Annotated in this window: 215 protein-coding genes, 1 tRNA gene and 7 pseudogenes (2 of these 223 cut by a window edge); 103 read left to right on the top strand and 120 right to left on the bottom strand. The window is 67.4% G+C overall.

The window, feature by feature from the left end; all coding sequences use genetic code 11:
• The 5 genes from HPY32_RS20780 to HPY32_RS20760 all read left to right on the top strand — a co-directional run.
• Positions 1-1,845: the 3' portion of a (Fe-S)-binding protein gene (locus HPY32_RS20780; protein ID WP_067584633.1), read on the top strand. The gene continues 1,119 nt to the left of window position 1, outside the view; the window shows 1,845 of its 2,964 coding nt (coding positions 1,120-2,964); its start codon lies beyond the left edge, outside the window; the stop codon is at positions 1,843-1,845.
• A 364-nt stretch (positions 1,846-2,209) separates the two neighbouring features.
• A complete protein-coding gene (locus HPY32_RS20775) occupies positions 2,210-2,734 on the top strand; it encodes a lytic polysaccharide monooxygenase auxiliary activity family 9 protein (protein WP_067578802.1) in 525 nt (174 codons plus the stop codon).
• A gap of 16 nt (positions 2,735-2,750) precedes the next feature.
• Entirely contained in the window at positions 2,751-3,269 is a 519-nt protein-coding gene (locus HPY32_RS20770) for a lytic polysaccharide monooxygenase auxiliary activity family 9 protein (RefSeq protein WP_067578804.1), read from the top strand.
• An 89-nt stretch (positions 3,270-3,358) separates the two neighbouring features.
• A complete protein-coding gene (locus tag HPY32_RS20765; protein WP_067578806.1) occupies positions 3,359-4,258 on the top strand; it encodes a glycosyltransferase family 2 protein in 900 nt (299 codons plus the stop codon).
• A gap of 27 nt (positions 4,259-4,285) precedes the next feature.
• Positions 4,286-4,543, top strand: a complete 258-nt coding sequence (locus HPY32_RS20760) for a helix-turn-helix domain-containing protein (protein ID WP_067578807.1) — start codon at positions 4,286-4,288, stop codon at positions 4,541-4,543.
• Between the two features lie 79 nt (positions 4,544-4,622).
• On the opposite strand, the gene HPY32_RS20755 is transcribed toward HPY32_RS20760, so the two are convergent.
• Complete coding sequence (locus HPY32_RS20755; RefSeq protein WP_067578808.1) at positions 4,623-5,072, bottom strand: hypothetical protein; 450 nt, start codon at positions 5,070-5,072, stop codon at positions 4,623-4,625.
• Between the two features lie 257 nt (positions 5,073-5,329).
• Between HPY32_RS20755 and HPY32_RS20750 the strand changes: the two genes are divergently transcribed.
• From HPY32_RS20750 to HPY32_RS20740, 3 genes and pseudogenes are all read left to right on the top strand, one after another.
• Positions 5,330-6,661: an NsdA family TPR-like regulatory protein gene (locus HPY32_RS20750; RefSeq protein ID WP_082870641.1), complete on the top strand. Its 1,332-nt coding sequence runs from the start codon at positions 5,330-5,332 to the stop codon at positions 6,659-6,661.
• Positions 6,662-6,704: 43 nt separating this feature from the next.
• Complete coding sequence (locus HPY32_RS20745) at positions 6,705-7,964, top strand: pyridoxal phosphate-dependent aminotransferase (RefSeq protein ID WP_067578812.1); 1,260 nt, start codon at positions 6,705-6,707, stop codon at positions 7,962-7,964.
• 387 nt (positions 7,965-8,351) lie between these two features.
• Positions 8,352-9,617 (top strand): annotated as a pseudogene (locus tag HPY32_RS20740) (YibE/F family protein); the annotation flags it as partial.
• A gap of 683 nt (positions 9,618-10,300) precedes the next feature.
• Here HPY32_RS20740 and HPY32_RS20735 read toward each other — a convergent pair.
• Together HPY32_RS20735 and HPY32_RS20730 are read right to left on the bottom strand one after the other, a co-directional pair.
• Positions 10,301-11,650, bottom strand: a complete 1,350-nt coding sequence (locus HPY32_RS20735; RefSeq protein WP_067578814.1) for a DUF7159 family protein — start codon at positions 11,648-11,650, stop codon at positions 10,301-10,303.
• 104 nt (positions 11,651-11,754) lie between these two features.
• The gene (locus tag HPY32_RS20730) at positions 11,755-13,077 is read right to left on the bottom strand and encodes a UDP-glucose dehydrogenase family protein (protein ID WP_067578816.1); all 1,323 of its coding nucleotides are present in this window, start codon (positions 13,075-13,077) and stop codon (positions 11,755-11,757) included.
• Between the two features lie 110 nt (positions 13,078-13,187).
• Here HPY32_RS20730 and HPY32_RS20725 point away from each other — a divergent pair, with 110 nt between their 5' ends.
• Entirely contained in the window at positions 13,188-13,721 is a 534-nt protein-coding gene (locus HPY32_RS20725) for a YdcF family protein (RefSeq protein ID WP_309247538.1), read from the top strand.
• A gap of 120 nt (positions 13,722-13,841) precedes the next feature.
• A complete protein-coding gene (locus tag HPY32_RS20720; RefSeq protein WP_067578818.1) occupies positions 13,842-15,485 on the top strand; it encodes a purine-cytosine permease family protein in 1,644 nt (547 codons plus the stop codon).
• Positions 15,486-15,652: 167 nt separating this feature from the next.
• Here the strand turns inward: HPY32_RS20720 and HPY32_RS46830 are convergent.
• The 3 genes from HPY32_RS46830 to dcd form a co-directional block, all read right to left on the bottom strand.
• Positions 15,653-16,725, bottom strand: a protein-coding gene (locus tag HPY32_RS46830) for an IS630 family transposase (RefSeq protein ID WP_444939652.1) whose coding sequence is annotated in 2 segments (ribosomal slippage) — positions 15,653-16,188 and positions 16,188-16,725 — 1,074 coding nt in all. Because the reading frame shifts where the segments join, the coding sequence is not laid out codon by codon here.
• A gap of 144 nt (positions 16,726-16,869) precedes the next feature.
• The gene (locus HPY32_RS20705; protein WP_067578820.1) at positions 16,870-18,906 is read right to left on the bottom strand and encodes an FAD-binding oxidoreductase; all 2,037 of its coding nucleotides are present in this window, start codon (positions 18,904-18,906) and stop codon (positions 16,870-16,872) included.
• A 72-nt stretch (positions 18,907-18,978) separates the two neighbouring features.
• Positions 18,979-19,563 carry a dCTP deaminase gene (dcd, locus tag HPY32_RS20700; protein ID WP_067578822.1) on the bottom strand — a complete coding sequence of 195 codons (585 nt, stop codon included), beginning with the start codon at positions 19,561-19,563 and terminating at the stop codon, positions 18,979-18,981.
• Between the two features lie 859 nt (positions 19,564-20,422).
• Here dcd and HPY32_RS20695 point away from each other — a divergent pair.
• Positions 20,423-21,049, top strand: coding sequence for a trimeric intracellular cation channel family protein (locus HPY32_RS20695; RefSeq protein WP_067578824.1), 627 nt, complete (start codon positions 20,423-20,425; stop codon positions 21,047-21,049).
• A 13-nt stretch (positions 21,050-21,062) separates the two neighbouring features.
• On the opposite strand, the gene HPY32_RS46825 is transcribed toward HPY32_RS20695, so the two are convergent.
• From HPY32_RS46825 to HPY32_RS20675, 3 genes are all read right to left on the bottom strand, one after another.
• Positions 21,063-22,135 (bottom strand): IS630 family transposase gene (locus tag HPY32_RS46825; RefSeq protein WP_444939652.1). Its coding sequence is split into 2 segments (ribosomal slippage): positions 21,063-21,598 and positions 21,598-22,135, totalling 1,074 coding nucleotides; the frame shifts between segments, so codons are not numbered across the junction.
• Between the two features lie 34 nt (positions 22,136-22,169).
• The gene (locus HPY32_RS20680) at positions 22,170-22,340 is read right to left on the bottom strand and encodes a hypothetical protein (protein ID WP_156673916.1); all 171 of its coding nucleotides are present in this window, start codon (positions 22,338-22,340) and stop codon (positions 22,170-22,172) included.
• Between the two features lie 168 nt (positions 22,341-22,508).
• On the bottom strand, positions 22,509-23,639 hold the full coding sequence (locus tag HPY32_RS20675; protein ID WP_067578826.1) for a Gfo/Idh/MocA family protein: 1,131 nt from the start codon (positions 23,637-23,639) through the stop codon (positions 22,509-22,511).
• 91 nt (positions 23,640-23,730) lie between these two features.
• Here HPY32_RS20675 and HPY32_RS20670 point away from each other — a divergent pair, with 91 nt between their 5' ends.
• The gene (locus HPY32_RS20670; RefSeq protein WP_067578828.1) at positions 23,731-24,333 is read left to right on the top strand and encodes a TetR/AcrR family transcriptional regulator; all 603 of its coding nucleotides are present in this window, start codon (positions 23,731-23,733) and stop codon (positions 24,331-24,333) included.
• Positions 24,334-24,981: 648 nt separating this feature from the next.
• On the opposite strand, the gene HPY32_RS20665 is transcribed toward HPY32_RS20670, so the two are convergent.
• Positions 24,982-26,694: a cutinase family protein gene (locus HPY32_RS20665; protein ID WP_067578829.1), complete on the bottom strand. Its 1,713-nt coding sequence runs from the start codon at positions 26,692-26,694 to the stop codon at positions 24,982-24,984.
• 231 nt (positions 26,695-26,925) lie between these two features.
• Between HPY32_RS20665 and HPY32_RS20660 the strand changes: the two genes are divergently transcribed.
• The 4 genes and pseudogenes from HPY32_RS20660 (at position 26,926) to HPY32_RS20650 (ending at position 28,897) form a co-directional block, all read left to right on the top strand.
• Positions 26,926-27,240: a hypothetical protein gene (locus HPY32_RS20660; RefSeq protein WP_067578832.1), complete on the top strand. Its 315-nt coding sequence runs from the start codon at positions 26,926-26,928 to the stop codon at positions 27,238-27,240.
• A gap of 77 nt (positions 27,241-27,317) precedes the next feature.
• Positions 27,318-28,049 (top strand): annotated as a pseudogene (locus HPY32_RS20655) (hypothetical protein); the annotation flags it as partial.
• Positions 28,038-28,310: a hypothetical protein gene (locus HPY32_RS46940; RefSeq protein WP_507236499.1), complete on the top strand. Its 273-nt coding sequence runs from the start codon at positions 28,038-28,040 to the stop codon at positions 28,308-28,310. The pseudogene HPY32_RS20655 and the gene HPY32_RS46940, both read left to right, overlap by 12 nt.
• Positions 28,311-28,603: 293 nt before the next feature.
• A complete protein-coding gene (locus HPY32_RS20650; RefSeq protein ID WP_067578835.1) occupies positions 28,604-28,897 on the top strand; it encodes a hypothetical protein in 294 nt (97 codons plus the stop codon).
• 144 nt (positions 28,898-29,041) lie between these two features.
• Here the strand turns inward: HPY32_RS20650 and ccrA are convergent, their stop codons facing one another.
• The 3 genes from ccrA to HPY32_RS20635 form a co-directional block, all read right to left on the bottom strand.
• Positions 29,042-30,259 carry a crotonyl-CoA carboxylase/reductase gene (gene ccrA / locus HPY32_RS20645; protein WP_067578837.1) on the bottom strand — a complete coding sequence of 406 codons (1,218 nt, stop codon included), beginning with the start codon at positions 30,257-30,259 and terminating at the stop codon, positions 29,042-29,044.
• Positions 30,260-31,531: 1,272 nt separating this feature from the next.
• Positions 31,532-32,434: an alpha/beta hydrolase gene (locus tag HPY32_RS20640; RefSeq protein ID WP_067578841.1), complete on the bottom strand. Its 903-nt coding sequence runs from the start codon at positions 32,432-32,434 to the stop codon at positions 31,532-31,534.
• Positions 32,424-32,657, bottom strand: a complete 234-nt coding sequence (locus HPY32_RS20635) for a DUF5808 domain-containing protein (RefSeq protein ID WP_067578843.1) — start codon at positions 32,655-32,657, stop codon at positions 32,424-32,426. The genes HPY32_RS20640 and HPY32_RS20635 overlap by 11 nt, the downstream gene beginning before the upstream one ends.
• A gap of 95 nt (positions 32,658-32,752) precedes the next feature.
• Here HPY32_RS20635 and HPY32_RS20630 point away from each other — a divergent pair, with 95 nt between their 5' ends.
• Positions 32,753-33,295 (top strand): helix-turn-helix domain-containing protein, encoded by a 543-nt coding sequence (locus HPY32_RS20630; RefSeq protein ID WP_067578845.1) that lies wholly within the window; start codon positions 32,753-32,755, stop codon positions 33,293-33,295.
• A gap of 425 nt (positions 33,296-33,720) precedes the next feature.
• On the opposite strand, the gene HPY32_RS20625 is transcribed toward HPY32_RS20630, so the two are convergent.
• Positions 33,721-34,206, bottom strand: coding sequence for a YbaK/EbsC family protein (locus HPY32_RS20625; RefSeq protein WP_067578847.1), 486 nt, complete (start codon positions 34,204-34,206; stop codon positions 33,721-33,723).
• An 85-nt stretch (positions 34,207-34,291) separates the two neighbouring features.
• On the opposite strand from HPY32_RS20625, the gene HPY32_RS20620 reads away from it, so the two are divergent.
• On the top strand, positions 34,292-34,816 hold the full coding sequence (locus tag HPY32_RS20620) for a helix-turn-helix domain-containing protein (RefSeq protein ID WP_067578849.1): 525 nt from the start codon (positions 34,292-34,294) through the stop codon (positions 34,814-34,816).
• A gap of 47 nt (positions 34,817-34,863) precedes the next feature.
• Here the strand turns inward: HPY32_RS20620 and HPY32_RS20615 are convergent, their stop codons facing one another.
• The 19 genes and pseudogenes from HPY32_RS20615 to HPY32_RS46195 form a co-directional block, all read right to left on the bottom strand.
• A complete protein-coding gene (locus HPY32_RS20615) occupies positions 34,864-35,208 on the bottom strand; it encodes an HIT family protein (RefSeq protein WP_082870642.1) in 345 nt (114 codons plus the stop codon).
• A gap of 114 nt (positions 35,209-35,322) precedes the next feature.
• Positions 35,323-36,465 (bottom strand): hypothetical protein, encoded by a 1,143-nt coding sequence (locus tag HPY32_RS20610; RefSeq protein WP_082870643.1) that lies wholly within the window; start codon positions 36,463-36,465, stop codon positions 35,323-35,325.
• 27 nt (positions 36,466-36,492) lie between these two features.
• Positions 36,493-36,843, bottom strand: a complete 351-nt coding sequence (locus HPY32_RS20605; RefSeq protein ID WP_156673917.1) for a hypothetical protein — start codon at positions 36,841-36,843, stop codon at positions 36,493-36,495.
• A 447-nt stretch (positions 36,844-37,290) separates the two neighbouring features.
• Positions 37,291-37,647, bottom strand: a complete 357-nt coding sequence (locus tag HPY32_RS20600) for a hypothetical protein (RefSeq protein WP_156673918.1) — start codon at positions 37,645-37,647, stop codon at positions 37,291-37,293.
• Between the two features lie 159 nt (positions 37,648-37,806).
• Positions 37,807-38,757 (bottom strand): nucleoside hydrolase, encoded by a 951-nt coding sequence (locus HPY32_RS20595; RefSeq protein ID WP_171982953.1) that lies wholly within the window; start codon positions 38,755-38,757, stop codon positions 37,807-37,809.
• A gap of 5 nt (positions 38,758-38,762) precedes the next feature.
• On the bottom strand, positions 38,763-43,184 hold the full coding sequence (locus tag HPY32_RS46935) for a RelA/SpoT-related domain-containing protein (RefSeq protein WP_507236498.1): 4,422 nt from the start codon (positions 43,182-43,184) through the stop codon (positions 38,763-38,765).
• Positions 43,185-43,648: 464 nt separating this feature from the next.
• On the bottom strand, positions 43,649-44,176 hold the full coding sequence (locus HPY32_RS46930; protein ID WP_067578873.1) for an SUKH-4 family immunity protein: 528 nt from the start codon (positions 44,174-44,176) through the stop codon (positions 43,649-43,651).
• 97 nt (positions 44,177-44,273) lie between these two features.
• Positions 44,274-49,352 (bottom strand): annotated as a pseudogene (locus tag HPY32_RS46925) (toxin glutamine deamidase domain-containing protein); the annotation flags it as partial.
• A gap of 18 nt (positions 49,353-49,370) precedes the next feature.
• Positions 49,371-49,694 carry a WXG100 family type VII secretion target gene (locus HPY32_RS20585; RefSeq protein WP_067578878.1) on the bottom strand — a complete coding sequence of 108 codons (324 nt, stop codon included), beginning with the start codon at positions 49,692-49,694 and terminating at the stop codon, positions 49,371-49,373.
• Between the two features lie 88 nt (positions 49,695-49,782).
• On the bottom strand, positions 49,783-50,229 hold the full coding sequence (locus tag HPY32_RS20580) for a YbaB/EbfC family nucleoid-associated protein (RefSeq protein ID WP_067578880.1): 447 nt from the start codon (positions 50,227-50,229) through the stop codon (positions 49,783-49,785).
• A 1-nt stretch (position 50,230) separates the two neighbouring features.
• On the bottom strand, positions 50,231-50,917 hold the full coding sequence (locus HPY32_RS20575; protein WP_156673921.1) for a hypothetical protein: 687 nt from the start codon (positions 50,915-50,917) through the stop codon (positions 50,231-50,233).
• A gap of 274 nt (positions 50,918-51,191) precedes the next feature.
• Entirely contained in the window at positions 51,192-51,497 is a 306-nt protein-coding gene (locus tag HPY32_RS20570) for a hypothetical protein (RefSeq protein WP_156673922.1), read from the bottom strand.
• Positions 51,498-51,901: 404 nt separating this feature from the next.
• Positions 51,902-52,282, bottom strand: coding sequence for a hypothetical protein (locus HPY32_RS20565; protein WP_156673923.1), 381 nt, complete (start codon positions 52,280-52,282; stop codon positions 51,902-51,904).
• A 242-nt stretch (positions 52,283-52,524) separates the two neighbouring features.
• Entirely contained in the window at positions 52,525-53,298 is a 774-nt protein-coding gene (locus tag HPY32_RS20560; RefSeq protein ID WP_231951337.1) for an ESX secretion-associated protein EspG, read from the bottom strand.
• A 105-nt stretch (positions 53,299-53,403) separates the two neighbouring features.
• On the bottom strand, positions 53,404-54,642 hold the full coding sequence (locus HPY32_RS20555) for a hypothetical protein (RefSeq protein ID WP_156673924.1): 1,239 nt from the start codon (positions 54,640-54,642) through the stop codon (positions 53,404-53,406).
• Entirely contained in the window at positions 54,639-55,151 is a 513-nt protein-coding gene (locus HPY32_RS20550; RefSeq protein WP_082870646.1) for a hypothetical protein, read from the bottom strand. The genes HPY32_RS20555 and HPY32_RS20550 overlap by 4 nt, the downstream gene beginning before the upstream one ends.
• A 43-nt stretch (positions 55,152-55,194) precedes the next feature.
• Positions 55,195-55,749: a DUF3558 domain-containing protein gene (locus HPY32_RS20545; RefSeq protein WP_082870647.1), complete on the bottom strand. Its 555-nt coding sequence runs from the start codon at positions 55,747-55,749 to the stop codon at positions 55,195-55,197.
• Positions 55,750-56,300: 551 nt separating this feature from the next.
• Positions 56,301-56,771, bottom strand: a complete 471-nt coding sequence (locus HPY32_RS20540; RefSeq protein ID WP_067578894.1) for a cupin domain-containing protein — start codon at positions 56,769-56,771, stop codon at positions 56,301-56,303.
• The gene (locus HPY32_RS46195; RefSeq protein ID WP_197696343.1) at positions 56,771-58,324 is read right to left on the bottom strand and encodes a GGDEF domain-containing protein; all 1,554 of its coding nucleotides are present in this window, start codon (positions 58,322-58,324) and stop codon (positions 56,771-56,773) included. The genes HPY32_RS20540 and HPY32_RS46195 overlap by 1 nt, the downstream gene beginning before the upstream one ends.
• Before the next feature lie 237 nt (positions 58,325-58,561).
• On the opposite strand from HPY32_RS46195, the gene HPY32_RS20530 reads away from it, so the two are divergent.
• Both HPY32_RS20530 and HPY32_RS46570 read left to right on the top strand, forming a co-directional pair.
• Positions 58,562-58,801, top strand: coding sequence for a hypothetical protein (locus tag HPY32_RS20530; RefSeq protein WP_067578899.1), 240 nt, complete (start codon positions 58,562-58,564; stop codon positions 58,799-58,801).
• 781 nt (positions 58,802-59,582) lie between these two features.
• A pseudogene (locus HPY32_RS46570) lies at positions 59,583-60,035 on the top strand (esterase/lipase family protein); the annotation flags it as partial.
• A gap of 344 nt (positions 60,036-60,379) precedes the next feature.
• Here the strand turns inward: HPY32_RS46570 and HPY32_RS44720 are convergent.
• Positions 60,380-61,042 carry a phage tail tube protein gene (locus tag HPY32_RS44720; RefSeq protein ID WP_444939658.1) on the bottom strand — a complete coding sequence of 221 codons (663 nt, stop codon included), beginning with the start codon at positions 61,040-61,042 and terminating at the stop codon, positions 60,380-60,382.
• Between the two features lie 160 nt (positions 61,043-61,202).
• Positions 61,203-61,514, bottom strand: a pseudogene (locus tag HPY32_RS44715) (adenylyl-sulfate kinase); the annotation flags it as partial.
• Positions 61,515-61,611: 97 nt separating this feature from the next.
• On the opposite strand from HPY32_RS44715, the gene HPY32_RS20515 reads away from it, so the two are divergent.
• The gene (locus HPY32_RS20515; protein WP_231951339.1) at positions 61,612-62,700 is read left to right on the top strand and encodes an IS630 family transposase; all 1,089 of its coding nucleotides are present in this window, start codon (positions 61,612-61,614) and stop codon (positions 62,698-62,700) included.
• Here the strand turns inward: HPY32_RS20515 and HPY32_RS20510 are convergent.
• Together HPY32_RS20510 and cysD are read right to left on the bottom strand one after the other, a co-directional pair.
• A complete protein-coding gene (locus HPY32_RS20510) occupies positions 62,679-64,244 on the bottom strand; it encodes a bifunctional sulfate adenylyltransferase subunit 1/adenylylsulfate kinase (RefSeq protein ID WP_082870648.1) in 1,566 nt (521 codons plus the stop codon). The two genes, HPY32_RS20515 and HPY32_RS20510, sit on opposite strands and share 22 nt — an antisense overlap.
• 13 nt (positions 64,245-64,257) lie before the next feature.
• The gene (gene cysD, locus HPY32_RS20505) at positions 64,258-65,196 is read right to left on the bottom strand and encodes a sulfate adenylyltransferase subunit CysD (RefSeq protein ID WP_067578906.1); all 939 of its coding nucleotides are present in this window, start codon (positions 65,194-65,196) and stop codon (positions 64,258-64,260) included.
• A 347-nt stretch (positions 65,197-65,543) separates the two neighbouring features.
• On the opposite strand from cysD, the gene HPY32_RS43945 reads away from it, so the two are divergent.
• The 9 genes from HPY32_RS43945 (at position 65,544) to HPY32_RS20455 (ending at position 75,657) form a co-directional block, all read left to right on the top strand.
• Positions 65,544-66,842: a cytochrome P450 gene (locus HPY32_RS43945; RefSeq protein ID WP_156673926.1), complete on the top strand. Its 1,299-nt coding sequence runs from the start codon at positions 65,544-65,546 to the stop codon at positions 66,840-66,842.
• A gap of 4 nt (positions 66,843-66,846) precedes the next feature.
• On the top strand, positions 66,847-68,190 hold the full coding sequence (locus tag HPY32_RS20490; RefSeq protein ID WP_156673927.1) for a hypothetical protein: 1,344 nt from the start codon (positions 66,847-66,849) through the stop codon (positions 68,188-68,190).
• A 20-nt stretch (positions 68,191-68,210) separates the two neighbouring features.
• Positions 68,211-70,046, top strand: coding sequence for a RiPP maturation radical SAM C-methyltransferase (locus tag HPY32_RS20485; RefSeq protein WP_067578912.1), 1,836 nt, complete (start codon positions 68,211-68,213; stop codon positions 70,044-70,046).
• Positions 70,047-70,082: 36 nt separating this feature from the next.
• Entirely contained in the window at positions 70,083-70,535 is a 453-nt protein-coding gene (locus HPY32_RS20480; protein ID WP_156673928.1) for a DUF5825 family protein, read from the top strand.
• A gap of 36 nt (positions 70,536-70,571) precedes the next feature.
• Positions 70,572-71,354, top strand: a complete 783-nt coding sequence (locus HPY32_RS20475; RefSeq protein WP_082870649.1) for a TauD/TfdA family dioxygenase — start codon at positions 70,572-70,574, stop codon at positions 71,352-71,354.
• A gap of 145 nt (positions 71,355-71,499) precedes the next feature.
• The gene (locus HPY32_RS20470) at positions 71,500-72,729 is read left to right on the top strand and encodes a circularly permuted type 2 ATP-grasp protein (protein ID WP_171982950.1); all 1,230 of its coding nucleotides are present in this window, start codon (positions 71,500-71,502) and stop codon (positions 72,727-72,729) included.
• Positions 72,719-74,110, top strand: a complete 1,392-nt coding sequence (locus HPY32_RS20465; protein WP_067578919.1) for a pyridoxal phosphate-dependent decarboxylase family protein — start codon at positions 72,719-72,721, stop codon at positions 74,108-74,110. Before HPY32_RS20470 ends, HPY32_RS20465 begins: the two co-directional genes overlap by 11 nt.
• Before the next feature lie 12 nt (positions 74,111-74,122).
• The gene (locus HPY32_RS20460) at positions 74,123-75,343 is read left to right on the top strand and encodes an MFS transporter (protein ID WP_067578921.1); all 1,221 of its coding nucleotides are present in this window, start codon (positions 74,123-74,125) and stop codon (positions 75,341-75,343) included.
• Positions 75,344-75,351: 8 nt separating this feature from the next.
• The gene (locus HPY32_RS20455; protein WP_156673930.1) at positions 75,352-75,657 is read left to right on the top strand and encodes a hypothetical protein; all 306 of its coding nucleotides are present in this window, start codon (positions 75,352-75,354) and stop codon (positions 75,655-75,657) included.
• On the opposite strand, the gene HPY32_RS20450 is transcribed toward HPY32_RS20455, so the two are convergent.
• From HPY32_RS20450 to HPY32_RS20415, 9 genes are all read right to left on the bottom strand, one after another.
• Positions 75,630-75,995 (bottom strand): hypothetical protein, encoded by a 366-nt coding sequence (locus tag HPY32_RS20450; RefSeq protein WP_067578923.1) that lies wholly within the window; start codon positions 75,993-75,995, stop codon positions 75,630-75,632. The genes HPY32_RS20455 and HPY32_RS20450 overlap by 28 nt on opposite strands.
• Positions 75,995-76,291: a hypothetical protein gene (locus tag HPY32_RS20445; protein WP_067578925.1), complete on the bottom strand. Its 297-nt coding sequence runs from the start codon at positions 76,289-76,291 to the stop codon at positions 75,995-75,997. Before HPY32_RS20445 ends, HPY32_RS20450 begins: the two co-directional genes overlap by 1 nt.
• A gap of 18 nt (positions 76,292-76,309) precedes the next feature.
• Entirely contained in the window at positions 76,310-76,666 is a 357-nt protein-coding gene (locus HPY32_RS20440; RefSeq protein WP_067578927.1) for a hypothetical protein, read from the bottom strand.
• Positions 76,666-77,067 carry a hypothetical protein gene (locus tag HPY32_RS20435; protein ID WP_156673931.1) on the bottom strand — a complete coding sequence of 134 codons (402 nt, stop codon included), beginning with the start codon at positions 77,065-77,067 and terminating at the stop codon, positions 76,666-76,668. Before HPY32_RS20435 ends, HPY32_RS20440 begins: the two co-directional genes overlap by 1 nt.
• Positions 77,064-78,083 carry a major capsid protein gene (locus tag HPY32_RS46190; RefSeq protein WP_067578930.1) on the bottom strand — a complete coding sequence of 340 codons (1,020 nt, stop codon included), beginning with the start codon at positions 78,081-78,083 and terminating at the stop codon, positions 77,064-77,066. The genes HPY32_RS20435 and HPY32_RS46190 overlap by 4 nt, the downstream gene beginning before the upstream one ends.
• 18 nt (positions 78,084-78,101) lie before the next feature.
• A complete protein-coding gene (locus HPY32_RS20425; RefSeq protein WP_156673932.1) occupies positions 78,102-78,821 on the bottom strand; it encodes a hypothetical protein in 720 nt (239 codons plus the stop codon).
• 567 nt (positions 78,822-79,388) lie between these two features.
• Positions 79,389-80,960, bottom strand: a complete 1,572-nt coding sequence (locus tag HPY32_RS20420; protein WP_156673933.1) for a phage portal protein — start codon at positions 80,958-80,960, stop codon at positions 79,389-79,391.
• The gene (locus HPY32_RS44710) at positions 80,950-81,384 is read right to left on the bottom strand and encodes a terminase large subunit domain-containing protein (protein WP_231951340.1); all 435 of its coding nucleotides are present in this window, start codon (positions 81,382-81,384) and stop codon (positions 80,950-80,952) included. Before HPY32_RS44710 ends, HPY32_RS20420 begins: the two co-directional genes overlap by 11 nt.
• Entirely contained in the window at positions 81,381-82,256 is an 876-nt protein-coding gene (locus tag HPY32_RS20415) for a phage terminase large subunit (RefSeq protein ID WP_231951341.1), read from the bottom strand. The genes HPY32_RS44710 and HPY32_RS20415 overlap by 4 nt, the downstream gene beginning before the upstream one ends.
• Positions 82,257-82,342: 86 nt before the next feature.
• On the opposite strand from HPY32_RS20415, the gene HPY32_RS20410 reads away from it, so the two are divergent.
• Positions 82,343-82,948, top strand: a complete 606-nt coding sequence (locus HPY32_RS20410; protein WP_156673934.1) for a hypothetical protein — start codon at positions 82,343-82,345, stop codon at positions 82,946-82,948.
• A 45-nt stretch (positions 82,949-82,993) separates the two neighbouring features.
• Here HPY32_RS20410 and HPY32_RS20405 read toward each other — a convergent pair whose 3' ends face one another.
• Together HPY32_RS20405 and HPY32_RS20400 are read right to left on the bottom strand one after the other, a co-directional pair.
• Entirely contained in the window at positions 82,994-83,587 is a 594-nt protein-coding gene (locus HPY32_RS20405) for a helix-turn-helix domain-containing protein (RefSeq protein WP_067578938.1), read from the bottom strand.
• A 9-nt stretch (positions 83,588-83,596) separates the two neighbouring features.
• Complete coding sequence (locus HPY32_RS20400; protein WP_171982949.1) at positions 83,597-83,887, bottom strand: P27 family phage terminase small subunit; 291 nt, start codon at positions 83,885-83,887, stop codon at positions 83,597-83,599.
• A gap of 275 nt (positions 83,888-84,162) precedes the next feature.
• Here HPY32_RS20400 and HPY32_RS20395 point away from each other — a divergent pair, with 275 nt between their 5' ends.
• The 3 genes from HPY32_RS20395 (at position 84,163) to HPY32_RS20385 (ending at position 86,148) form a co-directional block, all read left to right on the top strand.
• Complete coding sequence (locus tag HPY32_RS20395; protein ID WP_067578941.1) at positions 84,163-84,363, top strand: hypothetical protein; 201 nt, start codon at positions 84,163-84,165, stop codon at positions 84,361-84,363.
• A gap of 855 nt (positions 84,364-85,218) precedes the next feature.
• Complete coding sequence (locus tag HPY32_RS20390; protein WP_067578943.1) at positions 85,219-85,722, top strand: phospholipase A2; 504 nt, start codon at positions 85,219-85,221, stop codon at positions 85,720-85,722.
• Between the two features lie 9 nt (positions 85,723-85,731).
• A complete protein-coding gene (locus HPY32_RS20385; protein WP_067578945.1) occupies positions 85,732-86,148 on the top strand; it encodes a hypothetical protein in 417 nt (138 codons plus the stop codon).
• A 191-nt stretch (positions 86,149-86,339) separates the two neighbouring features.
• Here the strand turns inward: HPY32_RS20385 and HPY32_RS20380 are convergent, their stop codons facing one another.
• Positions 86,340-86,636: an MTH1187 family thiamine-binding protein gene (locus tag HPY32_RS20380; RefSeq protein ID WP_067584642.1), complete on the bottom strand. Its 297-nt coding sequence runs from the start codon at positions 86,634-86,636 to the stop codon at positions 86,340-86,342.
• 70 nt (positions 86,637-86,706) lie between these two features.
• A complete protein-coding gene (locus HPY32_RS20375; protein ID WP_507236493.1) occupies positions 86,707-88,095 on the bottom strand; it encodes an NsdA family TPR-like regulatory protein in 1,389 nt (462 codons plus the stop codon).
• A gap of 187 nt (positions 88,096-88,282) precedes the next feature.
• Here HPY32_RS20375 and HPY32_RS20370 point away from each other — a divergent pair, with 187 nt between their 5' ends.
• From HPY32_RS20370 to HPY32_RS20365, 3 genes are all read left to right on the top strand, one after another.
• Entirely contained in the window at positions 88,283-88,678 is a 396-nt protein-coding gene (locus HPY32_RS20370) for a hypothetical protein (RefSeq protein ID WP_156673937.1), read from the top strand.
• The gene (locus HPY32_RS45715; protein WP_269456468.1) at positions 88,675-88,806 is read left to right on the top strand and encodes a hypothetical protein; all 132 of its coding nucleotides are present in this window, start codon (positions 88,675-88,677) and stop codon (positions 88,804-88,806) included. Before HPY32_RS20370 ends, HPY32_RS45715 begins: the two co-directional genes overlap by 4 nt.
• A gap of 1,244 nt (positions 88,807-90,050) precedes the next feature.
• Positions 90,051-90,341 (top strand): hypothetical protein, encoded by a 291-nt coding sequence (locus HPY32_RS20365; RefSeq protein WP_067578951.1) that lies wholly within the window; start codon positions 90,051-90,053, stop codon positions 90,339-90,341.
• Between the two features lie 382 nt (positions 90,342-90,723).
• Here HPY32_RS20365 and HPY32_RS20360 read toward each other — a convergent pair whose 3' ends face one another.
• From HPY32_RS20360 to HPY32_RS20305, 12 genes are all read right to left on the bottom strand, one after another.
• Positions 90,724-91,434: an ESX secretion-associated protein EspG gene (locus HPY32_RS20360; RefSeq protein WP_067578953.1), complete on the bottom strand. Its 711-nt coding sequence runs from the start codon at positions 91,432-91,434 to the stop codon at positions 90,724-90,726.
• 3 nt (positions 91,435-91,437) lie between these two features.
• Positions 91,438-92,853: a WXG100 family type VII secretion target gene (locus HPY32_RS20355; RefSeq protein WP_156673938.1), complete on the bottom strand. Its 1,416-nt coding sequence runs from the start codon at positions 92,851-92,853 to the stop codon at positions 91,438-91,440.
• Between the two features lie 2 nt (positions 92,854-92,855).
• Positions 92,856-93,455, bottom strand: coding sequence for a DUF3558 domain-containing protein (locus HPY32_RS20350; RefSeq protein WP_171982947.1), 600 nt, complete (start codon positions 93,453-93,455; stop codon positions 92,856-92,858).
• A gap of 19 nt (positions 93,456-93,474) precedes the next feature.
• Positions 93,475-93,852, bottom strand: a complete 378-nt coding sequence (locus HPY32_RS20345; protein WP_156673939.1) for a hypothetical protein — start codon at positions 93,850-93,852, stop codon at positions 93,475-93,477.
• A 79-nt stretch (positions 93,853-93,931) separates the two neighbouring features.
• Positions 93,932-94,435, bottom strand: a complete 504-nt coding sequence (locus tag HPY32_RS20340; RefSeq protein ID WP_171982946.1) for an LppA family lipoprotein — start codon at positions 94,433-94,435, stop codon at positions 93,932-93,934.
• Between the two features lie 89 nt (positions 94,436-94,524).
• On the bottom strand, positions 94,525-95,250 hold the full coding sequence (locus HPY32_RS20335; RefSeq protein WP_067578963.1) for an alpha/beta hydrolase: 726 nt from the start codon (positions 95,248-95,250) through the stop codon (positions 94,525-94,527).
• The gene (locus tag HPY32_RS20330; protein WP_231951342.1) at positions 95,244-95,963 is read right to left on the bottom strand and encodes a group II intron maturase-specific domain-containing protein; all 720 of its coding nucleotides are present in this window, start codon (positions 95,961-95,963) and stop codon (positions 95,244-95,246) included. Before HPY32_RS20330 ends, HPY32_RS20335 begins: the two co-directional genes overlap by 7 nt.
• Positions 95,953-97,656 carry a recombinase family protein gene (locus HPY32_RS20325; protein ID WP_067578965.1) on the bottom strand — a complete coding sequence of 568 codons (1,704 nt, stop codon included), beginning with the start codon at positions 97,654-97,656 and terminating at the stop codon, positions 95,953-95,955. Before HPY32_RS20325 ends, HPY32_RS20330 begins: the two co-directional genes overlap by 11 nt.
• A 132-nt stretch (positions 97,657-97,788) precedes the next feature.
• Positions 97,789-98,136 carry a hypothetical protein gene (locus HPY32_RS20320; protein ID WP_197696320.1) on the bottom strand — a complete coding sequence of 116 codons (348 nt, stop codon included), beginning with the start codon at positions 98,134-98,136 and terminating at the stop codon, positions 97,789-97,791.
• An 83-nt stretch (positions 98,137-98,219) separates the two neighbouring features.
• The gene (locus HPY32_RS20315) at positions 98,220-98,831 is read right to left on the bottom strand and encodes a reverse transcriptase domain-containing protein (protein ID WP_462686487.1); all 612 of its coding nucleotides are present in this window, start codon (positions 98,829-98,831) and stop codon (positions 98,220-98,222) included.
• Positions 98,832-99,503: 672 nt separating this feature from the next.
• On the bottom strand, positions 99,504-100,742 hold the full coding sequence (locus HPY32_RS46185; protein ID WP_067578968.1) for an alpha/beta hydrolase: 1,239 nt from the start codon (positions 100,740-100,742) through the stop codon (positions 99,504-99,506).
• Positions 100,739-101,059 (bottom strand): hypothetical protein, encoded by a 321-nt coding sequence (locus tag HPY32_RS20305; protein ID WP_067578970.1) that lies wholly within the window; start codon positions 101,057-101,059, stop codon positions 100,739-100,741. The genes HPY32_RS46185 and HPY32_RS20305 overlap by 4 nt, the downstream gene beginning before the upstream one ends.
• Positions 101,060-101,166: 107 nt before the next feature.
• On the opposite strand from HPY32_RS20305, the gene HPY32_RS20300 reads away from it, so the two are divergent.
• Complete coding sequence (locus HPY32_RS20300) at positions 101,167-101,601, top strand: hypothetical protein (RefSeq protein WP_067578972.1); 435 nt, start codon at positions 101,167-101,169, stop codon at positions 101,599-101,601.
• Between the two features lie 34 nt (positions 101,602-101,635).
• Here the strand turns inward: HPY32_RS20300 and HPY32_RS46820 are convergent, their stop codons facing one another.
• Entirely contained in the window at positions 101,636-101,893 is a 258-nt protein-coding gene (locus HPY32_RS46820; RefSeq protein WP_444939657.1) for a DUF7340 domain-containing protein, read from the bottom strand.
• A gap of 182 nt (positions 101,894-102,075) precedes the next feature.
• Here HPY32_RS46820 and HPY32_RS20295 point away from each other — a divergent pair, with 182 nt between their 5' ends.
• Positions 102,076-102,921: a site-specific integrase gene (locus HPY32_RS20295; RefSeq protein WP_067578974.1), complete on the top strand. Its 846-nt coding sequence runs from the start codon at positions 102,076-102,078 to the stop codon at positions 102,919-102,921.
• A gap of 151 nt (positions 102,922-103,072) precedes the next feature.
• A tRNA-Gly gene (locus HPY32_RS20290) sits at positions 103,073-103,143 on the top strand.
• A gap of 116 nt (positions 103,144-103,259) precedes the next feature.
• Here the strand turns inward: HPY32_RS20290 and HPY32_RS20285 are convergent.
• Genes HPY32_RS20285 through HPY32_RS20260 form a run of 6 tightly spaced genes read right to left on the bottom strand, consistent with a single transcriptional unit; the run spans position 103,260 to position 107,468 of the window.
• Positions 103,260-104,390 (bottom strand): tyrosine-type recombinase/integrase, encoded by a 1,131-nt coding sequence (locus HPY32_RS20285; RefSeq protein ID WP_082870654.1) that lies wholly within the window; start codon positions 104,388-104,390, stop codon positions 103,260-103,262.
• A complete protein-coding gene (locus HPY32_RS20280) occupies positions 104,390-104,596 on the bottom strand; it encodes a helix-turn-helix domain-containing protein (RefSeq protein WP_067578976.1) in 207 nt (68 codons plus the stop codon). The genes HPY32_RS20285 and HPY32_RS20280 overlap by 1 nt, the downstream gene beginning before the upstream one ends.
• Positions 104,597-104,608: 12 nt before the next feature.
• A complete protein-coding gene (locus HPY32_RS20275) occupies positions 104,609-106,324 on the bottom strand; it encodes a replication initiator (RefSeq protein WP_231951345.1) in 1,716 nt (571 codons plus the stop codon).
• Positions 106,321-106,716, bottom strand: coding sequence for a hypothetical protein (locus tag HPY32_RS20270; protein ID WP_067578979.1), 396 nt, complete (start codon positions 106,714-106,716; stop codon positions 106,321-106,323). The genes HPY32_RS20275 and HPY32_RS20270 overlap by 4 nt, the downstream gene beginning before the upstream one ends.
• Positions 106,713-107,030: a hypothetical protein gene (locus HPY32_RS20265; RefSeq protein ID WP_156673940.1), complete on the bottom strand. Its 318-nt coding sequence runs from the start codon at positions 107,028-107,030 to the stop codon at positions 106,713-106,715. Before HPY32_RS20265 ends, HPY32_RS20270 begins: the two co-directional genes overlap by 4 nt.
• A 3-nt stretch (positions 107,031-107,033) precedes the next feature.
• The gene (locus tag HPY32_RS20260) at positions 107,034-107,468 is read right to left on the bottom strand and encodes a hypothetical protein (RefSeq protein ID WP_067578983.1); all 435 of its coding nucleotides are present in this window, start codon (positions 107,466-107,468) and stop codon (positions 107,034-107,036) included.
• 142 nt (positions 107,469-107,610) lie between these two features.
• On the opposite strand from HPY32_RS20260, the gene HPY32_RS20255 reads away from it, so the two are divergent.
• Both HPY32_RS20255 and HPY32_RS20250 read left to right on the top strand, forming a co-directional pair.
• Positions 107,611-108,444 (top strand): sigma factor-like helix-turn-helix DNA-binding protein, encoded by an 834-nt coding sequence (locus tag HPY32_RS20255; protein ID WP_067578985.1) that lies wholly within the window; start codon positions 107,611-107,613, stop codon positions 108,442-108,444.
• A complete protein-coding gene (locus tag HPY32_RS20250) occupies positions 108,441-109,253 on the top strand; it encodes a PP2C family serine/threonine-protein phosphatase (RefSeq protein ID WP_171982945.1) in 813 nt (270 codons plus the stop codon). The genes HPY32_RS20255 and HPY32_RS20250 overlap by 4 nt, the downstream gene beginning before the upstream one ends.
• A 776-nt stretch (positions 109,254-110,029) precedes the next feature.
• On the opposite strand, the gene HPY32_RS20245 is transcribed toward HPY32_RS20250, so the two are convergent.
• The 3 genes from HPY32_RS20245 to HPY32_RS20235 form a co-directional block, all read right to left on the bottom strand.
• Positions 110,030-110,365, bottom strand: coding sequence for a hypothetical protein (locus tag HPY32_RS20245; protein WP_067578990.1), 336 nt, complete (start codon positions 110,363-110,365; stop codon positions 110,030-110,032).
• 102 nt (positions 110,366-110,467) lie between these two features.
• A complete protein-coding gene (locus HPY32_RS44700; protein WP_067578991.1) occupies positions 110,468-110,764 on the bottom strand; it encodes a hypothetical protein in 297 nt (98 codons plus the stop codon).
• On the bottom strand, positions 110,751-110,975 hold the full coding sequence (locus HPY32_RS20235) for a hypothetical protein (RefSeq protein ID WP_067578992.1): 225 nt from the start codon (positions 110,973-110,975) through the stop codon (positions 110,751-110,753). The genes HPY32_RS44700 and HPY32_RS20235 overlap by 14 nt, the downstream gene beginning before the upstream one ends.
• Before the next feature lie 122 nt (positions 110,976-111,097).
• On the opposite strand from HPY32_RS20235, the gene HPY32_RS20230 reads away from it, so the two are divergent.
• The 3 genes from HPY32_RS20230 to HPY32_RS20220 all read left to right on the top strand — a co-directional run bounded on the left by HPY32_RS20230 (position 111,098) and on the right by HPY32_RS20220 (position 113,953).
• Positions 111,098-111,907: an alpha/beta fold hydrolase gene (locus tag HPY32_RS20230; RefSeq protein WP_067578994.1), complete on the top strand. Its 810-nt coding sequence runs from the start codon at positions 111,098-111,100 to the stop codon at positions 111,905-111,907.
• The gene (locus HPY32_RS20225; protein WP_067578996.1) at positions 111,904-112,647 is read left to right on the top strand and encodes a crotonase/enoyl-CoA hydratase family protein; all 744 of its coding nucleotides are present in this window, start codon (positions 111,904-111,906) and stop codon (positions 112,645-112,647) included. The genes HPY32_RS20230 and HPY32_RS20225 overlap by 4 nt, the downstream gene beginning before the upstream one ends.
• A gap of 232 nt (positions 112,648-112,879) precedes the next feature.
• Entirely contained in the window at positions 112,880-113,953 is a 1,074-nt protein-coding gene (locus HPY32_RS20220; RefSeq protein WP_228786736.1) for a glycoside hydrolase family 183 protein, read from the top strand.
• 2 nt (positions 113,954-113,955) lie between these two features.
• Here the strand turns inward: HPY32_RS20220 and HPY32_RS20215 are convergent, their stop codons facing one another.
• The gene (locus HPY32_RS20215; RefSeq protein WP_171982944.1) at positions 113,956-114,357 is read right to left on the bottom strand and encodes a GNAT family N-acetyltransferase; all 402 of its coding nucleotides are present in this window, start codon (positions 114,355-114,357) and stop codon (positions 113,956-113,958) included.
• A 58-nt stretch (positions 114,358-114,415) separates the two neighbouring features.
• Here HPY32_RS20215 and HPY32_RS20210 point away from each other — a divergent pair, with 58 nt between their 5' ends.
• Entirely contained in the window at positions 114,416-115,111 is a 696-nt protein-coding gene (locus tag HPY32_RS20210) for a class I SAM-dependent methyltransferase (protein ID WP_067579000.1), read from the top strand.
• Here HPY32_RS20210 and HPY32_RS20205 read toward each other — a convergent pair.
• Positions 115,098-115,703 (bottom strand): alpha/beta hydrolase family protein, encoded by a 606-nt coding sequence (locus tag HPY32_RS20205; RefSeq protein WP_067579002.1) that lies wholly within the window; start codon positions 115,701-115,703, stop codon positions 115,098-115,100. The two genes, HPY32_RS20210 and HPY32_RS20205, sit on opposite strands and share 14 nt — an antisense overlap.
• Positions 115,704-115,998: 295 nt before the next feature.
• Here HPY32_RS20205 and HPY32_RS20200 point away from each other — a divergent pair.
• Positions 115,999-117,833, top strand: a pseudogene (locus tag HPY32_RS20200) (acyl-CoA dehydrogenase).
• 99 nt (positions 117,834-117,932) lie between these two features.
• On the opposite strand, the gene HPY32_RS20195 reads toward HPY32_RS20200, so the two are convergent.
• Positions 117,933-119,099 carry a GGDEF domain-containing protein gene (locus tag HPY32_RS20195; protein ID WP_067579004.1) on the bottom strand — a complete coding sequence of 389 codons (1,167 nt, stop codon included), beginning with the start codon at positions 119,097-119,099 and terminating at the stop codon, positions 117,933-117,935.
• 204 nt (positions 119,100-119,303) lie between these two features.
• Here HPY32_RS20195 and HPY32_RS20190 point away from each other — a divergent pair, with 204 nt between their 5' ends.
• From HPY32_RS20190 to HPY32_RS20175, 4 genes are all read left to right on the top strand, one after another.
• Entirely contained in the window at positions 119,304-120,389 is a 1,086-nt protein-coding gene (locus HPY32_RS20190; protein ID WP_067579006.1) for a glycoside hydrolase family 183 protein, read from the top strand.
• 215 nt (positions 120,390-120,604) lie between these two features.
• Positions 120,605-121,633: a phosphogluconate dehydrogenase (NAD(+)-dependent, decarboxylating) gene (gnd, locus tag HPY32_RS20185; RefSeq protein ID WP_067579008.1), complete on the top strand. Its 1,029-nt coding sequence runs from the start codon at positions 120,605-120,607 to the stop codon at positions 121,631-121,633.
• Positions 121,634-121,867: 234 nt separating this feature from the next.
• On the top strand, positions 121,868-123,031 hold the full coding sequence (locus HPY32_RS20180) for a glycoside hydrolase family 3 N-terminal domain-containing protein (RefSeq protein WP_067579009.1): 1,164 nt from the start codon (positions 121,868-121,870) through the stop codon (positions 123,029-123,031).
• A gap of 105 nt (positions 123,032-123,136) precedes the next feature.
• Positions 123,137-123,736 (top strand): TetR/AcrR family transcriptional regulator, encoded by a 600-nt coding sequence (locus HPY32_RS20175; protein WP_067579011.1) that lies wholly within the window; start codon positions 123,137-123,139, stop codon positions 123,734-123,736.
• A gap of 124 nt (positions 123,737-123,860) precedes the next feature.
• Here the strand turns inward: HPY32_RS20175 and HPY32_RS20170 are convergent, their stop codons facing one another.
• Positions 123,861-124,730: a MaoC family dehydratase gene (locus HPY32_RS20170; protein WP_067579013.1), complete on the bottom strand. Its 870-nt coding sequence runs from the start codon at positions 124,728-124,730 to the stop codon at positions 123,861-123,863.
• Between the two features lie 7 nt (positions 124,731-124,737).
• Entirely contained in the window at positions 124,738-126,099 is a 1,362-nt protein-coding gene (locus HPY32_RS20165) for a 3-oxoacyl-ACP reductase (RefSeq protein WP_067579014.1), read from the bottom strand.
• A gap of 183 nt (positions 126,100-126,282) precedes the next feature.
• Here HPY32_RS20165 and HPY32_RS20160 point away from each other — a divergent pair, with 183 nt between their 5' ends.
• Positions 126,283-127,620, top strand: a complete 1,338-nt coding sequence (locus HPY32_RS20160; protein WP_067579016.1) for an acetyl-CoA C-acetyltransferase — start codon at positions 126,283-126,285, stop codon at positions 127,618-127,620.
• A 94-nt stretch (positions 127,621-127,714) separates the two neighbouring features.
• Here the strand turns inward: HPY32_RS20160 and HPY32_RS20155 are convergent, their stop codons facing one another.
• Both HPY32_RS20155 and HPY32_RS20150 read right to left on the bottom strand, forming a co-directional pair.
• On the bottom strand, positions 127,715-129,049 hold the full coding sequence (locus HPY32_RS20155) for an ADP-ribosylglycohydrolase family protein (protein ID WP_082871078.1): 1,335 nt from the start codon (positions 129,047-129,049) through the stop codon (positions 127,715-127,717).
• A gap of 5 nt (positions 129,050-129,054) precedes the next feature.
• Positions 129,055-129,516, bottom strand: coding sequence for a hypothetical protein (locus HPY32_RS20150; RefSeq protein ID WP_156673941.1), 462 nt, complete (start codon positions 129,514-129,516; stop codon positions 129,055-129,057).
• A 286-nt stretch (positions 129,517-129,802) separates the two neighbouring features.
• Here HPY32_RS20150 and HPY32_RS20145 point away from each other — a divergent pair, with 286 nt between their 5' ends.
• The 4 genes from HPY32_RS20145 to HPY32_RS20130 all read left to right on the top strand — a co-directional run bounded on the left by HPY32_RS20145 (position 129,803) and on the right by HPY32_RS20130 (position 136,520).
• Positions 129,803-130,288, top strand: a complete 486-nt coding sequence (locus HPY32_RS20145; RefSeq protein ID WP_067579020.1) for a universal stress protein — start codon at positions 129,803-129,805, stop codon at positions 130,286-130,288.
• Between the two features lie 86 nt (positions 130,289-130,374).
• Positions 130,375-131,487 carry an isochorismate synthase gene (locus HPY32_RS20140; protein ID WP_067579022.1) on the top strand — a complete coding sequence of 371 codons (1,113 nt, stop codon included), beginning with the start codon at positions 130,375-130,377 and terminating at the stop codon, positions 131,485-131,487.
• Between the two features lie 496 nt (positions 131,488-131,983).
• Complete coding sequence (locus tag HPY32_RS20135) at positions 131,984-132,154, top strand: DUF2613 domain-containing protein (protein ID WP_082870657.1); 171 nt, start codon at positions 131,984-131,986, stop codon at positions 132,152-132,154.
• Positions 132,135-136,520 (top strand): alpha-(1->3)-arabinofuranosyltransferase, encoded by a 4,386-nt coding sequence (locus HPY32_RS20130; protein WP_231951346.1) that lies wholly within the window; start codon positions 132,135-132,137, stop codon positions 136,518-136,520. The genes HPY32_RS20135 and HPY32_RS20130 overlap by 20 nt, the downstream gene beginning before the upstream one ends.
• Here HPY32_RS20130 and HPY32_RS20125 read toward each other — a convergent pair.
• On the bottom strand, positions 136,441-137,565 hold the full coding sequence (locus HPY32_RS20125; protein WP_067579024.1) for an acyltransferase family protein: 1,125 nt from the start codon (positions 137,563-137,565) through the stop codon (positions 136,441-136,443). The genes HPY32_RS20130 and HPY32_RS20125 overlap by 80 nt on opposite strands.
• A gap of 176 nt (positions 137,566-137,741) precedes the next feature.
• Between HPY32_RS20125 and pgfA the strand changes: the two genes are divergently transcribed.
• The gene (gene pgfA / locus HPY32_RS20120; RefSeq protein WP_067579026.1) at positions 137,742-138,878 is read left to right on the top strand and encodes a cell envelope lipid trafficking protein PgfA; all 1,137 of its coding nucleotides are present in this window, start codon (positions 137,742-137,744) and stop codon (positions 138,876-138,878) included.
• Here the strand turns inward: pgfA and HPY32_RS20115 are convergent.
• Positions 138,862-140,097 carry a polysaccharide biosynthesis protein gene (locus HPY32_RS20115; RefSeq protein WP_067579028.1) on the bottom strand — a complete coding sequence of 412 codons (1,236 nt, stop codon included), beginning with the start codon at positions 140,095-140,097 and terminating at the stop codon, positions 138,862-138,864. The two genes, pgfA and HPY32_RS20115, sit on opposite strands and share 17 nt — an antisense overlap.
• A gap of 119 nt (positions 140,098-140,216) precedes the next feature.
• On the opposite strand from HPY32_RS20115, the pseudogene HPY32_RS46180 reads away from it, so the two are divergent.
• A pseudogene (locus HPY32_RS46180) lies at positions 140,217-142,349 on the top strand (MmpA family trehalose lipid delivery protein); the annotation flags it as partial.
• On the opposite strand, the gene HPY32_RS20105 reads toward HPY32_RS46180, so the two are convergent.
• Complete coding sequence (locus tag HPY32_RS20105; RefSeq protein WP_067584660.1) at positions 142,312-143,502, bottom strand: glycosyltransferase family 4 protein; 1,191 nt, start codon at positions 143,500-143,502, stop codon at positions 142,312-142,314. The pseudogene HPY32_RS46180 and the gene HPY32_RS20105 sit on opposite strands and share 38 nt — an antisense overlap.
• A 113-nt stretch (positions 143,503-143,615) precedes the next feature.
• Between HPY32_RS20105 and HPY32_RS20100 the strand changes: the two genes are divergently transcribed.
• On the top strand, positions 143,616-144,392 hold the full coding sequence (locus HPY32_RS20100) for a class I SAM-dependent methyltransferase (protein ID WP_067579030.1): 777 nt from the start codon (positions 143,616-143,618) through the stop codon (positions 144,390-144,392).
• Between the two features lie 4 nt (positions 144,393-144,396).
• On the opposite strand, the gene HPY32_RS20095 is transcribed toward HPY32_RS20100, so the two are convergent.
• From HPY32_RS20095 to HPY32_RS20075, 5 genes are all read right to left on the bottom strand, one after another.
• On the bottom strand, positions 144,397-144,696 hold the full coding sequence (locus HPY32_RS20095; RefSeq protein WP_067579032.1) for a hypothetical protein: 300 nt from the start codon (positions 144,694-144,696) through the stop codon (positions 144,397-144,399).
• A 173-nt stretch (positions 144,697-144,869) separates the two neighbouring features.
• Entirely contained in the window at positions 144,870-145,085 is a 216-nt protein-coding gene (locus tag HPY32_RS20090; RefSeq protein ID WP_067579034.1) for a hypothetical protein, read from the bottom strand.
• A 361-nt stretch (positions 145,086-145,446) separates the two neighbouring features.
• A complete protein-coding gene (locus HPY32_RS20085) occupies positions 145,447-147,279 on the bottom strand; it encodes a phosphoenolpyruvate carboxykinase (GTP) (RefSeq protein WP_067579036.1) in 1,833 nt (610 codons plus the stop codon).
• 282 nt (positions 147,280-147,561) lie between these two features.
• Positions 147,562-149,079: a hypothetical protein gene (locus tag HPY32_RS20080; protein WP_067579038.1), complete on the bottom strand. Its 1,518-nt coding sequence runs from the start codon at positions 149,077-149,079 to the stop codon at positions 147,562-147,564.
• Positions 149,066-150,154, bottom strand: coding sequence for a hypothetical protein (locus HPY32_RS20075; protein ID WP_067579040.1), 1,089 nt, complete (start codon positions 150,152-150,154; stop codon positions 149,066-149,068). The genes HPY32_RS20080 and HPY32_RS20075 overlap by 14 nt, the downstream gene beginning before the upstream one ends.
• 276 nt (positions 150,155-150,430) lie before the next feature.
• On the opposite strand from HPY32_RS20075, the gene HPY32_RS20070 reads away from it, so the two are divergent.
• From HPY32_RS20070 to HPY32_RS20055, 4 genes are read left to right on the top strand one after another with little or no spacing between them, the layout of a single operon-like run.
• Positions 150,431-151,789: a lipase family protein gene (locus tag HPY32_RS20070; RefSeq protein WP_067584662.1), complete on the top strand. Its 1,359-nt coding sequence runs from the start codon at positions 150,431-150,433 to the stop codon at positions 151,787-151,789.
• A gap of 59 nt (positions 151,790-151,848) precedes the next feature.
• The gene (gene trmB / locus HPY32_RS20065) at positions 151,849-152,661 is read left to right on the top strand and encodes a tRNA (guanosine(46)-N7)-methyltransferase TrmB (RefSeq protein ID WP_067579042.1); all 813 of its coding nucleotides are present in this window, start codon (positions 151,849-151,851) and stop codon (positions 152,659-152,661) included.
• A complete protein-coding gene (locus HPY32_RS20060) occupies positions 152,658-153,404 on the top strand; it encodes an NYN domain-containing protein (protein ID WP_067579044.1) in 747 nt (248 codons plus the stop codon). The genes trmB and HPY32_RS20060 overlap by 4 nt, the downstream gene beginning before the upstream one ends.
• On the top strand, positions 153,404-156,766 hold the full coding sequence (locus tag HPY32_RS20055) for an MMPL family transporter (RefSeq protein WP_067579045.1): 3,363 nt from the start codon (positions 153,404-153,406) through the stop codon (positions 156,764-156,766). Before HPY32_RS20060 ends, HPY32_RS20055 begins: the two co-directional genes overlap by 1 nt.
• Here the strand turns inward: HPY32_RS20055 and HPY32_RS20050 are convergent, their stop codons facing one another.
• The 3 genes from HPY32_RS20050 to HPY32_RS20040 form a co-directional block, all read right to left on the bottom strand.
• Complete coding sequence (locus HPY32_RS20050) at positions 156,767-157,576, bottom strand: alpha/beta fold hydrolase (RefSeq protein WP_067579047.1); 810 nt, start codon at positions 157,574-157,576, stop codon at positions 156,767-156,769.
• Positions 157,577-157,595: 19 nt separating this feature from the next.
• Entirely contained in the window at positions 157,596-158,246 is a 651-nt protein-coding gene (locus HPY32_RS20045; protein ID WP_067584665.1) for a DUF1707 SHOCT-like domain-containing protein, read from the bottom strand.
• A 141-nt stretch (positions 158,247-158,387) separates the two neighbouring features.
• Positions 158,388-159,575 carry an AI-2E family transporter gene (locus tag HPY32_RS20040; RefSeq protein WP_067579049.1) on the bottom strand — a complete coding sequence of 396 codons (1,188 nt, stop codon included), beginning with the start codon at positions 159,573-159,575 and terminating at the stop codon, positions 158,388-158,390.
• 435 nt (positions 159,576-160,010) lie between these two features.
• On the opposite strand from HPY32_RS20040, the gene HPY32_RS20035 reads away from it, so the two are divergent.
• The 3 genes from HPY32_RS20035 to HPY32_RS20025 are packed head-to-tail and all read left to right on the top strand — an operon-like array spanning position 160,011 to position 163,112.
• Complete coding sequence (locus tag HPY32_RS20035) at positions 160,011-161,525, top strand: adenylate/guanylate cyclase domain-containing protein (RefSeq protein WP_067579051.1); 1,515 nt, start codon at positions 160,011-160,013, stop codon at positions 161,523-161,525.
• Between the two features lie 4 nt (positions 161,526-161,529).
• Positions 161,530-162,687 (top strand): lysylphosphatidylglycerol synthase transmembrane domain-containing protein, encoded by a 1,158-nt coding sequence (locus HPY32_RS20030; RefSeq protein WP_067579053.1) that lies wholly within the window; start codon positions 161,530-161,532, stop codon positions 162,685-162,687.
• Positions 162,688-162,731: 44 nt separating this feature from the next.
• On the top strand, positions 162,732-163,112 hold the full coding sequence (locus tag HPY32_RS20025) for a DUF3054 domain-containing protein (RefSeq protein ID WP_067579055.1): 381 nt from the start codon (positions 162,732-162,734) through the stop codon (positions 163,110-163,112).
• A gap of 51 nt (positions 163,113-163,163) precedes the next feature.
• Here the strand turns inward: HPY32_RS20025 and HPY32_RS20020 are convergent, their stop codons facing one another.
• On the bottom strand, positions 163,164-164,771 hold the full coding sequence (locus HPY32_RS20020; protein ID WP_231951349.1) for an NTF2-like N-terminal transpeptidase domain-containing protein: 1,608 nt from the start codon (positions 164,769-164,771) through the stop codon (positions 163,164-163,166).
• Positions 164,772-165,128: 357 nt separating this feature from the next.
• Between HPY32_RS20020 and abmR the strand changes: the two genes are divergently transcribed.
• The 5 genes from abmR to HPY32_RS19995 all read left to right on the top strand — a co-directional run bounded on the left by abmR (position 165,129) and on the right by HPY32_RS19995 (position 168,342).
• A complete protein-coding gene (gene abmR, locus HPY32_RS20015) occupies positions 165,129-165,734 on the top strand; it encodes an ATP-binding transcription factor AbmR (protein ID WP_067579057.1) in 606 nt (201 codons plus the stop codon).
• Positions 165,735-165,753: 19 nt separating this feature from the next.
• Positions 165,754-166,185: a type II 3-dehydroquinate dehydratase gene (aroQ, locus tag HPY32_RS20010; protein ID WP_067579059.1), complete on the top strand. Its 432-nt coding sequence runs from the start codon at positions 165,754-165,756 to the stop codon at positions 166,183-166,185.
• A gap of 147 nt (positions 166,186-166,332) precedes the next feature.
• Complete coding sequence (locus tag HPY32_RS20005) at positions 166,333-167,262, top strand: ABC transporter ATP-binding protein (RefSeq protein WP_067579061.1); 930 nt, start codon at positions 166,333-166,335, stop codon at positions 167,260-167,262.
• The gene (locus HPY32_RS20000) at positions 167,259-168,110 is read left to right on the top strand and encodes an ABC transporter permease (protein WP_067579063.1); all 852 of its coding nucleotides are present in this window, start codon (positions 167,259-167,261) and stop codon (positions 168,108-168,110) included. The genes HPY32_RS20005 and HPY32_RS20000 overlap by 4 nt, the downstream gene beginning before the upstream one ends.
• Positions 168,100-168,342 (top strand): helix-turn-helix transcriptional regulator, encoded by a 243-nt coding sequence (locus HPY32_RS19995; RefSeq protein ID WP_231951350.1) that lies wholly within the window; start codon positions 168,100-168,102, stop codon positions 168,340-168,342. The genes HPY32_RS20000 and HPY32_RS19995 overlap by 11 nt, the downstream gene beginning before the upstream one ends.
• 3 nt (positions 168,343-168,345) lie before the next feature.
• Here the strand turns inward: HPY32_RS19995 and HPY32_RS19990 are convergent, their stop codons facing one another.
• The gene (locus HPY32_RS19990) at positions 168,346-169,308 is read right to left on the bottom strand and encodes an NAD(P)-dependent oxidoreductase (RefSeq protein WP_331713262.1); all 963 of its coding nucleotides are present in this window, start codon (positions 169,306-169,308) and stop codon (positions 168,346-168,348) included.
• A gap of 52 nt (positions 169,309-169,360) precedes the next feature.
• Between HPY32_RS19990 and HPY32_RS19985 the strand changes: the two genes are divergently transcribed.
• Positions 169,361-169,714, top strand: a complete 354-nt coding sequence (locus tag HPY32_RS19985; protein ID WP_067579066.1) for a winged helix-turn-helix transcriptional regulator — start codon at positions 169,361-169,363, stop codon at positions 169,712-169,714.
• Between the two features lie 3 nt (positions 169,715-169,717).
• Here the strand turns inward: HPY32_RS19985 and HPY32_RS19980 are convergent, their stop codons facing one another.
• Both HPY32_RS19980 and HPY32_RS19975 read right to left on the bottom strand, forming a co-directional pair.
• A complete protein-coding gene (locus tag HPY32_RS19980) occupies positions 169,718-170,845 on the bottom strand; it encodes a glycerate kinase (protein WP_067584674.1) in 1,128 nt (375 codons plus the stop codon).
• Between the two features lie 119 nt (positions 170,846-170,964).
• Positions 170,965-172,515 (bottom strand): alpha/beta fold hydrolase, encoded by a 1,551-nt coding sequence (locus tag HPY32_RS19975; RefSeq protein WP_067579068.1) that lies wholly within the window; start codon positions 172,513-172,515, stop codon positions 170,965-170,967.
• Between the two features lie 107 nt (positions 172,516-172,622).
• Between HPY32_RS19975 and HPY32_RS46565 the strand changes: the two genes are divergently transcribed.
• From HPY32_RS46565 to HPY32_RS19955, 4 genes are all read left to right on the top strand, one after another.
• A complete protein-coding gene (locus HPY32_RS46565) occupies positions 172,623-172,934 on the top strand; it encodes a GNAT family N-acetyltransferase (protein ID WP_067579069.1) in 312 nt (103 codons plus the stop codon).
• 121 nt (positions 172,935-173,055) lie between these two features.
• Positions 173,056-173,673 (top strand): YqgE/AlgH family protein, encoded by a 618-nt coding sequence (locus tag HPY32_RS19965; RefSeq protein ID WP_067579071.1) that lies wholly within the window; start codon positions 173,056-173,058, stop codon positions 173,671-173,673.
• Positions 173,674-173,739: 66 nt separating this feature from the next.
• Positions 173,740-174,276 carry a sigma-70 family RNA polymerase sigma factor gene (locus HPY32_RS19960; protein ID WP_067579074.1) on the top strand — a complete coding sequence of 179 codons (537 nt, stop codon included), beginning with the start codon at positions 173,740-173,742 and terminating at the stop codon, positions 174,274-174,276.
• Positions 174,273-175,121, top strand: a complete 849-nt coding sequence (locus HPY32_RS19955; RefSeq protein ID WP_171982942.1) for an anti-sigma factor family protein — start codon at positions 174,273-174,275, stop codon at positions 175,119-175,121. Before HPY32_RS19960 ends, HPY32_RS19955 begins: the two co-directional genes overlap by 4 nt.
• A 21-nt stretch (positions 175,122-175,142) precedes the next feature.
• On the opposite strand, the gene HPY32_RS19950 is transcribed toward HPY32_RS19955, so the two are convergent.
• From HPY32_RS19950 to HPY32_RS19930, 5 genes are all read right to left on the bottom strand, one after another.
• Positions 175,143-175,619, bottom strand: coding sequence for a DUF1772 domain-containing protein (locus HPY32_RS19950; protein ID WP_067579078.1), 477 nt, complete (start codon positions 175,617-175,619; stop codon positions 175,143-175,145).
• Between the two features lie 381 nt (positions 175,620-176,000).
• Positions 176,001-177,053, bottom strand: a complete 1,053-nt coding sequence (locus tag HPY32_RS19945) for an aminotransferase class I/II-fold pyridoxal phosphate-dependent enzyme (RefSeq protein WP_067579080.1) — start codon at positions 177,051-177,053, stop codon at positions 176,001-176,003.
• Positions 177,050-178,090 (bottom strand): 3-oxoacyl-ACP synthase III family protein, encoded by a 1,041-nt coding sequence (locus tag HPY32_RS19940; RefSeq protein WP_067579082.1) that lies wholly within the window; start codon positions 178,088-178,090, stop codon positions 177,050-177,052. Before HPY32_RS19940 ends, HPY32_RS19945 begins: the two co-directional genes overlap by 4 nt.
• Before the next feature lie 7 nt (positions 178,091-178,097).
• Positions 178,098-178,757, bottom strand: a complete 660-nt coding sequence (locus HPY32_RS19935; protein WP_067579084.1) for a hypothetical protein — start codon at positions 178,755-178,757, stop codon at positions 178,098-178,100.
• The gene (locus HPY32_RS19930) at positions 178,754-180,433 is read right to left on the bottom strand and encodes a thiamine pyrophosphate-binding protein (protein ID WP_067579086.1); all 1,680 of its coding nucleotides are present in this window, start codon (positions 180,431-180,433) and stop codon (positions 178,754-178,756) included. The genes HPY32_RS19935 and HPY32_RS19930 overlap by 4 nt, the downstream gene beginning before the upstream one ends.
• A gap of 209 nt (positions 180,434-180,642) precedes the next feature.
• On the opposite strand from HPY32_RS19930, the gene HPY32_RS19925 reads away from it, so the two are divergent.
• The 3 genes from HPY32_RS19925 (at position 180,643) to HPY32_RS19915 (ending at position 183,011) form a co-directional block, all read left to right on the top strand.
• Positions 180,643-181,158: an EXLDI protein gene (locus HPY32_RS19925; protein WP_067579088.1), complete on the top strand. Its 516-nt coding sequence runs from the start codon at positions 180,643-180,645 to the stop codon at positions 181,156-181,158.
• A 126-nt stretch (positions 181,159-181,284) separates the two neighbouring features.
• Positions 181,285-182,241 (top strand): ATP-binding cassette domain-containing protein, encoded by a 957-nt coding sequence (locus HPY32_RS19920; protein ID WP_067579090.1) that lies wholly within the window; start codon positions 181,285-181,287, stop codon positions 182,239-182,241.
• Positions 182,242-182,246: 5 nt separating this feature from the next.
• The gene (locus tag HPY32_RS19915; protein ID WP_309247535.1) at positions 182,247-183,011 is read left to right on the top strand and encodes an ABC transporter permease; all 765 of its coding nucleotides are present in this window, start codon (positions 182,247-182,249) and stop codon (positions 183,009-183,011) included.
• Between the two features lie 55 nt (positions 183,012-183,066).
• Here the strand turns inward: HPY32_RS19915 and HPY32_RS19910 are convergent, their stop codons facing one another.
• On the bottom strand, positions 183,067-183,681 hold the full coding sequence (locus HPY32_RS19910; protein WP_231951351.1) for an HAD family hydrolase: 615 nt from the start codon (positions 183,679-183,681) through the stop codon (positions 183,067-183,069).
• 10 nt (positions 183,682-183,691) lie between these two features.
• The gene (locus tag HPY32_RS19905) at positions 183,692-184,108 is read right to left on the bottom strand and encodes an SdpI family protein (RefSeq protein WP_231951352.1); all 417 of its coding nucleotides are present in this window, start codon (positions 184,106-184,108) and stop codon (positions 183,692-183,694) included.
• Between the two features lie 82 nt (positions 184,109-184,190).
• On the opposite strand from HPY32_RS19905, the gene leuS reads away from it, so the two are divergent.
• Positions 184,191-187,034, top strand: a complete 2,844-nt coding sequence (gene leuS, locus HPY32_RS19900; RefSeq protein WP_171982994.1) for a leucine--tRNA ligase — start codon at positions 184,191-184,193, stop codon at positions 187,032-187,034.
• A gap of 4 nt (positions 187,035-187,038) precedes the next feature.
• Here leuS and HPY32_RS19895 read toward each other — a convergent pair whose 3' ends face one another.
• Both HPY32_RS19895 and HPY32_RS19890 read right to left on the bottom strand, forming a co-directional pair.
• On the bottom strand, positions 187,039-187,845 hold the full coding sequence (locus HPY32_RS19895; RefSeq protein WP_067579097.1) for a polysaccharide deacetylase family protein: 807 nt from the start codon (positions 187,843-187,845) through the stop codon (positions 187,039-187,041).
• Positions 187,846-187,931: 86 nt separating this feature from the next.
• Complete coding sequence (locus HPY32_RS19890; RefSeq protein ID WP_067584679.1) at positions 187,932-188,630, bottom strand: SDR family oxidoreductase; 699 nt, start codon at positions 188,628-188,630, stop codon at positions 187,932-187,934.
• A 164-nt stretch (positions 188,631-188,794) separates the two neighbouring features.
• Here HPY32_RS19890 and ggh point away from each other — a divergent pair, with 164 nt between their 5' ends.
• Both ggh and HPY32_RS19880 read left to right on the top strand, forming a co-directional pair.
• On the top strand, positions 188,795-190,132 hold the full coding sequence (gene ggh, locus HPY32_RS19885; protein WP_067579099.1) for a glucosylglycerate hydrolase: 1,338 nt from the start codon (positions 188,795-188,797) through the stop codon (positions 190,130-190,132).
• Between the two features lie 97 nt (positions 190,133-190,229).
• Positions 190,230-190,961 carry a glycoside hydrolase family 25 protein gene (locus tag HPY32_RS19880; RefSeq protein WP_067579101.1) on the top strand — a complete coding sequence of 244 codons (732 nt, stop codon included), beginning with the start codon at positions 190,230-190,232 and terminating at the stop codon, positions 190,959-190,961.
• 205 nt (positions 190,962-191,166) lie between these two features.
• Here HPY32_RS19880 and HPY32_RS19875 read toward each other — a convergent pair whose 3' ends face one another.
• The 4 genes from HPY32_RS19875 to HPY32_RS19860 all read right to left on the bottom strand — a co-directional run bounded on the left by HPY32_RS19875 (position 191,167) and on the right by HPY32_RS19860 (position 194,967).
• Complete coding sequence (locus HPY32_RS19875; protein WP_067579103.1) at positions 191,167-191,463, bottom strand: hypothetical protein; 297 nt, start codon at positions 191,461-191,463, stop codon at positions 191,167-191,169.
• 105 nt (positions 191,464-191,568) lie between these two features.
• Positions 191,569-192,294: an amino acid ABC transporter ATP-binding protein gene (locus HPY32_RS19870; RefSeq protein ID WP_067579105.1), complete on the bottom strand. Its 726-nt coding sequence runs from the start codon at positions 192,292-192,294 to the stop codon at positions 191,569-191,571.
• Positions 192,291-194,105, bottom strand: a complete 1,815-nt coding sequence (locus HPY32_RS19865; RefSeq protein WP_067579107.1) for an ABC transporter substrate-binding protein/permease — start codon at positions 194,103-194,105, stop codon at positions 192,291-192,293. The genes HPY32_RS19870 and HPY32_RS19865 overlap by 4 nt, the downstream gene beginning before the upstream one ends.
• A gap of 67 nt (positions 194,106-194,172) precedes the next feature.
• Complete coding sequence (locus HPY32_RS19860) at positions 194,173-194,967, bottom strand: LLM class F420-dependent oxidoreductase (RefSeq protein WP_067579109.1); 795 nt, start codon at positions 194,965-194,967, stop codon at positions 194,173-194,175.
• Between the two features lie 177 nt (positions 194,968-195,144).
• Between HPY32_RS19860 and HPY32_RS19855 the strand changes: the two genes are divergently transcribed.
• On the top strand, positions 195,145-196,230 hold the full coding sequence (locus tag HPY32_RS19855; protein WP_067579111.1) for an ABC transporter ATP-binding protein: 1,086 nt from the start codon (positions 195,145-195,147) through the stop codon (positions 196,228-196,230).
• 226 nt (positions 196,231-196,456) lie between these two features.
• Here HPY32_RS19855 and HPY32_RS19850 read toward each other — a convergent pair whose 3' ends face one another.
• On the bottom strand, positions 196,457-196,948 hold the full coding sequence (locus HPY32_RS19850) for a winged helix-turn-helix transcriptional regulator (RefSeq protein WP_067579113.1): 492 nt from the start codon (positions 196,946-196,948) through the stop codon (positions 196,457-196,459).
• A gap of 107 nt (positions 196,949-197,055) precedes the next feature.
• Between HPY32_RS19850 and HPY32_RS19845 the strand changes: the two genes are divergently transcribed.
• The gene (locus HPY32_RS19845; RefSeq protein ID WP_067579115.1) at positions 197,056-198,225 is read left to right on the top strand and encodes a thiolase family protein; all 1,170 of its coding nucleotides are present in this window, start codon (positions 197,056-197,058) and stop codon (positions 198,223-198,225) included.
• A gap of 21 nt (positions 198,226-198,246) precedes the next feature.
• A complete protein-coding gene (locus tag HPY32_RS19840; RefSeq protein ID WP_171982940.1) occupies positions 198,247-199,221 on the top strand; it encodes an o-succinylbenzoate synthase in 975 nt (324 codons plus the stop codon).
• Positions 199,222-199,669: 448 nt separating this feature from the next.
• Here the strand turns inward: HPY32_RS19840 and HPY32_RS19835 are convergent, their stop codons facing one another.
• The gene (locus HPY32_RS19835; RefSeq protein ID WP_067579117.1) at positions 199,670-200,191 is read right to left on the bottom strand and encodes a TIGR04338 family metallohydrolase; all 522 of its coding nucleotides are present in this window, start codon (positions 200,189-200,191) and stop codon (positions 199,670-199,672) included.
• The gene (locus HPY32_RS19830) at positions 200,188-201,030 is read right to left on the bottom strand and encodes a DUF2786 domain-containing protein (RefSeq protein ID WP_228787012.1); all 843 of its coding nucleotides are present in this window, start codon (positions 201,028-201,030) and stop codon (positions 200,188-200,190) included. Before HPY32_RS19830 ends, HPY32_RS19835 begins: the two co-directional genes overlap by 4 nt.
• 115 nt (positions 201,031-201,145) lie before the next feature.
• Here HPY32_RS19830 and HPY32_RS19825 point away from each other — a divergent pair, with 115 nt between their 5' ends.
• The 6 genes from HPY32_RS19825 to HPY32_RS19800 all read left to right on the top strand — a co-directional run bounded on the left by HPY32_RS19825 (position 201,146) and on the right by HPY32_RS19800 (position 207,796).
• A complete protein-coding gene (locus HPY32_RS19825) occupies positions 201,146-202,450 on the top strand; it encodes an ABC transporter substrate-binding protein (RefSeq protein ID WP_067579119.1) in 1,305 nt (434 codons plus the stop codon).
• Positions 202,451-202,500: 50 nt separating this feature from the next.
• Complete coding sequence (locus tag HPY32_RS19820) at positions 202,501-203,481, top strand: carbohydrate ABC transporter permease (RefSeq protein ID WP_067579121.1); 981 nt, start codon at positions 202,501-202,503, stop codon at positions 203,479-203,481.
• Positions 203,481-204,314 (top strand): carbohydrate ABC transporter permease, encoded by an 834-nt coding sequence (locus HPY32_RS19815; RefSeq protein WP_171982939.1) that lies wholly within the window; start codon positions 203,481-203,483, stop codon positions 204,312-204,314. Before HPY32_RS19820 ends, HPY32_RS19815 begins: the two co-directional genes overlap by 1 nt.
• 122 nt (positions 204,315-204,436) lie before the next feature.
• A complete protein-coding gene (locus HPY32_RS19810; protein WP_067579123.1) occupies positions 204,437-206,668 on the top strand; it encodes a transglycosylase domain-containing protein in 2,232 nt (743 codons plus the stop codon).
• A gap of 221 nt (positions 206,669-206,889) precedes the next feature.
• The gene (locus HPY32_RS19805; protein WP_067579125.1) at positions 206,890-207,360 is read left to right on the top strand and encodes a GyrI-like domain-containing protein; all 471 of its coding nucleotides are present in this window, start codon (positions 206,890-206,892) and stop codon (positions 207,358-207,360) included.
• Positions 207,361-207,370: 10 nt separating this feature from the next.
• On the top strand, positions 207,371-207,796 hold the full coding sequence (locus HPY32_RS19800; RefSeq protein WP_067579127.1) for a GyrI-like domain-containing protein: 426 nt from the start codon (positions 207,371-207,373) through the stop codon (positions 207,794-207,796).
• 139 nt (positions 207,797-207,935) lie between these two features.
• On the opposite strand, the gene HPY32_RS19795 is transcribed toward HPY32_RS19800, so the two are convergent.
• Together HPY32_RS19795 and HPY32_RS19790 are read right to left on the bottom strand one after the other, a co-directional pair.
• Positions 207,936-209,036, bottom strand: coding sequence for an inositol-3-phosphate synthase (locus HPY32_RS19795; protein ID WP_067579129.1), 1,101 nt, complete (start codon positions 209,034-209,036; stop codon positions 207,936-207,938).
• Positions 209,029-209,586 (bottom strand): PadR family transcriptional regulator, encoded by a 558-nt coding sequence (locus HPY32_RS19790; RefSeq protein ID WP_067579131.1) that lies wholly within the window; start codon positions 209,584-209,586, stop codon positions 209,029-209,031. The genes HPY32_RS19795 and HPY32_RS19790 overlap by 8 nt, the downstream gene beginning before the upstream one ends.
• Positions 209,587-209,769: 183 nt before the next feature.
• Between HPY32_RS19790 and HPY32_RS19785 the strand changes: the two genes are divergently transcribed.
• From HPY32_RS19785 to HPY32_RS19770, 4 genes are all read left to right on the top strand, one after another.
• Positions 209,770-210,180, top strand: coding sequence for a DUF5318 domain-containing protein (locus HPY32_RS19785; protein ID WP_171982938.1), 411 nt, complete (start codon positions 209,770-209,772; stop codon positions 210,178-210,180).
• 215 nt (positions 210,181-210,395) lie between these two features.
• A complete protein-coding gene (locus HPY32_RS19780; protein ID WP_082870664.1) occupies positions 210,396-213,002 on the top strand; it encodes a transglycosylase domain-containing protein in 2,607 nt (868 codons plus the stop codon).
• Between the two features lie 11 nt (positions 213,003-213,013).
• Positions 213,014-214,666, top strand: coding sequence for a glycosyltransferase family 87 protein (locus HPY32_RS19775; protein WP_067579135.1), 1,653 nt, complete (start codon positions 213,014-213,016; stop codon positions 214,664-214,666).
• A gap of 38 nt (positions 214,667-214,704) precedes the next feature.
• Complete coding sequence (locus HPY32_RS19770) at positions 214,705-215,460, top strand: isocitrate lyase/PEP mutase family protein (protein WP_171982993.1); 756 nt, start codon at positions 214,705-214,707, stop codon at positions 215,458-215,460.
• Here the strand turns inward: HPY32_RS19770 and HPY32_RS19765 are convergent, their stop codons facing one another.
• The 3 genes from HPY32_RS19765 to HPY32_RS19755 all read right to left on the bottom strand — a co-directional run bounded on the left by HPY32_RS19765 (position 215,461) and on the right by HPY32_RS19755 (position 217,793).
• Positions 215,461-215,880, bottom strand: coding sequence for a hypothetical protein (locus HPY32_RS19765; RefSeq protein ID WP_067579139.1), 420 nt, complete (start codon positions 215,878-215,880; stop codon positions 215,461-215,463).
• A gap of 82 nt (positions 215,881-215,962) precedes the next feature.
• Positions 215,963-216,670, bottom strand: coding sequence for a DUF2637 domain-containing protein (locus HPY32_RS19760; protein ID WP_067579141.1), 708 nt, complete (start codon positions 216,668-216,670; stop codon positions 215,963-215,965).
• Positions 216,671-216,695: 25 nt separating this feature from the next.
• Positions 216,696-217,793, bottom strand: coding sequence for an alkene reductase (locus HPY32_RS19755; protein ID WP_067579142.1), 1,098 nt, complete (start codon positions 217,791-217,793; stop codon positions 216,696-216,698).
• Between the two features lie 84 nt (positions 217,794-217,877).
• Here HPY32_RS19755 and HPY32_RS19750 point away from each other — a divergent pair, with 84 nt between their 5' ends.
• Positions 217,878-218,243, top strand: coding sequence for a MerR family transcriptional regulator (locus HPY32_RS19750; RefSeq protein ID WP_067584691.1), 366 nt, complete (start codon positions 217,878-217,880; stop codon positions 218,241-218,243).
• 10 nt (positions 218,244-218,253) lie between these two features.
• Here the strand turns inward: HPY32_RS19750 and HPY32_RS19745 are convergent, their stop codons facing one another.
• Entirely contained in the window at positions 218,254-219,168 is a 915-nt protein-coding gene (locus tag HPY32_RS19745; RefSeq protein ID WP_231951355.1) for a DMT family transporter, read from the bottom strand.
• Positions 219,169-219,252: 84 nt separating this feature from the next.
• Here HPY32_RS19745 and HPY32_RS19740 point away from each other — a divergent pair, with 84 nt between their 5' ends.
• Positions 219,253-219,798 (top strand): CGNR zinc finger domain-containing protein, encoded by a 546-nt coding sequence (locus HPY32_RS19740; protein WP_067579146.1) that lies wholly within the window; start codon positions 219,253-219,255, stop codon positions 219,796-219,798.
• Here HPY32_RS19740 and HPY32_RS19735 read toward each other — a convergent pair whose 3' ends face one another.
• Positions 219,799-221,172 (bottom strand): glycosyltransferase 87 family protein, encoded by a 1,374-nt coding sequence (locus tag HPY32_RS19735; RefSeq protein WP_067579148.1) that lies wholly within the window; start codon positions 221,170-221,172, stop codon positions 219,799-219,801. It lies immediately after the preceding gene.
• 171 nt (positions 221,173-221,343) lie between these two features.
• Here HPY32_RS19735 and rpsF point away from each other — a divergent pair, with 171 nt between their 5' ends.
• The 5 genes from rpsF (at position 221,344) to dnaB (ending at position 226,208) form a co-directional block, all read left to right on the top strand.
• A complete protein-coding gene (gene rpsF / locus HPY32_RS19730; protein WP_067579150.1) occupies positions 221,344-221,634 on the top strand; it encodes a 30S ribosomal protein S6 in 291 nt (96 codons plus the stop codon).
• Positions 221,635-221,738: 104 nt separating this feature from the next.
• Positions 221,739-222,275, top strand: a complete 537-nt coding sequence (locus HPY32_RS19725) for a single-stranded DNA-binding protein (RefSeq protein WP_067579152.1) — start codon at positions 221,739-221,741, stop codon at positions 222,273-222,275.
• A gap of 57 nt (positions 222,276-222,332) precedes the next feature.
• A complete protein-coding gene (gene rpsR, locus HPY32_RS19720) occupies positions 222,333-222,587 on the top strand; it encodes a 30S ribosomal protein S18 (RefSeq protein WP_067579154.1) in 255 nt (84 codons plus the stop codon).
• Between the two features lie 17 nt (positions 222,588-222,604).
• Positions 222,605-223,060, top strand: a complete 456-nt coding sequence (gene rplI, locus HPY32_RS19715; protein ID WP_067579156.1) for a 50S ribosomal protein L9 — start codon at positions 222,605-222,607, stop codon at positions 223,058-223,060.
• Between the two features lie 688 nt (positions 223,061-223,748).
• Positions 223,749-226,208, top strand: a complete 2,460-nt coding sequence (gene dnaB / locus HPY32_RS19710; protein ID WP_067579158.1) for a replicative DNA helicase — start codon at positions 223,749-223,751, stop codon at positions 226,206-226,208.
• On the opposite strand, the gene HPY32_RS19705 is transcribed toward dnaB, so the two are convergent.
• Entirely contained in the window at positions 226,205-227,128 is a 924-nt protein-coding gene (locus tag HPY32_RS19705) for an Lrp/AsnC family transcriptional regulator (protein WP_171982937.1), read from the bottom strand. The two genes, dnaB and HPY32_RS19705, sit on opposite strands and share 4 nt — an antisense overlap.
• Positions 227,129-227,247: 119 nt before the next feature.
• Between HPY32_RS19705 and HPY32_RS19700 the strand changes: the two genes are divergently transcribed.
• The gene (locus tag HPY32_RS19700) at positions 227,248-228,036 is read left to right on the top strand and encodes a flavin reductase family protein (RefSeq protein WP_082870666.1); all 789 of its coding nucleotides are present in this window, start codon (positions 227,248-227,250) and stop codon (positions 228,034-228,036) included.
• Here the strand turns inward: HPY32_RS19700 and HPY32_RS19695 are convergent, their stop codons facing one another.
• Entirely contained in the window at positions 228,037-229,242 is a 1,206-nt protein-coding gene (locus HPY32_RS19695; protein WP_067579164.1) for a cytochrome P450, read from the bottom strand.
• Positions 229,243-229,331: 89 nt separating this feature from the next.
• A protein-coding gene (locus tag HPY32_RS19690; RefSeq protein WP_067579166.1) for an alpha/beta fold hydrolase crosses the window boundary here: on the bottom strand, positions 229,332-229,451 show its end. The gene runs 1,353 nt beyond the window's last position; only the last 120 of its 1,473 coding nucleotides appear in the window; its start codon lies beyond the right edge, outside the window; its stop codon occupies positions 229,332-229,334.

The raw sequence follows: 229,451 nt of genomic DNA, 5'->3' as shown, positions 1-229,451 counted from the left end.
GCGGAGGCCGAGCGTCCACTGGTCGGCGGCGAGGACGTGCACGGCATCATCGATCCCGAGGTGCTGTGGAGCTGCACCACCTGCGGCGCGTGCGTGGAGCAGTGCCCGGTGGACATCGAGCACGTCGACCACATCATCGACATGCGCCGCTACCAGGTGCTGATCGAGTCGGAGTTCCCGTCCGAGCTGGCGGGCCTGTTCAAGAATCTGGAGAACAAGGGCAACCCCTGGGGCCAGAACGCCAAGGACCGGCTCAACTGGATCTCCGAGCTGGACTTCGACATTCCGGTCTTCGGGCAGGACGCCGACAGCTTCGACGGCTACGAATACCTGTTCTGGGTCGGCTGCGCGGGCGCCTACGAGGACCGGGCCAAGAAGACCACCAAGGCGGTCGCGGAGCTGCTGGCCACCGCGGGCGTGAAGTTCATGGTGCTGGGTGCGGAGGAGACCTGCACGGGCGACTCGGCGCGGCGCGCGGGCAACGAATTCCTGTTCCAGCAGTTGGCAATGCAGAACATCGAGCTGCTGAATTCGGTGTTCGAGGGTGTCGAGGCGGCGAAGAAGAAGATCGTCGTCACCTGTGCGCACTGCTTCAACGCCCTCAACAACGAGTACCCCCAGGTGGGCGGCGTCTACGAGGTCGTGCACCACACCCAGCTGCTGAATCGCCTGGTGCGCCAGAAGCAGCTGATCCCGGTGGCCTCGGTGTCGGAGAAGGTCACCTATCACGATCCGTGCTACCTGGGGCGGCACAACAAGATCTACAACGCGCCGCGCGAGCTGATGTCCGCCTCGGGCGCGGCGATGAGCGAAATGCCGCGGCACGGTGAGCGTTCCATGTGCTGTGGCGCCGGTGGTGCGCGCATGTGGATGGAGGAACAGCTCGGCAAGCGCATCAATATCGATCGTGTGGACGAGGCGCTGTCCACACTCGACGGCGGCAACTCGCCGTCGCTGATCGCCACCGGATGCCCGTTCTGCCGAGTGATGCTCACCGACGGCGTGACCGCGCGCAAGGATTCGGGCGAGGTCGGCCAGGGCGTCGAGGTCGTCGACGTGGCACAGCTGATGCTGAAGTCCATCGAGCGGGTGGAGCCGTCGGCCCTGTCGGACAACCTGAAGGTCGTCCAGCAGCCGAAGCGGCCTGCGCCGGAACCGGTTTCCGAACCGGTCGCGGCCGAGGCACCGGTGGCCGAAACCCCCGCGGCCGAACCGAAGACCGCGCCGGTCGCCGGTAAGGGCCTCGCCATGAAGGGCCCCGCGAAGGCACCGGGCGGCAAGGGACTCGGCATGAAGGGCGCGGCCAAGGCACCGGGCGCGAAACCCGCCGCCGCACCCGCGGCCGAAACCACCGATGCCCCCGCCGAATCGGCGGCTCCCGCGGCACCGGCCGCACCGGCCAAGGGGCTGGGCCTGAAGGGCGCGGCCAAGGCACCCGGCGGCAAGGGGCTCGCGATGAAGGGCGCGGCCAAGGCACCGGGCGCGAAACCCGCCGCACCGGCCGAGTCGCCCGCACCCGCCGAATCCTCCACCACCCCCGCCGAACCCGCCGAGGCGCCCAAGGCACCGGCCGCCAAGCCGGGCGGGCTCGCCATGAAGGGGGCGGCCAAGGCACCCGGCGGCAAGGGGCTGGCCATGAAGGGCGCGGCCAAGGCACCGGGCACCAAGCCCGCCGCCGCCCCCGAACCTGCCGCCGAGACGCCCGCGGAACCCGCTGCGGCGGAAGAGGATTCGGCCGCTGAGCCGACGGCGACCGAGGGCAACGGCGCGGCACAGCCACCGGCCGCCAAGCCGGGCGGGCTCGGCTTCAAGTCCGGGGCGAAGGCGCCGGGCAAGAAGAACTGATCGACGCGTAGCGCTCGAACCGAGGGTGGTGTTGCCGCTGGCACACCGCCCTCGGTGCTTTTCGGGGCCGGGCCGCAATGCCGCCCGATATCGCTTTCCCGTGGCGAATTATCGGGACCGAATGAAAGCGTTTCGATTGTCTGATCGATTCGCTCACCGAGCCGATCTCACCGCCGATTACTACAAACCGACCGGACGGAGTTGTTCAAGGAATCGTCTTTGTTTTCGAATGAAAACTTGACGGTCGCAACTCTACCGCTTTACGGTTTAAGTCCATTTTCACTTCGCGCCGATCTGGATCGGAACAATCTCGCGACGGTATGCCGGCACTGCCGTCCACTTTTCCTCGGCAAGGAGTACACACATGTTCGGTCGAAGAATGCTGACCTTCGTCGGCGCCGCCGCTTTCGCACCCGTGCTGACCGTCGTGCTACCGATGGCGACGGCGAATGCCCACGGCTACATCTCGTCACCGATGAGCCGCCAGGCGGAGTGCGCGCAGCATCTGCTGCCGTGCGGGGAAATACAGTACGAGCCGCAGAGCGTCGAGGGGCCCAAGGGCCAACTCAATTGCAGCGCAGGCGATCCGCGCTGGGCCGAGCTCGACGACGACAGCAAGCCGTGGGTGGTCAACAATGTCGGCACCACGGTGGATTTCACCTGGACCTTCACCGCCCGGCACCGCACCACGGACTGGGAGTACTGGATCGGTAACACCCGGATCGCCTCGTTCAGCGGCAACGACTCACAGCCGCCCGAGACCGTCACGCACACCGTCGATCTCAGCAATTACACCGGGCGGCAGAAGCTGATCGGCATCTGGAACATCGCCGATACCGCCAATGCCTTCTACGCCTGCGTCGATCTGAACATCGGCGGCGGGTCCTGAAAACAGGAGTACCAACGTGTTACGCAGAAAAACTCTCACGGCCCTCGGCGCCGCTGCTTTCGCGCCCCTGCTGACCGTCGTGCTACCGATGGCGACGGCGAACGCGCACGGCTACATCTCCTCCCCCGCCAGCCGTCAGGCGCAGTGCGCCCAGGGCCTGCTGGAATGCGGGGACATCAAGTACGAGCCGCAGAGCGTGGAGGGGCCGAAGGGCCAACTGAATTGCAGTGCGGGCGATCCGCGCTGGGCCGACCTCGACGACGACTCCAAGCCGTGGCAGGTCTACAACGTCGGCACCACGGTGAGTTTCAGCTGGACCTTCACCGCCCGGCACGCCACCACCGATTTCGAGTACTGGATCGGCAATACCGAGGTCGCCTCCTTCGACGGGGGCGGTCAGGAACCCGACCCGGACACCACGCACACGGTGAACCTCAGCGGCTTCAGCGGGCGGCAGAAGCTGATCGGCATCTGGAACATCGCCGATACGGCCAATGCCTTCTACGCCTGCGTCGATCTGAACATCGCGAAATGACCGTTGCCCCCGTCGCGTGACGGGGGCACCCCCGCCCCCGCGAAATCGGGGTCTGGAGCCGGAGCATCGCACTGGCTAGTTTTCGACAAATGAGACAGCGCGACGACTTCCCGACCACCTCCCCGATCCCCGCGGTGACGGTCGTCGTCCCGGCGCACCTGTCGACCGCGACCGACCTGGCGCACCTCGACGAACAGCTCGCGGCGCTCGCGGCCCAGGACTACCGCGGCGCCCTGGAGGTCCTCGTCGCCGACAACGGCTCCCCCGTCGACCTGCGAGACCACCTGGCGCACAGCGACTTCGGCGATCTGAAGGTCCGCCACGTCGACGCCTCCGCCGAGCGCGGCGCCTCCGCCGCCCGCAATATCGGCGCCGCGCACGCCGACACCCCGATCCTGCTGTTCTGCGACCACGACGACCGCGTCCGCCCCGACTGGGCGTCGCGGCTGGTCGAATTCCTCGGCGACGACCACGATGTGGTCAGCTCGGCCGTGGAGGGCCGCACGCTCAATACCGCGAATCCCCGGCGCGCGGCCGAGGTTCCGGCCCCCGAGGACTTCCAGCCGCCAGGCGCGACCGCACCCACGCTGCTGGCGGGCAGCATGGCCTGCCGCGCCACCGCCTTCCGCGAACTGGGCGGTTTCGATACCGGCTACACCGCCAACGAGGACGTCGAATTCGGCTGGCGCGCCCACCGCGCCGGGTATCGCACCGGCTTCCTCCCCGCCGCCCTGGTCGCCTACCGCTATCGCACCACCTTCCGCGCCGGGTATCGGCAGGGCCGGGCCCGCGGCATCGGCCTGGCCCGCCTGCACCGCGACCATCCCCGAAACGGCCTGCCGCCCATCCGCTTCCCCGTCCAGCTGCTCACCCTCGCGGTCCTGGCCGTCAATCCGCGCCTGACCACCGAGGAACGCGGCCTGCTGCTGGGCATCACCGTCGGGCAGACGACCGGTGGCCTGCGGTACCGAACGCTACGCTGGTGGTGAGGCCGATCGGACTCCACAATGTTCCGTATGGAATTGCGGGATATCGCTCGCGAGATCAATCGAGCGGTCGGTAACGAGTTACGCGCGGCCCGGGCCCGGCGCGGCCTCACCCGGCCCCGGCTGGCGGCCGCATCGGGCCTGGCGGTCAGCACGATTCAGCGCTTCGAGAACGGCGAGCGCTCGCCGGATCTGCTGCAGCTGCACGCGCTGTGCGACGCGCTGGGCATCTCGCCGCAGGAGATCGTCGCCAAGACACAGGAGCTCGTCGAGCGACATCGACGGTAGTTCGTCCGGCTCCGGGTCCGCCTCGTCGACTGCCAAGGGAGGCGGACCCGGATCCGGGGGAGCGAGAACCGGTCTGTGGTCAGTCCTCGCCGCCGGCTCCCACCGCCAGAGCTGTCGTGATCACTACCGACAGGGGTGGAAGTTCGTTGTCGCGGCTCGGCGGGACGACCCAGTGGCACCCTTCCCGGGTCCACCGTCCGAGACCGGTCGGCAACATCACGGCACTGCCGACACCCGGGATGCCGATGTCCAAGCGGTTCAACACATCCAGGACCTGGACACCGGGACGGCTGTCGGGAACCACCAGGAAGCTCCACCTGATCTGGCGGGCCAGCATGGGACCGGCCGTGCCCTGTTCGGTCAGACAGTGGCGCACGCGCTCGGCCCGCACCGTGGGCAGATGGACGACGCCGATTCGACTCGTGACCGGCAACATCACGAAACCGCCACGCTCGGTGACCGGAAGCGTGTATTCATGCCGGTAGAACGCCACCCAATCCTCGACGGTCCTGAGTTTCTCCACGTTCACGGCGAACTCCCTTTTGGTTCCCTTTCAGCTTCGCGTGGCGACAGCCCCGCGTGAAACCCCCGCCCACCCGCCTTGCGCTGCCCTTTCACTGCCTCTGATCGAACGTATGGGAAATCGCTTATACCAGCTCGGTTTCGGCTGTGGCCGCGATCACTGGGCACTCGTACCCTGGAAACCGGAGTTCGTGCGGAAGGGATGACATCGTGGTCCGGCAATGGTCAGGAAAGGAGGCCCGCGCCCTCCGCGATGCCAAGCGGATGAGTATTCGGGAGTTTGCAGCACATCTCGGTGTGCATGAACGCTTGGTTTCGAAGTGGGAGGCGGGCGGCGTCCGGGTGCACCCGCGCCCGGTCAACCAGGCCGCGCTGGACACATCTCTGGCCCGGTCCGACGATGTCGTGCGGGCACGGTTCGCGGCGTTGATCGATCAGCCCCTTATCGATCGGCCCGCACCTGATTTCGATGTGCACCTGGGCAATTCGGTGCATACCCAGTATTCGAGCGACGCTGAACTTTTGGCACTCGTAGACGCCGGTGCGATGAGAGGTGATGCGTTAGCAGCGATTTCGGAGAGGGATCTGATCATGGCGGCTGCCCACGAAGCAAGCGAGCACGCCGGTCGGGCCGAGGCCACCAACGTCGGTGCATCCACACTGGAGCAGCTCGACGCCGACGTCACGCGCATCGCGAACGACTACGTCCACGTACCGCCGGTGCCGATGATGGTGGAGATGCTTCGGGTACGGCGGCGGGTGTATCGACTGCTGGAGGGACACCAGCGGCCCACCGACACCAGTCATCTGTACCTGCTGGCCGGTACGCTCTCGGGCCTGCTGGCCAATGCCAGCACCGACCTCGGTTATCACGATGCCGCCGGCGAACAGGCCCGCGCCGCCTGGGCGTACGCGGAACTGTGCGGGCACAACGGATTACGGGCCTGGACCCGCGGCATGCAGGCGCTCATCGAGTACTGGTCGGAGCGCCCGCGCCGGGCGGTGCTGCTGGCGCAGAGCGGTCAGCAGTACGCCGACTCGGCCACGGCGCAGGTGCGGCTGCACAATATCGAGGCCCGCATCTGGTCGAAGCTGGGCTCCGGCGGCGACACCGAGCGGTGCATCCGCGCCGCCGACGCCGCGCGCGGCGGCAATGCCACCGACTCGCTGCACGACGAGGTGGGCGGCGTCTTCGGATTCAACGAGCCGAAGAGTCACTACTACGCCGGCGCCACCTACATCCACCTGGGCCAGGCCGGGCTCGCGCTCGCGGCCACCCAGCGCGCCATCGAGCTGTACACGAGCGGACCGCAGGAGCAGCGCTCCTACGGCGCCGAGTCGCTGGCCCGGGTCGACAGCGCGACCGCGCACCTGATCAACGGCAGCCTCGACGGCGCCACCGAGGCCCTGCGCCCGGTGCTGGACCTGGCCGAGGACAAACGCATCGCCCAGCTGGAGGAGCGCCTGACCGGCCTCCGCCGCCGCATCGCGTCCCCGCAGTTCCGGGACGCGGTCGAGGCCCGCCGCCTGGACGAGCGCATCGAGGAGTTCTGCGGGGCGACAGCGGCCCGGGGAGTTATACCGACTAGTTCGTGACTGGAGGGCGGCCCCGAATATCGGTTTGCGGGCCAGTGGCACGATGGGACGGGTGAGCCCTACCAGCCAGTCACCACACCGACCGCCGCGGGTTCTGGAGCAGTCGACCAAGCTCCAGAACGTCGTCTACGAGATCCGGGGGCCGGTACACGCGCATGCGGCACGGCTGAAGGCGGAGGGGCACCGGATCCTGGAGCTGAATATCGGCAACCCGGCGCCGTTCGGATTCGAGGCGCCGGACGTGATCATGCGCGACATGATCGCGGCGCTGCCGCACGCGCAGGGCTACTCGGAGTCCAAGGGCATCCTGTCCGCGCGGCGCGCCATCGTGACCCGCTACGAACTGGTCCCCGGCTTCCCGGAATTCGACGTCGACGACGTCTACCTGGGCAACGGTGTGTCCGAGCTGATCACGATCACCATGCAGGCGCTGCTGAACAACGGCGACGAGGTGCTGATCCCCGCGCCGGACTACCCGCTGTGGACGGCGATGACCAGCCTGGCCGGTGGCACCCCCGTGCACTACCTGTGTGACGAAGCCAACGGCTGGCAGCCCGACATCGCCGATATCGAATCCAAGATCACCGACCGGACCAAGGCGCTGCTGGTCATCAACCCGAACAATCCGACGGGCTCGGTGTATTCGGCCGAGGTGCTGCAGCAGCTGGTGGATCTGGCGCGCAAGCATCGCCTGCTGCTGCTCGCCGACGAGATCTACGACAAGATCCTCTACGACGACGCCAAGCACATCTCGCTCGCGACGCTCGCGCCCGACCTGCTGTGTCTGACCTTCAACGGCCTGTCCAAGGCGTACCGGGTGGCCGGATACCGCTCGGGCTGGCTGGTCGTCACCGGGCCCCGGGAGCACGCCGCCGGATTCCTGGAGGGCATCGACCTGCTGGCCTCGTCCCGGCTGTGCCCGAATGTGCCTGCGCAGCATGCGATTCAGGTGGCCCTGGGCGGGCATCAGAGCATCGAGGATCTGATCCTGCCGGGCGGGCGACTACTCGAGCAGCGCGACGTGGCATGGGAGAAGCTGAACACGATTCCGGGTGTGTCGTGCGTGAAGCCGAAGGGCGCGCTGTACGCCTTCCCGCGGCTCGACCCCGAGGTGCACCAGATCCACGACGACGGCAAGCTGGTGCTGGATCTGCTTCTGCAGGAAAAGATCCTGATGGTCCAGGGCACCGGATTCAACTGGCCGCACCATGATCATCTGCGGATCGTGACGCTGCCGTGGGCCCGGGACCTCTCGGTCGCGATCGAGCGCTTCGGCAACTTCCTGGCCAGCTACCAGCAATAACACGCGCCGGACCCGCGGAGCCGAAAAACCAACTATAAGTACGAAAATCGAGGTTTTTGAAGACTTAGCTGGCGCAAAGATCGCCGGTTTGTGTACAGTAGTCCTTGGCACTCAGGTGCCCCGGCCGAGCCGCCTACCCCCTGGGCGCCTCGGCCCTCGATTCGGCCGCCTACCCCCCTGGGCCGTCGAATCTCGCGGGCGGCGGAGACATCCCCCTGCTCTCCGCCGCCCCCTCCCACTCCTTCCAGCAGCGCATCCCTCGATTTCGGCTGCGCCGATTCGGCTTTCGCACCTCGCCCGGCCGGTGCCGCCGATAGCCTTGTGATCTTGAAAATCAAATCCGATAGGCTCGCTGCGATCAGGGACGCAATGGACAGGTAGGGACCGGTGAGCGACCACCACCATCACCACCACGATCATTCGGGACCGATCGCCATCGGGGCGACCGCGGCCCGAGTCGTCGTCGGGCTACTCACCGGCATCGGCGTGCTCATCCTGATCGGCGCGGTCTGGCTGTGGCCGAGCCATCAGCACATCGACATCCCGCTGCCGATGCAGAACGGCGGCGGCGGCGCGGTGCAGACCGAGGCCGGCACGGTGACGATGCAGGACGTCGGGCCGTGCGGCAGCCTGTCCAACGGCAAGGTGTTCGACGACACCCCGAACCCGCCGCCCAGGGGCGGCTACAGCTGCCAGCGCAGCATGGTCGCGATCGAGTCCGGCCCGCACAAGGGCAAGCACACGCTGCTCGAAATCGCCCCGGGCCCAGGGCAACCCGATCTGCACGCGGGCGATCACATTCGGCTGGTGCGGCAGAACGATCCGAGCGGCGCCCCGAACTACTCCTTCGACGACTACTCGCGCGGAATGCCGCTGGGGCTGATCGCGATCGTGTTCGTGGTGGTGATCGTGATCGTGGCGCGCTGGCGGGGCCTGCGCGCGGTGCTGGGGCTGGTGTTCGCGTTCGGGGTGCTGGTGTTGTTCCTGCTCCCGGCGCTGCTGGACGGCAAACCGGCGCTGCCGGTGGCGATGGTGGCGGGTGCGCTGATTCTCTACGCGGTGCTGTATCTGGCGCACGGGGTGAATCTGCGGACCAGTTCGGCGCTGCTCGGCACGCTCAGCGCGATGGTGCTGGCGGCGGCCCTGTCCTGGCTGACGCTGAAGATCACGCACGTGACCGGGTTGTCCCAGGAGGACAACACCAATGTCGCGACCTATGTGCAGCACGTGAGCATCACCGGGCTGCTGCTGGCCGGATTCATCATCGGCTCGCTCGGGGTGCTCAACGATGTCACCATCACCCAGGCGTCGGCCGCCTTCGAGCTCGCCGCCATCGACGAGGAGGCCTCGCGCCGTGAGGTTTTCACCGCCGCCATGCGGGTGGGGCGCGACCACATCGCCAGCACCGTCTACACGCTGGTGCTGGCCTACGCCGGTGGGGCGCTGCCGCTGCTGCTGATGTTCTCGGTCGCGGGGCGGTCGATCACCGACGTGCTCACCGGCGACGCCGTCGCCATCGAGATCACCCGCTCCGCCGTCGGCGGCATCTGCCTGGCGCTGTCGGTGCCGCTGACCACCGGCATCGCGGTGCTGCTGGCCCGGCCGTTCGGTGCGGGCGGTGCGGAACCGGAGCCCGAGCCCGAACCGGTGCGCCGTCGGTCGCGGGCGGCGGCCTCGACGCACGGCCACGCGGAGGAGGACGAATCCCCGCGGCGCACAAGGGGACAGCTCGCGACCGTCGCCGAGCGGCCTACCCATGGGGACGAATTCGATCCCCACGAGGACGAGTACGACGATTATCCCGGGGCCACGTATGCCGAGAACTATCACGAACCCCGGGCGCGGTACGCCGACGACCTGTTCCACAGCCCCCACGATCCACAGGCCGCGTACGGCCACAACGATTTTCACAACCCCGGCATCGCACACACCCCGCAGAATGCCTACGGCAACGGCGTTTTCCACAGCCCGCCCGCCTATGCGAACGACGAGTTATCCACCTCCTACCCGAGCATCGATCCCCCCGCGCAGTACGCCGAACCCGCCCCTGATTTCGGCTATCCCCAGTCCGGCAGCCGCCACGCGCGCCACTCCGCCGACGACTACGACGATCTCCCCACGCCGCCCGGCGAATTCTCCGCCTTCGGCGACACACCGGAGCGGCACCCGCCGTTCAACCGGGACGACTATCCAGGCGAACAACCCCGCCACCGCCACCGGCGCGCCCACGGAACACCCTCGCCCGGAGACGATTACGGCTACTGAGCGCCAAGGGCGGCGACGGGACAGCGCAGGGGCAGTACCTCGTTCAGGGGTATGGCAGGAGTAGGTAGCAGCTATCGCCCGGGTACCGGGAACTGCGGCAGCACATTCGGCGGGATGGTCGGCACGACGATCGGCGGCAGGCCCGGAACGACGACGATGGTATTGGGCCCGGGCGGGGGCGGGGCCTCGGTCGTCGGCTTGTTCCAGCGCGGCGGGGGCGCGGCCACGGATTCGTTGGTGTTGTCGGCGGCGGTCGGCGTGGCGGTCGGCTCCAGCGCGGCCGGGCGCGGCGCGCTGCTGGGCGTCGTGCTGGGCGCGGTCTTGCTGCTCTGCGAATCGCCCCGCAGCACTTGCTGACCCCAGCCCAGGCTGAGACCGAGCGCGGCGACCACCACCAGGGCGCCGACGGCCACCCCGGCGACGCTCAGCTCCCGCTTGCGGCCGAGCGGACGCTCCCGCTTACCGCCCGGCGCGGGCGTACCCCGGCGGGCGCGCGGCGCGGACATGTCGGCCAGCCAGACCGGCGTCAGCTGCTCGGTGTCGTCGAAGGACGGGGGCGGCGGCTGCGGCGCGAGCGGCCGGGCCGGGCGGGCCAGCAGCGCCGCGCCGCGGGCGACGACCGTCTCCGGCTGCGCGGGCACCACCACCGGCATGCCCAGCCAGCGCTCCAAAACCCGTGCCACCAGCGGAATCTGCGCGCAGCCGCCGATCACGACCACGGCCTGCACCGCCCGCTCGGACCGCATGATCACATCGCGGGCCATCCGCGCCGAGGACTCGATGGCCAGCGTGATCAGCGCCTCGAAGTTCTCCTGCGACATCAGCACCAGCCCGTGCTCGGACGGCAGCGCCACCGCGGAGTTCGACGACAGCTGCTCCTTGGCCCGGCGGCACAGCGCGTCCAGGGCGGCCAGCCCGGCCGGGTCCGGCGGATGGGCGATGCGGCCGGAGGAGATCTGCTGTTCGCGGATCAGCGAATCCAGGTAGTCGCCGCTGATATCGCTGGTGCGCTCGCTGTAACCGACCTGACGGGTCGCGACGTCGACCACGCTCACCGACAGGCCGGACGAGCCCAGGTCGTAGAGGGCGATGGTGCCCTCCGCCCGTAACTCACCGGCGGCCTGCAGAAACTGCACGGCCGCCACGACCTCCGGCACCAGTTCGTAGTTGGTGAGCTGCCGTCGCGCCAGCGCGGCCCGCAGGGCGTGGGCGTGCGGCTCACCGCGATAGGCGAGGGCGGTGGTGATCTGTGGGAGGGAGGCGAGCAGGTCGGCCGCCGCGTCCTCGGCCCGCTGTTCGCCGACGGGCACGGTCTGCACGTCGAAGCGGTCGGGGGCGAACTGCTCGGCGGAATTCCCGGCGTGCGGCCGCGCGACGCGAACGGCGCCGGCCCCTACCGAAACCCCCGATACCGAACTCATCTGCTGCCCATCTCGTTTCACGGTCCGCGCTGTGCGGCGGCCGTCGCGCGGATGGCCTGCGTATTCACACGGCGGTGCGGGTCACTGTACCTGCCCCCGACACCCTACGACGTGCCGAGCCCGGCGTACACCCATCCGGCGGCACGCCATCGAACCCGATCCAGACAGTTGCGGCCGTCGATGATCGAGCGCGACCGCACCACCGCATCGAGGTCCTCGGGTCGCAGTGCGGTGAACTCGTTCCATTCGGTCAGCACCAGCACCACGTCGGCCCGCTCGCACGCCTCGGCGACCGAGGTCGCGTAGTTCAGCGTCGGGAAGACGCGGCGCGAATTCTCCAGTGCCTTGGGGTCGTACACGGTCACCACCGCGCCGTGCAGCTGGATCATGCCCGCCACATTGAGCGCGGGCGAGTCCCGCACATCGTCGGATTCGGGCTTGAACGCCGCGCCCAGCACGGCCACATTGGCGCCCAGCAGCGACCCGCCGCACGCCTTGGCGGCCATGTCGACCACCTTGGTGCGGCGGCGCATATTGATGTTGTCCACCTCACGCAGGAACGACAGCGCATGGTCGGCGCCGAGCTCACCGGCGCGGGCCATGAACGCGCGAATGTCCTTGGGCAGGCAGCCGCCGCCGAAACCCAGTCCGGCATTGAGGAATCGGCGGCCGATGCGGGCGTCGTAGCCGAGCGCGTCGGCGAGCACCGTGACGTCCGCGCCGGTGGCCTCGCACACCTCCGACACCGCGTTGATGAACGAGATCTTCGTCGCCAGAAAGGCGTTGGCCGACACCTTCACCAGCTCCGCGGTGGCCAGGTCGGTGAGCAGGAACGGGATCTCGGCGGCGAGCAGATCGTCGTAGATCTCCCGCACCAGCTCCTCGACCCGGGCGGAGTTGCGCCGGGCGGGGTCGACGCCGAGCACGAGGCGGTCCGGACGCAGCGTGTCGCGGACCGCGAAGCCCTCGCGCAGAAACTCCGGATTCCAGGCCACCTCGACGTCGACCGACGCCCGCGCGCGGGCGCGCGCGCCGAGTTCGGCGGCGGTGCCGACCGGAACCGTGGACTTGCCGATGATCACCGCCGGGCGCTCCAGCAGCGGCGCCAGCGAATCCACCACGGCGTGCACGTATTTCAGGTCGGCGGCGTATTCGCCCTTCTTCTGCGGGGTGCCGACGCCCAGGAAGTGCGCGTCGGCGTGCGCGGCCGCCTCGGCGTAGGACGTGGTGAATCGCAGCCGACCGGCGATCAGATTGCGGCGCAGCACCTCTTCGAGCCCGGGCTCGTAGAACGGCACCACACCATCGGACAGTTTCGCGACCTTGCCGGGGTCCACATCCACCCCGACTACTTCGTGACCGAGTTCGGCCATGCACGCGGCATGGGTCGCTCCCAGATACCCGGCCCCGAACACCGTGAGACGCATGATCGATTGGTAAGCGCCGACTGTGGCCGTGTCGCATCATCGAGGCAAGGGTCGGGGCAACATCAGATGTACAGGCGGAAACCGCAGGTGAGAGCGCTAGCATCGGCAAGGTGTGTGCACGGCGCGGGGCCCGGATCGTCGGAGTGCTGATGATGGTGGCGGCGGTCGTCGTCGCCCTGTGGCCGGTGTACGTGCGCCCGCGCACCGACGCCCCCGCCCCGGCCGACGCGATCCTGGTGCTGGGCGGCACGCACGACGGGCGCGAGGAGCTGGGCCTGCGGCTGGCCCACGAGGGGTACGCGCCGCGGGTGCTGTTCTCCGATCCCTACGGTCCCAGCGCGCTGATGAATCGGATCTGCCACGGCGGCTACCGTTTCGAGGTGGAGTGCTTCGACCCGGCCCCGCGCACCACGCTGGGCGAGGGGCGGGAGCTCGCGGCGCGGGCGCGGGCCGCGGGCTGGCGGCGGGTGATCGTGGTGACCTTCACCCCGCACGTGTCCCGCGCCCGCTACATCCTCGGAAAATGCTGGGGCGGGCAGATTCTCGTGGTGGATCCGCGCCCGCACCTGTCGCCCGCCCGCTGGGCCTACAACTTCGCCTACCAGTCGGCCGGGTACGTCAAGGCCGCGTTCCAGGGATGCTAGGCGAGTTGTCCAGAATGTGACGTTACGTGCTCGTAACTGCTCAGCAAAGCGGACACCACAATCGCCCACGACGCTCGTGTTCCGAACCCTGCCCGCGACGGGCGGGAGTGAGGAGTCACCGTGGTCGAGGTCGAAACCCGCGCACCGAATCCGGTCGCCGCGACAAAGGAAACGCTGGAGGACTACACGCTGCGCTTCGCGCCGCGCAGCTATCGCAAGTGGAGTCCGGCGGTGGTCGGCGTCTCCGCCCTCGGCGGCATCGCCTACCTGGCCGATTTCTCGATCGGCGCCAATATCGGCATCGCGGGCGGCACCGGCAATGCGCTGCTGGGCATCGGCATCTTCGCGGTGGTGGTCATGCTGACCGGGTTTCCGCTGGCCTACTATGCCGCGCGCTACAACATCGACCTGGATCTGATCACCCGCGGCAGCGGCTTCGGCTACTACGGCTCGGTGATCACCAATCTGGTGTTCGCGTCGTTCACCTTCATCTTCTTCGCCACCGAGGGGTCGATCATGGCGCAGGGCCTGCGCCTGGGCCTGCACGTCCCGCTGTGGTTGGGCTATCTGGTGTCGACGCTGCTGATCTTCCCGCTGGTGATCTACGGCATGAACACCCTGGCCAAGTTGCAGGTGTGGACGACGCCGCTGTGGCTGCTGCTGATGGTGCTGCCGTTCGTGTTCCTCGTTGTGCGGCATCCGGATTCGATCGGCACCTTCTTCGCCTACGGCGGCCGCGACGGCACCGCGGTGAGCCTGGCCGGGGCCTTCCTGGCCGCGGGGGTGTGCCTGTCGCTGATCGCGCAGATCGCCGAGCAGATCGACTATCTGCGCTTCATGCCGCCGCGGACGCCGGAGAACGCCCGCCGGTGGTGGGGCTGGGTGCTGCTGGCGGGGCCGGGCTGGGTGCTGTTCGGCGCGATCAAGCAGGTGGTCGGGCTGTTCCTGGCGGTGTATCTGATCGCGAATCTGCCCGGGGCGCAGGACATCGCGAATCAGCCGGTGCACCAGTTCCTCGAGATCTACCGGGACATGGTGCCGTCCTGGCTGGCGATGACGCTGGCGGTGGTGCTGGTGGTGATCAGTCAGATCAAAATCAATGTGACCAACGCGTATTCGGGGTCGCTGGCGTGGACCAACTCGTTCACCCGCGTCACCAAGACCTATCCGGGGCGGCTGGTGTTCCTCGGACTGAATCTGGCGATCGCGCTGATTCTCATGGAAGCCAACATGTTCGACTTCCTGAACAATATCCTCGGCTTCTACGCCAACTGCGGCATCGCCTGGATCGTCACCGTCGCAACGGATATCGCGGTCAACAAGTATCTGCTGAAGATCTCCCCGAAGCGCCCGGAGTTCCGGCGCGGCATGCTGTACGACATCAATCCGGTGGGCCCGGTCGGCTTCGGCCTGTCGGCGCTGCTGTCGATCGCGACCTTCTTCGGACTGTTCGGTTCGGCCCTGAAGCCGTATTCGCCGATCGTCGCGGTGCTGGTCGCCTTCGTCGCCACCCCCCTCACCGCGATCGCCACCAGGGGCCGCTACTACCTGCGCCGCACCGACGACGGCATCGACCTGCCGATGGTCGACGAACACGGCAACCCATCGGGCGAGACACTGACCTGCCACGTCACCGGCTTGGACTTCGAACGCCCGGACATGATCGCCTCGGCAATCCCGGGCCCGGAGGGGGAAATCCAGTACATCAGCTCACTGGCCCTGTCCACCGACCGCTCCGGAGAACACGTGCTCCCGCCACAATAGAACCGAGCGCGAGGGCATGCCCCTCTTCCGATCCCGGCACGCCCTCCCCGTCGATCCCGGCACGCCCTCCCCGTCGATCCCGGCACGCCCTCCCCGTCGATCCCGGCACGCCCTCCCTGTTGATCCCGGCATGCCTCCCTGCTACAGAGGCTGATTTCGTGTTGTCGTCATGATCGTTTCGGGGTGGGTGTGAGTCCGGTTGCGGTGAGGCAGCCGTCGATCAGGTTGGGGTGGTAGCCGATGCGGTGCAGGTCGCTGCGCACGATGCGCATGAGGTGGTCGGGGTCGGTGATGATGCGGTTGGCCAGCCGGCCTCGCCGCAGTAGTGACCAGATGCCTTCGGTCGGATTCAGATCGGGCGCGTAGGCGGGCAGTTGGTAGACAGTGAGCCAGTCGTGGCCGGTGACGAATCGGCGCATGCCGGCGGTGAGGTGGGTGTTGAGGTTGTCCCAGCAGACCACGATCGGCCCGCCGAGTTGCCGGTGGGCGGCGATGAGCAGGTCCCGGTAGTCGGTCCAGGCGAAGCTCTTCCTGCCCGAACTATTTCGGTCGTGCCGATACGGTCGCCAGATCAGCCGGGACCGATGGCCGGGCTTGTAGCAGGTCAGCGCGGCGATCGATATCCGGCGGGTGGTTCGGCCCCGGACCCGCACGATCGGGGTGTGCCCGCGTGGCGCCCAGGTCCGTGCGGTCGGCGGCGTCATCGTGAACCCGGCTTCGTCTTCGAACACGACCCAGGCTCCGAGCGCCGCCGCGGCGGTTTTACGTGCGGCCACACGTCCTTCACCCACGTCGCGACCGCCGCGTCGTCGCGTTCGACCGCCCGGCGGGCAGGTTGCTGACGGCTCCACCCGTGCCGGTGCAACAACAACGACACCCCCTTGATCGTGTAGGAGATGTGGAACCGGCGCCCGATCACGGTCTTGATCCTGGCCAGAGTCCATTTCTGGTCCGGCCAGCCGTGCTCGGCCGGGCCCTTGGCCAGCTCGTGTTCGAGTACCTGGAACTGTTCGTCGGACAGCAACGGCAGCGACGCGGGGCCCTTGGACCGCAACGCTTCCCGCCCCGCCGATCCCCACGCCTGGCGCCACCGTTGCACCGACCGCACGCTGACTCGCAGCCGGTGGGCGATCACCGCATTGTCCTCGCCCCGGGCGAAAGCGTCCGCGGCTTCCAGCCGCAACCGCTCCCGCAACATCCGTCGCTCGGCGGTCAGCCCACCGCCTTGCGGATACCGCACCCACCAGATGTACCCCACCCACCAGCCACGGCCGTCAAGCCCAGCGACAACACGAATTCAGCCGCTGTAATCCCGGCATGCCTCCCTGCTAATCCCGGCATGCCTCCGTGTTGATCCCGGCATGCTTTTGGCCGGGATCTTCCCTCACACCCCCAGCAACCGATCGAACAGCGGATTGGAGAACCGCCGGTACGACTCCGCCGACGACACCCCGCCCTGCCGGTGAATCACCGCCAACCGGCTCTTGAATTCATCGAACTGCTGCGCGTAGGCGACATTCTTGAAATGCGCCTCCGCAGGCTGTCCGCGCAGGGTCAGGTGCTGCCACTGCTTGGCCCAGTGCGGCCGCACATTGAGCGGATTACCGAGATGGTCGGTCTCCGAGCACCATCGGTCCACCACCGCCTGGGTGAAGCCGTGCCACAGCGGTTGCGGGGTGTGCATGCTGGTCAGCACCTCGATCGAGCAGGTGCCGAAGGTGTTTCCGCGTTCGGGCGCCAGATCCATCGCCGAGTCGGCCATGACGCGCATCTCCAACGCGATGCGCATCGGGCCGTCCGGCCAGCGATACACCTCGTCGATCGCATTCCACCAGGCGCGCTGGCACACACCCCAATCCGGTTTCCCGGGATCGTCGGCGCGGCCCGGAATGGGAATCAGCACCTCGACATCCAGCACCCGCCAGTTCTGGATGCCGCGCCGGAAATGTAGGGCGTCGATCATCGGGGTCACGATGCTCGGCTCGAAATCCTCGACGCCGGGCAGCTGGATCATTGCCGTCGCGCCGAGGAACTGACCCTGCAGCGCGCCCGGCAGCGCCTGGAACGGCGGGAAATCGTTGATGGCCGAGGCGATCCAGGATTCCAGCCACTGCTGCAGCGCCTCCGGCGGCGACGGATAATCCTGGGCGTCCGCCGGCGACGCGTCGTTGTTCCAGGTGTGCGTCCAGCCCTCGCGGTGATAGGGGAACCAGAACCATTCCGAGTAGTAGTCCTGTTCGCAGCGCCGGACGAATTCTCGTCGGGCGTCCTCCAGTTGGGCCGGGCCGATGGACGAGTCGGCGAGATCCGGCGGCACCGCGAATCCGGGCGGCGGCGGGACGGTGAGCAGAATCGAATTCTTCACCGGACGCATATTCGCGAAGGTCATCGGATCGAGTTTCAGCGTCAGCGCGGTCACCACGCCCAGCAGGCCGAAACAGCCCGCGGCCGCGCGCAACAGCTCGGGATCGGAAACGGTCTGGAATTCGCCGTCGGCATTGACGAATTCGATCTCCGACACCAGATCGCTCAGCGTTCGGTTCCCCAGTCCCGCGCCGTGGCACATCGGGCCGTTGCTGCCGCCGAAGGTGATCTCGACCATGATGACATTGAGCGGGAGGGTCCACTGCCAGCGGCCGCCGCCGTCGGACAGGCACCACAGCCGGAACTGCTCGTTGGTGGTGGCGGAACCGATGCGGCACAGCGCCTTTCGCCTGCCGTCCTCGTCCACCGTGCCGACGATCCGGATGCCCTGCAATTCGTTGTTCGGGTCCAGCGGCGGCGTGAACGACGGAATCTGCTCGGCCTCGCGCAGCGGGAGCAGCGAGATCAGGATCTGATCGTCCTCGCCGAAGATATCGGTCCAGCTGTGCCGGTATCCGGCCACCCGCACGCGTTTGTCGTGATCGCGGGCCCAGCGCACGATGTTCTGCACACCGGCGCGGGTGCGCGGCAGAAAGGTCACCGACGGCCGATTGCCGACGGTCAGTCCCCAGTTCGCGAAATCATGGGCGTAGACGCAGTCCATCGGGGTGCCGTCGCCCTCGGTCACCTCGGGGTGGCCGGAGGCGGCGGTCCGCAGTTTCCGCTGCAATTCGATCGTCGGCGGGCTGGGCGGGAAGGCACCGCCGGGCATGCCGTCCAAGCCTTTTCCGGATCGGATGTGCTCGGCGACGGCCCGCACCTGCGGCGGCAGCCCGTCGCGCAGCGCGGCCAATTCCGGATGGGAGTCGATCACGGCCAGCAGTCGGCGCAGCAGCATTTCCCGATCGAGCCCGCCGGTCCGCAGTTCGGCAAACAGCGACAGAAATGGCTCGAAGAATTCCGACGGCCCCGGCAGCAAGGGCTCGGCGGCGGCCTCACCTGCGAGGGAAAGACCGAGGGAGGCGAGGAGCGCGGCGACGAACTGACGACGGTCCATGACCGCCGAGCCTAGAGAGCATATTCAGAGCTAATTCGTATGACACGCCGCCGCCCGCGGCGCTGTCGCGTTTCAGATGCGGGGTTGATCGGGCAGCGGGAAATTCAGATAGGCGCGCGACGGCGTGGGCCCGCGCTGGCCCTGATATTTGGATCCGGCCGCGGTGCTGCCGTACGGATTCTCCGCCGGGCTGCTCAGCCGGAACACGCACAGCTGACCGATCTTCATGCCCGGCCACAGGGTGATCGGCAGGTTTGCCACATTCGACAGCTCGAGGGTGATGTGCCCGCTGAATCCGGGATCGATGAATCCGGCGGTCGAGTGGGTGAGCAACCCCAGCCGCCCCAGGCTCGACTTGCCCTCCAGCCGCCCGGCCAGATCGTTCGGCAGCGTGCACACCTCGAGCGTGGAACCGAGCACGAACTCGCCCGGATGCAGCACGAACGGCTCCCCCGCCGCGGGCTCGACCAGGCTGGTCAGCTCGTCCTGCCGCTGCGCCGGGTCGATATGGGTGTACCGAGTGTTGTTGAACACCCGAAACATCCGGTCCAGACGCACGTCGATACTCGACGGCTGAACCATCTTCTCCTCGAACGGCTCCAGCCCGAGCCGCCCGGAGTCCAACTCGGCACGAATATCGCGATCGGAAAGCAGCACGCAACGAGCGTAGTGCCCACCCCCCACCCACCCACGCCTGGCATGGCCCCCTTCCCCCGGCCCCCGACGCGCTCCCCCAAGCCCGGGCACACTCCCCGCGATTCCCGACGTGCTCTCCGCGATTCCCGGCGCGCTACTCGAGTTCCCGGCACGCTCCCCGAAGTCCCGACACACTCTCCACGATTCCCGGCGTGCTTCCGCAAGTTCCCGGCACACTCCCGAAGCTCCCCGCACACTCCCGAAGTCCCCGCGCGCTCCCCGAAGTTCCGGCGCACTTCTCGAAGTTCCAGTGCACTTTCCGAAGTTCCGACGCACTTTCCGAAGGCCCGACGCGCTTCCCGAAGCCCCGGCACACTCCCCGATTCCCGGCGCGCTACTCAAGTTCCCGGCACGCTCCCCTAAGTCCCCGCGCTCCCCGCAGTCCGGCACGCTCTCCGCGATTCCCGGCGCACTTCCACAAGTTCCCGGCACACTCCCAAAGTCCCCGCGCGCTCCCCAAAGCCCCGACGCGCTTCCCGAAGCCCGGCACACTCCCCGATTCCCGGCGCGCTCCCGAAGTTCCCCGCGCGCTCCCCGAAGTCCCGACGCGCTTCCCGAAGTCCCGGCACACTCCCGGCGCGTCTCCCGAAGGCCCCGGCGCACTCCCCTAGGTTCCCGGCGCGCTCCCGAAGGCCCCGGCGCGTTCCTTCGAAGCCCCCCGGCACATTCCCCGAAGGCCCCGGCACACTCCCTCGAACCTCCCGGCACACTCCCTCCTTCCCAGCACACTCCCCCGAAGTTCCCAGCACACTCCCCCGAAGTTCCCGGCACGCTTTTGGCCGGGATCCCGTCGCCCGCGGGTAGCTGCCATCATGTGCGCATGCTGCACGTGCTGTACCTGGTGGGAATTGCGGCGTTCGCCGCTAGTGGGGTGTTGGCTGCCTATCGGGCCGATATGGATCCGTTCGGGGGGCTGGCGCTGGCGTTCGCGGCGTCCATTTCCGGTGGGACGCTGCGCGAGCTCATTCTCGGGCGGCAGCCGCTGTACTGGACTCACGACTGGGTGCTGCTCACGGTGATCATCGGCGTGGGCGTGGGGACCATTGTCTACCTGCGCTTCTGGCAGTTGCCGCGGCGCTCGCTGCTGGTGGTCGACGCGCTCGGGCTCGCGGTGGTGACGGTGATCGGCGCCCGCGCGGCCATCGATTCCGGGGTGACCCCGCTCGCGGTCCTGATCCTGTCGGTCATGACCGGCGTGACCGGCGAGGTCATCCGCGACGTGCTGTGCGGCGAGTTCCCGCCACTGCTGCTGCGCGAAGAGGTATATGCCATCGCCGCACTGGCAGGCGCCGCCTGCTACCTCGGCCTCGACTACCTGGGCGCCAATTCCGGCCTGGCCGCGATGATTTCGGCCACTTTGGTCTTCGCACTACGAATCGGCGCCATCTATTTCGGCCTACATCTCCCCCGCCCGCAGCACCTGAAACCACGGGACTACAGAGGCTGATTTCGTGTTGTCGTCATGATCGTTTCGGGGTGGGTGTGAGTCCGGTTGCGGTGAGGCAGCCGTCGATCAGGTTGGGGTGGTAGCCGATGCGGTGCAGGTCGCTGCGCACGATGCGCATGAGGTGGTCGGGGTCGGTGATGATGCGGTTGGCCAGCCGGCCTCGCCGCAGTAGTGACCAGATGCCTTCGGTCGGATTCAGATCGGGCGCGTAGGCGGGCAGTTGGTAGACAGTGAGCCAGTCGTGGCCGGTGACGAATCGGCGCATGCCGGCGGTGAGGTGGGTGTTGAGGTTGTCCCAGCAGACCACGATCGGCCCGCCGAGTTGCCGGTGGGCGGCGATGAGCAGGTCCCGGTAGTCGGTCCAGGCGAAGCTCTTCCTGCCCGAACTATTTCGGTCGTGCCGATACGGTCGCCAGATCAGCCGGGACCGATGGCCGGGCTTGTAGCAGGTCAGCGCGGCGATCGATATCCGGCGGGTGGTTCGGCCCCGGACCCGCACGATCGGGGTGTGCCCGCGTGGCGCCCAGGTCCGTGCGGTCGGCGGCGTCATCGTGAACCCGGCTTCGTCTTCGAACACGACCCAGGCTCCGAGCGCCGCCGCGGCGGTTTTACGTGCGGCCACACGTCCTTCACCCACGTCGCGACCGCCGCGTCGTCGCGTTCGACCGCCCGGCGGGCAGGTTGCTGACGGCTCCACCCGTGCCGGTGCAACAACAACGACACCCCCTTGATCGTGTAGGAGATGTGGAACCGGCGCCCGATCACGGTCTTGATCCTGGCCAGAGTCCATTTCTGGTCCGGCCAGCCGTGCTCGGCCGGGCCCTTGGCCAGCTCGTGTTCGAGTACCTGGAACTGTTCGTCGGACAGCAACGGCAGCGACGCGGGGCCCTTGGACCGCAACGCTTCCCGCCCCGCCGATCCCCACGCCTGGCGCCACCGTTGCACCGACCGCACGCTGACTCGCAGCCGGTGGGCGATCACCGCATTGTCCTCGCCCCGGGCGAAAGCGTCCGCGGCTTCCAGCCGCAACCGCTCCCGCAACATCCGTCGCTCGGCGGTCAGCCCACCGCCTTGCGGATACCGCACCCACCAGATGTACCCCACCCACCAGCCACGGCCGTCAAGCCCAGCGACAACACGAATTCAGCCGCTGTAACCACCTATCCGCCGAATCGCCGAAGCACAGCATGGCCAGCACCAGCAGCAGCGCGACCACGACGACACAGGTCGGCGCGGTCTGCAGCACCCGCCCGAACCATCCGTCACCGCGCATCCACCACGCGGCGTCCATGGGCAGCCCAGCGCCGAGGCACCGATCAGCGGCCCGACCGCCGCATACCCGACGGCTCGCACCGCCGATCCCGGACGCTCGATGGCCTCGGTGGTGGCTACCATGCCCGCGTCTCGCCCATGACCGTTCCTCGGCAGGATCCTCGGATCCGCGCCCGGGGCAACGCGGTTACGAGCGAGAACCGGCGGCCGTCGTCGCGGTCAGTCGCATCCGCGTGCCGGTCTCGGCCGATCGGCGGATGGCGTCGAGTAGGGCGTGCACGTGCACCGCGGTGTCGAAATCGGCGACCGTGCGTGCGCCCGTGCGGATGTCGTCCGCCAGGCGGGCGTAGAGGCGGCCGACATTGCCGGACTCGGCCTCGAGAACCGTCGCGGCATTGCTGGCCACCAGTTCCCGCCACTCACCGCCGACACCGCGCGAACCCAGCAGGCGCAGCCCGCACATCTGGAGGCCCGCACCGCCGTGCACATCGGAGACGATGGCCAGATCGCCGTCGGTACCGGCGATTTCGATGCGGGTGCGGCCGTCGGTGACCTTGGCGTCGTGAATGTGCGCCGAGAGCACCGCGCCGCTCGACACCGTCGCGTGCACCCGAATGTGGTCCGGGCTGGTGTTGTCGAGGGCCTCCCCGGTCTCCTGCACCACCGACCGCGGCATCCGGATCGTGAGCTCCGCCGACAGCTCCGCGATGTCGCCGAGCACGTACTCGACCGCGTCGAGCGTGTGCCCGCCCGCGACCTCGAGGACACCCGCACCATTGCGGCGATCGAGGGTGTAGGCGCCCCACGCGGGCAGTCGGCCCCCCGCGCGCTTGGTCAGCGCACTATAGACCGTTGCCGAAAGCACCTGCCCCACATAACCTTCCGCGACGAGCTCGCGCGCCCGCCGAATCGCCGGATCGTGGCGGGACTGCAAGCCGACGGCATGGTGCACACCGGCGGCGTGGGCGAGCCGAGCCAGCTCGACGGCCTCCTCGGTGTTCAATCCCAGCGGCCATTCGCTGTACACGTGCTTACCGGCCCCGAGCGCCGCGCGAACCAGTTCGTCGTGCGCGGGCACCTTCACCGTGATCGCCACGAGATCGACGTCGGGGTGCTCGGCGAGTTCCCACGGATCGGCGAAAGCGTGTGCGGCGCCGAAGATTCGGGCCGCCTCGCGGGCGCTCTCGATCCGGCTGGTCCCCACCGCGGTCAGCTCCAGGCCGGGCAGCGTCCGCAGCGCGGGAATGTGTGCCCGCGTCGCCCAACCCCGGTCCGGGCTCGCCCCGATGATGCCGACCCTGATGTGTTCCGAAGCCATGACTCCTCCTCCATAAGCGGACCCTACACGTCCGCTTACCTGAGGATAGACAACCGGACCATTGGAGTCCACTTTTGCTAAACTGCCGGTCATGACCGCTGTAGACCGGCTGCTGGCCGGACAGCCGGGGCAACCCCGGGCCGATGCGCGCCGCAATCTGGAGCGTCTGGTGGCCGCGGCCCGCACCGCCGTCGCCGAGGTCGGCGTGGAGGTCACCGCCCAGGAGATCGCCCGGCGCGCCGGTGTCGGCAAGGGCACCTTCTACCGCCGCATCTCCTCCCGCGAGGAGCTGCTACGCGCGGTGCTGGAGGAGGTGCTCGACGAGATCATCACGGCGGCCGATGCAGCCCTCGCCGAACCCGATGCGTGGCAAGGCTTTTGCGAGTTCGCCATGGTATACGCGCGGCTGCGCGCCGAAAGCTGCGGTGTGAGCGATGCTTTGGGCGCGGCCCCGGGCCCGGACCTGGAACAGACCCTCGACAGCATCCGCGACCGAATCCGCACCCTGGCCGAGCGCGCACAGGCCGCCGGGTCGATGCGCACCGACATCACCTGGCAGGACGTGGCTTTCGTGCTGGCCGGTGTCACCGCCGCAGACCACACCCTCGGCTTCATCGCCGACGACCAACAGTGGAACCGCAACCTGCGGGTCGCCCTGGACGGCCTCCGCGCCCAACCCTACCGAGGTTCGTGAAGCTGGCGGTATCGCCCATCATTCCGGCGTGCTTCCCTCCGTCATCCGGCGTGCTTCCCCCTGTCATTCCGGCGCGCTCCCCGGCCTTTCCAGCGTGCCCCCGTCATTCGAGCGTGCCCCCGCCATTCCAGCGTGCCCCGGCCATTCCAGCATGCCCCCGCCATTCCGGCATGCCCTCGCCATTCCAGCGTGCCCCGGCCATTCCAGCATGCCCCCGCCATTCCGGCATGCCCCCGTGATTCCGGCGTGCTTTTGGCCGGAATCTGCTGGTACGCAGTGGGTTACGATGGATCCCGGCCAAAAGCACGCCGGGATCATGAGGGGAAGCGCGCCTGTTAGGGAGGATGGGCCACGTCCGATAACGGGGATGAGCCACGCCGGATGAAGAGTGTGAGCCCGCTGGATGACGTGGGCGAGCCCGCCAGACAACGAAGGCAAGCACGCCGAACAACGAGGGCAAGCCTGCCAGATAACGAAGGCGAGCACGCCGGATGACGCGGTGAAGCACACCGAGGTAACTGGGCGGCATTACAGCGCCGATCTCGATGACTACCGCGCGGCCGACAGCGGGGCGGCATCCGGTCGCTCGCATCCACCGATCGAGATGCGATGCCGGGTACCGCCCCGCCGATTACATTGCCCCGGTTGTCAGTTCGCTACGCGAACCGCCGCGCCGGTGGTTGTCGGCGCCGCCGGTACCGTCGTGGTCGTCGGTGCGGCGGTCGTCGTGGTGGGCGCTGCGGGCGACGTGGTCGGGGCGACGGTCGTCGGCGCGGGAGTCTGCGACGGTGACGCCGTGGTGGTCGGTGCCGGGGTTGTCGAGGCCGAGGTTGTCGGGGCGACGGTGGTCGGTGTAGCGCTCGCGGTGGTCGTCGGGGTCGCGGCGGTAGTCGGCGATGCGGAGGTGGTTGTCGGGGCCGCGGCGGTGGTGGTCGGGGTTGCGGACAGGGCCGCCGCGCGCTGCGCCTTGACGTCGTCCGCCGCCCTGTACGCGGCGACCAGGTCGGCCTGCTGCGGCTTGGTGGCCGGGTCGATCTGCTTGCCCGCCTGCGCCTGCTTGGCCAGCGCGGTGAGCCAGGCGGCCGCATACTCGGCCGAGGTCAGCGGCTTACCGTTGTTCGGGTCGCTGTCGCGCCAGTAGTCGAAGTGGTGGCCGGTTCCGTTGGGCCCCAGGGTGAGCTGGTACGGGTCGCTCATGATCACCGGGATGGTGTTCTGATTCGTCACGATCAGGCCGACGATCTCGTTGAACACCTTCTGCGGCAGGTAGGCCAGCGGCGACAGCTGGGTCTGCGAGATCGTCGGCGCCTGCACCGGCGGCTTCGGCGCCTGGCCCGGCTTGTATTCCGGATCCGACACCCGCAGCAGGACCTGCAGGAAGGTCTCGTTGCTCTGCATCCAATTCGGTTGCGACGCAATATCGGCGAACGCCGACATGGCGATCCGGCCCAGCACGACCGCGACGTCCTGCCCGGTCGCCGGGGTCAGCCCGTCGCGCTGGAGCGAGTCCACATCCAACTGCCGACCCACGTTGGCCGCCAATTGCAGCAGCGAAATATTCTGCGGCGCAGCGCAGGTGAGGTCGCCCTCGGAGCAGAACGAGGCGATCTTGCCGTTCAGCGAGCCGAAGTCACCGCCGGTGTCGGGAAGTGCCCCCTGACCCGAGATCGGCTGCGCGCCGGTCTGATACTTCTGATCGAAACCGTCCGGATTGCCGAACGGATCCTTCGCGCCGGGGAACGGCCCCTGCCCCGCGGTACGGCCCGCGTCGGCCAGAATCACCACGCCGAGAACATGATCGGTATCGACGACCCCGTCCTGATTCGGCTGCTGATGGCCGATGGTCCGGGCGACGCGGCGCACGACATCGGCGCCCTCGCTGTACCCGACGATCGAGAATTTGGTGTTGGGGCACGCCTGCGCGATGTCGTGCATCACTTTTTCGGTATTGCCGACACCGGCATTCACCGCGTCCTCATAGCTGGACATGTTCGCGGGATAGGCGATGTAGACGGCGGCATACGAGTTGGGTCCGACGGCATTACCCGGCGCATTGACGACCGGATCGACCCAGTGGCTGCTGTAATCGCCGGACAGCGCGGCGGGCAACTCGTTACCGTTGGCGTCGACCAGCATCTTCGTGGTGCCCGCCACCGGAGTGTCGTTGCGCCCGGCCACCGAGATGGTCACCATGTCGTGGCATTCGGTGACGGACGCCTTCAGCTGCGTATCGGCGGTCTGCGGCCCGGGCGTGGACGTCAGCGCCCACGTCGCGGCGACGATCGCCGCCACCCCCAGCGCCGCCGGCGCCGCAACGGTCGAAACGATCCGATGCCGCCCGATGAACTCGCGAAAAGCCATGTCCTCATCCCAATTCCGAAACCCGACGAGTGAACGGACAGGCCCCCCCGATGGGCCATGTGCCACCGATGATGTCGCGATTGCGGCGATGATCGTTACTGCCCCGAATAACCGGGGCACCGCCGCGATCGGGACGAATGTGATTTTCGTCCCGATGGCAATGGCCGTGCCGGACATCATCTTCTGCATCCGACACCGGAAAACGGCCGCGGCCGGTTAGAGTCTGCTGCTATGGCACAGCGCAAGCGGCACACGATCCCGCGCGTAGGCCCGGACGCGTTCGCCCGCCCGCACCCGGTACGCCGGAACGTCCCCGACGTCGATCCGGCCGAATTGATCCGGCTCGCCGCGGCATCCCATATATCCGAACGGAACGAACGGACAGACGACCACCACATGACCACCACCGACGACCGAATCAATACCGGTACACGCGAACTCGAGGCCATGCGCGCCGCCTACCAGGCGCTCACGGACCTGGACGACACCGCCCGCGCCCGCGCGCTGCGCTGGCTGACCGACGTATTGGCGGTCTCGGACGGGTAGCGATCAGCGCGAAAGCCTTGGCACGATTACGGTGGGCAGCCGAGAATCGACATACAGCTACTTTTCCGGGAGCAGTCATGGTCGATTCGCTTTTCGCCGACGTATCCGAATTTCAAGTGCCGGTTGATGATTCGTACCCGTACCAGATCTTCTCGTTCCGATCCAACGACGGCACCTACCAGGATCACAATTTCGCCCAGAACTACGCCTGGGCCGCGAGCGCCGCCGACTCCGGCCGGATCGCCTGCTTCATCGTCTACATGTACTGGCGGTCGAACTGGCAGGACACCATCAACACCCACAAGAGCATGGTCGGGCAGGCGGGCGGCCCGCACCCGAAGATGATCTCGATGCTCGACGTGGAATCCGGCGGCAACCCCGGCGGCGACCAGTCCGACGGCATCAACCGCGCCTACTGGGGACTGACCGACTGGCTCGGCTCCACCCCGAGGGTCATCGGCTACGCCAATGCCGCCGACTTCGCCACCATGTGGCCCACCCGCCCCGCCGGGCTGCGCATGATCGGCGCGGGCTGGGGCAGCAACCCCGAGCTACCCGGGCAGATCGCGCACCAGTACACCGACGGCCAGGGCTACGGCGGTGGCCTGCCCGAGGGCGCGCCGCCCTTCGGCAACTGCGATATGAACTCCGCCGACGGCCTCTCGCCGCAGGACTTCGCCAATGCCTGCGGCGTCGGCTCGGTCTCGATGGACCCGATCAGCGATATGTGGATCCAGTTCATGGGCGTCGGCGGCAACGGCTGGCCCCAACTCGGCGGCCGCACCCTCGTCGACGGCATCGCCATCGTCGGCCGCGCCCTCGAAATCCCCGGTTTCGCACTCCCTTCGGCCCCCGCCCAAACCCTGCTCCCCCGCGGCACCGAGGCCCGCATCCGCGACGAATGGATCCACCTGCACGGCCCCCGGGGCACGGGCTGGCCCCAGCTCGGCGGCCGCTCCGTCGTGGACGCCGTCGCGGCCATCGGCCACCGCCTGGGCATCGACGGCTTCCAGCCGACCGAACGCAGGAACCTCGCAGCAAAAAGGCCGGGTACTACACAAGGCGGGTGACTGTAGTGAGAGGTCGAGCGGGCCCGCGGTCGGCTCGTCGACAACGACTGGGACAACGACCAACCCCCGGCCCAGCCCATGCCTGCGACGGGTAGCGCAATGTAGTAATTGCCGTGAGTCGGCCCGGCGCGTCGGGCCGACTCACCGCAAAAGGACTTGTGTATAAAAGGAACCGAGTTCAAACTACGGAGTCGGACGTTCCGAACAGAACTATCGAAGCCCGGCGACACGGACTATGGCAACACACCTATGAGAATTCGGTTCGCGAACTCGGTACGGCCATAGTTCTTGTTATGACAATCGATGCAGACGCATTTCTGGCAACGCGGCGCCTCAGAATCGGTGACAGCGACGTGCATGTCACCATCGGCGTGCCGCATCGCCGGGGCTCCACCGAGGACGTCCAATACTGCTGCAATATCGCCATCGACGGTTTGAGCACCGATCCGGTACGGCTGCAGGCGATTTCGCCCAGCGTCGGGCAGACATTGGAGATCGCGCTGTCCGCGGTCACCCAGCGCCTCGACGTCGGGGTGAACGATTTCCTCGCCGACGCGCACTTAGGATCGCCGGCCCGAACCCGTTGACAGCCACCCTCGGCTGCTCCGGGCCCTAGGGCCGGCACGGGCGCATTCTCGGGCTTCGGCGCGGATGCGGGTGACGTCGTCGCGACGTCCGTACCCGCACCGCCGAAGCGCGAGAGGCCCACCCCCGCAAGAACTGTCGAAGACCTACGCCGCATTCACGGTGACCGCGACATTTCCCTTCGTCTGGACGTTGTCGTGCAGCACCTGATGCGCGGTCGCGATGTCGTCGAATTCGTAGGTCTGCGTGAGGCACGGGCTGATCCGGCCCGCCGACACCAATTCGGTGATTCGTCGGCACTGGGACAGATCGGCGTAATGCGAACCCTGCAGCCGTTTCTGCCGCATCCACAGGTAGCGCAGATCGATATCACCGTTGTAACCCGATGTGCCGCCGCACAATACGACCATTCCGGCGTTGTCGCAGACGAACAGGGAGGTCGGCAGCGTCGCCTCGCCGGAATGCTCCAGCACGATCTTCGGCGCCCGCGCCTCGCCGAGCACATCCCAGATCGCCCGGCCGAAACGCTTGGCCTCGCCGAGCCATTCGCGATACGCGGCGGCATCACCGATATCCGGCAACCTTCCCCAGTGGTGATAATCGTGCCGATTGATCGTGCCCTCGGCCCCGAGTTGCCTACAGTATTCGGCGCGTTCGGGCGAGGACACCACCGCGATCGGGATTCCGCCGCGGGCGCGGGTGATCTGAATCGCCATCGAACCGAGTCCACCCGACCCGCCCCAGATCAGCACCGGATCGCCGGGCTCGACGGTGTGCGGATGCCATCCGGTCAGCTGCCGGTACGCGGTCGCGCCGGTGAGCATGTACGACGCGGACTCCGCCCAGGTCAGATTCTTCGGCTTCGGATGGCACTGGTAGTCGAAGGCCAGGGCGAACTGGGCGAACGTGCCGTAGTTCGCCTCGTAACCCCACGCCCGCATCGTCGTCGACGCGATCGGATTGCCGCCGAACCGCACATCGTCGGCCCGCTCGTCCCACTGCGCGCCGGAGAGCACGACCTCGTCCCCGACCTGCACACCGGTCACACCCGGCCCCGTGGCCCAGACGATTCCCGAACCGTCGGAACCGCCGATGTGGAAGTCTTCCGGCTCACCCTGGCGCTGCCGCATGGCGACCACATCGATCGGCTTGCCCAGCGCGGCCCACACATTGTTGTAATTGACCCCCGCGGCCATCACCAGAATCAGCACCTGGCCGTAACCGGGCTCGGGCGTGCGAACCTGTTCGACCTTGATGGCGTCCATCGGCTGACCGAAGCGTTCCGGACGGATCACTGCGGCATGCATGTATTTCGGCACGACGCCCGGGTCCGGGATTTCACCGAGGCCGCATATCTCTTTCATTCCAGCTTTCCTTTCGCCGCGTCCATACAGCCCGGATGATCGAGCTTGTTCGATGCTTGCCGTAAGAGAGCAGAATCACCGGAGGTGACAGATCCGAGGAGCGGCCGAAATGACTTCACCCCCCGTGTATGGTGCGCGTTTCGATTACTTCCAAATGCGAGCGTAAGCGTGGATTAAGGGGGTCGCCAACCCCTATCCACCCCTAGATGCGAGGCATTTTCCGGCATTCGTGGTATATCCGACATTCGTGCGTGTCGCTTATCACTCAGGGCGCTGAAACGGCGGAATACGGGTACAGCGGCCCTCGTCCAGCGCGAGCAGCGTCGCCGACTGCCCCGGATGCGCCAGCCGGGCCACGCCGACCAGCACATGACGATCCCAATACAGACTGGCCGGTCTCTGACTATCCGCCGCCTGTGAATAAGCTTCGAATGGGCAGGAATGCGAAAAGGAACTAGGTCGGTTGCCGGAATCGACGCCGATACAGGGTTATGTCACGCCGTTTCGCGGACAAGCATCAAGGAGGTGGGGTCGACAATGTCTCCCGGCGACAGACCTTGCCCGAGTCTCATATTCCCCCTACCCCCGAGCGGATGGATTCTCAGCACACCAGCATGATGACATCTTGCCGTATTTTCGGATCAATACCCGGTTACGATAATCGCCGGATGAAACCACGGCACAATTCCGTCGTGTCGGGGAAAGGCCGCGCTCGTCGAGTCGCGGCGACAATCTCCATTTCGCATTTCTTCGAAGGTTCTCCGATTCGATTCGGCGTGTCCCGGATGACGATGCCGCGAGTGCGATCGAACTTGGCCGCTTCGAATCGCGGGATCGTTTCACAGTGACGGCGTTACCAAACCTTCTGCGGGGCAACCATTTTACTGGAGCGTCTGTTCGACAGGCACGACGCTCCATTCCGACATCAGTATTGCTCGAGGAATGCGGACGTGATGCCGAGCGGCGACTCGGCGTTGCTGTTCGGTGAGGTTGGTGTCGCGAACCGGAGTAACCAGGCTCCAGTGCCGCCCTACGGGGCAGCGCTGCCAGCGGGCGATGACCAGGTCGAGTCCGGTGAGCTTGATTCCGGGGATCCACAGTGTGGTGAAAAGGTGTCCCCGGCGGCATCGTACGACGACATTGCCTCCGAGTCGGTAGCCGAGCCGTCGCGCGAGCAGCGTGAACACTACAACGCCGACTACCACCGCCATCAGCGGTGGGCGCGGGCCACGTCGGGCAGGGCTGCTTGTCGAGTTCATGAGGTTTCTGAATTCAGGTGTGCCAGTAGCGAGTGATCCAGTCGGTGATCAGGTTCAGCGGTTCGGGGCTGACCGGTTGACGGACGGCGCGACGATAGCCGCGGGGGCCGATCCGGTCGGGATCGGGTCGCAGGAGGTGGCTGAGATCGTCGAGAACGTGCCCCTCGAACGACCCCCGCACCAGCTGCCCCATGGTGTCGATGCCATCGGGCGGGACCTGCATGTCGTGCGCGCCGGTAATCGCCAGCACCGGCACGCCGATCCGGGCCAGCGCCGGGCGCGGATCATAGGCCGCGAATTCGCGCAGCCAGCGGGCGTTCATCCGGACCCCCTGGATCCGCAGCACATCGGCCGCGGACCGCTCGATCCGCGCCAGCCGCTTGCGTTGGGAGACAAGCGGATCGATGCGAGTCCACCGCAGGATCGTGGTCAACCAACGAGGCAGGGTGGACACCAGCTGGACGCCCTGCCACAGCAGCACCTCCTCGCCGGTCCGCGCGGCGGTGCTCAGCAGCACCGCACCCGCCGCGTTGCCGTCGGCGGCCAGTTCGATCGCGTGCAAGCCGCCTTCGCTGTGCCCGACCACCAGGACAGGCACTCCCGGCACCCGGGCGGCGAGCCATGCCAGCGCGGCCCGGGCATCGGCGAGCTGTTGGTGGAATCCCGTCGGCAGGAATTCCCCGCCGCTGGCGCCGATACCGCGCTTGTCGTATCGCAGTGTCGCCACCCCCGCCCCGGTCAGCGCCTGGGCAATGTCCCGCGTCAACCCCAGTGGGAGCCGCGGAACATTGGAGTCACGATCGACTCGGCCCGAGCCCGGAAGCACCAGCGCGACCGCGACCGGGTCGGATACGGCGATGAAGGTTCCCGCCAAACGGCAACTGCCGCTGTCGAACTCGATCTCCTCACCGGTCACCGGCGGTTCCTCGCCGACGCGGGTGCACCAGCCGATACAGGTTCACATCGAACCCCCACCCGAACGACTTCGGCGTGAACACTCGCGGGTCGTCGCGATTCCACCACCGGGCACGCAGCCGGGCCCAGGTCGGGCGCCGCCAGTCGTACGGCATTCCCGCCACCGTGCCCTGCGGCCGCGGGACACGGTCCGGTTCGACGCGGTCCTGATTCGGGCTGGTCATCTCACCACATCCTTCGGGTTGTCGGAACCATCGCCAATGTTCACGATACATCTAATATTATCAATATCGATAACAATAGTGTTACCCTCGATCGCGTGGATTCCGTCGAACTACTGCTGCATCCGATCCGCCTGCGCATCGTGCAGGCGTTCCTCGGCGACCGAACCCTCACCACAGCGGGTTTGAGCGCCGAACTCGGCGACGTCCCCCCGGGCAGTCTCTACCGTCAGGTCGCTCGCCTGGTCGATGCCGGTGTCCTCGAGGTCGTCGACGAGCGCCGGGTCCGCGGCACGGTCGAACGCACCTACCGACTACGCCTGGCCGCCACCGCGATCACCGCCGACCAACTCGCCGCCATGACCCCCGAGGACCACCGCCGCGCCTTCCTCGCCTACATCGCCGGCGTCCTGGTCGACTTCGACCGCTACCTCGACCACGGCGACATCGACTTCACTCGCGACGGCGTCGGCTACCACACCGCCGGATTCTGGCTCGACGACACCGAATTCGCCGAATTCGTCACCGAACTCGGGCGGGTAATCGCGCCCCGCCTGACCAACCGACCCGCGCCGGGCCGCAAACGCCACATCCTGCGCACAATCCACCTGCCCGGCGAGGACACCACCGAATCCGATTGACGCCCGCTCCCGGTTCGACCTGACGCACTGTCGTAGCCGCGTTCCGGGACATTGGGGTGAGCCATAGTGGTTGGCCGTCAGTCGATCTCGTGTATGTCCGCAAGGCAGGGTGCGTTATGTGACGGCGTTGTGATCGGCTGCAACCGCGTGAATCTGGGTGCGCGACTGTCTTTATCGGTCCGAGTCGCTCGGTCGCGGCGATCACCGGAGGCAGATGCGTGGACAGCGGCCGAGCTTCATCGGCTTCGCGACGCCACACTACCGCAGAAGGCCAGTCCGGCAACAACATCGAGCCGTGCACGTGCCCGGGCGTCGTCCGCACGGTGACCGAAACCCCGGCGTCCACGAGCGACATACGCCTCGCATTCGTCGATGTAGTCGGAGCTCGTCGAGCGCGGACGCGATGGATTCGAGATCGGGGCAGCTCACCCCGCCACCATCAGGACCCGACCTCCGGTCAGCCGTACCAATTCCGCCGCCGTCGTCGCGAACACCGTGTGCGGTGTCCCCGCCGCCGCCCAGATCTCCGGGTACTCCGTCAGCGCCGCATCCACCACCGTCGGCAGCGGGTGTGGGTGCCCGACCGGCGCCACCCCGCCGATCGCCTGCCCCGTCGCCGCCCGCACCTCCGCAGCCGACGCGCGGCGCACTTCGCGAAAACCGCAGCGCTGCGCCACCATTCGCGTATCGACCCGGTGCCGACCGCTGGTCAGCACCAGCAGCGGCGCCTCGTCGGCGACGAACACGAGGCTGTTGGCGATCGCGCCCACCTCGCAGCCCAGCGCGGCCGCCGCCTCCGCCGCCGTCCGCGCCGACTCCGACAGCTGCCGCACCCGGCCCGTCACCCCGGCCGCCGCCAGCGCCCGCGCGACCTCTCGGCTGCGCGCGGGCAGCTGCTCGTCCACCGTCATCTCTCACTCCTGTTCTGTATACGAAACGTTCCGTATGTGGAACACTAGGCGACAACTCGAAGTGCGGCAACGGAAATGGAGCATCATGGAGCTGGCAGCCCAGGTCGGGGCGCGGCTGCGCGCGCTGCGTGAGAGCCGAGGGGTATCGCTGTCGGAACTGGCGCGCCTGTCGGCCGTCGGCAAGGGCACCCTGTCGGAACTCGAAACAGGCCGCCGCAACCCCACATTGGAGACCCTCTACGCGCTGACCACCGCGCTCGGCGTGCCGTTGAGCACCGTGCTCGACACCACCCCGCCCACGGTATCCGGCCAGGCGGTGGACGCGGTACTGCTGGATCGATTCGACGACTCCGCCGCAACCACCGAGACCTACCGCATCCGCATCCGCGAGACCACCCGCCAACACTCCGCACCGCACACCCCCGGCACCACCGAGCACCTACTCGTACTCACCGGCACAGCCCGCTTCGGCACCCACACCGCACCCCACCTCATCGGCCCCGGCGAACACGGCCACTGCGCCGCCGACGTCCCGCACGTATACGAGGCGGTAGACGGACCGGTCGAGGCCGTGCTGATGGTGCGATACCCGCATCGCTCCGGAACGTAGACCATACTGATGGTGTGCTGATCCGGGGCTGCGAAGGACAGCTGTTGTCACCGAGGAGAAACGAACCGCGCGACACCGTCACCGACCGCAACATGCAGGTGAAGATGTCGGTTGTGCTGTTCACTGCCGAGCGTGGTCAGAACCTGGCAACCGCCGTGCTCGTCGACAACGCCCTGCACCACATCCTGCACGACCGCGAGCAGGTGCGCCCCGAGTTCAGGATCCAGCTCCAGCAGCGACCTGACATGACGCTTCGGAACCACGATCACGTGATCGGTGCCGAACCCACGAATCGGCGGACGGAAGGCAAGCACATGATCGGTCTCGGCCACAACATCGACATCGATCACCCTGGGAATGACCTCATCGCAATACCAATCCGGCTCCGCCACAACAGGTTACCCTACGAGAGGGCGACGGCGATCCATCAACCGAGCAGGCGATCGTCTGATCCGGCCTGACCCGAACACTCGTCGACACGGCGTGAGGGCGGTCGCCTCGGCTGGTTACAGTGACGAGACCGCGAGCTGTTCGGTGAGTGCTCGCCGCAGGAAGGCCGGATCTGTCAGGTGTGGTTGCAGCAGGCGCCAGCCGTGGTAGTAGGTGAAAATGTAGGACTCGGTGAACGGGGTTCCGAGAAAGCCTTTCATGACGGTCAATTCGTCATCGGCGGCCAGTGCGGTATCGGCCAGGTATTCGCGGACCTGCGGCCATGGTGTCGCGTCGGCGAGCAGGAATGCCGCGTTGCAGTAGGCGCCCCAGAGGATATTGCGGGCGTGCTGGATCTTCGCGTAGTTGCTCGAATCGGGTTGGAGTTCTTCCACATTGTGGAGCAGCCAGTGCTGGGCCTCGTCGTCGGGAAACAGTACCTGCGGGGCATGCAGTCCGATCCCTTCGGATACCACGTACGCCGGTGACGGCATGAATCGCACCTGGATGTCGGGCCGGTGCCCCTGATGTGTCTCCTTCATCATGAACTCGCAGATGTGTCCCGGAATCGATTCGTGGGCAACAACATAGAACAGATCGGCAAGGTTGAACGACAGGTTGGGATCGACGAACACGGTCCCCTCGGTTCCGCCCCGGTGCAGCCCACGGAACGGCCCGGGCGCGAATTCCACTGTAACATCGATAGTGTCGGGCAACGGCAGTAGCGCGTCGGCCCGCCGCCGTACCTCCGTCAGAGCCTGCCGAATCAGTTCGGACAGCCGCCCGGCCCGGCCCGGCGGCAGGCTGTGCACGGCCCGCCAAGCGTGTAACCGTTGCGCGAGCGTACCTTTCGTATCCGGCAAGCCCTCATCCAGCAGCCGGTAAGCCTCGCCGAACACCTCATCGGGAACCCATTCGACATCGATTCCCAGCATGCCCCGCACCTGCTCAGGCAGCGACAACTGCTCCCCGGCCAATCGTCTGGAAATGGTGTGCAGCGCCCGTACCTGTTCCGCCAGAGCAGGATCGCCGCCCGCAGCCGCCTCCAGCTCCTCCGCAGCCCGAACCAGATCCACCGGATCCGCCAACGCCTCGCCCCGCACCCGAGCCCGCCATTCCTCAGGCCCCCGATAGTCGAGAATCCAACTCCCCGTGGGCTGTTCGGCCACCAGCCGATCGACCCGCAGAGCGAGCAGGGCATAGTCACGCAACATGTCCATAGCCCCACTGTGCCGGAGATGCCCTACTTACGCAGCCGGGTCGTGCCGAAGAGCCTCGGCCACATATTGGCGTTCCACCGATACGATTGCACTGCGGCGTCCGAAACACCGCACATATACGCGTGGTCGCGAAGATCGATGGTGCTCAACCCTCGTCACCGCAACCCATTCAGGGCGTCTGAATCCGATGCAGTGCGGACGACGACCGTGCGGCGGCAGGTGCTCGGCCTGCCAGTCCCGGATCACCACCAGCGCCTCGGGTACTTTGCGCAGCTTTCCGAGAAGGGCGAACGGGCTGCTTTGCATGATATTGACGCCGGTGACATCGTTATCATCCCAGCTGACCGGGCCGAAGTCGGCATTGATCCACTTTATCATGGCGTTGAGATATTCCTAAATGACTGCCATAATGCCGGTTACTATACCGTCAAATACTCGGGGGCTGCTCCTGTATCAGCATAGATCGTGGCGATTGCTCTCACACCGCCCGAAAAGTATGCTTTCAGAACCGGATTCGAGCGAGATACTTTCGGATGTTTATCGAGAATCAGGGATTAGCCGACGCCTTCGCCGTCAATATAACTATATCGTATCCCCTCGTCCCCGCACTCGACCTCCCTGCGGACGGCATCGAACAATGATGAAGGATCCAGTGCGTGGGGACATTGACAGCAGCATGTCGGTCGCCGCTCCATTCGGATAGAAATCCCCTGCGCTACGCAGCACCGGACCGGTATCCCGACGCATCGGAGGACGGCAAGAATGAATGAAAAGAACGCGAAAAACCCTCCGGCCGGATCGTAAAAAATTATTCTATCGACCAGATTATTTTCGGCTATTGCTACCATGTCGCCGGAAGGTAGGCGACTCGCCAGCGGTCAGCCGCGCGGATTCCTCCTCCCACAATTGGAACGAGCGACGACGCAGGGATGAGATCTCCTCCTTCTCGGCGGATTCGATTCGCCGACCCTGCTTTCTGGCTCCGTCGAATATCTCGCCGATCCGCCGATATATATCGAACACAGAGCCTTCGCCGCGAAGATAGAGACGGCGCGCATCTTCCGTTTCCTTTACGAACTCTTCTTCGGAGAGTATCGAGAAATCGGAATCTGCCCGAGCGCTAAGTACGCTGTGCACATCTTCCGAGGAGGCGGGCTCGAAAAAGCCGGTATCTATATTCAACTTCCGACCTACCACCCGCCCGTCCGGGGCTTCTTCGAGGCGAATGGTACTATTATAGAATCGAAAATAGGATGGCGATTCCCTGAGCCACGACATCAAACGCCCTCTTCCGAGTACCCTGCACGGTCCATTAGTTAACGCTATCGTATTGCCCAGCGATCAGAGATCCGCTCCACCTCCGGGAGTGCCGAGCTCGCTTCGGTAGTCGCCGAGGACTTCGAGAGTAGTCCGAGCCCGGATCGGCGGCGGTTGCGGATGAAATGTCCTGCGATGCTGGATTCCGATGTCGGCGAGCAGGGGGATTACCCAGTCTTTGTAGGCTCGGCGGTCGCAGTGGTCGGTCATGAAAACGGCGCATTCACCAGGGCGAACGCGGCCTACAGGGTCGAGGGCGATGTGGGTCGATGTAGTGGCGAGGAAGGGCGAGTCGAGGGCCAGCGCAAGGGCGAGAAGTGCCGACTGGTTGATGCTGCGGCGGTGGTGGTCGAGCCAGGCATCCATGTGCCTGAGTAGCATACTGCAGGCCGGGTCTGCGCTTCGGGCCATGATGTCGTATTCAACCGTGTCGCGGTCGATGGCGTTGTAGAGGTCGAGGGCGATTTCGGCGGGGAGTAGCCGCGGTCGTATTCCGGAGGAGAGCACGGTGTGTGCCGCGGGTAGATCCGCTCCGATGGTCGGTTCAGCACGGTCGGTGAACCAGGCGTGCGATCCTCCCACCTGAGTCACGGTGAATTGCCTGGCCGCCGGGATCGCGGTGATGATGTCGGCAAGGTTGGACATGGGGCCGGTGCCGACCCATTTGACGGGGTCCGACGTCTTGCCGAGTAGGGCCTCGACCGCGGCGATGACGTCTGTCGGCTGTGCAGGTACGCCGCGGGGAACGATTCCGTCCGCGGCCCAATTGCCGCGACGGCCGAGTTCGCGTCCGGCCACGACCGGCACGTCCGAGCGCAGGAGCAAGTCGAGTAGGTGGCGTGCGAATTCGGCTCGGTGGCCCTGGTGTTCGTCGCTGGTGATGACCAGGGCTAAGTCGGGAAGCCCGGCGGCCATCGCCAAAGCGAGGGCATCGTCGGGTTCGCCGCCGATGTCGGTGTCGAGAATGATAGCCATGTCGGTCACCTGGTCCTTACGGTTCCGCGGGCTTTCTCGTCCAGTCCCTGGGCGCGGGTCTTCGCGAGTGCCTGCTCCTGTTGTTCGCGCTGGAGCGCCAACCATTGCTGATACTCCGGAGAGTTGACGAGATGCTGCCAATACTCCTGGGGACAGTCGAGTTCGCGCGCCATGGCTTCACGGACGTCGGTCGCCGTAATGACTACCTTGATCGCCGGCGAGGGCGCTTCCGCGCGCTTCACCATGCTCAGTAGCTGGCCGAGTTGCCGTTCGGCGGAACGCCATTCGATGGTGACCGGTTCCGGTGTCGGGAGGCGCTCCGGCTCACGGACCTGCTCCTGTCCTATTTCGAGTACCGGCGTTCGCACTTCGTTCGAAGGCTCGCGAATCTGCCGCAATTCCTCGCCGAATTGACGTGCCGCATTGCGCGTCTGGAGGATCTCCAGCTCGCGTTCCAGTATCGACTGCCGAAGCGGCGCCAACTCCCGTTCGCGGGCCGACTCGCGCTCCATGAACTGCTCACGCTCGCGCTCACGCAGGAGGTCGAGCTCCTGCTCGCGCGCAACCTCGTGTTCGTGCCTCTGCATCAACTGTCGTTCCTGCTCGACAAGCCGCGCTATGTCGCGCTCCAGGGTCCCGATCCCGTCTCGATCTACTCCGCGTGTCTTGTCACCCTCTGGTTCACGAACCGGCAGGTGCGCGAGCTCGGTGGCGGGGGAACGCTCGGGTCCACGGGTCGTCGACTGTTCAGGTTCGTGGACTTGCGGGCGTTCGAATTCGTTGACCGGAGCGTGTTCTGGCTCCCGGACGTCGGCCCGCTCGGGTCCACGACTCGTGGAATGCACGGTCTTCTCGTGCTCTCGTGAGCGGGTCGCAGCGGCATCCGTTGCTCTAGCAAGTTCACGCTCGTACTTCTTTCGTAGGGCGCGTGTCCTCTCGAGTTCCTCTTGACGGGCGGCTTGGCGCTCACGGGCTTGCTGCCGCTCGTGTTCGCGTTCTTGTTCACGTTCTCGTTCATGGGCAGCGTCACGGGTACGCTGTTCATCGATCTCGCGTTCCCGCTTCCGGGCCAGCTCCTGCTGTTGCACCAGTTCGTGCTCACGCTTTTCGGCAAGCTCTCGTACGCGAGTCGACTCGAGTTCGTGAGTTCGGCTCTGCTGCTCGTGATCTGGTCCGGCTGTATGGTCGTGTTGTGGCCCGCCGCCTGCCGATTCTGGTTCGATGGTGAGGATGACATCCGGCGGCCCGGCGATTGCCACTCGGTGCGTGAGTGTGCCGGCGGCGTCGCCGTCGTACATTTCACGGACCCGGGCGACCACGCGTGGATCGATGCCCTGCCGGAACAGTCGGTCCGCAATCTCACGGATGGCTCGAGTGTCGGCACGTATTTGCTGTTCACGACGGGCGAATTCGGCCGGGCTGAACTCGCCCGCGGCGGCCGCACGTTGTGCGGCGTCGAGGGATCGCCGCTCCATGGCGTCGATCTCGCCGTACGCTTCTTTCTTCTGCCGCACCACTTCTCGGCCCAGCTCGATCGCATCCTCCGGGGTTTCCGCGCGCAGATGTCCATCCTGTGTCCCGGCCGCCAAATCCCGATGAACCGCATGAATGCTTTCACCGGTCTCATGCATCCGCTCGATCCGATACAACTCCCATTCCGGGGACCGGCTACGAACGAGGCGCGGTTCCTTATCGGGGCCGAGGTCCAGCATCGTCAGGTGCTCGGTATGGTCTCCATGGCCGACAGTCACCGTCACGCTGTCATGCGCCTCCCGCCATGCCGTGTACGTTTCCGGGTCGATGCCCGCGCGGGTGTGATCGCGTACACGCCCACGAAGGTCTTGTGCGATGGCCTCGACCGATCGCGCATGGTCGAGCCTTGCCGCGTGCAACTGCTCCTCGGTGGGTTCGAAGTTGCCTTTCCACTCGAATTGCGCAGTCTCGGAGACGGATCGCTCGAGCGATGACTGGACCTGTCGGCGGATTGCTGCCATCTGTGGCAGCAACGGCTCACCCTCCTCCAAGGCGGCGTCGTAGTCGGTCACCGTCTCATCGTGGGAGTGCTCCGACAGAGCTTCGAGCTTCCGCACAATATCGGGCGGATATGTGCCGTCGCGCAGCTCACGATCGATCAGGGCGAGTTCGCGCTCTTCGGAATGGGTCGGCACCAGTCGCTTGCCGCGTTCGGAACCCAGATCGAGCACCGTGACCTGTTCTGTCACATCCGCACGCTCGATACGGAACCCGACGGCTGGGGCGTCACGGCCCCACGCAACATACATCTCGGGATCGATCCCTATGCGCACGCTTTCGTTGATGCGTGAGCGCAGGTGCAGGATCGCGCTTTGCACCTCACGCTCATTGATACGGGCGGCAAGTGTTCCGGGCGTAGAGCGACCGGGATCCAGCCATCGGTCGGCTGCTCGATTCAGTTCGGAACCGAGGTGGCGGCGGATCGCGTCGACCTCCGGCGGCAGTACCCCCGCAGCGGCCGCCGAGTCGAGTTCCTCGGCGATCTGCTTGTCCAGCAGGGCTTTTCGCCCAAGAGCCATGGCCTGCTCGCGATCTTCGGCGGTAAGCGTCACGACCTCGCGGTTCGGTTCGCTCAGCGAGTCCAAGATGATGGATGGGTGCCTACCGGCTGAGAGTTGTTGTCCGATATGGGCGAGCCGGTGTTCCCGGGCATCTACAGGCACCAGTAGCGGCTCATGGCCAGAACCCATGTCCAGCAGTCGCACCCGCGGCAGTCGTTCATTGTAGTTGCCGCGATGGTCGTCGGACTTCAGCTGGATCGTCACCCCCGACTCGGCCTGTCGCCATGCGTCGTAGATCCGGGGTGCGAGGCCCGGCTCGGTCAGCTGCGCGATTGTGTTTCGCAGCTGTGTCGCGTCATCTCGTATGTCGTCGGCCAGTTTCTGTTCGTATTCTCGGAGTTCGTTTCTCCGGGGTTTGATGCCCTGTTCGGAGAAGCGATCGCGAACCCGCTCGGGCACCGCATCGAGGTGCCGAGCAGTCGACCGGGCCAGGTCGGCAAACAACTGCCCACGCACTTCCTCGACTCTAGAGGAGTCTTCGACGATCCGTACGCCGAGTTCCAAGGCATGCTCCGGGTCATCCGCAGCAATGTGCCCCTGGGCCTCGTCCGGACGACCGGTCATGAACCCGAGCTCGGCGTGCAGCTTCGCGGGATCCATATCGTTGCGGGCCTCGCGTGCAACGACAGCGACTGCATGTTCCAGCGATCGCAGCGGGACCAGTAGTGGGTCTTCGGTAGGGCCGCGGTCGATGAACATCATTGTAGTGGGGAGCCCGTCTTCATCCGGAATCCGCACGGCCAGCTTCATTCCGTCGCGATACCAGGCGTCGGCGATCGCAGGATCGAATCTGGGATCGGTCACGATTTGGGTCACGAATTCTTGAAGGCTTCGCTTGCCGGTTTCCAGCCTTGCGATCTCTGAATTCAAGTGATTCCTGACAGCGCGTCCCGCAGCCCCGGGAAGGAACCGCTTCACATCAGCTTCCTCCTCGAGGTGCCGAATCTGCCGGGCAACCGACTCGTCGAGGGCCTTGTTTACCTGTCGCCCGATCTCTGCCCGGTCACGAACTCCCGAGGAGTTCTCCGGTACATCCAATTCGATGTCACGCGCGGTTGAATGCTGATTATCGGCTTCGACGGGGATATCGTGCGCAGCGCCACCCGAGTCCGGGGTCGGTTTCGGCGTCGGACCGTTGGGGCCGGACCTCGGTACGGGCCCGTCGGGCTCGGGTCCAGAGTCGTCGGGGCCTCGCTCGGTATCAGGTGGAAACTCGTCGGGGAGCCCCTTCTTCGTAGCATCCCAATAAATCTCGCTGAAACGACGCTGGAGCTCGATCCGGAGTGCCCTTTCCTCCGGCCCCATAGCGCGGTGGTCTCGATCTGCCAACGTTTCGAAGTCTCGACGAACCTGATATAGGGCGTGTTCGTAGTATGCAACGTCATCGATATGACTGAGATGCAGCCGGAGCTCCGCAATATGGCCGTTCGACATGCGAATATTCAGTTGCAGATCACGATAACCGGACGGCAGCGGCGTCGCAAATCGGTCATCGAACGAAACGATATCAATGCGCGGATCATTCGCAATCAATTCGAGAGCGCGATAGACATCCTCGACTCTGTCGAACTCAATTTTAGCGCCGACCAGGTCGGTGAGGCGAGAGGCGTCACCTTTGTATTTCCTCAGGATCTTGGCCCAGGCCCGTTCGCGATCCTTCGGAATGGGGCGTCCTTCTTGTTCACCATTGGCCTCCCCGGCTATATCACGGGCGATATTGTTCAATGCCTCCTGAGTTCCTGGCCAGGCGGCGTACTGCCTATCCAGGAACTCACGACCGTAGACAAGGTCGTTCCTTCTGGTCTGGTCCCATCCGGGTTGGCGTTGATCCATGATGTCCACATCGCTCACAGCATCGTGGACAGCCTGCGATATCATCCGCTGTTCGGTCGTGAGCGGCGTCGGTTCGACATGAACCGGATCTGCCAATATGGACTCCGGACCGCGCTCGGCGACCGAATGCGCTGCCTCGGACAGAATCGGTATCGAATCCGGCCTCTCCAGCAGTGAATGCAGCGCCTTCGGCTGCTCGAGAAGCGAGTGCTCCAGATAAGGATTGTCCCGCATCAACTGCACCAAGCCCGGATGCTCGGGCAGTTGGCTGCGCACGGCTTCTCCGATCGGTCCCCCGGCCTCGGTGACGACACCGCGCTCATCTGCTCGTCGTAGTGCATCAGTGACGCGCGATTCGTTCAGGTAGCGTTCCGCGTCACCGCGACCGGAAGCTCCGGGAGCAGGGGGCTCCGCAGAATGCGCGACGACTGATTGATTATGGTCGGAGTGGTCGGATACGGCCTCTACTCCTCCCAGGTCCCCTCGTCCGGCCAGGTCCCGTCCTGGCTGCTGTGCATCTCCGCCCAGGAGACCACGTTCGCCGCCATGTGTGCTGTCGGCTGGTACGTGAGAGTGCTCTTGTTGATGGTCAGGCGATACTCGGTGTTCTCCCCCGGCGGTTCGGTCTGGGATCGGATCCGGACGTCGTAGTCGATCGTCTCCGAGTCCTCCCGCGTGCGCTGGATGCTCAGCCGCGCCTGGGGCGGATACACCTGCCGCCCCGTCGGGGGGCGTCCGGTCTGTTTCGCCTCGCGGTGGTCGTCCGCGATCATTGTCGAGCTCCAGCTCGGGTACTCGGTGACTACTCCGGTCTCCGAGTCGATCACCAGGTTCGTCAGACCGACCGCCTGTCCCGCTGTGGTCTGCTCCGGGGTGAGGATCGGCTGGACCAGCCAGCCGGTCTCGAACGGGTAGAGGTGGAACCGGCGGTCGGGGTTGAAGATTCGGGCCAGGTACTGCTCCACTTGCTCCCTGGTGCGGTATTCCGCCATGGGCGCCTCCTTCGTCTGCGGGGATGGGTGTGTACCACAGGCCGGTGGATCCGTGCGCCAACTGTGCCGGTGGGTGGTCGGACGTGGTGCCGGCCTGGGGATCCCACCACACCGGCCCCGTGGCGTCGTGCGGGTACACGATGACAGTGGCGTGCGAGCCCGCTGTCCTGGGGGTTCCGTCGGCGTTGAACAGCGGTTGCCCGGTCCGTGGATCGTGAGCGTGCCATTCGTTGACGACCAGTGCCGACGATCCGGGCCCCATATTGCTGATCAATTCGTGCAGCCGCGCGAACTGTTCCGGTATCGGGCGTCCGCTGGTGTCCTGGTGCAGGCCGTCGCCGATCCACCGTGCGGCGCGATCGAGGCCGCTGGCTTCGCCGCTATGGGTGTCGATCGTGCGGTCCGGCAATCTGTCCGGCCATCGGGGCGCGGAAACCTGGGGTCTCCCGAGGAACGACGCCAATGCCGACAGCGCGCAGTCCAGGCAGTTGTTGCTACGGCCCTGAACACCGATCCCGCCGTCGTTGATCAACTGTCCGTAGTCGTTGCTGCGGGGATCCGCCCCGACCAGGAACCGATCGCCGTCGCGCAGGGAGTCCTCGACCGCGGCCTGATACTCGGCCCGCTCCACGCCTTGTAGTTCGTTCTTGCCGAATTTCCGTAGCTCGGACGGGTTTTCGATACCGGCACCGGTGTTCGCATGCGTGATGTCGTTGCTGAGCTGCCGGATCTCGGCCGGGTTCAGCCCGGGGCCGTGGCCCGATTCCAGGCCGAGCTGATGGCGGAGTCGTTCGGCGGCGAGGTCGGGTTGGGTGTTCGGATGCCAATTGGCTGGGTTGCGGAGGTCGTCGCTGACGTTGATATGCAGGTGTGCCGTGTTCGGGTCGGGGGTGTGGACGAGATCGATCAGGACGCGGTCACCCGACAGCAGGCGCTGGCCGTGATTGAAGGCCAGATCGGTGGCCAATTGCGTGTTCTCCCAGAGGCGCTGGACCTCGTGTGGGGGGATATGGCGGTCGACGGCGACGTGGGTGCGGATACGGATGACGGTGATCGGGCCGCCGTGGGCATTCGGATAGCGACGCACATCGTAGGCGGGACGCGCGTTTCGGCCGCGGCCGTGGGCGACCTCGGTGACATGCCCGTTCTCGGGCATCTGCTGCCGATAGGACTCACGCAGTTGGCGAGCGTCGATCGCCTGCTGCATCTCCGGTGAGCGCACCGCATGACGTGGGTCGGCGGGATGCGGTCGGCCGTGCCGTGGATCGTGCAGGCCGCCAACCGAATCCCCGCGACGGGGACGACTGGGTCCCGGTTCGGGACGGTGTTCGGGTGATGGTGCGGGGGTGTGCGGGCGTTCGTGTGGTGGTGGGGCGGGTGGTTGTTCCCGGGGCGGGACCGCCTGCCGCTGGTGTGACTGTACCGGTTGATGGGGCGGTACCGATTCGTGTGGTGCGGGAGTCACATTCGGTCGAGGCTGATGCCATACGGGGGTGATCGGCTGTTGGGGAGCGAGACGGTTGGCTTGCGGTGAAGTCGCCTCGGATGTGTGCTGTGTCGGCGAATACGGTTCTGCCCGAGGGTGATCCGATACGGGATCGCGGTGCTGCTGCATCGGTGCCGGTGCGGGCCGGGGCTGCGCATGCCGCGGGGTCGCGGACTCGTGGGTCGGGGCGTGCGGTGGCGCCGATTCCGGGGCTGTGTGCGACGGCCCCGGTTCCTCCTGCGGCCTCGGCGGCTCGGACTCGGGCGCGCGGTACAGCCATGGTTGGTACGGGTGAGATTCGGGCGCCTGCAAGGATTCCCGAACCTGCGGCCGGTTGTCGGGGTGTACCGATTCCGTGTGCTGTGGCGGGTTGTCTGGGCGGGGTGCGGGTGCGTGTTCGGTTGCCGGGCGATCATTGTCGACTCGATCGGGCGGGCCTTGGCGGTGCTGGACGTGTTCGTCGGCGGACCGGCTGTGCGCTTGCGCGGGGACGTCGTGGGTGGCGGTGAAGCGTGGGTTGTCCAGGTGGGCGAAGCGCGGGTTGTAGATGGGTTCGCCGACTGTGACCGACACCGGGTTGCCGTGGGCGTCGACGATGATCTCTCGTGGCCAGATGCGGTAGATGGTGTCGCCGGAGATTCCGCCGGGTGCCAGGACTTCGGCTTCATAGTGGGTGCCCTCGTTGTACCGCCGATGGGCCGTGGCGTCGTGGAAGGTGGCGTCCACGTCGATGCCGTGCGCGTGATACAGCTCGTGCATGTAGCGGATCTGCCGGAAGGTGCCGTCGGGCAACCGTTCCAGCTTTCCCTCGGCGGCGAGCCGGTCCAGATCGTCGGCCGCGATATTACGTTCCCGGGCAATGGTGCGCTCCGGGCTCTTCGACAGTGACACGAAACCGTCCGCGTGGCCGCGTCCCGTGTCACCGACATGCGCGCTGATGCTGAGATTGCTCGGGTCACGGGGCGCGAAGCCGGGGCCGAAGATCTCCGGACCACGAGAATCCATCCGGAACAATGCGTTTCTGGCATCCAGGAACGCGTCTGCGGCGCTGTGATCGCGCCAGACCGGCGACAGGCCGTCACCGTCGTAATTGACCACCATCTTTGTGAGGTCGGTCGGTGTCACCGCGCTGGCGAGCGCGTCACCAGACATGGACCGACTCAGATGGGCGGGCAATTCACTGTCGGGACAACCGGCTTCGAAAGCGTCCGGTTCCATGTTCGCGTAGCGCCGCGGGTTTCGAGGGTTATCGATCTTGTGCGCCACTACCTCGGTGAGATACCGCGGATCGAGCTGTTCGGGCGTCTCCAGCAGCGTGGGCCGCTCGAAGACATAATGCCGCCCGAGAACCAGTGATCCGTCCTGAATTCCGCGGACCACGTCATCGAACGACACGCCGCGTTTGGCGGCGTACTCGCCGATAATTTTCTGATCGCCGTAGCTCAGCTCGAGCGGTTCCGCACCCGGCTCGTGCGGCACGGACAGTCGTTCCAGGCCGGGGGCGGCGGAGTGTGGATCGCTGCCCGAGGGCGCATTTTCTCGCGTTCGGTCCACAGCGTGGTCTGCGCTGTCGGCCGGAAGTTCGCGTTCTGCGGTTGATTCGTGCGGGCGATGGTGTTCAGGTTCGTGATCGTCAGGACGTGGTCGAGGCTGTTCCTGGCCTTTGCGGGGTGATCCGTTGTCTCGTTCGGGGCGTTTCTGATTCGGTTGCGAGGCATCGGAACGTCCACGAGGGCTGTCGGGTGGTCCCGCCGTCTCGTGCGGCGACCGAGCGGCCAAGCCGTGCGGACTCGCGACGGGGACACCGGCGATGATCGGGCCGGGGGCCTGCGTCCTGCTGTCGGTACCTCCGGAGGGGCGATCGGTGGACAGCGATGCGGTGGCTTCGGGAGCGTGGGGCGTCGTGTTGGTGTCGCGGGCGCCTGGTGCCGGATGACGGTCCGGCACTTCGGCGCCAGTTGGCGTTCGAGGGATTTCGGGACTCCGCGGCGACACCGGGCCACGGTCGGTCGGCGCGTGCGGTACAGAGTCGAGACGATGCGGCGGGCCAGATGTATCGCGTGGGGATGGTGTTGCCGAGTCCGGCACGTCTGCCCGGCTCGGCCGAGGAATATCGGTGGCGCGCTGGGGCGCAACGGTCCGATCAGAGGGCGGAGCCTGTGTGTCGGGGCGAGCTGCGAGATCTGGACGCTGAGGGATGTCGGCGAGTGGGCGAGTAGTACTCGGTGGTGCCGGTCGATCTCCCGCCAGGGCAGGCATCGGGCGATCCGTTGCAGGGCCAGTGCCCTTCGGCGGCACGGACTCCGGTGCTTGCACCGCAGTTCGGTCCGGGGTGTGAGCGAGCGGCGCCTGCCCTGCAGAGGCGTGATCAACCGCCGCTGGTCCACCGGCGGGTGCGGCATGGGAGTTGGCCGGATTATCGGTGACGTGGCCGCCGCCGGTCGAATTCGGTGAGGGCGCAACCGAATCGGTGTGGCCGGTGCCCGCGGTGGATGTCGCGGCACGGGTGCCGTCGACGGCCGGTGCGGCTGCGGCGGCCGGTGCGGTACTCACCTCCGGGCGCGGCGCATCAGCGGGTACCGCTGTGTCGGCGCGAGTGGCTGTCGTCGAGGTGGTCGGAGGTTGCTCGGTATGGGCCGATGCTGGAGCGTCGTGGGAGTGTGTGCCCCCGGTGTCGGCCGCGGGCGCGGTGTCGGTGTGCGAGGAGGTTTCGGGATGGGGCGCTTGGTGGGGTTTGGCGATGAAGCCACCACCGGCCCCGTCGTGGATGCTGCCGAAATCGACAGGCCCCCCGGTGAGGGCAGCCGAGGACACCGACGCGGCAGCGTTACCGGCGAGATTGCCCGGAATCGCACTCGCCCCGCTGGTCAGATAGGACGCGAGCTTGCCCGGTTCGTGCTCGATACCCAGCTTGTCGGCCAGACCGCCGGTGACCTTGCTACCCGCGGCCTCGATACCCTGGCTGACCGGTCCGGCGACCGCGCCCGCGACGGCCCCCGACGCCGCCGACTGCCACACCGAATTCCCATCGATACCATCCCGATGGCCCTCGGCCACCTGAATCCCCTGCGCGGCCACATCCGTGCCCGCACCCAACCCGGCACCGATCACCGCCTGCTTACCGACATTCACGACCAGACTCGACGCCGCGTTGGTCCCCAGCTTCTCGGCCACCCCGAGACCGACACGCTCAGCGAGGAACGACGCACCCTTCAGAGCGAGCTTATCGATCAACTCCTGCACCGTCTTACGGACAAACAGCTTCACCGCAGCCGCAGCCGCAGCATCAACGGCCTCCCCCACGACCGGGATGAACGCCATCGCCAGCATCGACGCCACCGAAATGTAGATCGATAGCTTGGCGTATTCGATATCGGTGGCGCCGTGTTCGAGCTGTTTGGCGAAATTGTCACAGGTGTCGATGAACCTCTGCAGCTCGCTCCCGTCCCCGCCCGCCACCTCCTGCCAATACGACGACATCGCGTCGTGGGTCCGACCCTCGATCGACGACAACGCGGCTTCCATCGCCTGATCGGCAGGCCGCTGCAATTCCCGCAACGCTGTCGCCATATTCGACCAATGCCCGGCCGCCCGGCGCATGGCGTCCTCGTCGCCTTCGGGCCAGTGGCCGATGAGGAAATCCTCCAGCCAGCCCCCAACACCTGGCAGGTGCGGAAACCACAGCGTCACGCGAGCATCCCCCTCCGACTACACCCGGCGGATCCGGTCGGCGTTGTCCCGATCCTGGGTTTGCAGCGCGTCGGCGGTCCCGGTGATCTTGTCGCCGGTCGCTTTCACTTTCTCCGACAGCCCGGTCAACGCGGCAAGGAAGTCCTTCACATTGCCCGGACCCTCGGTCTGCGGATAGGTTTTCTCGAACTGCTGCCCCGGCTTATCGCCACCCCAGCAACGCTTCTCGGAATCGAGTCCGGCTCGCAGCGTCGCCAGGGCCGAGGCCACGTCCTCACCCAGCTGGGCGAACTGCGGTGAGACCGCACGCAGCCGATCCGGATCGGCCCACAGATTGCTCACAGTCGTACTCCCTCACCAGGATTCGGCCCCGTTCACTGCTCTTCGACGCACCGGTGTGGCCGATGGTTCCAGCGAATCCGGTTCCGGTTCAGTGCGATCGCTGCGGCGGCTCACCCGGCTGCTCGGACAGCTGCGCCCGCAAATCTCGCAGATTCGGTGCGCCCGGAATGATTTCGCCGAGGTCGGGCATCGTCTCCACGATCGCCGTAATAGGCGCCAGAACCTGCTCACGCGCCTTGGCCGCCGCCTCGGCCCCGCCCCGAATCGCGGCATTGATGTCCTCGGTCAAACCCCGTGGAGTACTGCGGCGGAAAGCGTCTTCGGCGATGGTGATTTCGGTGACCGCTCCGGACGAGTCCACCGTCACCCGCGCCAGATCGTTCGGCGATGTCGCATGCACCCTCATCGCCGCAAGCGTGCGCTGGACCTCACCCACCTGGCCCATCTCACGATCGAAATCGGCCTGGATCGCATCCAACTCCGAACGCAAACGCACATTAGCCGAACGGATCTGATCCCGCTCCCAGTCATCCATATCAGTCACCTTGGTCGGATTCCGCAGCGGCACCGGTGCGTTCGGCCTCACACCACTCGCGCCACCACGCCACCAGCTGTGAACCTGGCATCTCGATATAGGAGTGGCCGCTACCCGGATTGAACAGCACCCACGACCCCGCCAGCGGACATACCTGCTCGAGCACGTCCATACCTGAAACCGTCCGCCGCAGCCACGGATTCACATCCTTGGGCAACCTACCCACCGAGGTATACACCTCCAGGACAGTGTCTTCGCCGCGGTAGAGCAGCGGCCAGCCCCGCTGCCCCTGCGGATCATCCTCAGGTAAGACGATGTGGAGTTCGCTGCGGCCGAACGCGTCGACAAATCGGCCGATATTGTTGAAGCCGTACTCCAGCCGCCAGATCACCAGTTCGAACTCGCTGGCGAGGTCTCGACGGGCATATTGCGGGGTCGGCACGAATTCGGGGTTCAGCCAGCGCTCGGCGAATCCACCCTTGTCGTCGGCCAGCCAGCCACCGATGACGTTGGCCTGCTGCAGTGCCGACTTGTCGGCTCTGGGGTCGGTGAAATACTGCCACTTGCCCGGATTCGCGCGGGCCCAGACGAAGTCCTCGTCCGCTGGCTCGGGCAGGACCGGCATGTAAGCGCCGGGATAGTCGGAAATATGTAGCTCTTCACGCTGCGCTCGCTGGTTGAAATGCACTACCGCATCCTGCCGTTGTTTCGAACCACGACGGCCTCCGTGAGCTGCCCGACCGGACCAGCCCAGAACCCCGCCTCTCACACCGAATACCTTGCCGTGCAGGCACAATGACCATACCCGCCGGCGTAGCCTACTGATCGCTACCTCAGCCACGACCTCGGGGGACCATTGCCTTGCTCCCCGGCCTCATCCTCCTCCGTCCAATCCGACGGCAGCCCTTGCTGCGCCTGCTGCAGCTTGCCGCCGTACTCCTGCACGTACTGTCGGGGATCGGTCACACCGACCCCTCCCCCGCGGCCGCGATCCGCGCCCGATTGTCCTGCTCGGTAGACACACTCGCGGTCACCGCCTGCCGCAACGCCCCCACCGTCGCACTCGACGCCTCCGACCACGACTGCAACATCGCAACGATCCCGTCAACACCCGCCGCCAGCCTCTGCCCCTGCTCCCGATAATCCTGACCAGCATGCCCCGCCTCGAACCCGGCACCCGCGATCCGCGTCGCATGCCCCCGCGTCGCCTCGGCAGCCGGTTCGATCGTCTGCGCCATCGCCAACACCGACTCCGGAACGAAGAACACTCCCCCTCCTCAACTCAGATCTTGTCCGCAGAGCCGCCCCAGGAGAGACGGGTCAGATCACCCGATCATTACAGAAACACCAGCACACACACCACCGCGGAGCCATATAGATGGCTATACCGTTGGCACACAGCCTGTTCAGCTGACACGTTGCGATGTGGTCTGCAGATCTACGCGCGAGACCGTTGATGTCCGCTCGACCGACGGTGAACCGGAACAGCAACGAAGACGACTGATGCAGGGCCGACTTTCAGCGAATCGGTACATGATCGATGCGTCGCGGTTACTGGATGTCCCCTGTACTTCAGATGGTTTCGAACCGTACGTCCGCCACATACAGAGTTCGCGTCCGGAGACGGACACGCGGCAGGCGGTTGTCAACTGCCCCCGGTTCTCGCAGTGCCTCACCGATCATCCGTTTCATTCATCGAAAGGAGAGCTTCGAATTCGGCCACGGCAGCCGCGTAGATACGGTCCAGATCACCACGCAGCCGCGCGGCAGCGGCCTGCCATCCGGCGTAGACACCGCCGAATACCTGCGCCGGGGCACCCCTCCAGTCCTGCCGCGCTTGCGTCAACAGAGCGTCGGCGTGATCGAACTGCTCAACGACGACTGCCCGCAACTCGACAAGGACGACCGTTGCCTCCGCGAGCCGCCGCGGATACCCACCCGCACCGGCATTGCCGGAGCCGGGCTCGTCATTGCGGGTCCTCGGATAGATTCGGGTACGGGGGTGCGTCGCGACATGCCGCGGCGCGCGGCGGCGGCATAGGCGTCCGCTCATCGACGCACTGGCAACCGACCGGAGCAGCTCACCCAGCTTGTACAGACCTACAGACCCTGGACACATCCCAAACCGTGACGGTAAATGGCGTCCCATTCACTCCCGAAGTCGGCGGCAGGTTCTCGCCACTCGGCCACGAGGGCAGAGATCATAGTGTCCGATATCCTTGTGAAGCGGCAGCTCGTAGCTTCATAGCTGCCGGGTTGCCCCTGTGGTCCTCAGCAGCACCATGACGTTGTCGGTCACCAGTTCTCGTCTGTTTCGCGTAGTCGCTGCAGAACGCGGTCGATCCAGGCGGTGAACAAGGTGGTGAGGTCAGCGGTGGTGGCCGGGCGCATCGTCAGGTGCTCGCGGGTGCGCTGTTGCAGATAGCGACCATCACCGGCGATGTCGAGCCATTGCGCGGTGTACCAGGGGTCAGGGCGACTGTGAATGGGACCGGTCAGCAGACCTGCGACACCGCCGCCGTCAGTGGGGCGTTCGGCGAGTCGTTCAAATCGTTCGCGGGCACTCGTGCGGCTGTATCCGTGGTTGTCGGTACGTTGCCGGAGATCTTCGATATTAAAGGTTTCCGGGCTGGCGGTGCCGGAGGGGAACGACGGCAGGACGCGCGCCAGGCGGGGCGCCAGGTGTTCGGGCCGGAATAGTCGGCAGCGGATACGACCGTGGGTGCCGTCGGCGGCGGTTTGGGTGAGCATGACCGCGTGGTACGGGGTGCGGGCGCCGACAATGCGGTATTCGCGTGGTGTGCCTTTGCCGAGGGTTGTTGATTCACCGAGGATTTCGATGCGGAGCTGGGAGGTCGTGAGAGTGTGGAAAGCAAGATTGATGCGTTCGGATTCTTCGGTGTCGTATCGGTCGCGTACCGCGATGCGGTGGGCAGCAACCTCGTCGTTCGTGGGGAGCCTGCTGGTGTAGGCCAAGGGCCGGGGGAAGCGGTCGTTCGCGTCGCTGTACCACAGGGCCGCGAAATCATCCGTTTCCCAATCCCATTCGGCCATACAGAAGGTTCCCATCGTGCGAAGAGTGAAGCCAGCTCTCCGCCCGGTTGTCATTGGCGGAGGTCGGCAGGTACGTCAGGGGAGCGGAAGCCGGGTCGTCGGGACGCCCCGTTCGAGCAGCTACCGGTCCGGCGGTGGGGGATCGACGTAATCGCCCCCGATCACACCGCCCGGAAGAGTCCTGGGAGCCGGGCCGAGCAGTTCCTCGGTGTTGTCCATGTTCTTCAGCCAGTCGGGGGTAGCGTGGTCGCGGTCGCCGTCCTCCCCTTTTCCTTTACCGGCTGCGCCTCCCATGCCCGGCATTCCCATGCCCGGTGTTCCGGCGGCTCCGGCACGCCCCGCTGCGGCGGCGGGGTTCACCGGAATTCCGGCTCGTGGCGTACCGGGCAGGCTGCGGCCGGGACCACCGGATCCGATGCCGGGTACGCGACCGCCGGAGAGGCCACCGTGACCGCTGCCAGACAGGCCGCTGCCGGGGAGGCCACTACCGCTGGGCAAGCCTGCGGAGCCCATGCCGCTGGGTCTCGTGGCGGTGGTGTTCGGGTCTATGCCTGTGGGCCGGGTTGCTGACGGATCGGCAACTGCTGCAGCGGGATTGGTGGTTGCAGGGTTGGTGGACGTAGGGTCTTGTGTCGTCGGGAGGTCCTGTGCCGGTGTTGTGGGCTGGTTGCCGTGATCGCCATCGCCGCCGTTGCTGCCGGTGCCGCCAGGCCCTTGGGTGCCGTCCGGGCTCACGCCGCCACCGGTACTCGTGCCGCCGGGGCCGTCTCCGCCGGTGTTTCCTGGTTGCTGCGGGGTGTAGAGGGGGTTGGTTGGGCTGATCGGTTGCGGCAGTACGGGGATCTGGGTGTCGGCCGATTTGAAGTCGACGAGGTAGTGGTCGCGCATTGCCGCCCGAGCCTGGTCGCGCGCCTCATCCACGGCTGCCCTCGATCGCGAGCCGTGCCAGAACCCCACATCCCACCCCTTCGGGTTGAAGATATTCTTACCCACAGTGTCGTTCGGTTCGGCAACGTTGCTCTTGGTGTTCGCGATCCCCGTGACCGCCGTCGATACCTGAGCAGCCAGCGACTGCAGCGCCGGAGCAAGGTCCAGTGCACGCTGGGCGTAATTATCGATCGCTTGCCGTGACGCCTCCGCAGCCGCGCCGTCCCATGCCGCCGCGCTCGATCGCCGGATCCGAGCTGCGAACTCTGCCACATCGGTGCTCCACGTCGCCGCCATACGCGAGTATTTGTCGACGGCATTGTTGGCATCGGTGGTGTCCTGCGGACTGAACGCGTGGTAAATATCCCAATGCTCGAGGTGATCGGGATTCTCGCCGCCGGAGATCTGTGGGGGCTCGTTCGGAATGGTCATCGCCACTTACCGTCGCTTTGGCGAATTGGCCCCTGAACGGGTGCCGCGCTGATCGAGCTCGATGGCATATTCGCCTTTAATTCATTATATCGAGCTGCGAATTCTTGATCCGTCTCTACGAACTTTTGAGCAATAGTTCGATGGAGTTCCTGAAGGTCGTCGACGATCCGATAATGATCTTCCAGGATATCATTCACATTGTTGGCAGAGTCTTTACCCGAAGTGACGATTGCGGCCTTTGCGCGGAAACGGTGCACCAAGGTTTGGGCAGAGGTCAAGATCGCCTGATCCTCTCCTAACCCCCATTTCTTCTGCGAAGAGATCTCTTTCGCAATCTGTTGGGTGCTTCGAATCGAGTCTTTGAATGCTTGACAATCGCGTTCGATATAGGCAAACTCTTCGGCATCGACTCGAACATCCTGGTTGAAATTAACGGTCAGCCGACCTTCCTTCGCGTCATTGATCAGCCCTTCCAGCGGCCGCTGCGGCGGTGTGGTGCTGTCGGCCATGGTGTTTCACTTCCTCCCCGGAAAAATTGATCAATGCCGGAGGTCATGCTGAAGCTGGGATCAGCGGTATCACCTTGTTTGCAAGATTTTTGGCAAGCTCGCACGTGTTCATGTTTCCGGTCTTTCGGTTCGACGCCGGGTTATTCAGTAGGAACTCGAGGCTGCCGCCCTTCATCTCGGCGTTGAGCAAGCAATCGTGTTGCAAATCCGTGGCCTCGCTGTCGTGGTAGGTCAGTGCCGGGCGGCCAGCGATGGTGAGTTCCTCGGCCACCTTGAAACCTGTGTTGTCACGCACCATCTGCAGGGTGATGTTGGTGGCGCGTATGGAAACAGCGTATCCATCGGACTCGACCCATCGGCAGCCGCGCCACTGGGTCCCGCCGTTTCCGTCGGAGTCCGCGATATTGCGACTGTGCAGCTGCTCGGAATCCATGACCGATTCCGGAATCGAACAAGGGTTGAATGCCGTCGGCGCGGGCGGAAGCCGGGTCGACGATGCGCTTGTACTGCCGGAAGATTGCGAAACACCGCCGGTGTTGGAACCGCACGCGGACAGAAGCACGATCGCGCCAGCCGCAGCGGCAACACCACGCAACATGCTTCCTACGCTGGTCATTGTGCCCTCTCGGTACCGGCGCCTTCGACGCTGTGTCTCGGGGTCGGACCGGCTGCCCGCCCCCTTCGCTCAGCTCGCACCGACCGTACCTGCCCCGATGTGACGCATGCAACCGGGTGGAAGTGGTCGCGACGTCGCGCTCGGTCCCGGCGATTGCTCCGTGAGCAGGACCAGGGCCGGTTCGCCGCCGGGAGAGAAGACTATGACGACACCCGTACTCGGGACGACCGTCAATCCTGCTGCATGAGCGCCGGTTTCGGCCCGGCGTAGCCGTACGTCGATATCGAGCTGAGCGCAACGGCAACGGTGTGGATTCACTGGTCGGTGCCGGAACAGACGGGAAGAGCCATATCGATGAGCGTCCGGAACCGGGGGGCAATGGGTGCAGCGCCCAAGTTCGTTTCCGGCGCCATCGGCGGTGATCTACTTCTGTGGACCATCGGCTGTGCCGTGTTCGCGTACGTAGGTGGCGAGCTTCTCGATTGCGTTGTCCCACATACTGACGCGCCGGTCAGCAGGCTGCCCGGGATCGGTCAGGGGAGGCGGCCGAGGGCGGTGAGGGCGCGAATGTTCTCGGCATAGTCGGGGTATTGCTGGCCAAGGGTGTCGGGGTCGGCGACCGTGACCATCTCGGGAGTGAAGGGGGGTGCGACGATGACGCTGCTGAGGGTGTATTCGCCGAGTGTGTGTGCTGCTTGCCAGACTCCTGCGGGCACAACGAGATGCGGTTGTTGCCCGGACTCGAGGTCGGGGCCGAGGACGTGCCGGGTGGGTTTTCCGTCATCGTCGAGCAGGGTCATTTCCAAGGGTGCGCCGGAGTGGTAAGTGAAGATTTCGGGGTATGTCGCCGCGTGCAGACCGGAGAAATGATCGGCGGGGAGCAGCCAGTAGATCATCGTGGAATGGGAGTCGCGCCAGGTCTCTCGGAAGAAGCCGTTACAGATGGCCAGTGGCTCTAATTTCAGGGTGTCGATGATCTGCCGGGTGGTGGTCGTCGTGTCCATCAGACGTGCTCCTTGTGATGTTCGGCGGTGTGAGTCGGGGTGTTCTTGAGCCTTTTCGCCCGATACATGGCGGTATCGGCCAGTCGTAGGAGTTGGTCGATGTCGGTGATCTGCTCGCCCTCGGCCAGATGCGTGACTCCCACGCTGGTGCTGACTGCCAGGGGCCTGCCATCGACGATGTACGGCTGACCGAGCGCGGCCCGCAGGCGTTGGCCGATATCGTTGTCGCCGTGGCACTTCCATAGGGCGACGGCGAACTCGTCACCGCCGAGTCGGGCGACGACGCCGTCATTGCGGGCACAGTGCCGTAGGCGCTCCGCGACGCCTTGGAGGATGAGATCGCCTGTGGTGTGCCCGAACCGGTCGTTGACATTCTTGAAATCGTCGACGTCGCAGAAGGCCACGACCACCGGTGATCGTGTGCCGTTGTGCGGTGCCACCAACCGGTGAAGGTGATAGAGGAACAGGGTGCGGTTGGCCAATCCGGTCAAAGGGTCGTGCAGCGCTTGGTGTTTCAACTCCCGCAGCAGATGGTCGTTTTCCGCCAGCGTGGCGACCTGGCGGCCGATCACCAGTCCCAGCAGCGCCAGCGACAGCGCTTCTTGCGAGGGGCTGAGGGTGACTCCGGCAGCCAGCTCGGCGGCGAGGAAAACACCGGTGGCGATCAGCGGCAGGTAGGGCACCACCAGGTGCGCCAGATCGACCGCGCTGCGGCGCTTGTCGGTGTGCGGCACTGGGGTGGGGTTGTCGGGGGCCAGTGCCGCCAGGAAGAACAGCACCGGGCAGGCCATGAACCCGGCCTCCAGTGCGGGCGGAATCCTCGTTCCCCCGGCATCGACGAAATGCGCGAACAAGGTGCTGGACACCACGTAGGCGGTCGCGGCCAGCGCAATGAACAGAACCGGCAACCCGCGCCCGCCCGGCCGAAGCCGAGCCAGCATCACGATCGCCCCGACGAGCAGCAGATACACCAACGGATGTGCCACCAGCAACGCCACGATCGGACCGGACGCCGTCCAGCTCATCGACAGCTCCCGACCCAGCGTCACCCAGCCGAACAGCACGATCGAGCAGAAGATGATGGTCACATCCAGCACACGCACGGTCCGGTGCTGGCGGACCTGTAGCGGCGCATCGTGTTCGGCACCGGTGACACTCGTGCGGACGGTGACCGCGAGTAGCGCAAGTACCGCGGTCAACAAGTACCCCGCCGGTCCCAAAGTCTCTGTGGGCAGCGGGATTCCGATAATCACCTGCCCCCAGCTCCACGCGGCCAGCCCGACCACGAAACAGGTCGCCGCGGCGGTCATCCACCACCGCCACTGCCGCCAGGGGCCGGAACTGCGGACCGCCGACCACAACCAAGCCAGCATGGCGACGACCGCCGCAACCAATTCCCACCCCTTGTTCAAGGCGATCGAGCCAGACCAGCCCAGCAGCCCACTGGAGGCGATACCCACCTCCGCTAACAGCGACGCAGCAGCTCCAGCCGTCACCGCCCCGAAAGCCCGCTGAGACATCACCAGGCTCTGATCCCCTTTGCCGTTCTTCACAAGTGAAGTTCCCCTGCTGGCGAAACCCGCAGCTCGCTACTCACCCCCTGGCACCGAGCACGCGGTCACGCCACCAACGTAGGACATCGACCATCCCGAGGTCCACCATCCCCGAAACTGCATCGCCCAGCCGGGGGGTACTCGTTTCCGTCCCGCAACGGAACGATCCGCCATCCGAACACCGCCCGCCAGTCCATCAACGACGCCCGCGACCGAGTCGGCCCGGTCGAGCTGCCGATGAACCCACACACCTACCGCAAGACCGTCGACACCAAGATCGGCCACCAGGACATCGAGAAGACCGCCGCCCAACTCGGGCACTCCACCAGCGAGGTCACCAAACGGCACTACGCCGAACCCGCCGTCGAAGGACCAGACGCTCGGGAGTACCTGGAGGACTTCGCCGAGACCGTGGACGAGTTCATCGCCGAGGTCGAGGACTACGTCGCCTCATTCGCCGACCCCGGCCAGGAGTGACCCCCTCAGCTGAAAATATGGAGTAAATATGGACCTGGCCCCTCCTGGGGCCGGATCCGCCCTCCGGTACCAGCAAACTTGTGTGCGATCATCCCTGGTCTGCCAGGGTATGGCAGGCCCCAGGGCCAGCCGCCGGTGTAGTTTAGTGGTAGAATATCAGCTTCTGCCCCAACACAATTCGGCTCGATTCGACCAGGTTCGGTCATATATCTTCACTAGCAGAAATAGCCTGTTGCTACCGCTTCTTTCTGTTGTACTGCACGGGATTCGGTCTGATTCCACTGAAAAAGTGGAGTAAATGTGGAGTAGCTCCGGGCCGATTCAGGTCCGACAGTGCTGGCTTGAGCCGTGGAAACAGCAGCCGATTAGGGTCACCCGAGCCGTGTCTAGCACCAGCCGACCTGGCCCAGGCGAAACCCTGGCCGCTCCGTATGCCCAGTAGCGCCCGGCCGCGGGGCAGATTCTCGACGCGAATGTTCTTGGTGCGGGGCAAGACCTTTACCGCCTGGGGCAGGTCGCCGTGGCGTTTTGCGCGGCGTGGCCGTACGTCATGGGGGCTGAAACAGTTAGCTGTGCTTGTTTGCTGGCGGACATTGTGATCATGGATCCCGTGCTGGCACTGTGTTGCTGGTGTGCCGACATGGCAGACGCGCTGGCGACGTCACCTTGGTGGAAGGACCTTGATGAGGGCAGAGCGTTACGGGACCATCCGTAGGACAAGTCGCGCGCTAGCACAATTAGAGGTCCGACTCCTAGATGGCGCCAGACTGCGGCTCCAGAGATGCCTGTCGACGTCGAAGATAGGCTCTATATGGCCCATGTTTCATGTGGCTGGCGGGCGATGACTCGCGAATGCACGATACTACGGCGTGTTGGTCACGTGGACGGTCAGGACGACCGTCCCGCCGACCTGGATGTGATATTCGTACACGGTTTGGGGGGTGATCATGAGTCGACCTGGCGACGGCGCAAGCAGGCGGCGTGCTGGTTGGAGTGGCTGCACGAGGACATGGCGAACATAGCTGTTTGGTCGCTGGGGTATCCGGCCGCAGCAACGGAGTGGATATCGGGAGCAAAGGGGATGGCTCTACCACAACGAGCGTCTGGCTTGATCGAGCGGATGCTGGACAACGGGATTGGGTCGCGTGGACTGGTGTTCGTGTGCCACAGCTTGGGCGGCCTGGTTGTCAAGCAGGTGCTGCGTCACTGTAGCGAGGAACGCGAGGAGGGTTGGGGGGCCATTGCTCACTCGACGCGCGGTGTGGCGTTTCTCGCAACACCGCACACTGGGGCACCGCTCGCCAACATCGCCGTCCCCGCACAACGCTTCGAACAGCTCGCGGATACGACCGGCGGGCATCTGCTGCCCGTCCAGCAACGCGGCAAGAGTAAGCACCTGCCACACGGTGTCGGGCTCGTGAATCGGGGTCGGCGGAGTGGTGCCGTCGAACAGATAGGGGCGCTTACGTTTCCGGTCACGCGCGGCGCGCGCGTCGTCACGCATCCGCGCCCACTGCGACTTCGGCTGCGCATCAGGGCTTTTCGATCGGCGATTACGCCGAGGATTCGAGCCAGCCACTACGCCACCTTCTTGTCATCGACCGCACCAGCATTCGCAGGCGGTGCGGTAGCAATGGTGAACCCCATCGGGACGACCAGATCAGCCACGCCGGGGCCACACAAAACGTTGCGCATCGAGTAGCCAAGCTTGTCGTCGACGGTGGCCTTGACCGTGATCGGCCACGACGCGACCTGTTCAGCGTTCCACTGCTGCTGCCCGACCTCGGACACATTGGCACGCGGCATGATCCGCAGCAGCCACTTCTCCCGCGCCCCAGCACCATCGACGAACAAGAAGATCACCCGATAATGGATCGTGTCCGGGCTAACCGGCTCGGTCCACGACAACTCCTTGGTCACCGCGTCAGCCTTCACGTCGGCGAGACTGCGGCCGGAAACCAGTTCCAGCACAGGACGTTTGAACTCCTGCGCGGTGAATCCGACGCTTATGTCCCGTTTCACGATGTCCGTCCGGGTCGGTTCCAGTGCGCCCCAGGATTCGGTCTCCGACAGCTGCTGCTCCGGCCGGAACTGCGGGCCGTTGGCTTTGTCGATCAACCCCAGCGACGCATACCCTTCCAGCGACTGAAACGCCGCTGACGCGCCCGCGGTGAACGCCGCCGGGATCGCCGTCGACATCGGCGCCAGCAGTATCGCGCCTTTCAACGGTTTGAGCAGCAGATCCTTGTTCCAGGACGCAATCTGCTCGAGTGGCTACCGCCATCGGTCACTCCTCACACGATCCGCCCCGTGTGCCCGGCCCCGTCGGGCAAGGCCGGGCACACGGCAGGCATCTGGTGGGGCGAATGCTGTTCGATCTGCTGTGGTAGCCGCGTCGCGGTTACGACAGTCGCAACCATCGCAGGATGGACTCCGCGACCGTGGAGGGGGTTCCGTCCGCGGACAGCACCGTGAAATCGGGTGCTTCGGGCCGTTCGTAGGGTGAGCTGATTCCGGTGAAGTCGGGGACTTCGCCGGCTCTGGCACGCCGATACAGGCCCTTTGGATCGCGTAGTTCGCAAACTTCCAACGGAGTATCGACAAAGATCTCGTAGAACTGGAGTTCCCGCTGCCTGTGGATTTCGCGCGCCCTTTCGCGCTCTATGGCGTATGGGCTGATGAGCGCGACGATCGCGATGGCCCCCGAATCTGCTAGTGCCTCGTCCGGAAAGGTTGATGCGTTAATCGTCGGGGTGTCGGGTTGCTCGCCACTGGTCGGCCGGTGATGCTGCCTGGCGGAGGTGGTGCCGGTGGCTCGGAAGCCGGATGTGTTCGTCAGAGCGGTGACCCCGCAGGAGGGTCGCAAGCTGGCCCAGATCGCCCGGCGCAGCAAGCAACCAGTGCGGATGCGGCGGGCGGTGGTGGTGATGGCCTCGGCGCAGCATCAGCCGGTCGGGTTCATCGCGAAGCTGATGCAAGTATCGGAATCGTATGTGCGGCAAGTGATCCACGATTTCAACGAGAAGGGCTTCGAGGCGCTCGACCCAAAATGGAGAGGGGGCAGACCGGCGAAGACCGATCAGGCGATGCGTGATCGGATCTGTCGGATCGCCCGGTGCTGCCCCCTCGATCTAGGCTGGCCGTTCACGACGTGGAGCCTGTCGAAACTGCGAGAGGTATTGGCGGTCAACAGGATCGCCGAAATCAGCCGCGAGACGCTGCGCAGGATCCTGAAGGCCGGTGGGGTGTCGTGGCAGGCTACCAAAACCTGGAAGGCCAGCAACGATCCCGAGTTCACCGAGAAGATGAACCGGGTGCTCGACCTCTACGACCATCCACCCGCAGACGGGCGCGTGATCTGTGTGGACGAGTTCGGTCCGTTGAATCTGCAGCCGCGGCCCGGTCGCGGCTGGTTCACGCGTCGCCGGCCCAAGCGGCTGCGAGCGACCTACAACAGAACCCAAGGCGTGCGGCACATGCTCGGCGCCCTGGACCTGCGCAGCGGGCAGTTGTACTACCGGATCCGTGACCGCAAACGCTGGACCGAATTTCTGGCCTTCCTCAAGACCTTGCGGGCCCGCTGGGCGGGCGAGAAGTTGTACCTGATCTGCGACAACTACTCGGTCCACAAACGGCGTGAGGTGCGAGAGTGGTGCGCCGCCAACCAGATCGAGTTGGTGTTCCTGCCGACCTACTCCTCATGGCTGAACCGCATCGAATGCGAGTTCGCCGCCCTGCGCTACTTCGCGCTGAACGGTACCGATCACCGCAGCCATGACGAGCAGGACGCGGTCATCGGCGACTACATCCGCTGGCGTAACCAGCACGCCGGACCTGTCCGCAACTTCGCTGTCGGCTCCAAGATCCGGCGACCCGATTACCTACCGAAGGTTGCGTGACAAGGCACTAGCAAGGCAGCTACTTCGGCGACCCGCCGGACGTTTTCGCGCCGGTCGTCTTGTCCGAAACCGAGGTCGGAGTTCAGGCCGTGGCGCAGGTTGTCGCCGTCGAGGAGATAGGCCGGGCGGCCCGCCGCGATCAGACGGCGTTCCAGCTCGACCGCGATCATCGACTTCCCCGATGCCGAAAGTCCGGTCAGCCATACGGTCACGCCGTTGTGGTTACGTTGCTCCCGTCCGACGCCGGAGTTGTGCCAGACCACATTGCTCGATCGCGAAACCGGGCCATTGATCATGCCGGCGGCAACGGTGCGTTGGGTAGCCGGATCGATCAGTATGAAACTACCGGTATTTCGGTTGCGTCGGTAGCTGTCGAAGACCAGCGGGGCGTGGGCCCGCACTGTCACGCGGCCTATCTCATTGCACCGCAATGATTCTGCGTCCTCGTCACGATGCAGAGTGCGCACGTCGAATCGATAATGTAGGCTCGTCACCTCCGCCGGGGAATCACCGGTACTCGTGGCAATGAGGTATCGGCTCGACGAGCGTAATTCGGAGTTGTCGGCGAGCCAACACACGTTGGCATCGATCTCGCAACCGACGAAGGGGCGGTTTCTCAGCCGTGCCAGCATGTCGCCACGTGCCAGGTCGATGTCGTCGGTCAACGATACCGATACCGCCATCGGGGGAAAGGCCTCTGTCATCTTTTCGCCGCCCGGACCCCAGATCTGTTCAATCCTCGAGATCACCCCACCGGGTAATGCGACGATCTCGTCACCGGGGCGGAACGTGCCCCCGGCGACGGTGCCGGCATAGCTGCGATGACCGACGCGGTCACCGGACTGCGGGTCGAGGACATACTGCACCGGCAGTCTAGCGTCTATCAGGTTGCGATTCGAGGCGATATGCACGTCCTCAAGATGGCGCAGCAGCGAAACGCCCTGATACCACCGCATATGCTTCGAACGATCGACGACGTTGTCGCCGAACAAGGCAGACACCGGGACGAAGGTCAGATCGTGGACGTCAAGTTTGGATGCGAAGGAGCCGAATTCGGCACGGATCTCCTCAAATCGTTCCTGCGACCAATCCACAAGATCCATCTTGTTGACACACAACACCAGGTGCGGAATTTCTAGGAGGGCGGCCAAGAAGGCATGCTGTCTGGTCTGATCCAGTACGCCTTTGCGAGCATCCAACAGGATCAACACCAGATCCGCAGTGGACGCGCCGGTCACCAGGTTGCGGGTGTACTGCCTATGTCCTGGGGTGTCGGCGATAATGAACTTGCGCTGGGCCGTGGCAAAGAACCGGAATGCGACATCGATGGTGATGCCCTGTTCGCGTTCGGCCCGTAATCCATCGGTCAACAGCGCCAGGTTCGTGTATCTGTCACCCCGCTGGTTGCTGGCACGCTCCACCGCGTCGAGTTGGTCCTCGGGGATCGACTCGGAGTCGTACAAAAGGCGGCCGATGAGAGTCGATTTTCCGTCGTCAACACTACCGGCGGTCGCGAGTCGCAGCAGCTCCCGGGGCCGGGTCATTGGATCTCCCCCATCAGAAGTAGCCCTCTCGCTTGCGGTCTTCCATTCCCGTCTCTGAGATCCGATCGTCGGCTCGCGTCGCTCCGCGCTCGGTCGAGCGGGTCACCGCAAGCTCCGCTATCACTTTTTTCACGGTGTCGGCTCGGCTCGGAATGCATCCTGTGCAGGTGGCATCCCCGACCGTCCGGAAACGTACCGAATCCCGGTACGAGATCTCGCCCGGTGCCATCGCCAGAAAACGTGTCTTCGCCAGCAGCACTCCATTTCTGGGCACTACCTCCCGACAATGAGCGAAGTAGATGCTGGGTAATGGGATGGATTCCGACTCGATGTATTGCCAAATGTCGAGTTCGGTCCAGTTGCTCAACGGGAATACCCGGACGTGCTCGCCCTCGGCATGCCTACCGTTGTACAGGCTCCACAGTTCCGGGCGTTGATCGTGTGGGTTCCACGCGCCGAACTTGTTTCGGAGCGAAAAGATGCGTTCTTTGGCTCGCGACTTCTCCTCGTCCCGCCGCGCACCGCCGAATACGGCATCAAAACCACCCGCCCGGATGGAACGCAGCAGAGTTGCGCTCTGCAGCCGGTTGCGAGAGGCGCCAACACCGGCCTCATCGACTACCCGGCCAGCATCGATATCGTCCTGCACCTTCGCAACTATCAATCGCATACTCGAATTAGCAATCACTCTGTTGCGGAATTCTATGACTTCGTCGAAGTTGTGACCGGTATCGATGTGCATTGCGGGAAATGGTACAGGTGCCGGCCAGAATGCTTTCTCAGCGAGGCGCAACATTACTGTGGAGTCTTTGCCTCCGGAGAACAGCATCACAGGATGATGCAGCGTGGCGACAGCTTCGCGAATCACGTGTACCGATTCCGACTCCAGGACCCTCAGATGTGATATTTCGTATTTCGTGAGATCACGCAATGCAACGTACCCCCGGATCAAGCGGACGTATGTCCGTCTCCACTATGTGGTGCCATAACGGCGCTTGTCAAGCAGATCGAAGCACCACTCAGCTTGTGGCCTCGTGACACGTTCTAAGATCATTTCACCCCCGCAAAGCCATAGCTAAGTTCGGACATTCTCGAAGGACTTAGGAGATGGAGTTCTTCCACTTGACAAGAACTATCGGACGCCGCATAGTGGAGCCCCATACATCGAACTACCGGGTCGCAAGCTCAGCTTCAGTTCGATAATGTCTTTGGGGCCAGATCTGCAAGGGGGATGCATTGCATAGCGTGGCGACCTTCGCCTTGCAACTTCTTACTGACACCTGACTGCACACGCTGCATTTGTGTGCGGAAGTTGGATCTCGAAAAGGAGGTGAGCAGAAGTGGAGTACGGTCACTGAGCTTGAGTACAACTGGTGCCGCCCGGCGGCGTCGGGCGGCACCAGCCGCGCTAAAGTCCGACGAACGGGGAAATCCTTGAAATTCGATCCGTTGTCGCCGGAATGGATTGACGACCCCTACGTCTTCTATTCTCGGTTGCGTCACAACGAGCCTGTACTTCGAGACGACAATCTCGGCGCGTACCTGTTGTTCAGCTATGCCGACTGTGCCGCGGTACTTCGAACCACGGACGATTTCGCCACGGATCCGGCGCGGCTGGGCCGAGATTTCCCGGCCATTCGCAAGAGCATTCAGCTCATCGATCCGCCGGAGAACACCGCGCTGCGGAAGGCGACTGCGGAAGCGATACATGCCGGGTTCTCCGCCTTGTCCGCAACTACCGGCGGACTCACCGAAGTGGTCGCCAAAGCCCTCTTCTTCGCGCGGCACGCCGATCGACCGGTCGATCTGATCACGGAGTTCTCCAAGCCGTTGTGCCTGTGGGTGATGTGCGGTGTGCTCGGTGCCCGGCAGCCGGATCCGGATTGGTTCGCCGAGGTGAGCGATCGGATGGTCTTCGGAATGGACTACGGGTTCCGCCCCGATGCGCTGGAGCCTAGTCTCTCCGCAAAGCGCGAACTATCCGAACTCACCGACTCCTGGCTGGACGAGCACCGGGACTCCGTCTTCTTCGGCACTCTGCTCGGAGTCGCCACCACCTACACGCGCGATGTCGTCGCCAATTCGGTGCGGGTGGTTCTGCACGCGGGTTACTCCTCGGTCAGCGGACTCATCGAGAATCTCCTCCTGCACCTGCTGGTCGAACGCGAAATGTTCGAAGAGCATCGGGAACGGCTGCTGGAGTCCAAGGCAGCCCGTATTACTGCGATCGAGGAGATGATTCGGTACGACAGTCCGGTACAGGTATCGAAACGGCTCACGGTCGAAGACCTGGAGCTGTCCGGCGTCGACGTGCCCCGCGGTGCGGACGTGATCGCGCTGATCGGGGCGGCCAACCGCGACCCGACCGTATTCGCCGAGCCGGATCAGATGAATCTGTTGCGAACACCGAACCCACACCTCGGTTTCGGACGCGGCCCCCATGCGTGCCTGGGGGCCAATCTCTCAATCGAATTGGGTTCCGCCGTGCTCAAGGCGTTCTTGGTGGAGCAACCAAATATGAGGTTGGCTGCACATCCGGTACGCCGGAAGACCGCGAGTATTCGAGGGCTCGCGAGCCTGCCCGTGTGGTTGGAGTGAAAGCGTGTCCCTCTCCATCGCTACAGCCCACACCGCCCTGACCAACGACCACACCGCCTTCTGCCGCGGAGTCCGGGCCCGCTTCCCGCTCGGCCGAGAGGGGCGCCACGGCCTGCCTGCCTTCCGTCGTGTCGTCGTCATTGCGGCCTCGTCACGAGGAGGTAGCAGCCTGCTCTACGAGCTGCTTCGCTCCACCGGCGCCTTCCTCAGCCTCGGCGGCGAGCATAGCGTGCTGTACAAGCTGCACGGACTCGGACTACCACAAGGGCAAGATGCGCACGACGGTTGCATCGCCGACGATGCCGACCTCACCGGCTTCCACGCAGACCTCGCGGCCGATGTAACGACGGGAACCGAGCCGGACCTGATCGACCCCCGAGACTGGGACTCCGCGACGCTCACGGACCGCTTCGTGCGGATGTTCGCCCAGCAATGGCCCCAATGCCCGGCCTCCGCCGAGGATATCTGGAAGATCGTGCATGAGGTGATCGCGGGACGCTTGCGGCACGGCCTGGCGAACAGGTCCGCGCTGTTGATGGTATGCGTTCGGGCACTGCGGACGGCCGGTTGGCAGATCGACCCCTGGTATTTCGACGTCGATCCGGCAATCATCAGGGCGGCGTTTCCGAGTGTGCCACCGCCCACCGGCCCGCCGCCGGGGCTGGCCCGGACGGTGGAGGCACCGCCCTTCCTGGTACCCAGCTTGGCGCCGCTGCCCGATACGAACGACCTGCAACGCCCACTGCTGCTCAAGGCTTCGATGGATGCCTACCGCCTCGCCGCGTTACCGCGCCTGTTCCCCGATGCCGAACTGACTGTCATTCACTTGGTCCGCAACCCTGCGGCCTCGGTGAACGGCCTCATCGATGGCTGGCTCGACCGGGGGTTCTTCTCGCACAACCTAAACGGACGTGCCGACTTGCGAATCCCCGGCTACTCGGGACCCGCTGACTGGTCCATGCAGTGGTGGAACTTCGATCTGCCGCCCGGCTGGCGGAATCTGGTCGACCGGCCCCTGCCATGGGTATGCGCCGCGCAATGGTGCGCCGCACATTCACACATCCTCGACGCGCTGGAAGCCAGCGCGCTACCCGCACTGCGGGTACAGGCCGAGGACATCATGGACGGGGCCACTAGGCGGGCGACGATCGACACAATTCTGCAGCATTGCCGCCTGCGAGCCCGGCGACCGGCACGGTCACGGGTGGTCATGGCCAGCCGGATACCAGAGCCGGGACGGTGGCGTCGGCGTCGCGCGATATTGGAGCCGATGATCAGCAGCGGCGAAATCCGGTCCTGCGCAATGCGTCTGGGGTACGACTCGACCGCCGGTGACCGGTGGAAGTAACGATCACGAGAGGAGGGGTTGTGAAAATACTTCTGGTCTCGATGCCCTGGAATCTGCTGGAGATGCCTTCGTTGCCGGTGGGCACACTGCGGGTCGTCACCCAACGGTGCCGCGATCGTCATGAGGTCGCCGACGCCTATCTCAACCTGGCATGGGCCGAGCACCTGCATGATGCCACGGACGGACACATCGGGGTGCCGGAGTACGACTACGTGGCCAATGTCGGGGTCTGGCACGGCATGGGCGACTGGATCTTCACTCCGGCGCTGTACGGTGCGCCGGAGTGGCGCCGTGACCGATACGAGGCCTATCTGCAGCAGCGCGGAGTTCGGCCGGGCGCGTCCGTGGAAATGGCCCAGCACTCAGGTGCATTCATCGAATCGCACGCCCAGCGGATCGCCGATCAGGGATACGACCTGGTCGGCTTCAGCAGCACCTTTCAGCAGAACGTGCCCTCGCTGGCCCTGGCAAAGCAGCTGAAGCGGCTGCGGCCGGAGACGACCATCATCATGGGCGGCGGCAACTGCGACATTCCGATGGGCCCAGCCATCCACCGCAACTTTCCGTTCATCGACTACGTCCTGAGCGGTGAGGCGGAGCAGTCCTTCGTGGACTTCCTGGACCACTTGAGTGGTTGGCAATCGACGAGTGCCGTCCGCGGCTTGTCCTGGCGCGCCGCCGACGGTGTCACCGTCACCAACCCACCGGCTCCGTCGCCAGCCATGCATACGGTCCCGGCGCCCGACTACTCCGAATGGTTTGCCAGGATCGGTGCCAGTGCCGTGCGCGACTCCGTTCGGCCCAAGCTCGTGTACGAGGCTGCCCGCGGCTGCTGGTGGGGAGAGAAGCACACCTGCACGTTCTGTGGACTGAACGGGCTCGCCATGAAGTTCCGCTCCAGACCAGCCGACCAGGTCATGACCCACCTGCACGACCTGATCGCCCTGCACAGAATTCTCGATGTCGTGGCTGTGGACAACATCCTCGACATGGAGTATTTGCGCACGCTGCTGCCGCGGCTCGCAGAGCAGGACTGGGACCTGCACTTCTACTACGAGGTGAAAGCGAACCTACGGGAGGAGGACATCGGGCTGCTGCGTCGTGCCGGACTCGTCCAGATCCAGCCCGGCATCGAGAACCTCAGCTCCCGCGTGCTGTCCATCATGGACAAGGGCGTACACGCGACACAGAACGTCAAGCTGTTGCGCGACTGCGAGGAGCACGACCTGACGGTCGACTGGAACTATCTGTATGGCTTCCCAGGGGAAACCGAGGCCGATTACGCCATAGTCCTGCGCCAGCTTCCGGCGCTCGCACACCTTCAGCCGCCGGGCGGCAGCGTGCGAATTCTACTCGAGCGATACAGCCCGTACTTCCAGCGACCAGAGCTCGGCTTCGAACACCGTCGACCGGCCGCTCTCTACAACCACGTTTACGACCTGGACCAGGAACAGATGAGCGACGTCGCCTACCAGTTCGACACTGAGCGGTGCGGTATCGGTATCGACTACGAACACGCCGTGCGGGCCGCTATCGCCGCATGGCAGCAGGCTTACCCGTCGAGCAGCTTGGTGGCACGAGAGCTTCCGGACCGCACATTGATCGTCGAGGACCGCCGGGTCGGTTGGCCGGTGCGCGATATCAAGCTCGAACCCGGGCCCGAGGCCGAGCTGTTCCGCTATCTGCGCACGCCTCACACCGTCGCCAGTGCTGCTCGCGCGACCGGCCTCGCTCCGCGGGTGGTCGATGCTGTGGTCGACGAATGGGAGCGCCAAGGTCTGGTGTTCCACGAGGGCGGCAGGGTCGTATCGCTGCCCACCGGCCGCGCCAGCATCAAGTCCGCGATCGATCGGTAGGCCATGCTGCCAGGACAGTCCACCCCCGACATCCCGGTGCACGCCAACATGCACCACCCGGACGAATTCCTCGCCTTCGTGGCCGATTTGCGCGACATGACTGCGCGGGGCGAGTCCGTGCGGTGGACGTGTGCCGCCGACGCGGACACCGTGGCCCCGCTGCAGCACCTGGCGCCGCCTCTGTGGCTCAAGCCCGGTGTCGAGCCGACCGTGTGGCGCGCACGGCACCGCCCCTGCCAGTTCTACTTCCGCCGCGGTCCCGGATTTGTGATTATCCATGACGAGCGTTCGGGCAGCGCCGTCGAAACCTTACTGGACGATCCGGAACACCTCGTACTCTTCGAACGACTGCACCATCCCGGCGCCCTTCGGCCCGGGTCGGCCACATCGGCGCTGCGCGCCGCGGGGCTGCTGTTCGAACTCGGCGACAAGGGCGTCGTCCTGCCGTATCGGCTGAGCCGCCTTGCACTGCCGACCAAGTTGCTGTGATGCGAAACGACATGTCGAGACCGAGGTGACCAGTCGATGAATGATCCCGCCGCATCGGCAGTTCTCGCGTTTACGGCCGGACCGACGGCCTTGGCGGACAAAATGTCCAAGGCCCTCACCGCATTCGGATACGTCCACGTCGCCGGTGTTCCGGCCGACTTCGATCGTCTGTCCGTGCTCTCACTTCTGGGGGCTCCGGTCCGGCAGTACCAGGGCGAGCTGATCCGCGACATCAAGCCGGATCCGGCGATGCAGGCGTTCGAGGTCTCCGCCCTGAATATGAAGCCGCTGGTTCCGCACACCGAACACTTCGAGTTCGCCGGTCTGCCGCCGCGGTACATTGCGCTCTGGGCGGTGACACCTGCACAGGGGCCGGGCGGGGAGACAACGCTTGCCGACGGATACGAGTTGCTGGGCACCTTCTCCCCGGAGCAGCGAGCGGCGATGTCAGTTCGCGAGTTCGAATGGCGGTCGCCTATGAGCCTGACTGCCGAGGGAGTACACGAGGCCGCGCGCCACCCGATCGCCGAACATACGCCGTGGGGCATCGTGTTGCGCTTCTCCGGCAGGGAGATGCGTTACCGAACACAGGACGGTGAATACGCCGACGACTCTCTCTTGACCGAGTACCGCGATCGCGGGCTCCGCCACTTCGAACGAACCTGCCGCTCTGTCAAGATCGCCCAAAATGCGTTGCTCGTGTGGGACAACTGGCGAATGTATCACTCCCGCAACGGCTTTTCTGATCCACGTCGGCACCTGCGCAGGGTCATGCTCGACCACTGCCCTACCGCCCGTTTCCCCCTTCCCGCCAACTGAGGTAAGCGTGGACTCCAATGACCTATGCCTTCCGGCGATCACCGACCAGGAGGCCGACTTCAACCACTGGCTGCAGACCCGCCGGACCGATACGCAGCGCTACTTCGATCCCGATCCGGCCCGGCCGGGAACCGCGCTGTCGGAGATGGCGGAGCTGAGCGTGCCGCTCGACGCTTGGCCCTTCGTGCTAACTCCGCAGTTCCTTTCCCGCGGCGCCCTCGCCGCCCTGCGAACGGGACTGACCGCGATCCTCGACGGGATCGATATCGTGCTTCGGGAGAAGTTCCAGCACGATCCGGGCAGGCTCGCGGCAGCGCTGCGGTTGCCACCGCGGCAGCGCGACGTGTATCGGATCGGCGCCGCTCAGGATTGGGCACGCATCGCGCGGCCCGACGTCGTCTTCGACAGCTCGGGTGCTCCGTGGTTCGTGGAGCTCAATGCCGGAACACCGCTGGGCGGTATCGCGATGAGCGCGGTACTGGCGCGAATGTACGACGCATGGCCCGAATCGGCCGAGTACTTACGCGGCGTCGGCGCAACGTATGTCGATACGGTGCGGGCGCTCGCTGAGCATCTGGCCGAGGTCGACCGATTGGACCGGTCGCGACTGATGGTCGTCGCCTATTGGGGGCACGAGGACGACAATATGCCGTCGCACTCCTACCTCGGACTGGTCAGGGCACTGGGCCGGTACGGCATCACGGCCGTAGCCGCCGCGGTCGAGGACCTCGACCTCGACGGCGAATACATCAGATATGACGGGAGGCGGGTCGATGCCCTCTACCGCTTCTTCGACGAAAGCGACGGCACCCCCGGACTCAAGGACGACCGTTGGCGACACCTGGTGGAGCATGTGGACCGTGGCTCGGTCTCGTTGGTGGGCAATCTGGTGGGAAATGTCTTCGTCAACAAAGGCTTTCTGGCCATCCTGTCCGAGGCGGCGGCGTCCGGGAGCCTTCCGTCCTCCCTCGCCGAGCGGATCAATGCCGCGCTGCCGTGGACCAGGATGATCGACGACGTCGCGGAGACGGTCGCCCAGCAGCGATCGGCATACGTGTTGAAGCCCGCTGACGGCTGCTGCGGAGAAGGGCTGGTCTTCGGCCCTGCCACAGAGCAGTCGGCCTGGGAGCAGGCCATCGACGATGCCGTTACCGGAGAGGAGCTTTGGGTCGTACAACGGGTTGTCCGGCCTCCGGTGCTTCGACTCGCCTCCCTTGGCACGGGCGGTATGACGTTTTCCGAATTCTCGACCTCGACCGGTGTTTTTGCCGTTGGCCGACGGTTTGCAGGGGCGATCCGACGGTGTGATCCAACCTTGGGCTTGAATGTGACACCGTCCCTCGGCGCGGCCCAGGGGAGCGTGCATGTCCTCTGAGGAGACGGGCGATCGGCCGGGCGCACTTCCCGGATTGCACACCTACGCAGAGGATTTCGTCCAGTTGATGCTCTCGACGGTGCGACGGCGCATGGCGAACGGACCGCTTCCATTGGGGAGTCCGGGTGGGCAGGCGGAACTGAAGAAGGCATTGGACGGCGTGATCGGCCCCGTCGGGCGCGACCCCAGGGATGTACTCCGGATCTACGAAGAAGTGTTGGAGCCAACATTCGTGGCCATGGATAATCCTACGTTTCTCGCATTCTTCCAGGGAGCGCCCAGTCAGGCCGCGACACTGTTCGACATGCTGGTCTCCAGCGTCGCCCTGCGAGGTGTGACGTGGCTGGGTGCGTCGGGTGCGGTGGCCGCCGAAAACCAGGTACTGGATCTGTTGGCCGCTCGCGCAGGACTGCCGGACACCGCTGGAGGATGTTTTCTCAGCGGTGGTTCGGCCGCCAATCTGTCTGCACTCGTGGTAGCTCGGGACACCGCGCGCCGTCGACTCGGCCTCGACGATTCTCGTCAGGTGGACATCATTGTCAGCGACCAGGCCCATCCGTCCGTGCTGCATGCCATTCGGATCATCGGCGCCCGGCCGATCGTGGTCACCACGCCGTCTTGTCGGCTCACCGCGGCGGGGCTGGAGACCGCCCTGCGGGAGCGCGTCGTTGCACCGGCGGCTGTAATCGCGACGGCCGGTACCCCCAACGCCGGACTCGTGGACGATTTGGCCGCGATCGCGGATGTCGCCTCTCGATCGGGCATCTGGTTCCACGTCGATGCCGCATACGGCGGTGGTGCAGCGCTTTTCGATCCGGATTCCCGGGCTGTGTTCGCCGGGATCGAACGTGCGGACTCACTTGTCGTCGACCCACACAAATGGTTGTTCAGCCCCTATGACTGCAGTGCGCTGATATACCGCCGACCGCAGTCGGCCCGGGCCGTGCACACTCAGCGGGCCGCCTACTTCGATGTCATCCACGACGCCGAGCATCTGGAGTGGAACCCGAGCGACTTCGCCTACCACAGCACGCGTCGGCCGCGCGGACTTCCGCTGTGGTTCGCATTGGCGGTGTACGGAACCGCTGCTTTCGAGGACGCGGTACGGACCAGTCTCAGGACCGCCAGAGAACTTGCCGCACTCGTGGAATCGACGCCGTACCTCGAGTCGGTGCTCCCGCCCGAGCTGTCCGTTGTGCTGGTCCGTCGCAAAGGATGGAGCCCCCGAGACTACCAGTTATGGTCGGCAGGCCTGCTGGAGCGACAGGAAGGCTTTGTGGCACCGACGATCTGGGCCGGAGAGACGGTCGCGCGGTTCGCCATCCTGAATCCGCGGACAAGCGTAGACATGCTGGAGAAGATCGTTGCGAGTATGGCCTGAAGGAGATTTCGGATGAGCTTGTTGCCGGTCGGTCAGGATTTCCGAAGGTTCTGGCTCGCTCGAGTCACGTCCTTCGCAGGCGACCAGATCGCACAGGTGGCTCTGATCGTTATGGCCGCGGCCGAGGGACCACTGGCCGCCAGCATGGTCTTGTTGGCGTTGTCGTTGCCGCGCCTGGTCGGTCCGTTCGGCGGGGCACTTGCCGACATCTACTCGGCGAAGAAGATCATGGTGTTGACCGACCTCGGTCAGATGGTGCTATTCGGCGTGGTCGCGGTGATTCCGTTTCATCTCGCGGTGAGTATTCCGATCATCGCGGTGGCCACCCTGCTCAACACGTTGTTCCTACCGGCCGGGCGGCGGTCGATTCCCGCCATGGTCGATGCCGAGCAACTGCCGAACGCGTTCGCGGCTATGGCGATCTGTTTCAATGCCGGTTTCGCGGCGGGTCCGCTCCTGGGCGGCGCGCTGCTCACCGTGGTGGACGCCCGTGTGGTCGTGCTGATCGACGCGCTGACGTTTCTCGCTTCCATCGTCCTGATCGTCCGCCTCGATCTTCCGAAAACGCCACGTGCGGAGGAGCATCGGGTCGGTTATGGGCGCACCCTGGCACTCGGCTTCCGGGAACTGGTCGGCAACAGGCTGCTGGGCTCGGTGGCACTCGGCCTTTTCGCGGTAGTGGCATTCGCCGCGTTGACCACAGCATCGTTGGTCTTCCTGGCCAGGGATGCCTTGAACGCCCCGGCGTGGGCCTACGGTGCACTGGTAGGGGTTCACGGCATCGGGATGGTGGTGGGCCCCACCGTGTTCCTCGGTCAAGTCCGACGGAGCCGAAATCCGTTGCGCACATGGGGCTTCGGGCAGGGCCTGTTCGGGGTGGGCGCATTGACACTCGCCGTGACCCCGTGGTTGGGGACCGCTTTCGTGTCGCAGCTAGCGGCGGGTGCGGGCAACGGTATCGGCAACGTGGCGACCGACCTCATCGTTCAACACGCCACTCCCGGGCGAATGCTGGGCACCGTTAGCGGCATCACGATGTCGATCCCGTTCGCGGCAAGTTCCCTCGCCTACCTTCTGGCCACACCACTGCTCGACGCTCTCGGTCCCCGTTGGGTGATCACCATTTCCGGGGCGGGCGTGGTGTCAGCCGTCCTACTGATATCTGCACTCGCGCCAGCGATCAGCGCAGCGCCGATACCATCCGAAGTCGCCGACGAAACTGATATGTCATAAGGTGGTGCGTGCTGAACGATCTCCTGTCGGATGATCTGAAACTCGGCACAATTAATACTGTTTGGTTGGGTTTGGCCAAGGTTGTGGCGTGTGCCGAACCGCGTCACCTCAAGTCGGGAAGCCAGCGCTGGACAATGCCAGGCCGCTGGACGGAAGCAGCCTCTTACCTCATGGATGGCGCACTGATGGCGGGTATTGCATGGGCATGGATACGCGGTCACACCGAGGTCGCCCACATATCTTTCAGCGAATTGGCCTCCCCTGCCATCGCGGGATCGCTGCCGCGTTACGACGCACGGAACGACATTTGGTAAACGGCCGACTGTCTGTGGTCGCTCGGCTCAGATGCCAGCGCGTCCATACCACCGCTGACCTCATGGGCGAAATCGATCAGTATGGTGCCGACGAGTGTGCCCCCGGACTCTGTAATGCGTTGGCGACAAGCCTCTTTCAGCTGTTCGGCTCGTTCGTCAGTCGCCGCGTACGTGTCGACGCGTACTACCGGTCGATCGGTGATGCCGTCCTCGTTGCCGCCGATCCGCCGAACCACGTTGTACGGCAATGGCTGAGCGGGTCGCCGGGCCTTCACGGTGGACGCGATCGGCGACAGTAGGGCGATCAGCACCTCGTGCACATTCGGATAGCGCGGCATCACAAGTCCTCAAGCAGGCGCAGAAAGTCGGCCATGACATGCTCGGCCGCGTTGTAGCGAGTGCCGTGCTCCCGGTAGCGGGCGTAGTGGCCGGAGGCGTAGACGACGCCGTACTGGTGACCGTCACCGGGATCGACGTAGCCGGTGACGTGGGTGGCGTTGAATCCGGTACGACGACGCGATCGAGTGCGCCAGAAGTCCGCGCCGAGGTCGGTGATCTCCTGAAGCATTCGGCGTGCGTCGTCGCCGGTGTCGAGCGCGAGATCGAATTCGTTGCCGGTCGGGTCGTAGTCCATGAAACTCGCTGTCCCGGTTCAGAATCCGTGCGCGATCCGGAACCGCACCCCAGGGCTCCAGCCGGTGAACGAGTTACGGGGATGCAGGATGTCGCCGACGATGCGGAACGGCCGACCGTCGACCTTCGCCCTGTCGGCGAAGCGGACATCGGATCCGGCCGGGGCGGTGACTTGTGCTGCGGTTTCGATGATTTCGCCGTCTACGTAGGTCTCGGTGGTGGTCCACAAGATCGCGCACGGGCCGATGAGGTGGTGGGGGTGGGCGTAGCGGTCGAGGAGGCGGCCGTCGGCGTCGCGGAGGTCGCCGTAGGCGTCGGGGCTGCCGTCGCGGTAGATCTCGACCATCACCCCGTGCGGGTAGGCCGGGCTGGTCATCAGCAGATGAGCGGTCGCCCGCTGGCCAATCCGGCATTGCGCAGGGTGAGGTGGGCTTCGTGGCAGAGCCGGTCTCGGGCGTACTGCAGCAGTTGGGGGTCGGGCAGGCTGTAGGACACCGAGCCGCCGTCGGCGGATTGGCTGGCTACCACCGGTTTCAGCCCGGCCGAGGGGCCGATCCCGGCGTTCACCCAGGTGGAGACCTGCACACAGACCGCCCGACGCAGTGCATCGCGCAGATCCGGGTCACTCGGCAGGCCCGCGGGCGTGGTGTCGTAGAGATCGTTGCTGGTGGCATCTCGGACCAACGTTGATGCCGAGCGGATCAGTGCGCCAGCGTTTTCCGGGATCGGATTGAGGAAGGCCGCCAAATCATCGGTGCTGGCGTAGATCAACATCACGCTGCCTTGTCCTGCTGCGCCGTGTCTTTCGCGGGGGCGGCCTTGCTGGTGGAAGGCTTCGTGCCGGTGTCGGGTGCGGCGGGGGCCGACGCGGCGGCGTTCGGGCCTTTGAGCAGGACAGCGCGGGTGGGGTCGAGGCATGTGACGCCGTAGAGGGTGTCGACGGAGATGATGGTGACCTTCTGGCGGATGTCGTAGTCCATCGCGACCCGCATCGCCAACCCCTTGTACTGGACGCCGAAAACATCGGCGCCGGGCGGGAGTTCCATGGGCGCGGAGGCGAATGCGAAGGCACTGCTGTGGAAGGCGACACCGACCTCGGTGGTGGGCTGACCGGGCTCCGGGGTGGGCGCGGGCTGGCCGACGTTCTGGGACCAGAAGGTGTCGAACCCGATCAGGCTTTGCCCGATACTGCCTTGGCGCAGCGCGGCGGTGCTGTCGCTCTTGTCCGCATGCAACAGCAGCGGTTTACCGAGCCATTTCGCTTTGGTCGTCGGGCCGACCACAGCACGACGGCCAGCCGCCGGGACGTTCGCGATATCGAGCAGTCGGCCAGCCTCGATCAGGTTCTCCGGGTTCTCCCACAGCCGTTCCGGACCGCCGTGGAAGACCTCGGTACCGCACTGCTGGATGACCTCGGCACGCAGCGACAAGATGTCGCGATCGACTTTCTGGCTGATCGCCTCCATCGCCGGGCGCAGAATCTGGGCGTCGAAGTCCTCCACATCCAGAGTCAGCTCCTCGGTGGTGACTTCGACGGAGACGTCGGCGATAGTGTCGAGGACGACAGGGATCTTGGATTCGGTGGTGTCCTGGATGACGATGCCACGGGTGCGGTCGAACTTGGTGGCCTCGAACCGCGGGGGCCGTTTGACGTTGACGGTGTTGCCGACCTTCTGCGGGCCGAAGTCGCTGGAGATGTCACGGTAGACCAGCGGCAACATGACCGTGAGCTCGTACAGGTTGGCCAGGCTGCGGCGGGCCAGGACGTCGGGGGTGAGGAACTTGTTGGGCACGACGGCATCCTCCGAGGGTTAGGTGCGGGAACTGGCGATGGAGTCACGGACCTTGCGCCGCAACGACTCGATGTCCTCCTCATCCGGAACAGGCGGACTCGAGGCGCCCGCACTGAAGTCACCACCGGAGCGCTCGACCGCTGGCGAATTGGCAAGTTTCGGGTTGGCGGTGATCGCATCGGCGACGAGGCTGTCGATACGAGCGGTGAAATCGGGTGCGTCCGTGTCGAGTTCATCCAGCGCACCGGCACCCCGCAGGTACGGGAGCAGAAGCTTGCGGTCACCGTGGTGGGCGTCGGCCGCTGCGGTGATGGCGTCGTTCACCCGGTACTCCCGCAGTTTCCGGTCGGAGGTGGTGGCGCGGTCGGTGAGTTCAGCGATGACCTGCTCCGGGTCGGTGTGCTCGTCGGCGACCAGGCCGAGGGCACGGCCGATCTCGTGCACTACCGCATCGCGGGCCTGTTCTGCACGAGTGTCGGCGTCGGTACGGGCTTGTTCGAGATCGCGACGTAGGTCGGCGATCACCTCTGCCAATCGCACGGGGTCGCTACTCTCCGACGCTTGCGCAGGTTCACGCGCAGCCGAATCCGGGTGGGCCGACGGCAACGAGACGGGTTCTGCCTGTTCGGTTGCGGGCGGCTGTGCGGTGTCACCGGTCGCGGTGTCAGCACTGTCGGACATTCGGATCCCTTTCCGTATCAACGGTTTAGACAGCAAGAGCAACGATTGAACCCCCACTGACCCCGACCTGACTGCGCATCCTCCAGTCGCGCGACGGGCGGCGGTTAGCATTCCTTGAATCGAATAGCATTCGATGAAACCCGTTGTCCGCGTGGAACATTGGGCAGCGCGTCACGCCGTTCCGGGTACAGGCGGCCGCGTCGTCGGCTACTGTGGCGCTCGGTCGAGGAAGGTCGTGCTCGGTTGACAGATCGACCAACGTTCTCGATCGGGTTGGTTCCTCGATCGGAGATGCAGCGTTCACAGCAGTCGGCCATCCGGGCAGGCGGCGCTGCGTCCCCATCAGGGGAGGTAGCCGTGTCGAGGAAGAGGAGGAAAAGGCAGGGGCAGATGGAAACCTCGATCCGTTTCCGGATCAAAGTCTCCATCTGCTGGGGTTCGGCGCTAGTGACGCTTGGTTTGGAGGCCGTGTACGTCTACTTGCGCTGAGCGACCCCGGGGTTGGCTGTCCAACGTGGCGGCCAACCTCGCCGCCCGAACTTATCTACGAATTAGAAGGTATCTCGGGTGTACACACAGTACACACGTAACGGGGGTATAGCCTGGACTTCTCCGAACGGCGGCTCAGTACGGGGTCTGGCCTGCCGCGACAGTCGTGGGCCTGGTCAATCCGCGGCGGTGGATCTGGTCGCGTTCAGCACTTTCGGCGTGAATGCGGGCGACTTCGTCGTTGACGTCGTCGCCGGACCAGTTCGGATTGCGTTCACGCACAGCCTGTTCGGTAGAGATCAGATCTGCCTGCTTGAGGATCGCGAGCCGGTTGGCCGTTTCGAGAAGTGGCTGTTGAGCGCGGACGGGCCAGCGGACTTCCGGGTGGGCCTTCAGTTCGATCGCGCTGCCGAAGTGGACGCGGTCGAGTTCTGTGATCACGCGGGCGAAGGGGGAGAGTTCGGCTTTCCAGTAGTTGATCTTCTTCTCACGGGTGCGTTCCGAGAGCCGGTCGCGGGCGTTGACTTCGGTGGCGGTGAGAGCACCGGCGATGCGGTCATCGCCGAAGGTGCTGGCCGACTGGCCTGCCCCGCGCAGGATCACTCCGGTCAACTCCAGCGCGGTTTCGCGGTGTTCTTGCCAGCGAATGGCGAACTGCTGGGGGATGATCGGCGGCTGCCCGTCCTTGAGGCTGCCGAGGGTGCTGCCTGGCAGTGGGGTGAAGATCGCCTGATCCGGATCGAACGTCGCTCCAGCCCCGGGCTCGCGGGTGTGCGTGACCTGCTTGTCGACGAACAAGCGGGCCTTGGCCAGCTCAACGTCACGCATCCAGGCAGAATAGGTTTCGTCCAGCGCGTCCAGGAATCTTTCCTGGCCGTCGAGGTCGGAGCGACCGAGCGGTGCGAGGCCGGGAATGTGACGCCAGGCGCGGTTGGGTTTCATATTCGGCACGTAGCGAGCGGTCAACTCGGTGACGCCGGTCGGGATCGCAGAGGTCGAATCCACCAGGGGCGCAGCCCATTCCGTAGCCGGATGCTCGGCGAGGGGGCGACGTCGGCCGAGGCGGTCGCGACTGCCGAAGTAAAGGCCGTGTTCGATGCGGCCGGGTGCGTGGTGTTCCAGATGCCGCCATACGACGCCGCTGCGAGTGTCTTCGGCGACGACCTGCCAGAAGGTGACGGCGGTCAGGCGGCCGTAGCGCCAGGAGGGAACGGCGGTGTCGGCGGGCATGTGGCCGAGCATCACGTGGTCGCCGATACTGCGGTCCCACCAGGCGCGCAGGTAGGCCCCGCCGAGGACGGAGGCGAGTTCCGCGGCTTCGAGCAGGGTGGCGGCGGTGTCGGCTCCGCCGAGGAGCAGTTCGAGGCGAGCTTGAGCGGTAGTGCGGTCGCCGCGGGAGTCGCCGTCGCCGATAACGAATCGAGGCGGTTGGGCGAAGACCATGTCGGCGCTGCCGCGGGCGATGTCGGAGGCGAGGGGGGCGTGCAGGCGGGTGACGGCTTGCGGGTCGGGGCGGCCCCAGAAGAAACGGACGACGCGGCCGATGAGTCCGCCGGAGAATTGGGCGGGCCGGTAAGCGGGGTAGCGGCGGTAGATGTCGGTGAGTCGGTCGGTGTCGTTGGCATACCAGGCATCCCAGACTCGCATGGCTTTCTGCGCCTGGTCGAATGGTGGTGGCGGCCAAGCGATGTCGGTGTCAGGCAGCATCAGGGACCTCGTCGAATCCGATCAGCGGACGCCACAGGCGTTCGGTGGTGACGACCGCGTATCGCAGCGCGTCGATACCGTGGTCGTTGGATTTGATCGGCGCATCCTGACCGTCCTCAGTCGCCGCCGTGGACCACGAATAGCCCGGGATCTCCAGCAGCAACGCCGGGCAGTGGGTGGTGATCTTCAACAGCCCGCGGCTGAACAGCATTGCCAGGATGCGCAGTCCGTAGAGGACGTCGTTGTCGGCGGCCGCAGTCGCCGTGCCGTCGGCGTCGAGTTGCACGCGCAGCGACGCGGCGGCCGGGTCGGCGATCACGTGCTGAACGTCCATGCGGGCCTGACGGGAGTCGGGCAGATGCGGGGTAGTCAGCCAGGTTCGTAGGTCGGCTGATAGGTCGGCGTCGGTCTTGCGCTGGCTCATCGTGGACGGCTCGTACCGGTTTCGTCAACCGCGTACAGGATGCCATCCACACCGATTCCGATGAGCACGGCGTGGGTGGGATTGGTTGTGCCGTAGTCGATGCCGACAGCGATCAACTGTTGCATCAGCGGCAGTGCGGCCCAGTCGGTGACGAGGTGGTCGTCCCACATGTCGAACACGCTGCCGTCGGCGGCCACCCATTCCCCCTTGATGAATCGGCGGTACCACAGCCCGGAGTACTCGCGCTTGTACTGCTGCTTGCGCTTGTCGGAGAGGGCGGGGTTGTCGTCGAGTTCGAAATGCCATGTGCGCCACTCCGGTAGCAGCGGCTGCCCGTCTGCGTCGGTTCTGCCGATGCGGTCGAGGAATTCGCGTTTGAGCCAGTGCACGGGGTTGTCGGGGTTGGTGGATCCGAACAGGCGGGCGTCGTCGAGGCTCATCCGGCCGAGCAGCTGGCGGAAGAACTCCGGGCGGATGACGGTGATCTCGTCCACGTAGGCCCCGGCCACGGTCAGCCCGCGCAGACTCATCTCCGCTTTCGCGTCGGAGGCGCCGAGCATGAACACCCGCCGCCCGAGCACGGTCGCGGTCGGTGCCCCGAAGGTGTAGGACACTCGGCTTGCGAGTGGCCCGAACAATGCTGTGTCGCGCATCGGCTCGATGACGTTGCGGGCCAGGGATTCCCGGGTGCGGCCGACCATCACGAACTGCCCACCCGGGGGTGGATCCGAGAGGAAGAACAGCCAGGACAGAATGCTGGCGATCGTCTTCCCACTTCGGATAGCGCCTTCCCAGATATTGCAGCGGGCAACGGCTTCCACGATCGAGACCGCTTGTTTGCGCGAGATCGGTAGCTGATCCAGCACACTCATACATCGCCCCTCGTGTGTCCGGAACTTCTACACCATTCATCGGCAAACCCGTTGCTCGCAAACCCAGATTGATTACCGTCGGTGTCGTGAGCATTCCTGCCCCGGGGCCGTCGGATGCCCTCGCTATGGAGGGCGAGCAGTGGATTCGCTATGCCCGCGGCGCTGCTGCCGCCTATCTGGCTGGTTGCCCGCCGCCGCAAGTAGCGGTGCATGGCTTGGTCCTCGAACCTATGGAGGTCGCCCTCCTACAGGCCAATGCCTTCTACGCACGATGGATCGGCGGCAGCGGCCAATACGTTCGTCGCTCGACTTTCGCATTCGGGGGACCGCTGTTCGTGACTACGGCGCTAGCAGCAACAGCGGTCGGCAACGCCCGCCGCGCCAAGGCCGCGAGGGCAGACGCGCAGCCCACTTGGCGACGTCACCAAGCCGGACCGGTCCTCGTCACCGACAGGCGAATCCTCTGTTACACACGCGAATCCGGGTGGCTCAGCTTCTTCCACGGCGCCGTCACCGAGTTCTACCCCGACCTACCCGGCTGGTCGGTGACCTACAACTACGGCGGACAATGTGCGCCGCTACGTCTCAGCGGCCCCGCCGCGCCAGCCCTCATCCTCTGGACAGGCATCGGTATCCTGGGTCCCCGCTGGAGTAGCGACCCCCGTCTGACACCGCTCCTTCCCACGCCCTGAGCCTCGGGCTCAACTGCTTACCGCAGCTTTGTTTGGTGTGCTGCCCTATTCGTCAGTGCCTGGTTCGGTCTCGTTACTCCGGGCGTCGTCGCCTTGGTCGGCAACGACGGCGGCCCGGAGCCGGTCGAACAGGTCGGCGAGCATCGACCGGTCCGCGGCAACGGTTTCGTTGGCCTGGCTGGTAACCAGCTCGGCGAGACTGCGCAGCGCCAGCGACAGGGCGGTGTAGCCGTCGCGGACATCCCGCAATGGTGGCAGCGGCAGCGTGACCGGGATCAGTGCATCCGCGCCGCGTTCGTAGGTGGTGACCGGACTCCACAACCGGTCGTGTAAATCGGGGATACTAGCTTCGATCATCTCGGCCAAGTCGAGGCGGCGGCGTTTGAGTTGTTCGAGCCGGGCGGCAGTGGCCTCGGCGGTCTGCGACTCGTCGAACTGGATCTCGAGCTTGCGCGCCCAGTAGCTGATGGTGCCGGGAGTGACGCCGAGGATGTCGGCGATCTCGTTGCGGCCCTTCCCTTCCGCGTGGAGTTCACGGATGCGTTCGCGGTCGGTGTCGGTGATCTTGCCGGGGTGGCTACCCCCACCGCGCGCGGCGCCGCGCTGGCGGGGTGGGTCGGTCTTCTTCGGTCGCGCCACAAGCCACCGTCAGCTCCGGAATCGGGCCGCCCAGGCGGCGACCTTCCGGTCGGCCCGGTCGCGCACCGCGCTTATCGGATTCGGCACCGGGGCGCCGGAGGCAGCGTCGATCACCAGCAGCCCGGTCTCACCGAGGATCGCGGTTGCTTCCTGGAACTCGGCCAATGCCTCGCAGTAGCAGGCGAATTCGACCACGCTGGTCGGGGTGAGGTCGGTATGCGGGGCGAGCTGTTCCCAGATCGTGCGGGCCTGCTCGGTCAACCACGCGGGTGGGGTGGCGCTCCAGGCCGATACCGACACCGGCTGTGCCGGTTTCCGCAGGGGGGATGACCGGGTAGTCCAGGGCGGTCACGAGAAGGCCTCCGATCGCGACGAGTGAGCGTGTCGGTGTCCCCTCGCGTCTTGCGAGGGGACACCGACACGGCGGGGTTTAGGAGCCGGAGGTCGAGGCCGCTCGCCGTGACCCGGCGATGCGGCTGCGGGCGCGTTGCCCGGCACCGCGGACCACGGTGCTGAGCCGACGGCCGACGGCACGGAATCGGTTCATCGCTGCTGTTCCTCCTTTCGAGTGGACGATGACGGCACAGGAAAACCCTGGCATACCTGCCAGGGTTCACCTGCAGAACTTGGAAACGCTTCTACTATTCGTCGAGGTCAATACCGAGGATCTGGGCGACTTTCTCGCCATCGAGATATTTGTCGCCGAGTTCGACCAGTCCGGCTTTGCGGAGGAATTCCTCTTTCTGTTCGCGGCTGCGGAAGCAATCTATGTCTGATATGCGGCATCCACTTATCGAGTTTGCCAAAATATTGCTACAGTTTGTGGCTGGCTTACGATAGCCCTCGCATGTAGCTGATTTTGCGCGATTTGCCCGTTTACCTTTGCGAACGAGGGGGTTGGCGATGACGACAGCGAGTCCACAGATCCCGCAGACCACAACGGACACCAGTTCGGGGACGGCGGTGCGTGCCGTCGCTGCCTTCGTTATCGGTGTGGCGATGCTGGTCGTGGCCTTCACCTATCTGGCCCCGCTCTCGAGATTGAACGTTGGACCGAACCACTTTCAGATCAGTGGCCGATCCGCGTCCGCGACCACAGGGCACCAGCGAAGTGCTCGGCGTGCGCCCTGGGTTTCAGAGCAGCAACCGTGAGCGCTCCGGGCCGCCGGTCGAAGGTAGTGGGCGCGGTATTCGCGTTCTTCCTTATGATCGCTACGGCGTCTGCCTTGCCCGCGGTTGCGCAACCGGATATCCCCTGTGAGCAGTGGCAGCAGCTGCATCCGGGGTGGCCGTGCGTCCCGGTGCCCAAGCCTCCACCGCCACCTCCGCCGGGGATGCCGGGACCGGGGCAAGCGGTGCCGTCCACGCAGCCGACTCTGCCTGGGCAAACCCAGAACCAACAGCCCAACGGATACGGACCGACCGTCGGCGGAGTCATCCCGCCGAACCCGGGTATCGGCAACGGCACGCCGATCGTGCCGGTACCCGGATATACGCCACCGGCACTCCCGGGCAACTCCCCACCGCCACCGCCCCCATCGGGATCGGGAGGGCCTGCTCCGCAACCTCTTCCAGAGGGTCAGCCCGGTAGTCCAGGGCCAGCTGCCCCGGCCCAGGATGTCCTGTCGCAGTTGGAACGGGCGGCGCGACTGCACGAACAAGGCGCGCTGACCGATGCCGAGTACATCGAGCTGAAGCAGCGAATCCTCAACGGCAGCCAGCCGCAGCCGACCCTCGCACCGCCCGCGATACCACGGCCGCCGACGAATCCCGCCAAGAGCAGCATGGGATCGGTGCCGGTACCACCCGGCTACATCTACGATCCCAATTGCGAGCACACCCCGAACTGCCAGAAGGCCCGGCACGACTACTGCACCAACTCGCCGGACCAGTTCCCCGCGCCGGGAACCAACGCCGACTTCAGCGGCGCCTGCGCCCGCCACGACATGTGCTACGACGAAGCCGACCGCAATCACACCGGATACGGAACCTGCAACGACCGACTCGCCGACGACATGCGCCAGGTCTGCGCGGACGTCTATCCACACTGGTACGACCCGAGACGATCCTCCTGCGACGCCACCGCCGCGGTCTACTGGGCAGCAGTGACCGGTGCACACATCGGAAAGAACTAGGAGCCGACCTTGCCCGACAAACCCACCCGGCCGACCGCAGTCCTGCGCTCACAGCTTCTGCTGCTGGTGGCATCGATCGCCGGAGTCGTCATCGGAGGATTGCTCGGCTCCGACCGCGGCGCCCAACTCGTCGTGTACGGCTCCTGCGGCATCATCGGCAGCCTCCTCGGCCTCCTGCTTACCGTGATCCTGCGGAAACGACACGAACGGCACCTCCGCATCTGGTTCCCCACCCTCTGCGCAGTAGGGATCGCGATATTCGTGGCGTTCTTGGTCATCAGAACCGGCTCCGACGCGGCCGACATCGGAGTCGGATTCCTCGCCCTACTGGGCGCCCTGCTCGGGCTACCCGGCATCTTCGGCACCCTCGCGATAGCGCTGACTGGCCAGAACAACGACAGCTGCATACCGATCGAAGGCAGCTGATCACCGACACCGCCGAGGATGCATCCTGCACTGCGTGCACGAACGACAGGACCCCGGGCCAGTTACTGCGGCATGAGCTCATGCCCGCGAAAGCGTCAGTGCTGGAAGGGAGTTCAACGCTTGTGCGGAACCGACGCTGTCTGTCCACAGTTCGATTGCGCACGCCGCATCCGAAATGGCTACCGCCGCAGCTACTCCTGCGCGAGATAGCGCTCCACGGATTCGACCTTGGTCGTCAGGGTGTTGGTGCGGCTGGGGCGGATGTCCGCCTTGATCACGATGCTGCACCGGGTCGAGACCGCCATCACGGCGTCGGTGGCCTTCTTGATCACGTCGAATACTTCGTCCCACTCGCCTTCGATCTCGGTGAAGCTGGCAGCGGTCCGGTTGGGGAGCCCGCTCTCGCGGATGACGCGGACGGCTTCGGCGACCTCTCGGCCGACGTCCTCTCCGACGCCCACCGGTGTGATCGAGAACGCTGCAAGCATGGCGGACTCCTCCTCGTCTGATGGCGGCCAGCGCACCGGCACCGTGTCCGATGCGAAAGTTGTTCCAGCACTACAGGGTACGCAGTAGATCGTGCGTATTTTGGCGCAGTTCCCGGACTTCGGGCACGCTCTTGATTCTGGGTGTTCTCGTCACGCGGTAGATCGTCCGGACGTCATCGATGACGCGCACGGAGGTTGTCCCCTGGGCCTTTTCGACGACGGCCGCGCCGAGGTTGACACCCTCGTCTACGTCACCGCGCCGCAGTTGGAGCGCGGCCAATCTCGCCATGCTGAGCAGCCGAGACCGTGCATGCTCGTCCGTGAGCCGCAGAGCACTTCGCAGATGCTCGACTGTCCGGGGTAGTTCCACACCACGAGTGAATGCGAGTTCGAACAGCCCCTGGGCCAGGTCGGAGGTGAGGAGTTTCTCGGTGTAGTAGGTTCTGAATCCCTCATGCTGGGTGTCGGGGTGATCCTCGGCCTGCGACTCGAGGAAGTACTGCTCGGCTTCTCGCACGGCGCGAACACATTCGCGGTCGTTGCCCTGCTTGCCGAATGCTCGCACCTTCACTGCGGCGATATCAGCGCGCCTGAGTAGCGACAGTTTGTCGGCCCGGATAGCGGCCATACCCAGCTTATCGAGGGCGTCTTCCACGTCGCCGCGGTAGATGGATTGCCGCGCCATGCAGGTGAGGATCGCGGCGCGGATCCACCAGTTGCCGTTGTCTTCGACGAGGCTCCATCCTCGCTCGAAGTCGTCTCGGGCATCCTCGTGTTCGCCGCGGTCGTAGTGGGCCCATCCGACAACACGGAAGAAGGTGGCGACGGCGGTCTTCAGTTCGGTCTCGATCTCGGGTGACATGTGAGCGTGGAGATAGGTCTCCGCGACCCGGAGCTGCGCGGCCATGCCTTCGGCGATGCTGAGGCCCGCATCGTCGGCCTGGCGGAACAACGCTGCCCACGCCCGGACCCGGTCCACATGCTCGATGCCGACCCGAGTCGGCGCCGTGCGCTCGATCGGCTCCACCGCGGCCTCGCGAAGTTCCAGCGGTAGCACTGCGACGACCGGCATCGCTACCACTCCGCGGAGGAACTCCTGGCGCCGCACATCGATCTCCTGTCGGTCTACAGGCTCCAACGTACGCGGCGTGCGGGAGTTGAAGAAGCCGAGATCGGAGGGCGAGCAGTCGAACACCGCGCACAAGGCGTCCCGGTACGGCTTGTGCGGCCAGGTGTGTATTCCGCGGAGCAGCTTCCGGATCGACTCATCGGTGTAGGTACCGGTCTGGCCGGTGAAGTCTTCGACACGTTCGTTGGTCAGTTCCGCGACGTGAGCCTGCGTCCACCCTGAGTCGCTGATTCGTCGAGCGAGCTGAAGGTTGGGAAACGGCTCTCGTATCACCGGGTACACCCCGCAGGTCGAAGTTCGTGTCGTGCTGACTGTGACTGTCGACCGCATTGTTTGTCCACCCCGCGAGTTACGAGGACGACCCCTCGCTTCGAATGAGCGGCCCGCGATTTGCAGCCACGAAAACGAGGGGCAGAACGCGGGGTTTACGCCCTGTCGATCGGTGGTGTCGCCGTGTGAGCCTCGTCAGGGTGAACCGGTCGAGGCCGACCGCCGATATCGCGACAGGAGTACGACAGTGAGCCTTCGCAACGTTGAGCCCGTGACAATGGCCTGGATACTGACCAACTGGCTCGAGAAGGCAAAGACCTTCTTCGAGGACGCCGCATTCCGCTGCGCGGAGAGTCGAGTACGCGATGTACTGCTTCCTCGTCTGGGATACCTTCAGGCCCAGCAGCTTTCATCCTACAACATCGTCGGTTCAGAAGCCCTGGAACCGCAGCCAGCCGACGACATTATCGCAGAATCTACCTTCGACCACGACATCGTCGCTCTCGCTCTGGAGGATGCCGTAAGACAAGGCGTGCTCCTCAGCAATCCACTTGGCGCCGTGACGATCCGACATCCAGTCCGATGCCGGGGCAGGCTACATCCCGGGTCAGAAAGGGCCATTCGTCCACAGGGGGCCAAATGAGCCGCATGGGCACGCCGGGCTCCCGCGAACGGAAAACCGATCTCAACAACACCTACCAGGCCGCTGCCCGCGCCGCGCTCTCCGTAACCCGTTATTGCGTAATTGATCTCGGCAGGAGACCGCTGTGACAACCGCAGGCTTCACAGTGCTGGTTACGGCGTTGTGGCTCGGATTGGCCGCAGCGTTCTGGACGGCGATCGGCTGGCGCCTGCCGACGTCGTGCCCGCGACTCATACCGATCGATGGCCACGGACCGTACGGCACATGGCCGCTGCCGATAGGTGTTGCCGCGTTGCAGGAACGACTCGTACTCGAGAAGCGCTGCCCTCAGTGGTGGACTGATCGAAACAAGTTGATGTCGTGATGATTTCGCACACATCGCCGCGCCCGGCCGAGCCCGACGACGTGATGATCCGAGTGCACTGGGACAACGTCGGAGGCGAGTGCATGGACTTGTTCTTCCGCGCGTGCGCGTCGGCAGCACGCCGATTCGCACACTCATTCAACACAACTCACGAACAGGACACCGTCACCGTGTCCGATCAGGTCTCCCCCAGCTGTTCGGCTCGCTTGCCTTATGAACGAAATTGGCTGGTGCCCTGAATGTTTTAGCAGAAATACTCAACGCAGACAATCGGACAACCTGCGACTGCGATGTCGCTCGTGGTCAGATCGGGTCGATCCTGGATGCGTCGGCAGTGCATCGGGCACCGAGCCGCGACTGCGACCCGCAGCCGTGCGAGCTGCGCGCCGGGGCCGGTGAGGTCCTTGCACCCAGCGGGTCCCGTCTTCCTGAGCGTGGTCGAGGGGTCTACGTGCTCGGGTCGACGGCGAAGGACGTCAGCGATATCAGTGAATGATTGTGACGGCTCGGGCGAGAAGATTTGGGGGCCGATTCGACGCGGACACGCCACGGGCGGATGGCGCCTGGTCAACGGGCCGGGCGAGTACTGGCTGGAGAAGACGCTCGGCGGCATTCGCGCGATCGTGCGCGCCGATACTGTGTCGACTTGCTTCTGGAGTACCGGCTCTCCCGACAGGCCCGGAGCCAGGACCGGCGGCCTTCCCGTCGACGCCGCCATCACCGAAGCGGACGCCTGGCTCGAGATCCACACGACCACACCCGCTGGCCCCGCACCGCGCACACCAGCGGCATCGACCGACGGCACTCTCCCTGACCACATCCCGTGAACCAGAAAGGTACTCAAATGATCGCGATACCCCGCACCTGCTGCTTCCGTACGGACGAGACAGCGCCTCCAATCACGGCCGAAACAATCGATATCGATCCGACCTGCGCGAACAAGACGAAGAGCATGCGGTCGCAGCGTTTCCGACAGCGTACGTAGCCGTCATCGACACCCCCCACACGTTGCTGCGAGCGGTCGGCTACATCAACAGCGCGCTACCGGGGTGGCCGAACAACGAGGACCGCGTCCAGCGCCACGCACGCTCGCTCGGCTACCACCTCGCCCGCGTCCTCGTGTACTCCACCTCCACCGTCGACGACCCGATCGCACGGCTGCTCAACACCGCACGCAACTACGACGCCGCGGCCGTCATCACCCCCACCCTCGAACACATCGGCGGCGACCCAGCACCGATCCGCGCGGTGTGTGATCTCGAAATCATCTACCCGGCAACAACATACGCGCGCACCTAGATACAAGTCGCCGGGCCGGAGCGCACCGTGGCGCCAGTGAGCTGTGGGCTCGGGAAATGTCGGTCCTCAGATCTGGAACCGGGTCGCTGACGCCTCGGCGCAACTGGCCGCCGATGTCACCGGTATCTGGTGGAAGGCGCTGCCTGTCGCGCGCCCCGGCGGTCTCGACATGCCCGGTTCGGCTGCCATGCTGGCTGCGCGCCTTGCAAAGCTCGGTCCTGAAGATGACCCTTTGGAGGCCGTGACACTCAGCATGATCGCATTCGCGCAAAATGCTCACGCACAAGCAGTGGCTCAGGCGAGCGAGGTCGAGCGATACCGGCAGACGCTACGAGCGCCTCTCACGGAGAGGTCCGAGTAGTCGTGAATCCCCGTATGTGCCTTACTGTTCCATGAGCTGAGTGATCGTTTGCCGGAATCGGTCGTTGGCGCACGGCTCGATGTGGAGGTCGCCGTACCGGCGTGTGTAGAGGTAGCGCCCGTCCCCATCTACGTCGAACCAGCTCACATACCTGCGCGGTAGCGGCCGAGGTGAATGGCGATCGAGGTGAACTTCGATGTGCCCGTACCCAATTCGCGGGGCAGCCAACAGCCGCCGCATCTTCTCTGCCACCGTTGTCTGATCATCGACGAATCCGTTCACAGGGTGAATATTCTCTACCCGTTCCCAGGTCTCGACCATGTTCTTGATCCGACCCGCCGGTTGATCTCCGGCCACAGCAGCAAACACCTTGGGCACCAACGCCGGTGACCCTACCTCGACCACGATGTTCCCACCGGAGTCCGGGTCCGGGCCGGGACGTTGCACCATGGTGACGCCGATGTTCGCGGTCACGGCTCCGTAGGCTCGCAGCGGCTTCTTCCGAGCACCGACCAGCACCAGCGAAATATCCGGATCCGTGGCTGTCCGCAGTACCGGCAGCAGATCAGGATCGTCCAGCACCGGAAGCCGTTGGCGGAGGCCGCTTTCGATGGCCTCCCAGTCGGCCAGTGACTCCACCTCGGGTCGCACGACCAATGGCGCGGGGATGCGATCCCATCGCATCTGCCCCCACGCGTACAAGACCTCGCTCTGAGTGAACTCCCACCTCATCGATTATCGGTGGCCCTTGTCGCCCGATTGCCGCTGTCCGGAGGACTGATCATGCACCATCAGCGGGTTTCTTCCGCTCGTCGGTCCAATCGTTCGACCGATCGAACGCGTCGGCACCGAGCGCGGGCGGCACCGCCGGAATCGGCTCTCCCACCAGGTCGACCTTGTTGCGTTCATGGACGAGCAGTTCCGGCCGCCCCTTGCGTTCTTTGTCTTCCTCCCCTTTGGCTTTCCCGCCAGGCATCCCCATCCCCGGCATACCCGACTGCCCAGCAGCGGCCGGTCGACCGGCACCACCGAGCGGGCTACCCGCTGGACTGCCTGGCGCAGACTGACCTGGAATGTTGCGTCCCGGACCGCCTGAACTCGACAAGCTGCCACCGCGCCCGCCGATCCCGCCGCCCGGCAAACCCGACCCAGCCCCCAACCGCCGCCGGTGCCACCAGTGCTGCCGACGCCTGCGGGTGTCGTTGCGTTCGGGTTCACGCTCGCTGGTGCGGTAGCCGCTCCTGCACCACCCGGACCCTGTGGATTGTTGCCTTGCCCGGCAGACGAATTCACCAGCCCGGACGGATCGGTGCTAGCCGGGCCGGAATCTGTGCCAGCAGGATTCGTCTGCTGATCGCTCGGGCTCTGCGGTCCGTGCTGAGAATCGCCGGAGGAATTGTTCGCCCCAGACGGATTCGTCCCGCCGCCTGATCCACCAAGCCAGCCAGGTCCGTTGACTCCCGGCGCGTTCGCCCCCGGTCCGTCGCTCGGGCCCGTGGGCGGCACATAGGTCGGGATCTTCTCTCCCGCAGGTGGATACGCGGGCACGTAGTAGTTGATCATCGCTTGTCTGGCGGCCTGCTCAGCATCCGAAGCGGCAGTCAAATACCCGATCACCGTGGCCGGGTTCTCCGCACCCTTCACCGACGGAGCTCCCGGAGCCTGCGGAACGGACGGGACCGCACCCTTGGCTACTTCCGCACCGTAGGCAGCGCTGGTGATCCGTTCGGCCACGCCCTGAGTCACGTTGTGCATGTCGGTCATCTCGCCAACGAAACGGTGGGTGGCGTTCTGGATCGCGTCGGCCGTCGCGCCTTCCCACCCCTGGCTGATAGCCTTCTGGACTTTCGCGTTCAAGCCCAAGTTGTTGAACATGACCGCATCGGCGACTTTCCCCCACGCCTCCGCAGAGCTATGCATCGAGCCGGGCTGCATATCGTTGACCGCCTGCACGATGTCCTGATGACTCATGGACATGAACGGTTCCAATGCGTCATGGGGCAGATAATCCGGATCGTATCCACCGGTTCGGACATTCTTGTCCGTTTCGGCCGCCGAGTCTCGGCTCGATGAAGCGCCTTTTTGGGACAGTCCCCACTTGACCAGCTTCGTAGCGATCGAGTCATCAGGATTCGGATCAGTGCTGCCCATGATCAGTTGTCCTTACCGATAAATGGCTCAAGTGTAGAAGCAACTTGCACGATGTTGCCGCACGGCTGTACGCCTTTACCTCTACCTGAAGAGTCAATTAAGACCGAGACCTCGAAGTAGCCGACCTTGGTTTGCATATCAAGGTCACATTCGGGCGTACCGGTCTTATTCAGTTGAATTGCATTGCGACCATTGATATCGATTTCCTGGTATTTGCCTGCGTACCGTTGCTTATCTTCATCCAGTGTAATGTTTCCAGAAGCCAGCTGGAGCGCCCCGTCGGCGTTGCTGAATTGGCATGTCAAGAATGTATATTCGGCGACCTGGTCGTGCATGCGTTTCCGGGTGGCGGGGTCGAATCCGATCGTCGAAACGGCATCGTCAGGAATCCAAGTACAAGGATCGACTATCACCTTCGGTCGGCCGCCCGACTTGGCATATCCAGTATCCTGCGATGGCGGCTGGAGGCGCGAGGCAGTCAACGTGGGGTGCGCCGGGCCGGAGGAATCGCTCGACGTGGCAGATGCCTCGGTCGATGTGGTCGATTCGACATTATTACCGGAGTTGCAGGCTGCAATCAGGAGAGCTGTCATTGCCAGCATGACCGGCCCACCCCATCGGTTAGGCTTTGCCATCAGAGAACTTTCCGTTTATCGCGTTGATTACGGCCGTGTTAGCTGCCTCAACTTCGTCTGTTAGATTGGCCGCTCTTAGAATTGCAGCCTTCATTCGCAGGGCGGATGCCTCAGCATCTATCAAGGCATTATATGCTTGTATTGCCTTCTGTTCGAACCCTGATTGCAGTCGCTTGGCCGACTCGAGACTACCGAAACCCTGAAGGCGTTGCTGAAGCTGAATCTCCTGCTGCCGCTTCACCATCTCGTCAGCGAACCACTGATAGTGGCCCGCCAGTTCGTGGGCAGCACCTTCTTCCAATCGGAAATTGCCTTCTGAAGCTGCCTGCCAGAGGTCCGCAGCTGCTACCTGTCCTAGAGCCATAACATGCCTCCTGGTCCCGTGTCGTCTGCTTGCCTACTTCGACGCATGTCGCGCTCGGACGGTTCCCCGAGGTAGTTGATCACGACGTAGGCCGAGTCGGTGGGGTAAGCCTGCTCGCCGGAAGATGGCATCCGACGGTCCCGGAGATCACCGTTGCCACCTGGCTGCCGATCTTGATGGTGGTGCCGTCTTCTGGGTTGAAGAACCACACATCGTGGTTGCCCGGGGCATTCTGCATGGTTTCTGGTGTCGTAGCACCGACCTGGGCGGCAATTGCATGAGCGCGTTCCGCGAACGCCTGCCAAACATTGTCCGGCACAGGCGTATTCGACACATACTCCTGTAGGTAGACGATGCGCCCGTCGGTTCGGTCGTAGGGCTTATCGCAGCCGGACGGTGTGCGCTCACGGTTCCAGGACCACTGCATGCCGGGTATCAGATCGGTTCCGGCGGCGGCGATCTGTTCTACCGCCGAACGCAGTTGAGCTTCGGCGTCTTCGAGGCTGGGCCGCCCGAGCAGTCGTTGTGTTGCAGCCGCGGTTTCCTTGTCGCTTGTCGGCTTGCTGCTGTCGCCTTCGGTCATGAGCTGACGTCCGATCACTAGTACCGCGCCTACGACCAGTGCCAGGGCGATGGCCCCGACGACTATGGTCGTGCGTTCGAAGGACAGTTTCATCGCTGCTGTGGGTTGGTCGCGTTGTCCGGGAGTCCGGCAACGATGGCAGCGAGGTTGTAGCCGGAGCGATGGAGAGCTCCCGTGCTGGGGTCGACCCGCGGGTACTCGGCGTGACCGGTCCCTTGCGTGTACTGCACACCATCGACCGTCACGGCATGGGTATCGAGGTGGGTGATCCATGGCACGGCGTCGGGGCTGCGTCCGAACCGGTTGAGATTCGCGATGGGATCGCTTGCGTCGGTCATCTCGTAGACGTGGCCCAGTTGCATCCCTAGGTCGGCGGGTGACTGGACAGCGTCGTTGATCCCGCCGATCGGGCTGTCTGCTATCCATGGGTTGATCGGGACCGGTACTCGTTCGCCGAGTCCTGGTGAACCGTAGAACACCACGTCCTGGACGCTCTTCCCGTGGTCTTGCTGCAGGGCGAGACTCGTCGTGACCGAACCGTAGGAGTGGCCCAATGCGGTGATATGTGGCTGGTTTCGAGTGCTTGCCACATCGAGGCCGTCGTAGAACTTCGCGAGGGCACCGGCGCCTTCTTCGGCTCGGCCTTGCATCGCTACGTTGCCGATGTCGTTGATGTCCTTCTGCGGTGGGGTGAGGTAGACCTCGGGCGCGGTGTCGGCGTCGCCGCCGACCCGTTTCCCGAGGCCCCCTCCCGCACCCGGCGTGCCCCTCTCGAGGCACCGGGCGCTCCATGTGTCTTGCCTGTTGGTCAACATGCTTGTGCTGTTGCCGGTTTCGGTTGCCAGGGGTTCGGGATCCGGCTACCGCGATAGCGGTAGCGGGTCACGGTGACGCTGGCCGCGCCGGTGAATACGACCCCGTTGTGCGCGAACCTCCATCCCCGATCACAGAAGCGGCGACGCATCTGTTTCATCGTGAGACGGTTCCGCCCTTTGTATTTCACCCTTATCCACCGCATCACTCGATTCCAGGTGAAGTCGTCCACCGCCTTGAACACGACTTTGGACACGCCGTAACGGAAGTAGTTCGCCCACCCCCTCAACGCCCCATTCAGGATGCGTAATAAACGATCCAGTTCGAGGACGCGGGTGGATCTGTGCGTCTTCTCCCGCACCTTGCCCTTGATCGCCTCGATCGCTTTCTTGGACGGCACGGTATAGACGTAATACTTGTTCGTTCCCCTCTTCCGGAAGCGCCGGATAGTGAACGAGAGGAAGTCGAAGCCCTCGTCGACATGGACCACCCGGGTCTTCTCCGATGACAGCCGTAACCCCATCGGGGCCAGCACGTCTGCCATTTCCTCGCGCAGTGCCTCGGCATGTTCCCTCGTACCGGACACCATGACGACGAAGTCGTCCGCATAGCGGATCAACCGCCAGTTGGCCAACCCGTCCCGTCTGCGCACGAGCCGCTGGTACGACGTGGCCATCACGTCCCGCCGTTGCTGGTCGTAGTATTCATCCAGCACCGACAGGGCGATATTGGCCAGCAGCGGGGAGAGTACGCCCCCAACGCAGTTGGCAATGTTCGCCCTCCGTGTCGGTGTCGGCGGCGGACTCCTCGCCGCTGTTGGTGCGTTCACGCAGTGGGATGCGGTGGCGGATGGTGATCTTCTCGGGGCCGATGAGGACGTCTTTGACCAGCAGTTTCACCACGCGTCGGCGGTCGTCGACGGTCGCGGTCTCGGCGTTGGAGCGAAGCTGGGCGAGGAACCCTTCGAGGTCGCTGGCGAGCGCGAGGTAGCCTTCGCGGTCGGCTTGCTGGGCGTCGAGGGCGCCGATCTGGTTGCGCAGGCTGGTTTCGCGGGCCCGCAGCTCGGGCATGCGGGCGCGCAGTTCGTCGATCGTGATCAGCTGCTCACCGAACGCTTCGATCATCGCGGCGATCCCGGAGCGGGTCTTGGCCAGCGCGGTATCAAGTCGTTTGCGTTGCGCCACAACGGGGTCGGAGGATTTCGCGGTGTCGAGTCGTTTGTCGATCTCGGTGCGGATCAGCGCGGGGTCGGCGAGCAGGGCGGTGAGGTGGTCCCAGACGACGTCATCGAGGTAGTCCGCGCGGACCGGTTTGTTGTCACAGACCCGTCCGCCTTCGTAGCGGTAGTTGTCCGAGCCCAGGCATCGGTAGTAGGAGATCCGCTTGTTCGTGGTGCGGGTCGCGGTCCGGTAGTAGCCGTAACCGCATCGGGCGCACGCTGAAAGTCCTTGCAGCAGATACGATTCGGTGTGTCCCCGGCCTCGTCCGCGGCCTGTGGTGCGTTTGTTCTCGGCCAGCCGCGCGGCGACCCGGTCGAAGGTTGCTTGCGACACGATCGCCGGGACCGCGATCTCGATCCATTCCTCGCGTGGGCGGTCCACGGTTTTCGACGCGGTCGGTGTCGAGCGGCCCGCCAGCCGCGCCACCCGGTTGAGGTCCGCCGATTCGTGCACGACCTTCGTCTTGCCGAACACCGCCCGTCCGGCATAGGCCGGGTTACGCAGCATGCCCCAGATCACCGACCGATCCCACCGGGTCTTGCCGGTGCGGGTCGGGGTGCCGGTATCGGTGAGCCAGCGCGTCAGGTCGGCGATGGAGGCCCCGTCGTCGGCGTAACGCCGAAACATCTCCGCGACCAGCGTTGCCTCATGCTCGGCGATCTCGTAGACCGCGCCACTGTGGTCGGTTTTGCGCAGATAGCGGTAGCCGAACGGGGCACCGCCGAGCACGTTGACCGACCCCGATTTGGCGCGGTGGGTCTTGCCGCGCCGATACCGTTCCATGATCTGGGCTTTCTCGTATTCGGCGAACATGCCCTGGAACTGCACCATCAGCTGGTCTTCGGGGGTGTCGCCGCGCGGTCCGCGGACGAACTCGACCCGGACCCCGGCGCGGGTGAATTCCTCGATCAGCAGCGCCTGGTAGGCGAACTTGCGGGCGAGGCGGTCCGGTGAGTAGCACAGCACCACATCGATATCGACGCCCGCGATCAGGTCCCGCAACCGCTCGAGCGCCGGACGGATCAGCGTGGCCCCGGAATGCCCGTCGTCGCAGAAGATCCACTGCTCAGGCACCTCGAGCCCGAGGTCTGCCGCGTGGGCGCGCAGGGCTTCGATCTGGGAGCCGATCGTCTCGTTCTTCTTCTGCCGGGCCGAGGACACTCGGGCGTACATCACCGCGTTCGTCATGCGGTGTCATTCCTTCCTGACCGGCTCGCGGAATGCGGGCCCGTCGTTGCGGTACCAGAATGGCGTAGGCCACCGACACATCCGTGGCCGCGTGACGGTCGAACACGAACTCCGCTTCGACCGCCCGCTCGTTCACCTGCGACGCAGCTGTCCAGGGCCCCGCGCCAAGAACTCCGTCAACGCCGCCGCCACCAGGGCGGAGATCGTGATCTGCGAGCCCCGCGCCCGGTCCCGGACCCGCCCCGCCAGCACCGCCGGCAGCTTGACGGTGAAAACCACCGACTCGCCGGGAACCGTGACCCGGCCCTCGCGCACCGCGTGATCGGCATACCGGCGGGCTTGCCGCGTCGAGCAGTCGAACCGAGCTGCCACTGCCACAACAACTTCGGCGACCGATAGCCCCGTGGCGAGGAGATCGGCAGCGGCATTGACCCGCCGCGCGTACTCGACCGCACCCACCCGGACACGACCATCAGCCATGACATAAAACTACTACCCGACATGTCAATCCCGCTCCGGAACAGAGGAATTGGCACGAGGCATCAGCTCGAGCCGACGGTAACTCAGCTCGACGTCGAAGCAGAAGTTGCCAACTGCGTTGGGGGCGTAGTTATCCCACCCTGCGGCGTTCCCTGCGGTGTCTGTTCCCGGTCACCGGCTTCCGATAACACACCGGATTTCAGGAAGGCTTTCACCAGCGCACACACCCGCTTATCCGCGATCCTCCCACGCAGGCGTCTCATCAACGCCGTGTGCGAGATCTCGTCGAAACACGCCTCGATATCCGCGTCCACGACCCAGTAGTAGTCCGCGTTTCCGGTACTGGAGTGATGGATCTCGGCGATCGCGTCCTGCGCGCGCCGGTTCGGCCGGAACCCGTACGAGCACGGCAGGAAATCCGCCTCGAAAACAGGCTCGAGCACCAACTTCAGACTCGCCTGGACCACCCGATCCGTGACAGTCGGAATCCCCAGCTTACGGAACTTCCCGCTCGCCTTCGGAATCACCGCACGCCGCACCTCGACCGGACGGAACTCACTGGCTTTCAACAAGTTCCGCACATGTTCCAGAAAAGCCGGAACCCCGATAACCGACTCGATCCACGTCACCGTGACCTTATCGATCCCCGGAGTTCGCGCCCCAGCGTTACCGGACACACGCGTCCACGCGTGCATCAGAAACGCCGGGTCATAGACGAGGTTGAACAAATCCCCGAATCGACGGGAGCGGTCCGCTCCCGCCCAACAGTGCAGTTTGGTCTGCATCCTCCGTACCGTGAAGGACGCCGAATCCGCATCCGGCCACTCCACAGCACCGGTATTCACCGATGCGTCTCCGGGCATCGCAGTCCCTTCCTGACCGACACACTGCCGCCCTTCCCGATGTGCACGGCTTTCCCGCACTCGCAGTACTACGGCGGCTCCGCCCCGCTCGCGTTCCTCGGCTGACGTCGCACCTCTCTGCCCGCCGGTCCCTGGCTGAGGACCGATCACGCAGCACGAACACGAACGGTTCCCACGTTCACTGGCATCCGGTCGACGAGTTAGGCACCCGGCTCTACCCCTGCGGCATCACCATGGCTACGCCGTAGTCCTTCACCATGATCTCCCGGCCCAAGCTACGAAGACCCGACCGAAAGTTGCTCGCCCACAACAACTCTGGGAAAGCACGCACCGCGATCCAGCCCACATCCACCGGGTTCGAGCTGGCGGCTTGTCAAGAGGCGTAACAACACCGGTTCCTCTCGTATGCCTTCTCGTCTTGCTCACCACGCCCGGCCCATCCGGTAGTACTGAACCGTCGTGACTTTGTCGAGGCTGCTCCCACCCTCCCCAGCGACTCCCGGATCAGGCTGCCTCCAGCTTCAATTCCCCGCTACGACGAGGAACAGACGGCAGGTCTCTCACCCCCATCCGGAACTGCCAGCGCCTCGTGGCGCACTCGTACCCGATCCAGGCGATCGCTGCCACGGTGTCGGTCTTCCCCGCCCTACTCAACTGGTGCTCGGCATTCTGCTTCAACGCCTCGCCTTCCTTCGCCATGTCCGCCAGCGAGCCGTGCACATTCGTACCGAGACCCGGTGTAGTGACTGCTACATGGTCGGCGGTGTCCGGGTCGCCGAACGCCAGTGCGGCACGGCCTTGACGTCCGTTTTTCATGTCCAACGCCATCAGTTTGGCGTCGGGATGTTTTCGCAGCTGGTCGTCGATCGTGTCGAGGTCCTTCAACCGTCCCTGCACGTCGTCTACGTTGCGGCGGGCCTGGTCCTGTCCGGCGTTGGCCAGTGCCATATCGAGTGTCAGTTGGTCTTGTAGGCGCGCACGCTCGACGGGAATCTCGTTGCGGTTGGCCTGGTCTCGTGCCGAGGCTGGAAGTCCGTCGAGGTTGCCGATATCGGCTGGGTGGGTGCTGATCTCCTCCCGCTGTTGTTGCGGAGTCAGCGTGTTCCACCAGTCCCGATTCTGTTGCGGGGTACCATTTTTCGGTGGTGGGATGATCTCTGTCTTCGGTGTTGTCGCGTTGCCGAAAGTATCTGCGGCGGGCAGGTCGGCGAATGCCTTGCCGATCTCGGTGACCGCGTTCGCATCGGTAGTGGCGGCGTGGTCGAGGACCTTCTTCATGAACGAGGTCTCGTTGTTGCAATCGAGCTGGAGTGCGGCCATTGCGGTGTTGTACTTGGTCTCGTCACCGCCGACCGACAAGTAGAGCCCGTGTTTGGTCTCCTCTTTGATGGAGCAGGTGCCGTCGTCGCCCACGGTCAGGCCCTTGGCCTCCGCCGTCCGTTTCTGCGCCGACACCAAACCTTTTGCGGCGGTGAAGTTCATGCTCGCGATCTTGGCGGCGTCGCGGCCGTTCTCCAACGCCTCCAACACCTTCCGCGACTTCTGATAAACCTGTCCGAACCGGACACGCATCGCATCGCCCGCTGCGCCCTTGAACGTGTCATGAGACCCGTCCACCGCACGGTTCTGGGTATCCATCCTGGTCCGCAACTCGTTGGCCTGCCGATCCCACTCGGCGGCCTGCTCGGTCAGCGAGCCCGGATTCCAGCTCAGCACCTGCGACACCGTGAAATGGTCACTCACCGGCCACCACCCGCGGCCACAATGCTCCGAGCATTCGCGGTGTCCTGGTCCTGGAAGCTGATCACCGCGCCGACGACGGTCCCGCCCATCTCCAGCAATGCGGTGCCGACCGCGGCCATCGCCTTGTCGGCGGCCCCGGTCGCGGTGTGGTAGGCGTCGGGTGTCTGTGCTCCCGGGAGGCCGTTGGTCAGGCTGTCGACAGTGGCGCCGCCCTTGCCAAGGACCTGAAGGTCTTGTCCTGCGGTCCCGAGCCCGTCCGCGAGTGCGCGGCACGCTGGTTTGTCGACGAATAGAATCTCGCCCGGCCCTGACCCCACGCTCGGCCCCTAGTTTTCGTCCGACCGTCCAGCGGCCGGCTGGTTCCCGTTCTGCGGTAACTCTATGCTGCGAACAGGGTAAATCAGGAACGGGGAGGACAACGTAGATGGACGACATCGACCCGCTAGCAGGTCACATCGAACACCTCGAAGCCTCCCTGGCCCACGGCGCTACAGCCTCGATGGCCGGTGACATCGCCTCGATCGACGTCGGCCCGGACGGCAGCCTCCGTGCCATCCGCCTCACCGACTACGGACGCCGACTCGATCCGGACACTCTGGTGGAAGCCATCATTCGCCTCCATGCCACCGCCCTTGCCGAGGCCCGCAACTCGGTTGCCGACGCCGTAGCCCGCCTCGAGAACGACCCCCGGCTCCTGGCGCTACGCGAACGGATGACGGACGCACTCAACCAACAACCGCATCAGCAAGCCGATGCTGGCTGGACCCACCAACAAGCCGCGTCGACGTCACGGTGCGATCCCACCCCCGAAGACGAGATGGACCCCTACTACCAGCGCAAAACCTGGCTGGAGTATTGAACACACCGCTGACCATTCCCAGCCACATGGAAGGCTATTCGAGAACCCCCGGCGGCATTCGGCACCCAAGAGCGGCAGCCAGAATCCGGTAATGGGTTGGCGCCCAAGTAGTTCGGCAGGACAGGCAGATGCAGCCGTCCGCGGTGATCTGGAGTGCGGCTTGGCGGACGAGTTCGCCGCTGGTGTCAGGGCGATGAACGGTGCGGACTCCGCAGGCGGGGCATGCAGCGACGAGTTCCCAGCGGCGGACCGGCTCGAGCTGTGCGTGTCCGGTGCTGGTCCAGCGCTGCAGGGTGGCGATCCAGTCGTGGAGTTGCTCCGGAATCGCTCATCGAAACCCTCGCACGAAAATGGCTCGAAATCATCAAAGAGTCCAAGGGCTGGTCCACCTACCGGCGATATAAGACCATCGTCGAAACCCACATTATAAAAAAGATCGGCGGGCTTACCGTCGACGAACTGTGGGTAGCAAAGATGGAGGGATTCTTCGACGCAATCAAGAAGGAAGTCGGGAAACCCACAGCGCAACTGGCGCGAGTCTGCTTGCGCGGAATGTACGACCTGGCCAGCAAGCGCGGTGCCGCGAGGTTCGGAAACCTCGTCCGGTTGACCGCGCCGATCAGCGTGGACCGCAAACCCGTGGTCGCGCTCAACCCGGCCCAGGTGAAGATGGTCCGCAAGATGCTGCGCGCCGACCGGTACTGCGCCCGCAGCGGCGTCGCCGACATCGTCGACCTGATACTCGGCACCGGCGCCCGCATCGGCGAAGTCGTCGTGCTGCGCTGGAAGCACTTCGACCTCGACGCCGAGATCCCCACACTGCTCATCGAAGCCACCGCCGCCTGGGGAGGCGGCAAGAGCGTCTACGCCCAGCCCTACCCGAAGGACGGTCCGCAGGCGCGACGGCGACTGAAGCTGCCACGCTGGCTGACCGAGGTGATGCGTACTCGCCGCGACCAAATGCCGCACGAGCCAGAGGATCTCGTGTTCCCCTCCCGCAACGGAACGATCCACCACCCGAATACCGCCCGCCGGTCGATCAACGACGCCCGCGACCGGGTTGGCCTGGTCGAGTTGCCGATGAACCCGCACACCTACCGCAAGACCGTCGGCACCAAGATCGGCCACCAGGACATCGAGAAAGCCGCAGCCCAACTCGGGCACTCGACGAGCGAGGTGACCAAGCGACACTATGTCGAGCCCGCCGTAGAGGTACCTGACACCCGCAGCTACCTGGAGGACTTCGCGGAGACCGTGGACGAGTTCGTGACCGATGTAGAGGAGTACGTAGCCTCGTTCGCCGACACCGATCAGGGATGACTCCCAGCGGCCAGGCATGGCCCCCTCAGCTGAAAATCCGGAGTAAATCCGGAGTAGGGCCCTTCAGGGGCCCACTCCGGCCCCCGGTACCAGCAGACTTGCACGGGATCATCCCTGGTCTGCTAGGGTATGGCAGGCTCCTCAGAGTCGCGCCGGTGTAGTTTAGTGGTAGAACATCAGCTTCCCAAGCTGAGAGTGCGGGTTCGATTCCCGTCACCGGCTCTACGATCGCTCTCGCGCTCTCCGCGCAGGTCACCAAGGCCATCCGCAGTGAATCCGATTCGCGCTGAGATCATTTCGGGCCTGCCGCGATACGCCGCCGTGCCACACACGTGCCACTAGGCACCGGAACGTCCCTCGCGGTATTCCTTCGCCATGCGGGACAAGTCGTCGGCGATGCGACGCTGAGCGTCGTCGGTGGCCCGCTGGTAGATCAGCGCCGCGCGCATGTCGTCGTGCCCCATTCGCGCCATGAGGTCCTTGGTCGACATGCCCGATTTGGACGCCCACAGGTTCCCGGCATGACGGAGATCGTGGAAGTGGACGCCGGTCAGCCCGACTCCCGCCGTCACCTTCGCCCACTTCACCTGCTGCGCAAAGTTGGAGCGCCGCAACGGATTTCCCTTCAGGCCGGTGAACACGTAGGCACTCGGTGCGGTCCGCGCGTACTTCTCCAGGTGCATCAGGACATCGGAGCGGACGGCTTCGGGAACGGTCAGCGTCCGGATACCGGCGCGTGATTTCGGAGACGCCACGACAAGGCCCTTAGCAGGTAGCTCCACCAACGCCTTGCCGATCCGGACCGTCGTTGCCCCTTCGGAGAGGTCCGCTCGGGTCAGCGCCGACACCTCACCCCAACGCAGCGAACAGAACGCGGTGAGCAGGATCAGCACCCGATACCGGTCCGGGACGGCACCGGCGAGCGCGAACACCTGGCCGACCGTGAGCACCGGCCGCTCGGGGCTGTTCTCCCTGTCGGCACCCCGGACTCGGCACGGATTACGAGGGATGATCTTGTCCTCGTCCACGGCCGTGTTCAGCGCCGCCCGCACCAGCCGATACGCCTTGGCGGTCACGATCTCCGACACCCCCGCCTCAATCCGACCGGAACGCCATTGCCGGACCATCGGTGTCGTCAGCTTGCCGACCGCGGTACCGCCCAAGTCCGTCTCCTCGACATGCTTGCGCAACAACCATCGATACAGCTCCCGAGTCCTCGGCCGCAGACCGGGACGCTGATCGATCCAGCGCTCGACGTACTCCTTCAGCAAGATCTTGCCCCGTTCGGGATCGATCCAATCGCCTTGGAGGATCTGCACTTCCGTAGTCGACAGCCATTGCTCGGCCGCCTTCTTGGTGACGAATGTCCTTGGGGCAGGCCGCATCTGGCCGTCCGGACCTCGATAACGAGCCTGCCACCGCCCCGACGGCAGTTTCCGGACGTTTCCAAATCCGCGCTTCTTGCTCATCAGCTGGCCCGCCGAGAGTACGGAGCCACGTCGACACGACCTGCTTGGGCGAACTCCTCCAGGTCCGAGACCTTGAACCGCACGTGCCCGCCGACCTTGTAGAACACGACGCGTCGTTCGGCCACCAAACGACGGATGAACCGCACCTTCACGCCGAGGTACACCGCCGCCGCTTCCACATCCAGATACCCCAATTCGATGTCCATTTCTCCCCTCCCCTATGCCGCTTCCGGTAGTTGCTTAACGGGTTCGTCGCCGGGTGGACTCTCGCCGAGAAGTGCTCGGGCTTCCATGAGCTGATTGCGCCATCGGGACTGTTGCGCGATCAACGACATGATCAGGTGATGGCGGGGCGGAACGTTCGGGTCTCCGGGTTCGGCCAGGACCACCTTCAGATGTGAGGTGTCCTCCTGCTCGATACCGGCCCCGTCGAGGAGTTGCTTAACGAACTCCTGGCGTTCGGCCTGATGATCCTTCAACGTCTTCCCGGTCCACAGCTTCGACACCAGCTGCCGGTTACCGGCCACGCCCAGGCAGTCGCGCTTGTGCACGTTCGCCCCGCACCGGCCCGGCACCGTCTTCGGGCCCGCGCCTTTCGGGACGACGCCGTACAGCAGCCACACCGGGCAGGAATCCGAACACGGCGTCCGCAGCAACTCCGCGTGCAACCGGTCGTAGTGGTCGGCGGTGCGCTGATTCGGCGGCTCCAGAATCTCGCCAACGGACTTGGTGAGGTATTTGGCCAGGTAGCCGATGGCGGCATCGGCCTTCGGGGTGCCCTTCAAGATGCCCTTGGGTTTCACCTGCACCCCGAACCGCGCCACATGCGTCGGTGTGTCGGAGGCGTCCATGATCTCGCGGCCCTGCCCCCACGACAGCAACCGTTCACCGGTCTCCGGGTCCACGAACGTCCTCGCGTCGTAGTCCCAGCGGGGCAGCCGCCCATGCCAATACGCCTGCATGTCGTGCGGGGGCCACCACACCTGAAGGTAGGTCGCCGCGGTGCACTGACGGATGATCTCGTTCGGGACCGCACCCCGGATCAACAGGTGGATATGCGGGGCACCGCGGCGCTGGGGCTCCACGGTGGCGAAGTACTGCACCTTCCAGCCCACCGCGCGCCGCAGGTTCTGCACCCACCGGTTGAACAGGGCCGCGAAATGCACCACATCACGGGCCGCCTGCCGATAGTCGTAGTGGTCCGGATCGATCGGGGAACCATCCCCGCACACCTCCCCCTTGCGGTTCTTCGCGCCGTCGCGGTGCACCGCCCCGTACCCGGGCATGGTCAACGTGACGAACGTGCTCGGCCGGTACTTACCCGCGAACACCTCCCCCACCGTCCGATTGGTCACCTTCAACCGCGGCAACTCCGGGACATCGGTGCGACGCCTGGTCGACCGCGTCGAGGACTTCCGGGGTGGCGCGTCCAACGGGGGAAGCCGTTTACGGACACCGGTCTCCCGCAGCTCCGCATCCAAATCCCGCACGATCTCGCGGATACCGTCCATGGTGAAGGTGTCCCCGTCCTCCTTCGCCCGCTGGTAGTCCTGCTGCAACGACGACCGCGCCGCCACCAAATCCATCTGCTGATCGGTCGGGTCCGGCTTCACGATCACCGGTTCCGCGTCCAGATGCCAGCCCTCCCGGCACTGAGCAATCCGCAAGGCCCGCTTCCGTTTCGCGCACGCCGGACACACCGACTCCAGCGTGTTCCCGCACGCCGCACCGACCGGCTGTCGTTCCCCCGTCCGCTCGTCCACCACCCACATGGCGATCGGTTTGCGGCAGGACCCGAACTTGTCGGCCGCGCCCTGGGCGATCTCCAGCCAATCCAGCGCGGACAACCGATCCGCCGCCGTCTCCCGCACCGGGGCCTCTTCAGCTGGATTCGGGGCGGGCCGATCCGGTTGCGTGACAACAGGTTCGGTCATGCGACGGTGTCCTTCCGGGACGAGGTGGCGCACACGGTGAAGTCCTCGCGCTCCGCGATCACGCCGTAGGCGAGATGGTTGTAGGCCGACCAATGCCCGTAGTCGATCTGGTGCAGCCCAGTACCCGGCAGGTTGCGGCGACGCTCAATATCCGGGGCCACCAAGGCCAGCCCGAACGCGCACGTGCAACCCTTGGACTCCGACCTGAAACCTTCCCCGGTCCCGTGGCAATGCGCGCACACCACCCACTCGGAAATACCGTGCAGGGCAATGCAATTGGTATTGGCGCAGTCGTAGTCGCCGCACCAGATGCAGCGGTTCGCGAACGTCATGCGCGGCGGCAACGATTCGGACCGGCGGACAGGCAGCGGGATCACGACAGCGGTACTCATACCGCCACCTCGAACAAGGCGATCTGCCCCCGCGACTCCCAATGCCGGGGCCGCAACCTGCGACGGGGCAACGGGGCCAACAGCTGATCAGCCGAGTAACCCGGAAACATGGCCTCCAGCACCCGGCAACGATCCGCGTGCGGCACACGGACACCACCGGACTTCCACCGCCGCAACGTCCGCTCCCCCGGAGCCCCGCCGACAAGCGAGGCATCCACCATCACCGCCGCCTTGTCCCACTCCACACGAAACGCCTTGTGGGACTGCCAACGCCGTTGCCCGAGAAACACTTTCAGCACGGTTCCGGATGTCATCGCTCAGAACCCCGCGTAGAAGACCTGACCCGACGCCGACCGCACCGACGGAGCCGGAACATCGGACCGGTCGTGATCGGCAGCCGGACGCCACCGCGACGGATCCGACACCACGTACACCGGCTCGGGCACCACCGACAGATGCCGGGCGAGGCGACGTCGAGCCTCCGTCTCCCGACGCTCCTGTTCGACCGCATCCTCCACCGAGTCGTACTGGGTCAGACCACCGATGCAGATGCCGCACAACTCATCCGCCCCCTTGACGTCCAACATCTGGGAGCCGCCGCACACGCTGCACGGACCCCAAATCGACTCCACGTGCATCTTCACGCACCGCGCCTTCGTGCAGTACCGCTCACCGCACCAGATGCACCAACCCGCGTAGTTGAGCCGATCCGGCCGAACGATGCCGGGTGCCTCGGTCTTCAGAGCCTGCATGATGATCCTCCCAGGTAACCTTTCTCGGTTTATGACCCCTAAACTCGCCATCATCGCTCGTGGTCGACAGAATTTAGAGGGTGTAAACAGCAACGCTACGCCCGAGTCCCGCTCGGAGTCAAGGGGCTCTAAACTCATAGGCGTGGCTACTGCTGACGAGTTCGAACAGGTTCGGAGTGATCCGAATCCGATCCGCCGTGGCCAGCGCGCCACCGAGCTGATGACCATCTATCAGCAGCGCGCTACAGAACTCGCCCGCCTCCGGAAGGCCGCAATCGAAGAGGCACATCAGGAGGGTCTGAGCTACACCGAGATAGCCGAACAGCTCGGCATCACGAAGGGCCGGATCAGCCAGATTCGAACCTCAGCACCTCGGCCTGAGCGAGCCTTCTTCGGAGTTGGCCCGGTCGCCGTCGGTATCCCCCGACGCTTTGGCTTGGAGGACGGCCGCGAACGTCCTTTCTTCGACGCCAACGATCAAGCCACACAGCTTGCCATCGAAAGCCTTCTGGCTCGTCTTTCCTTGGCTTGCAACGTATTTGCCATCGATCCAGATCGAGCGGAGCTGCCCTCGGGAGACTGCGTCATCATCTGCGGACCGAAGTCGGCACCGGTGGCGCGACACCTCCTCGAGGGTGACCCGTACCTAGACTTCGAGCGCGACGAAGACGGCTGGTGGATCACCGATGCGAAAGCGCGACAGCGGCATAACTCGCCCTATCGCCGAGACAGCTCAATCCGAACGGACATCGGGTACCTGTCACGCCGACGCGAGAACGACCGGGTCATCGTGCACATAGCTGGCATCACCAGCATCGGTTCCTTGGGAGTCGCTGACTGGCTCGACAAACATCTCGCGACGCTGTTCGATCCCACGTCGAACTTCGTCTCGGCCGTGATCGAATGCGACTTCGATGCCGAGTTCGCAGTGACCGACAGCCGCCTTATCGTAGGTCCATACAGGGACAGCGAATGAAGATCGCGACCGCCCAGCTTCAAGAACGCACAGCCGACGATCGCGTTCTCGCTGACGACAACGGTGTAGTCGTTCTGGACGGCGCAACCGCATTTGATCCGGACGTGCCTTCAGCTGGCACCTACGTCGACGTGCTTCAGAACGAACTGTACCAACGGCTCGCCAGCCCATCCGATCTTCGATCCATCCTGGCTGACGCAATCCGCGCGACCGCTGATTATCTCCGAATCCTGCCGGGCCGAGCACCCTCCAGCACGGTAGCCATCCTCCGCCCTCACGGTGATGAACTCGAAATCCTCGTCCTGGGCGATACATCCGTGGTCATCGGCCAAGCCGACAAGATTGTCGATCTGATCATCGATGATCGAATCGGAGCCCTCGACCTCCCCGATTCCCAGGAGTACAAGCGCCGTCTCAAATCTGGCACTGGCTACGATCAGGCACACGGAGATCTGTTGCAGTCACTCCAGCGACAGCAACGACAGCGGCGAAATCGCCCAGGTGGGTACTGGATTGCGGAAGCTGATCCATCGGCAGCCGAACACGCAGTTGTCCAGCGCTACGCCTTTTCCGATGTTGACTGGGTCATCTTGGCCACCGACGGCGCAGCCAAACCGCTTGAGCCACTGAATATTTCGTGGCCCGAAGTCGCCCACTTCACTGCCACCGGGCTCGAACAACTTCTCGACCGCTGCCACCGATGGGAGGCCGAACGCGATCCCGACGGCCGCCTACAGCCACGAGCCAAGCGCCACGACGACAAGACGATCGCGGTCGTACGACCGAACTGTCCTCACCATGCCAGTTGACCGGCCTGATCATCCGCCACGTCCGAGCTACTTCCTACACTCAGTCCGGTGGCCATGTCAGCGACCCTGCGCACCTTGCGACGCAATCCCTTTGCTTAATTTGGCTATACAGTCCTCAAGGCGGCGCGCTGCGCGCGCCGCGCCACGCAAGCGCCGCTCCGCTCGTCCCTCGCCCGCAGCGGCGCGTCGCGCCGCACACAGCACGCCGCAACGAGTCCCATATCGCCTATACGGCAACGAATCTGCCACGAGGGGTGGCCGAGGAAGACTGGACACGGTCAGGACCACCGGGCGGATTCGAACAGTCGAGTCCATCCGTGGTCAGCTGGGCGGCGACCCGGTCGATGAGTCCGGCACCGAGCCGCCCGACACCTTCCCGAGATGCCCTCATCTCGTGTTGGTTTCCCCGCCTTCCTCATGGCCCAATTGTCTCGCTCCAGACGAGCGCGTCAAGGACCACCTTCGGTGTCCGCTACGCGGTGCCTACGGCATCCTTGACACGCCCGTCTTCCACTGAGGGATGGCCAGTATGAGGAAGGTGGGGAAGAAAAGTCAGGGGGGCGAATGGTCGCCTATGCGCGTGCCACAGACGTGCCAGATGTTGTGGTCAACAGCGGTAAATCGAGGTACCTACCGTGCATCTGCCGACTTGGGCTAGCCCTGCCTACGTGATCAATCCCCTGATTCCCAAGCTGAGAGTGCGGGTTCGATTCCCGTCACCGGCTCCACTGTGAAAACCCCTCTTCGAGAGGGGTTTTCGTGTTTGTGGGGCTGGGTTACTGCTGGGTTCCTGTGCACTGTTGGACGAATTTCTGTACCGCTGACTTGGCCTTGGCGGCGTCGTCTTTGCTCAGGCCCATGGTGCCGGGGTCGGGGGATTGGGTGTTGGTGCCGGGCTTGGACATCAGGCGGAGGCCGTCTTGGGAGATGCCTTCTTCTACATAGATTTTCGCGGCGCAGTCGGCGACTTTGGGGTCGAGGCCGCCGGACTGCATGGACTTGGACAGGTCGGCCTGGGTGATGGTCGGCTGGGCGTCCTTGTGGTCGGAGCTGCCGCAGGCCGCCAGCAGGGGCAGGGCGATGAGTGCGGCGGCGATCAGCGAAATCCTCAACTGTTCCTCGATTCTCGCGAAGAGTCGGCTGTCTTGTCGGACGGGCGGGCACGGCCGCCGTGGAGATACTGCCGTATCACGCGGCGCGGGAACAGTCCGCGGTCACAGGTCCATGGCCGCGCGCAGGGCGGTGTCGATCCGCTCCAGGGTGTCGGAGTCGCAGACGCCGATGCGATCGGCCAGCCAGCCGCGGTAGATGCGGCCCAGATTGCCCGCGTGCACCCAGCCGTGACCGGGAATCGAGACGGCGAGGATATCCAGCGGATCGTCGGCGACCACCTCCGCGGCGATCAGCCACGGGCGCGGCGACTCGTTGATGCCGTCACTGGAGATGAGCACGACCGTGCGACGACGAGGCGAACCATGCGGGTTGTAGATCCACACCTCACCCCTGCGCACGCAGCTCCTTCTCGGCCTGGACCAGTTCCGCCTCGTCGGTGGCCGCCTGTTCGGTCGGCTCGGGCACCGGGAGACAGCCGGTGCGCACCGCTTCTCGGCGGGCGGCTCGAGAGATCCAGGCGGACGGGGACATCCCCGCCCGCGCGGCGGCCTGCTCGGCGAACGACCAGGCCGCCTCGTCCAGGGACAACGTCACCTTACGGGTAGCCATACCGTTTATCGTACCGCCGGTTCCCGGCCAAAAGCATGCCGGGAAGACTAGGTAAGCCCTGTTGGCGGGATGCCAATGGTTGCTACTGTGAGGCCGTTCACCACCCGCTCGGGGAGTCGAGTATGAATCTGAGTCATCATCGGGGCGGCTCCGGCGAGCCGCTGGTCCTGGTGCACGGCGTGGGCAGTCGGCGGCAGGTGTGGGAGCCGGTCGTCGACACCCTGGCGGGCTCGTTCGAGGTGTTCGCGGTCGACCTGCCCGGCTTCGGCGAGACCGCGCCGCTGGCCCGCACCACCGTCGACACCCTCACCGACGCGCTCGCCGCCTTCCTCGCCGAGCAGAGCCTCGAAAGACCGCATCTGGCAGGCAATTCCATGGGCGGGCTGATCGCGCTGAATCTCGGCGCGCGCGGGCTGGCCCGGTCGGTGACCGCGTTCTCGCCGATCGGTTTCTGGTCCACCGCCGGACGGGCCTGGTGCCAGCGGTCGCTGGGCGGCGCGAAGGCGCTCGGGCTGCGGCTGCGGCCCGCGCTGCCCGCCGTGCTCGGAAATCCGGTGGGCCGCACCGCGTTTCTGAGCCTGATCGTCGGCAAGCCGTGGTCGCTGGACGCCCGCGTCGCCCTCGACACCGTCGTCGGCGCCCTCGACGCGCCCGGATTCGATTGCGCCCTGGCCTCTTTCGACGACGCCCGGCTGCGCGACGGCGGGCGGCTGGCGCGCATCCCGGTCACGGTGGCGTGGGGCGACCGCGACATCCTGCTCACCTACGCCACCCAGAGCCGCCGCGCCCGCGCCTGGCTGCCCGGCGCCCGGCACGTCACGCTGCGCGGCAGCGGCCACACCCCGTTCTACGACGACCCCGCCGGATGCGCGAAGATTCTGCTGGACCAATTCGGTGCCGCACCCGGGCAGGCGAAGGAGAGCCGCCGATGAGCAACGTATCCCTGACCTTCGACGGCGACCGCGCCTACGTCGCCCTGGATCGCCCCGACAAGCACAACGGCCTGACCATCGACATGCTGGGCGAGCTGGCGCGGGTGGCGCGGGCGGTGGGCAAGCGCGACGACATCCGCGCGGTGATCCTGTCCGGCAACGGGCCCAGCTTCTCGAGCGGGCTGGACATCGCGAAGACCGCGGGCGATCCGCTCACCATCGCGCGCAGCTTCGTTCCGCTGCCGTGGCGCGGCACCAACACCTTCCAGGAGGCGTGCTGGGCGTGGCGGCGGCTGCCGCAGCCGGTGATCGCGGCCGTGCACGGCCACTGCTACGGCGGCGGGCTGCAGATCGCGCTGGCCGCCGACTTCCGATTCGCCACGCCCGATGCGGATTTCTCGGTCATGGAGGTCCGGCACGGGCTGATTCCCGATATGACCGGCGCGGCCACCCTGTCCCGGCTGATCGGCATCGATAAGGCGCTGCTGCTGACCATGACCGCCGATCCGGTGGACGCCGCCTACGCCGAACGCATCGGCCTGGTCACCGAGGTCGCCGCCGATCCGCGCGGGGCCGCCGAGAAATTGGCCGACCGGATCGCGGCGCGCCCGCCGCACGCGGTGGCCGCGGCCAAGCGGCTGTTCGACCGGAGCTGGCAGGCGGCCACCTGGCGAACACTGGGCATCGAGCGGGCAACCCAGCTCCCGCTCGTCCTTCGGCAGGCGCTCGGCCGCAGGTAGTTACGCATTCGGCGGGCCTGCCGAGCCCCGAGCCGAAAACGATCAGGAATACCCCGAAACCCCGTGAGGCAAACTCGCGCAAACGCGATTCGCTGTTAGCATCTTCACACTTTGCCAGCCAGTCCGATGACCGTGTGCGGTGTCACAGGTATTTCCGGGTGGGCCGCACCCGCCTCGGCGAGAACGGAGGCCCACAGTTTTGTCCAGGACCGCATCCATCCTGCTGTCTGCGATGGCAGGCGCCTCGGCCGTGCTCCTGACCGTCACCGCACCGGCCGCGGCGAACCCCAATGCGATCAATCCGATCCCGGTCCTCAACGGCACCAGCGGACTACCGCAGCTGGTCGGCCGCTCGCGGGCGGTCTTCCAGGTCACCGGCATGGCCAGCCCCAACACCACCCAGAACTACAACATCCTGGGTACCGACCTGGGCATCATGTGGGACAACGGGAACGGTGAGATGCTCACCGCGTTCGGCGACACCGCCGGGCTGGGCCTGCCGAACCTGTTGGCGGGCAGCTTATGGGAGTGGCGCAGCAATATCCTGGTGCGCAGCCACACCCAGAATCCGCGCAACGGCATCTATTTCGACAGCGTGGTGCGCGATGTCTTCGGCCAGGCGCGCGATCTGATTCCGAGCCCGAAGATTCCATTACTCGAGATCAGCCGCATCCCGACCGCGGGGATCTCCGTCAAGGGCGTGCAGTACATGAGCCTGATGTCGGTGAAGAGCTGGGATCAGGTGGGGCAGTGGACAACCAACTACTCGGGGCTGGCCGCCTCCGCCGACGACGGCGAGACCTGGGCCGATCTGGGCTTCACCCGGCGGCCCAACGAGGGCGGCAATGCCAACTTCCAGATGAACGCCTTCGTCAAGAGCGACGGCTGGGTCTTCGAATACGGCACGCCGTCGGGCCGCGACAACTCCGCCTACGTGGCGCGGGTGCGCGAGGACGACATCCAGAACCTCGGCGCCTACGAGTACTGGGACGGCGGGCGCTGGCGCAAGGGCGATGTGAACGCGGCCGCGCCGATCGCGGGCGGCGTCGGCGAGCTGTCGGTGATGTGGAACGACTACCTCGGACAGTTCGTCATGCTGACCACCGACCCGTGGAATTCCGTGGTGATGCGCCGCTCGGCGTCGCCGGAGGGGCCGTGGAGCCCGCCCGAGGTGCTGATCGACACGCGCGAGCTGCCCACCGCCTACGCGCCGTCGATCTTCCCGTATCAGACGGGCCGCGATCTGTACTTCCTCACCACGGTGCACAGCCAGTACAACGTGATCCTGATGCGCACCACCCTGTAGCGCTACAGCGCGATCAGGCCCGCGTCGGTGGGCCGGAAGCCGCAGGCGTCGAAGTAGAACGGGCGCAGGTGCGGCTCGAAATCGACGTGCAGCCACGTACATCCGGACCGGGCGGCGGCATCGGCCGCGCGCCGCACCAGCTCGGTGCCGATGCCGCGGCGCTGCTGCCCGGGGTGCACCTTGGGGTCGAGCAGGAAGGCATGGTCGCCGCCGTCCCAGGCCACATTGGCGAAGCCGATCAGGTCGCCGCCGGGCAGCCGGGCGGTCATCCAGCCCAGGCTGTGCGTGCGGATGCGGTCCCACCAGCCGGGTTCGGCCGTGCCGCCGTGGGCGCGGGTCAGGGCGACGAGTTCGGTGTCGGCGAGCTCGGCCCGCCAGCGGTAGTCGATCTGCACGGCGGTCATTGTGCGGTCCGGGACCGGTGTGTCGTCGAGTGGTTTTCTCCGGTCATACACTCGGCTCATGGACGCGGCCGAGTGGGACGCGCGGTATGCGCACAGCGAATTGGTGTGGGGCGCACCGCCGAACGCGACAGTGGTCGAGCACGTGTACGGGCTCGAGCGGCGGATCGTGCTGCAACCCGACGTTCCGGGCGGGGACGTGCCGCCGCTGCCGCGCGCCCTGGACCTCGCCTGCGGGGAGGGGCGTAATGCGCTGTGGCTGGCCACGCACGGCTGGCAGGTGCGCGCGGTGGACTTCGCCCAGGTCGGCATCGATAAGGGCCGCACCATCGCCTCGCGGCTGTCGCGGTCGGTGCGGAGCCGGATCGACTGGCACTGCGCCGACCTGACCGATCCGGACACCGCCGGGATCACCGGCCCGTTCGAGCTGGTGCTCATGGTCTTCCTGCATCTGCTCGCCCCGCAGCGAGGCGCCCTGCTCGCCCGGGTGGCCGAGCAGCTCTCCCCCGGCGGCGTGCTGCTGGTGCTGGGACACGACACCACCAACATCACCGACGGCTATGGGGGGCCGCAGGATCCGACGGTGCTGTTCACACCGGACGACATCGTGCGCGACCTGGCCGCCGCGGGGGACCATGTACGGATTCGCCTCGCGGACAGGGTGTTTCGGGAGACCGAGGGGCGGGATGCGATCGACGCCCTGGTGGTGGCGACGCGGACGGTGCCGGATTTGGACGAGCAGGCTACGACGGATTAGACCAGCGGCGGAGCCAGGACTCGGCGGTATCGCCGATGGCGTCGAATCCCGTTCGGAAGGAATGGGGTTGGCCCGGGATCACGCGGACCTCGGCGGCGTCGGCGGGGTCCGGGATGCCGAAAGGGTCTCGCTCGCCGTTGATCACGACGACATCGAGAATTTCGGAGGCAGCGAGGAGTTCGTCGCGGCGGGTCTTCTCCGGCTTTCCGGGCGGGTGCAGCGGGAAGGACAGGGCGATAACGCCTTTCGCGGCGGCGGGGACGGCGGTGCGGCAGGCCACCCGGGCGCCGTTGCTGCGGCCGCCCTGGATCAGCGGCAGGCCGCGGAACTTTTTCCGAAGGGCCGCAACGATTTCCAGCCAAGCCGCGTCCTGCGTGGCGGCCGAGCCGGGGGCGCGTCGGCCCGCCACGCGATAGGGCTGGACCACCCGCGCCACCGCGCCGCCGAGACCCAGCGCGCGATCGCGCACGGCCAGCAGGTCCTTCGCATCGACTCCCCCGCCCGAACCGTGGGTGAGCAATAGCAGAAATCTCGGTTTCGCGGGGCGGTCCAGTTCGATGTCCGCGGGTCCGGCACTCGTCTGCAGGCGCACGCCCAACGGTAACTCGCACCCGCCCGCGGACCGGGCAGCGCGGGCCGAAAACCGGTCTCGAACAGCAAGATCGCGGCCGGTCGGCACCGTCGGCGCGTGGTCGCCCGCGAAACGCCGAGATGACGGCTGTTCATCGCGTCACATCCGCGGTCGGATTCGTTGAAACCACCCCTACCCGTCGGTAATATACGGTGTAAGTTACCCGCGAGTAGCAGGTTGAGGGCTACCCGATGGAGACAACGGGCGGGAACGGCACAACCGACCGCACCAACTCAACGGAGAGTGAGTAACAGAGATGGGCCACTACAAGAGCAACGTCCGCGACCTGGAGTTCAACCTCTTCGAGGTGCTCGGCATCGGTTCGATCCTCGACGGCGGCGCGTTCGGTGATCTCGACACCGACACCGTCAAGGAGATGATCAACGAGGTCCGCCGCCTGCCGAGGGACCGCTGGGCGAGTCCTTCGCCGACGCCGACCGCAACCCGCCGGTGTTCCACCCCGACACCCACACCGTCACGCTGCCGGAGTCGTTCAAGAAGAGCTACCGCGCGCTGCAGGAGGGCGGCTGGGACAAGCTCGGCATCGCCGAGGAGCTGGGCGGTCTGCCCTTCCCCCGCACCGCGTACTGGGCCATCGCCGAGCTCATTCTCGGCGCGCAGCCGGCCGCGTTCATGTACGCCGCGGGCGCGGGCTTCGCGAACATCTTCTACAACAACGCCACCGAGGAGCAGAAGGGCTGGGCGAAGATCGCCTCGGAGAACGGCTGGGGCGCCACCATGGTGCTCACCGAGCCCGACGCCGGTTCCGATGTGGGTGCGGGGCGCACCAAGGCGATTGCGCAGGCCGACGGCTCCTGGCACATCGAGGGCGTGAAGCGGTTCATCACCTCCGCCGATTCCGATGATCTGTTCCCGAACATCATGCACCTGGTGCTGGCCCGTCCCGAGGGCGCGGGGCCGGGTACCAAGGGGCTGTCGCTGTTCTTCGTGCCGAAGTTCCACTTCGACCACGAGACCGGCGAATTGGGCGAGCGCAACGGCGTTTTCGTCACCAATGTCGAGCACAAGATGGGCCTGAAGGTGTCGGCCACCTGCGAGGTGACCTTCGGCGGGCACGGCATTCCGGCCAAGGGCTGGCTGGTCGGCGAGGTGCACAACGGCATCGCGCAGATGTTCGAGGTCATCGAGCACGCGCGAATGATGGTGGGCACCAAGGCCATTTCGACCCTGTCGACCGGGTACCTGAACGCGCTGGACTACGCCAAGCAGCGGGTGCAGGGCGCGGACCTGACCCAGATGACCGACAAGAACGCTCCGCGCGTCACCATCACCCACCACCCGGATGTGCGTCGTTCGCTGATGACGCAGAAGGCGTACGCCGAGGGTCTGCGCGCGGTGTACCTGTACACCGCCGCGCATCAGGATGCGGTTGTCGCGGAGCAGGTTTCGGGCGCCGATGCCGATCTCGCGGCGCGGGTGAACGATCTGCTGCTGCCGATCGTCAAGGGTGTGGGTTCGGAGCGGGCCTACCAGTACCTGACCGAATCGCTGCAGACCCTGGGTGGTTCGGGCTTCCTGCAGGATTATCCGATCGAGCAGTACATCCGGGATTCGAAGATCGACTCGCTGTACGAGGGCACCACCGCCATCCAGGCGCAGGACTTCTTCTTCCGCAAGATCGCTCGTGATCGCGGTGTGGCGCTGGGGCATGTGGCCGGGCAGATCGGCAAGTTCATCGAGTCCGAGGCGGGCAACGGCCGTCTCAAGGGTGAGCGCAAGCTGCTGGCCACCGCGCTCGAGGACGTGCAGGCGATGGCCGCGACCCTGACCGGGCACCTGATGGGCGCCCAGCAGGATCCGGCCGAGCTGTACAAGGTCGGCCTGGGCTCGGTGCGGTTCCTGCTCGCGATCGGCGACCTGCTCATCGGCTGGCAGCTGCTGCGGCAGGCCGAGGTGGCGCTGGCCGCGCTGGACAACGGCGCGAAGGCCGGTGACGAGGCGTTCTACCACGGCAAGATCGCGGTCGCGCAGTTCTTCGCCCGCAATGTCCTGCCGGAGCTGACCGCGGTCCGCGCCGTGCTGGCCAACCTGGACAACGACATCATGGAGCTGGACGAAGCAGCCTTCTGATCCCGGCCAAAAGCACGCCGGGAACAGGGGACCAGCACGCCGGGAACAAAGGGACCAGGGGCCGGGAACAGCGGGACCAGCTCGACAGGACCAGCGGGACTAGCGCGCAGGCCCCGGTTGCGACATTCGTGTCGCGGTCGGGGCCTGCGGCATGTCTGCGAGGGTGCCGGGCTCGGTGGGGCCCGCGACTACCACGGCGTTGCCGCCGAGTTGTTTGGCGCGGTACATCGCGGAGTCGGAGCGGCGCAGCAGGTTCTGGTGGGTGCCGCGGGTGTGGCGGCCGTTGGTGCGGGTCGGGTCGAAGACGGCGGCGCCGATGCTGGCGGTGATGGCGATCGGCAGGCCCGGCATGGATTCGACCGCCGAGCGCAGCCGCTCGGCGACCGCGCCGACCGCCTCGCCGTGCAGATGCCCCACGATGACGAACTCCTCGCCGCCGGAGCGCGCGATGATGGCGCCCGGCAGCGCCGCCGACCGCAGCCGCTCGGCCGTGCGCACCAGCACCTCGTCCCCGAACGAATGCCCGAAGGTGTCGTTGACCTGCTTGAACCGGTCCAGATCCAGGGTCAGCACGAAGACGCTGCCGCGCCCGCACGGGCCGAAGAACCGGGACAGGTGGTAGTCCAGGCCGCGGCGGTTCAGCAGCATGGTCAGCGGATCGGAGAGGGCGTCGCGGCGTAACAGCCAGTGGCAGAACTGAACCGGGGGCAGCACCACGACCGTGGCCGCCACCATGATCAGCACGACCGCGCTCGCCAGCGGGATGCCGTATTCGGTCGGATGGCGGATCACCATCAGCGCCGCCAGCGTCAGGATCGACACCAGCGACCAGCCGACGTGCAGCGCCAGGATGCGCGGCCCGTACATGACGGTGATGTACCCGCCGGTGACCGCCAGCAGGACGGTGGTCGTCGCGCCGTAGAGGCGGTTGTGGTCGGCGAGGGCGTTGGCGGTGATCGCGATGTCGGCGCTGGCGATCCAGATCAGCGATTCGGCCTCGCCCGGCCAGGAGAACAGCCAGAAGCGCGCCGTCCACAGCACCGCCAGCGCGGCGACCGTCCAGGCCACCGTCATCGCCGGGATGCCGCGCGGGCCCGCGGGCGAGAGCATGGTCAACAGATTGATCACCAGCATGACCAGGCCGCCGGCGCCGACCATGAACTTCAGCGGGGCGAGCGCGCGGTGCGATTCGAAAGTGCCGACGAGCCATGCGTAATCGACCCGGTCACGCCACCAGGTTCGCAGTATGGAACGACTCTCACTCATCGAGGTACCGCCTAGCGCCGACTACTGAGGGTCTTGCTCGGCCTGTCTCGATTACCGCCCGGACAGGGGATCACGTTCACCGTGGACTATACCGGTGGGTCGGTCCGAGCCCTTTGTGACAAATGTTGCGGCGCGCAAGTCTCACATCGATGACTCGGAACGGGCACAATACCCACGGCGTGACCTGACGAAGGGACGAGAATCATGGCTCGATCGTTGTCCGTACTCGCCGGAGCCTGCGCGGCGGTGGCCCTGATGACGGTCGCGGCCTCACCCGCCGGTGCCGACCCCAACAACATCAACCCGATTCCGGGCCTGAACGGGTCCGTCGGCCTACCGCACCTGAACGGGCCGACGCAGGCGGTCTTTCAGCTCACCGGCATGGCCAGCCCGAACCGCACCGAGCGGTTCAATGTGCTCGGCACCGATCTGGGCATCATGTGGGACGACGGGCGCGGGCAGATGATCACCGCCTACGGCGACACCGCCGGGCTGGGCGTGCCGAATCTGTTGGCGGGCAGCGTCTGGGCGTGGCGGTCGAACATCCTGTTCCGCAGCCCGGGCGGAGCGGACGCCGTCGACGGCGTGCACTACACGAGCTTCGTCGACAATCCGCTGCCCAGCCCGAAGATCCCGGGCATCGAGATCAGCTTCATCCCGACCGCGGGCGTCTCGGTCGGCGGCGTGCAGTACATGAGCATGATGTCGGTGCGGGAGTGGGGCGGGGACGGCCACTGGGACACCAACTTCTCCACCCTCGCCGTGTCCGGCGACGACGGCCAGACCTGGGCGCAGCTGCCGACCACCCGGCGCGGCAACGACAACGGCTTCCAGAACTTCCAGCAGGCCGCCTTCCTGAAGGCCGGCGGCTACGTCTACCGCTACGGCACCCCGGCCGGTCGCGAGAACCCGGGCTTCATCGCGCGGGTTAAGGAGGCCGACATCGCGAACATCGACGTCTACGAGTACTGGGACGGTCAGAACTGGAAGCCCGGCGCCGCCGATGCCGCCAAGCCGATCGTCGGTGGTGTCGGGGAGCTGTCGGTGGCGTGGAATCAGTATCTGGGGCAGTACGTCATGCTGACCACCGATCCGTTCAACTCGGTGGTGCTGCGCACCGCGCCCGCGCCGGAGGGGCCGTGGGGCCCGCCGCGGGTGCTGATCGACGCGCGCGAGCTGCCCACCCAGTACGCGCCGATGATCTATCCGTATCAGACCGGCAGCGCCCTCTACTACGCGCTGACCGTGCACAACCAGTACAACGCGGTGCTGATGCGCAGTCCGCTGTGAGCGGCGCGAAATGAGAAGGCTCCGTGCGGTTGCCGGGTCGGGGGTCTGGCAACTGCACGGAGCCGATCTGATTATCGGCGCGGGCGTTCCGGTGTTACACACCTCTCGCAGACGCACCTCGGAAATTCTCGGGCGAACCGGACGAGGACAATCGTGGAGGACTGCCATGCAGAGCTCGGACTGCCGGAGCTCGGACGACTCGAGGAGATGAGTACATGCAGCTGGGAATGATCGGGCTCGGCCGGATGGGCGCCAATATCGTGCGGCGCATCGTTCGCGACGGGCACACCGCGGTCGGCTACTCGCGGCACGAGGAGCAGATCAAGGAGTTCACCGAGGAACTCGGTGACGGTTTCTCGGGCGCCACCGATTACAAGAGCTTTGTGGCGCAGTTGGAGACGCCGCGCATCGTGTGGGTGATGATCCCGGCGGGCGCGACCGGCGCCGTCATCGACGAGGTGGCCGAACTGCTGGAGCCGGGCGACATCATCATCGACGGCGGCAACAGCCGCTACCATGAGGACGTCAAGCGCGCGAAGGCGCTGGCCCCCAAGGGCATTCACTACCTGGACATCGGCACCTCCGGCGGCGTGTGGGGCCTGGAGCGCGGCTACTGCCTGATGGTGGGCGGCGAGAAGGAGACCGTGGCGCACATCGAGCCGCTGCTGCGGTCGATCGCGCCGGGTGTGGACGCCGCCGAGCGCACCCCCGGCCGCACCGGTGAGCCGTCGCCGTCGGAGCAGGGCTACCTGCACTGCGGCCCCGCGGGCGCCGGGCACTTCGTGAAGATGGTGCACAACGGCATCGAGTACGGCGCGATGGCCGCCTACGCCGAGGGCATGAACATCCTCGCGAAGGCCAACATCGGCAAGCACCTCGACGACGAGCACTCCGCCGAGGTGACCCCGCTGGAGAACCCGGAGTACTACCAGTACGACATCGACGTGCCGGAGGTCACCGAGGTGTGGCGGCGCGGCTCGGTGGTCGCGTCCTGGCTGCTGGATCTGACCGCGGCCGCGCTGCACGCCGACCCGGAGCTGTCCAGCTTCGGCGGCCGGGTCTCGGACTCGGGCGAGGGCCGCTGGACCATCCACGCCGCCATCGACGAGGGCGTGCCCGCACCGGTCCTGTCGGCCGCGCTGTACCAGCGCTTCTCCTCGCGCGGCGAGGCCCTCTACGCCGACAAGGTCCTCTCCGCCATGCGCAAGGCCTTCGGCGGCCACAACGAGCTGCCGGGGAAGTGATCCCGGCCAAAAGCATGCCGGGATCACGGTGTAGCGCTGGCCGGGATGACGGGTGCAACGCACGCCGGGACGACGATGTAGCGCACGCCGGAACGGCGGCGTGCCACAGGCCGGAACGATGGTGTGGCGCTGGCCGGGATGATGGTGTGGTGTAGGTCGGGATGACGGAGGGCGGTGGGTTGCTCGCCGCCCTTTGTTTCTTGTTGGGGGTGGGAGGGGCTACGGTCGGGATCCATGCGTAGAGTTCCGGGGATCGTTCTCGCTGTGGTGGCGGTGGGGTTGTCGGCTTGTTCCGGTGGGGGTGGGAGCTCCGGTACATCGACGAGCACGGCGGCGGGTACTTCGCGGAGTACCGCTGCGTCGGCGAGTAGTACTGCGGCGCAGCAGGATTGCGCCGCGGGGTATTTGGCGCAGTTCACCACTCGGCAGAAGTTGGCGCAGTTGCTGACCGTTGGGGTGGCGAGTGCGGCCGATGCGGAGGATGTGGTTCGCACCGAGCAGGTGGGCGGGATCTTCGTCGGTAGCTGGACCGAACCGGCATTGCTGGCCGACAAGCAGATCGATCGGGTGAAGCAGGCCGCGCGGGCGCCGCTCATGGTGACCATCGACGAGGAGGGCGGGCGGGTCTCGCGGCTGCGCAACCTCATCGGCGAGGCCCCCTCGGCCCGCAGCGCCGCGCAGAGCATGTCCACCGGCGAGTTCTACCGGCAGAGCCTCGCCCGCGCCGGGGCCATGAAGGACCTCGGCATCACCGTCGACTTCGCCCCGGACGCCGATGTCAGCGACGAGCCCGACGATGCCGTCATCGGCGATCGGTCGTTCTCCGACGATCCGCGGGTGGTGACCGACTACGCCGGAACCTTCGTCAAGGCCCTGCACGATGCCGGGCTGGGCGCGGTGATCAAGCACTTCCCGGGGCACGGCCACGGCTCCGGCGACTCGCACAAAGGCGCGGTGCGCACCCCGCCGCTGGACCAGTTGCAGCAGGTGGATCTGGTGCCGTTCCGCAATCTGGTCGGCTCGGGGGCCGCGGTGATGGTCGGCCACCTCGACGTGCCGGGGCTGACCACGCCGGACACCCCGGCGAGCATCAGCCCGCAGGCCATGGCCCTGCTGCGGCAGGGCAGCGGCTACGGCGCCGCGCCGTTCGACGGGCCGATCTTCACCGACGACCTGAGCGGCATGGCCGCGATCACCAGTCGGATGGGCATCGAGGACGCGGTCGCCGCAGCGCTGGAGGCCGGGGCCGACAATGCGCTGTGGATCAGCACCACCGCGGTGTCGAAGGTGCTGGACCGGCTGGAACAGGAGGTTGCCACGGGGAAGCTGCCGATGCCGCAGGTCGATCGGTCGGTGCTGCGGATGGCCCGTTTCAAGGGCATTCCGCTCCCCTGCTGAGCGCCCCAGCCGGGCAATATCGGTTCGGCGAATCATCGGCAATTGGACCGCAGGGAACTTACCTTGGAGTAAGATAAGGATTTCGCATATGGGCTAGGAGAGTGGATGGCAGGCGGGACGAAGCGGCTTCCTCGGGCGGTTCGTGAGCAGCAGATGCTGGACGCCGCCGTCGAGGTGTTCTCGCGCAAGGGTTATCACGACACCTCGATGGATGCCATCGCCGCGGAGGCCAAGATCTCCAAGCCGATGCTGTACCTGTACTACGGCTCCAAGGACGAGTTGTTTCGCGCCTGCATCCAGCGCGAGAGCGTCCGATTCGTCGAGGCGGTCGCGGTCGCGGGCAACCCCAAGCTGACCCCGCACGAGCAGTTACGGGCGGGTCTGGAGGCATTCCTGTCCTACGTGGACAACCACCGGCTGTCCTGGCAGGTGCTCTACCGGCAGGCGCTGGGGCAGCAGCCGTTCGCCTCCGAGATCGCCAACAGCCGGGAGCGGGTCATCGAGCTGACCGCCAAGCTGCTCGAGTCCAGCGCCAAATACGCCCAGCCCGGCACCAACTTCGACATCGTGGCCGTCGCGGTCATCGGCGCGGGCGAGGCCATTGCCGACCGGATCGCCAGCGGCGAGGTGGATGTCGCCCAGGCGGTGAACCTGCTGGATGATCTGGCGTGGAGTGGGTTGGCGGGGCGGAAGAAGACGGAATAGGGCCCTGTGATCCCGGCCAAAAGCACGCCGGGATCACAGGGAGGAGGCGCGACCGGGATCACAGGGAAATCGGAGGGCTGGCCGAAAGACATGGGCCTCTTCGGGTTCCGGCCAGCCGCCGGGCTCAGCGCAGTGTCGCGGTGAGGTGGGGGTAGCCCTTCTTGGGGTGTTTGAGGGCGAGGTCCCAGCCGCCGTCGGCGTGGTCGGCGTAGACGTTGACCGTGGCGGGCAGCAGGATCGGCTTGCCGAATTTCACCGCGTAGCTGGCGGCGGCGTGGATCCGGCCCTCGATGGCGCCGAGAATGGCTGCGGCGGACCACATTCCGTGTGCGATGGCGCGCGGGAAGCCGAATGCCTTGGCGCTCAACGCCGACATGTGGATCGGGTTGCGGTCCCCGGACGCGGCCGCGTAGCGGTGGATCTGCGCCTGGTCGACCCGCAGCGTGCGCAGCGGCGGCGGGGGCACCTCGTCCGGCTTGGGTTCCGGCTTCGGCCCGCCCGACAGCGAGGTCCGCTGCTGGTGCAGGAAGGTGGTGACCTGCCGCCACACCAGCTCGCGCCCGACGCGCACCTCGCTGATCGCGTCGACCAGCAGGCCCTTCGGGTGCTCGCGCAGATTCTCGATGTGGGCGTGCAGGTCCAGCGGCTCGCTCACCGAGATCTCGCGGGTGCGCTCGATGAGGTTCTCCGCGTGCACCGCGCCCACCGCGGTGAACGGGAAGTCGCGGGCGACCACCAGCTGCATCACCAGGGGGAAGGTGAGCACGAACGGGTAGGTCAGCGGCAGCGAGTCGCCGAAGCGCAGACCGGTGGCGTGGCAGTAGGCGGCCAGATGGTCGATATCGATCGTCAGGCCGTCCAAAGACACCGCGCGGTCCGGGATTTCGGACTTGCGCGCCGAAACCAGCGGCAGCGGAACGGATCCCAGTGCGGCCTTCAGGTACAGATTGCCGGTGCCGGGTACCTCGGCGAGGGTGATGTTCTGGGTCATCATGCTCCGATCAGGCGCCGATGAGGCTCTGGCCGCAGACGCGAACGACGTTGCCGCTCACCGCGTTCGACGCCGGGCTGGCGAAGTAGGCGATGGTCTCGGCGACGTCGACGGTCTGACCGCCCTGCGACAGCGAGCTCATGAGCCGGCCCGCCTCGCGGGTGCCCAGCGGGATGGCGGCGGTCATGGCGGTCTCGATGAAGCCCGGCGCGACCGCGTTGATGGTGACGCCCTTCTCGGCGAGCTTCGGCGCCTCGGCGTTCACCATGCCGATGACACCGGCCTTGGAGGCGCCGTAGTTGGTCTGGCCGCGGTTGCCCGCGATGCCCGCGATGGAGGACACGTCGATCACCCGGCCGCCCTGCTTCAGCGCGCCCTTGGCCACCAGCTGCTCCGTAATCCGGTGCGGCGCGGCGAGATTGACGTTGAGTACGGAGTTCCAGCGGCCGTCGTCCATGTTGGCGAGCAGCTTGTCGCGGGTGATGCCCGCGTTGTGCACGATGATGTCCAGGCCGCCGAACCGCTCGGTGGCGAACTCGGCCAGCTTGTCGGCGGCGTCGGGGGCGGTGACGTCGACCGCGATGGCCACGCCGCCCACCTTGTTGGCCGTCTCCGACAGCGCCTCCCCGGCGGCGGGAATGTCGGCGACGATGACCTTCGCGCCGTCGCGGGCGAAGACCTCGGCGATGGTCGCGCCGATGCCGCGCGCCGCGCCCGTGACGATGGCGACCTTGCCGTCCAGCGGCTTGTCCCAATCGATTCCGGCGGCGGCGGTGTCGTCCTTGCCGACCCGGAAGACCTGGCCGTCGACGAATGCCGACTTGCCCGACAGCACGAACCGCAGCGTGGACTCCAGACCGGTGGCGGCGGTGGCGGCCTCCGGGTGCAGGTAGACCAGGTTGGCGGTGGCCCCGCGCAGCAGCTCCTTGCCGACGCTGCGGGTGAAGCCCTCCAGCGCGCGCTGCGCGATCTGCGCGTCGACGCTCGCGGCCAGCTCCGGGGTGGTGCCGACGACCAGGATGCGACCCGACGGCGCGATGGAGCGCATGGCCGGCTGGTAGAACTCGTAGAGCTGGGCCAGGTCCTCGACCGTGGCCAGGCCGGTGGCGTCGAACACCAGCGCGCCGAACTTGACCCCGGGCGCCAGCGAATCGACGAAGGTGTAGTCCGACAGCAGGTTTCGCACCGCATCGGCCACGCGGCCCTTGCCGCCCAGCAGCACCGGGCCGGGCAGCGCCGGCTCGCCGGGCCGGTAGCGGCGCAGCGGCTCCGGCTTCGGTAGGCCCAGTTTGCTCGCGAGGAAGTTACCGGGAGCCGAGTTGACGAACGATCCGTAGAGGTTGGGAGCGCCCTTGCTCTTGCTGGCTGCCACTGTTCCTACCTTTTCCTTGTCTCGTATAGGTACTCGCCCACAATCGCGGGTGTCCGGTGTCGACAATGAACTTACTCCAGAGTAAGTTTAATGTAAACCGACAGCGAAGGGCATCGGTGCGGTGTCGAAATTTCGGCAACGCCCCGAGCGCCGAACATTCCCGACGAGACAGTGGAGACTCGAGTGACAACCAAAGCCCGTTCGGCGAAGGCCGGTGCCGCCACCAGCGCGGCCAAGCACACCAAGCAGACCCGCCCGGTCGCGATTCTGGGCGGTAATCGAATTCCGTTCGCTCGCTCCGACGGTCGCTACGCGCATGCCTCCAACCAGGATATGTTCACCGCCGCGCTGAACGGGCTGATCAGCCGGTTCGGCCTGCAGGGCGAGCGGCTGGGCATGGTGGTCGGCGGCGCGGTGCTCAAGCGCGTCGGCGAGCACGGCATGATCCGCGAGAGCGTGCTGGGCAGCGAGCTGTCGCCCTACACTCCCGCGCACGACCTGCAGCTGGCCTGCGGCACGGGCCTGCAGTCGATCGTCACCGTCGGGGACGCGATCACCCTGGGCCGCATCGAGGCCGGCGTCGGCGGTGGCACCGACACCACCTCCGACGCGCCGATCGGGGTCAGCGAGTCGATGCGCGAGTGGATGCTCGACGCCAATCGCGCCCGCAAGAACGCCGATTACGTGAAGCTGGTCGGGCGGCTGCGGCCGAGCATGGTGGGCATCGAGATCCCGCGCAATGCCGAGCCGCGCACCGGGTTGTCGATGGGCGAGCACGCGGCCATCACCGCCAAGGAATTCGGCATCACCCGCGAGGCGCAGGACGAGCTGGCCTACCTGTCGCACCGGAACATGGCCGCCGCCTACGACCGCGGCTTCTTCGACGACCTGGTGACGCCGTTCCTCGGCCTGACCCGCGACGACAACCTGCGCCCGGGCTCCACGCTGGAGAAGCTGGCCACGCTGAAGCCGGTCTTCGGCTCCAAGCTCGGCGACGCGACCATGACCGCGGGCAACTCCACCCCGCTCACCGACGGCGCCTCCGCGGTGCTGCTGTCCAGCGACGAGTGGGCGGCCGAGCACAATCTGAAGCCGCTGGCCTACCTGGTCGACAGCGAGGTCGCCGCGGTCGACTACGTGTGGGGCCCGGACGGCCTGCTGATGGCGCCGACCTACGCGGTGCCGCGGCTGCTGGCCCGAAACGGCCTGAAGCTACAGGATTTCGACTTCTACGAGATCCACGAGGCGTTCGCGTCGGTGGTGCTCGCGACCCTGCAGGGCTGGGAGTCCGACCAGTACTGCAAGGAGCGCCTGGGCCTGGATGGCGCCCTCGGCTCGATCGACCGCAGCAAGCTCAATGTCAACGGCTCCTCGCTGGCCGCGGGCCACCCCTTCGCCGCAACCGGCGGCCGCATCATCGCCCAGGCCGCCAAGCAACTGGCGGACAAGGGCTCCGGCCGCGCCCTCATCTCCATCTGCGCCGCAGGCGGCCAGGGCGTAGTCGCCATCCTGGAGCGCTGACGACGAATCCGTCGGCCAGCGTGCCGACGAATCCGTCGCCCCGGCATGCTGGCAAATCCGTCGGCCCCGGCGTGCTTTTGGCTGGGGCCTTCCCTCACCGGCTCAAGACATGCTGGCGGGCCAGGTCGAAGGTGCGGCGGGCCAGGGCGGAGATGCGGATGCCGTCGGAGCCGGAGACGGCGGTGTGCAGGTGATCGTGCAGGGGGGCGGTCCAGTGGGGCGGAATGGCGTTGGCGCCGAGCAGGACTCCGGCGACCGAACCGGCCGTGGCGCCGATCGAGTCGGTGTCCCAGCCGCTCTGCACGGTATTGCCGACGATGGTGGTGAAATCGCCGCCGCCCCACAGCAGCCCGGTCGCCACCAGGCAGGCGTTGCCGATGGCGTGCGCCCAGCTGTAGTGCTCGTGGCGGGCGTGCACGGCCGCCACCGCCTGCTCCCAGCCGAGCCCGCGGCGGTGGTCGTGCAGGACCTGGGTCAGGGCCACGGCGAGCCGCGAGTGTTCCGGGATCGCCTGCTGCGCAACGGTGATCGCGGACAGCGCGTCCCCGGCGGTGAACGCGGCGGCCACCAGCGCGGCGGCCCAGGCCGCGGCCCAGGCGCCGTTGGCGGTATGCGAGACCGAGGCGTCGCGCAGGGCCAGGGCGGCGGCGGTGGCCGGGTCGCCGGGGCAGACGTAGCCGTAGATGTCGGCCCGGGCCATCGCGCCGATCCACTCCCGGTACGGGTTGCGGTAGTGCGCGGTCGCCGGGGGTTGCAGATCGTCGATCAGGTTGCGGTAGGCCACCCGCTCGGCGGTGTAGGTCTGCAGGAAGGGCAGGCGCTCCAGCCATTCGGCGGCCACGTCCGCGGGCACGAATCCGATGCCGTGCCGCTCCAGCAGGTGCAGGCCTAGCACGGTGAAGTCGAGATCGTCGTCGCGCGGGACGCCGTCGATGTGGCCGCGGGTGGATTCGGGCCAGTTGCCCTGCAGCCGATAGCCTTCCGGCATCGGGCTGAGCACCGGGATGTAGTCGGCGAGCGGATAGGCGTCGCAGCGCTCGAGGTAGGCGCGAATCCGCGGTGGCGTCCACAGGAATCCGTTCTCCAGCGGCTTGCCCAGGGTGCAGCCGACGCAGCGGCCCAGCCAACCGCCGAGGATGCGGTCGTAGAGCCGGGTCGGCGGCTCCGGGGGTGGTGGGATGTGTAGCGCGGGAGCCGGGCCGGACTCGTCGTAGGGCCAGGCCGGGTCGCGCGGGGTGGTCTCGACGCGGTCGAGCAGGCGCAGGCACGCGGCGGCATTGGGCACGTCGGTGTGCGTGAGATCGTGCACTTCCTCGGCGAAATCCTCCACGAGGTGCCCGGATTCGCGGCACTGCAGCCACTCGAAGTAGAGCAGGGCGCGCGGGTCACCCTCGGGATGGCCGAAGTAGGCCGATTCGATGGGTTCCATGGTGTTCACAGGATGCTGATGACCGCCCCGACGACCTCGGACAGCAGCGGTAGCGATTCGTCGCGCTGTGGCGCCCGGGCCCACCAGCGGCCCTCATGGGTGCACCGGCCGAGACCGGTGGGCAGTATGACGTTGCTGCGATGCGGGCCGATATCCACGCCGTGACGCTCCAGTCGGACGATGGCTTCCAGACAGGGGTACCCATCGAAGACCGCGAGGAACGTCCGGCGCGCCGGTCGTTCGCGCACCAGCACCGGCCCGGCGATGCCGCGCGCGGTGAGCTCGTCGAGTATCAACGCGCCCAACGCTTCCGGCGTGTTCACCGCGGCGATGGAATCGACCAGCGGCAGCACCACGAATCCAGGGGAGGTGACGTGCACGCGCGGCAATCCGAACAGCGACCGATAGGCTTCCGCCCAATCCTGGGGCGTGACAATTTCTTCCACTCGCACGATCCAAAACCCCACTCGGCTCCTTCTGTCCCGGCGCCGGATCTTTGCACTGCCGGGTAATGCCAAGTGAAGCCCCGAACGGCAAGTCCGGCCGAAGCTTTCGGGTGAATCGTTAGCGAATTAACGAGAAAGAGCGCGTGCTCGGCTCACATACCGACCGGCCGTACCGTAGTCCGAAGTTGAATTGAGCGACCGTCCATATTTCCACCCGAACGGCGGGGTCGGCATTACCGGATGTGGGCCGGTTGTCCGGGTACTCTCTGGAGCGTAGCCGAGGCACCGGAACCCTGGGAGGTTCGTCATGCCGTGCGACCTGATGCTCATTGCCTACGACGGTTCCGAGAACGCGAAACGGGCCGTGGAATACGCGGGGCGGTTTTTGTCGGCCACCCGGGCGGTGGTGTTGACCGCGTGGGAGCCGATGGTGCGCCAGGCCGCCCGACTGTCGGGAATGTCGGGAGTGATGCAGCCGGAATGGCTGCCCGACGAGGAGCTCGAGGACATCGCCTTCGTCGATGCCAAGCAGATCAATGCCGAGGGCGTGCGGCTGGCCAAACTCTCCGGTCTCAACGCCGAGGCGCGCACTGCCGAATGCACCTCGACCATTTGGAATGCCATCGTCGATGTCGCCGACGAGCTCGATGTGGACATCATCGTGGCGGGCACCCGGGGCGCCACCGGTATTCGGGCGCTGATGCATTCGAGCGTCGCCGAGGCGGTACTCAAACACTGTCATCGGCCGATTCTGCTGGTGCCGCCGGGCAAGCATCCGGACGGAACGCGTTAGCCCGCGGCACGTGCCGCCGAACACACTGAGACATCGATCGCTACCGGGCCACCGCGTCCGTGGCCCCGGACTATCGTCGGGGAACTATGGACGGCTTTCGGGGAACCAGGGACGGCTTTCTGCTCGCACAACCCGATGGTGTGGTCCGGACGAGCGGCAGCCGACGCGTGTTCGACGACCCGGAGCGCGCGGTCGCGGCGCTCCGCGACGGCGCGGACCTGGTGGTCGGGGCGCTGGCGTTCGATCCGCGGCGGCCCGCCGCCCTGTGCGAGCCCGAGCGGGCGGAGCGCACCGCGGGCCCGTGGCGACCGGCCGCGCTGCCCGAGCTCCCGGCGGTCCAGGTTGTCACCGAGATCCCCAGTGCCGCAGAGCATGTCGCGCGGGTGACGAAACTGGTGGAGCAGCTGTCGGATCCGGCGCAGCCGCTGCGGAAGGTGGTGGCGGCCCGATCGCTGCTGGCCGAGGCGGACGCGCCGCTGGACCCGGCGGTGGTCGCCGCGCACCTGCTCGCCCGCCACCCGCGGGCCAATGTGTTCGCCGTGGACCTCACCCCGGCCGGGCGGCCCGGCGCGACGCTGGTCGGCGCCACCCCGGAGGTGCTGGTCGCCCGGTACGGCGACACCGTGACCCTGCATCCGCTGGCGGGCACCGCGCCCCGGCACGCCGACCCCGCCATCGATCGGGAGCGCTCGCGGGAACTGCTGGGCAGCACCAAGAATCGCGACGAGCACGCCTTCGTCATCGACTGGATCCGCGAGCGGCTCGGGCCGGTATGCCGCGAACTCGTCATTCCCGACGGCCCGGAATTGCTGCACACCGCCGAGGTCTGGCACCTGGCCACCCCGATCCGCGGGCGGCTGCGCGATCCCGGCACCACCGCCCTGGACCTGGCGCTGCTGCTGCATCCGACGCCCGCGGTCTGCGGCACCCCCACCGATCTGGCCCTCGAGGCCATCGTCGAGTTGGAAGAGGACCGCGGCTTCTACGGCGGCGCGGTCGGCTGGTGTGACGCCCGCGGCGACGGCGAATGGGTGGTGGCGATCCGCTGCGCCGAACTGTCCGCCGACGGACACACGGTGCGCGCCTTCGCCGGCGGCGGCATCGTCGCGGCCTCCGACCCGGACACGGAACTGGACGAGACCACGGCGAAACTGCGCACGCTGCTGGGCGGGCTGCGGTGCCGGGTTCCGGAGCGGTGATCCCGGCCAAAAGCGTGCCGGGATCATGACGGAGTAGGTGCCGGGACCATGACGGGGTAGGTGCCGGGACCACGACGAAGTACACGCCAGAACCACGGCGAAACTGCGCACGCTGCTGGGCGAGCTGCGGTGCCGGGTTCCGGAGCGGTGATCCCGGCCAAAAGCGTGCCGGGATCATGACGGAGTAGGTGCCGGGACCATGACGGGGTACGCGCCAGGACCACAACGGGGTACACGCCAGGACCACGATGAAGTACACGCCAGGACCACAACGGGGTACACGCCAGGACCACGACGGGGTACACGCCGGGACCACGACGGGGTAGGTGCCAGGACCACGACGAAGTACACGCCAGGACCACGACGAAGTACACGCCAGGACCATGAGGGAGTACGGCCGGGAACATGCGAAGGGCCTGACGGCGAGGCCGGGCACAGGTGCATGTTGTAGGTTGGCTCGGAACAGGACTGCGCCGACGATGTATGGGAGTTCGCGATGAAGTTTGCTGTGCCGGGTGTGGCTAGCGCCGTCGCTGGGGCAGTGCTCGGGGTGGTGGCGGTGTTCGTGGTCACGATGGCGGCGCAGCAGACTTCGCGGCCCGAGGTCGATCGCAGCGGCAATCAGTCCTCGTCGCTGCTCAACAACGTTGAGTACGGCGCTCGCTGAGTCGCCGAGCGCCGACCCACCCCTATCCACCGCGCCGCTGGGGCGGCGCTGGCTCGCCGGGAGCGTCGTCGCGGCGTTCCTGCTGACCTTTCTGCAGGCACCCGGCCGCACGGTCGCCGACACCAAATACGATCTGGCCCAGAATCCGCTGGGCTTTCTGGAACGCGCCGCGCACCTGTGGAGCAGCCAGGCCCCGATGGGGCAGGTGCAGAACCAGGCCTACGGCTATTTCTTCCCGCACGGCGCGTTCTTTTCGCTCGGGCACGTGCTCGGGCTGCCCGCGTGGGTGACCCAGCGCGTCTGGTGGGCGCTGCTGATCCTGGCCGGGTTCTGGGGGATCGTGCGGCTGTGCGAGACGCTCGGCATCGGGACGCGCGGCTCCCGGGTGGTGGCGGCGCTGGCCTTCGCGCTGTCCCCGCGGGTGCTGACCACGCTCGGCTCGATCTCGTCGGAGACGCTGCCGATGATGTTGGCGCCCTGGGTATTGCTCGCGCCCGCGGCCCTCGGGACCGTCGCCGGGGTGCGTCGCCGCGGCGCGAATTCGCCCGCGGGCAGCGCGCTGGCGCTGGCGCTGATGGGCGCGGTGAACGCCGTGGCGACGGCCGCCGCGTTCCTGCCCGCCGCGCTGTGGTGGGCGTCGTATCGGCCGAACCGGCGCTGGTGGCGCTTCACCCGGGCGTGGATTCCGCTGCTGCTGCTCGCCACGCTGTGGTGGGTGGTGCCGCTGCTGCTGCTGGGCAGGGTGAGTCCGCCGTTCCTGGACTACATCGAATCCTCCGGCGTCACCACGCAGTGGGCGTCGCTGGGTGAGGTGCTGCGCGGCACCGACAGCTGGACCCCGTTCGTCTCGCCGGAGCGCATCGCGGGCGCGGTGCTGGTGACCCAGCCCGCGGCGGTGCTGGCCACGGGTCTGCTCGCGGCCGCCGGAATGGCCGGGCTCGCACGGAAATCCATGCCGGACCGCGGCCGGTTCGCGCTGATCCTGATCGTCGGGCTGGTCGGCATCTGCGCGGGCTACGCCGGGGACCTGGGCGGGCCGTTCGCCGAGCCGATCCGGGTCTTCCTGGATTCGGCCGGGGCGCCGCTGCGCAATGTGCACAAGCTGGAGCCGCTGATCCGGCTGCCGCTGGTGCTGGGCCTGGCCCATCTGCTGGGCCGGGTGCCGCTGCCCGCCTCGGCGCCGATGCCGGTGTGGCGGCGGGCCTTCGCCCATCCCGAACGCGACCGGATGGTGGCCGTCGCCGCGCTGGTGCTGACCGCGCTGGCGCTGTCCACCTCGCTGGCCTGGACCAGCAAGCTGGCGCCGCGCGGCGCCTACGACCGCGTTCCCGCCTACTGGCAGCAGACCGCGGACTGGTTGGCGCGCAATGCCGCCGACACCCGGGCGCTGGTGGTGCCCGGCGCCCCGTTCGGCAGTCAGATCTGGGGACTCACCCGGGACGAGCCGCTGCAGGCGCTGGCCCGCACGCCGTGGGCGGTGCGCGACGCGGTGCCGCTGACACCGCCGGGCGCGATCCGGGCCATGGATTCGGTGCAGCGGCTCATCGCCGACGGGCGGCCCTCGGCCGGGCTGGCGCCGACGCTGATCGATCAGGGCATCGGAATCCTGGTGCTGCGCAACGATCTCGACCCCGATACCTCCCGGTCGGCCCGGCCGCTGCTGGCGCACCAAGCGATCGAGGGCTCGCCCGGCATCGCGAAGGTCGCCGAATTCGGCAACCCGATCGCGATCGGCCATGCGTCCGGGCTGGTGGTCGACGGCGATCTGCGCCCGGCCTACCCGGCGATCGAGATCTACCGGGTGCGGCTGCCCCGCCCCGGCACACCCGCCGAAACCCACAGCGGCCCCGGCGCTCCCGGATCATTCCCGGGCGCGTACACGGTGCCGATGGATTCGGTGCCGGTGGTGGCGGGCGGTCCCGAGGTGCTGGAACGAGTGCGGCGCACCGATCGCGGCGACGGCCCGATGCTGCTGGCCGCGGATGCCGCCCGGGCGGGAGTGGCGGCCGGGTCGATGACCGTCACCGATACGCCGATGGACCGCGAGACGGATTTCGGCAAGGTGGACGACCACAGTTCGGCGCTGCGCGCCCCGACCGACGCCCGGCGCACCCACAATCTGGTGCCGGACTACGCCGTCGCGGGAACACCGCCGGTGGAGGGCGAGTGGTCGGGCGCGACCATCACCGCCTCCAGCTCCGCCGCCGACGCCACCCAGCTGGGCGGCACCGCGCCCGGCAGTTCGACGGCGGCCGTCGTGGACGGCGATCCCAGCACCGCCTGGCTGAGCAACAGCGCCGAACACGCCGTCGGACAGTGGCTTCGGCTCGATCTGGACCGCCCGGTGCAGGCGGGGCTGCTGCGCGTGACGACCAGCCCGGCCGCGCTGGGCGACCCGGTCAAGTGGCTGGAGGTGCGCACCCGCAACGGCACCGTCGCCGCGCGCATCGGCGAACCCGGTGCGCCGGTATCGATCTCGCTGCCGCCGGGGCGGACCGATTGGCTCACCATCACCGCCACCCGCACCGAGGGCGGCAGCGCCGGTGGACAATTCGGCATCAGCGAGCTGACCCTCGACGACTACGCGGATCGGGACGCGCCGCGGCGGGTGGACATCCGGCACCGCACCGTGCTGCCGCCGCCACCGGCCGGTGCGCGGGTGCGGGGCTGGGACCTCGGGCAGGAATTCCCCGGCCGCAGCGGCTGTTTCGACGCGCCCGACCGGGTGCGCTGTAGCAAGGGGCTGGGCCTGCCCGCGGAGGAGACGGGCGCGTTCGAGCGCACCCTGTCCGTACCGGAGCCGATGGCCGTCGCCCCGGATCTGATCCTGCGCACCCGGCCGGGACCCGCGCTGGAGGCGCTGCTCACCGACCCCGATCGGCCGATCGCCCGCGGCAAGGCCGATGTCGGCGATCTGCGCGGGTCGGCCTTCGCCGCCACCGACGGGGACCCCCGCACCAGCTGGATCGCGCCGGAGGACACCGTGCGCAATCCCGCCGGGCCGAAGCCGACGCTCACCATCGAACTGCCCCGGCCCGAGCTGGTCACCGGGCTGGAGGTGACGCCGCCCAAGGGTGATCTCCCGGCGCGGCCGACCGCGGTGGCGGTGAATCTCGGTGACGGGCCGCAGGTTCGGGAGCTGGACCCGGACGCCGAGCCGGGCACGCCGGTCCGGCTCCCGCTGCATCCGCGGGTGACCGACCGGATCGAGGTGAGCATCGATAGCTGGCGGGCCGTGCTGGATCGCACCGCCCTCGGCTTCGCCCAGCAGCAACCGCCCGGGCTGGCCGAGGTGAGCGTGCTCGGGCCCGATTATCCGCCGCCCGCCGCCCCGGACCGGCCGGTCACCGTCGACTGCGCGCACGGCCCCACGATCGCGCTGGCCGGTCGGGTCGTGCATACCACGGTGACCGCCACGGCCGACGAATTGCGCACCGGCGCACCGGTTTCCGCCCATGTGTGCGGAGTGGATCGGGTGGCCCCGCCGGGTGCGTCCGACGAGGCGCGCGACGACGCGGACACCGGGCCGGTGCCGCTGCCGAGCGGGCGGGTGGATGTCACCGTCACCCCGACCGAACTCTTCACGGTCGACGAGTTGCGGCTCGACCGCACCGATGCCGCGCCCCAACCGATATCGGCCCCGCCCGGGACCCGGCTGCTGGTCCTGCCGTTGAGCACGAATGCGGGCTGGCGCGCGCATACCGCGGACGGGCACGCCCTCGCGCCGATCGTCGTCGACGGCTGGGAGCAGGGCTGGGTGCTTCCGGCCGATGCGCACGGGCCGGTCACCATCGAATTCCCCCCCGATCGCTGGTATCGGCTCGCCATCTTCGGCGGCCTGCTCCTGCTGATTCCGCTACTCGCACTGGCGATTCCGATACCGCGTCGGTGGCGACGTGCGCGAGACGCCGCGCCGCCGCGCCCCGACCCGACGCCTGTCGGAACGGCTCCGATCGACGTTGGCGTACAGGATGATTCGCCCCCGCACACCTGGAACGCCCGCATACCCGCCATGTTCGGTCTGGCGGCCGCCGCACTGCTGATCTCCGGACCGGTCGGATTCGCCTGCACCGCAGCCGGTTTCGCGGCCGAACGATTCGCGCCACGGATCACCCCGCGCGCGCTGGTCGCCGTCGCCGGTCTCGGCACCGCGCTGTCGGCGGCCGCCCTCTCCACCGGTCCCTGGCGTTCGCCCGACGGATATATGGGCGGCTCGCTGTGGACCCAGTTCCCGGCGCTGCTGGCCGTGATCGCCGTCGGTATCGCCGCGCTGCCCGACCGGGACGTCAGCCGAAGCGACGCCGGACCCAGTGCCGCACCGGCTCTTCGATCAGGGCGTAGCTGGCGGCGGCGAGCGGGACGGTGAAGACGATCGTCAGCAGCAGCACGTGCAGGAACATCCCGCGAAACGGGATGATGCCGAAGATCGGGAACACCACGGCCAGCACCGCCAGATGCCAGAGGAAAATGCCGTAGGACCACCGGCCGACCGTCGCCGCGACCCGGCTCTCCAGCCAGCGGTGCGTCCCGTCGCCGAGCACCAGCGGCGCCAGCAGGCCGAAGCCGAGCAGCGCGCCCAGCCCCATCTTCATCGCGTACTGCCAGGGCGCGCCGTGGGTCAGCCCGGCGGGACCGGCCAGGTCGGTGGCCGACAGCAGGAACGCGATCAGCGCCAGTGACCCCATGGCCCAGCGGTTTCCGAGGATCCGGCGCGGCGCGGGCGTCTCCACCAGCTCGGCGAGCAGCATGCCCGCCACGAACCACGGCAGATAGCCGGGCAGCCAGTTGTCGGCATGGATCGCGGCCGGGGTCGGCACCGGCAGGAAGTTCCAGCCCAGGCTCAGCACGCCCAGCGCCAGCACCGCGGGCGCCCGCCAGCGCGCCGCCGTGCCGCGCAGCGCCGACGCCAGCAGCGGCAGCACCAGATAGAAGGCCACCTCCACCGACAGGCTCCACATCTGGGTCAGCCCGTCGGTCAGGGTGAGCGGCACGAACACCTGCAGCAGCGCCAGATTCGACACCCACACCCGCCGCCCCGCCGACTGCGCCGCCGACGGCAGCAGGATCAGCACCGCGCACACCACCGCCCAGTAGGCGGGCAGGATGCGGGCGGCGCGATGCAGCAGGTAGCGGCCCGCCGGCTGCGCCGCCCCGGCCGTCCGGGCCGCCGCGGCGTGCGGCCGCCACAGCAGAAATCCGGACAGCCCGAAGAACACCGCCACCGCCATGTCGAACCGCTCCCAGACCCGGCCCAGCACCGGCACACTCGTGGCGCCGGTTTGAAAGGCCACGTGGGTCACCACCACACCGAGGGCGGCGAGCCCGCGCATGCCCTCCAGCGCCGGGACGAACGCCCGGGGTGCGGCCGCGCGCGGGCGGGCCGGGGCGGATGCGGGGACGGTCGCGGTCATCGCGGTCCAGTCTGCCGTGCCACGACGGGCCTCGGGATTCGCGGTCGAATTCGGGATGTTTCCGGCCTCAGCTCGGCAGTCCTACCGTTCGGACTGTTAGTGTCGGGGCTCACGAGCGCTGCGCCGTGGCCGCAGCGGTCACTCGGGAGACCTGTTCGACGACGAGGAGAGTTTGCATGGCACTCGGTGCCGGAACCAAGAGGACGGTGGCCTGCGTGCTCGTGGGTCTCGGGACGCTGCTGATCGTCGCGGCACTGATGATCCCCACCTACGCCATGAGCCAGCTGGCCAAGACTCCCCTCGACCTCGAAATCACCACCGTCGCAACGAATCGCCAAGACGCCCCGAGCGAGGTGCTGGACTCGAAGTCGCTGCTGTCGGGGTCGGGACCGGCGAAGGTGGACGCCAAGGTGCCGCTGGTGTCGCAACGCTTCCTCACCATCGAGGACCCCTCCGACAAGACCGAGATGACCATCCAGGCCGGGCAGACGCTGCGCCGGATCGATAAGCAGGGCGACACCGGCCTGCTGACGGCGACGGTGGACCGGGTCACCATCGATCGCCACAGCGGCATGCCGGTCGATTCCGATCCGAACGGGTCGGTCGCGGTCACGGTCAACACCAAGGGCGAGTCGGTCGCGGATCCGGTGCAGCACACCGGCCTGCAGTACCGATTCCCGATCGGCACCGAGAAGAAGAACTACCCGTACTTCGACATCAATGTGCGCAAGTCCTCGGATATGCAGTTCGTCGACGAGTCCGAGATCAACGATCTGAAGGTCTACCACTTCCAGCAGAAGGTCCCGGCGACCGATCTGGCCAAGGTGTCCAACTCCCCGACCAACAAGCTCACCTTCCCCGCGGACAAGTGGGGCGTCGAGGGCGGTAAGTCCGATGTGACGATGGACCGCTTCTACACCAACACCCGCGACGTGTGGGTGGAGCCGCAGACCGGCACCATCATCAAGGGCTCCGAGCTGCTGCACATCTACTACGCGCGCGCGGCCGACAAGCCGGAGGTCACGGCGCTGCAGACCACGCTGGTCTTCGACGACAACACCGTGAACTCGCAGATCTCGGTGGCCAAGCAGAACATGGACAAGCTGTCGCTGTACGGCCGGATCCTGCCCATCGTGCTCGGCGTCGTCGGCGTGATCGCGCTGATCGTCGGGCTGGTGCTGGGCCTGCTGGGCGGTGCGCAGGGCAAGCCGGGCCGCCTGGTTCAGCGCCCGAAGAAGCCGTCCGGCCGACAGGGCGCCGACCTTGCCGACGACGCGCCGACCCAGCAGATCGATATCACCAAGCGCCCATAGGGTTTCGCGCCCCGAGTGGCTCCCCGCCGTGCCGGTGGGGAGCCACCGTCGTTTTCCCGATGATCATCGCCGTCACGACCGCCGCTGTGGCGGTGGCGATTCCGATCAGTGTCGGCACCGAGCGCCCGACCAGCAGTATGACGAGCACCTCGGCGGCCAGGCCCACCCAGGTGATGGCCGCGGGTGCGGTGCGGTCGGCCGCGATCGCCGACAGCAGGGCGCCCTGCAGCAGCGCCAGCAGCGCCCCGTCCAGGGCGAACACCCAGAGCAGGCCCTCGATCGGCGCGTAGTCGCCCCCGGCCAGCAGCGGCGCCAGCGGGGCGCACAGCGCCGCACCGACCACGGCCACCACGCCCACCGCCGACAGCACGCCGAGCGCATCGCGCACCGCCCGCGCCGACGACTGTGGTTGCGCCATCCGGGGATACAGCACCACGCCTACGGCCTGCGGCAGCCAGAACGCGATCTTCGTCGCGATCGCGCCGAGCGCGTACCGGCTGGCGTCGGCCTGATCCAGCACGATGCGCGCCACGATGAGATCCGCCGAGGACATGGCCATCAGCGCCGCCTGCACCTGCGCCGCGCGCAGCACCGGCAGCACGCCCACGGTCGCGCGGCCGTGCTCGGCTTCCCGGTGCACATGGCGAGATCGCGGCCATGCCCGAAACATTCGGATGCCTCGTCGCGAATCCTCGCCTGCCGCCGGTCGCGATGCGACGCCGTAGGCGAGACCCGCGGCGAGCGCCAGGCCCGCCGCGGCGGTCCAGAGCGCGAGCGCCGCGGAGCCGCCGAGGGCCAGGGTGATCAGGGCGGGCGTCACCCGGGCGATGCCGGTCGCACCCAGAATCATTGCCAGCGAACGGAATCGGTGGTGGCCCTGAATGACGCCCTGCTCGCCGGACACCAGCACCAGCGCCGGGGCCGCGACCAGCGCGCCCGCCGCCGCGACCGCGCCCACGTGCAGCACGGCGCTCACCACGGGAATCAGGACAGCCGCGACCACCGCGACGATGGCCGCGCAGCGCAGCTCCAGCCGCCGCACCGCCGCGACCGACGCCCCGCGCACCAGCTCGCGCGCCATCACGTTCTGCAGGGCCAGCGCGGGGACCGCGCACAGCAGTTGCATCGCCAGCAGGCTGGCGAATTCGCTGTATCCACCGACGCCGAGCCAGCGCCCGGCCAGCATCTGCAACAGGTACCCGGCGATATTCGCCGTCATCGCCCCCGCCGTGACCAGCGTCAGATCCGCGACGACGGGCAGACGACGTGAGGCAGACACCCCGTCATGCTCCCATCCGTTCGGTCCCGCGCCCGTCCCGGCCCGTAGGGTGGCGAAGCGTGATCACCGGCCGACGCGCGAATCGCCTGTGGCCGCGGGCGGTCCCCGCGGCCTACAGCCTGCTGCTCGCCACGATCATCACCGGCCCCCTGCTGGCCCCCGGATACCTCCTGCTCCGCGACGCCGTGAGCACCCCCCGCTCCTACCTCACCGACTCCGCCCTCGGCCTGGGCGACGCCGCCCCCCGCGCGGTACCGCAGGACGGCCTGCTGGCCGTCCTGTCACCCATCCTCGACGGCGGCCTCGCCGTGAAGGCGATTCTGCTGCTTGCCCTCTGGTCCGCAGGCTGGGGCGCGGCAGTCCTCACCCGCCGACTCCTGTCCCTTTCCCTCGCCCCCCAACTGGTAGCCACAACCATCACCCTGTGGAACCCCTACATCGCCGAGCGCCTGCTCCAAGGCCACTGGAGCCTACTCACCGGCTACGCAGCCCTCCCGTGGACAGCCTTGGCCGCCCACCGAATACGAACCCGACCACGCCATTCCCGCAGCCCGAAGCCAAGCACCACCCCAACCGGCAACCCACACGTCAATGGGCCAACCACCGATACGCACGACACCGAACCGATCGCCGACTCACGGGGCATCGAGACGACCGGCGAGCGGTGCAGCGATGGGTCGAGCACTGGTGTGCACGGCAGCGAATCGATCGTCGGTGCGCGCGGCGGTGGGCAGGCGGGGCGTTCTCACGGCGATGGGGGGAGCGGTGGCCCGGGAGGGGGGTTGGCGGCGGGTGGTTCGCGAGAGCTGGTGGTGCGGAAGGGTTTTGGTGGTGCGGGGCCGGTGGGCGTCGGTGGCTTCGGGGGTTCGGCTCATGCCGGGGGTGGGGAGCGCGATGAGGGCGGTCGGGGCGCTGGGGTTGGGGCGGTGCGCGAATGGCTGGTGTTGGGTGGGTGTCTCGCGGGTGCGGGGTTGACGCCTACCGGGTCGCTGTTGGCGGGGTGTGTGGCGCTGCTGGTGGTGGGGCGGCGGAATCTTGTTGGTGCGGTGGTTCTTTGGTGTTTCGCGTCGGCGCCGTGGTTGGTGGCTACCGTGGTGTCGGGGGCCGGGGTGGAGCCGTCGGATCGGGCGGGGATTGCGGCGTTTGCGGCTCGGGCGGAGCCGGGGTTGGGGACGCTGGGGAGCTTGGCGGGGTTGGGGGGGATATGGAACGGGGATGCGGTACCCGGCTCTCGGACAACGGTTTTCGCGGCTGTGGCGACCGGGGTGCTGTTGCTCATGGTCGTGGCGGGGGCGCGGGCGGTGGTGTCGGGTGCGGGGAGTGCGCGGCGCACCCGGCGGGTGTTGGTCGGGCTCGCGGGGGTGGTCATTGTGCTGCCTGCGCTCGGGGCTACGGGGTGGGGGGTGCAGGTCGGTGAGTTCCTGGTTGCGCGGGTGCCCGGGGCCGGGTTGTTCCGGGATACACAGAAGTATGTGGCGCTGGCCGTGCCCGCGTATGCGCTGTGCGCGGCGGGCGGGTGCCGGGTGCTCGCGCGCGCGAGTCGGCGGTGGGTCGAGGAGCCGGTCGGGATTCCTTTGATCGCAATGCTTTTCGCACTGCTGCCGATCGTGGTGCTACCGGATCTGACCTGGGGCGTGGGCGGTGCGCTGCGCCCGGTCCACTATCCCCCGGGCTGGCAGCGGGTCGCCGCCCGCATCGACGGCCCGGGAGATATCGCCGTGCTTCCCGGCGGCATGTTCCGAATCTTCCCGTACTCCGGGCGGGTCCCGGTGCTCGATCCCGCGCCCCGGCTCCTCCCCCGGGATGTGCTCCAGACCGGTGAGCTGCCGGTGCGCGGCCGCACGGTCGCCGGGGAGGGCGGCCGCGCCCGCGCGGTGGAACGGCTGCTGCTGCGCGGCGGGCCCGCCACCGGCCTCGCCGACCACGGCGTCGGCTGGGTCGTGGTCGAACGCACCACGCCCGGTCCGCTGGGGCGGTCGGAAACCACGCTCGCCCAACTGGATCCGGTGTACTCCGATACCGATCTGACGCTCTACCGGGTTCCCGGCGGGCGGGACCTGCGCGCCGCCGACCACGCCGCCCGCCGCGCCATCACCCTTGCGGCCCACGGCATCTGGGCCCTGCTCGTGGTGGCCGGTCCGCTCGCCTGCCTCGTCAGCCGCGCGACACGACCTCGGCGTCCGAGCGAACCGCGACCAGCCCCGAGACGAACTCCCCGCGCCGGGCGGCCGACAGCACCTCGTACACCCCGTTCGCCGTCTGCTCCCAGGAGAATTCGCGGGCGCGGGCGCGGGCCTTCTCCCCCATGACCGTGCGGGCCCCGGGGGCGGTGAGCAGGTCGCCCACCGCCTCGGTGAGCTGCGCCGAATCGTCCACCAGCACACCGGTGACGCCGTCGACGATGGAGTCGGTGAGGCCGCGGGAACCGCGGTAGCCGACGGTCGGGACGCCGTGCTGGGCGGCCTCGATCACCGCCAGACCCCAGCCTTCCTTGCGGGAGGGCAGCACGTGCACCCAGGCGCGAGACAGCAGTTCGTGCTTGCGGGCCTCGCCGACATGGCCGTGGAAGGTGACGGCATCGGCGATATCCAGTTCGCGCGCACGGGATTTCAGATTGTCGGCCCACCAGCCGTCGCCGATCACATCCAGCCGCAGGCCCGGAATCCGGTGGCGCAGCCCGGCCGTCACCGCCAGCGCGTCCTCGATCTGCTTGTGCGGCACCAGCCGGGACAGCACCACGATGCTCGGATGCGCGGAGCGGGTGGCCGCGGCCCCGGTGGGCGCCGGCCCGGGAATCGGCTCGGCCCCGTTGCGCACCACCGCGATTCGCGATCGATCCACCCCGAGCGTGGCCAGTTCCTCGGCCGAGGGCAGCGACACCGTCAGGTACTGATTGCGCCGATGCACCCGCGGCGACACCCGCGACTCGATCCACCAGCCGATCCGCCCGACCAGGCGGCCCGCCACCGGCCACTGCTCGCGGTGCCCGTGATGCACGAGCACGATCGCGGGCGCCCGGGTCGCGGCGCGCGCGAAGAACGGAATGCCGTTCTGGGTGTCGATCACCGCATCCGGTCGCAGCCCGCGCAGCGGCCCGAACCCGAGCCGCCCGAGCACGATCGCCGCCAGGGCGCGCGGGTACACCGTGAACCGGCCCCCGGCGCGGCTGATCTCGATGCCGTCGATCCGTTCGCGGGCGGCGGCCCCGGGGTAGCGCGCGGTCCGCAGGGTCACCCGTACCCCGCGCGCGGCCAGCTCCGCGCCGACCTGTTCCAGATAGCGTTCGCTGCCGCCGCCCTGCGGATGCCCGGTATCGCGCCAGCAGAGCAGCAGCACCTCGCGCACCGCGGCGGGCTCGCGGGGGCCGAGATCGGGCACAGCGCTTCTCCAGGTCGTACTCGGACGGATGTCTGACAGTGGGCTCCACCCTAGCGGGCGTGTGCGAAACTACACGCGCCATGCTTCGATCCGACGGAACCGGACCGCGTCCCCGCTTCGCGCACCGGGCCACCCTGCGCCGATCCCTGCGCCTGCTCGGCAGCTTCCGCTTCGAACAGACCGATCCGGCCCTGTTCTACGGCGGCATCGCCGCCGACACCGCCGACCTCGTCGCCGACTTCTACCGCGATCGCACCGGCCGCGACCTGACCGGCGCGATCGTGCTGGACGTGGGCGGCGGGCCCGGGTACTTCGCCGACGAATTCGCCGCGCTCGGCGCGCGCTACCTGCCGGTCGAACCGGATCCGACGGAGATGCACGCCGCCGGGCTGAGCGTGCCGGGCGCGGTCCGCGGCTCCGGCATGGCGCTGCCGTTCCGGGACGCCGCCGTGGACGTCTGCATCTCGTCCAATGTGGCCGAACACGTGCCGCATCCGTGGCGGATGGCCGAGGAGATGCTGCGCGTCACCAAACCCGGTGGGCTGATGATCCTTTCGTACACCGTGTGGCTGGGCCCGTTCGGCGGGCACGAGACCGGGCCCTGGCACTACCTGGGCGGGGAGTACGCCGCGCGCCGCTATCGCCGCCGGACCGGCCGGGAACCGAAGAATCGCTTCGGGACATCGCTGTTCGCGGTGCGCGCGGCCGACGGAATGCGGTGGGCCGAGCGGGCCGATGCCCGGATTCTCGCCACGTTTCCGCGCTATCACCCGCGCTGGGCCTGGTGGCTGGTGCGGGTGCCGGGCCTGCGGGAGCTGCTGGTGAGCAATCTGGTGGTGGTGGCCGCGAAGCGGTGAGCGGTCAGCGATCCAGCTGTCCGCGGCGCCAGCACCGCAGCAGGCCCCGGTGCGGGGGCTCGTCCCAGGGTGGTTCCTGCATGGCCAGGCCGATGGTCTCGAGCGGTGTGAGCCCGACCCGATCGGCCAGGGCCCGCACCGCCGCCACCGCCTCGGCGGCCTGCAATGCCGCGGCCGCCTGTTCGAGCGTGAGGGTACGGCCGGGCAGGAAGGAGACGACCCACCCGCCGGTACCAACGGATTTCGCTTGATGTGGGGTCTGATCGCTGGTCATCAACGATCGGCCGACCACTTGCACCGCCATGACTCTGACTCCCCTGCGATTGCATCTGAAAAATCGAGCGGGCAAAGCAGATTGCTCTAAGCATGCTCCGCGCCCCCTCGGAACGCAATAGTGCGTTCTCTGAAAAGCGAACCGGCAGGTAGGGTTTCGAGACCAGTGATGTCTGGCGGTAGCTCCGTGATGGATGTGGTGTTTCAGACCTCCGGCATCCGCACCCGCAGCAGCGGGCCGGGCACCTGGCCGGGCCGCCGGGGAACGTCGACGATATCGACCTCCCAGCCGGGCGGCAGGGCCGCCTGCAACCGCACCGCAGCCCGCCTCAGCGGGGTACTTGCGGCATTCGGCCCGATATCGGCTATCTCCGGGAGAACAGGGCGGACACCGACGGTGTCGAGCTCCTGGTCGGACATCCCGAACCACCCACCTCTCACACAATCGGCCCGACCGGCAGCGGACCGGCTCGAATCCGCTGGCAACGGTGGAGCAATCATTTCAGCCGATCAGCAACTGCTCCGCAAATCGAACTGGTCGGTCATGAGACGTAGAACACACTCAGAATAGGACACCCCGGGCGGCGAACTCCGCACAACGGACAAAGATGTGCACGAAGTACAGCCCGACGGGGGTCCGAGCTTGATGGGGTAACAGTACGGCACCGGCGGCGACAGGCCAGGATTGCGGTGGGCGGGGTCAGGATGAAATCTCTTGCACCGGAAAAGAAACCGCCCGCACCGTTTCGAAAACGGTGCGGGCGGGGGAGATTCGGGCGGGCTAGCCGAGGCGCTGCTTCAAAGCCTCGAATTCGTCGCGGACGCCGGAGGGGAGCTTGTCGCCGATGAACTCGAACCACTCCTCGATGAGGGGGATCTCGCGGCGCCACTCGGCGGCGTCGACCTTCAGGGCCTCGTCCACATCGGCGGTGCGGACGTCCAGGCCGTCGAGGTCGAGGTGCGCGGCGGTGGGGACATTGCCGATCGCGGTCTCGACGGCCTCGGCCCGGCCCTCGATGCGGTTGACGATCCACTCCAGCACGCGGGAGTTCTCGCCGAATCCGGGCCACAGGAAGCGGCCGTCGGCGCCGCGGCGGAACCAGTTGACGTAGAAGATCTTCGGCAGCTTGCCCGAGTCGGCGTTCTTGCCGACATTGATCCAGTGGCCCAGGTAGTCGCCGACGTGGTAACCCATGAACGGCAGCATGGCCATCGGGTCGCGGCGCACGGTGCCGACCTTGCCCTCGGCCGCGGCGGTCTGCTCCGACGACAACGTCGCACCCATGAAAACGCCGTGCTGCCAGTCGAAGGACTCGGTCACCAGCGGCACCGTCGTCTTGCGGCGGCCGCCGAACAGGATGGCCGAGATCGGCACGCCCTGCGGGTCCTCCCACTCGGGCGCGAGGATCGGGCACTGCGACATCGGGGTGCAGTAGCGCGAATTCGGGTGCGCGGCCAGGGTTTCGGTCTCCCGGAAGTACCAGTCGTTGCCCTTCCAGTCGACCAGGTGGTCGGGTTCGCCCTCCAGGCCCTCCCACCACACGTCGTTGTCGTCGGTGCGGGCGACGTTGGTGTAGACGGTGTTTCCCGCCTCCATGGTGGCCATGGCGTTCGGGTTGGAGCTGTGGTTGGTGCCCGGCGCGACGCCGAAGAAACCGAACTCCGGGTTGACCGCGTACAGGCGGCCGTCCTCGCCGAAACGCATCCAGGCGATGTCGTCGCCGAGGGTCTCCGCGCGCCAGCCCGGCACGGTCGGCTGGATCATCGCGAGATTGGTCTTGCCGCAGGCGCTCGGGAAGGCGGCGGCGATGTAGTAGTTCTTGTTCTCCGGGGAGATCAGCTTGAGGATCAGCATGTGCTCGGCCAGCCAGCCCTCGTCGTGGGCCATGGCCGAGGCGATGCGTAGCGAGTAGCACTTCTTGCCCAGCAGCGCGTTGCCGCCGTAACCCGAACCGTAGCTCCAGATCTCGCGATCCTCGGGGAAGTGGGTGATGTACTTGGTGTCGTTGCACGGCCACGGCACATCGGCCTGGCCCGGCTCCAGCGGCGCGCCCACCGAGTGCAGACACTTCACGAACGGGCGGTCCGCGCCCAGCTTCTCCAGCGCGGGCTTGCCCATGCGGGTCATCACGCGCATGGAGACCACCACGTACTCCGAATCGGTGAGCTCCACACCGAGCTTGGGGTCGGCGGCGCCCAGCGGGCCCATGCAGAACGGCACCACATACATGGTGCGGCCCTTCATCGAACCGCGGTACAGCTCGGACATGGTCTTGCGCATCTCGGCCGGGTCGACCCAATTGTTGGTCGGGCCCGCGTCGGCCTCGTCGCGCGAGCAGATGAACGTGCGCGACTCCACGCGCGCCACATCGGAGGGATCCGACAGCGCCAGGAAGGAGTTGGGCTTCTTGGCGTCGTTGAGCTTGGTGAAGGTGCCCGCCTCGACCAGCTGCGTGGTCAGCCGGTCCCATTCCTCGTCGGAACCGTCCGCCCAGATCACGCGGTCCGGCTGAGTGAGTTCTGCGACCTCCCGTACCCAGGCGAGCAGTCCTGCGTGCTCGATCGGTGCGGTGCCATCGGATCCGTGAAGACCAGGAATGGTCGCTGAGGTCATGAAAACTCTCCTGAGAGTGGGTGGCTTCGGGTATTAGGAGATGGGCGTGGGCCCAGCTCATGACACCGGGAGGCCACCATTGGCGGTGGGCGGCCGCTCGCTTGTCGAAAAGCACGCCCCGGCTGGGCGGCGTACAAGGCGAAAGCGGACGCCCAGGGTTTCCTTGTTAAAGAGGTTAACGCGGTGTGACCCGCAGTACGGAATGGGGTTGCTCACTCGGTACCCGCTCGGGATGTCCCTCAATCGCGCGGTTACGCAATCCGGGCGCGCTCGAGACGAATCTCATTTCCCCGCCGCGTCGAGCGCCGCCAGGTCTCGCTCGCACGCCGCGAGTTGGGCGGGCTGCTGGGCCGTGAGCTGCCGCAATCGGGTTTCCAGCTCGGCGACGCGGCGATCGATGTCGACCGCCCGCGCGGTGCTGGCCCGCACCACCTGCTCGGTCAGCTGAGACTCGGCCTCCACCAGCACGGTCGCCACCCGCTGCTCGAGCTGGGCCTTGACATTGACCAGGGCGTCGGACACCCACTGCCGCAGATGCGCGCGATCGGCCAGGTGCCCTCGGGCCCGGACCACCCAGTACGCCACGCCCGCGCCGAGCAGCAGCGTCACCGGGACCGTCGCGTAGTCCAGGGCCGGGACCAGCGACAGCGGCGCGACCACCAGCCGACCCAGGCCGAATCCGGCGGAGGCGCCGAGCGCGACCATCAGGTGGTCCTCGACGCCGCGGTGGCGCGGTTCCGGGTCGGGGCCCAGCGGCGGCGCGGGATCGGCGCCCGGCGGGCCGAGCGCCGCGGCGGCCGCGGGATCGGCGACCGCCTCCAGCTGCCGGGCCAATTCGGTCAGCCGTCGGGCGAGGGCCACGTCCAGTTCGGCGGTCAGGTCGGCGACCGAGCGCTGCAACCGCGCCGGATAGCCGCGCGCCGCGCCGCGGCCGAGTCGATCCAATTCGGTTCTGGCGGCGGCGTTCAGCGCGCGGATGCGGGCGCCGACCTCGTGCAGCAGGTCGACGCGAGCCAGATGTAACCGATTGCGCAGCACCGACATGGCCTGGGCGCGGCCGCCGTCGCGACCGGCGAGCAGCGTCGCGCGCTCCTCACGCACCCGGGCGACGGCCGCGCCGGACCGCAGCGCGGCGGCCTGATCGAGAATGCGCTGCCGGGTCTCGGCGACGACGCGAGCGTGGACCGCCGCCCGGCCGCCCTGCCCGCCGTCCGCGCCGACGGCCGCGGTCAGGCGGGCATGCAGCGCGCCGAGTCCGGAGCGGTCGAGCAGCGCGGCATCGCCGGAAGCGCGGGCCGCCTCGGCCATTCGCGCCGACACCGGCAGCAGGTCGGGTTCGTGCCCGAGGACCGGGGTCAGCAGTTCGCGATCGCGGGCGAGCACTGCGCGCCATTCGGCGTGTGCGTGAATACCGTTGACGGCGAAGATGATTCGCGTCCCTTGACCGTGCAGCCGGGCCACCAGGTCCAGCGTGGTGGCGCCGAGTGTCGCACCGGCATCGAGCACCAGCAGCGCGACAGCCGTTGTGCCGCATGCCGATTCCGCCGAATCGTGCGGCGGCATCGGGAGATCGGCGATGGGATCGGTCAACTCGATTCGCGGTTGCAGACCCGCCAGCTCCGCCCGCAGCAGCGCGGTGCCGATATCGTCTACGCCGATCAGTTGCACCGGCAATGCCTGCGCCGCAGAGCCTTCGGTGGTCGGCAGCGCGCGCAGCAACGCGTGACCCTGCGGATTCCAGCGGGCGATCACCGCGTCGACATCGGGTGGCGGGGGCGCGGGCGGGTCAGAGTCCGGCACTGCTCATCCGCTCCCAGAGCCGGACGTACCCGTTGTGCACGCGGATCGCGGCGCGGCGGGCGGCGGCCGTCGCATCGCCCGCCACCACGGCCCGCCAGCGCTGCGCCCGGGCCAGCGCGTCGTCGGCGTCGGCCGGGGTCGGCCCGGAATATTCGGCGGCCAGGTGCGCGACATCCGGGCAGGCCAGACCGGCGTGCAGCGCCAGCCACAGCGCCTCGTCACCGGCCAGGTACTCGTCGAGCAGATCGTGGGCCCGGCCGTCCGCCCGCGGAATCGCCCGCGCGGCCAGCCGGGTCAGCTCGTCGAGGAGGTCGCCGCCGCGCAGCGCCGCCGCCCGGTCGCAGCGGTGCCGCAGCAGCGCGTGGACCGCCTCGATGCCGCTGACCGCGTGCAGCAGGTGCAGCAGCGGTTGCGGCCGCAGTTCGGGGTCGTGCCGCAGCGCGGTCAGCAGGCAGGCCGCGCCGTGCAGGCCCCAGCGGTCCAGAATCGCCTGCCGCTCGGCCACATCCGGCCCGGCGGTCGGCGCGGTGAACAACTCCGGCGACAGCGTGAACGACGAATCGGCGCGGTCCAGGTGCGCGCGCAGGGTCCGCAGGTCGGTCTCGCTCGGGGCGCCCGCGCGGGTGCCCGCGGCCAGCGCGGCGACCACCGGGAGCGTGGCGATGCCCAGTTCGTCGGTGTAGCGCTCGGCCGCGGCGACCGCGTCGGCCCAGCGGGAGCCGATGGCGTCGGCCTTGTTCAGCAGCACCAGCGTGCGTTCCGCGGGCAGGGTGGCCAGGATGCGCCGATCGGCCGGATGCGCCGCCGCCGACAGCACGTAGATCACGATGTCGCCGTCGAGTTCCGGATCGGGGGCGCCCGGCTCGTCCACCGGTCCGGTCTCGCGGGCCGACGCCAGCGCCAAGGCCCGCAGCACCGTGCTCTTGCCCGCCCGCGCCCGGCCCGTCACCTGAATGCGCAACGGCCCGTGCCAATTCCCGGCGGCCGCCGCCACGGCGTCGGCGATCCGCGGATCGTCTTCCCGCAGCGCGGCGATCAGCCGGTCGAGTCCCGGCGATGCGGTGGCGGTCGGCACTGGTTTCCCCCTTCCGGCGCGCAATTCTCGCAGAAACGGGGCGGTCGTGTGGGCACGGACCACCGAAGCCCGCCGCCGCCCCGAAAGACCGCAGTGTGGGGTAGCTCACATCGAAGCAACGGGAATCGACCATGTGCTTTTACGGGTTGCACTGTGCGCCACCATAATTCGATGGCCGCCTGCTTCCCGGACGGCTGTGCGCTCACCTACCCTGATGCGATCGGCACCCCCGATGTGCGACGCACCCGGGCGCGCCGGGACACGAAGGAGGTTGAGATGACCGTCATCGTCGACGTCATCCAGACGACCGATCCGGTGCGGCCGGTCGGTACTACCGGATCGACCCGCCCGCTCCCGCCCGCACGGGACCCGTTCCTCCGCCCGCCCGCCGACCTGGCCGCGCACGCCCCGGGCGCCGTCCTGCGCAGCCGTCCGGTCCGGATCGGCCTGCTCGGCGTGATCCCGCAGCAGGTTTCGGCCTGGCAGCTGCTCTATCGCAGCACCGACCTGAACGGCCGCCCCGAGGCCGCGGTCACCACCGTGCTGCTGCCCGCCGACGCCGACCCCGCCGCCGACCGCCCGCTGCTGGCCTTCCAATCCGCGATCGATGCCGTCGCCGACCGCTGCGCGCCCTCCTATGCGCTGCGCGCGGGCGCCGCCGCGTTCGGGTCCATCACCCAGTGGGAATGGCTGGTGGTCGCCAATGCGCTGCGCCGCGGCTGGGCGGTGAGCATCGCCGATCACGAAGGCCCGCACGGCAATTTCGGCGCGCCCCGCGAACCCGGCTACCGCAGCCTCGACGGCGTCCGGGCCGCACTGCGATTCGCGCCGCTCGGCCTGCACCCGCACACCCCGATCGCGGTGTGGGGCTACTCCGGCGGCGGCATGGCCAGTTCCTGGCTGGTGGAGATGGCCCCGTCCTACGCGCCCGAACTCGATATCGTCGGCGCGGTGCTCGGCGCCCCGGTCGGCGATCCCGAGCAGGTGTTCGCCCGGCTCAACGGCGGCCGCTTCGCGGGCTTCCCGGCCATTGTCATCGCCGCCCTGCGCACCGTGTACCCGGCGCTCGGCCGCGTGATCGCCGAGAACCTCACCCCCGCCGGGCAGCGCCTGATCGACGAGGCCGCCCGGATGGCGCCGATTCTCGCGCTGCCCCGGCTGGCGTTCCGCAATGTCGACGACTACCTCGATCGGCCGCTCGCCGAGATTCTGTCCGAACCGGAGATGCGGGCCATGTTCGCGGACCTGCGCCTGGGCGGCACCGCGCCGCGCTGCCCGGTGCTGGTGGTGCAGCCGGTGCACGACCAGATCATCGCGGCCGACGGCGTCGACGGCCAGGTCGAGCGCTACCGCCGCGGCGGCGCCAGCGTCACCTACGTGCGCGACCGGCTGAGCGACCATTTCTCGCTGCTGCCGCTGGCCACCCCGCTGTCGCTGGACTGGCTGGCCGACCGGATCGCCGGACTGCCCGTGGCCGACACCACAACGCGGACCGTGTGGTCCGTCGCGGCCTCCCCGGCGCGCTGGCGCGGCCTGCTCCAAATGGCCGGTACGGCAACACGTATCGTCCTCGGCCGCCCCCTGCGCCAGGACTCCGAGCCGGTCGGGCGCCCGGCCCGCGGCCTGGCCGCCTGACCCGCCAATCCGGGCGGATCACGCGGTCGATTGCTGCGCTGATCATCGAATACTGGACAATGGACGCCGTGAACGACGCCGCGAACCACACTGCCGAGTCAGTTCCCGGGCCGCGGTCCACCGTCTCCAGCCCGGCCGACGGGGGCCCGGGGCGTCCGACCGGATCCCGCCTGTATCCGCGCGTGACCAGCTTCCGGTCGCGGCGCGGCGCACTGACGGCTTCCCAGCAGCAAGCCTGGGAGCGCACCTGGCCGCGCATCGGACGCGAGGTCTCCGACGACCGGCTCGACGCCGCCGCCTGGTTCGGCCGCGAGGCCCCGCTGATCGTCGAGATCGGCTGCGGCACCGGCACCGCGACCGCCGCCATGGCCCAGGCCGAACCGCAGTTCGATCTGATCGGCATCGAGGTCTACAAGCCCGGCCTGGCGCAGCTGGTGCAGCGCGTCGAGCGGGAGGGCATCGAGAACGTCCGGCTGCTGCGCGGCGATGCCGTCGACGTGTTCGAGCACATGATTGCCGAAAATTCGCTGACCGGCGTTCGCGTCTTCTTCCCGGACCCCTGGCCGAAGGCCAGACACCACAAGCGCCGACTGTTACAGCCGAAGACGATGGCGCTCATCGCGAGTCGGCTACGCCCGGGCGGCGTGTTGCACGTGGCGACCGACCACGCCGGTTACGCCGAGCATATTGCCGAGGTCGGCGCGGGCGAACCGCAGCTCATCGGCATGAACGAGGTCACCGGAGGCGATCCGGAGACCTTCCGCGCCACCGCCCCCATCGGCTTCGATCGCCCGGTGACCAAATTCGAAGGCAAGGCGCATCGGGCCGGAAGCGCCATCACGGAGTTCATTTGGGGGAAGATCGACGCATGAGTGTGAGTGAGGTGTCCCCGGAGGTCATGGATGTTGCCGACATAATGCACGGCTCCGCCTCGGGCCCGATTCACGGGAACTCCCCCGCGGGTTCGAGCGGTTCGGAGGTACGGCGGGTCCTGCTGGTCTGGGACGCCCCCAACCTCGACATGGGTCTGGGCGCGATCCTCGGCGGGCGGCCCACCGCCGCGTACCGCCCGCGCTTCGACGCGCTCGGCCGCTGGCTGCTGGCCCGCACCGCGGAGCTGTCGGTCGGCAGCGTGCAGCGGGTCGAACCCGAGGCCACCGTATTCACCAATATCGCGCCCGGCACCGCCGATGTGGTGCGGCCGTGGGTGGAGGCGCTGCGCAACGTCGGCTACGCGGTCTTCGCCAAGCCCAAGATCGACGAGGACTCCGATGTCGACAGCGACATGCTGGCGCACATCGAGTTACGCCGCCGCGGCGCGGGACTGGCCGGAATCATGGTCGCCTCCGCCGACGGTCAGGCGTTCCGCGAACCGCTCGAGGAGATCGCCGCGAGCGGGATTCCGGTTCAGGTGCTGGGATTCCGCGAGCATGCGAGTTGGGCGGTCACGTCCGATATCCTCGAATTCATCGATCTCGAGGACATCCCGGGCGTCTTCCGCGAGCCGCTGCCCCGGGTGAGCCTCGACTCGCTGCCCGAAGAGGGGGCCTGGCTGCAGCCCTTCCGACCGCTGTCGGCCCTGCTCACATCCCGCCCCGCACAAGGAGTCGCTTAGTGTTCACCCGCTGGGGCGACCTGGTCTATCGGTTGCGGTACGCCGTCCTCGGCGTCATGGTGGCCGCGCTGCTCGGCTTGGGCGCGTACGGGTTCGGTGTGGAACATCACCTCAGCTCCAGCGGGTGGGACGATCCGAATTCGCAGGCGTCGCGGGCGGCACAGATGCTCGACGCGACCTACGGGCGCGACCACTCCGGCGACGTGATCCTGCTGTACACCGCGCCGGACGGGAAGACGGTCGACGATCCGCAGTTCAGCAGCGCGGTGACCAACTCGCTCAACGGGCTGCTGACCAAGTACCCGAACCAGATCGGCGGGATCTTCGCCTCCTACTGGCGGGTGAACAGCCCCACCACCACGGTGTCCTCGCTGCTGGCGACGCCGGACAAGAAGGTCGCCTTCGCGGCGGTGGAGATCAAGGGCGACAACGACACCACCACGGTCAACAACTTCCGCACGGTCTCCACCGAGAAGGTCTTCGACATTCCCGGGGTGAACGTGCAGGTCGCCGGCCTGCAGGCGGTCTCGGGCACGCTGAACGACACCATCTCCACCGACCAGAAGCGAATGGAGATGCTCGCCGTCCCGGCCGTGGCGGTGCTGCTGTTCTTCATCTTCGGCGGTGTGGTGGCCGCGGCGCTGCCGCTGATCGTCGGTGGCCTCACCGTGGTCGGCGCGAACGGCATCGTGCGGACCATCACCAACTTCACCGAGGTGAACTCGTTCGTCGGCGCGGTGGTGTCGATGATCGGCCTGGGCCTGGCGATCGACTACGGCCTGTTCATCGTGAGCCGGTTCCGTGAGGAACTGGCCGAGGGTTACGACACCCGGACGGCGGTGCGCCGCACGGTCATGACCGCGGGCCGCACGGTCACCTTCTCGGCCATCATGATCATCGCGGCCAGCGCGGGCATGCTGCTGTTCCCGCAGGGCTTTCTGAAGTCGGTGGCCTACGGCACCATCGCGACGGTGCTGCTGGCCGCGCTGGCCTCGATCACCATTCTCCCGGCCATCCTGAGCATCCTCGGCAAGCGCGTGGACATGCTGGGGCTCAAGTGGTTCCGCAAGACCAAGACCGCCGAGGAGGTCGAGAACGGCTTCTGGGGGCGCAGCACCCAGTGGGTGATGAAGCATCCGCTGAAGGTGGCGATCCCGCTGTGCATCATCCTGCTGCTGCTGATCATCCCGGTGAAGAACCTGAAGTTCGGCGGCATCAGCGAAACCTATCTGCCGCCGAACAATTCGACCCGGCTGGCGCAGCAGGAGTTCGACAAGCTGTTCCCGACTCGGCGCACCAACCCGATCCAGCTGGTGATCGTCACGAACAACACCTCCGAGATCGGCTCGATCATCAAGGAGGCGGGCAAGGCTCCCGGCCTGGTCCAGCCGTTCTCCACCCCGGGCGCGCCGCCCTCGGGCTCGAACGTGTGGAAAACCCAGACCACGCTGAAGGACCCCGACAACGCCGACGCGACCATCGACTACCTGCGGTCGATGAACGTCCCCGACGACGTGCAGGTGCTGGTCGGCGGCCAGGCCGCGGTCCAGAAGGACAGCGTCGACGCGCTGCTGGATCGCTTCCCGCTGATGATCGCGATCGTCCTGTTCGTCACGACGTTCCTGATGTTCCTGACGTTCGGGTCGCTGGTGCTGCCGATCAAGGCGGCGCTGATGAGCGCGCTGGGGCTCGGCTCCACGCTGGGCATTCTGACCTGGATCTTCGTCGACGGTCACGGCGCGAGGCTGCTGAACTTCACGCCGCAGCCGATCATGTCGCCGGTGCTGATCCTGATCATCGCGGTGATCTACGGTCTGTCCACCGACTACGAGGTCTTCCTCATGTCGCGCATGGTGGAGGCGCGCGCCCAGGGCGCGAGCACCACCGAGGCGGTGCGCATCGGCACCGCGCAGACCGGCCGCATCATCACCGCGGCCGCGCTGATCCTGCTGGTCGTGGTGGGCGCGTTCGCCTTCTCCGATCTGGTGATGATGCAGTACATCGCCTACGGCATGATGGCGGCGCTGTTCATCGACGCCACCGTGCTGCGCATGCTGCTGGTGCCCGCGACCATGAAGCTGCTCGGCGACGACTGCTGGTGGGCGCCGCGCTGGATGAAGAAGATGCAGCAGAAGATCGGCCTCGGCGAGATCACCCTGGCCGACGAGCGCCCCGGCAGCGACGGCCTGGTCGACCTGGTGAAGACCACCCCGGTGACCGACCCGGTGACCATGCAGATCCCCATGCTGCCCGACGGCACCCCCGCCAAGCCCGCGCGAAAGCCCAAGCGCGCCAGGTTCATTCGCCATGTCGACCCCGAGGCCCCGACCGAGCAGCTGACCGCGACCCCGGCGACGGAGGAGCGGGCCGTCGATCCGGCGCCCGAACCCCCGGCCCCGCAGCCGCCCGCCGGTCGCGGCAAGTCGCGGGTATTACCGCCGGGCGTCCCGCTTCCCCAGTCGGACACCAACTCGAAACCGGCTGGCCCGCAGGAACATTCGCCGAGCCCGGAAAACGGTTCGGCCGAGCCGGGATCGAGCGCGCCGCACCCCGGCTCCACCGAATTCGGGCCGACATCGCAGGGATCGAGCGGACCGCAGGCCCGCTCGTCCTCGATCTCGCTCGGATCGGATGCGCCGCAGGCGTATTCGGCCCCCGCCGAGCCCGGCTCCGATCTGCCCGGCCCCGGGGCGAATCCGCCGCTGGCGTACTCGATCACCACCGAGACCGGGTCGCGGGCCCCGCACTCCTTCACCATTCCGACCGTCTCCGGATCGGCCGCGCCACAGGCACATTCGGTCGACCTCGAGGCCGGGGTGATCGCGCCGCAGCCCGGCCCGGCGGCGAGCGAACCCGACGAGCCGACCGCGATCGACCGGCCCACGCTCACGCCGACCATCTCCACCCCGCAGGTGTCGCGGCCATCGGTCCCGCCCCGCACGGTTTCGCAGGATGATCCGCAAAGCCCTGCGGACACAACGGATTCGGCGGCCCCGACGGCCCCCGTCGGCACCACCCCGCGGGTGCTCCCGCCGAAACCGGCGAAGGTCCCCCCGCATCCGGCAACCCGCGCCCAGCGGTACCAGCCACACGACGAGCCCGCCCCCGAGCAGGCCGTCGCCCCCGCCCCGGCACCGCCCGCACCCCCGGCTGCCCCTGCCTCTGAGCAGCCGAGCCCGGCCGAGGCGCAAGACACCAGCCGCAGCAGCATCGAAAAGTGGATGGCCGACCTACGCTCCTCCCGTCGCCGCCCCGACCAGCAGCCCCAGCCCCCGCAGCAGCCCGACGACGAGGGCAAGCACCGCAGCACCGGCCGCACCGTCAGCGTGAACGAGCTACTCCGCCGCCAAAACCGCGAGTGATCACCCGGCGGCGGCGCGTTCGGCGCGGGCGATGGTGGTGCGGATTTCGGTGGTGATCAGGGTGGGCGCGTCGAGCATGGGGACGTGGCCCACGTCGGGGAGGGTGCGGGCATCTATGGTGGGGAGGGCCGTGGCGCGGGTGTGGTAGCGGGGTGGGAGTACTCGGTCGTGTTCGGGGAACAGTAGTGTGGTCGGCGCGTCGATGTCGTCGAATCGGGTGAAACCCGTTGTCAGGGCGGCGTCTTCGGCTAGGTCGTCGATGATGGTGCAGTGCGCGGGGGCGGCCGAGACGGCGGTGGCGAGGCGGTTGGGGACCAGGGCGGGGTGGTGGGCCAGTAGGGGTACCACCAGGCTGCGGACCATCGAGTGGCCGGTTCCGCCGGGGCCGATGCCGATCATGGGGGCGAAGGCGCGGAACTTGCGAATCAGTCGGGCGCCCGCCTGTGCGTCCGAGTCCCACATTCCGGCGGGGGCGATGGCGGTGACCGATCGGGCGCGACCGCGCGCCGCCAGCTCCAGCGCCAGCCAGCCGCCCAGGGAATTGCCTACCAGATGGGCTGTGCGCCAGCCGTTCTCGTCCATCGCGGCGGCCACGAAGTCGGTGAGGGCGGCGAGGGTTTCCGGGTGCCGGGCGGGTGGGCCGCCCCGGTGGCCGGGCAGCGTCGGCGCGAAAACCGTGTGATCGCCGGATAATTCGTCGAGTACCGCGCCCCAGGACTCCCAGGTGAGCAGCAGCCCGTGCAACAGCACGACCGGCTCTCCGCGTCCGGCACGGTAATTCGGTTCCGGTCGGCTCGCCTCGCTCACCATGATCGAGACGATACCGGGCTCAGAAGCCGGACATCAGGCGGCGCCACTGCGCGCCGAGGGTGTGCTTGGCCGTCACCGACCCGAATCGCAGCCGTCCGTGCACCACCACGTGCAGCGGGCCCATCGGCGGACCGGTGCGCACCTTGGTGTTGGCGCTGGACCCGATCAGCTCCACATTGTTCAGATCGACCGTCGCCTCCGGCGGCAGGATCAGGGTGAGCGAGCTGAAGACGTCGTCGACCCGGATCTCCACCACCTGCGTGGACATGATCGCCTGGGTGAAATCGAGCGTCACCGACGACATGAAGCTGTTGACGGCCATCGAGGGCGGAACCTGCCAGCGGCCCTTGCGGGTCGCGGAGGACATCCGCGGCGCGATGACCGAGCCGTCCGACGCCGGCCGCGGCGACCGGGCGTAGCGCGGATTCGCGTACTGCGGGCGGGTATACGGTGGCGGCGCGGCCTGCGGCTGCGGTTGCCCCGCGAGCCGGATGCCCGGCAGATCGACGAGGACCGCGTTCAGCTCGCCGCGGGTCTTGGCCGCGAGCGCGGTATCCATCCGCTCGGTGAACTCGCCGAGCGAGAGCATGCCGAGCCCGACCGCGCGCTGCAACAGCGTGCCGACATGTTCGCGTTCGGTGTCGGACACCCGCAGATCCCGATCACCCACCGCACCCCCGCCCGGCGACTCGGGCCGCACACCGGGGGTGGAAGACGTCTCACCACCCATGTCATCGAGGCTACCGATATCGGCGCCCCCGCACATCAGGGCAATCCCTGAGTTCGACGAGCCGCCCGCCGCCCCGCCGTTCTAGTCGGCCGGTGTCGGATCGTTGCCGGAATCCTCGGAATCGGTTGCGTCGGAAGCCGGTTCATGCGCCTCGTAGCGTCCGCGCTCGGGACTGTCGGGGTCCGCGTGGAACATCGGCTCCCCGGGTTCCCCGGTATTGAGCTCCTGATACCGCTCCTGCGGGTCGTCGGCCAGCAGCGAGCGGATCGCGGTGTTCATCACCGCCACGAACGGCACCGCCAGCAGACCGCCCGCGATGCCCGCCGTCACCACGCCCGCGGTGATCGCCAGCACCACCGCCAGCGGATGGATCCGCACCGCGCGGCCCAGCAGCAGCGGTTGCAGCACATGGCTTTCCAACTGCATAACCGCGACGGTGACGCCGAGCACCGCCAGCGCGACGACCCAGCCCTTGGTCATCAGCGCCAGGAACACCGCGATGGACCCGGCCAGCAGCGATCCGATGATCGGAATGAACGCGCCGAGGAACACCAGCGAGGCCAGCGGCAACGCCAGCGGCACGGACAGCAGCGCCAGCCCGGTGCCGATGCCGATCGCGTCCACCGCGGCCACCACGACCGTCGCCCGCACGAAGCCGATCAGCGTGCCGAAGCCCAGCCGCCCCGCGGTGCGCACCCGGGGCCGCTGCGGCGTCGGGACGATCCGGGTCACGAACTCCCAGATCTGATCGCCGCCGTAGAGGAAGAAGATGAGGATGAACAGCGTCAGGAAGGTGCCGGTGAGGAATTCCCCGATCACCGCGGCGGTGGTGAGCGCGCCGTTGGTCAGCGACTGCTGGTTGGACTCCAGGGTTTTGATGATGGTGTTGCCCGCATTGCGGATCTGATCGTTGCTCAGGTGCAGCGGCCCGTTGATCAGCCAGTCCTGCACGTCGTGGATGCTGGTCTTGAATTCGTCGGTCAGCTGCGGCACGCCGGTGACGAACTGCTCGATGACGAAGGTGAAGACCCCCGCGAGTAACCCGAGCGACCCCAACAGCACCACGAACACCGCGATCCCACGCGGCAGCCCCAGCCGCTGCACCCAGTCCACCAGCGGGGACAGCAGCGCGGCCGCGAGCAGCCCGAGCGCCAGCGGAATGATCACGGTGGTGAGCCGGTGCGCAACATGAGCAACGGCCAACACCGCCACAAAAATAACCAGCAGCCGCCAACACCACTCCGCAGCCTGCCGCACCAGCGGATGCACAGCGTCGGCCGCCCGCCCCGAGCCCCGGCCACGACCGCCCTTCTCCACGCTCCGCTCACTCACGGCCGCGAGCCTAACCGCCGACTCACCGACCAACACACGCCCGACGCGCCGATCCCACCCAAAAGCCTGCCGGGATGACGAGGGTGGCGCGACATGCCGGGATGGACGGAGGGTAGCGCGGCGGGATCGCGACGGTAGCGCGCCGGAACGGGCAAGGACGGCACGCCCGGATCGCGAGAGTAGCGCGCTGGGACGGGCAAGGATGGTGTGCCGGGATCGGCAGGGTGGCGGGGGCGGGGTCGTGGGGGTGAGGTGGGGAGGGTCGGCGGTGGGGGACGGGGCGATGGGGGGCTGATGCGGGGCGGGTTGGGTGTGGGGCGGAACGCTAGATTGGTGATCGTGTCAGCGCCTCTGGAAGCGGTCAAACAGACCATGAGAACGCGCTGGCCGCTGTACCTCGCATCGATGTTGGCGGCCAATGCCTTCGGTGCGATTTTGGTGTATGCGTTCATCCAGTACGGTCTGCCCTCGCCCGAGGGCACGCCGACCGGCGTGCGGCGCACCGGGCTGCTGGTCCCGGTGCTGATCTTCGTGGTCGGCGGGGCGCTCAGCATGACCGCGTCGGCGCTCATGCTGCGCCCGGTCATGCGCTGGCAGCTGCGCGGCGGCCCGCCCAGCCGGCAGGAGCAGATGGCCGCGCTGCACGCCCCGCTGCGGCAGTCCATCGTGCATCTGGCGCTGTGGCTGATCGGCGGCGCGATCCTGGCCGCCACCATCATCGTGGACTCCCCGCAGCTGGCGGGTGCGATCATCGTCACCGAATGCATGGCCGCCACCATCGTGTTCGGCTTCACCTACATGCTGGGCGAGCGGATCCTGCGCCCGGTCGCGGCGCACGCGTTGCAGACCGGCACCTTCGACCACACCCTCACCCCGGGCGTCGGCACCCGGATGGCGATGACCTGGGGCATGGGCACTTTCGCGCCGACCATCGCGATCGTGCTGCTGTGCGTCACCGAGATCACCTCGCAGGTGCAGTTCTCCGGGCGGTCGCTGGCGGTGTCGATCCTGCTGCTGTGCGGCGTGGTGATCATGCAGGCGCTGGCGCTGTCGATGCTGACCGGCTCGAGCATCTCCGATCCGGTGCGCCAGCTGTCCCGCGCCATCGACCGGGTCCAGGAGGGCGCCCACGACGTACAGGTGGAGGTGTTCGACGGCAGCGAGATCGGGCTGCTACAGGTCGGTTTCAACCGCATGATGGAGGAGGCCGCGCAGCGCCGCGAGTTACAGGAGCTGTTCGGCCAGCACGTCGGCGAGGAGGTCGCGCGCCGCGCCCTGGAGTACGGCACCGAGCTGGGCGGCGAAACCCGGTTCGTGGCCGTGCTGTTCGTCGATATGGTCGGGTCCACCGCGACCGCCGCCGAGCGCCCGCCGACCGAGGTGGTCAGCCTGCTCAACGAGTTCTTCCGGATCGTCGTCGACGTGGTCGACCGGCACAGCGGCCTGATCAACAAGTTCGTCGGCGACGCCGCGCTCGCCATTTTCGGTGCGCCGCTGGACCGTCCGGACGCACCGACCGCCGCGCTGGCCGCCGCCCGCGAACTGCGCGAGGCGCTGCGCGAGGTGCCCGGCCTGGATATCGGTATCGGCGTGTCCGCGGGCCTGGCGGTGGCGGGCAATATCGGCGCGGCGAACCGATTCGAATACACGGTGATCGGCGATCCGGTCAACGAGGCGTCCCGGCTGACGGAGTTGGCGAAGGACCATTCCGGACGGGTGCTGGCGTCCGGTAGCGCACTGTATTTCGCCGACGAGCACGAACAGCGGTTCTGGCGGTCCGGCGACGAGGTCCAGCTGCGGGGCCGCCGCCGCAAGACCCGCCTGGCCTGGCCGAAGGACGGCGCGTACGCGGGTGCGGACGCGACCGAATCGGGTTCGTTAGGCTGACGACGTGACGGCCCATGGTGAACTAGCCGGCGACCCCGCGCCGCCTGCTGAACCCCGCCGTGGCGGCAGGTTCCGGTGGGTGAAATGGGGCCTCGGCGTCGGGCTCGCGGCGCTGCTGATCGCCGAGGGCATTTATTTGTGGCCGCAATTGCACAAATCCTGGAAAAGCCTCACCGAAATCCACTGGGGCTGGGTCGTGGCCTGTATCGCCATGCAGGCCGTGTCGATGAGCGGTTTCGGCCGTATTCAGAAACAACTCCTGCACGCCGGTGGCGTGAATGTGACACAGCGAAAATCGCTCGCGGTCGTGTACGGCGCCACCGCCATGTCGGTCACTCTGCCCGCGGGACAGGTGTTCTCGGCCGCCTTCACCTATCGCCAGACCCGGCGCTGGGGCGCGAGCGCGATCGTGGCGTCCTGGCAGCTGGTGATGTCGGGCGTGGTGGCGGCCGCGGGCATGGTGCTGCTGGGCGTGGGCGGCGCCGCGCTGATCGGCGATCGGATCGGGCCGGGCAAGCTGGTCGCGTCGCTGGGCGGTCTGGCGCTGCTGGTCTGGGCCGGGAACTACATCTCGAGCAACCCCGGCTCGCTGCGGGCGCTGCTGAATCACGGCCTGCGCCTGGCCAATCGGGTGCGGCGGCAGCCGCCGGAGACCGGCACCGACAAGATCGACGATCTGCTGCGCCAGCTGGAGTCGGTGGATCTGGGCCGCCGCGACGGCGCGCTGGTGGCGCTGTGGGCGCTCATGCACCGGCTCGGCGACGTGGCCTGCCTGGCCGCGGCCTGCTATGCCGTCGGCGCCCAGCCGCGGCTGGCGGGCGTGATGATCGCGTTCAGCGTCGGCAAGGCGGTGGGCACCATCCCGTTCGCCCCGGGCGGCCTGGTCACCGTGGATCTGACGCTGACCTACAGCCTGACCGCGGCCGCGGGCCTGCCCGCCGCCCAGGCCGTGGCCGCCGCGTTCGTGTACCGGCTGATCAGCTTCATCCTGGTGGCGATCATCGGCTGGATCGTGTTCGCGTTCCTGTTCCGCACCCCGCACGCCGACGACGCCGAACTCGAGCAGGAGTTCGAGCGGCGCTCCTCGATCCTGGCGGAGCGGCGGCCGCGGGACGGCCGACCGGAGCCACCCGCGCCGACGGGCGACGCGCCGACCGGTTGAGTCCGTGCGCGGACCGGCTGGTTGCTCCCATTACCCTGTGCGGGGTGAAGAGACTGGTGCCGTTCGTAATCGACGCCCTGCTGGTGATCATCTTCTGCGCGATCGGCCGAAGTAATCACAACGAGGCCGTCTTCTCCGGGCTGCTACGCACCGTCTGGCCGTTCGGCACCGCCCTGATCCTGGGCTGGCTGCTGGCGCTGCTTATCTTCGCACGCGGCGAATTCGTCAGTGCCGCAAGCCGTTTCGATGCCCGCCGACTATGGCCGACCGGCGTGACGATCTGGCTGACCACCCTCGTCGGCGGCATGGTCCTGCGCGTGATCAGCGGCCAGACCATCGCCTTCACCTTCGTCCTGGTGGCCGCCACCGTCCTGGCCCTGTTCCTCGTCGGCTGGCGAGCCGCCTGGAAAGCCTTGCGCGGCTAGCGCTTCCCCCTGCGCGCTCCCTCATGTTCCCGGCGCGCTTTTGGCCGGGACCTACTTATCGCTATCCGGACTCGCCAGCGACTGCAGCATTCGCGCCGCCATCCGGGCCGTCGCATCCCCGCTGTCGACGTCGTCGATGTGAATGGCGAAGGCGAGGTCGCCCATGGTGCCGATCAGCCAGCCGCCGGTCCCGGCCGTCGCCGCGTAGGCGCTGACGCCCGCGTAGTGGCGCAGCGCGGCGAGTTCCGGCCCGCCGGCGGCGTCGTCGCGCAGCATGGCCCGCAGCCGATCGACCACCTCGCCGGGCAGCGGCGACAGCTGGGCCTCGGTGGTGGCGGGCCGGCCGATCTCGATCATCGGCGGCGCGACCGAGCCGCGCGCGATGGTGGCCGCCGCGATCGCCATCCCGAACGGACTGGCCTGGATCGGATCCGCGCCGCCCTGGCGCACCTGCTCCACCCCGCGCCCGCCGATCGGCAACCGGCCGGTGGTCTGGTCCAAGCCGGGAATCTTGAAGCCGATGCCGACGCCCAGCATGGCGGCCGCCTCGGCCGTGTCCTGCACCGAAAGGTCCTGCGGCGCCTTCTTCTTCACGATGGCCGCGACGGCCTTGAACAGCTCGGCATTGCCGCCCGCCGGATAGGCGCCGGTGAAGGCGACCGGTCCCTGCGCGGTGGCCTGATTGTTCTCGGCGGCGGCGACCACGGCCCCGGTGGACGGCTGGATGGCCACGATCGAGGCGGGCGTGCCGACGCTGACCACCGCGTCCTCCGCGGCGCGCTGCAGCCGCTGGTCCATGGTGGAGGCGATGTCCGGTCCGGGCGGGCCCTGCTGCCCGGCGACCTGGGTGATCATCCGGCCGTCCGCCCCGAACAGCTGCACGCCCCAGCCCGCGTGCTGATCGCGGTTGTCCTGCCAGACCTTTTTCAGCGCGTCGAGCATCGGCGACCAGACGCGGCGGTCGGACACGACCAGCTTCGGCTGCTTCTCCATCACCACGCCCGGGATGGGGGCCATGCGCGGCTGAAGGATGGCGAAATCGTCCTCGCGCAGGCTCACCGCGGTGATCGGCTTGCCCTGCGCGGCCGCCAGATCCTGCATGAGCGACGGGCCGGTGATGAGCGGGGCCACCGGGGAAATGGCGTCGGCCAGCGCATTGGTCGAGGCCACCGGGTCGGGCATCCGCGCGGGGTCCAGCTTGATCACGTTGATGACCTGTTCGGTCATCAGCGGCGCCCCGGCATTGTCGTTCACCTTCGGCGACGGGGTGGCGTCGGTGCGGACCAGCTTGACCGTCCGCTGGGCATCCAGCTGCGGCATGACCACCGTGGGATCCCAGGAGATGCGCCAGCCGATGGCCAGCTTGCGGATCGAGCCCTGAAGATCGTAGGTCCAGTCCTTACCGGGCCCGAAGTTCCAGTCCGCCTTCAGGTTGAACATGGCCGAATCCTGGTCCAGCCCGATGTACTGCGCCACCGAGTAATCGGGTTTGCCGGGATTGAGCCCGCCGAACATCTGGCGCAGCGTGGCCTCGGCTCCGCTGGGGTAGGAGGTCAGCTGCGCGGCGCCGGTGGCGTCCTGTTTGTCCAGTAGCTGGGTGAAGCGGTCGACGATGGCCTGGGGATCGTTCGGCTTGTTGTGAAAGCCGCATGATCCCATCGCAATAGTGAGGGCCGCAGCCCCCGCTAGTGCCGCTGCGCCCCGGACGCGAAAGCGGCGGGATCCCCAGACATCCATGTCGCCCACTCTTCACTCTTGTCACTTCAGCAACAAGACCAACGGTACCCGAAGGAGACGTCGGCCGTGCCGCCTCTGCATCTGCCGCATTCTCCATGCTCAGAGACCACAATAGTGCCCCATGCTTCGCATTCGGGGCACCGGTCGCGCAATCGTTAGCCGTGTTCACCGAGCCGCCGCCCCACCGTCGTTCTCCCACAGCAGAATTCGGAGTAACTATTTCGGCGTAATCTTGTAATCACTGTTACAAGACATCGAGCGTAAGTGGGGAAAAGGCTCATGAAGCACGGACATCGAGGACGGGGTTTCGGGCGACCGGGCGGTTGGCAGCAGGCCGACCTACCCGAGGCCGCCGACGCCCCGGATTGGTTCGCCGGAAGATTGCCCGCCGATTGGTTCAGCGGTCCGCCGGTGATCGAGATCGACCGCGACGAGATCGTGGTGATCGGCGAGTTGCCGCTGGGCAAGCCGGGGGAGGAGGCGGTCGACGCCGAATCCCCGGCGACCGACACCGCGGCGGAGGTCCCGCGCGCCACCCGCGAGGGTCTGATCGCGCGGTTCCGGGAGAGCACCCGACCGGCCCGGATGCAGATCGCGGACGAGGCGCAGGCCCGCTACGGCCGCAGCGTCGCCTGGGGTGTCTCGGTGGGTGACCAGCGAATCCTGTTCACGCACTTGGCCGTTCCGGTGATGACCCGGCTGCGGCAACCCGAGCGCAAGGTGCTGGACACCCTCGTCGACGCCGGGGTTGCCCGCTCGCGCTCGGACGCGCTGGCCTGGACGGTGAAGCTGGCGGGCAAGCACGCCGAGCAGTGGCTCGAGGAGCTGCGCGCCGCCATGACCAAGGTCGACGACCTGCGCGCCGAGGGGCCGCGCGGGTTGTGACCCGTATAGGGTGTCCGGCATGGCACCGATCCTCGTGCTCAACGGCCCGAATCTGAACATGCTGGGCACCCGCCAGCCCGAGGTGTACGGCGCGCAGACCCTGGACGAGGTGGTGGAGCTGTGCCGCCGGACCGCCGCTCGGTTCGATCGGGAGATCGTCGCGTTCCAGTCCAATTCCGAAGGGGCGCTCATCGATCGGATTCACGCCGCGCGCGGCACGGAGGCGGGGATCGTGATCAACCCCGGCGGCCTCACCCACACCTCCGTCGCCCTGCGCGACGCCCTGGTCATCCCCGAGCTACCGATCGTGGAGGTGCACATCTCGAACGTGCACGCCCGCGAGGAATTCCGGCACCATTCCTACATCTCCCCCATCGCCACGGCGGTCATCGCGGGCATGGGCATCCAGGGCTACGCGGCCGCCATCGAATTCCTCTGCGCGCGAGGGTAATCGCGCCACATCCGCCCGATCCCCCCGATCCCGGCGTGCTCTCCCCATGATCCCGGCGTGCTTTTGGCCGGGATCTCAAAGAGCTTGCCTGCCTCAGAATGTAGTAGATATGCTACACGCCATCCTGAAGTTACTACGGAGGGCAGGATGACAGTAGGCAGCGATGTCGCGCTGGACGTGCAGGATCTGCGGATGCGCTACGGCGCCCGGGATGTCCTGCACGGCGTGACCTTTCAAGCGCACAGCGGCGAGGTGGTGGCCCTGCTCGGCCCCAACGGCGCGGGCAAGACCACCACCATCGAGATCCTCGAGGGTTTCCGAATGCGTTCGGCCGGGGCGGTTTCGGTGCTCGGCCAGGACCCGGCGCACGCCACCGAACAGTGGCGCTCGCGCATCGGCGTGGTTCTGCAGTCCTGGCGCGACCACAGCAAATGGCGTGTGCGCGAATTACTTTCGCACCTGGGCTCGTACTACGCGCCGTATTCGACCGGCGCCGTACGGCGGCCCTGGGACATCGACGAACTGCTCGCGGCCGTGGGCCTGACCGAGCAGGCGGGCAACCGGGTCGGCAGCCTGTCCGGCGGGCAGCGCCGCCGCCTGGACGTGGCCATCGGCATCGTCGGCCGCCCCGAACTGCTGTTCCTCGACGAGCCGACCGCCGGTTTCGATCCGCACGCCCGGCGCGAATTCCACGAGCTGATCCACCGGCTCGCCGACGACGACCGGACCACCATCCTGCTCACCACCCACGACCTGGACGAGGCGGACAAGCTGTCCGACCGCATCCTCATCCTGGCCGGCGGCCGCATCATCGCCGACGGTTCGGCCGATCAGCTCTCGCGCCGCATCCAGGGCGAGGCCGAGGTGCGCTGGACCCGCGACGACCAGCGGTTCGTCCACACCACCACGGAGGCGACCAAGTTCGTCTACGAGCTGTTCCAGCAGTACGGCGCGGGGATCGACGAACTGGAGGTGCGCCGCGCCTCCCTGGAGGACACCTACATGGCACTGGTGCGGCAATTCGAATCCGGGCCCGGCGACACCGAGCTGCGCACCCTCGAGGAGGTGGTCCGATGAATCCGGTTCTGGCCGCGGCCCGTTCGGGGCTGCAGCGCGGGTGGATCGAGCTGCGACAGACGCACAGCACGGCAACGGACCTGTTCACTCAGTACCTGTGGTCGGTCATCCTGCTGGTGGTTCTGTACTTCATGCGCGACGGACACGTCCAGCAGACCGGCATCGGTCTGGGGTCGCTGGCACTGCCGGGTGTGCTCGGCATGACGGTCGTGTCCACGGGGCTGCTCGGTATCGCGCAATTCCTGGCCGTCGACCGCGAGGACGGAACGCTGTTGCGGGCCAGGGCAACTCCGAACGGCATGGTCGGCTATCTGATCGGCAAGATCACCACCTCCATCGGGACGGTCCTGCTCCAGATGGTGATCATGCTGATCGCCGGTGCCGCCCTGCTCGGCGGGGTGCATCTGACCAGCGTCGGGGCGTGGCTCACGCTGGCCTGGGTATTCGTGCTCGGCATGCTGGCGAGCCTGCCCCTCGGCGCGATCGTCGGCTCGGTCTTCGAGAGCCCGCGCGCCCTGGCCTTCATCTCCCTGCCGATCATGGGGATGGTCGGGATCTCCGGCATCTTCTACCCCATCACCTCCCTGCCGGGCTGGGTGCAGGGGGTGGCGCAGGTGTTCCCGATCTACTGGCTGGGCCTGGGCATGCGGTCCGCGCTGCTGCCGGGCGATGCGGTCGTCGTCGAGCTCGGCGGTTCCTGGCGGCACTGGGAGACCCTCGGCGTGCTGGGGGTGTGGGCCGCGTTCGGGCTGTCGATCGCGCCGATCGTCCTGCGGCGCATGGCTCGTCGCGAATCGGGGTCGCGGGTCGAGGCCCGCCGCGCGAAGGCGTTGCAGCGTGCCGTCTGAGGTCATCTACAACCGCATCGCGATGCTGCGCGCCGAGCGCGGCATCTCGCGGCGGCAGCTGGCCGACGCGCTGGGCGTGCACTATCAGACCATCGGATATCTGGAGCGCGGCGAATACAGCCCGAGCCTGCATCTGGCGCTGCGGATTTCGGAATTCTTCGAGGTGCCGGTGGAGGTGATCTTCTCGATCACGCCGTTTCCTCGATTGGGATCGAATTCCGAATCCGCGTGAGTACTACCGCTTTTCCGCGTCCCGGAGCAGTTGGTACAGCGTTACCGGCTGCTCCGAGGTCTCGTTGGCGCGCACGCCCTTGCGCCAGAGTTCTTGTGACGCATGCGATATCGTCGCGTCGACGCCGACCTCCTCGCTGGCGTCGATGATGTGCTGCGCACCGGCGTCCATCATCGTGTAGCTGGCCGCGTCGCCCCAGCCGCCCGCCTTCGCCGCGGCCGCGTACTGGGTGATGAAGAACGGGAACGCCTCGGTGGAGCGCAGCGCGTACGGCACGAAGTCGTCGATATCGTGCCCGGACTTCTCGATCACCGCCAGCGCCTGGTTCAGGCCCAGCGTCCACGGGTGGAAGATGGTCAGCAGCGCCTGGTAGAAGACCTGCGCCAGGCCGTCGTCGGCGCCCAGGTACTCCTGCGGGCTGAGCGGGCGCAGCAGTTCCGCGTGCGCGTCGAACACCTCGCGCGGACCGCTGTAGAACAGGTATGAGGCCGGGTGGACGATATTGTCGCCCGCGGACATGAAGCCGCCGGAAAGGAATTGCGCGCCGTGCGAGCGCACCCAGGCCGCGCCCCGGCGCGCGTTCTCCGGCGAGTCCGAGGACAGATTCGCGATCACCTTGCCCGGCAATCGATCGACGGCCGGGCCGAGCACGTCGTACATGGCGGCGTAGTGGGTGAGGCTGAGCACGGTCACCTCGTTGGCGTCCAGCGCCTCGGCGACCGTGGCCGCCCGCTTCGCACCCAGCTCGACCATGGCGTCGGCCTTGGCGGCGCTGCGGTTCCATACGGTGACCTCGACGCCCGCGGCCAGAAACGCCCGCACCATCGCCCGGCCCATCGGACCCAGGCCGACGACGGTGACGGATCGCTGCTCTGACATGGTGTGTCCCTTCGGTTCTGCGGTGTTCGGTGGATCGGCGCCGTGCCTCGATCTTCGGGCCGAACGCCGCGACCGGCAATAACGCACTTCGACATCGGGTTGCTTACCTCGAGGTTCGAAATACGGTCAGGAGGTTGCGATGACGACGGATGGTGACGCGGCTCACGAGGTGTGCGGCATGTCCCTGGCCATCGATGTGGTCGGCGGCAAGTGGCGGATGCATCTGATGTGGGTGCTCGGCGAGGGCCCCCGCCGCTTCGGGGAGATCCACCGGATGCTGGAGGGCGTGAGCGAGAAGGTGCTCGCGGAGAATTTGCGCAATCTGGAGGCCGCCGGGGTGGTGCGGCGCGAGATCTATCCCGAAGTGCCGCCGCGCGTGGAGTATTCGCTCACCGACTTGGGCGAGGAACTGAGGACGGCCCTGGGCCCGCTCGAGACCTGGGGCGATAAGCATCGGGATCGCTTGCAGGGGAAGGTGTTCAGCCCGGCGTAGATATCAATCGCGCAGGCGTTCCCCGGCGATACGCGCTCCGATCTGCTCCAATAGTTCGGCGGCACGTGCGATCGAGCGGGCGGGGTCGGGCTCCAGGTCGGACAGGGTGTAGGCCGCCTCGAAACCCGCTGCGCGCACCCGCTTTTCGTCCAGCAGGCAGCGACCGGCGACGGCAACGACGGGGGCACCGGCGGCGCGGGCGGCCGCGGCCACGCCGATCGGCGCCTTGCCGCGCAGGGTCTGCTCGTCGAGCGAGCCCTCGCCGGTGACCACCAGGGCCGCGTCGCGCACCAGGTCGGGGAAACCGATCAGCTCCAGCACGACCCGGATTCCCGGGCGCTCCACCGCGCCGAGCACCGCCAGCGCGCCGAAACCGGTACCGCCCGCCGCGCCCGCGCCGGGGCGCTCGGCGGCGGCCGGGTCCACGAGCTTCGCGAAATTCGTCAGCGCCGCCTCGAGCAGCGCGCACTGCTGCGGGTCCGCGCCCTTCTGCGGACCGAAAACCATGGCGGCGCCGTCGTTTCCGAGCAGCGGATTGTCGACATCGGTGGCCAGCACGAACGAGGTCTCGGCGAGGGCGGGGTGCAGTCCGGCGCGCTCCACCCGCACCGCCCGCGCCAGCGCCGCCCCACCGGCGGGCACCTCGGCGCCGTCGGCATCGAGGATGCGCAGGCCGAGGGCCGCGAGCATGCCCGCCCCGCCGTCGGTGGAGGCGCTGCCCCCGACGCCGAGCACGATCTCCCGGGCCCCGCGATCGAGCGCGTGCGCGATCACCCGGCCCAGCCCGTAGGTCCCCGAGTGCAGCGGATCCGGTTGCCCGCCCGGCAGTTTCGTCAATCCCACCACGGCCGCCAGCTCGATCACCGCGGTCCGCCCGCGCACCGCGTAGGCGGTTTCGCCCGGCACCCCGGTCGGTCCCTCCGCCGTCACCGCCACCCGCTCCCACCCCGCCGCGAGAAACGCGTCGACGGTCCCGTCCCCGCCGTCGGCCACCGGCACCCGGCGAATCTCCCGCCCCGGAACGACTCTGCCGATCCCCGCCGCCAGTGCCTCGACGACCGCGGGCGCACTCAGCGATCCTTTGAACTTGTCCGGTGCCAGCACCACTGCCCCGGGCTTCCCGTGCGTCATCCGCACATTGTCCGCTACCACCTGGTTGGTTCCTGGATTCGGTTGCGGGATCCCGGCCAAAAGCACGCCGGGATCAAGGGGAAAGCCACGCCGGGATCAAGGGGAAAGGCACGCCGGGATCAAGGGGGAGTGAGGGGGGCTTGGTCGACTCGGGTGGTGGTGACGGTGGCGGTGTGGAGGTAGGTGAGGACGGCTTGGTCGAGGGGTTTGTTGCCGCGGCCGAAGGTGCCGTGGTCGCCGCCTTCGACGGTGATGAGGGAGCCGTGCAGGGCGGCGGCCATGGCGGGGCCGCCGTCGTATTCGGTGAGGGCATCGTGGCGGCTCTGGAGCACCAGGGGACGGGTGCGCAGGCCGTGGTCGGCGATCGGGACCGGCTTGGCCACGGGAGACCAATCGGCACAGACCAATCCGGATCGGATGAGTTCCGCGCGGGCGTCGAGCACATTGCCGCCGGAGGCGATGGTGGCCGCCGCCGCGGCGAGCTTGTCGACGTGCCCGGGTATCGCGTTCTCGTTGCAGATGATCGCGGTGAACACCAGGTGCCCGGTGCGGTCGATGGCGGCCATGTCCTCGAGCGCCTTCAGCAACCGGGTGTCGCGCGGATCGGCGGCGGCATCGGCCATGGCGCGGCCGAACAGCGGCCAGAACGTGCGGGTGTAGCTGGCGACGGTGGTGGCCGACAGCATCGGCACCTGCATCGACGCGCCGAAGGACGTCAGCAGGCGCAGCAGGTTCTGCAACTGCCCGATCTGATGGCGGGAGGCGTTGTAGCCGTCGCGAACCAGATCCGCGATCGGCTCGGGCAGGTCCGGGGGCAGATCGGCGGTGGAGGCGGGCGGCGGGGTGAGATTGGCCAGCCAGCCGCCGCCCTGGGCCACCACCAGCCGCACCCAGGTCCCGTACACCTCGAGCGGCGTCGGGCCCAGGTGGTACTCGGCGTCGTGCGCGGCGAGCCAGGCGAACAGATCGTCGAGCCGACGTTTCCCGGCCAGCTGCTGCTGGGCGAACTGCTCGCTCCAGATCCAGTCCGGATGCACGCTGGAATCCAGCACCATCCGGTTCACCCGGTCCGGGAACAGCGAGGCATACACCGCGCCCAGGTAGGTGCCGTAGGAGACGCCGTAGAAGTCGATGCGGTCCAGCCCGAGCGCGCACCGCACCACATCGAGGTCGCGGGCGGTGTTCTCGGTGGTGATGGTCTGGAGGTAGTCGGGTTGGGCCTGCTCGCAATCCTTTTGGATCGCCGCCCGGTCGGTGGTGTCCGCGGTGCCGCAGTTCAGCGGGGTGGCCCAGCGCAGTCCGCGCGGCTGCACCGCGATCCGGTCGTAGTGCTCGGCCAGTTCGGCGGGGTGGACCGGCACCCGCCGCGCCCAGAAGTCGAGGGCGTCGGCGCCGGGCCCGCCCGGGTTGGCGAACAGGGTGCCCCACCGCTCGCCGGTGGCGCGAATCCGGCTGACGGTCAGCTCGATTCGCGGCCCGAGGGGCAGCGTGTAATCGCGCGGCACCGAGATCACCGCGCACTGCGCACCGCGGCCGGGCGTCACCGCGCCGTCCGGACAGGGCCCGAATGCGGGCTCGGACTGCGCCGAGGCGATCCCGCCGACCAACTGTGCCGCCAGGCAGACGACGAACGCCGACGCCGCCGGACAAATCCTCCTGCGTCGAGTCATCAGCCCGGAACGCTACCGTCGAACCGGGCAAATCGATGGTCGCCCCAGTCGCCCCGGCCAGTCGCTTTCCGCACCCGCGGTGGGCGCGAAGGACATACGCTCGGAATATGGCATCGGCCGTCCACGACAACACCCGTCTCGACCGTTTCGAACTCCGGATCGGCGAGACCCTCGTGGGCGTCGCCGAATATCAGGACACGGCCGGTGAGCGCGCCTTCGTCCACACCGAGATCGACCCCCGCTACCAGGGCCGCGGCTATGCCAACACCCTGGTGCGCGAGGCGCTGGAGGCCACCCGGCAGGAGGGTTACGGAATTCTGCCGCTGTGCCCGATGGTGCGGCACTTCGTGGAAATCCATCCCGAATATCAGACGCTGGTGCCGTATTGGGCGCGCGAACGGTTCGGGCTGCCGCAATAACTTTCGGGGCGAATCGGTCCCGCCGAACAAACCGGATCGCACCGGCCATCGCGTCGCCCCGCCGAATGTCCCGGTCCCGCTAAACACAGCGCGGCTCGAGCTCCGGTGCGATGATGGCTGGGTGGCACGCGCAGAGGAACACGGCGACCGCTCCAGACGACGCGAATTCCGGCACGAGGATCAGGTGGTGCGTCCCGGTACGCTGCTGGTCTCGGCAACCGACCTGGTCGAGCCGTCGTTCCGGCGCACCGTGGTGTACATCGTGGAACACAACGACGCGGGCAGCCTGGGCGTGGTACTCAATCGCCCCAGCGAGACCGCCGTGCACGACGTGCTGTCGCGCTGGGCCGAGCTGGCCGCCCCGCCGCGCGCGCTCTACATCGGCGGCCCGGTGAAACGGGATGCGGCCCTGTGCCTGGCCACCGTGCGCGTCGGCACCCCGATCGACCGGGTCACCGGGCTGCGCCGGGTGGACGGCCGGGTGGCGCTGCTGGACCTGGATTCCGATCCGGAGGTGATCGCGCCGCTCGTGGAGGGCATCCGCATCTTCGCCGGATACGCGGGCTGGACGTTCGGGCAGTTGGAGGGCGAGTTGGAGCGCGGCGACTGGATCGTGCTCTCGGCGCTGCCCTCGGACCCGATCGCCGGGCGCACCGATCTGTGGGCGCACGTGCTGCGCCGCCAGCCGCTGCCGCTCTCGCTACTGGCCACCCATCCGATCGAACTCGAACGCAATTGAATTCGTATACACCTAGTGTGGCCACATTCCGCCCGCCCCCGCCGCGGGCGCTGACTACCTGACCCCATGGCACGAGTACCGCGCACACCCAGCGATGGGGCCGATACCCAGCCCGACCAGTTGCGCGCGCTCTACGATCAGCACGCCGCCCCGCTGTGGCGCTACACCTACAGCCTCGTCGGCGACTCCGGGCGCGCCGAGGACATCGTGCAGGAGACCCTGCTCCGCGCCTGGCAGCGCCCGAATGTGCTCGATCAATCCACGGCCTCGGCGCGGGCCTGGCTGTTCACCGTCGCTCGCAATATGGCCGTGGACGAGCATCGCAGCGCCCGGCATCGGCGCGAGTTCCGGATGGACAATCCACCCGAGCAGGTCACCCCCGATGAGGCGGAGCGAGCGTTGGATGGTTGGCTGATCGCCGATGCACTGGCCAGGTTGAGCACCGACCACCGGGAGGTGATCGTGCGTGCCTACTACCGTGGCCTGTCCACACAACAGATCGCGACCGAATTGGCCATTCCCGAGGGCACCGTGAAGTCGCGCATGCACTACGGCATGCGGGCACTGCGCTCGGCACTGCAGGAAATGGGGGTGACGAAGTGACGGAATCCGCGAAGGCAGCGCGGCCCGAGCGGGGTGACGACTACGCGACCTGGGACGCGCCGTACGTACTCGGCGCCCTCGACCGCGCCGAACGCCTCGAATACGAGGCCCATCTACAGACGTGCTCGACATGCCGGGCGGCGGTGGCGGACCTCGCGGTGCTGCCCGGCCTGCTCGGCCGGGTCGACACCGACGTGGCACTGGCCCTGACCGACCCGACCGACCCCCCGGATTTCGCTGCGGCAGCACCGATTCCGCCCCTCGAACCACCGGCCGACCTACTTGCACCGCCCACCACCTCGAGCCCCCGGCCCGCCACCTCCAGTCCCCGGCCCACCATCTCCGGTCCCCGGCCCACCACCTCAAGCCCCCGGCCCACCACCTCCAGTCCCCGGCCTGCCACCTCGAGTCCCCGGCGTGCTTTTGGCCGGGGCCCCTGGCCCGTGGTCGCCGCCGCGGCCGCCGCGGTACTGATCGCGGTGCCAGCGACCATCGCGGTCACCGAACATCGCGCCCCGACGGTGGCGGAACAGGTGGTGGCCGAGCGGGAGATGACGCCGGTGACGGCGACCCCGGTGGCGGCGAGCGTCAAGGTGCTGGATGTCGACGGCAAGGCCACCATTGAGATGTCGTGCCGCTACGTGGGCGGCGACCAGGGCTACCAATCCGAGTACGAACTCTGGATGACCGATACCGACGGGGTGCCGACCCGGCTCATCGGCTGGCCTGTCGCCCCCGGCGGCGCGCTCACGCTGAGCAGCACCACGAATACAACGCCCGATCGGATCCGCAGCCTGGAGATCAAATCCCCGGACGGCCGGACGCTGCTGACGGGCGCGATCTGAGCGCCGCCGCGGCGGCCGGATTCAGAGCAGGGCGAGGGTGGCGCACAGTCCCGCGACGGCGGCGGCCTGCAGGCCGACCCGGATCGCGACCACACTGTCCCACTTATCTTGCAGCGCACGGGCATTCGGCGGAATGACGCCGGTACGCGCGGCCTCGGTCTGGGCGGTGTTGACCGGCTTGGCGATGCGCACGTAGAGCCCGAGCCAGATGAGCAGCGCGACGACCGCCACGGCCGCGGCGACCGTGGCCCCCATCCGCCCTGCGCAGGCCGACGCCACGAGCGTGAGCACGGCGGCGATCGCACCACCCGCCCCGGCGAACGGCATCCGCCGATCGGCATAGTAATGCCCCCAGCCCGCGGTCACCGTCATCGTCGCGTCGTCGAGGCGGCGGTAGGCCGACCGCATGACCAACCCGGCAAAGGCGTCGGTGCCGTAGATGATGCCGGTGCCGAGCACGGCGAGGGTGGCGAGGACTTGGGCGGCCGTGCTGAGCATCTGCGTTCTCCTGCTTGGGGTCTAGCGGCGCTAGGTGATGACATGAACAGTAACAGGGCAGGACTAGGTTGTCTAGCAACGCTAGATATTGCGCACGCACCACTTTTCTCCCCGAATGTTCCCGGCGTGCCCCCGCATGTTCCCGGCGTGCTTCCCACATGCTCCCGGCGTGCTTCCCATATGTTCCCGGCGTGCTTTTGGCCGGGAACTCACGTGAGATCCCGGCCAAAAGCACGCCGGGATCAAGCAGGTGGCACGCCAGGATTCAGAAGGTGGCACGCCAGGACCTATGGCACACCAGGATTCAGAAGGTGGCACGCCGGGACCTATGGCACGCCGGGATCACGAAAGTGGCACGTCAGGAAGGTGGTGGCGCCGGGATCACGAAAGTGGTGAGGGTGTGGAGGTGAGGGCGGTGTGGACGGCGGCGTCGGCTGCTGGGTCGCCGACGGCGATGCGGGCGCTGCCGTCGGGGTAGGTTTTGGCGGCGATGCCCGCGCGGGTCAGGGCCTCGGCCGGGCCCGGGCCGGGCAGGTAGAGGAAGTTGGCGCGGCTGCGGGGGACGGGGATGCCGTTGCCGCGCAGCGCGGTTCGTAGTAGTTCTCGCTGGGTGGTGATGCGCGCGATGCGCTCGGCGAGTTCGGTGCGGGCGGCGTAGCAGGCCGCGACGGCCGTGGCCGCCGACTCGGGCATGCCGAACGGCAGTTGCAGCCGCCGCACCCGGCGCACCAGATCCGGATGCCCGAAGGCGTAGCCGATGCGCAGCCCGGCCAGCCCGTACGCCTTGGAAAAGGTGCGCAGCACCAGGAGATTCGGGTAGTGCGCGATCAGCTCCACGGCGTCGACGGTCTCGGCGGGGCCGAGGAATTCGGCGTACGCCTCGTCCAGGATCACCGGAATGTGGCGGGGCATGCCGAACAGGAACGCCTTCAGCTCGCTCGCCGCGACCACGGTCCCGGTCGGGTTGTGCGGGCGGCACACCGCCACCAGCGCGGTGCGGGCGTCGACCGACCCCGCCATGGTCCACAGATCCTGCCGACCGGACGAATGCAGCGGCACCGCAACCGATTCCAGCCCGACCATGTCCGCCATGACGGGATAGCCGTCGAAGGTCGGGCTGGCGAACACCATCCGATCGCCCGGCTCGGTCAGCGCCTGCATGATCTGCAGCACCACCCCGGTCGCGCCCGCACCGACCACGACCTGATCGGGCCGCACGCCGACGTGGCCCGCGATCAGCCGCGGCAACCGCCGCGGCAGGAACTCCGGATACCGATTCGCCCGCGCCATCGTGTCGCGCAGCGCCTCGAGCACCGAAGGCAAAGGGGGAAACGGGTTTTCGCTCAGCGTCAGGTCGAAGCGCACGGCATCGGTGCCCGGCCGCCGGGCCACCGCGCGCAGCACCGGCGGGGTCCCGACGGGGTGCAGGGTCATCGCGCCGCGCCCCAGCGCACCGCGGCCGCGGCGGCGAAGTCCCCGGCATGGGCGAACGCCGACAGCAGCACGACCGAACCGTTGCGCAACCGACCCGCCCGGTTCTCGGCGTCCAGGGTCACCGGAATGCCCGCGGCGAACAGGTTTCCGCACCGGTCGAAGGTGTCCGGGTGGCGCTCGGCGGGCAGTTCCAGCGCGTCGTGCCAGTTGCGCAGAAACAGCCGGTTCGGCTGATTGGTGACGAAGGTGTCGATGTCGCGGCCCTTCACCCCGATCCGCTCGCACACCGCCAACGCCACCTCGGGCACCAACCGGTTGCCGCGCGTGAACACCTTGGCGACCTTGGATTCGGTGAAGCTCACGCAGCCCTGCCCCTCGCCCGGCTCCCAGTACTTGCGCTCGGAGCCGGTGGAAAACTCCATGTCCCCGGCGAATTCGGGATAGGTGCGGCATTCGATGTCGAGAATCGGCGCCCGATCGCTCTTCACCAGCAGCCCGACGCCGCAGCCGTCGCCGGGCACCGGGGCCTGCGCCAGGCCGCGAATCTCGGTCTGGGTGAACACCGGGCCCGCGCTGTTCTGCGTCGTGGCGATCAGCGCGGTGCGCGCGGAGGTGGTCTGCAGAATCATCCGCGCCAGCGACATCATGTGGATGAACGCCGCGCATCCGCCGTTGTGCACGTCGAAGACCCAGCCGGGCCGCATCCCCAGCCGCCGCGCCACCTCCGGACCGGCGCCCAGCACCGGATTGTCCGGGAGCTGGGTGTGTGTGAGCAGCACGTCCACGCCCGTAATCGTCTCGGCCCCATGGCGTTCCACCAGCGGCGCGACCGCCCGCTCCACCATGTCGACGGCGGTCTCGTCGCGGGCGATGTGGTGGCGGGCCTTGGGGGCGCGGAACATCACGTTCTTGGCCATCCGGTCCGAGCGGGAGAACTGCGTGAAGTACTCGGTGCCGACCGGCTCGCCGGGCAGATAGCTCGCGACGTCGACGAGGCTCACTCCGGGCCGGGTGAGCAGAGCATCGGTGAAATCCATTGCGGCCTCACTTCATCCAGTCGGGCTTGATCGGAAGCCCGTGCGCCGCACGGTATTCGCAGATCGCCTTGAGGTTGTTCATTTCCAGCTGGTGCCCGGCGGAGAACATATCCCAGAAATCGCCGACCCACACCTTGCGGCCCGCGGGCGCGGTATCGGGATAGGGGTTCTCGTCGTAGAACGGGTGGTGGCAGTTGTTCCACAGCACCACCGATCCGGGCCGATCGAACACGACCCGCGCGTCGACCACCCGCATCAGGTAGATCATCCACAGGTGTTCGCCCTGGTCCCAGGCGCAGTGATAGTCCACGGTCATCGCGTCGGGATTGGCGACCGTGCGGGTGTAGATCCGGGTGGCGTCGCCGAGCCGGTCGAACGACACCCACAGGCCCGGTGTCTCGGTCTCGGTGAAGCCGCGCAGGCTGTAGGTCCATTCCTCCAGGCAGCGGGTGTCGGCCAGGTACTCGTACACCTCGCGCGGCGGCGCGTCGACGTAGTCCTGCACCGGACAGAATCTGCCGAAGACCTGATCGTGCGGATACACCGACCGCAGCATGTCCATGATGATCGGGGTGGTGGCCTCGCGATCGGAGTTCTCGATGCGCAGCAGCCCGGGGATCGCACGATCCGGGATGTCGCTGAGGGCGGGCAGGGCACTGGTGGTCACGGGGTCCTCCTCGGTACCGACAGAAACGGGGTGAACGGTGGAATCTCGTCCGGGTCGCAGTCGATCGACACGAACGACGGGCCCGGATGGTCGAAACAGGTGCGCAGGGCGGCGGCGAGTTCGCCGGTGCTGCCGGGCGAGAACGACGGCAGGTCCGGGAACATGGCGCCCAGGCCCGCGCCCAGGCGGGCGGGGCGGAATCGGTTGAAGCTGTAGCGATCTCCGTAGTAGAGCCGCTCGCGGGTGACGCACATGGCGTGCGCGTTGTTGTTGAACACCACGAACGTCACCGGCAGCCGGTACTCGATCGCGGTGTGGATCTCCATGCCGTGCATGAAGAACGCGCCGTCCCCGGCCACCACGACGGTGCGGCGCGTCCCGCCGCCGGGCCGGTGCCGCCGCGCGAAGGCCGAGCCGATGCCCGCGCCGAACGCGTACCCCATGCCGCCCATGCCCAGCGCCACCACGAACCGGCCGCCGCGCGGCAGCCGCAGATGATGCACGACCGCGGCCCCGGTGTTACCGGCGTCGGCGAATACGTCGGTGCCGGGTTCCAGTGTGGCATTGAGGGTTTCGACGATGTGGCGGTAGCGCAGCCCCGGCCCGGCGGCCGCGGGCACCCGCAGCGCGGTGAGCGGGTCGCGCCGGGTCGCGGTCATCGGCCGCCCCGGGTCGGCGAAGTCGTCGGCGAGTTCGGGCAGCGCCGAGACCAGGTCGGGGCCGGTGGCGTGCAGCGCGGCCGGGTACGGCGCCTCGGCGCCGACGCTGACCACGACGGTATTGTTCAGCGCCTCGTCGAGCCCGGTGCGCGCGGTCATCGGCAGCCGGGTGCCGACCAGCAGGCACAGCGCCGAGCGCCGGACCGCGTCGGCGAGTTCGGGGTGGCCCATGGTTCCGGACACCCCGCAGTACCCGGGTTCGTCGTGGTCGTAGACGTCCAGGGCGTCCGGCGCCACCCCGACGGCGGCGTCGAGAACCGTTGCCAGGCGCAGCAGTTCGGCGCGCGCGTCGTCGCGTGCCACCTGGTCCCCGGCGATGATCGTGATCTTGCCGGTCGCCCGCGCCGCGTGCAGTGCCGCCCGCACCCGCGACAGCCCGACCGAGCGGGAGCGCCCCGCCGGGCGCGGAAGCCGACGCGACGGCGCCTGCCCCGGGTCGGCCTGCTGAACGTCCTTGGGCAGCAACAGCACCGCCGGTCCGCCCCGCCGGGCCGCGGCCACCGCGCGATCCAGCTGCGCGGGCAGCGCGGCGGCGGTGCGCACCCGGGCGCAGTAGCGCGAGACGGGGGCGAACACCCGTTCGGCGTCGAAGGTCCCGGCCCGGCCGCTGGAATCCTGGAAGGCCCCGCGGCCCTCCAGCTCGGTCGGCGGCTGGCCGACCAGCGCCAGCACCGGCACCCGGGAGGCGAACGACTCCGCCAGGCCCGCAACCAGATTCATGGCGCCGCCGCCGGAGGTGGCCGCGACCACGCCCAATCCCGCGGTGCAGCGCGCGTACCCGTCGGCCATGGTGGCGGCGGAGAACTCGTGCTTGGCCACCAGCCCGGTCATCGTCTCGGGACCGGCGAAGATCGCGTCGTAGAGGTCCTCGATATTGGCCCCGTCGACGCCGAAAATGTGCCGAACACCCAGGGCCGCAATCGCTTCCACCAGGTAATCCACCGCTCGCATCGGCATCGGCGCTCCTTCCTGCCGGGCCACGAACGCGTCCGGTCTCTCATTCGGGACACGAGGCACACCGACCGATGGTTCACCGACCCCCGATCCGGCCGATAGAGCAGACTGAGGGGTACCGCCCGGTATTGCCCGGCGAGCGGTTGGCATGCTAATTCCGGCCAGATCCCCACCCTCTTGCGTGTATGTATACTTCTACGTATAGTGGGTTCATGCCCAACAAGACCGTGTACGTTTCCGACGACGACCTTCCCTTGTTCCAGCGGGCCCAGGAGCTGGTCGGGGGCAACCTGTCCGGGGCCATCGTGACGGCGCTGCGCCGCTACATCGAGCTGGAGGAGGGTCGGCAGGAAGGCTTCGACGAGGTCATCCTCCGGGTCGGCCGCAACGGCGTCCGGCAGGTCCGCTTCTCGGGCGCACTGCTCGGGGAGTGGCGCGACACCGACGACCAGGCGATGAAGCACATTCGCGTCTATCGCAGTCGCAAGGGCAAATACGTCCTGCATTCCCAGGTATCCAGCTGGGACGAGTACCCCACCGACACCAACTGGCTGAAGGACCTCACCAACTGGCGCCGGATGCTCGGGGTGACCGAACCCGACTGGGGCGAGTTCACCATGGACATCGTCGACGCGCTCGGCGATCTGAAGGGCCGCATCCCCGATCAGCTCTACCGGCGAGTGGCCGACATCGCCGAGCATCCCCAGATCGAGGATCTCGACATCTGACCCGCGGGCCGCCGAACGCGGTCCCGCACAACCGAACAGACACCACCCGTCCTTGACCACGGTCCCCAGTGGTCACGGCTCGGCCGACCCATGCATTCATTCGTACTCATTGATGAGGAAACCCCGATGAACCATCACCATCGAGCACCGGCGATCTCGGTCGCCGGACTGCGGAAAGCCTTCGGCGATCACGTCGTTCTCGACGGCATCGACCTGACCGTCGCCCAGGGCACGATCTTCTCGCTGCTCGGGCCCAACGGCGCGGGCAAGACCACGACCGTGCAGATCCTGTCGACGCTGCTGCGGGCCGACGGCGGCGAGATCCGCGTCGGCGGGCACGACGTCGCCGCCGAGCCCGATGCCGTGCGGGCGGCCATCGGCGTCACCGGCCAGTTCTCCGCGGTCGACGAATTGCTCACCGGCCGTGAGAATCTCGTGCTGATGGGTGACCTGCTGCACCTGCCGCGCAGCGAGAGCCGCCGCATCGCCGACGACCTGCTGCACCGATTCGACCTGGTCGACGCCGCCGACAAGCGGACCGGCAGCTACTCCGGCGGCATGACCCGCCGCCTGGACCTGGCGATGACGCTGGTCGGCGATCCGCAGATCATCTTCCTCGACGAGCCCACCGTCGGGCTCGACCCGCGCAGCCGCCGGACCATGTGGGAGATCATCCGCGAACTCGTCGCGGGCGGCGTCACCATCTTCCTCACCACCCAGTACCTGGAGGAGGCCGACGAGCTGGCCGACCGGATCGCGGTCCTCGACCACGGCCGCATCGTCGCCGAGGGCACCTCCGATCAGCTCAAGCGGCTGGTGCCGGGCGGGCACCTGCGGCTGGCCTTCATCGACGGGACCGACCGGGACCGCGCCGAGTACGCGCTCGGCGACGCCACCCGGATCGACGAGGTGACCCTCGCCGTGCCCACCGACGGCTCGGTGAAATCCATTCGCGCGGTGCTGGATCGGCTCGACGACGCGCACATCGAACCGGAGGGCCTGGCGGTGCACACCCCGGACCTGGACGACGTATTCCTCACCCTCACCGGACATTCCGTACCCGAGAAGGACCTCGCACGATGAGCATCATGACCGACACCGTCATCGACTCCAAGACCATGCTGCGCCGAAATCTGGTGCACGCCATGCGATATCCGGGAATGACCGTCGCCGTCATCATCATGCCGGTGGGGCTGATGCTGCTGTTCACCTATGTGCTCGGCGGCACGCTGGGCAAGGGCATGGGCGGCGGCCACTACATCGACTACCTCACGCCCGGCATCCTGCTGATGATCCCGGCCATGATGGTGGTCGTCGTCTCCGTCGCGGTGGCATCGGATATGACGAAGGGCTTCGTCAACCGCTTCCGGGCCATGCCGGTCAGGCATTCGTCCATGCTCACCGGGCAGGTGCTGGGGACCGTGCTGCAAGGGCTGGTCGGGCTGGCGCTCATGTTCGGCGTCGGGTTCCTCACCGGCTTCCGCCCGCACGCGAACGCCGTGGAATGGCTGGCGGCGATCGGCCTGCTGACCCTGATGCTGTTCGGCATGTGCTGGCTCGGCGCGGCCTTCGGCATGGCCGCCTCCTCGCCGGAGGCCGCCAGCAACTCGCCCAGCCTCATCGCCTACCTGCCCATGCTGGGCAGCGGCCTGGTGCGGACCGACTCCATGCCGGTCGGGGTGCGCCAGTTCGCCGAGTTCCAGCCGTTCACCCCGATCACCGAGACCCTGCGCGGGCTGCTGACGGGGACGGCGATCGGCAGCAACGGGATCATCGCCGTCGCCTGGTGCGTCGGCTTCGCGGTGGTCGGCTACGCCCTGTCGACCACGATGTTCCACCGCAAGACCAACTGAAATAACGAGGGGAACGCTGTGCCCCCGGACATTTCGTCCGGGGGCACAGCGGTCGTCAGGCGGCGACGTGGTCGGCCAGCCAGGCCGGGAAGGCCGTGAGGTCGTCGAGCACGACATCGGCTCCGGCGGCACGTAATTCGTCCGCGTCGCACGGCCCGGTGGCCACGGCGACCGAATACGCCCGCGCGGTCCGGGCGCCGCGCACATCGCCGATGTGGTCGCCGACGTAGACGCTCGCGCCGTGCTCGCGCAGCGCCTGCGCCTTGCGCTCGGCCCACAGGTCGCCGACGACCGCGTCCGCGGGAATGCCGAGGTGGGTCAGGTGCAGTCGCGCGTTCGGTTCGTACTTGGCGGTGACGACCACCGCGCGGCCGCCGGCGGCGCGCACGGCCTCGACCGCCTCGCGGGCGCCGGGCATGGCCAGGGTGCCGGTGACCGCGTGCGTGGGATACATCTCGCGGTACAGCTCGGCCACGGCCGGAACCCGGTCGGCGGGAAACCAGTTCGCGAGTTCGTCCTCGAGCGGCGGGCCGAGCCGGGTGACCACCAGATCGCAGTCGATGCGCGCACCGGTGCGCTCGGCCAGTGCCTGATAGCAGGTGCGGATGCCGGGCCGGGAATCGATCAGCGTCATGTCGAGGTCGAAGCCGACCGTCAATTCCGGTGCCACGGCGCGGAACTCAGTTGGCCGGCTGGCAGGCGTCGCGCAGCGAACAGGCGCCGCAGGCGTGGCCGCAGCCGCCGACCTCGGGGGCCGGGGCCATACCGGCGATGGCTCCGGCGGCGGCGTTCGCGCCCGCGCCGAGGGTGAACAGCGCGATGACGAGGACCGCCGCGGCGACCGCGAGGCCGACGATCGCGCCCGCGACCAGGGCGATCAGTCCGCCCCCGGCGAGCAGCACACCGGCGGCGATCGAGGTGGGGGCCGCGACGCGATTGGCGACCCGGAAGGTCTCCTCGGTGCGCAGCGCCTCTTCGGTGTGCACACCGAAGAAACGATTGCGGGGGAGGGCACCGGTCAGCCCGAGCGCCCCGGTGACGACGGCCACAGCCGCCAGCACGAACAGGAACAGCGCCACCACGAACACCCGGCTCACGGTACTCCGCCGCGGGCGAGGGGCCGTTGCAAGCCCCCGGTCGGCACCCGTTTACCCTGGTGAGCGAGGCTTGTCGGGGGACATTCAGCTAGGAGAAGGCAGGACAGTGCAGGACACCCCACACCGCTACAACGCCGAGCTGGCCGGTGCGGTCGAGCGCAAGTGGCAGCGGATCTGGGAGGAGCGCGGCACCTTCCACGCCCCCAACCCGGTCGGCCCGCTGCGCGGCGACACCCCGGCCGACAAGCTGTTCATCCAGGACATGTTCCCGTACCCGTCGGGTGCGGGCCTGCACGTGGGCCACCCGCTCGGCTACATCGCCACCGACGTCTTCGCGCGCTACCACCGCATGCACGGGCGCAATGTGCTGCACGCCCTGGGCTACGACGCCTTCGGCCTGCCCGCCGAGCAGTACGCGGTGCAGACCGGCGCGCATCCGCGGGTGACCACCGAGGCCAATATCGCGACCATGCAGCGCCAGCTCGACCGGCTGGGCCTGGGCCACGACCGGCGGCGCTCGTTCGCCACCACCGATCCCGAGTTCTACCGCTGGACGCAGTGGATCTTCCTGCGCATCTACAACGCCTGGTACGACGACGTGGCCGGGAAGGCCCGCCCGATCGCCGAGCTGGAGGCCGAATTCGCCGACGGCGCCCGGCCGACCCCGGACGGGCGCGCGTGGGCCGAGCTGACGGTGGCCGAGCGGCAGGCGGCGCTGGACTCGTATCGGCTGGTGTACCAGTCGGATTCGATGGTCAACTGGTGCCCGGGGCTGGGCACGGTGCTGGCCAACGAGGAGGTCACCGCCGACGGCCGCAGCGAGCGCGGCAACTTCCCGGTGTTCCGAAAGCGCCTGCGGCAGTGGATGATGCGCATCACCGCCTACTCCGACCGGCTGGTCGACGATCTGGACCTGCTGGACTGGCCGGAGAACGTGAAGGCCATGCAGCGCAACTGGATCGGGCGCTCGCGCGGCGCGCAGGTGCGGTTCGCCGCCTCCGGTGCGACCATCGAGGTGTTCACCACCCGGCCGGACACGCTGTTCGGCGCCACCTATGTGGTGCTCGCGCCCGAACACGAGCTGGTGGACCGGCTGGTCGCCGCGCGGTGGCCCGACGGGGTGGATCCGCGCTGGACCTTCGGCGCGGGCACCCCGGCGGAAGCCGTTGCGGCCTACCGCTCCTCGATCGCGGCCAAGTCCGATCTGGAGCGGCAGGAGAACAAGGAGAAGACCGGCGTCTTCCTCGGCGCGGACGCCACCAACCCGGTCGACGGCCAGCGGCTGCCGATCTTCGTCGCCGACTACGTGCTCAGCGGCTACGGCACCGGGGCCGTCATGGCGGTGCCCGGCCACGATCAGCGCGACTGGGAGTTCGCCTCGGCCTTCGGATTACCGATCGTGGAGGTCATCGCGGGGGGCGATGTCTCGGCGGGCGCGTACTCCGGCGACGGCGAGCTGGTGAACTCCGATTATCTGAACGGACTCGACGTCGAGGACGCCAAGGCCAAGATCGTCGAGCGGCTGGAGGCCGAGGGCCACGGCCGCGGCACCGTGCAGTACAAGCTGCGCGACTGGCTGTTCGCGCGGCAGCGCTACTGGGGCGAGCCGTTCCCGATCGTCTACGACGAGCAGGGCCGCGCCCACCCGCTGCCGGAATCCATGCTGCCGGTGGAACTTCCGGAGGTGCGCGACTTCGCGCCGGTCACCTTCGATCCCGACGACGCCGCCTCCGAGCCGTCCCCGCCGCTGGCCAAGGCCACCGACTGGGTCGAGGTCGAACTGGATCTGGGCGACGGGCGCAAGCGATACCGCCGCGACACCAATGTGATGCCGCAGTGGGCGGGCAGCTCCTGGTACCAGCTGCGCTACGCCGACCCGACCGACACCGAGGCGTTCTGCGCGCCGGAGAACGAGCGCTACTGGCTGGGCCCGCGCCCGGCCGAGCACGGCCCGAGCGATCCGGGCGGCGTCGACCTGTACGTCGGCGGCGTGGAACATGCCGTGCTGCACCTGCTCTACGCGCGGTTCTGGCAGAAGGTGCTGTTCGATCTGGGCGACGTGTCCGCGCCGGAGCCGTACCGCCGCCTGTTCAATCAGGGCTACATCCAGGCGTACGCCTACACCGACGAGCGCGGCGCGTACGTACCCGCCGCCGAGGTGCTGGAGCGGGACGGAAAGTTCTTCTGGGTCAACGCATCCGGCGACGAGATCCCGGTCTTCCAGGAGTACGGCAAGATCGGCAAGTCGCTGAAGAACGCCATCTCGCCGGACGAGATGTGCGACCTCTACGGCGCGGACACCTTCCGCTTCTACGAGATGTCGATGGGCCCGCTGGACACCTCGCGCCCGTGGGCGACGAAGGACGTCGTCGGCGCGCACCGGTTCCTGCAGCGGGTGTGGCGACTGGTGGTGGACGAGGAGACCGGCGGCGTGCGGGTCACCGACGCCGAGCCGGGGGACGCCACCCTGCGGCTGCTGCACCGGACGATCGACGGCGTCGACGGCGACTATGCCGCGCTGCGCGACAACACCGCGGGCGCCAAGCTGATCGAGCTGTCCAACCATCTGACCAAGGAGTATCCGCAGGGCGCGCCGCGCTCGGTGGTGGAGCCGCTGGTGTTGATGCTGGCCCCGCTGGCCCCGCACATCGCCGAGGAGCTGTGGGAGCGGCTGGGTCACACCACCGCGCTGGCGCACGGCCCGTTCCCGGTCGCCGATCCAGCACTGCTGGTGGCGGATTCGGTCGAATACCCGATCCAGGTCAACGGCAAGGTCCGCAGCCGCATCAGCGTTCCCGCCGACGCCGACGCCGCCACCATCGAAGCGGCCGCCCTGACCGACGAGAAACTGCGCGAGTTCCTGAACGGCAAGCAGCCCCGCAAGGTGATCGTCGTCCCGGGCCGCCTGGTCAACGTGGTGGCCTGACGCCTCAGGCCGGAGGCAGCAGCACGTCGTTCAGCGTGACCATGGACAGGTTGCGCTGAACGAGGATTCCCACCAGGCGGTCGTAGCAGTGGGTGACGGCCGGGTGGTTGGCGTGGCCGATGACGACGGCCTGCGGGTTGAAATATTTCTGGGCCTGCTGGACCAGATAGTCCTCGGTGACGATGGAGGAGTCGCCGAAGGAGCCGTACCACAGGGTGGGGACGGTGTAGCCGCAGTCGGCGGCGATCTTGTCGACGGTGGCGTCGTGGAAGCCGTAGGGCGGACGGTAGAACGGCGTGCCGTCGACGCCGAAGTTGTTGCGCAGGAACGTTTTCGTGCGATTCAGCTGATCGGCCACCCGGGCGCCGGATATCTTGGTCAGCGCCGGGTGGTCCCAGGTGTGATTGCCGAGCTGGATCTGCCCGGAATCGACCAGGGGGCGCAATGCATCCCGGTGCACGGTCCACGAATCGTAGTGGGCCGTAACGAAAAACGTGAAGCGCGCACCGGTGTCGCGGGCGAATTTGATGTACGCGCCGACCACCTCGGGGCTGGCACCGTCGTCGACCGTCAGCGCCAGGTTCGTGCCCGGGCCGGGTAGCGCCGTGATGGTGCCGCGCGGTAATCGGGTCTTCGGCCCGGCGGGCGGGGGCGGCAGCAGCGGCCGCCGCGGCGGCGGGGTCTCGAGACCGGCCGCCGAACCGCTGGGCAGCGTCGTATCGCTCTGTGCCGCAGAGCATCCCGTCAAGGCGGCGACCGTGCCCGCGGCCATCAGGGTCAGCCACTGCCGCCGATTCGGAGTCGAGCTCATCTCACCACCGTCCCGTGCATCGTGCCTAGGCGACCCACGGTAGCCACCGCCACGGTCCTCGCCCGGAGCGACACGTCAGCCGCATGTCAGCGGGCGATCGGGCGCAGCACGATCTCGGCCGGGTGCGCGTCGCGCGGGGTCTCGATCGCCTGCCGGACCGTTCCGGCCACCGTCTCGGCGGTGAGGAACTCCTCCGGCCGGTACTCCCGCCGCTCGCCCGCGACGATGGCGCGCTGCATATCGGTATCGATGCGACCCGGATGCACCGAGGTCACCCGCAGCCGCGGCTCCTCGAGCCGAAGCGCGTCCGCGAAGGCGCGCAGCCCGAACTTGCTGGCGGCGTACGCGCCCCAGCCCGGATTGGCGCGCAGCCCGGCGCCCGAATTGATCAGCACCACATGGCCTTCGGCGGCGCGCAGCGCGGGCAGCAGCAGCCGGGTCAGCTCGGCGACCGCGATCAGATTGGCCTCCAGCGTATTGCGCCACAGTGCCACCGGGGTCTCGGCGATGGTGCCCAGGTCGGCGACGCCCGCGTTGTGCACCAGCACGTCCAGCCGTTCGATCGGCGCGCACGCGCGAGCCAGGGCGTCGTAGTCGGTGAGATCGACCGGCCAGGCGGTGGCCGGGGGCAATTCGGCCACGATCTCCGACAGCGCCGCCGCCGAGCGGGCGCCCAGCAGCAGGTCGTGGGTCGGGGCGAGTTCCCGCGCGATCGCGGCCCCGAGCCCGCGGCTGGCACCGGTGACCAGGGCGATCGGCCGGGAATAGGAACTGGGAGTCGACATGCGGTCCACGGTATCGACCCGACTTCGTCGGGTACTGCTGGAGGGGCCGGGTACTGCTGGAGGGGCCGGGTACTGCTGGAGGGGCCGGGTACGTCTGAACAGGCCGGACACATCTCGAGGGCCGCCGACACGCGCGCGGGGAGGCGGCACCGCAGAATGGGGGGATGAACGGGCCGGGTTTCACCCCCACGCAGTTGGCGGCGCGCGCCGCCTATCTGCTGCGCGGGAACGACCTGGGGACGATGACCAGCGCCGCCCCCAGGCTCTATCCGCACATGTGGAGCTGGGACGCGGCGTTCGTCGCGGTCGGGCTGGCGCCGCTGAGCGTGGAGCGCGCGGTGGTCGAACTCGACACCCTGCTGTCGGCGCAGTGGAAGAACGGGATGATTCCGCACATCGTGTTCGCGGGCGGCCGCGACGGGTACTTCCCGGGTCCAGGCCGCTGGGAGTGCCGCCGCCTGGCCGTCAACGCCCCCGACGGCCCGGACACCTCGGGCATCACCCAGCCGCCCGTGCACGCGATCGCGGTGCAGCGCATCCTCGATCATTCCCGCCGCCACGGCCGCAGCACCCGGGCCGCGGCCGAGGAGTTCCTGAACCGGCGCTGGCCCGATCTCATGCGCTGGCATCGCTGGCTCGCCCACGCCCGCGACCCCAAGCAGAGCGGCCGCATCACGCTCTACCACGGGTGGGAGTCCGGCATGGACAACTCGCCGCGCTGGGATCGGGCCTACGAGAACGTGATTCCCGGCGCCGACCTGCCGCCCTATCAGCGCGCCGACATCCACCTGGTGGATCCCGCGCAGCGGCCCACCGATCGCGAATACGACCGCTACCTGTGGCTGGTCGAGCAGATGCGGCGCTGCGGATACGACGATTTCCAGCTCGCCTCGACCATGAGCTTCGCGGTGGAGGACGTGTTCGTGACCGCGGTGTTCGCGCTGGCGTGCGAGGTGCTCGCCGATATCGGCGAGGACTACCGGATGCCCCGCGCCGACGTGCGCGAACTGTTCGAGTGGGCGGCCTATTTCCGCGCCGGGGTCATCGCCACCACCGACGCGCGCAGCGGCGCCGCCCGCGATTTCGATGTGCGGCTGGGCCGCTGGATCAGCACCGAGACGCTGGCGATGTTCGCCCCGCTGCTGTGCGGCGGGCTGCCGCGCGACACCGAGCGCAGCCTGCTGCGGCTGTTCGAGGGCCCGCGCTTCTGCGGCCATCCGGACCTGCGGTACGCGCTGCCGCCCTCGACCTCGCCGGTGTCGCGGGATTTCCGCCCGCGCGAATACTGGCGCGGGCCGGTCTGGCCGGTGATGAGCTGGCTGTTCTCCTGGGTGTTCGCCCGGCGCGGCTGGGCCGAACGCGCCCGCACGCTGCGCGCCGAGGGGCTGCGGCAGGCCAGCGACGGCAGCTTCGCCGAGTACTACGACCCGTTCACCGGGGAACCGCTGGGCAGCATGCAGCAATCGTGGACGGCCGCCTCGGTACTGGACTGGCTGGGTTAGGACAATTCCCCGAATTCGCCTATTGCGGGCAACCATTCGGCATATATCACACGAATGACTCTGGTCACAGCAGCCTCTGCTGTTTACCCTCATAACCATGTACCGACGTCTCTTGGCTAGGCCCGAAGTTCGTCGCGCGCGCTTATTTCTGCCCGTTGTCGCGGCGGCTGGCATCCTCTCCGCAACCGGTACGGCGGTTGCCGTACCAACCGGTCCGGACGTGTCGTCCTGGCAACATATCGACGGCCGATTGATCAACTGGTTCGAGGTCCGCGCGTCCGGCAACAACTTCGCGATGCTCAAGGCGACCGAGGGCCTGAACTACGTGAATCCCTATTTCGTGCCGGACAGCCTGCTCATGCGGGCGGCCTGGGTGGCCCGCGGCACGTACCACTACGCCCACCCCGAGCTGCCGCCGGAGCCGCAGGCCGCGCTGTACGCGGCGGTCGTGCTGGGCCAGAACGGGCCGCTGGACCTGCCGCCGGTCCTGGATCTGGAGAATTCGGGCGGCCTGCCCCCGGCGGCCCTGATCGACTGGACCCATCGCTATCTGAACACCGTGCAGGCGCTGACGGGCCGGGTGCCGATCGTCTACACCTATCCGCGGTTCTGGCAGACGGCCATGGCCGACACCCACGATTTCGCCACCTACCCGCTGTGGATCGCCGACTACCGCGGCAACCCCCAGCCCGAGGTACCGGGCGGCTGGCCCACCTGGACGTTCTGGCAGACCACCGATTCCGGCCAGGTCCCGGGCATCGCCGGAAACACCGACGTCAATGTGTACAGCGGGGCACAGGGGGATTTCGGGCGGTTCGCGAATATGTGAGTTCCCGGCCAAAAGCATGCCGGGAACTTAGGAACCGCAGGCCGGGAACATGGGAACCGCAGGCCGGGAACATAGGAACCGCACGCCGGGAACACAGGAACCGCACGCCGGGAACACAGGAACCGCACGCCGGGAACGTAGAAGGCCCACGTCTGCCCTTGTGATCCCGGCGCGCTTCTGGCCGGGATCACAAGGGCCACCCTTGTCAGTGCTCGTCGTAGTGGCCGTTGTGGGCGGCGTGGCGGTGGCCGTCGTGGATGTAGTCGACGTGGTCGCCGTGCGGGACGGCCACGTGGCCGCAGCCCTCGCCGTGAACGTGGTCGTGGGCGCCGTGCTCGGTGTGATCGGACGGTTCGCACTCGCAGAAGTGGCCGTCGTGCTCGCGGTGCAGGTGCCCGTCGTGTACGTAGTCCACGTGACCGTCGTGCGGGACCGCGACGTGCCCGCAGCCCTCGCCGTGAACGTGGGTGTGGCCAGCGTGCTCGACATGTGCCGTTGTCATCGAACTTCCCCTCTTTCCAAACCGATGGATGAATTGAAGCCGTGATCAACAACACATTAACAGGTGCGCATCAATGAACTCCGCCCCGGGTGCGCGGCCCCCTGCTCACAACACCTGGGACAGGAACTGGCGCAGGCGGGAAGTCTGCGGGTTGTCGAAAACCTGGTCCGGCGCGCCGGATTCGACGATCTGCCCGTGGTCCATGAACACCACGCTGTCGGATACCGAACGGGCGAAACCCATCTCGTGGGTGACCACGATCATGGTCATGCCGCCCGCGGCCAGGTCGGCCATCAGCGCCAGCACGCCCTTCACCAGCTCCGGGTCCAGCGCGGAGGTGGCCTCGTCGAACAGCATCAGCTCGGGCTTCATGGCCAGCGCCCGGGCGATCGCCACGCGCTGCTGCTGGCCGCCGGACAGATTGGCCGGGCGCGCGTCGGCCCGCCCCGCCAGCCCCACGGTCTCGAGCTGTTCGATCGCCACCGCGCGGGCGGCCTCCCGGGACAGGCCACCCAGCTTGCGCGGCCCCAGCGCCACATTCTCCGCGACGGTCATGTGCGGGAACAGGTTGAAGTGCTGGAACACCATGCCGATGCGCTGGCGCAGCCGGTCCGGGTCCTCGGTCAGCACCGAGGCGCCGTCGAGCAGCACATCGCCGGAATCGGGTTCGTGCAGGCGATTCAGCACCCGCAGCAGGGTGGACTTGCCCGAGCCGGACGGCCCGATGACGGTGGTGGTCTTCCCGGCGTCCACGTGGATGTCGACGCCGCGCAGCACCCGGTTGCGGCCCAGGGTGAGATGCAGACCGGTACCGGTGAGAGATGCGCTCACGCTCCGCGTCCTTCCGTGATGACGGCCTGTTCGACCGGGTCGAGCGCCTCCTCCGCGCGGCCGGTCCGCAACCGGCGGTCGATGTAGTTCACCAGGTGGGTGAGCGGAATCGTCAGCAGCAGGTAGACCAGGCCCGCCGCGACCAGCGGGGACAGGTTGCCGGTCTGCGCGTTGAGGTCGCGGCCGACGGCGAACAGTTCGCGCTGCGAGGCGAGCAGACCCAGGAAGTAGATCAGCGAGGAGTCCTTGATCAGCGCGATGAACTGATTCATCAGGGCGGGCAGCACCCGGCGCACGCCCTGCGGGATCACCACCAGCGTCATCGCCTGCCGATAGCCGAAGCCGATGGCGCGCGCCGCCTCCAGCTGCCCGGCCTCCACCGACTGGATGCCGGAGCGGAAGATCTCCCCGATATAGGCGGCGGCCAGCAGCGCCAGCGCCACCGCACCGAGCCAGTACGGGTTGTTGCCGGTGATGTTCTTGACCACCGGACCGACGCCGAGACCGATCAGCAGGATGATCACCACCGCGGGCAGACCGCGGAAGATATCGGTGTAAACCCTTGCGGGCCACCGCAACCAGCGGGTCCGCGAGATCCCGGCCACGGCCAGCAGCATGCCGACCAGGGTGCCGATCACACCCGAAACCAGCGCCAGGACAAGGGTATTCGGCAATCCGGTGGTGAACAGATCGGGAATCGCCTTGCGGTACAGCGACCAGTCGAAGAAGGTGTCCTTCAATTGCGCCAGGGTGGATTTCGGCGCGGCCTGCGCGGTGCTCGCCTCGCGCTGATGCTCGGCCGCGATGGCCGCGAAGTCCGGCAGCTGCGGCGTCGGCGCGGCCTTCGAGCCCGGCTTCCAGCTCGGCGGGAACGGCCGCGGCTCCCAGTCGGTGTAGAGCTTGGCGTAGGTGCCGTCGGCGATGACCGCGTCCAGCCCGGCGTTGAGTGCGTCGATCAGCGGCCGATTGCCCTTGCGCACCGCCCAGGCCGTGTAGTTGTCCAGGCTGAAGGTGTTCTCCACGATGGCGGTCGGATCGCCGGGCTTGATCGCGCCGGTGGCCTGCGCCGAGGGCGCCACCCAGGCATCGATCTGCCCCGACTTCAGATTCGCGTAGGCGGTGTTGTAGTCGGGGAACTTCACCGGGTCCAGGTGCAGCGTATTGACCACGTACTCGTCCTGCACGGTGCCCTGCACCACGCCGACCCGCACGCCCGGCCGCAGATCCGAGAAGCCCCTGACGGCGCCGCTGTTGGGCACCACCAGCGAGAAGTAGCCGAAGTCGTAGCCGTTGGTGAAGTCGACCAGCTGCCGCCGGGCGTCGGTGGTGGTGATGCTCGACGAGCCGACGTCGAAGCGGCCGTTGGCCACCTGCGCGAGCAGGCCCGAGAACTCGGTGCCCGAGAACTGCACCTGCAGGCCGAGTTTCGCGCCGATCGCCTTCAGCAGCTCGTTGTCGAAGCCGGTGAAGGCGCCGCGGGAGTTCACGCAGATGCTCGGCGGCGCGTCCGACAGGGTGCCGATGCTGAGCTTGCCCGGAGTGAGCAGGCCCAGCTTCGAGGTGTCGATCGTGTTCAGCGGGACGGTGTTCGCCGTGGTGTAGCGGTCGGTGCCCGCCGAGGCGCCCGAGGCCAGGTTGGTCGGGGCCGCCGCGGCCGCTGCCTCGCCCGGCGGCGCGCACAGGTCGCGGCTTGCCGACGAATTGCTGCTGTCGGAGCCACAGGCCGCCGCGAACAGCAGGGTGACGGCCGACACCACCGCGATCAGCGCACGGGATCCTGATACGGGCAAACGAGCCATAGGCGAAAACATTAGCCGGACACGCTTCCGGTCAGCCGACCACGCCCCGGTGCGACCGAGCTCACAGGCGTCGGCAGGCTCAGGCGATGCCCGCGACCGACTCCGGATTGAACCCGTCGCGCCAGCGGATGGCCTCCTCGACCCCGCTCAGGTCGTAGTCGGGTCCGCCGGTGCCCACCGTGAACAGCGTGGCCCCGGCCGCCACCAGCTCGGCCGCCTGCTCCGCGCCGGGCCAGTCCACCGAGCGCTCGATGCGGGCGGGATCGGTGCCGACGTCCGCGCAGTGGTCCGCCAGGATCTTCGACTTGCGTTCCAGCACATCCACTTTCGCGAAGGTGTGCCAGATGTCGGCGTACTGCGCCACCAGCCGCAGCGTCTTTTTCTCCCCGCCGCCGCCGATCAGGATCGGAATATCGCGCACCGGGCCGGGATTCAGCTTCCGCAGCCGGGCATCGATGCGGGCCAGGTAGTCCTTCAGCAGGTCCAGACGCGTTCCGGCGGTGCCGAAGTCGTAGCCGTACTCGTCGTAGTCGCGCTGGAACCAGCCCGCGCCGATGCCCAGGATGAGGCGGCCGCCGGAGATGTGGTCCACGGTGCGCGCCATATCGGCCAGCAGGTCCGGATTGCGGTAGCCGCCGCCGGTGACCAGCGCGCCCAGCTCGACGCGCTCGGTCTGCTCGGCGACCGCGGCGAGCATGGTCCAGCACTCGAAGTGCGCGCCGTCGGGATCGCCGTACAGCGGAAAGAAGTGATCCCAGTTGAACACCACATCGACGCCGGCGTCCTCCGCGCGGCGCACCGCATCACGAATCAGCCCGTAGTTCGGGGCGTGCTGGGGCTGTAGTTGGACTCCGACGCGAACCGGTCGACTCATGGGCTCCTCCTCAGCTCGTTGCCGAGACTACCTGTCCGATACCGGACGCGCCCTTTCCGGCACAACCGCCCCGAATCCGGACAGCAGACCAGTAGGATTCGAGCCTGCGGCCCGCGCCGCAGGACCCTCTACTCGGATCGTCCGGCACGTTCCTGCCGGTGAAGGGATGAATTCATCATGGCCACGGTCACTTTCGACCGCGCGACCCGGTTGTACCCGGGCGCTCCCAAACCCGCCGTCGACGAACTGAACCTGGAGATCGCCGACGGCGAATTCCTGGTCCTGGTCGGCCCGTCCGGCTGCGGCAAGTCCACCTCGCTGCGCATGCTCGCCGGGCTGGAGGACGTCGACGGCGGCCGCATCCTCATCGGCGACCGGGACGTCACCAACGCCGAGCCCAAGCAGCGCGACATCGCGATGGTGTTCCAGAACTACGCCCTCTACCCGCACATGACCGTCGCGGAGAACATGGGCTTCGCGCTGAAGATGGCCAAGGTGCCCAAGGCGGAGAAGGAGCAGCGGGTCCGCGAGGCGGCCAAACTGCTGGACCTCGAACAGTATCTGGATCGCAAGCCGAAGGCGCTGTCCGGCGGTCAGCGCCAGCGCGTGGCCATGGGCCGGGCGATCGTGCGGCAGCCGCAGGTGTTCCTGATGGACGAGCCGCTGTCGAACCTGGACGCCAAGCTGCGGGTGCAGACCCGCACCCAGATCGCGCAGTTGCAGCGCCGGCTGGGCACCACCACGGTGTACGTCACCCACGATCAGGTGGAGGCGATGACCATGGGGGACCGGGTGGCGGTGCTCAAGGACGGGCTGCTGCAGCAGTGCGCGGCCCCGCGCGACCTGTACCGCGATCCGGCGAATCTGTTCGTCGCCGGGTTCATGGGTTCGCCCGCGATGAATCTGTTCACGCTCCCGCTGACCGACGGTTCGGTGCGCCTCGGCGGCCACACGCTGCCGGTGCCGCGCACGGTGGCCGACGCCGCGAACGGCTCGGTGGTGGTGGGCATCCGGCCCGAACACTTCGAGATCGCCGGGCCGGGCGAGGGGATCACGATGGAGGTGGACGTGGTCGAGGAGCTCGGCTCGGACGCCTACATCTACGGCCGCACCGCCGGTGAGAACGGTTCGGGCGCAGGCGAATCCATCGTCGCCCGGGCCGACTGGCGCAAGCCGCCCGCCAAGGGCGACCGCCTCTCGCTGGCCGCCACCGAGGAGCACATCTACTTCTTCGCCCCCGCGGACGGCAAGCGCCTCAACTGATTTCGGCCCACCAAGGTCCCAGCATCTCGCCCACCAAAGGTCCCAGCATCTCGCCCACCAAAGGTCCCGGCGTCCCGCCCACCAAAGGTCCCGGCGTCCCGCCCACCAAAGGTCCCGGCGTCCCGCCCACCAAAGGTCCCGGCGTGCTTTTGGCCGGGACCTCGCGAGATTCCGGCCAAAAGCACGCCGGAATCACAAAGACGGAGAAGACCGCGCGGCGGCCCGATCAGCGCTTCGCCCGCCGCCACTTCTCGTTCACCCGCACGCGCATGCCCTCCAGCCCGACCTCACTTCCCGAAGCGCTGCGAAGTTCCACGTGCACGGGCTCACCCGTCGCGTCCTCCACGCGTTCCAGCGGCGGCACCCCGCCCTGAAGGTATTTGTCCCCCCACTGCCACAGGCCGACCACGACCGGTAGCAGGTCGCGGCCCATCTCGGTGAGCACGTATTCGTGCCGGGTGCGCTTGCCCTCCTCCCGGTAGGGCCGCTTGGCCAGCAGGCCCGCGGCGGTGAGCTTGCGCAGCGCGGCGGCCGCGGCGGCGTCGGTGATGCCGATCCGCGCGGCGAACCCGTCGAACCGGGTGGTGCCGTACATGGCCTCGCGCAGAATGAGAATCGCCGAGCGGGTGCCGACGATGTCGAGCGCCTTCACGATCGAGCAGCCGTCCGGTTTCCAGGCGGTCAGGTCACGGAGCGTTCCCTCCAGCACAGCGGACATGACGACAATCATAGCAACTCTGACTTGTGGCAACTATTGCCAGGATCTACTCTGACTATAGATAGGTTGAGTTAGCCGCAACGAGGCAGCGCGGGGAAGGAATCGCCATGAGAGACGCGGTAATCGTCGAGGCCGTGCGCACCCCGATCGGCAAGGGCAGGCCCACCGGCGCCCTGCACGGCGTGCACCCGGTGGATCTGCTCGCGCACAGCCTGCGCGAGGTGGTGACGCGCAGTGGGATCGATCCGGAGCTGATCGACGATGTCATCGGCGGCGTGGTCACCCAGGTCGGCGAGCAGGGCGCGAACGTGACCCGGCGGGCCGCGCTGGCCGCCGGATATCCCGAGTCGGTCCCGGCCACCACGGTCGACCGGCAGTGCGGCAGCAGCCAGCAGGCCATCCACTTCGCGGCGCAGGGCGTCATCGCCGGGGCCTACGACGTGGTGGTCGCGGCCGGACTGGAGTCCATGGGACGAGTTCCCATGGGCGCCAACCTGATCGGCGCGACCGACCTCGAGGGCGTCGCATTCGCCGAGCGGTATCCGGAAGGTCTTGTGCCGCAGGGCATCAGCGCCGAGCTGATCGCCGCCCGCTGGAATATCGGCCGGACCGCGATGGACGAGTTCGCGCTCGCCAGCCACGAGAAGGCCGCCGCCGCAACGAAAAACGGCGCCTTCGACAGCCAGCTGGCGCCGATCGCGGGGCTGACCGCCGACGAGGGCATCCGGGTCGGCAGCACGCTGGAGCTGCTGAGCGGGTTGCGCCCGGCGTACTACTCCGACGAGTACGCGGCGCGCTTCCCGGAGATCGGCTGGAATGTGACCGCCGCCAACGCGAGTCAGATCAACGACGGCAGCGCCGCCGTGCTGATCACCACCAGCGAGATGGCCGCGCGGCTGGGGCTGCGCCCGCTGGCGCGGGTGCACAGCTTCGCGGTGGCGGGCGACGATCCGCTGCTCATGCTGACCGCGGTGATCCCGGCGACGCGAAAGGTGTTGCGGCGGGCCGGATTGACGCTCGACGACATCGACCTGTTCGAGATCAACGAGGCGTTCTCCTCGGTGGTGCTGGCCTGGCAGCACGACACCGGCGCGGACCTGTCCCGGGTCAATGTCGACGGCGGCGCCATCGCGCTCGGTCACCCGCTCGGCGCCTCCGGCGCGCGGCTGGCCACCACCCTGGTGCACGCCCTGCACGAGCGCGGCGGCCGCTTCGGCCTGCAGGCCATGTGCGAGGCCGGTGGGCTGTCCAACGCCACCGTCTACGAACGGCTCTGATCGCGCTCTAGGGTGGGCGGGGTGAGCGATCTGCTGGATCCCGAGTCGGCATTCGTGTACGCGATTCCGCTGCGCACCCGGTTCCGGGGCATCACCGTGCGCGAGGGCGTGCTGGTCGAGGGGCCGCGCGGGTGGGGGGAGTTCTGCCCGTTCCCCGAGTACGACGATCGGGAGGCGGCCGGGTGGCTGGCCACCACCGTCGAGCAGATCGAGGCGGGCTGGCCGGAGCCGGTGCGCGAGCGGATTCCGGTGAACTGCACGGTGCCCGCGGTCGGCCCGGAGCGCGCGCACGCGGTCGTCGCCGCGTCCGGCTGCCACACCGCCAAGGTGAAGGTCGCCGATCACCCGGATTCGCTGGCCGAGGATCTGGAGCGGGTCGCCGCGGTGCGCGACGCGCTGGGGCCCGGCGGGTCGATCCGCGTCGACGCCAACGGGCGCTGGGACGTCGAGACCGCGGTCGCGCACATCCGGCGGATCGACCGCGCCGCGGGCGGGCTGGAATACGTCGAGCAACCCTGTCGCACCATCGAGGAGCTGGCCGCGGTCCGCCGCCGCGTCGACGTCCCGATCGCCGCCGACGAATCCATCCGCCGCGCCGAGGATCCGCTGCGCGTCGCGGTGGCGGGCGCGGCCGATATCGCGGTCCTGAAATGCACCCCCCTGGGCGGGGTGCGCCGCGCCCTCCGCGTCGCCGAGGCCGCCGCCCTCCCGTGCGTGGTCTCCTCCGCCCTGGAAACCAGCGTCGGCCTCGCCGCCCAGCTGGCCCTGGCCGGAGCCCTCCCACACCTCGACTTCGCCTGCGGCCTGGGCACCCTGAACCTCTTCGACGGCGACGTCGTCACCGACTCCCTCCGTCCCGTCGACGGCCACCTCCTCGTCCCCACCACCCCACCCACCCCGAATCCCGAACTGCTCCAACGCTTCCGCCACCCCGCCCCCGAGCGAACCGAGTGGTGGCGCGCCCGTCTGAACCGAGTGCGCCGCCTGCTGAACTGATTCCCGCCAAAAGCATGCGGGAACGACAACCGTCGCCACGCGGGAACGACAACCGACACCACGCGGGGAACAACCACCAACGCCACGCGGAAACGACCACCAACACCACGCGAGAACCACCACCGACACCACGCGAGAACCACCACCGACACCACGCGGGGAACAACCACCAACGCCACGCGGAAACAACCACCAACGCCACGCGAGAACGACCACCAACGCCACGCGGAAACAACCACCGACACCACGCGGAAACAACCACCAACGCCACGCGAGAACGACCACCAACGCCACGCGGAAACAACCACCGACACCACGCGAGAACCACCACCGTCGTCACGCGAGAACCACCACCGACGCCACGCGAGAACCACCACCGTCGCCACGCGGGAACGACGAGGGTCGGCGCGTGAGAACGACCGTCGTTCCCGCGTGCTTTTGGCGGGAATCAGCCGAGCTTGGCCCCGCAGCCGAGCAATGTGGTGCGGAGGACGAGGGCTGCCTCGGGGCCGATGATGCCGTCGACGAGATCGACGTAGCGGGAACAGAATTCGGGGCCGTGCGGGGCCAGGGCGGGGCCGGGGGGCTCGAGGTGGTGGGCCAGTTCGTGGAGGATGACCAATTCCCGTAGGGCCCAGGCGGTCCCGCCGGTGTGGGTGGGGACGGCCAATACGGCGCGGGTGGATTCGTAGTGGGCCGCGGTGGTTCCGGCGCGGGCGCGGACGGTGAGGGCGGCGGTGGCGCGGGGCCAGCGGGCGCGGACCCAGTTCAGGGCCAGGACGCGGTCGGCGTAGGTCTGCACCGAGTCCACCGAGGCGAAGCGGCGCTCGATGGGCAGCGTGATGTGGGAGCCGTGCAGCTCGACCGTGCGCACCCCTACCTCGTCGGCGCGGTCGAACATCCGCCGCACCAGGCCCTCCGCGTCGTACACCCTGGCCCGCTGCGTATCCCGGACACTCACGCGCGTCATCGACTGCCGCCCGGCCCCAGCGAGCCGCGGGCGGCGCCGAGTTCGGGGGCCGAGCCCAGCCGGGCGGTGCGGCCCGCGCGATCACCGGCGCGCCTGGCCGCCGCCGAATATCCGGCCGATTCCTGCGGACCCCGCCACACCCCGCGCGCCTCGGAGGTCCGGCTGTAGAAGTCCTCGAGCTCGAGTTCCTTGTTGCGCAACGCGAGCGCGGTGCCCGGGGCGGCGGCGGGCGCGGCCCGCACCTCCGCCTCGACATCGGCCTTCACCTCGGACAGGCGGCGACCCACCCGGGCCGCGAACGCCATCTGAAAGTTGAGCCGGGCTGTCACCGCTGCGACAGGGGCCTGTATACGCCGCTGCACCTTTCGGCCCCAGCGGTTCTCGACGACCACCTTCTCCACCGTCGCCGACCGGTACTGCCCGGACTTGATGTACTGATCGGAGGCCCGCACCATCTGCACCAGCAGGCTGGCGTACAGCGCCTCGCAGGTGGCGATGTCGGTGTCGAAACCGTACGCGTAGACCTGGGTGGACGAGCGCGCCACATCGCAGCGCACGTCGTTGGCGGCCGCGATGGCCACGAACAGCTGCACATACGTGCGCAATCCGCGCTTGCCCGCCTCGCCGATGGGGATGATCTTCTGCATCGGTATCGGCCGCCGCTCCCGCCCGGCCACGTGGGCGCGCGCCAGGGTCAGATCGATCGACGAACGGGTCGCCAGGCGCTGGGCGGCGGCGAGAAACGCCTCGGCCTCGTGCTCGTTGTCGGTCGACTCGGCCTGCCGCAGCAGCCCGCCGATGCGGGAGAGCAACTTGTCCTGAGTCAGCTGGGTGGACATCGGGCCCCAGAATACGAGAACCAAGCGACACAACCCGACCCGAACAATGTATCTTGCGTTGTGCAACCGGCTTGGTGTGCTGGCGCTCACGCTCGTTTTCGACCCTGGAGTATCGATGGCTTTGAACACGGTGTCGTCACGACGCTCGTTCCTGTTGTCCCGCGCCGCGATGGCGGCTGCCTCGGCCGCGCTGCTGATCGGCGCCTTCACCAGCGCGTGCTCGAGCAGCGGCGGCGGGGAGAGCGCCGCCGGGCAGAACCTCACCGGCCGCGGACCCATCACCTACGTGGAGGGCCAGGACACCAGTGAGACCGGCGCGGTCAAGCAGCTCATCGAGCGCTGGAACACCGCGCATCCGGACGAGAAGGTGACCTTCAAGGAACAGTCCAACGACGCCTCCCAGCAGTACGACGACATGGCCCAGCACATGCGGGCCAAGCAGTCCGACTACGACGTCCTGGCGCTGGACGTGCCGTGGACCGCGGAATTCGCGGCCAAGGGCTGGATCCAGCCGCTGAAGGACTCCTTCGCCATCGACACCTCCACGCTGCTCTCGCCGACCGTGGCCAGCGCCACCTACAAGGGCACCCTGTACGCCGCGCCGCGCAACACCAACGGCGGCCTGCTGTACTACCGCAAGGACCTGGTGCCCAACCCGCCGAAGACCTGGACCGAGATGCTGCAGGACTGCGGCGTCGCGCGCGACCACGGAATCGGCTGCTACGCCGGACAGTTCGCCCCCTACGAGGGCCTGACCGTGAACGCCGCGGAGGTCATCAACGCCTACGGCGGCACCTTCGTCGGCCCGGACGGCAAAACCCCTACCGTCAACAGCCCGCAGGCGCGCGCGGGCCTGCAGGTGCTCGCCGACGCCTACAAGAACGGCGACATCCCCAAGGAGGCCATCTCCTTCAAGGAGCCGGAGAGCCAGAACGCCTTCGCTCAGGGCAAATTGCTGTTCCTACGCACCTGGCCGAACTTCTACGGCGTCGCGAACGCCGACTCCTCCGCCGTGAAGGGCAATTTCGGCGTCGCCCCGCTGCCCGGCAAGGACAGCATCGGCGCCTCGACCCTGGGCGGCTACAACGCCGCCATCAGCGCCTACTCCAAGCACAAGGCCACCGCGCTGGACTTCCTGCGCTTCCTGATCAGTGAGGACGCCCAGCACATCGTCGCCGAGGGCGCGCTGCCGCCGGTGCGGGCCTCGCTGTACGACGACCCGGCACTGATCGCCAAGTTCCCCTACATGCCCGCGCTGAAGGACTCCATCGCCAGCGCCGTGCCGCGCCCGGTCACCCCGTACTACACCGCGGTGTCGAAGGCCATCCAGGACAACGCCTATGCGGCGCTGACCGGCACCAAGTCGGTCGACGCCGCCATCGTCGGCATGCAGAAGGGCATCGAAGCCGCCGGCTCCTGACGGACGGCCACAGTAGCGACCGAGTCAGTCCCGTAGGAGAGAAGAGAACGGTGTCAGATCCCTCGGGAGCGACGCAGGCGGCGTCGACCGCCCCGCACACCAGGCGCGCCCGGCCGTGGCTGTTCGTCGCCCCCGTGCTGCTGGCGTTGGCCGTGGTCATCGGCTATCCGGTGGTGCGGGCGGTGTGGATGTCCTTCCAGAAGGACTCCGGCCTCAACGAGGCCACCGGCATGTTCGAGGAGGGCGGGCCCGCCGGCTTCGGCAATTACACGCACTGGCTGCTGCAGCAGTGCCAATTGCCCGGCGGCGGTATGGAATCCTGCCCGACCGGCAATCTCGGCTCCCAGTTCTGGGCGGCGGTCGCAGTCACGCTGCTGTTCACCGTGGTGACCGTGACGCTGGAGGCCACCATCGGGCTCGGCATGGCGATGGTGATGGGCAAGACCTTCCGCGGGCGGGCGCTGCTGCGCGCGGCGGTGCTGATCCCGTGGGCGATCCCCACCGCGGTCACGGCGCGGCTGTGGGAGTTCATGTTCCAGTACGACGGCGTGGTCAACCGGGTGCTGCACACCCATCTGCTGTGGCAGACCGACCCGATGTGGTCGCGGGTCGCGGTGATCACCGCCGACGTCTGGAAGACCACGCCGTTCATGGCACTGCTGATTCTGGCCGGGCTGCAGGTGATTCCGGGCGACGTGTACGAGGCCGCCCGCGTCGACGGCGCCTCGGCGTGGCAGCGGTTCACCCAGATCACGCTGCCGCTGCTGAAGCCCGCGCTGCTGGTGGCGGTGCTGTTCCGCACCATGGACGCGCTGCGCCTGTACGACCTGCCCGCCATCATGACGCAGGGCAATCCGGCCACCCGGACCATCTCCATCCTGGTGGTCGACCAGGTGCGCCAGGGGGCCAACAGCGCCTCGGCGCTGTCGGTGCTGACCTTCTTCATGATCTTCGCGGTCGCGTTCGTGCTGGTGAAGGTGTTGGGCGCCAATGCCGTGGCGACCCAGGAAGAACAGCGGAAGGCGCACTGATGATTTCCCGACTGAAATCGGCGCGCATCTACCTGGGCGCGCTGATCGTGCTGGTGTGGGGGCTGGGGCCGTTCTACTGGATGGCCGTCACCGCCTTCCGCGACCCGAACTACACCTTCGACAACACCCCGTGGCCCACCCACCTGACGTTCGCGAATTTCCGCAACGCCTTCGACACCAGCCGCGGCAACAACTTCGGCCGGGCGCTGGTGAACAGCGTGATCATCGGCGCGGCCACCACCGCCATCGCGCTGCTGATCGGCATGCTGGCCGGATACGCGCTGGCGCGCCTGGCCTTTCGCGGCAAGCGGCTGGTGGCCGGGCTGATCCTGAGCGCCTCGATGTTCCCGGTGGTGGTGCTGGTGACGCCGCTGTTCCAGCTGTTCACCGATATCGGCTGGATCGGGCACTACCAGGCGATGATCATCCCGAACATCTCCTTCGTGCTGCCGATGACCGTGTACGTGCTGTCCTCGTTCTTCTCCGAGCTGCCGTGGGAGCTGGAGGAGGCCGCCCGCATCGACGGCGCGAGCCGGTTGCAGGCGTTCCGGCTGGTGATGCTGCCGCTGGCCGCCCCGGCCGTATTCACCACCGCCATCCTGGCCTTCATCGCCGCGGTGAACGAATACCTGCTGGCCCGGCTGCTGTCCGCGGACGCCACCGAACCGGTGACGGTCGCGATCGCCCGCTTCGTCGGCAACGACCCGCTGGTGGAGCCGTACGCGGCGATCATGGCCGCGGGCACCATCGTGACGGTGCCGCTGGTCGTCATGGTGCTGATCTTCCAGCGCCGGATCATCTCGGGCCTGACCGCGGGCGGCGTGAAGAGCTAGCGGCTCGGCGGGTTTTGTTACGATGCCTCACCGCGACGCGGTGGGGCATCGGGCGTCGTAATCTGGATTCAGTTGTGCGGTAGTCCAACTTCAGCTTCACCGAACACCTCCGGGAGGACGGCGTGGGCTCGAATCGGAAGCACGGGCGACACGGTGGCCCCGCACCCGCGTCGTACGCCACGCTGGCCGGTTGGAACGAGCTGCCGGACACCGCACCCCGGCCCTCGGGCCGCCCGCATCGCCGCGCCAAACCGCCGAAATCCGAACCCGAGCAGCCGCGTCCGCCGCGCACCCGCGGCCAGCGCGTCCGGCGGCTGCTGCTGGCGCTGTTCCTGATCTTCGTCGTGCTTCCGTCGCTGCTGTTCGTGCTGGCCTACTGGAGCGCCGAGATTCCCGCGCCGGGATCGGTGCAGGCCAATCAGATCGCCACCGTCACCGCCTCCGACGGCACCACCGTGCTGGCGAAAGTGGTTCCGCCGGAAGGCAACCGGACCCCGGTGCCGCTGTCGGACGTGCCGCAGGCCATGCGCGACGCCATCCTCTCGGCCGAGGACCGCAACTTCTACACCAACCCGGGCTACTCCGCCCCCGCGTTCCTGCGCGCGGCCCGCGACAACCTGCTGGGCCGGGAGGACGCGGGCGGCGGCTCCACCATTACCCAGCAGTACGTGAAGAACGCCTTCCTCAGCTCCGAGCGCACCCTGTCGCGCAAGATGCGCGAGCTGATCATCTCCGCGAAGATGGCGCGGCAGTGGAGCAAGGACGACATCCTCGCCGCCTACCTGAACACCATCTACTACGGCCGCGGCGCGTACGGCATCGCGGCGGCGGCCAAGGCGTACTTCGACAAGCCGGTGCCGCAGCTGACGTTGGCCGAGAGCGCGGTGCTGGCCGCGGTGGTGCGCACGCCGTCCATCCTCGATCCGGAGACCCACCTCGACCAGCTGCGGGCGCGCTGGAACTACGTGCTCGACGGCATGGTCACCATGCACACGCTGTCCCCGGCGGACCGGGCCGCGGCACAGTTCCCGCCCATCGTGCCGGTCGCCGCGCTCACCGACGACGCCGCGCACGGCCCCGCGGGCCTGATCCGCACGCAGGTGCTGCGCGAGCTGCGCGCCGCCGGGGTGAGCGAGGAGGAGATCAATACCGGTGCGCTGCAGATCGTCACGACCATCGACCCGCGCGCCCAGCAGGCCGCGCTCGACGCCGTGCACCAGACCCTCGACGGCCAGCCGACCGAGCTGCGCAGCGCGGTGGTGTCGATCGATCCGCGCTCGGGCGCGGTGCGCGCCTACTACGGCGGCGAGGACGGCGTCGGCTTCGATGACGCGCAGGCGCCGCTGCAGACCGGCTCGGCGTTCAAGACCTTCGCGGTGCTGGCCGCGCTGCAGCAGGGCATCACCATGTCGTATCAGCTGGACAGCTCGCCGCTGACGGTGAACGGGGTGAAGGTCACCAATGTCGAGGGCGAGTCGTGCGGAACCTGTTCGCTCGCCGAGGCTTTCAAGCGCTCCCTGAACACCAGCTTCTACCGGCTCTCCCAGGCCATCGGGCCGCAGACCATCGCCGACGCCGCGCACCGGGCCGGAATCCCGGACCAGATTCCCGGCGTGCCCGGAAAGTCGTTGACCGACAACGGCGCCGCGCCGCAGCCGTCGATCGTGCTCGGCGTGTACTCGGTGCGCCCGATCGATATGGCCTCGGCCTACGCCACCATCGCCGCGGGCGGGGTCTACCACCAGCCGTACTTCGTGCAGCGCGTGGTCACCGGCGACGGCCGGGTGCTGCTCGACCGCGGCGTGGCCGACAAGGGCGGACTGCCCGCGCAGCAACGCATTCCGCGCGCGGTCGCCGACACCACCACCGGGGCCATGCAGCCGATCGCGGCGTACTCCAACGGGCACGCGCTGGCCGGGCGGCCGTCGGCCGCCAAGACCGGCACCACCCAGCTCGGCGACACCGGCGACAACAAGGACGCCTGGATGATCGGTTTCACCCCGTCGCTGTCGACGGCGGTGTGGGTGGGAACCGAACAGTCGCAACCGATTCGGACCGCCCGCGGCGCCCCCGTCTACGGCGCGGGCCTGCCCGCCGACATCTGGAAGCGGACCATGGACGGCGCCCTGGCCGGAACCCCGGTCGAGCAGTTCGCCGCGCCGGAACCCGCCGCGGGCACCGGGCCGTTCGGCGCGAGTCCGGCACCGGCGCAGCAGGGCGGCGGCGGCCCGTTCGACGTGCTCGCGCCGCCGACGAGCGCGGCCCCGAACCCGGTGATCATCATCCCGCCCGCGCCGCCCGAACCGAAGCAGGTGGAGATCTTTCCCGGGCTGAGCATTCCGGTTCCCGGCTAGTCCGACCGGCCGTTCCGGCCCGCGACCCCTGCCTGTGACGAAACGAATCCGCGTTCTGCGGCCATCGCCGAACCCGCGCCGATAGGGTGGAACCAGCCCGAGAACTCGGTGGGTCGCACGGTCCCGTGGGCGATGCGCGACGGCGGTGGCAGGATGTGCGGGAGGATGTGCGATAGGTGAGGGACGGATTCCACACAGCACGAGACATAGGGGCGACACCGGTGGATTTCAATGTCGTTGAACGCCACGAGACGCTGGTGGCGGGAACGGTGCTACGAAGCCCGGCTCTGGCGGTCGAGGGACCGCGCCGGTTGAAGGTGGAGGAGGCGTGGAAGCGCAACCTCGCGCGCAGCCTGCCGGGACCACCGGCGACCGCGTACGTGGACCATGCGCCGGAGATCGGTTCGTATCTGACCCATATCGTCGGCTATCGCTGCGAGAGCCTGGCCGAGTTGCTGCCCGGCGACGTGCTGGCCCGGGTGCCGGGCGGCCGATACGCGCGGTTCATCCGCAGCGGCGACAACCTGGGCGACACCATTGTGTCGGTCTGGCGGGCGGTGTGGGATCTGGAGGCGGCGGGTGCGCTGGTGCGCGCCTACACCGGCGATTTCGAGCACTATCCGGATTCGAAGACGGTCGAGGTGTTCGTCTCCCTGAAGGAGGAGGGCACGATCGGCGAGGGCGACAGGTAGGGGCGCAACCGTGGACTTCGAGATTGTCACATTGGACGAGAGCCTGATCGGCGGGCTCACCGTCCCGCTGGCCGGACGCGAGGTGACCGCCCGCGACCTGGACCTGGTGAACTTCACCTGGGATCGCTACCTGGCCCGGGAGAAGAACGTGGCGCGCACCGCCGCCTACATCGGCCAGAACGATCACGCGGTCGCGGTGCTGGGCTACGAGCTGACCGACCTGGCCGACCTCGACGTCGGCGACGTGCTCACCCGCATCCCGGCGGGCCGCTACGCCAAGTTCGTGGTCTCCGACAAGCCCTACGACCTGCTGCGCACCGCATGGGCGAAGGTCGCCAAGGCCGAGACCGCGGGCACCATCACCCGCTCACACACCGCGGAGATCGAGCGGTATACGGGGCCGACGTCGGTCGAGGTGTACGTGTCGCTGGATTAGATTCCGGCCAAAAGCATGCCGGAATCAAAACGCAGCCGTAGCTCTTGGGTCCCGGCATGCTTTTGGCCGGGACCTCGCACCAAAAGCAAAGGGCGGCACCGCAATCGGATTGCGATGCCGCCCTCTTCGCGGGCGCGTACTACTCCGCTCCGATGATGAATGCCTCGAGTTCGGTGCGAGCGACGTCGTCGGCCATCTGCTTGGGCGGCGACTTCATCAGATAGGCGGAGGCGGGCAGGATCGGCCCGCCGAGGCCGCGGTCCTTGGCGATCTTGGCGGCGCGGATGGCGTCGATGATGATGCCCGCGGAGTTGGGTGAGTCCCAGACCTCGAGTTTGTATTCCAGGTTCAGGGGCACGTCGCCGAAGGCGCGACCCTCGAGGCGCACGTAGGCCCACTTGCGGTCGTCGAGCCAGCCGACGTGGTCGGACGGGCCGATGTGCACGTCCTTGGCGCCGAGCTCCTTTTTGATGTTGCTGGTGACGGCCTGGGTCTTGGAGATCTTCTTCGATTCCAGGCGCTCACGCTCGAGCATGTTCAGGAAGTCCATGTTGCCGCCGACGTTGAGCTGCATGGTGCGGTCGAGCTGTACGCCGCGGTCTTCGAACAGTTTGGCCATCACGCGGTGGGTGATGGTGGCGCCGACCTGGCTCTTGATGTCGTCGCCGACGATCGGGACGCCCGCGTCGGTGAACTTCTTCGCCCATTCGGGGTCGGAGGCGATGAATACCGGCAGCGCGTTGACGAAGGCGACGCCCGCGTCGATGGCGCACTGGGCGTAGAACTTGTCGGCCTCCTCGGAGCCGACCGGCAGGTAGGACACCAGCACGTCGGCCTTCGCGTCCTTCAGCGCCTGGACCACGTCGACGGCCTGGGCGTCGGACAGTTCGATGGTTTCGGCGTAGTACTTGCCGATGCCGTCGAGGGTCGGGCCGCGGAGTACCGAGATGCCGCTGGGCGGCACGTCGGAGATCTTGATGGTGTTGTTCTCGCTGGCGAAGATCGCGTCGGACAGGTCGAATCCGACCTTCTTGGCGTCGACGTCGAACGCGGCGACGAATTTCACGTCGCGCACGTGGTAGGGGCCGAACTTCACATGCATCAGGCCCGGCACGGTCGCCGTCTCGTCCGCGTCCCGGTAGTACTGCACGCCCTGGACCAGCGAGGAGGCGCAGTTGCCCACGCCCACGATGGCCACGCGAATCTCGGTGGCGTGCTCAGCCGTGTTGACATCACTCATGGCCGATATTTCCCTCTTTCTGTGGTGCCGCCTGCAGTGATTGCTCCGCGGCAATCAACTCGTTGAGCCAGCGCACTTCGCGCTCGCTTGATTCGAGACCGAGCTGGTGGAGCTGGCGGGTGTAGCGGTCCAGGGTTCCGCTGGCCCGTTTGATCGCCTCCCGCAAGCCTTCTCGGCGCTCCTCGACCTGCCGCCGTCTGCCCTCGAGGATCCGCATCCGCGCCTCGGCGGGCGTGCGGCTGAAGAAGGCGAGGTGCACTCCGAAGCCGTCGTCGGTGTAGTTCTGCGGGCCGGTGTCGGCGAGCAGCTCGCCGAATCGCTCCCGCCCGGTCTCGGTCAACTGGTAGACCCGCCGTGCCCGCCGCGTGGCAGGGCCCAGCGGCCCCTCCTCGGCAATGAGGCCATCGGCCTGCATGCGCCGCAGCGTCGGGTACAGCGACCCGTAGGAGAAGGCCCGGAACGGCCCCAGCAGCCCGGTCAGCCGCTTGCGCAGCTCGTAGCCGTGCATGGGCGACTCCAGGAGCAGCCCGAGGATCGCCAGTTCGAGCACCGGACCTCACCTCCTGCCTGTTCTCCGTGGAAACACGGGTGATACGACGACCCACTATATCGGAGCGATATAGTCCACGATAGGTGTTGCCCACACATCGGCCATTTACCGAGCGGTCGGGCGGTGTCAGCCGGTGGAAGACAGCGGCAGCGGGGGTCGGTGGGCACCGCTACTCTGGTTCTCGTGCGAATTCAGCGGCAGGTAGTGGACTATGCGCTTCGGCGCCGGTCGCTGCTGGCTGACGTCTATGCCGGCCGGGTGGATGTCGCCGAGGTGTGCGATGCGAACCCCTATCTGCTGCGGGCGGCCAAGTTCCATGGGCGGGGGAGCGAGGTCACATGCCCCATCTGCAGGAAAGAGCAGCTCACCCTCGTATCGTGGGTCTACGGCGACGGGCTGGGGCCGATCGCGGGCTCGGCCCGCACCCCCGAGGAGCTGCTCCGGCTGGCCGAGACCCGCGAGGAGTTCTCGGTGCACGTCGTCGAGGTGTGCCGGACCTGCAGCTGGAATCATCTGGTGCAGTCCTACGTGCTCGGCCACACCCCGGCGCCCACGCGTCGGCGGGCCGGCACTCGCCGGACCGCCGCCGAATGATGGCGACCGTCGACTGAGATGCGGAGCACACGAGTGCCCGCGCGGTCCACGACGACCGCACCGTGCTACCCGGACCGTTTCGAGTTATGGAGATCCAGGCTGTGACTTCGCCCTACGACGATGGACCGAACCGCGGCCGCCCGCGCGGCGCGCAATCAGGGCCCGGCGGCTACCCGCCGCCGCGTCCGGCCGGACCACCGCCGGGAGCACGGCCGATGCCACCGCTGCGGCCGGGTGCGGGCCCGGCCCCGACGCCGGGCGGCCGACCTCCGCAGCGCGGCCCGATACCGCCGGGCGGCGACCCGCGCGGGCCGCAGCCGCCGCGCGGTCCCGGCGGCCAGCCGCCGCGCCGACCCGGCCCGCCGCAGCGTCCCGGTCCGGGGGCGCCGAACGGCGCGCAGGCCACGCAGAAGATTCCCGCCCCCACCCGTCCGCGTCCGGCGGGCGAGGGCACCAACACCGGCGGCCGCCGCGCCACCAGCGGCGCGGTGCCGCCGGGCCCGCCGCCGCGCCGCGGTGGCGGCAGCGGGGGCCCGGGCGGTCCGGGTGGCCGTCGGCCCGCCGCGCAGAAGAGATCTCGGTGGAGGACCGTGCGTCGCGTCTTGTACATCCTGGTGGCACTGGGCTTCCTGCTGCCCAGCGCGGCCTTCCTGGTCGCCTACTCCACCGTGTCGGTACCCCAGCCGGGCGATCTCAAAACCAAACAGGTCGCGACCATCTTCGCCGCCGACGGCAACTCGGTCATCGGCAAGATCGTTCCGCCGCAGGGCAATCGGACGGACGTGACGATCAACGACATTCCGGTGCACGTGCGCAATGCCGTCATCGCGGCCGAGGATCGCTCGTTCTACACCAACCCGGGCTTCTCGATCTCCGGCTTCGCGCGCGCGATCCGCGACAACGCGATGGGTAAGGAAACCGCCGGCGGTGGTTCGACCATTACCCAGCAGTACGTGAAGAACTCGATGGTCGGTAATCAGCACTCGCTGTCGCGCAAGGTGCGCGAGCTGGTGATCTCGGCGAAGATGGCGCGGGAGTGGAGCAAGGACGACATCCTCACCGCCTATCTGAACACGATTCCGTTCGGCCGCGGCACGTTCGGCATCGACGCCGCCTCGCACGCCTACTTCGGCAAGAAGGTTCAGGACCTGACCGTCGAGGAGGGCGCCATGCTGGCCGCCACCATCAACCAGCCCTACGGCCTGGACCCGGAGAACAATCCGAAGGGTGCGGAGCAGCGCTGGAACTACGTGCTCAACGGCATGGTCGACATGGGCGCGCTGCCGGCCGCCGATCGCGCGAAGATGGTGTACCCCAAGGTTCTTCCGTCCAGCGCGGCCGATCAGAGCTCCTCGGGCTCGGGCCCGGAGGGCCTGATCAAGCAGCAGGTGATGCGGGAGCTGGCCGCCGCGGGCATCTCCGACACCCAGATCAACACCGAGGGCCTGCAGATCACCACCACCATCGATCCGAAGGCGCAGCAGGCCGCCGTCGACGCCGCCCAGAAGAACATGAAGGGCGAGCCGGACAATCTGCGCTCCGCGGTGGTGTCGGTGGATCCGCGCACCGGTGCGGTCAAGGCGTACTACGGCGGTGACAACGGCGTCGGCTTCGACTTCGCCAACGCCCCCGGCGTCATGCCCGGTTCGTCGTTCAAGGTGTTCGCCCTGGCGGCCAACCTGGAGCGGGGCAAGCCGCTGTCCACCATGTACGACAGTGCGCCGCTGGACTATCGCGGCATCAAGATCACCAACGTCGAGGGCGAGGCGTGCGGCGTGTGCACCATCGCCCAGGCCCTCAAGCTGTCGCTGAACACCAGCTTCTATCGCATGGAGCTGGACATGGGCGAGTCCACCGGCCCGCAGAAGATCGCCGACATGGCGCATCGGATGGGCATCCCGGACCAGATCCCGGGCCAGGACGGCAAGTCGCTGACCGAGAAGGACGGCGGCCCGAACACCGGCATCGTGCTGGGCGCGTACCCGGTCCCGCCGCTGTACATGGCCTCGGCCTACGCGACCATCGCGAACAACGGCATGTACCACAAGCCGCACTTCGTGCAGAAGGTCGAGACCGCCGACCACCAGGTCCTGCTCGACCGCGGCACGGTCGCCGGTGAGCAGCGGGTGTCCGGCGCGGTCACCAGCAACCTGATCGACGCGATGAAGCCGATCGCGCAGTCCTCGCGCAACCACGGGCTCGCCGGGGGTCGCCTGTCGGCCAGCAAGACCGGCACCGCCCAGCTCGGCGACGGCGGTGACGCCAACGGCAACCGGGACGCCTGGATGGTCGGTTTCACCCCCTCGCTGTCGACCGCGGTCTGGGTCGGCACCGAGACCGGCACCGAGCGGCTGATCAATGCCAGCGGCTCGCCCATCTACGGTTCGGGCCTGCCCGCGGACATCTGGAAGTCCACCATGGACACCGCCCTCAAGGGCACCACCAATGAGGACTTCCCGAAGCCGGAGCCGATCGCCGGCCAGGCCGGTGTGCCGTCCTGGACCGCCGCCTACACCCCGCCGTCGACCACGGCCGAGCAGTATCAGCCGCCGGTGGTGGTGCGCCCGACGGAGGTCGAGGTGCTGCCGGGCGTCCGGATCCCGGTGCCGGGCCTGGCGCCGAATCCGCAGTCACCGCCGCAGCGTCAGCAGCGGTCCCAGCCCGAGGATTCGGGCACCGGTCCGCTGCCCGGTCAGCCGGTCGCACCGGCCGACGGATCCTCGCCGACGACCACCGATTCCGGTGGTACGGACCCGTATTCGCGCGGCGGTGCGTATCCGAGCGGCACCGCGAGCCCGTACTCCGGAGGCCGGGGGCGGTAGCCTCGGGTGCCGTGATCGAGGATCAACTGGCGCCGACCGCCTCCCCGGCGGAGCTCGCATCCGACCTGCGGTCGGCGGATCGGCGCGACAAGCCCAGTCGCACCGATTCGCTGGCCGCCCAGGCGTGCACCGTCGCGGGCGGACCGGTGGGCGATCACGCCCTGATCGGTCGGGCTCGCTTCTGGACCCCGCTGCGGGTGCTGCTCGCGTTCGCGGTGGTGTTCCTGGCGCTGGGCTGGTTCGGCAAGGCGGGCTGCATCCAGCAGACCGCGGGCGCCGACGGCCATCTGTCCCTGGACTGGAACAACGGCCGCCAGTACGTGGCCATGTGCTACTCGGACACCGTGCCGCTCTACGGCGCCGAGCGGCTGAACGAGGGCGCGTTCCCCTACAAGAAGTCCTGGACCGAATTCGATTCCGGCAGGCCGAAGACCCGGTACATGGAGTATCCGGTGCTGTCGGGCCTGTACCAGTACGTGTCGATGGAGGTCGCCAATGCCTGGGACCTGCTGCCGCTGCCCAAGGCGCTGCCGGTGGTGGTCTACTTCAACGTCGTCGTGGTCGGCCTGGCCCTGGCCTGGCTGGTGACCGTCTGGGCGTCGGCGATGCTGTCCGGGCGGCGGGTCTGGGATGCCGCGCTGGTGGCGCTGTCGCCGCTGGTGCTGGTGCACGCGTTCACCAATTTCGACGCTCTCGCAACGGCTTTCGCGGCCACCGGCCTGCTGGCCTGGTCGCGGCGGCGCCCGGTGCTGGCCGGTGTGCTGCTCGGGCTCGGCGGCGCGGCGAAGCTGTATCCGCTGCTGCTGCTCGGCCCGATCGTGGTGCTGTGCCTGCGCGCCGACAGCCGGCACCGGCTGCCCTCGCTGCGGGAACTGTTGCGGCACAGCGACACCGGATACCGGGGGGCGATCCGCGAGTACCTGGACGGCACGCACGTGCGGCCGCTGCGCGCGGCCGGGGTCGCGGTGGCCGCGGCCGCGGTGACCTGGCTGGTGGTGAATCTGCCGATCGCGCTGCCGTTCCCCGACGGCTGGCGAGAGTTCTTCCGGCTCAACACCGAACGCCACGCCGACCCCGACTCGATCTACAACGTGATCACCTCGTTCACCGGCTGGCAGGGCTTCGACGGCCCGCTCGCGCCCTCGGCCACCCCGACCGTGCTGAACGCGGTGTCGCTGCTGCTGTTCGTGGTTGCCTGCGCCGCCATCGGCTACCTCGGCCTGACCGCGCCGCGGCGGCCGCGGGTGGCGCAGCTGGCGTTCCTGGTGGTGGCCGCGTTCCTGCTGACCAACAAGGTGTGGAGCCCGCAGTACTCGCTGTGGCTGGTGCCGCTGGCGGTGCTGGCGCTGCCGCATCGGCGAATCCTGTTGGCGTGGATGACGATCGACGCGCTGGTGTGGTTCCCGCGGATGTACTACTACCTGGGCATCGACCGCAAGGGCGTGCCGGAGCAGTGGTTCACCGGCGCGGTCGTGCTGCGCGATCTCGCGGTGATCGGGCTGTGCGCGCTGATCGTCCGGGAGATCTATCGGCCCGCCGAGGATCCGGTGCGCCGCGACGGCGTCGACGACCCGGTGGGCGGCGTGCTGGACGGCGCGGTGGATCCGCTGCTGCCGTGGTTGCCCGCCTTCCTGCGACCGCACGTCGCGCCGGTCCCGCGATAACACCCTGGCGCGGTGGCGGTTTCGTGCGCGAGGATCGGATCATGACGACGCTGAGCGCGAAGGCCACCGCATTCCTCGAGCTACACCGCCCCGGCGATCCGGCGATCCTGCCGACCGTGTGGGACGCGTGGTCCGCGCGCGTGGCGCAGGAGGCCGGATTCGCGGCGCTCACCGTGGGCAGCCATCCGCTGGCCGAATCCCTCGGCAAGGCCGACGCCGAGGGCATGACCTTCGCCGAGTCGATGGCCCGCGTCCGCGAAATCACCGCCGCCGTGGACATTCCGGTATCGGTCGACATCGAGTCCGGGTATGCGGAGAAGGCCGACCGGATCGTCGAGGGCCTGCTGTCCGCCGGTGCGATCGGCCTCAATATCGAGGACACCGTGCACAGCGAGGGCGGGCGGCTGCGCGAGCCGCACGAGCATGCCGACCTCGTCGGCGAGCTGCGCCGGGCGGCCGACGCCGCCGGGGTGCACGTGGTGGTGAACGCGCGCACCGACCTGTTCCTGCGCCGGATCGGCGACGAGGCCGACCGTTTCGAGCGCGCGGTCGCCCGGCTGCGGCTGGCCGCGCAGGCGGGCGCCGACGTGCTGTACCCGGTCGGCCACCACGATCCCGAGACCCTGCGCCGCCTGTGCGCGGAACTGCCGCTGCCGGTCAACGCCATCGCGCTGCCGGAGCAGGGCGAGAAGGCCGCGCTCGCCGAATCGGGCGTCGCGCGAGTCAGTTTCGGGCCGTTCCTGCAGCGCGCGCTGACCGTCGAGGCGAATCGCCTGCTGGCCCGCTGGCGGTGATCAGGAGATGCCGTTGATGGTCATGCGCTGTTCGCCGGTGACGCCGAGCGGCCACTGATTCTGCGCGAAGGTCTCGAGCAGGCAGACCAGCAGCATCTTCCGGCAGCGCTCACCGGCCACGCAGGAGCTCTCGGCACAGGCCGCCAGCTCCGCGATCGGGCCGCCCGTGGCGCGGACCTCGGGGGCCGACAGCGACCAGAACAGCTCCGGATCGACCAGCACCGACTGCCCGCCGGTCTCGTTGAACCAGCGTCCGGCGTAGGCGATCAGCATGTCGGTGAACATGTCCGGGCTGGCGACCGCCTCGACGAACTGGTTCAGCGATCCGGCCCGGTCGGGGGACTGCATCAGGGACGCCAGGCGTCCCGCCAGTTCCCGGAACTGCTTCACATCGTGGTGCTGCGCAACGGTTGGCGACATCTGTCCACTCCATGGATGGGTTCGAGCGTGACGGACTGCGTGGGTCGTGCTGCTCTCGGACGGTGCGCGCGCATCGGCGGCCTCAGCCGCGCTCGCCGAGCCGGATCAGGCCCCGATGGCCGTTGGTGCCATTGGTTTCGATGCGGGGGACGGTGAGCTGCGGTCCCGGCGTCGCGTAGTGGTCGTGCCCGTTGGTGTATTGCGCACGCTCGCCGGAATATTCGGCCATCTCGAACATTTCCGGCATGGCGGTATCGCCATTCTCCGGCTCGACCGCGAATTCGACGGCCGCCGCCTCGGCGGGCCTCTTGCCGCGGTGCCCGCGATTCCACAGAATCAGCGTCAGGTGCACCGCGAACATCATCGACAGCGGCATACCGGCATAAATCGCGACCGACACCTTGTCGCCGCCGATCTCCCGCGCGTATTCGATATTGCCCGCCACCGACACCAGCGTCGACAGCACGAAAAGCCCGGTCGCGTACCACCAGCCGAGCCCGCCCTTGCGAAACGAGGCGGTGGCGATGACGGACCCGACCATCAGGCCATCGATGGCGATCGGCACGTTCGCCGCGAGTTCGGGGGCGACCAGATTGCGTATCGCCAGATTGTGCAGCGCCGCATAGGACATCTGGAATGCCTTGAACGCCACCACCGCGGACACCAGCGCAGACGCGTGCAGCGGGCCCGGGCGGAATTTCCGCACCCGCCGCAACCAGGTCGGCCGGTCCCATTGCTCGCTTATCCGACCATCGTCCTCGCCCGACACCTCCGATGTGATCAGAGCCATAAGCGGGCAGCGTAGCGGCTCGCCATCATGCCGCCGAACTGCCACGCGCTACGGCGGCCTGCCAGGTCGGATAGTCCGAATAGCCCGCTGCGGTGCGGCCGTAGAGCAGATCTTCGCGAATGGGAGCCAGTGGGTGACCGTGCACGATGCGGTCGACCAGATCCGGATTCGCGATGAACGCGCGGCCGAACGACACCAGATCCGCGCGCCCGGACCGCAGCAGTTCCTCGGCCGCGGGAGCCGCGGTGGCGTCGCGGTTCTCGCCGATATTGCCGATCAGGGTGCCGCGCCAGCGCGGGCGCAGATCGGCCAGCGCCGGATAGTCGTCGTTGTCGGTGAGATGCAGATACGACAGTTCCCGGCGATCCAGTTCGGTGACCAGCGCGCGATACAGCGGCGCCGGATCGGATTCGCGCATACCGAATTGCGGATTACCGGGCGAGAGCCGGATTCCGGTGCGGTGCGCACCTACCTCGGCGACGACGGCGTCGGTCACCTCCAGCGCGAAACGCATCCGGTTCGCGATCGAGCCGCCGTATTCGTCGTCGCGCAGATTGGTGTTGTCGGCCAGGAATTGATGCACCAGATAGCTGTTGGCGGCATGGATCTCGACGCCGTCGAATCCCGCGTCCAGCGCATTGCGGGCCGCGGCGGCGTAATGCCCGACGGCGGCGTGGATCTCGGCGCGGGTCATGGCGCGCGGGGTGAGCGATTCGGCCTTACCGCCGTCGATCAGGTGCAGCACATCGCCGTCGGAGACCGCCGACGGGCCCGCGGGCAGCGAGCCGTCGAGGCGGGCCAGCGGGTGGCCCTTGCGCCCGCCGTGCATGAGCTGGGCGACGATCCGGCCGCCCGCCGCGTGCACGGCCTCGGTCACCCGCCGCCAGGCCGCGACGTGCGCCGCCGTCTCGAGGCCCGGCACCCAGGCCTCGCTCTGGCCGCTGGCGTGCGGCCAAATCCCCTCTGTGACAATGAGACCCGCCGATGCCCGCTGGGCGTAGTAATCCGCGACATCCGCGGTGGGCGAGCCGTCGGACAGCGAACGCAGGCGGGTCATCGGTGCCATCACCACCCGATTGGGGAGGGTGAGGTGGCGGGAACGATAGTCGGTGGCGAGCAACATGCGCGTACCGTAGGACCTGACATCAGTGTCAGGTGCAAGAGCGAGACCACGATCGGTGATCGTGGCGGGGTGGAGGGAGCGAGCGTGCGCATCGGCGAGCTGGCGGCACGGACCGGGGTGAGTGTCCGGTCGCTGCGCTATTACGAATCCCGGGGGCTGCTGGCGGCCACCCGCACGTCCGGCGGGCAGCGCGAGTATCCGGAGTCCGCCGTGGACCGGGTGATCCGCATTCAGGAGATGTTCGCCGCGGGCCTGCACAGCGGCACGGTGGCCGAGCTGCTGCCCTGCATCAACGACGCCGACGGCACGCCCAGCGCCACGGCCACCCCCTGGCTGACGAAAACCCTGGCGGCCGAACGCGCCCGGATCGACTCCTGCATCAAGGACCTGCACCGAACCCGGGAGGTGCTCGACGAGGTGATCCGGGCCGCGCACGGCGACGCGCCGTAACCGTTCCCGATCACCGGACGGCGACGGTTTCGCGTTCCTCGTTCGGCGTCGTCTCCGTGGCCCGCGCGGGCGCGCGCCGGGAGGCCAGCACCATGCCGACCACCCCCACCGCCAGTCCGGCGATCGTCAACGGGCGCAACGGCTGATCGATCGCCAGCCAGGCCATGAGCGCGGTGACGGCGGGTGTCGCGAAGAACAGCCTGCCGACCCGCGTGGTGGTCCAGCGCCGCAGCATCGAATTCAACAGCAGGAACGCGCCCATCGAGTTGATCACCACCATCCACGCCAGCACGACACCGAACCGGGCGGGATCGGAGACGTGGAAGTCGTGGTGCGCCAACGCCATGACGCCCGCGGCGGGAATGCTCACCAGCACGTGGATCGCGGTGGATGCGCGCGAATCGATGGCCGGGGTGAACCGCTTCTGATACACGGTGCCCAGACTCAGCCCGAGCAGCCCGATCACGCACAGCACCAGACCTGCCACCGAGAACGCCGACTGATCGACCACCGCGAGCCCGACCCCCAGCCCGCCGACCCCGAAGCCCAGCCACTGCCGCCCGCTCACGTTCTCCCCGAGCACCCGCGCGGCGAACAGCGCGATCACCACCGGGTTCAGCCCCTGCACCAGCGAGATGACCGCCGCCGAAACATGGTCGGCCATGGCCGAATAGAAGGCCGCGAACTGCACGAACTGCATCAGCAGCCCGGCCACGACGGCATGCGCCAGCTGCCGGCCGCGCGGCCATCGCGCATGCGCCACACGGGCATACAGCGCCAGGGCGACTCCGGCGAGCCCGAAACGCGCGAACAGCACCAGCATCGGCGGCGCGGTGCCGACACCGACGATGCCGACGATGAACGCGCTGCTCCACATCAGAACGAAGGCGGTGGGCGCCCCCACCTCCATGAACCGACTTCGCACGGGGCCCTCCTCTGTAACCGCCTTGAATGGTTACTACCCTGCACTTCACCCAACTAACCTGTCAAGAGGGTTATGATCGGGAGCATGTGGGCCTTCGCCAGCGGGAACCTGGCACTCGATTTCACCTGGACCGTCCGGGCGCGGACCACGTACGCGCGCGACCAGCTCCCCGACCCGGCCGCGCTGGCCGACTGGTTCGTCGCCGCGGGCGTCCTCGACACCGTGTCCACCTGCGGCGCAACCGAACTGGCTCGGGCCAAGGCGGTGCGCGAGGCGGCCTACCGGATGGCGCTGGCGCTCACCCGGGGCGAGCCCTTCGACGCCGCCGACCTCGCGCTCGTCAACCGCACCGCCCGCGGCGCGCTGCCCGGCGTGCGGCTGCACCCCGACGCCACCATGGTCCGCACCGGCGATGTGGACGCCGCGCTGGCGGCCATCGCCCGCGCCGCCGTCGAACTGCTCGGCGGCCCCGACCGCGATCGGATCAAGAAGTGCGAGCGGGAGGACTGCACCCGCCTGTACGTCGACACCTCCCGCGCCCGCTCCCGGCGCTGGTGCGATATGACGGTGTGCGGCAACCGCGCCAAGAGCGCGGCCTTCCGCGCGCGCCGCGGCACGTCGCCGGACTGATCACCGCCCGGCGGGCACCAGCTCACCGGGCTCGTAGCGGGGGACCGGGGGCGGCGCCGCCCGTCTGCCGCGAAACTCGGCCCGCACGAAGGCGAAATAGAAGAACACCAGCAGCACCGCGCGCCCCCACACGCCGAACTGCACCACATGCTCGTCGAAGTCCGCCGATTCACCCGAGCCCAGCGCGAAGAAGTACCGGAACACGCCGATCCCGATGGCGGCGTCGGCCAGCAGGTATACCGCCACCGCGGGCCACGGCACCGCCAGCAGCATCAGGAACGGAATCAGCCACAGCGTGTACTGCGGCGAATGCACCTTGTGGAACAACAGGAATCCACACAGCATCGCGGCGCTCACCCCCACCCACGGGTAGGCCCCGGTCACCAGGTAGCGCCGCCGCCCCAGCCACAGCGCCAGCCCGAACGAGGCCAGCACCAGCGCCGGGGACGCCGCGGACACGAAGTCCTGGAACGTCGCCTCGCTCCCCGGCAGGTCCCCGAACATCGGGCGAATTCCCCAGTACCAGATGGAGTTCGTGGTGATGTCGGCCTGCCGCAGCTGCTGGAAGGTGATCGACGCCCGCCAGCCGTCGTATCCGACGATCGCGAACGGCAGATTGACCACCACCACCGTCGCCGCGGCCGCACCCAGCACCGCCAGCGCGCCGCGCACGTCGTAGCGTCGCGCCCGGCCCGGCTCGCCCTCGCCGAGCAGCACGTGAATCAGCAACGGCAGCACGAAGATTCCCGGATACAGCTTCAGGCAGAAGCCGAGGCCGAGCAGCACCGCCGCGATGATCCCGCGGGTGCGCAGCGAGTAGCGGGTCAGCGTGACCACCACGTACACCGCCGCCACCGAGGTACACACGACCGGCAGCTCCCAGTTGTGGAAGGCGTACAGCACCAGCGGCGGCCCGGCCGACCACAGCAGCGCCGCCCAGCCCGACAGCCGGCCCAGCAGCCACGCCGTCAGCAGCGCGAACGGCGCCAGCAGTAGCGCCGAGTGCAACAGGAACGCGGCGTCGTCGTGCGCGCCCACCCCGCCCAGCCACATCAGCAGCCCGCTCAGCACCGGATACTCCACGGCCCCACCGGTCAGCGTGCCGTCCGGGGTGATACCGCCGGTCACATAGGGAAAGATGTGCTCGTTGATGCCGCGGCCCAGCCACAGGTACTGGATGTCGGAGTAGCAGACGTTCGAGTCCTTGATCTTGTCGAACACCACGCTGCGCCCGTCGGCGGTGACCGGGCCACCGGCACAGCGCGCCTTGTTGGCGTACGCGAGCAGCAGCGTGACCCCGCACAGCAGCAGCGCGACGGTCGCGACCCGGTCCGGGCGCGCGACGGCGACGCTCCGGGCGAGTCGGTTCGACATGGGGACCACGATAGGTGGCCTACCCGGCGGACGTCGGGATTCCTCCCCCGGAGAGATCGATTTCGCTGCTCAGCACCCGCTCATGTAGCCTTGTCGGGTTGCTGACGCAACGACCCTCCTGCCACGGACCGTCCGTGGCCGTTTCCAGTCCACAGGAGGTGATGGGTTCCCGTGCGTCATTACGAAGTGATGGTCATTCTCGATCCGAGCCTGGACGAGCGCACCGTCGGTCCGAACCTGGACAAGATGCTGAGCGTGGTCTCGCAGCAGGGCGGCAAGGTCGACAAGGTCGACGTCTGGGGCCGCCGCCGGCTCGCCTACGAAATCGCCAAGCAGAGCGAGGGCATCTACGCGGTGGTCGATCTGACCGCCGAGTCCGACACCGTGAGCGAGCTCGACCGTCAGCTGGGGCTGAACGAGTCGGTGCTGCGCACCAAGGTGCTGCGCCGCGACAAGAAGTAATCCCCTCCCCGCAACTGCGCACTCGTATCCCGTCGGTGCCTGTCTCTAGGCTCTAGCGCAACAGGCGAGTGCACTGCGGACTGCACCGGAGAGCAGGAGGAACCATGGCAGGCGACACGGTCATCACCGTCATCGGAAACTTGACGGCCGACCCCGAGCTTCGATTCACGCCCGCGGGCGCGGCGGTGGCGAATTTCACCGTCGCCTCCACGCCCCGCGTGTTCGACCGTAATACCAACGAATGGAAAGACGGCGAGGCGCTTTTCCTGCGCTGCAACATCTGGCGTGAAGCTGCGGAGAACGTCGCCGAGAGCCTGACCCGTGGTTCCCGCGTCATCGTGAGCGGACGACTCAAGCAGCGCTCCTACGAAACCCGCGAGGGCGAGAAGCGCACCGTCGTCGAGCTCGAGGTCGACGAGGTCGGCCCCTCGCTGCGGTACGCCACCGCCAAGGTCAACAAGACCACGCGCGGCGGCGGTGGCGGCGGTTTCGGCGGCGGCTCCGGTGGTGGTGGGGGCTTCAGCGGCTCCGGCGGTAATCGCGGTGGCGGACAGAGCTCCGGCGGCGACGACCCGTGGGGCAGCGCTCCCGCGGCCGGCTCCTTCGGGGGCGGCCCAATGGACGACGAACCGCCGTTCTGACCAACGGCTTTCATATCGGGGCCCACGCGGCTCCCAGGCAAGACGGAGTAGAAGACCATGGCCAAAGCACCGGCACGCGAAAAGGTGCTGAAGAAGAAGGCGTGCGCTTTCTGCAAGGAAGTGAAGAAGGAAGGCACCGCCACCATCGACTACAAGGACACGACGCTGCTGCGTAAGTACGTCAGCGACCGCGGCAAGATCCGCGCCCGTCGTGTCACCGGCAACTGCGTGCAGCACCAGCGCGACATCGCCATCGCGGTCAAGAACAGCCGCGAGGTGGCGCTGCTGCCGTACGTGTCCACGGCTCGCTGAGAAGGGCAGGCACACGAATGAAGCTGATTCTGACCGCCGACGTGGACAACCTCGGCGCCCCCGGTGACACCGTGGAGGTCAAGGACGGTTACGGCCGCAACTTCCTGCTGCCCCGCGGCCTGGCCATCCCGGCCAGCCGCGGCGCGCAGAAGCAGGTCGAGGGCATCCGCCGGGCGCAGGACGCCCGCCGGGTCCGCGACCTCGACCACGCCAACGAGCTGAAGCAGGCCATCGAGGCCCTGACCTCGGTCTCGCTGTCGGTGAAGACCGCCGGCACCGGCAAGCTGTTCGGCTCGGTCACCCCGTCCGACGTCGCGGCCGCCATCAAGGCCGCCGGCGGCCCGGTCCTCGACAAGCGCAGCATCGAGCTGCCGAAGGCGCACATCAAGAGCACCGGCAAGCACGGTGTCGTGGTGCATCTGCACCCGGATGTGGCCGCCAAGGTCGACCTGCAGGTCGTCGCCGCCGAGTGACATCGGGCGCCACGCGCCCCTCGTCGAAGGCCACCCCCGCGTTCGTGCGGGGGTGGCCTTCGGCTGCGCTCGTTCGGGTGCATTTGTAGTTAACTAGTGAGTTGCTGGCGCGTGGCGCTGCGAGGACGACATCGAAGGCGCCCGTCGCGACTCCGCCGCCACCAGGCGCGCCACGGGTTCGGGAAGAAATGGGGACAACCTTTCCTACCGACCGCTCGTAATGTGATCCACGCCATAACAGGGGAGAGCGCTGTTAACCCAACACGCCCGGATGTTCATCTTGATCGACACGCCGAAGCGATATCGATCCACAGGTGCGCAACCTCGAAAATGGACCCCTACCAGCCGCTTTCGGTGAAATAGGGCACGTTTTCCCCAGGTGATGCACAGGGGCTGCACAACGGCAGGTTAACTGTCCCCAGTATTTCCCCAGGTATGTGCACATACCGGTTTGGTAGTCCACAGTTCGGTCTCTAAGGTTCATCCCGGTGTCGTGACCCGGCGACCGGAACGTCGTGTTTTCGCGAACCCTGCAGAACGCTCCGTCGGTTTGCTGTGCCGCCGCCTCCGAGCTGCGGCGAACCGTGGTCGCGGCTGCGTGGCGCGCGTGAACCTGTCGGACCTCGGCGGTACAACGAGTCATCGATAGGTCCACGCCGCGCGTGTTGAGAGAGGACGGTCGAGTCAGGTGGCAGTCGTCGACGATCGCGGGCACTCGGACTACTCCGACCAGCCCGGGGAGGATTTCGGCCGACAGCCGCCGCACGACATGGCGGCCGAGCAGTCGGTGCTCGGCGGCATGCTGCTGTCCAAGGACGCCATCGCCGACGTCGTGGAGGTCATCCGCCCCGGCGACTTCTACCGTCCCGCCCACCAGGCCGTCTACGACGCCGTGCTCGACCTCTACAGCCGCGGCGAGCCCGCCGACCCGGTCACCGTCGCCGCCGCCCTCGACCGGCGCGGCGAGCTCAAGCGCATCGGCGGCCCGCCCTACCTCGTCACCCTGACCCAGACCGTCCCCACCGCCGCCAACGCCTCCTACTACGCGGAAATCGTTGCCGAGAAGGCGATCCTGCGCCGCCTGGTGGAGGCGGGCACCCGCATCGTGCAGTACGGCTACGCCGGCGCCGACGGCCAGGACGTGGCCGAGGTCGTCGACCGCGCCCAAGCCGAGATCTACGAGGTCACCGAGCGCCGCTCCAGCGACGACTTCCTCCCCCTCGAGGAACTGCTCCAGCCCACGATGGACGAGATCGACTCCATCGCCAGCCGCGGCGGCATGTCCCTCGGCGTCCCCACCGGCTTCACCGAACTCGACGAGGTCACCAACGGCCTGCACCCCGGCCAGATGATCATCGTCGCCGCCCGCCCCGGCGTCGGAAAGGCGCTGGCCCTCGACACTCCGCTTCCGACGCCGACGGGCTGGACGACCATGGGTGAGGTCGCCATCGGTGACGAGCTCCTCGACGCCCACGGCCGCTCGACGCGTGTCGTCGCTACCACCGCGGTCATGCTCGACCGTCCGTGCTACGAGATCGAATTCTCCGACGGCACAGTCATCGTCGCCGACGAACAGCATCAGTGGCTGACCGAGACCAGGGCGTCGCGTCGATCCGCTCAGCAAGCCGCGTCGGGCCGCCATCGACACCGAAATCAGAAGACCTTCGCAGCGGTTCGGACCACCGCAGAGATCGCCGAGACGCTGCGCTGCACGACCGCTGATCGCCGTCTGAATCACTCTGTCGTCAATGCCGAACCGCTGCAGTTGTCGGAGAAGAACCTGCTGGTGCCTCCGTACACGCTCGGGGCATGGCTGGGCGACGGCTCTTCCGCCTGCGCTCAGCTGACCACTGCCGATCCCGACATCATCGCCCGTATCGAGGGAGAGGGCCTGGTCGCGGTGCCGTCCACAACGGCCGCTCTGCGCTACAGCTTGCAGTTGCCCTCGGACGAACCGGCGACTCCGCGGTCGATCGGATCGGTGCAGGCTCGGCTTCGCACGATCGGCGTGCTGAACGACAAGCACATCCCCATGAATTACCTACGGGCATCCGAGGGGCAGCGACGCGCGCTCCTCGCCGGGCTGCTCGACACCGACGGCACCGTGACACACGGTGGGTCGGTCCAGTTCACCGTCACCAACGAGCAACTCGCCCGCGACGTCACGGAACTCGTCGTCGGGCTGGGCTATCGCTGCCACGTCTCGACGAAGAAGGTCCGAGGCCGTACCGAGCGGACCTCGACCGCCTACACCCTCACCTTCTCCACCGACGATCAGGTATTCGGCCTGCATCGAAAGCACTTGGTGCACAAGGAACGTCGAGCCGCCACGAACTCGGCTCGCTCCGGGACCCGATACATCACCGATGTCCGGCGCATCGCGAGCGTTCCCGTGCGCTGCGTCGAGGTGGACAACGACGAGCATCTGTATCTGGCCGGGCGCTCGATGATCCCGACGCACAATTCCACGCTGGGAATGGATTTCATGCGGAGCTGCTCGATCAAGCACGGGCTGGCGAGTGTGATCTTCTCGTTGGAAATGAGTCGGACCGAGATCGTCATGCGATTGCTGTCGGCCGAGGCGAAGATCAAGCTCGGGGATATGCGGTCGGGGCGGATGAGCGACGACGACTGGACTCGGTTGGCGCGGCGGATGAGTGAGATCAGCGAGGCGCCGCTGTTCGTGGACGACTCGCCGAATATGACCATGATGGAAATCCGCGCCAAGGCACGGCGTTTGAAGCAGCGCCACGACCTACGCCTGGTCGTGGTCGACTACCTGCAGCTGATGACCTCCGGTAAGAAGGTCGAATCCCGCCAGCAGGAGGTCTCGGAATTCTCCCGAAGCCTCAAACTGCTCGCCAAGGAGCTCGAGGTTCCGGTCATCGCCATCAGCCAGCTCAACCGCGGCCCCGAACAGCGAACCGACAAGCGCCCCATGGTCTCCGACCTCCGCGAATCCGGATCCCTCGAGCAGGACGCCGACATGGTCATCCTGCTCCACCGCCCCGACGCCTTCGAACGCGACGACCCCCGCGGCGGCGAGGCCGACCTCATCCTCGGCAAACACCGAAACGGCCCCACCGCCACCATCACCGTCGCCCACCAACTCCACCTCAGCCGCTTCGTCGACATGGCCCGCGGCTAGGGCCGGAGGAGGTGGCCGTGGCGGTGGATGCCGTGGCGTTTGATGATGCGGACGGTGGGGGTGATCTCGGTATGTTGGATGTCGTCGAGGGGGCCGAGGGTGTCGGTTTGCATGTGGTAGAGGTCGCTGGGGGTCCGGTGGTGGGTGGCCAGGACCAGGTTGTACGGGCCGGTGGTGGCGGCGCAGAAGCGGACGCGGGGGTCGACGGACAGCGCGGTGCCGAGGGATTCCAGGGCGCGGGGGCGGACATTGAGCCACATCATGGTTTCGACGGGGTGGCCCAGCAGCGCGTAGTCGATTTCGGTGCGGAATTGCAGGGCCTGGCGCCCGCGTAGCTGTTCCAGGCGTCGGCGCACGGTGGCGGCGGTGGAGCCGAGGGCGGTGGCGAGCTCGCCGTAGGAGGCGCGGCCGTCGCGTTCGAGCGCGGCGACCAGGCGCTGCTCGTACGGGTCCAGCCTGGGGCCGTCGCCGGTGAAGGAGGCGGGGCCGGTGAAGATGCGCAAGGTCATGCAGGCGACGGTGTCGCGGATGCCGCGGGTGCGGGCCAGCGCGTCCAAAAGCTGTGCGTTGTCGTCGCTTTCGGGGCGGGTGAGGGTGGTGAAGGACAGATCGGCGCTGCCGGCGAGCATCTCGACCCAGGGGGTGTCGCCGCGCTTGGCGACCTGGTCGGCGGCGCGGCGGCCGGTGCCGCCCTCGGTGCGCACCCGCAGGATCAGCGGCAGCAGGCCCTGGGCGAAGGGGTCGGGCATGGCCGTGACCCGCAGCAGCCGAGACCCGGTGAGCCGGTGGTAGCGGCGGGCGATGGTCTGCTCGGACACACCCAGCCGCTGGGCGATATCGCGGAACGAGGCGCGGCCGTCCTCGTGCAGGGCCGCGACCAGCTGCACATCTACGGCGTCCAAGTGAGGGTTTTCGCTCACTCGAGTCCTCTCGATGGAAGTTCTGGCGCATGACTGCCCGGATTGTCGCAGGTTACCGGGTACCGGGCCGATGATGGCCCGGCCGGTTTCACCATCGCTCGATACCCAGGGAGGTTCCCATGACGACACACCGACGACCCGACGAGGCCGAAACTACGTGGGAGCTGTTGCGGCAGGGCTGCTCTCGGATCGGGATCGTCAGCACGGTCGGGCCGCGAGGGGCGAACCTGATGGCCGCCGAATGGACCTATCTGGTCGCGCTGCGCCCCCTGCATTTCGCGATCGGGCTGCAGCTGACCAACTACTCCACGCAGCTGATCCGCGACCGGGGCGAGTTCGGCCTGACGCTGTGCGATACGTCCCTGGCCCCGGTCGTGGACTTCGTGGGTCACTTCTCCGGCGCCGACACCGACAAGAGCCGCATTTGCGGTGTCGAGCTGCGCGAGCCGGTCGTCACCACGACACCGACGCTCGTCGGCGGCTATCTCAATGCCGAATGTCGTGTCGTGTCGGTGGTCGAGCTGCCGGAGTACGCGTTGATCATCGGCGAAGCGGTATGGACCCGCAAAGACAAGGCCGCCGACCATGATCCGCTCATCCGGCACGGCGGGATGTACAGCCTCGGCCAGGAGATTCGCCGCATGATCATCACGGCGTCCGCCACCGGGCTGGGCGACGGGCGTGTTCGCGTCTGCGCGACCGCGCAAGGCGCCGACCGCGACCGGACAGAACCGTGGACGATCACACTCGGTTCGACCGGTCGGCTACTCCACACCGCGAAAGCGAGCAACCTCCTGGACACCACGATCGAGGTCCCCGCCCATGTCCCGGGTGATCGACTCGTCATCGAGCGGCCGGACTGCCGGTCGGCGGATGTGCCACTGCCGGAACCGTTCCGGCACCCGTGATCACGCGTCCCAGGCGACCGGGAGGGTCTTCACCCCGTAGACGTCCGCGGTCTCCGGGCGCAGCGGGACCTGGTCGGCGGGGACGGCCAGGCGCAGGGTGGGGAAGCGGTCGAACAGGGCGGGGAAGGCGACGCGCATTTCGACGCGGGCCAGTTGCTGGCCCAGGCACTGGTGGACGCCGTGGCCGAAGGCCAGGTGACCGCCCTGCTGTCGGTGCAGGTCGAGGACGTGGGGGTCGGTGAAGCGTTCGGGGTCGCGGTTGGCGGTGTGGTACGACAGGATGACCGTGGTACCGGCCGCGATGGTCCGGCCGCCCAGTTCGACATCCTCCAGCGCGGTCCGCATGGATGTCTTGGCGACGGTCAGATACCGCAGCAGTTCCTCCACGGCCCGGTCGGCGAGTGCGGGATCGGCGCGCAGCGCGGCCAGCTGCGCGGGATTGCGCAGCAGCGCAAAGGTACCCAGCCCCAGCATGTTCGTGGTGGTGTCGAACCCGGCCACCAGCAGCACCACGCTGATGCCCCTCAGCTCCTCATCGGTCAGATCGGTATCGGTGAGGTCGCTGAGCACGTCGTCGGTGGGGTTCGCGCGCTTGGCCGCCACCAGTTCGGTGAGGTAGTCCTGGATCTGGGTGTAGGCCGCTATCTGGTCCTCGGCGCTGGTCTCCCCGTCCATGAACGAGCCCGCCCGGTCCCCGAAGGCGGCGCGGTCCCGGTACGGCACCCCCAGCAGCTCGCAGATCACCATGGCGGGAACGGGTTTGGCGAATGCGGTCACCAGATCCGTTGGCGGCCCGGCCTTCTGCATGGCGTCCAGATGCTCGGCGGTGATCTCCCGGACGCGGTCGGTGAGCTGCCGCATGCGCCGCACGGTGAACTTGCCCATCAGCGGCTTCCGATAGCGGCTGTGCACCGGATCGTCGGTGAGCGTGAACTCGCCGGGCGGCGGCGGAGGGACCTCGATGCCGGTGAGGTCGATGGCCGGGTGCAGCAGGAGCTCCTTGCGCGCACTGAACCGCGGGTCGGCCAGCACCGCCCTGATCAGGTCGTATCCGGTGACCAACCAGCCGAGTCCGCCACCGGGGAAGGTGTAGCGGCTGAGGGGACCGTGCCGGTGGGCATCGATCAGCTCCGGGGGTGGATCGAAGGGGCGGTCGGATCGACGCGCCGTCGGCAGCGTCGCGACGGTGTGCAGGGGTTCGTTCATGACAATCCCGATCTCGCGGTAGAACGGCTCGAAACAGCGACAGTCCCACTGTAAGTAGATGTATACGTATATACAAGCAGTGGTCCGGCTCAGTTCGTCACCGGCGTGACCTTGATCGGCGGCAGGTCCGCCACGCAGGAGGTCGGTTCGGGGTTGCCGGTTCGAATGAACCGGGCGACTATGCCCGTCACGCAGCCCGTGGGTTCCAC

The sequence above is a fragment of the Nocardia terpenica genome (assembly GCF_013186535.1).
GTDB classification, from domain to species: domain Bacteria; phylum Actinomycetota; class Actinomycetes; order Mycobacteriales; family Mycobacteriaceae; genus Nocardia; species Nocardia terpenica.
Note: the sequence above shows the minus strand (reverse complement) of the source record. Positions and strands in the feature narration are given on the sequence as shown.

Bases quoted from the DNA above. Each gene is read 5' to 3' on its own strand.
- HPY32_RS20775 (WP_067578802.1), top strand. From the start codon at position 2,210: ATGTTCGGTCGAAGAATGCTGACCTTCGTCGGCGCCGCCGCTTTCGCA.
- HPY32_RS20765 (WP_067578806.1), top strand. From the start codon at position 3,359: ATGAGACAGCGCGACGACTTCCCGACCACCTCCCCGATCCCCGCGGTG.
- HPY32_RS20760 (WP_067578807.1), top strand. From the start codon at position 4,286: ATGGAATTGCGGGATATCGCTCGCGAGATCAATCGAGCGGTCGGTAAC.
- HPY32_RS20750 (WP_082870641.1), top strand. From the start codon at position 5,330: ATGAGTATTCGGGAGTTTGCAGCACATCTCGGTGTGCATGAACGCTTG.
- HPY32_RS20745 (WP_067578812.1), top strand. From the start codon at position 6,705: ATGGGACGGGTGAGCCCTACCAGCCAGTCACCACACCGACCGCCGCGG.
- HPY32_RS20735 (WP_067578814.1), bottom strand. From the start codon at position 11,650: ATGAGTTCGGTATCGGGGGTTTCGGTAGGGGCCGGCGCCGTTCGCGTC.
- HPY32_RS20730 (WP_067578816.1), bottom strand. From the start codon at position 13,077: ATGCGTCTCACGGTGTTCGGGGCCGGGTATCTGGGAGCGACCCATGCC.
- HPY32_RS20705 (WP_067578820.1), bottom strand. From the start codon at position 18,906: ATGGACCGTCGTCAGTTCGTCGCCGCGCTCCTCGCCTCCCTCGGTCTT.
- HPY32_RS20695 (WP_067578824.1), top strand. From the start codon at position 20,423: ATGCTGCACGTGCTGTACCTGGTGGGAATTGCGGCGTTCGCCGCTAGT.
- HPY32_RS20680 (WP_156673916.1), bottom strand. From the start codon at position 22,340: ATGGACGCCGCGTGGTGGATGCGCGGTGACGGATGGTTCGGGCGGGTG.
- HPY32_RS20675 (WP_067578826.1), bottom strand. From the start codon at position 23,639: ATGGCTTCGGAACACATCAGGGTCGGCATCATCGGGGCGAGCCCGGAC.
- HPY32_RS20670 (WP_067578828.1), top strand. From the start codon at position 23,731: ATGACCGCTGTAGACCGGCTGCTGGCCGGACAGCCGGGGCAACCCCGG.
- HPY32_RS20665 (WP_067578829.1), bottom strand. From the start codon at position 26,694: ATGGCTTTTCGCGAGTTCATCGGGCGGCATCGGATCGTTTCGACCGTT.
- HPY32_RS20660 (WP_067578832.1), top strand. From the start codon at position 26,926: ATGGCACAGCGCAAGCGGCACACGATCCCGCGCGTAGGCCCGGACGCG.
- HPY32_RS20650 (WP_067578835.1), top strand. From the start codon at position 28,604: ATGACAATCGATGCAGACGCATTTCTGGCAACGCGGCGCCTCAGAATC.
- ccrA (WP_067578837.1), bottom strand. From the start codon at position 30,259: ATGAAAGAGATATGCGGCCTCGGTGAAATCCCGGACCCGGGCGTCGTG.
- HPY32_RS20635 (WP_067578843.1), bottom strand. From the start codon at position 32,657: ATGACCAGCCCGAATCAGGACCGCGTCGAACCGGACCGTGTCCCGCGG.
- HPY32_RS20625 (WP_067578847.1), bottom strand. From the start codon at position 34,206: ATGACGGTGGACGAGCAGCTGCCCGCGCGCAGCCGAGAGGTCGCGCGG.
- HPY32_RS20620 (WP_067578849.1), top strand. From the start codon at position 34,292: ATGGAGCTGGCAGCCCAGGTCGGGGCGCGGCTGCGCGCGCTGCGTGAG.
- HPY32_RS20610 (WP_082870643.1), bottom strand. From the start codon at position 36,465: ATGGACATGTTGCGTGACTATGCCCTGCTCGCTCTGCGGGTCGATCGG.
- HPY32_RS20605 (WP_156673917.1), bottom strand. From the start codon at position 36,843: ATGATAAAGTGGATCAATGCCGACTTCGGCCCGGTCAGCTGGGATGAT.
- HPY32_RS20595 (WP_171982953.1), bottom strand. From the start codon at position 38,757: ATGGCTATCATTCTCGACACCGACATCGGCGGCGAACCCGACGATGCC.
- HPY32_RS46935 (WP_507236498.1), bottom strand. From the start codon at position 43,184: ATGGATCAACGCCAACCCGGATGGGACCAGACCAGAAGGAACGACCTT.
- HPY32_RS46930 (WP_067578873.1), bottom strand. From the start codon at position 44,176: ATGGCGGAATACCGCACCAGGGAGCAAGTGGAGCAGTACCTGGCCCGA.
- HPY32_RS20580 (WP_067578880.1), bottom strand. From the start codon at position 50,229: ATGGATGACTGGGAGCGGGATCAGATCCGTTCGGCTAATGTGCGTTTG.
- HPY32_RS20565 (WP_156673923.1), bottom strand. From the start codon at position 52,282: ATGAGCGGACGCCTATGCCGCCGCCGCGCGCCGCGGCATGTCGCGACG.
- HPY32_RS20560 (WP_231951337.1), bottom strand. From the start codon at position 53,298: ATGGGAACCTTCTGTATGGCCGAATGGGATTGGGAAACGGATGATTTC.
- HPY32_RS20555 (WP_156673924.1), bottom strand. From the start codon at position 54,642: ATGACCATTCCGAACGAGCCCCCACAGATCTCCGGCGGCGAGAATCCC.
- HPY32_RS20550 (WP_082870646.1), bottom strand. From the start codon at position 55,151: ATGGCCGACAGCACCACACCGCCGCAGCGGCCGCTGGAAGGGCTGATC.
- HPY32_RS20545 (WP_082870647.1), bottom strand. From the start codon at position 55,749: ATGTTGCGTGGTGTTGCCGCTGCGGCTGGCGCGATCGTGCTTCTGTCC.
- HPY32_RS20540 (WP_067578894.1), bottom strand. From the start codon at position 56,771: ATGGACACGACGACCACCACCCGGCAGATCATCGACACCCTGAAATTA.
- HPY32_RS20530 (WP_067578899.1), top strand. From the start codon at position 58,562: ATGAACCCACACACCTACCGCAAGACCGTCGACACCAAGATCGGCCAC.
- HPY32_RS20510 (WP_082870648.1), bottom strand. From the start codon at position 64,244: ATGACCCGGCCCCGGGAGCTGCTGCGACTCGCGACCGCCGGTAGTGTT.
- HPY32_RS20475 (WP_082870649.1), top strand. From the start codon at position 70,572: ATGAATGATCCCGCCGCATCGGCAGTTCTCGCGTTTACGGCCGGACCG.
- HPY32_RS20470 (WP_171982950.1), top strand. From the start codon at position 71,500: ATGGCGGAGCTGAGCGTGCCGCTCGACGCTTGGCCCTTCGTGCTAACT.
- HPY32_RS20465 (WP_067578919.1), top strand. From the start codon at position 72,719: ATGTCCTCTGAGGAGACGGGCGATCGGCCGGGCGCACTTCCCGGATTG.
- HPY32_RS20460 (WP_067578921.1), top strand. From the start codon at position 74,123: ATGAGCTTGTTGCCGGTCGGTCAGGATTTCCGAAGGTTCTGGCTCGCT.
- HPY32_RS20450 (WP_067578923.1), bottom strand. From the start codon at position 75,995: ATGCCGCGCTATCCGAATGTGCACGAGGTGCTGATCGCCCTACTGTCG.
- HPY32_RS20445 (WP_067578925.1), bottom strand. From the start codon at position 76,291: ATGGACTACGACCCGACCGGCAACGAATTCGATCTCGCGCTCGACACC.
- HPY32_RS20440 (WP_067578927.1), bottom strand. From the start codon at position 76,666: ATGACCAGCCCGGCCTACCCGCACGGGGTGATGGTCGAGATCTACCGC.
- HPY32_RS20420 (WP_156673933.1), bottom strand. From the start codon at position 80,960: ATGCTGCCTGACACCGACATCGCTTGGCCGCCACCACCATTCGACCAG.
- HPY32_RS44710 (WP_231951340.1), bottom strand. From the start codon at position 81,384: ATGAGCCAGCGCAAGACCGACGCCGACCTATCAGCCGACCTACGAACC.
- HPY32_RS20415 (WP_231951341.1), bottom strand. From the start codon at position 82,256: ATGAGTGTGCTGGATCAGCTACCGATCTCGCGCAAACAAGCGGTCTCG.
- HPY32_RS20395 (WP_067578941.1), top strand. From the start codon at position 84,163: ATGACGGCACAGGAAAACCCTGGCATACCTGCCAGGGTTCACCTGCAG.
- HPY32_RS20380 (WP_067584642.1), bottom strand. From the start codon at position 86,636: ATGCTTGCAGCGTTCTCGATCACACCGGTGGGCGTCGGAGAGGACGTC.
- HPY32_RS20375 (WP_507236493.1), bottom strand. From the start codon at position 88,095: ATGCGGTCGACAGTCACAGTCAGCACGACACGAACTTCGACCTGCGGG.
- HPY32_RS45715 (WP_269456468.1), top strand. From the start codon at position 88,675: ATGAGCCGCATGGGCACGCCGGGCTCCCGCGAACGGAAAACCGATCTC.
- HPY32_RS20360 (WP_067578953.1), bottom strand. From the start codon at position 91,434: ATGAGGTGGGAGTTCACTCAGAGCGAGGTCTTGTACGCGTGGGGGCAG.
- HPY32_RS20355 (WP_156673938.1), bottom strand. From the start codon at position 92,853: ATGGGCAGCACTGATCCGAATCCTGATGACTCGATCGCTACGAAGCTG.
- HPY32_RS20350 (WP_171982947.1), bottom strand. From the start codon at position 93,455: ATGCTGGCAATGACAGCTCTCCTGATTGCAGCCTGCAACTCCGGTAAT.
- HPY32_RS20345 (WP_156673939.1), bottom strand. From the start codon at position 93,852: ATGGCTCTAGGACAGGTAGCAGCTGCGGACCTCTGGCAGGCAGCTTCA.
- HPY32_RS20340 (WP_171982946.1), bottom strand. From the start codon at position 94,435: ATGACCGAAGGCGACAGCAGCAAGCCGACAAGCGACAAGGAAACCGCG.
- HPY32_RS20335 (WP_067578963.1), bottom strand. From the start codon at position 95,250: ATGTTGACCAACAGGCAAGACACATGGAGCGCCCGGTGCCTCGAGAGG.
- HPY32_RS20325 (WP_067578965.1), bottom strand. From the start codon at position 97,656: ATGACGAACGCGGTGATGTACGCCCGAGTGTCCTCGGCCCGGCAGAAG.
- HPY32_RS20320 (WP_197696320.1), bottom strand. From the start codon at position 98,136: ATGGCTGATGGTCGTGTCCGGGTGGGTGCGGTCGAGTACGCGCGGCGG.
- HPY32_RS20315 (WP_462686487.1), bottom strand. From the start codon at position 98,831: ATGCACGCGTGGACGCGTGTGTCCGGTAACGCTGGGGCGCGAACTCCG.
- HPY32_RS20300 (WP_067578972.1), top strand. From the start codon at position 101,167: ATGGACGACATCGACCCGCTAGCAGGTCACATCGAACACCTCGAAGCC.
- HPY32_RS20295 (WP_067578974.1), top strand. From the start codon at position 102,076: ATGGAGGGATTCTTCGACGCAATCAAGAAGGAAGTCGGGAAACCCACA.
- HPY32_RS20285 (WP_082870654.1), bottom strand. From the start codon at position 104,390: ATGAGCAAGAAGCGCGGATTTGGAAACGTCCGGAAACTGCCGTCGGGG.
- HPY32_RS20280 (WP_067578976.1), bottom strand. From the start codon at position 104,596: ATGGACATCGAATTGGGGTATCTGGATGTGGAAGCGGCGGCGGTGTAC.
- HPY32_RS20275 (WP_231951345.1), bottom strand. From the start codon at position 106,324: ATGACCGAACCTGTTGTCACGCAACCGGATCGGCCCGCCCCGAATCCA.
- HPY32_RS20270 (WP_067578979.1), bottom strand. From the start codon at position 106,716: ATGAGTACCGCTGTCGTGATCCCGCTGCCTGTCCGCCGGTCCGAATCG.
- HPY32_RS20265 (WP_156673940.1), bottom strand. From the start codon at position 107,030: ATGACATCCGGAACCGTGCTGAAAGTGTTTCTCGGGCAACGGCGTTGG.
- HPY32_RS20260 (WP_067578983.1), bottom strand. From the start codon at position 107,468: ATGCAGGCTCTGAAGACCGAGGCACCCGGCATCGTTCGGCCGGATCGG.
- HPY32_RS20250 (WP_171982945.1), top strand. From the start codon at position 108,441: ATGAAGATCGCGACCGCCCAGCTTCAAGAACGCACAGCCGACGATCGC.
- HPY32_RS20235 (WP_067578992.1), bottom strand. From the start codon at position 110,975: ATGGCTACCCGTAAGGTGACGTTGTCCCTGGACGAGGCGGCCTGGTCG.
- HPY32_RS20230 (WP_067578994.1), top strand. From the start codon at position 111,098: ATGAATCTGAGTCATCATCGGGGCGGCTCCGGCGAGCCGCTGGTCCTG.
- HPY32_RS20225 (WP_067578996.1), top strand. From the start codon at position 111,904: ATGAGCAACGTATCCCTGACCTTCGACGGCGACCGCGCCTACGTCGCC.
- HPY32_RS20220 (WP_228786736.1), top strand. From the start codon at position 112,880: ATGGCAGGCGCCTCGGCCGTGCTCCTGACCGTCACCGCACCGGCCGCG.
- HPY32_RS20215 (WP_171982944.1), bottom strand. From the start codon at position 114,357: ATGACCGCCGTGCAGATCGACTACCGCTGGCGGGCCGAGCTCGCCGAC.
- HPY32_RS20210 (WP_067579000.1), top strand. From the start codon at position 114,416: ATGGACGCGGCCGAGTGGGACGCGCGGTATGCGCACAGCGAATTGGTG.
- HPY32_RS20195 (WP_067579004.1), bottom strand. From the start codon at position 119,099: ATGAGTGAGAGTCGTTCCATACTGCGAACCTGGTGGCGTGACCGGGTC.
- HPY32_RS20190 (WP_067579006.1), top strand. From the start codon at position 119,304: ATGGCTCGATCGTTGTCCGTACTCGCCGGAGCCTGCGCGGCGGTGGCC.
- gnd (WP_067579008.1), top strand. From the start codon at position 120,605: ATGCAGCTGGGAATGATCGGGCTCGGCCGGATGGGCGCCAATATCGTG.
- HPY32_RS20180 (WP_067579009.1), top strand. From the start codon at position 121,868: ATGCGTAGAGTTCCGGGGATCGTTCTCGCTGTGGTGGCGGTGGGGTTG.
- HPY32_RS20175 (WP_067579011.1), top strand. From the start codon at position 123,137: ATGGCAGGCGGGACGAAGCGGCTTCCTCGGGCGGTTCGTGAGCAGCAG.
- HPY32_RS20170 (WP_067579013.1), bottom strand. From the start codon at position 124,730: ATGATGACCCAGAACATCACCCTCGCCGAGGTACCCGGCACCGGCAAT.
- HPY32_RS20155 (WP_082871078.1), bottom strand. From the start codon at position 129,049: ATGGAACCCATCGAATCGGCCTACTTCGGCCATCCCGAGGGTGACCCG.
- HPY32_RS20145 (WP_067579020.1), top strand. From the start codon at position 129,803: ATGCCGTGCGACCTGATGCTCATTGCCTACGACGGTTCCGAGAACGCG.
- HPY32_RS20140 (WP_067579022.1), top strand. From the start codon at position 130,375: ATGGACGGCTTTCGGGGAACCAGGGACGGCTTTCTGCTCGCACAACCC.
- HPY32_RS20135 (WP_082870657.1), top strand. From the start codon at position 131,984: ATGAAGTTTGCTGTGCCGGGTGTGGCTAGCGCCGTCGCTGGGGCAGTG.
- HPY32_RS20125 (WP_067579024.1), bottom strand. From the start codon at position 137,565: ATGACCGCGACCGTCCCCGCATCCGCCCCGGCCCGCCCGCGCGCGGCC.
- pgfA (WP_067579026.1), top strand. From the start codon at position 137,742: ATGGCACTCGGTGCCGGAACCAAGAGGACGGTGGCCTGCGTGCTCGTG.
- HPY32_RS20115 (WP_067579028.1), bottom strand. From the start codon at position 140,097: ATGACGGCGAATATCGCCGGGTACCTGTTGCAGATGCTGGCCGGGCGC.
- HPY32_RS20100 (WP_067579030.1), top strand. From the start codon at position 143,616: ATGCTTCGATCCGACGGAACCGGACCGCGTCCCCGCTTCGCGCACCGG.
- HPY32_RS20095 (WP_067579032.1), bottom strand. From the start codon at position 144,696: ATGGCGGTGCAAGTGGTCGGCCGATCGTTGATGACCAGCGATCAGACC.
- HPY32_RS20090 (WP_067579034.1), bottom strand. From the start codon at position 145,085: ATGTCCGACCAGGAGCTCGACACCGTCGGTGTCCGCCCTGTTCTCCCG.
- HPY32_RS20085 (WP_067579036.1), bottom strand. From the start codon at position 147,279: ATGACCTCAGCGACCATTCCTGGTCTTCACGGATCCGATGGCACCGCA.
- HPY32_RS20070 (WP_067584662.1), top strand. From the start codon at position 150,431: ATGACCGTCATCGTCGACGTCATCCAGACGACCGATCCGGTGCGGCCG.
- trmB (WP_067579042.1), top strand. From the start codon at position 151,849: ATGGACGCCGTGAACGACGCCGCGAACCACACTGCCGAGTCAGTTCCC.
- HPY32_RS20060 (WP_067579044.1), top strand. From the start codon at position 152,658: ATGAGTGTGAGTGAGGTGTCCCCGGAGGTCATGGATGTTGCCGACATA.
- HPY32_RS20050 (WP_067579047.1), bottom strand. From the start codon at position 157,576: ATGGTGAGCGAGGCGAGCCGACCGGAACCGAATTACCGTGCCGGACGC.
- HPY32_RS20035 (WP_067579051.1), top strand. From the start codon at position 160,011: ATGAGAACGCGCTGGCCGCTGTACCTCGCATCGATGTTGGCGGCCAAT.
- HPY32_RS20020 (WP_231951349.1), bottom strand. From the start codon at position 164,771: ATGGGATCATGCGGCTTTCACAACAAGCCGAACGATCCCCAGGCCATC.
- abmR (WP_067579057.1), top strand. From the start codon at position 165,129: ATGAAGCACGGACATCGAGGACGGGGTTTCGGGCGACCGGGCGGTTGG.
- aroQ (WP_067579059.1), top strand. From the start codon at position 165,754: ATGGCACCGATCCTCGTGCTCAACGGCCCGAATCTGAACATGCTGGGC.
- HPY32_RS20005 (WP_067579061.1), top strand. From the start codon at position 166,333: ATGACAGTAGGCAGCGATGTCGCGCTGGACGTGCAGGATCTGCGGATG.
- HPY32_RS20000 (WP_067579063.1), top strand. From the start codon at position 167,259: ATGAATCCGGTTCTGGCCGCGGCCCGTTCGGGGCTGCAGCGCGGGTGG.
- HPY32_RS19985 (WP_067579066.1), top strand. From the start codon at position 169,361: ATGACGACGGATGGTGACGCGGCTCACGAGGTGTGCGGCATGTCCCTG.
- HPY32_RS19980 (WP_067584674.1), bottom strand. From the start codon at position 170,845: ATGACGCACGGGAAGCCCGGGGCAGTGGTGCTGGCACCGGACAAGTTC.
- HPY32_RS19975 (WP_067579068.1), bottom strand. From the start codon at position 172,515: ATGACTCGACGCAGGAGGATTTGTCCGGCGGCGTCGGCGTTCGTCGTC.
- HPY32_RS46565 (WP_067579069.1), top strand. From the start codon at position 172,623: ATGGCATCGGCCGTCCACGACAACACCCGTCTCGACCGTTTCGAACTC.
- HPY32_RS19960 (WP_067579074.1), top strand. From the start codon at position 173,740: ATGGCACGAGTACCGCGCACACCCAGCGATGGGGCCGATACCCAGCCC.
- HPY32_RS19950 (WP_067579078.1), bottom strand. From the start codon at position 175,619: ATGCTCAGCACGGCCGCCCAAGTCCTCGCCACCCTCGCCGTGCTCGGC.
- HPY32_RS19945 (WP_067579080.1), bottom strand. From the start codon at position 177,053: ATGACCCTGCACCCCGTCGGGACCCCGCCGGTGCTGCGCGCGGTGGCC.
- HPY32_RS19940 (WP_067579082.1), bottom strand. From the start codon at position 178,090: ATGGATTTCACCGATGCTCTGCTCACCCGGCCCGGAGTGAGCCTCGTC.
- HPY32_RS19930 (WP_067579086.1), bottom strand. From the start codon at position 180,433: ATGCCGATGCGAGCGGTGGATTACCTGGTGGAAGCGATTGCGGCCCTG.
- HPY32_RS19925 (WP_067579088.1), top strand. From the start codon at position 180,643: ATGCCCAACAAGACCGTGTACGTTTCCGACGACGACCTTCCCTTGTTC.
- HPY32_RS19920 (WP_067579090.1), top strand. From the start codon at position 181,285: ATGAACCATCACCATCGAGCACCGGCGATCTCGGTCGCCGGACTGCGG.
- HPY32_RS19915 (WP_309247535.1), top strand. From the start codon at position 182,247: ATGACCGACACCGTCATCGACTCCAAGACCATGCTGCGCCGAAATCTG.
- HPY32_RS19895 (WP_067579097.1), bottom strand. From the start codon at position 187,845: ATGAGCTCGACTCCGAATCGGCGGCAGTGGCTGACCCTGATGGCCGCG.
- HPY32_RS19890 (WP_067584679.1), bottom strand. From the start codon at position 188,630: ATGTCGACTCCCAGTTCCTATTCCCGGCCGATCGCCCTGGTCACCGGT.
- ggh (WP_067579099.1), top strand. From the start codon at position 188,795: ATGAACGGGCCGGGTTTCACCCCCACGCAGTTGGCGGCGCGCGCCGCC.
- HPY32_RS19880 (WP_067579101.1), top strand. From the start codon at position 190,230: ATGTACCGACGTCTCTTGGCTAGGCCCGAAGTTCGTCGCGCGCGCTTA.
- HPY32_RS19875 (WP_067579103.1), bottom strand. From the start codon at position 191,463: ATGACAACGGCACATGTCGAGCACGCTGGCCACACCCACGTTCACGGC.
- HPY32_RS19865 (WP_067579107.1), bottom strand. From the start codon at position 194,105: ATGTTTTCGCCTATGGCTCGTTTGCCCGTATCAGGATCCCGTGCGCTG.
- HPY32_RS19860 (WP_067579109.1), bottom strand. From the start codon at position 194,967: ATGAGTCGACCGGTTCGCGTCGGAGTCCAACTACAGCCCCAGCACGCC.
- HPY32_RS19855 (WP_067579111.1), top strand. From the start codon at position 195,145: ATGGCCACGGTCACTTTCGACCGCGCGACCCGGTTGTACCCGGGCGCT.
- HPY32_RS19850 (WP_067579113.1), bottom strand. From the start codon at position 196,948: ATGTCCGCTGTGCTGGAGGGAACGCTCCGTGACCTGACCGCCTGGAAA.
- HPY32_RS19845 (WP_067579115.1), top strand. From the start codon at position 197,056: ATGAGAGACGCGGTAATCGTCGAGGCCGTGCGCACCCCGATCGGCAAG.
- HPY32_RS19835 (WP_067579117.1), bottom strand. From the start codon at position 200,191: ATGACGCGCGTGAGTGTCCGGGATACGCAGCGGGCCAGGGTGTACGAC.
- HPY32_RS19830 (WP_228787012.1), bottom strand. From the start codon at position 201,030: ATGTCCACCCAGCTGACTCAGGACAAGTTGCTCTCCCGCATCGGCGGG.
- HPY32_RS19825 (WP_067579119.1), top strand. From the start codon at position 201,146: ATGGCTTTGAACACGGTGTCGTCACGACGCTCGTTCCTGTTGTCCCGC.
- HPY32_RS19815 (WP_171982939.1), top strand. From the start codon at position 203,481: ATGATTTCCCGACTGAAATCGGCGCGCATCTACCTGGGCGCGCTGATC.
- HPY32_RS19795 (WP_067579129.1), bottom strand. From the start codon at position 209,036: ATGAGTGATGTCAACACGGCTGAGCACGCCACCGAGATTCGCGTGGCC.
- HPY32_RS19780 (WP_082870664.1), top strand. From the start codon at position 210,396: ATGCCACCGCTGCGGCCGGGTGCGGGCCCGGCCCCGACGCCGGGCGGC.
- HPY32_RS19765 (WP_067579139.1), bottom strand. From the start codon at position 215,880: ATGTCGCCAACCGTTGCGCAGCACCACGATGTGAAGCAGTTCCGGGAA.
- HPY32_RS19760 (WP_067579141.1), bottom strand. From the start codon at position 216,670: ATGGCTCTGATCACATCGGAGGTGTCGGGCGAGGACGATGGTCGGATA.
- HPY32_RS19755 (WP_067579142.1), bottom strand. From the start codon at position 217,793: ATGTTGCTCGCCACCGACTATCGTTCCCGCCACCTCACCCTCCCCAAT.
- HPY32_RS19740 (WP_067579146.1), top strand. From the start codon at position 219,253: ATGTGGGCCTTCGCCAGCGGGAACCTGGCACTCGATTTCACCTGGACC.
- HPY32_RS19735 (WP_067579148.1), bottom strand. From the start codon at position 221,172: ATGTCGAACCGACTCGCCCGGAGCGTCGCCGTCGCGCGCCCGGACCGG.
- HPY32_RS19725 (WP_067579152.1), top strand. From the start codon at position 221,739: ATGGCAGGCGACACGGTCATCACCGTCATCGGAAACTTGACGGCCGAC.
- rpsR (WP_067579154.1), top strand. From the start codon at position 222,333: ATGGCCAAAGCACCGGCACGCGAAAAGGTGCTGAAGAAGAAGGCGTGC.
- rplI (WP_067579156.1), top strand. From the start codon at position 222,605: ATGAAGCTGATTCTGACCGCCGACGTGGACAACCTCGGCGCCCCCGGT.
- HPY32_RS19700 (WP_082870666.1), top strand. From the start codon at position 227,248: ATGACGACACACCGACGACCCGACGAGGCCGAAACTACGTGGGAGCTG.
- HPY32_RS19695 (WP_067579164.1), bottom strand. From the start codon at position 229,242: ATGAACGAACCCCTGCACACCGTCGCGACGCTGCCGACGGCGCGTCGA.